At 43.1% G+C, this 230686-nt stretch carries 208 protein-coding genes and 1 pseudogene (2 of these 209 cut by a window edge); 94 read left to right on the forward strand and 115 right to left on the reverse strand.

Going from position 1 to position 230686, the window contains the following annotated elements; genetic code table 11:
* Together MTO98_RS00495 and MTO98_RS00500 are read left to right on the forward strand one after the other, a co-directional pair.
* Positions 1–494, forward strand: partial view of a S1/P1 nuclease gene (locus MTO98_RS00495; protein ID WP_243484544.1) — the 3' portion only. Its footprint begins 301 nt before the window's first position; the window shows 494 of its 795 coding nt (coding positions 302–795); its start codon lies beyond the left edge, outside the window; the stop codon is at positions 492–494.
* A gap of 98 nt (positions 495–592) precedes the next feature.
* On the forward strand, positions 593–1027 hold the full coding sequence (locus tag MTO98_RS00500) for a low molecular weight protein-tyrosine-phosphatase (RefSeq protein WP_243484546.1): 435 nt from the start codon (positions 593–595) through the stop codon (positions 1025–1027).
* Between the two features lie 30 nt (positions 1028–1057).
* Here MTO98_RS00500 and MTO98_RS00505 read toward each other — a convergent pair whose 3' ends face one another.
* Positions 1058–1618 carry an RNA polymerase sigma-70 factor gene (locus tag MTO98_RS00505; RefSeq protein WP_121808430.1) on the reverse strand — a complete coding sequence of 187 codons (561 nt, stop codon included), beginning with the start codon at positions 1616–1618 and terminating at the stop codon, positions 1058–1060.
* Between the two features lie 240 nt (positions 1619–1858).
* On the opposite strand from MTO98_RS00505, the gene MTO98_RS00510 reads away from it, so the two are divergent.
* From MTO98_RS00510 to MTO98_RS00530, 5 genes are all read left to right on the forward strand, one after another.
* Complete coding sequence (locus MTO98_RS00510) at positions 1859–2923, forward strand: FecR family protein (RefSeq protein ID WP_243484548.1); 1065 nt, start codon at positions 1859–1861, stop codon at positions 2921–2923.
* A gap of 219 nt (positions 2924–3142) precedes the next feature.
* Positions 3143–6643 (forward strand): TonB-dependent receptor, encoded by a 3501-nt coding sequence (locus MTO98_RS00515; RefSeq protein WP_243484551.1) that lies wholly within the window; start codon positions 3143–3145, stop codon positions 6641–6643.
* A gap of 23 nt (positions 6644–6666) precedes the next feature.
* A complete protein-coding gene (locus tag MTO98_RS00520; RefSeq protein ID WP_243484553.1) occupies positions 6667–8448 on the forward strand; it encodes a RagB/SusD family nutrient uptake outer membrane protein in 1782 nt (593 codons plus the stop codon).
* 116 nt (positions 8449–8564) lie between these two features.
* Positions 8565–9695 carry an acyltransferase family protein gene (locus MTO98_RS00525; protein ID WP_243484556.1) on the forward strand — a complete coding sequence of 377 codons (1131 nt, stop codon included), beginning with the start codon at positions 8565–8567 and terminating at the stop codon, positions 9693–9695.
* A gap of 258 nt (positions 9696–9953) precedes the next feature.
* Positions 9954–11861, forward strand: a complete 1908-nt coding sequence (locus MTO98_RS00530) for a beta-N-acetylhexosaminidase (RefSeq protein WP_243484558.1) — start codon at positions 9954–9956, stop codon at positions 11859–11861.
* Between the two features lie 204 nt (positions 11862–12065).
* Here MTO98_RS00530 and MTO98_RS00535 read toward each other — a convergent pair whose 3' ends face one another.
* The 3 genes from MTO98_RS00535 to MTO98_RS00545 form a co-directional block, all read right to left on the reverse strand.
* Complete coding sequence (locus MTO98_RS00535) at positions 12066–13682, reverse strand: aminopeptidase P family protein (protein WP_243484559.1); 1617 nt, start codon at positions 13680–13682, stop codon at positions 12066–12068.
* A 283-nt stretch (positions 13683–13965) separates the two neighbouring features.
* The gene (locus tag MTO98_RS00540; protein WP_243484561.1) at positions 13966–14961 is read right to left on the reverse strand and encodes a glycoside hydrolase family 43 protein; all 996 of its coding nucleotides are present in this window, start codon (positions 14959–14961) and stop codon (positions 13966–13968) included.
* A gap of 363 nt (positions 14962–15324) precedes the next feature.
* Positions 15325–16554 (reverse strand): DEAD/DEAH box helicase, encoded by a 1230-nt coding sequence (locus MTO98_RS00545; protein WP_243484563.1) that lies wholly within the window; start codon positions 16552–16554, stop codon positions 15325–15327.
* A gap of 378 nt (positions 16555–16932) precedes the next feature.
* Here MTO98_RS00545 and MTO98_RS00550 point away from each other — a divergent pair, with 378 nt between their 5' ends.
* Positions 16933–17433: a GNAT family N-acetyltransferase gene (locus MTO98_RS00550; protein ID WP_243484565.1), complete on the forward strand. Its 501-nt coding sequence runs from the start codon at positions 16933–16935 to the stop codon at positions 17431–17433.
* 291 nt (positions 17434–17724) lie between these two features.
* Here the strand turns inward: MTO98_RS00550 and MTO98_RS00555 are convergent, their stop codons facing one another.
* From MTO98_RS00555 to MTO98_RS00570, 4 genes are all read right to left on the reverse strand, one after another.
* On the reverse strand, positions 17725–19881 hold the full coding sequence (locus tag MTO98_RS00555; RefSeq protein WP_243484567.1) for a c-type cytochrome domain-containing protein: 2157 nt from the start codon (positions 19879–19881) through the stop codon (positions 17725–17727).
* A 19-nt stretch (positions 19882–19900) separates the two neighbouring features.
* A complete protein-coding gene (locus MTO98_RS00560; protein WP_243484568.1) occupies positions 19901–20929 on the reverse strand; it encodes a hypothetical protein in 1029 nt (342 codons plus the stop codon).
* Between the two features lie 188 nt (positions 20930–21117).
* A complete protein-coding gene (locus MTO98_RS00565) occupies positions 21118–22575 on the reverse strand; it encodes a DUF1501 domain-containing protein (protein WP_112574662.1) in 1458 nt (485 codons plus the stop codon).
* A 4-nt stretch (positions 22576–22579) separates the two neighbouring features.
* Positions 22580–24898: a PSD1 and planctomycete cytochrome C domain-containing protein gene (locus MTO98_RS00570; RefSeq protein WP_243484570.1), complete on the reverse strand. Its 2319-nt coding sequence runs from the start codon at positions 24896–24898 to the stop codon at positions 22580–22582.
* Positions 24899–25227: 329 nt separating this feature from the next.
* On the opposite strand from MTO98_RS00570, the gene MTO98_RS00575 reads away from it, so the two are divergent.
* The gene (locus MTO98_RS00575) at positions 25228–26073 is read left to right on the forward strand and encodes a hypothetical protein (RefSeq protein WP_243484571.1); all 846 of its coding nucleotides are present in this window, start codon (positions 25228–25230) and stop codon (positions 26071–26073) included.
* Here the strand turns inward: MTO98_RS00575 and MTO98_RS00580 are convergent, their stop codons facing one another.
* The 17 genes from MTO98_RS00580 to MTO98_RS00660 all read right to left on the reverse strand — a co-directional run bounded on the left by MTO98_RS00580 (position 26074) and on the right by MTO98_RS00660 (position 40369).
* Complete coding sequence (locus MTO98_RS00580) at positions 26074–26562, reverse strand: hypothetical protein (RefSeq protein WP_243484573.1); 489 nt, start codon at positions 26560–26562, stop codon at positions 26074–26076.
* A 357-nt stretch (positions 26563–26919) separates the two neighbouring features.
* On the reverse strand, positions 26920–27597 hold the full coding sequence (locus MTO98_RS00585; RefSeq protein WP_243484575.1) for an energy transducer TonB: 678 nt from the start codon (positions 27595–27597) through the stop codon (positions 26920–26922).
* 250 nt (positions 27598–27847) lie between these two features.
* A complete protein-coding gene (locus tag MTO98_RS00590; protein ID WP_243484318.1) occupies positions 27848–28822 on the reverse strand; it encodes an integrase core domain-containing protein in 975 nt (324 codons plus the stop codon).
* 114 nt (positions 28823–28936) lie between these two features.
* On the reverse strand, positions 28937–29644 hold the full coding sequence (locus MTO98_RS00595; RefSeq protein WP_243484577.1) for a peptidoglycan DD-metalloendopeptidase family protein: 708 nt from the start codon (positions 29642–29644) through the stop codon (positions 28937–28939).
* Between the two features lie 9 nt (positions 29645–29653).
* Complete coding sequence (gene rbfA, locus MTO98_RS00600; RefSeq protein ID WP_090532309.1) at positions 29654–30031, reverse strand: 30S ribosome-binding factor RbfA; 378 nt, start codon at positions 30029–30031, stop codon at positions 29654–29656.
* Between the two features lie 100 nt (positions 30032–30131).
* Positions 30132–30497, reverse strand: coding sequence for a hypothetical protein (locus MTO98_RS00605; RefSeq protein WP_243484579.1), 366 nt, complete (start codon positions 30495–30497; stop codon positions 30132–30134).
* 15 nt (positions 30498–30512) lie between these two features.
* Positions 30513–31739, reverse strand: coding sequence for an FtsX-like permease family protein (locus MTO98_RS00610; protein WP_243484581.1), 1227 nt, complete (start codon positions 31737–31739; stop codon positions 30513–30515).
* Positions 31740–31802: 63 nt separating this feature from the next.
* Complete coding sequence (locus MTO98_RS00615; protein WP_243484583.1) at positions 31803–32441, reverse strand: MBL fold metallo-hydrolase; 639 nt, start codon at positions 32439–32441, stop codon at positions 31803–31805.
* Positions 32442–32499: 58 nt separating this feature from the next.
* Complete coding sequence (locus MTO98_RS00620) at positions 32500–33003, reverse strand: DUF2199 domain-containing protein (RefSeq protein ID WP_243484585.1); 504 nt, start codon at positions 33001–33003, stop codon at positions 32500–32502.
* A gap of 4 nt (positions 33004–33007) precedes the next feature.
* Entirely contained in the window at positions 33008–33532 is a 525-nt protein-coding gene (locus MTO98_RS00625) for a Uma2 family endonuclease (RefSeq protein ID WP_243484587.1), read from the reverse strand.
* Between the two features lie 631 nt (positions 33533–34163).
* Positions 34164–34793, reverse strand: a complete 630-nt coding sequence (locus tag MTO98_RS00630; RefSeq protein ID WP_243484589.1) for a SprT-like domain-containing protein — start codon at positions 34791–34793, stop codon at positions 34164–34166.
* A gap of 40 nt (positions 34794–34833) precedes the next feature.
* On the reverse strand, positions 34834–35073 hold the full coding sequence (locus MTO98_RS00635; protein ID WP_243484591.1) for a hypothetical protein: 240 nt from the start codon (positions 35071–35073) through the stop codon (positions 34834–34836).
* A 39-nt stretch (positions 35074–35112) separates the two neighbouring features.
* Complete coding sequence (gene feoB / locus MTO98_RS00640) at positions 35113–37227, reverse strand: ferrous iron transport protein B (RefSeq protein ID WP_243484593.1); 2115 nt, start codon at positions 37225–37227, stop codon at positions 35113–35115.
* An 11-nt stretch (positions 37228–37238) separates the two neighbouring features.
* Positions 37239–37454: a ferrous iron transport protein A gene (locus MTO98_RS00645; RefSeq protein WP_243487970.1), complete on the reverse strand. Its 216-nt coding sequence runs from the start codon at positions 37452–37454 to the stop codon at positions 37239–37241.
* Positions 37455–38146: 692 nt separating this feature from the next.
* On the reverse strand, positions 38147–38545 hold the full coding sequence (locus MTO98_RS00650; RefSeq protein WP_243484595.1) for a VanZ family protein: 399 nt from the start codon (positions 38543–38545) through the stop codon (positions 38147–38149).
* Between the two features lies 1 nt (position 38546).
* A complete protein-coding gene (gene gcvH / locus MTO98_RS00655) occupies positions 38547–38927 on the reverse strand; it encodes a glycine cleavage system protein GcvH (RefSeq protein WP_243484599.1) in 381 nt (126 codons plus the stop codon).
* 464 nt (positions 38928–39391) lie between these two features.
* Positions 39392–40369 carry a tetratricopeptide repeat protein gene (locus MTO98_RS00660; RefSeq protein WP_243484601.1) on the reverse strand — a complete coding sequence of 326 codons (978 nt, stop codon included), beginning with the start codon at positions 40367–40369 and terminating at the stop codon, positions 39392–39394.
* A 110-nt stretch (positions 40370–40479) separates the two neighbouring features.
* Between MTO98_RS00660 and MTO98_RS00665 the strand changes: the two genes are divergently transcribed.
* The 3 genes from MTO98_RS00665 (at position 40480) to MTO98_RS00675 (ending at position 43187) form a co-directional block, all read left to right on the forward strand.
* Entirely contained in the window at positions 40480–41691 is a 1212-nt protein-coding gene (locus MTO98_RS00665; RefSeq protein WP_243484602.1) for a serine hydrolase, read from the forward strand.
* Positions 41692–41875: 184 nt separating this feature from the next.
* A complete protein-coding gene (locus tag MTO98_RS00670; protein WP_243484604.1) occupies positions 41876–42190 on the forward strand; it encodes a YbaB/EbfC family nucleoid-associated protein in 315 nt (104 codons plus the stop codon).
* A gap of 319 nt (positions 42191–42509) precedes the next feature.
* Positions 42510–43187, forward strand: a complete 678-nt coding sequence (locus tag MTO98_RS00675; protein WP_243484605.1) for a metal-dependent hydrolase — start codon at positions 42510–42512, stop codon at positions 43185–43187.
* 201 nt (positions 43188–43388) lie between these two features.
* Here MTO98_RS00675 and MTO98_RS00680 read toward each other — a convergent pair whose 3' ends face one another.
* The 7 genes from MTO98_RS00680 to MTO98_RS00710 form a co-directional block, all read right to left on the reverse strand.
* Positions 43389–43574 (reverse strand): hypothetical protein, encoded by a 186-nt coding sequence (locus tag MTO98_RS00680; RefSeq protein ID WP_243484607.1) that lies wholly within the window; start codon positions 43572–43574, stop codon positions 43389–43391.
* Positions 43575–43646: 72 nt separating this feature from the next.
* A complete protein-coding gene (locus tag MTO98_RS00685) occupies positions 43647–44909 on the reverse strand; it encodes a glucose-1-phosphate adenylyltransferase (protein ID WP_243484609.1) in 1263 nt (420 codons plus the stop codon).
* A complete protein-coding gene (locus MTO98_RS00690) occupies positions 44906–46330 on the reverse strand; it encodes a glycogen synthase (RefSeq protein ID WP_243484611.1) in 1425 nt (474 codons plus the stop codon). Before MTO98_RS00690 ends, MTO98_RS00685 begins: the two co-directional genes overlap by 4 nt.
* Positions 46331–46863: 533 nt before the next feature.
* On the reverse strand, positions 46864–49671 hold the full coding sequence (gene polA, locus MTO98_RS00695; RefSeq protein WP_243484614.1) for a DNA polymerase I: 2808 nt from the start codon (positions 49669–49671) through the stop codon (positions 46864–46866).
* 286 nt (positions 49672–49957) lie between these two features.
* Positions 49958–50518, reverse strand: a complete 561-nt coding sequence (locus tag MTO98_RS00700) for a DNA-3-methyladenine glycosylase I (protein ID WP_243484616.1) — start codon at positions 50516–50518, stop codon at positions 49958–49960.
* Entirely contained in the window at positions 50511–51125 is a 615-nt protein-coding gene (locus tag MTO98_RS00705; protein ID WP_243484618.1) for a biopolymer transporter ExbD, read from the reverse strand. The genes MTO98_RS00700 and MTO98_RS00705 overlap by 8 nt, the downstream gene beginning before the upstream one ends.
* An 89-nt stretch (positions 51126–51214) precedes the next feature.
* On the reverse strand, positions 51215–51559 hold the full coding sequence (locus MTO98_RS00710) for a carboxymuconolactone decarboxylase family protein (protein ID WP_243484620.1): 345 nt from the start codon (positions 51557–51559) through the stop codon (positions 51215–51217).
* Positions 51560–51672: 113 nt separating this feature from the next.
* On the opposite strand from MTO98_RS00710, the gene MTO98_RS00715 reads away from it, so the two are divergent.
* Together MTO98_RS00715 and MTO98_RS00720 are read left to right on the forward strand one after the other, a co-directional pair.
* Positions 51673–52050, forward strand: coding sequence for a glyoxalase/bleomycin resistance/extradiol dioxygenase family protein (locus tag MTO98_RS00715; protein WP_243484622.1), 378 nt, complete (start codon positions 51673–51675; stop codon positions 52048–52050).
* Positions 52051–52110: 60 nt separating this feature from the next.
* A complete protein-coding gene (locus MTO98_RS00720) occupies positions 52111–52470 on the forward strand; it encodes a VOC family protein (RefSeq protein WP_243484624.1) in 360 nt (119 codons plus the stop codon).
* A 133-nt stretch (positions 52471–52603) separates the two neighbouring features.
* Here the strand turns inward: MTO98_RS00720 and MTO98_RS00725 are convergent, their stop codons facing one another.
* Together MTO98_RS00725 and MTO98_RS00730 are read right to left on the reverse strand one after the other, a co-directional pair.
* Positions 52604–53821, reverse strand: a complete 1218-nt coding sequence (locus MTO98_RS00725; protein ID WP_243484627.1) for a DUF3999 family protein — start codon at positions 53819–53821, stop codon at positions 52604–52606.
* The gene (locus MTO98_RS00730) at positions 53814–56210 is read right to left on the reverse strand and encodes a DUF2339 domain-containing protein (protein ID WP_243484629.1); all 2397 of its coding nucleotides are present in this window, start codon (positions 56208–56210) and stop codon (positions 53814–53816) included. The genes MTO98_RS00725 and MTO98_RS00730 overlap by 8 nt, the downstream gene beginning before the upstream one ends.
* A 329-nt stretch (positions 56211–56539) precedes the next feature.
* Here MTO98_RS00730 and MTO98_RS00735 point away from each other — a divergent pair, with 329 nt between their 5' ends.
* The 11 genes from MTO98_RS00735 (at position 56540) to MTO98_RS00785 (ending at position 71410) form a co-directional block, all read left to right on the forward strand.
* Positions 56540–58924, forward strand: a complete 2385-nt coding sequence (locus tag MTO98_RS00735; protein ID WP_243484630.1) for an alpha-L-rhamnosidase N-terminal domain-containing protein — start codon at positions 56540–56542, stop codon at positions 58922–58924.
* A gap of 242 nt (positions 58925–59166) precedes the next feature.
* Positions 59167–59922, forward strand: coding sequence for an ROK family protein (locus tag MTO98_RS00740; RefSeq protein WP_243484632.1), 756 nt, complete (start codon positions 59167–59169; stop codon positions 59920–59922).
* Between the two features lie 40 nt (positions 59923–59962).
* A complete protein-coding gene (gene tkt, locus MTO98_RS00745; RefSeq protein WP_243484634.1) occupies positions 59963–61966 on the forward strand; it encodes a transketolase in 2004 nt (667 codons plus the stop codon).
* Positions 61967–62103: 137 nt separating this feature from the next.
* Positions 62104–62811: a ribose 5-phosphate isomerase A gene (rpiA, locus tag MTO98_RS00750; RefSeq protein WP_243484636.1), complete on the forward strand. Its 708-nt coding sequence runs from the start codon at positions 62104–62106 to the stop codon at positions 62809–62811.
* Between the two features lie 243 nt (positions 62812–63054).
* A complete protein-coding gene (gene tal, locus MTO98_RS00755) occupies positions 63055–64143 on the forward strand; it encodes a transaldolase (protein ID WP_243484638.1) in 1089 nt (362 codons plus the stop codon).
* A gap of 106 nt (positions 64144–64249) precedes the next feature.
* Positions 64250–64876 carry an HAD family hydrolase gene (locus tag MTO98_RS00760; RefSeq protein ID WP_243484640.1) on the forward strand — a complete coding sequence of 209 codons (627 nt, stop codon included), beginning with the start codon at positions 64250–64252 and terminating at the stop codon, positions 64874–64876.
* Entirely contained in the window at positions 64873–66297 is a 1425-nt protein-coding gene (gene gndA / locus MTO98_RS00765) for an NADP-dependent phosphogluconate dehydrogenase (protein WP_243484642.1), read from the forward strand. Before MTO98_RS00760 ends, gndA begins: the two co-directional genes overlap by 4 nt.
* A 24-nt stretch (positions 66298–66321) precedes the next feature.
* Positions 66322–67836, forward strand: a complete 1515-nt coding sequence (gene zwf, locus MTO98_RS00770) for a glucose-6-phosphate dehydrogenase (protein WP_243484644.1) — start codon at positions 66322–66324, stop codon at positions 67834–67836.
* A gap of 7 nt (positions 67837–67843) precedes the next feature.
* Entirely contained in the window at positions 67844–68575 is a 732-nt protein-coding gene (pgl, locus tag MTO98_RS00775; RefSeq protein WP_243484646.1) for a 6-phosphogluconolactonase, read from the forward strand.
* Between the two features lie 1081 nt (positions 68576–69656).
* Entirely contained in the window at positions 69657–70478 is an 822-nt protein-coding gene (locus MTO98_RS00780) for a DUF393 domain-containing protein (protein ID WP_243484648.1), read from the forward strand.
* 2 nt (positions 70479–70480) lie between these two features.
* On the forward strand, positions 70481–71410 hold the full coding sequence (locus MTO98_RS00785) for a TIGR01777 family oxidoreductase (protein WP_243484650.1): 930 nt from the start codon (positions 70481–70483) through the stop codon (positions 71408–71410).
* A 204-nt stretch (positions 71411–71614) separates the two neighbouring features.
* On the opposite strand, the gene MTO98_RS00790 is transcribed toward MTO98_RS00785, so the two are convergent.
* The 9 genes from MTO98_RS00790 to MTO98_RS00830 all read right to left on the reverse strand — a co-directional run bounded on the left by MTO98_RS00790 (position 71615) and on the right by MTO98_RS00830 (position 78559).
* The gene (locus MTO98_RS00790) at positions 71615–71947 is read right to left on the reverse strand and encodes an MGMT family protein (RefSeq protein ID WP_243484653.1); all 333 of its coding nucleotides are present in this window, start codon (positions 71945–71947) and stop codon (positions 71615–71617) included.
* Positions 71947–72606, reverse strand: coding sequence for a tRNA (guanosine(46)-N7)-methyltransferase TrmB (gene trmB, locus MTO98_RS00795; protein ID WP_243484655.1), 660 nt, complete (start codon positions 72604–72606; stop codon positions 71947–71949). The genes MTO98_RS00790 and trmB overlap by 1 nt, the downstream gene beginning before the upstream one ends.
* A gap of 1110 nt (positions 72607–73716) precedes the next feature.
* A complete protein-coding gene (locus MTO98_RS00800; protein WP_243484657.1) occupies positions 73717–74163 on the reverse strand; it encodes a hypothetical protein in 447 nt (148 codons plus the stop codon).
* 3 nt (positions 74164–74166) lie between these two features.
* Positions 74167–74517 (reverse strand): phage holin family protein, encoded by a 351-nt coding sequence (locus tag MTO98_RS00805; protein ID WP_243484660.1) that lies wholly within the window; start codon positions 74515–74517, stop codon positions 74167–74169.
* Between the two features lie 62 nt (positions 74518–74579).
* Positions 74580–74846 carry a YtxH domain-containing protein gene (locus tag MTO98_RS00810; protein ID WP_090532345.1) on the reverse strand — a complete coding sequence of 89 codons (267 nt, stop codon included), beginning with the start codon at positions 74844–74846 and terminating at the stop codon, positions 74580–74582.
* Between the two features lie 163 nt (positions 74847–75009).
* On the reverse strand, positions 75010–76044 hold the full coding sequence (locus tag MTO98_RS00815; protein ID WP_243484663.1) for an AI-2E family transporter: 1035 nt from the start codon (positions 76042–76044) through the stop codon (positions 75010–75012).
* An 81-nt stretch (positions 76045–76125) separates the two neighbouring features.
* On the reverse strand, positions 76126–76329 hold the full coding sequence (locus tag MTO98_RS00820) for a hypothetical protein (RefSeq protein ID WP_243484665.1): 204 nt from the start codon (positions 76327–76329) through the stop codon (positions 76126–76128).
* Position 76330: 1 nt separating this feature from the next.
* The gene (locus MTO98_RS00825; protein WP_243484667.1) at positions 76331–77782 is read right to left on the reverse strand and encodes a sigma-54 dependent transcriptional regulator; all 1452 of its coding nucleotides are present in this window, start codon (positions 77780–77782) and stop codon (positions 76331–76333) included.
* Positions 77783–77956: 174 nt separating this feature from the next.
* Positions 77957–78559, reverse strand: coding sequence for a hypothetical protein (locus MTO98_RS00830; protein ID WP_243484669.1), 603 nt, complete (start codon positions 78557–78559; stop codon positions 77957–77959).
* A 597-nt stretch (positions 78560–79156) separates the two neighbouring features.
* On the opposite strand from MTO98_RS00830, the gene MTO98_RS00835 reads away from it, so the two are divergent.
* The 6 genes from MTO98_RS00835 (at position 79157) to MTO98_RS00860 (ending at position 85889) form a co-directional block, all read left to right on the forward strand.
* On the forward strand, positions 79157–79774 hold the full coding sequence (locus MTO98_RS00835; protein WP_243484671.1) for a hypothetical protein: 618 nt from the start codon (positions 79157–79159) through the stop codon (positions 79772–79774).
* A complete protein-coding gene (locus MTO98_RS00840; protein ID WP_243484673.1) occupies positions 79771–80073 on the forward strand; it encodes a transcriptional regulator in 303 nt (100 codons plus the stop codon). Before MTO98_RS00835 ends, MTO98_RS00840 begins: the two co-directional genes overlap by 4 nt.
* Before the next feature lie 51 nt (positions 80074–80124).
* A complete protein-coding gene (locus tag MTO98_RS00845; RefSeq protein ID WP_243484675.1) occupies positions 80125–82632 on the forward strand; it encodes an XrtN system VIT domain-containing protein in 2508 nt (835 codons plus the stop codon).
* 13 nt (positions 82633–82645) lie between these two features.
* Entirely contained in the window at positions 82646–83968 is a 1323-nt protein-coding gene (gene xrtN, locus MTO98_RS00850) for an exosortase N (RefSeq protein ID WP_243484677.1), read from the forward strand.
* Positions 83969–84681: 713 nt separating this feature from the next.
* On the forward strand, positions 84682–85101 hold the full coding sequence (locus tag MTO98_RS00855) for a cobalamin B12-binding domain-containing protein (RefSeq protein ID WP_091166978.1): 420 nt from the start codon (positions 84682–84684) through the stop codon (positions 85099–85101).
* A 5-nt stretch (positions 85102–85106) separates the two neighbouring features.
* Positions 85107–85889: an enoyl-CoA hydratase/isomerase family protein gene (locus MTO98_RS00860; protein WP_243484678.1), complete on the forward strand. Its 783-nt coding sequence runs from the start codon at positions 85107–85109 to the stop codon at positions 85887–85889.
* Positions 85890–86105: 216 nt separating this feature from the next.
* On the opposite strand, the gene MTO98_RS00865 is transcribed toward MTO98_RS00860, so the two are convergent.
* Together MTO98_RS00865 and MTO98_RS00870 are read right to left on the reverse strand one after the other, a co-directional pair.
* Complete coding sequence (locus tag MTO98_RS00865) at positions 86106–87764, reverse strand: glutamine--tRNA ligase/YqeY domain fusion protein (protein WP_243484680.1); 1659 nt, start codon at positions 87762–87764, stop codon at positions 86106–86108.
* Positions 87765–87934: 170 nt separating this feature from the next.
* Positions 87935–89077 carry an FAD-binding oxidoreductase gene (locus tag MTO98_RS00870; RefSeq protein WP_243484682.1) on the reverse strand — a complete coding sequence of 381 codons (1143 nt, stop codon included), beginning with the start codon at positions 89075–89077 and terminating at the stop codon, positions 87935–87937.
* A gap of 152 nt (positions 89078–89229) precedes the next feature.
* Here MTO98_RS00870 and MTO98_RS00875 point away from each other — a divergent pair, with 152 nt between their 5' ends.
* The gene (locus tag MTO98_RS00875; RefSeq protein ID WP_243484683.1) at positions 89230–89937 is read left to right on the forward strand and encodes a zinc metallopeptidase; all 708 of its coding nucleotides are present in this window, start codon (positions 89230–89232) and stop codon (positions 89935–89937) included.
* A gap of 286 nt (positions 89938–90223) precedes the next feature.
* Positions 90224–91162: a YXWGXW repeat-containing protein gene (locus MTO98_RS00880; RefSeq protein WP_243484685.1), complete on the forward strand. Its 939-nt coding sequence runs from the start codon at positions 90224–90226 to the stop codon at positions 91160–91162.
* Positions 91163–91300: 138 nt separating this feature from the next.
* Here the strand turns inward: MTO98_RS00880 and apaG are convergent, their stop codons facing one another.
* A complete protein-coding gene (apaG, locus tag MTO98_RS00885) occupies positions 91301–91687 on the reverse strand; it encodes a Co2+/Mg2+ efflux protein ApaG (protein WP_243484687.1) in 387 nt (128 codons plus the stop codon).
* A gap of 45 nt (positions 91688–91732) precedes the next feature.
* Entirely contained in the window at positions 91733–92725 is a 993-nt protein-coding gene (gene dusB, locus MTO98_RS00890; RefSeq protein ID WP_243484689.1) for a tRNA dihydrouridine synthase DusB, read from the reverse strand.
* Between the two features lie 39 nt (positions 92726–92764).
* Here dusB and MTO98_RS00895 point away from each other — a divergent pair, with 39 nt between their 5' ends.
* From MTO98_RS00895 to MTO98_RS00910, 4 genes and pseudogenes are all read left to right on the forward strand, one after another.
* Positions 92765–93709, forward strand: a complete 945-nt coding sequence (locus MTO98_RS00895) for a CPBP family intramembrane glutamic endopeptidase (RefSeq protein ID WP_243484691.1) — start codon at positions 92765–92767, stop codon at positions 93707–93709.
* Positions 93710–93922: a DUF2007 domain-containing protein gene (locus MTO98_RS00900; RefSeq protein WP_091210011.1), complete on the forward strand. Its 213-nt coding sequence runs from the start codon at positions 93710–93712 to the stop codon at positions 93920–93922. It begins immediately after the preceding gene.
* Complete coding sequence (locus MTO98_RS00905) at positions 93919–94725, forward strand: phosphatidate cytidylyltransferase (protein ID WP_243484693.1); 807 nt, start codon at positions 93919–93921, stop codon at positions 94723–94725. Before MTO98_RS00900 ends, MTO98_RS00905 begins: the two co-directional genes overlap by 4 nt.
* Positions 94726–94752: 27 nt before the next feature.
* Positions 94753–95406, forward strand: a pseudogene (locus MTO98_RS00910) (phosphatidylserine decarboxylase family protein); the annotation flags it as partial.
* 1168 nt (positions 95407–96574) lie between these two features.
* Here MTO98_RS00910 and rplS read toward each other — a convergent pair.
* From rplS to MTO98_RS00925, 3 genes are all read right to left on the reverse strand, one after another.
* Positions 96575–96922, reverse strand: a complete 348-nt coding sequence (rplS, locus tag MTO98_RS00915) for a 50S ribosomal protein L19 (protein ID WP_090532282.1) — start codon at positions 96920–96922, stop codon at positions 96575–96577.
* Positions 96923–97112: 190 nt separating this feature from the next.
* Complete coding sequence (locus MTO98_RS00920) at positions 97113–97358, reverse strand: hypothetical protein (RefSeq protein ID WP_243484695.1); 246 nt, start codon at positions 97356–97358, stop codon at positions 97113–97115.
* On the reverse strand, positions 97355–97666 hold the full coding sequence (locus MTO98_RS00925; RefSeq protein ID WP_243484697.1) for an RNA polymerase sigma factor: 312 nt from the start codon (positions 97664–97666) through the stop codon (positions 97355–97357). Before MTO98_RS00925 ends, MTO98_RS00920 begins: the two co-directional genes overlap by 4 nt.
* A 165-nt stretch (positions 97667–97831) precedes the next feature.
* Between MTO98_RS00925 and MTO98_RS00930 the strand changes: the two genes are divergently transcribed.
* Positions 97832–99115: a hypothetical protein gene (locus tag MTO98_RS00930; RefSeq protein ID WP_243484699.1), complete on the forward strand. Its 1284-nt coding sequence runs from the start codon at positions 97832–97834 to the stop codon at positions 99113–99115.
* Here MTO98_RS00930 and trmD read toward each other — a convergent pair.
* The 7 genes from trmD to MTO98_RS00965 form a co-directional block, all read right to left on the reverse strand.
* A complete protein-coding gene (trmD, locus tag MTO98_RS00935; RefSeq protein ID WP_243484701.1) occupies positions 99112–99792 on the reverse strand; it encodes a tRNA (guanosine(37)-N1)-methyltransferase TrmD in 681 nt (226 codons plus the stop codon). The genes MTO98_RS00930 and trmD overlap by 4 nt on opposite strands.
* Before the next feature lie 106 nt (positions 99793–99898).
* Positions 99899–100270 carry a VOC family protein gene (locus MTO98_RS00940; RefSeq protein WP_243484703.1) on the reverse strand — a complete coding sequence of 124 codons (372 nt, stop codon included), beginning with the start codon at positions 100268–100270 and terminating at the stop codon, positions 99899–99901.
* A 160-nt stretch (positions 100271–100430) separates the two neighbouring features.
* A complete protein-coding gene (locus MTO98_RS00945) occupies positions 100431–100820 on the reverse strand; it encodes a VOC family protein (protein WP_243484706.1) in 390 nt (129 codons plus the stop codon).
* 16 nt (positions 100821–100836) lie between these two features.
* The gene (locus MTO98_RS00950; RefSeq protein ID WP_091209995.1) at positions 100837–101037 is read right to left on the reverse strand and encodes a helix-turn-helix transcriptional regulator; all 201 of its coding nucleotides are present in this window, start codon (positions 101035–101037) and stop codon (positions 100837–100839) included.
* Entirely contained in the window at positions 101034–101471 is a 438-nt protein-coding gene (locus tag MTO98_RS00955; RefSeq protein WP_243484707.1) for a hypothetical protein, read from the reverse strand. Before MTO98_RS00955 ends, MTO98_RS00950 begins: the two co-directional genes overlap by 4 nt.
* A 165-nt stretch (positions 101472–101636) precedes the next feature.
* The gene (rimM, locus tag MTO98_RS00960; RefSeq protein ID WP_243484709.1) at positions 101637–102209 is read right to left on the reverse strand and encodes a ribosome maturation factor RimM; all 573 of its coding nucleotides are present in this window, start codon (positions 102207–102209) and stop codon (positions 101637–101639) included.
* A 76-nt stretch (positions 102210–102285) separates the two neighbouring features.
* Entirely contained in the window at positions 102286–102810 is a 525-nt protein-coding gene (locus MTO98_RS00965; RefSeq protein WP_121232439.1) for a 30S ribosomal protein S16, read from the reverse strand.
* A 232-nt stretch (positions 102811–103042) separates the two neighbouring features.
* On the opposite strand from MTO98_RS00965, the gene MTO98_RS00970 reads away from it, so the two are divergent.
* Positions 103043–103579 (forward strand): 5'(3')-deoxyribonucleotidase, encoded by a 537-nt coding sequence (locus MTO98_RS00970; RefSeq protein ID WP_243484711.1) that lies wholly within the window; start codon positions 103043–103045, stop codon positions 103577–103579.
* A gap of 54 nt (positions 103580–103633) precedes the next feature.
* The gene (locus MTO98_RS00975) at positions 103634–105004 is read left to right on the forward strand and encodes a PAS domain S-box protein (RefSeq protein ID WP_243484713.1); all 1371 of its coding nucleotides are present in this window, start codon (positions 103634–103636) and stop codon (positions 105002–105004) included.
* A 35-nt stretch (positions 105005–105039) separates the two neighbouring features.
* On the opposite strand, the gene pfkA is transcribed toward MTO98_RS00975, so the two are convergent.
* From pfkA to MTO98_RS00995, 4 genes are all read right to left on the reverse strand, one after another.
* The gene (pfkA, locus tag MTO98_RS00980; protein ID WP_243484715.1) at positions 105040–106020 is read right to left on the reverse strand and encodes a 6-phosphofructokinase; all 981 of its coding nucleotides are present in this window, start codon (positions 106018–106020) and stop codon (positions 105040–105042) included.
* Positions 106021–106166: 146 nt separating this feature from the next.
* The gene (locus MTO98_RS00985) at positions 106167–107924 is read right to left on the reverse strand and encodes a protein-disulfide reductase DsbD (protein WP_243484717.1); all 1758 of its coding nucleotides are present in this window, start codon (positions 107922–107924) and stop codon (positions 106167–106169) included.
* A 23-nt stretch (positions 107925–107947) separates the two neighbouring features.
* Entirely contained in the window at positions 107948–108400 is a 453-nt protein-coding gene (locus tag MTO98_RS00990) for a protein-disulfide reductase DsbD domain-containing protein (protein ID WP_121232447.1), read from the reverse strand.
* Positions 108401–108419: 19 nt separating this feature from the next.
* Positions 108420–109193 (reverse strand): biotin--[acetyl-CoA-carboxylase] ligase, encoded by a 774-nt coding sequence (locus MTO98_RS00995; protein WP_243484719.1) that lies wholly within the window; start codon positions 109191–109193, stop codon positions 108420–108422.
* Between the two features lie 47 nt (positions 109194–109240).
* Here MTO98_RS00995 and rsfS point away from each other — a divergent pair, with 47 nt between their 5' ends.
* The 3 genes from rsfS to MTO98_RS01010 all read left to right on the forward strand — a co-directional run bounded on the left by rsfS (position 109241) and on the right by MTO98_RS01010 (position 112512).
* A complete protein-coding gene (gene rsfS, locus MTO98_RS01000; protein ID WP_110586341.1) occupies positions 109241–109615 on the forward strand; it encodes a ribosome silencing factor in 375 nt (124 codons plus the stop codon).
* 90 nt (positions 109616–109705) lie between these two features.
* On the forward strand, positions 109706–111817 hold the full coding sequence (ftsH, locus tag MTO98_RS01005; RefSeq protein ID WP_243484721.1) for an ATP-dependent zinc metalloprotease FtsH: 2112 nt from the start codon (positions 109706–109708) through the stop codon (positions 111815–111817).
* A 56-nt stretch (positions 111818–111873) separates the two neighbouring features.
* The gene (locus MTO98_RS01010) at positions 111874–112512 is read left to right on the forward strand and encodes an LUD domain-containing protein (protein WP_243484723.1); all 639 of its coding nucleotides are present in this window, start codon (positions 111874–111876) and stop codon (positions 112510–112512) included.
* Positions 112513–112667: 155 nt separating this feature from the next.
* On the opposite strand, the gene MTO98_RS01015 is transcribed toward MTO98_RS01010, so the two are convergent.
* Entirely contained in the window at positions 112668–113753 is a 1086-nt protein-coding gene (locus tag MTO98_RS01015; protein WP_243484725.1) for a metallophosphoesterase, read from the reverse strand.
* Between the two features lie 151 nt (positions 113754–113904).
* Here MTO98_RS01015 and MTO98_RS01020 point away from each other — a divergent pair, with 151 nt between their 5' ends.
* The 7 genes from MTO98_RS01020 to MTO98_RS01050 all read left to right on the forward strand — a co-directional run bounded on the left by MTO98_RS01020 (position 113905) and on the right by MTO98_RS01050 (position 119367).
* Positions 113905–114276, forward strand: a complete 372-nt coding sequence (locus MTO98_RS01020; protein WP_243484727.1) for a hypothetical protein — start codon at positions 113905–113907, stop codon at positions 114274–114276.
* 47 nt (positions 114277–114323) lie between these two features.
* The gene (locus MTO98_RS01025; protein ID WP_243484730.1) at positions 114324–114977 is read left to right on the forward strand and encodes a hypothetical protein; all 654 of its coding nucleotides are present in this window, start codon (positions 114324–114326) and stop codon (positions 114975–114977) included.
* Complete coding sequence (locus tag MTO98_RS01030; protein ID WP_243484732.1) at positions 114944–115774, forward strand: sensor histidine kinase; 831 nt, start codon at positions 114944–114946, stop codon at positions 115772–115774. Before MTO98_RS01025 ends, MTO98_RS01030 begins: the two co-directional genes overlap by 34 nt.
* Positions 115740–116381: a response regulator transcription factor gene (locus MTO98_RS01035; protein ID WP_243484734.1), complete on the forward strand. Its 642-nt coding sequence runs from the start codon at positions 115740–115742 to the stop codon at positions 116379–116381. Before MTO98_RS01030 ends, MTO98_RS01035 begins: the two co-directional genes overlap by 35 nt.
* A 29-nt stretch (positions 116382–116410) precedes the next feature.
* Entirely contained in the window at positions 116411–117481 is a 1071-nt protein-coding gene (locus MTO98_RS01040; protein WP_243484737.1) for a PA0069 family radical SAM protein, read from the forward strand.
* Between the two features lie 159 nt (positions 117482–117640).
* Positions 117641–118087, forward strand: coding sequence for a hypothetical protein (locus tag MTO98_RS01045; protein WP_243484739.1), 447 nt, complete (start codon positions 117641–117643; stop codon positions 118085–118087).
* Entirely contained in the window at positions 118087–119367 is a 1281-nt protein-coding gene (locus MTO98_RS01050) for a hypothetical protein (protein ID WP_243484741.1), read from the forward strand. The genes MTO98_RS01045 and MTO98_RS01050 overlap by 1 nt, the downstream gene beginning before the upstream one ends.
* Positions 119368–119383: 16 nt before the next feature.
* On the opposite strand, the gene MTO98_RS01055 is transcribed toward MTO98_RS01050, so the two are convergent.
* From MTO98_RS01055 to MTO98_RS01070, 4 genes are all read right to left on the reverse strand, one after another.
* Positions 119384–119749 carry a DUF2809 domain-containing protein gene (locus MTO98_RS01055; RefSeq protein WP_243484743.1) on the reverse strand — a complete coding sequence of 122 codons (366 nt, stop codon included), beginning with the start codon at positions 119747–119749 and terminating at the stop codon, positions 119384–119386.
* 82 nt (positions 119750–119831) lie between these two features.
* The gene (locus MTO98_RS01060) at positions 119832–120575 is read right to left on the reverse strand and encodes a zinc ribbon domain-containing protein (protein WP_243484745.1); all 744 of its coding nucleotides are present in this window, start codon (positions 120573–120575) and stop codon (positions 119832–119834) included.
* The gene (locus MTO98_RS01065) at positions 120575–121672 is read right to left on the reverse strand and encodes a Nif3-like dinuclear metal center hexameric protein (protein ID WP_243484747.1); all 1098 of its coding nucleotides are present in this window, start codon (positions 121670–121672) and stop codon (positions 120575–120577) included. Before MTO98_RS01065 ends, MTO98_RS01060 begins: the two co-directional genes overlap by 1 nt.
* Positions 121673–121704: 32 nt before the next feature.
* Positions 121705–122067: a TM2 domain-containing protein gene (locus MTO98_RS01070; protein ID WP_243484749.1), complete on the reverse strand. Its 363-nt coding sequence runs from the start codon at positions 122065–122067 to the stop codon at positions 121705–121707.
* Positions 122068–122200: 133 nt separating this feature from the next.
* On the opposite strand from MTO98_RS01070, the gene MTO98_RS01075 reads away from it, so the two are divergent.
* From MTO98_RS01075 to MTO98_RS01090, 4 genes are all read left to right on the forward strand, one after another.
* Positions 122201–123181: an NAD-dependent epimerase/dehydratase family protein gene (locus tag MTO98_RS01075; protein ID WP_243484751.1), complete on the forward strand. Its 981-nt coding sequence runs from the start codon at positions 122201–122203 to the stop codon at positions 123179–123181.
* A 1-nt stretch (position 123182) separates the two neighbouring features.
* Positions 123183–123974, forward strand: a complete 792-nt coding sequence (locus MTO98_RS01080) for an SDR family oxidoreductase (protein WP_243484752.1) — start codon at positions 123183–123185, stop codon at positions 123972–123974.
* Between the two features lie 4 nt (positions 123975–123978).
* On the forward strand, positions 123979–124254 hold the full coding sequence (locus MTO98_RS01085; RefSeq protein WP_243484754.1) for a hypothetical protein: 276 nt from the start codon (positions 123979–123981) through the stop codon (positions 124252–124254).
* Positions 124255–124412: 158 nt separating this feature from the next.
* Complete coding sequence (locus MTO98_RS01090) at positions 124413–126797, forward strand: ABC transporter permease (RefSeq protein ID WP_243484756.1); 2385 nt, start codon at positions 124413–124415, stop codon at positions 126795–126797.
* Between the two features lie 94 nt (positions 126798–126891).
* Here MTO98_RS01090 and murF read toward each other — a convergent pair whose 3' ends face one another.
* Both murF and recQ read right to left on the reverse strand, forming a co-directional pair.
* Positions 126892–128244: a UDP-N-acetylmuramoyl-tripeptide--D-alanyl-D-alanine ligase gene (gene murF, locus MTO98_RS01095; RefSeq protein ID WP_243484758.1), complete on the reverse strand. Its 1353-nt coding sequence runs from the start codon at positions 128242–128244 to the stop codon at positions 126892–126894.
* Positions 128245–128609: 365 nt separating this feature from the next.
* The gene (gene recQ, locus MTO98_RS01100; protein WP_243484760.1) at positions 128610–130781 is read right to left on the reverse strand and encodes a DNA helicase RecQ; all 2172 of its coding nucleotides are present in this window, start codon (positions 130779–130781) and stop codon (positions 128610–128612) included.
* A 300-nt stretch (positions 130782–131081) separates the two neighbouring features.
* Between recQ and MTO98_RS01105 the strand changes: the two genes are divergently transcribed.
* Positions 131082–133589 (forward strand): M14 metallopeptidase family protein, encoded by a 2508-nt coding sequence (locus tag MTO98_RS01105; protein WP_243484762.1) that lies wholly within the window; start codon positions 131082–131084, stop codon positions 133587–133589.
* A gap of 138 nt (positions 133590–133727) precedes the next feature.
* Here MTO98_RS01105 and MTO98_RS01110 read toward each other — a convergent pair whose 3' ends face one another.
* From MTO98_RS01110 to MTO98_RS01125, 4 genes are all read right to left on the reverse strand, one after another.
* Positions 133728–136175 carry an outer membrane beta-barrel family protein gene (locus tag MTO98_RS01110; RefSeq protein WP_243484764.1) on the reverse strand — a complete coding sequence of 816 codons (2448 nt, stop codon included), beginning with the start codon at positions 136173–136175 and terminating at the stop codon, positions 133728–133730.
* 384 nt (positions 136176–136559) lie between these two features.
* A complete protein-coding gene (locus tag MTO98_RS01115; RefSeq protein WP_243484766.1) occupies positions 136560–136697 on the reverse strand; it encodes a hypothetical protein in 138 nt (45 codons plus the stop codon).
* 10 nt (positions 136698–136707) lie between these two features.
* Positions 136708–138393 (reverse strand): PspC domain-containing protein, encoded by a 1686-nt coding sequence (locus tag MTO98_RS01120; RefSeq protein ID WP_243484768.1) that lies wholly within the window; start codon positions 138391–138393, stop codon positions 136708–136710.
* A 24-nt stretch (positions 138394–138417) separates the two neighbouring features.
* A complete protein-coding gene (locus MTO98_RS01125) occupies positions 138418–138750 on the reverse strand; it encodes a PadR family transcriptional regulator (protein ID WP_091209926.1) in 333 nt (110 codons plus the stop codon).
* Between the two features lie 183 nt (positions 138751–138933).
* Here MTO98_RS01125 and MTO98_RS01130 point away from each other — a divergent pair, with 183 nt between their 5' ends.
* The 3 genes from MTO98_RS01130 to MTO98_RS01140 are packed head-to-tail and all read left to right on the forward strand — an operon-like array spanning position 138934 to position 144663.
* A complete protein-coding gene (locus MTO98_RS01130; protein ID WP_243484770.1) occupies positions 138934–142092 on the forward strand; it encodes a SusC/RagA family TonB-linked outer membrane protein in 3159 nt (1052 codons plus the stop codon).
* Between the two features lie 31 nt (positions 142093–142123).
* Positions 142124–143713 (forward strand): SusD/RagB family nutrient-binding outer membrane lipoprotein, encoded by a 1590-nt coding sequence (locus MTO98_RS01135; RefSeq protein WP_243484772.1) that lies wholly within the window; start codon positions 142124–142126, stop codon positions 143711–143713.
* A 38-nt stretch (positions 143714–143751) separates the two neighbouring features.
* On the forward strand, positions 143752–144663 hold the full coding sequence (locus tag MTO98_RS01140; RefSeq protein WP_243484775.1) for a BT_3987 domain-containing protein: 912 nt from the start codon (positions 143752–143754) through the stop codon (positions 144661–144663).
* A gap of 69 nt (positions 144664–144732) precedes the next feature.
* Here MTO98_RS01140 and MTO98_RS01145 read toward each other — a convergent pair whose 3' ends face one another.
* The gene (locus tag MTO98_RS01145) at positions 144733–145140 is read right to left on the reverse strand and encodes a DoxX family protein (RefSeq protein WP_243484777.1); all 408 of its coding nucleotides are present in this window, start codon (positions 145138–145140) and stop codon (positions 144733–144735) included.
* A 119-nt stretch (positions 145141–145259) separates the two neighbouring features.
* On the opposite strand from MTO98_RS01145, the gene MTO98_RS01150 reads away from it, so the two are divergent.
* The 6 genes from MTO98_RS01150 to MTO98_RS01175 all read left to right on the forward strand — a co-directional run bounded on the left by MTO98_RS01150 (position 145260) and on the right by MTO98_RS01175 (position 151363).
* Entirely contained in the window at positions 145260–146567 is a 1308-nt protein-coding gene (locus MTO98_RS01150; protein WP_243484780.1) for an amidohydrolase, read from the forward strand.
* Positions 146568–146569: 2 nt separating this feature from the next.
* Positions 146570–147160, forward strand: a complete 591-nt coding sequence (locus tag MTO98_RS01155; RefSeq protein ID WP_243484783.1) for a hypothetical protein — start codon at positions 146570–146572, stop codon at positions 147158–147160.
* 104 nt (positions 147161–147264) lie between these two features.
* On the forward strand, positions 147265–147771 hold the full coding sequence (locus MTO98_RS01160) for a nuclear transport factor 2 family protein (protein ID WP_243484785.1): 507 nt from the start codon (positions 147265–147267) through the stop codon (positions 147769–147771).
* A gap of 153 nt (positions 147772–147924) precedes the next feature.
* Entirely contained in the window at positions 147925–148938 is a 1014-nt protein-coding gene (locus tag MTO98_RS01165) for an LLM class flavin-dependent oxidoreductase (protein ID WP_243484787.1), read from the forward strand.
* A 157-nt stretch (positions 148939–149095) separates the two neighbouring features.
* Entirely contained in the window at positions 149096–149830 is a 735-nt protein-coding gene (locus MTO98_RS01170; protein WP_091209904.1) for an acyl-CoA desaturase, read from the forward strand.
* A gap of 276 nt (positions 149831–150106) precedes the next feature.
* Entirely contained in the window at positions 150107–151363 is a 1257-nt protein-coding gene (locus MTO98_RS01175; protein ID WP_243484789.1) for a pyridoxal phosphate-dependent aminotransferase, read from the forward strand.
* 201 nt (positions 151364–151564) lie between these two features.
* Here MTO98_RS01175 and MTO98_RS01180 read toward each other — a convergent pair whose 3' ends face one another.
* Positions 151565–154459: a DEAD/DEAH box helicase gene (locus tag MTO98_RS01180; RefSeq protein ID WP_243484791.1), complete on the reverse strand. Its 2895-nt coding sequence runs from the start codon at positions 154457–154459 to the stop codon at positions 151565–151567.
* A gap of 790 nt (positions 154460–155249) precedes the next feature.
* Positions 155250–157703 carry a PIG-L family deacetylase gene (locus tag MTO98_RS01185; protein WP_243484793.1) on the reverse strand — a complete coding sequence of 818 codons (2454 nt, stop codon included), beginning with the start codon at positions 157701–157703 and terminating at the stop codon, positions 155250–155252.
* Between the two features lie 263 nt (positions 157704–157966).
* Here MTO98_RS01185 and MTO98_RS01190 point away from each other — a divergent pair, with 263 nt between their 5' ends.
* The 4 genes from MTO98_RS01190 to MTO98_RS01205 are packed head-to-tail and all read left to right on the forward strand — an operon-like array spanning position 157967 to position 162590.
* Entirely contained in the window at positions 157967–158614 is a 648-nt protein-coding gene (locus MTO98_RS01190) for a TetR/AcrR family transcriptional regulator (protein WP_243484795.1), read from the forward strand.
* A complete protein-coding gene (locus tag MTO98_RS01195; RefSeq protein WP_243484797.1) occupies positions 158598–159962 on the forward strand; it encodes a TolC family protein in 1365 nt (454 codons plus the stop codon). The genes MTO98_RS01190 and MTO98_RS01195 overlap by 17 nt, the downstream gene beginning before the upstream one ends.
* A 23-nt stretch (positions 159963–159985) precedes the next feature.
* Positions 159986–161041: an HlyD family secretion protein gene (locus MTO98_RS01200; protein ID WP_243484798.1), complete on the forward strand. Its 1056-nt coding sequence runs from the start codon at positions 159986–159988 to the stop codon at positions 161039–161041.
* A gap of 4 nt (positions 161042–161045) precedes the next feature.
* On the forward strand, positions 161046–162590 hold the full coding sequence (locus MTO98_RS01205) for a DHA2 family efflux MFS transporter permease subunit (protein ID WP_243484800.1): 1545 nt from the start codon (positions 161046–161048) through the stop codon (positions 162588–162590).
* 255 nt (positions 162591–162845) lie between these two features.
* Here the strand turns inward: MTO98_RS01205 and MTO98_RS01210 are convergent, their stop codons facing one another.
* Both MTO98_RS01210 and MTO98_RS01215 read right to left on the reverse strand, forming a co-directional pair.
* Complete coding sequence (locus MTO98_RS01210) at positions 162846–163430, reverse strand: carboxymuconolactone decarboxylase family protein (RefSeq protein WP_243484802.1); 585 nt, start codon at positions 163428–163430, stop codon at positions 162846–162848.
* A gap of 199 nt (positions 163431–163629) precedes the next feature.
* The gene (locus tag MTO98_RS01215; RefSeq protein ID WP_091172945.1) at positions 163630–164175 is read right to left on the reverse strand and encodes a peroxiredoxin; all 546 of its coding nucleotides are present in this window, start codon (positions 164173–164175) and stop codon (positions 163630–163632) included.
* A gap of 186 nt (positions 164176–164361) precedes the next feature.
* Here MTO98_RS01215 and MTO98_RS01220 point away from each other — a divergent pair, with 186 nt between their 5' ends.
* A complete protein-coding gene (locus MTO98_RS01220) occupies positions 164362–166263 on the forward strand; it encodes a WG repeat-containing protein (protein WP_243484804.1) in 1902 nt (633 codons plus the stop codon).
* The gene (locus MTO98_RS01225; protein ID WP_243484806.1) at positions 166260–166892 is read left to right on the forward strand and encodes a DUF2306 domain-containing protein; all 633 of its coding nucleotides are present in this window, start codon (positions 166260–166262) and stop codon (positions 166890–166892) included. Before MTO98_RS01220 ends, MTO98_RS01225 begins: the two co-directional genes overlap by 4 nt.
* Before the next feature lie 263 nt (positions 166893–167155).
* Here MTO98_RS01225 and MTO98_RS01230 read toward each other — a convergent pair whose 3' ends face one another.
* The 10 genes from MTO98_RS01230 to MTO98_RS01275 form a co-directional block, all read right to left on the reverse strand.
* Positions 167156–168322, reverse strand: a complete 1167-nt coding sequence (locus MTO98_RS01230; protein WP_243484808.1) for a toxic anion resistance protein — start codon at positions 168320–168322, stop codon at positions 167156–167158.
* Positions 168323–168410: 88 nt separating this feature from the next.
* Positions 168411–169025: a TerD family protein gene (locus MTO98_RS01235; protein ID WP_243484809.1), complete on the reverse strand. Its 615-nt coding sequence runs from the start codon at positions 169023–169025 to the stop codon at positions 168411–168413.
* A 4-nt stretch (positions 169026–169029) separates the two neighbouring features.
* Positions 169030–169584 (reverse strand): TerD family protein, encoded by a 555-nt coding sequence (locus MTO98_RS01240; RefSeq protein ID WP_243484811.1) that lies wholly within the window; start codon positions 169582–169584, stop codon positions 169030–169032.
* Positions 169574–170419 (reverse strand): phosphoribosyltransferase family protein, encoded by an 846-nt coding sequence (locus MTO98_RS01245; RefSeq protein ID WP_243484813.1) that lies wholly within the window; start codon positions 170417–170419, stop codon positions 169574–169576. Before MTO98_RS01245 ends, MTO98_RS01240 begins: the two co-directional genes overlap by 11 nt.
* Positions 170416–171111 carry an HAD family hydrolase gene (locus tag MTO98_RS01250; RefSeq protein WP_243484816.1) on the reverse strand — a complete coding sequence of 232 codons (696 nt, stop codon included), beginning with the start codon at positions 171109–171111 and terminating at the stop codon, positions 170416–170418. The genes MTO98_RS01245 and MTO98_RS01250 overlap by 4 nt, the downstream gene beginning before the upstream one ends.
* Positions 171112–171288: 177 nt before the next feature.
* Positions 171289–171957 carry a TerD family protein gene (locus tag MTO98_RS01255; protein WP_243484818.1) on the reverse strand — a complete coding sequence of 223 codons (669 nt, stop codon included), beginning with the start codon at positions 171955–171957 and terminating at the stop codon, positions 171289–171291.
* A 4-nt stretch (positions 171958–171961) separates the two neighbouring features.
* A complete protein-coding gene (locus MTO98_RS01260) occupies positions 171962–172537 on the reverse strand; it encodes a TerD family protein (protein WP_243484821.1) in 576 nt (191 codons plus the stop codon).
* 541 nt (positions 172538–173078) lie between these two features.
* Positions 173079–173546 carry a phosphatidylglycerophosphatase A gene (locus tag MTO98_RS01265; RefSeq protein ID WP_243484822.1) on the reverse strand — a complete coding sequence of 156 codons (468 nt, stop codon included), beginning with the start codon at positions 173544–173546 and terminating at the stop codon, positions 173079–173081.
* A 211-nt stretch (positions 173547–173757) separates the two neighbouring features.
* Positions 173758–174579 carry a TerC family protein gene (locus MTO98_RS01270; protein ID WP_243484825.1) on the reverse strand — a complete coding sequence of 274 codons (822 nt, stop codon included), beginning with the start codon at positions 174577–174579 and terminating at the stop codon, positions 173758–173760.
* Positions 174580–174582: 3 nt separating this feature from the next.
* Positions 174583–175584 carry a hypothetical protein gene (locus tag MTO98_RS01275; protein WP_243484827.1) on the reverse strand — a complete coding sequence of 334 codons (1002 nt, stop codon included), beginning with the start codon at positions 175582–175584 and terminating at the stop codon, positions 174583–174585.
* A 386-nt stretch (positions 175585–175970) separates the two neighbouring features.
* Here MTO98_RS01275 and MTO98_RS01280 point away from each other — a divergent pair, with 386 nt between their 5' ends.
* From MTO98_RS01280 to MTO98_RS01310, 7 genes are all read left to right on the forward strand, one after another.
* Positions 175971–176552, forward strand: coding sequence for an RNA polymerase sigma factor (locus MTO98_RS01280; protein WP_110586394.1), 582 nt, complete (start codon positions 175971–175973; stop codon positions 176550–176552).
* On the forward strand, positions 176549–177052 hold the full coding sequence (locus MTO98_RS01285) for a hypothetical protein (RefSeq protein ID WP_243484830.1): 504 nt from the start codon (positions 176549–176551) through the stop codon (positions 177050–177052). The genes MTO98_RS01280 and MTO98_RS01285 overlap by 4 nt, the downstream gene beginning before the upstream one ends.
* A gap of 337 nt (positions 177053–177389) precedes the next feature.
* On the forward strand, positions 177390–178292 hold the full coding sequence (locus MTO98_RS01290) for an AraC family transcriptional regulator (RefSeq protein ID WP_243484831.1): 903 nt from the start codon (positions 177390–177392) through the stop codon (positions 178290–178292).
* Positions 178293–178384: 92 nt separating this feature from the next.
* Entirely contained in the window at positions 178385–179218 is an 834-nt protein-coding gene (locus tag MTO98_RS01295) for an oxidoreductase (RefSeq protein ID WP_243484833.1), read from the forward strand.
* 44 nt (positions 179219–179262) lie between these two features.
* On the forward strand, positions 179263–179994 hold the full coding sequence (locus MTO98_RS01300) for an SDR family oxidoreductase (RefSeq protein WP_243484835.1): 732 nt from the start codon (positions 179263–179265) through the stop codon (positions 179992–179994).
* 102 nt (positions 179995–180096) lie between these two features.
* The gene (locus MTO98_RS01305; protein WP_243484837.1) at positions 180097–180942 is read left to right on the forward strand and encodes an oxidoreductase; all 846 of its coding nucleotides are present in this window, start codon (positions 180097–180099) and stop codon (positions 180940–180942) included.
* A complete protein-coding gene (locus MTO98_RS01310; RefSeq protein WP_243484839.1) occupies positions 180903–181181 on the forward strand; it encodes an Atu4866 domain-containing protein in 279 nt (92 codons plus the stop codon). The genes MTO98_RS01305 and MTO98_RS01310 overlap by 40 nt, the downstream gene beginning before the upstream one ends.
* A 27-nt stretch (positions 181182–181208) precedes the next feature.
* Here the strand turns inward: MTO98_RS01310 and MTO98_RS01315 are convergent, their stop codons facing one another.
* Positions 181209–181925, reverse strand: coding sequence for a hypothetical protein (locus tag MTO98_RS01315; RefSeq protein ID WP_243484841.1), 717 nt, complete (start codon positions 181923–181925; stop codon positions 181209–181211).
* 54 nt (positions 181926–181979) lie between these two features.
* Between MTO98_RS01315 and MTO98_RS01320 the strand changes: the two genes are divergently transcribed.
* The gene (locus MTO98_RS01320) at positions 181980–182696 is read left to right on the forward strand and encodes an SAM-dependent methyltransferase (protein WP_243484843.1); all 717 of its coding nucleotides are present in this window, start codon (positions 181980–181982) and stop codon (positions 182694–182696) included.
* Positions 182693–184303: an NAD(P)/FAD-dependent oxidoreductase gene (locus MTO98_RS01325; RefSeq protein ID WP_243484846.1), complete on the forward strand. Its 1611-nt coding sequence runs from the start codon at positions 182693–182695 to the stop codon at positions 184301–184303. Before MTO98_RS01320 ends, MTO98_RS01325 begins: the two co-directional genes overlap by 4 nt.
* A 118-nt stretch (positions 184304–184421) precedes the next feature.
* On the opposite strand, the gene MTO98_RS01330 is transcribed toward MTO98_RS01325, so the two are convergent.
* The 6 genes from MTO98_RS01330 to MTO98_RS01355 form a co-directional block, all read right to left on the reverse strand.
* Positions 184422–186338, reverse strand: coding sequence for a gliding motility-associated C-terminal domain-containing protein (locus tag MTO98_RS01330; protein ID WP_243484848.1), 1917 nt, complete (start codon positions 186336–186338; stop codon positions 184422–184424).
* A 239-nt stretch (positions 186339–186577) separates the two neighbouring features.
* Entirely contained in the window at positions 186578–187282 is a 705-nt protein-coding gene (locus tag MTO98_RS01335; protein ID WP_243484850.1) for a LytTR family DNA-binding domain-containing protein, read from the reverse strand.
* A 2-nt stretch (positions 187283–187284) separates the two neighbouring features.
* The gene (locus tag MTO98_RS01340) at positions 187285–188463 is read right to left on the reverse strand and encodes a sensor histidine kinase (protein ID WP_243484852.1); all 1179 of its coding nucleotides are present in this window, start codon (positions 188461–188463) and stop codon (positions 187285–187287) included.
* 166 nt (positions 188464–188629) lie between these two features.
* Positions 188630–189229: a tRNA-(ms[2]io[6]A)-hydroxylase gene (locus MTO98_RS01345; RefSeq protein ID WP_243484853.1), complete on the reverse strand. Its 600-nt coding sequence runs from the start codon at positions 189227–189229 to the stop codon at positions 188630–188632.
* Between the two features lie 103 nt (positions 189230–189332).
* Positions 189333–189518 carry a CsbD family protein gene (locus MTO98_RS01350; RefSeq protein ID WP_091208858.1) on the reverse strand — a complete coding sequence of 62 codons (186 nt, stop codon included), beginning with the start codon at positions 189516–189518 and terminating at the stop codon, positions 189333–189335.
* Between the two features lie 156 nt (positions 189519–189674).
* Complete coding sequence (locus MTO98_RS01355; RefSeq protein WP_243484855.1) at positions 189675–190685, reverse strand: dipeptide epimerase; 1011 nt, start codon at positions 190683–190685, stop codon at positions 189675–189677.
* Positions 190686–190739: 54 nt separating this feature from the next.
* Here MTO98_RS01355 and MTO98_RS01360 point away from each other — a divergent pair, with 54 nt between their 5' ends.
* A complete protein-coding gene (locus MTO98_RS01360) occupies positions 190740–191729 on the forward strand; it encodes a hypothetical protein (protein WP_243484857.1) in 990 nt (329 codons plus the stop codon).
* Here the strand turns inward: MTO98_RS01360 and MTO98_RS01365 are convergent.
* From MTO98_RS01365 to MTO98_RS01380, 4 genes are all read right to left on the reverse strand, one after another.
* Positions 191695–192327, reverse strand: a complete 633-nt coding sequence (locus MTO98_RS01365) for a rhomboid family intramembrane serine protease (RefSeq protein WP_243484858.1) — start codon at positions 192325–192327, stop codon at positions 191695–191697. The two genes, MTO98_RS01360 and MTO98_RS01365, sit on opposite strands and share 35 nt — an antisense overlap.
* Complete coding sequence (locus MTO98_RS01370; RefSeq protein WP_243484861.1) at positions 192328–194073, reverse strand: M14 family zinc carboxypeptidase; 1746 nt, start codon at positions 194071–194073, stop codon at positions 192328–192330.
* 176 nt (positions 194074–194249) lie between these two features.
* Positions 194250–194603 (reverse strand): MmcQ/YjbR family DNA-binding protein, encoded by a 354-nt coding sequence (locus MTO98_RS01375; protein ID WP_243484862.1) that lies wholly within the window; start codon positions 194601–194603, stop codon positions 194250–194252.
* The gene (locus MTO98_RS01380; protein WP_243484864.1) at positions 194603–195352 is read right to left on the reverse strand and encodes a hypothetical protein; all 750 of its coding nucleotides are present in this window, start codon (positions 195350–195352) and stop codon (positions 194603–194605) included. The genes MTO98_RS01375 and MTO98_RS01380 overlap by 1 nt, the downstream gene beginning before the upstream one ends.
* A 78-nt stretch (positions 195353–195430) precedes the next feature.
* On the opposite strand from MTO98_RS01380, the gene pepT reads away from it, so the two are divergent.
* Entirely contained in the window at positions 195431–196681 is a 1251-nt protein-coding gene (pepT, locus tag MTO98_RS01385; RefSeq protein WP_243484868.1) for a peptidase T, read from the forward strand.
* A 104-nt stretch (positions 196682–196785) separates the two neighbouring features.
* A complete protein-coding gene (locus MTO98_RS01390; protein WP_243484870.1) occupies positions 196786–197280 on the forward strand; it encodes a GNAT family N-acetyltransferase in 495 nt (164 codons plus the stop codon).
* Positions 197281–197287: 7 nt separating this feature from the next.
* Here the strand turns inward: MTO98_RS01390 and MTO98_RS01395 are convergent, their stop codons facing one another.
* From MTO98_RS01395 to MTO98_RS01405, 3 genes are read right to left on the reverse strand one after another with little or no spacing between them, the layout of a single operon-like run.
* On the reverse strand, positions 197288–197479 hold the full coding sequence (locus MTO98_RS01395; RefSeq protein ID WP_243484873.1) for a hypothetical protein: 192 nt from the start codon (positions 197477–197479) through the stop codon (positions 197288–197290).
* Positions 197460–198047 carry a zeta toxin family protein gene (locus MTO98_RS01400; RefSeq protein WP_243484874.1) on the reverse strand — a complete coding sequence of 196 codons (588 nt, stop codon included), beginning with the start codon at positions 198045–198047 and terminating at the stop codon, positions 197460–197462. Before MTO98_RS01400 ends, MTO98_RS01395 begins: the two co-directional genes overlap by 20 nt.
* Before the next feature lie 21 nt (positions 198048–198068).
* Complete coding sequence (locus tag MTO98_RS01405) at positions 198069–198587, reverse strand: GNAT family N-acetyltransferase (protein WP_243484876.1); 519 nt, start codon at positions 198585–198587, stop codon at positions 198069–198071.
* A gap of 70 nt (positions 198588–198657) precedes the next feature.
* Here MTO98_RS01405 and MTO98_RS01410 point away from each other — a divergent pair, with 70 nt between their 5' ends.
* The 9 genes from MTO98_RS01410 (at position 198658) to MTO98_RS01450 (ending at position 212037) form a co-directional block, all read left to right on the forward strand.
* Positions 198658–201018, forward strand: a complete 2361-nt coding sequence (locus MTO98_RS01410; protein WP_243484878.1) for a prolyl oligopeptidase family serine peptidase — start codon at positions 198658–198660, stop codon at positions 201016–201018.
* A 284-nt stretch (positions 201019–201302) separates the two neighbouring features.
* A complete protein-coding gene (locus MTO98_RS01415; RefSeq protein WP_243484880.1) occupies positions 201303–201884 on the forward strand; it encodes a hypothetical protein in 582 nt (193 codons plus the stop codon).
* 337 nt (positions 201885–202221) lie between these two features.
* Positions 202222–202578 carry a hypothetical protein gene (locus MTO98_RS01420; RefSeq protein ID WP_243484882.1) on the forward strand — a complete coding sequence of 119 codons (357 nt, stop codon included), beginning with the start codon at positions 202222–202224 and terminating at the stop codon, positions 202576–202578.
* A 126-nt stretch (positions 202579–202704) separates the two neighbouring features.
* A complete protein-coding gene (gene rimP, locus MTO98_RS01425; RefSeq protein WP_112570756.1) occupies positions 202705–203169 on the forward strand; it encodes a ribosome assembly cofactor RimP in 465 nt (154 codons plus the stop codon).
* 3 nt (positions 203170–203172) lie between these two features.
* A complete protein-coding gene (gene nusA, locus MTO98_RS01430) occupies positions 203173–204408 on the forward strand; it encodes a transcription termination factor NusA (protein WP_091209687.1) in 1236 nt (411 codons plus the stop codon).
* Between the two features lie 66 nt (positions 204409–204474).
* Positions 204475–207615 carry a translation initiation factor IF-2 gene (gene infB / locus MTO98_RS01435; protein ID WP_243484883.1) on the forward strand — a complete coding sequence of 1047 codons (3141 nt, stop codon included), beginning with the start codon at positions 204475–204477 and terminating at the stop codon, positions 207613–207615.
* A gap of 672 nt (positions 207616–208287) precedes the next feature.
* Positions 208288–209853, forward strand: a complete 1566-nt coding sequence (locus tag MTO98_RS01440; RefSeq protein ID WP_243484886.1) for a M20/M25/M40 family metallo-hydrolase — start codon at positions 208288–208290, stop codon at positions 209851–209853.
* 227 nt (positions 209854–210080) lie between these two features.
* Positions 210081–210650 carry an RNA polymerase sigma factor gene (locus MTO98_RS01445; protein WP_243484888.1) on the forward strand — a complete coding sequence of 190 codons (570 nt, stop codon included), beginning with the start codon at positions 210081–210083 and terminating at the stop codon, positions 210648–210650.
* Between the two features lie 16 nt (positions 210651–210666).
* Positions 210667–212037, forward strand: a complete 1371-nt coding sequence (locus MTO98_RS01450; protein WP_243484890.1) for a carboxypeptidase-like regulatory domain-containing protein — start codon at positions 210667–210669, stop codon at positions 212035–212037.
* A 74-nt stretch (positions 212038–212111) separates the two neighbouring features.
* On the opposite strand, the gene MTO98_RS01455 is transcribed toward MTO98_RS01450, so the two are convergent.
* Genes MTO98_RS01455 through MTO98_RS01490 form a run of 8 tightly spaced genes read right to left on the reverse strand, consistent with a single transcriptional unit; the run spans position 212112 to position 219199 of the window.
* Positions 212112–212852: a DUF4197 domain-containing protein gene (locus MTO98_RS01455; protein ID WP_243484892.1), complete on the reverse strand. Its 741-nt coding sequence runs from the start codon at positions 212850–212852 to the stop codon at positions 212112–212114.
* A gap of 37 nt (positions 212853–212889) precedes the next feature.
* Positions 212890–213900: an inorganic phosphate transporter gene (locus MTO98_RS01460; protein ID WP_243484894.1), complete on the reverse strand. Its 1011-nt coding sequence runs from the start codon at positions 213898–213900 to the stop codon at positions 212890–212892.
* A gap of 21 nt (positions 213901–213921) precedes the next feature.
* Positions 213922–214572, reverse strand: a complete 651-nt coding sequence (locus MTO98_RS01465; protein ID WP_243484896.1) for a DUF47 domain-containing protein — start codon at positions 214570–214572, stop codon at positions 213922–213924.
* 48 nt (positions 214573–214620) lie between these two features.
* Entirely contained in the window at positions 214621–215685 is a 1065-nt protein-coding gene (locus MTO98_RS01470) for a cell wall metabolism sensor histidine kinase WalK (RefSeq protein WP_243484898.1), read from the reverse strand.
* 9 nt (positions 215686–215694) lie between these two features.
* A complete protein-coding gene (locus MTO98_RS01475) occupies positions 215695–216393 on the reverse strand; it encodes a methyltransferase domain-containing protein (RefSeq protein ID WP_243484900.1) in 699 nt (232 codons plus the stop codon).
* A gap of 19 nt (positions 216394–216412) precedes the next feature.
* Positions 216413–217537, reverse strand: a complete 1125-nt coding sequence (locus tag MTO98_RS01480; RefSeq protein ID WP_243484901.1) for an NAD(P)/FAD-dependent oxidoreductase — start codon at positions 217535–217537, stop codon at positions 216413–216415.
* Positions 217538–217543: 6 nt separating this feature from the next.
* Positions 217544–218653 (reverse strand): type III polyketide synthase, encoded by a 1110-nt coding sequence (locus MTO98_RS01485; protein ID WP_243484903.1) that lies wholly within the window; start codon positions 218651–218653, stop codon positions 217544–217546.
* A gap of 18 nt (positions 218654–218671) precedes the next feature.
* Entirely contained in the window at positions 218672–219199 is a 528-nt protein-coding gene (locus tag MTO98_RS01490) for a YceI family protein (RefSeq protein ID WP_243484905.1), read from the reverse strand.
* A gap of 130 nt (positions 219200–219329) precedes the next feature.
* Between MTO98_RS01490 and MTO98_RS01495 the strand changes: the two genes are divergently transcribed.
* Positions 219330–220214, forward strand: a complete 885-nt coding sequence (locus tag MTO98_RS01495; RefSeq protein ID WP_243484907.1) for a UbiA family prenyltransferase — start codon at positions 219330–219332, stop codon at positions 220212–220214.
* A gap of 151 nt (positions 220215–220365) precedes the next feature.
* Here MTO98_RS01495 and MTO98_RS01500 read toward each other — a convergent pair whose 3' ends face one another.
* From MTO98_RS01500 to MTO98_RS01520, 5 genes are all read right to left on the reverse strand, one after another.
* Complete coding sequence (locus tag MTO98_RS01500; protein WP_243484908.1) at positions 220366–222153, reverse strand: DUF885 family protein; 1788 nt, start codon at positions 222151–222153, stop codon at positions 220366–220368.
* A 51-nt stretch (positions 222154–222204) separates the two neighbouring features.
* The gene (locus tag MTO98_RS01505) at positions 222205–222432 is read right to left on the reverse strand and encodes a type II toxin-antitoxin system Phd/YefM family antitoxin (protein ID WP_243484910.1); all 228 of its coding nucleotides are present in this window, start codon (positions 222430–222432) and stop codon (positions 222205–222207) included.
* 73 nt (positions 222433–222505) lie between these two features.
* A complete protein-coding gene (locus MTO98_RS01510) occupies positions 222506–223318 on the reverse strand; it encodes a Fic family protein (RefSeq protein ID WP_243484912.1) in 813 nt (270 codons plus the stop codon).
* A 64-nt stretch (positions 223319–223382) separates the two neighbouring features.
* Positions 223383–226229 carry an excinuclease ABC subunit UvrA gene (uvrA, locus tag MTO98_RS01515; RefSeq protein ID WP_243484914.1) on the reverse strand — a complete coding sequence of 949 codons (2847 nt, stop codon included), beginning with the start codon at positions 226227–226229 and terminating at the stop codon, positions 223383–223385.
* 215 nt (positions 226230–226444) lie between these two features.
* Positions 226445–227215, reverse strand: a complete 771-nt coding sequence (locus MTO98_RS01520) for a lytic transglycosylase domain-containing protein (RefSeq protein ID WP_243484915.1) — start codon at positions 227213–227215, stop codon at positions 226445–226447.
* Positions 227216–227461: 246 nt separating this feature from the next.
* On the opposite strand from MTO98_RS01520, the gene MTO98_RS01525 reads away from it, so the two are divergent.
* Positions 227462–228919 carry a pseudouridine synthase gene (locus MTO98_RS01525; protein ID WP_243484917.1) on the forward strand — a complete coding sequence of 486 codons (1458 nt, stop codon included), beginning with the start codon at positions 227462–227464 and terminating at the stop codon, positions 228917–228919.
* An 81-nt stretch (positions 228920–229000) separates the two neighbouring features.
* A complete protein-coding gene (locus MTO98_RS01530) occupies positions 229001–230134 on the forward strand; it encodes a lactonase family protein (RefSeq protein ID WP_243484919.1) in 1134 nt (377 codons plus the stop codon).
* A gap of 145 nt (positions 230135–230279) precedes the next feature.
* Here the strand turns inward: MTO98_RS01530 and MTO98_RS01535 are convergent, their stop codons facing one another.
* On the reverse strand, positions 230280–230686 hold the 3' portion of the coding sequence (locus tag MTO98_RS01535; RefSeq protein ID WP_243484921.1) for a hypothetical protein. The gene runs 73 nt beyond the window's last position; the window shows 407 of its 480 coding nt (coding positions 74–480); its start codon lies off the right edge, out of view; the stop codon is at positions 230280–230282.

The following is a 230686-nucleotide window of genomic DNA, read 5'->3' on the forward strand; positions in this document are numbered from 1 at the left end:
ATACTGCGGTTGATGCCTATACTAAAATGAACTTTTTGATTGCCGAGCTTAAAAAGCCGGCTACAACAAAAGCCAACAAGCTACTTTATCTGCGCATGCTGATCCATATTGTTGAGGATGTACACCAGCCGCTGCACACCGGCCATACCAGCGATAAAGGCGGCAACGACATAAAGGTGCAATGGTTTGGGAAAGACAGTAACCTGCACTCGGTTTGGGATAGCCAGCTGATCGACTTTCAGCAGTTAAGCTATACCGAGTATGCAACCATGATTAACCACACCACTGCTGCTCAACGTGCTAAGCTGCAAAAGGACCCGATAAGTGAGTGGTTATTTGAAAGCAACCAGCTTGCAGAAAAGCTGTACACCGACGTTAAGCCTGGCGAAAACCTGAGCTACAAATACAACTTTAAATACATTGGTTTATTAAATGACCAAATGGTAAAAGCCGGAGTTCGTTTGGCCGGTGTATTGAATCAAATTTTTAGTTGATTGGTGAATGGTTGATTGGGTGAGTAGTTAGGCAGCTAATTAACCACTCACTTAATCAACCTAATCAACCACTCACTCTATAACAATCAACCCCAAAAATGAAAATACTAATGGTATGCCTGGGCAATATTTGCCGTTCGCCGTTGGCGGAGGGGATCATGCAGCATTTGGCAGATGAAAATGGACTCGGCTGGAACGTTGATTCGGCCGGTACAGGGAGCTGGCATGTGGGCGAGGCGCCAGACAGGCGTTCCATCCGCGCTGCCCGTAACCATGGCGTTGATCTCAGTAAACAGGTTTGCCGTCAGTTTAAACGCGCAGACTTTGATACGTTCGACCATATTTTTGTGATGGACCGCAATAACCTGAGCGATGTACTTGACATGGCCCGAAATGAGGAACAGGCTGCCAAAGTGAAACTTCTTTTAGGTGATAAAGTTGTCCCTGATCCTTACTATGATGACAGCCAGTTTGAACCGGTTTTTGAACTGATTGAGGCAGGATGTAAGGACATTATAAAAGATTTGAGATAGATCGTTGCCGGTTAGGCCGTATCGCTTACCTTAAAAAAACATATAACTCACATGTTTTAGCACCTGCCTTAATTTTTCAAGTGCTATACTCATTTGGCGCTCAACGGTTTTGGGAGAAATGTTGAGCTGCACCGCAATCTCCCTGTATTTCATATCGCTGAAGCGGCTTAATACAAATATTTCACGGCATTTTTCGGGAAGGGTGGCAATTGCTGCTTCTATCTGTAAGGCAAGTTCTTTTTCCTCAAGGCCATTTTCAAGCGTATTGCGCAGCTCATCAAACAGGTTGTTTTTTTCGAGATAGTTAACGTAAAGGTTCTCTATCTTCTGGCGCTTGAGGTAATTAAGACTCCGGTTTTGCACCATTTTAAAAAGATAGGAACTTACCGATGCGCAAAAGGCAACCTCATGCCCGCGTTCCCATAGGTGGGTAAACACATCGGCCGTGATTTCTTCAGCAACGGTTAAATCATTTACGAAGCGGTTGGAGAACAAAGTTAAACGGGTATAGTATAGCCTGAACAGGGTTTCGAATGCTTTAGCGTCGCCCTGTGTAAATGAGGTTATAGGTAGTTTGTTTTCCTGGATCATTAATCCTGCCTTTAATTAATCCGAATACTTTTTAAAAAACTTTAACAAGTTACAAATTTTTTACTTCTGTATCAAATTTAATATGGAAATAATGAAAAGCTAACCCTGAACATTCTGTAAAAAAAAGGTTACGCATAATATGTAAGGGACATTTATGCCACGAGCCGAATAAAATTGAAAATATTTTGTACGGCTTTGAGGGTATCTCCTTTTTTAATTGTCTTAACGATAATATTACAAATGGATAACGAAGAAGTAAAATTACTGTTAGTGAAATATATAACCGGCGAGGCTACCGCACAGGAGCTTGAGCAGGTTAAACAATGGATAAGTGCGCACCCTGAAAACGAACAGTATTTTGCACAGCTTTATGAAACATGGCATAATATGCTTTACCTGCAGCCAACGGTTGTAAATAAAGATAGTGCCTACAATAAACTTTCGGAAGGTATTGTACCAGCGCAGCCGTCGCGCTATGCAAGGCTGGTAACATGGGGCAAAGCGGCAGCGGCCATAGCTTTATTGGCCGCAGTTACCGTTACCTTATATAACAGGCATTCAAAAAATGTAGAAAGCGTAAGGCAAATTGCCGTTACCCCGGGTTCGATAAAAAAAGTTGTGTTGAGTGATGGTACACAGGTTTGGCTTAACGCGGGCAGCAAGCTTAACTACACGGCTGATTTTGGAAAAACAACCCGCACCGTTTACCTTGAAGGCGAAGCCTTTTTTGATATAGCCCCCGGCAAAAAGACTGTTCCTTTTATTGTTAATACAAAAAACTATACCATAAGGGATATCGGCACAAAGTTTAACCTGAAAGCATACGCTTCCGATCCGTTTTTTGAAACCACGGTGGTAAAGGGTGAAGTATCGGTAGAAGGAAATGTTGATAATAACGCACATGAAATGAGCCGGATCTATGTAAAGCCGCGGCAGGTGCTCAGGATCTACTATCGCCCTAAAAAAGAAAGCTACAGCTATACCGCGCCGGATACCAAAAACCTGAACGAGATCCAGATGTCGGAGATCGATTCGGCCAAACTTAACCGTTACGATGGCTGGAAGGAAAACCTGCTTGTATTTGATGGTGCCACGCTTAGTGATATGGTCAAGGTGCTGGAACGAAGATATGATGTAACTATCAACATAACCGATGCCGACTTGAACAGTATCCGTTATTCGGGGAGTTTTAAAAACATCCCAAATATTGAAAAAGTGCTCGCTATTATAAAAGCCAATACAGCCATCAATTATTCAATAAACGGCAATACAGTAAACATTACACGAAACAACAATAATGATTAACCTAACTAAAACAAAAAGCAAACTATGATCAAAAACTAACATTCTCTTTTACATAAAAAACCCGGATGTGCTACCAACACGCCCGGGCCTAAAGCAATCAAAGCTAATACCCTACGCTTGGGGAAGCATCGTATTAACTGATTAACAAACAAATTTATGATTAATTTTTACAGAAAGTCCATTCTGGCCGCCGGCCCGTGGCAAAAAACGATCAAAATTATGAAGCTGGTAACCGTTCTGCTCTTAACGGGCATTATGCAAATACACGCTGCCGCTTATTCACAAAACGTTTACAACTTTAGTGTGAACAATATTTCTGTTAAGCAAATGTTTAAGCAGATTGAAAAAAGCAGTAAATACACTGTTTTTTACCGGCTTGACCAGGTTGATGTTGACAAGAAAATAAACGTGGATGTGCAGGACGCGCCTATTGAAACCGTGATGCAGAAGGTGCTGCAAAAACAGCCCTTAACTTTCCAGGTTGTTGATGATATCATCATCATAAAACCTGCCGACGAAAGGCCCGCTATTACTGTAACGGTAACCGGCGTAGTTAAAGATGTTAACGGGCAACCTTTACCCGGTGTAAGTGTAAAGCTTAGGGGCAGCAATTTAGGTTCGGTTACCGACGTGAATGGTAAATATACCCTCACCATGCCCGATGGCAATGGTACGCTTGAGTTTGGCTTTTTGGGCTTTACTACACAAGCCGTACCGGTGAATGGGCAAACATCCATCAACGTAACTTTACTTGAGGAGTCGAAAGCGCTGAATGAGGTTGTTGTTGTTGGTTACACCACAGTGAAAAAGAAAGACCTTACCGGTGCTGTTGCTGTAGTTAACGTTAAAGACCTTAACAAACAGGCTTCATCGTCTGTAAACTCTCAGTTGCAGGGCCAGGCATCAGGTGTTACCGTAACCGGATCAGGGCAGCCCGGCGAAGAGCCGCAGGTACATATCAGGGGCTTTAACACTTTTGGCGATAATACTCCTTTATACGTGGTTGACGGTGTGGAAACTTATGATGTAAGTACGTTAAACCCTAATGATGTTGAAACTTTTCAGGTGTTAAAGGATGCGAGCTCTGCATCAATATATGGAGCAAGGGCAGCAAACGGGGTTATCATTATTACCACCAAAAGAGGTAAAGGCAAGGTAAATATCCAATATGATGCTTACTACGGCTCGCAAGTGCCTAAAGGGGGTAATGTTTGGAATACCATAACGCCGCAGCAAATGGCCGATCTGAAACTTACTGCCAAGAAAAATTCGGGCGATAATTCTATTAAAGACGCCTTGTACAATCCAAGCGGCGTTGGCTCATCTTTTACATTACCTGATTATATAACACCTGCAGGAGCAAAAGAAGGCGATCCTTCTGTAGATCCTGCTAAATATTACGTAAACCCTAATTATACATCGGCCACTGATCTTGGCAATTTTTACAGGATCACAAGGGCTAACAAAGCCGGTACCGACTGGTATCACGAACTGTTTAAAACAGCGCCGATGAACAGCCACAACATATCGCTGAGCGGTAGTAATGATATGGCCAGCTACTTGTTTTCACTTAATTACTTTAACCAGCGGGGTACGTTGATTGATACATATCTTAAAAGATATACCCTGCGCTCAAACACCAGTTTTAACGTAACCAAACACATCAGGGTGGGCGAAAACCTGTCATACTCAATAACCAAATTGCCGCAGGTAAATAACGGCCAGTCGCATTCACAGGTAAGCACCAATGATCCGGATGGCGTTATCGCTCATGGGTTAAGGGAGCAGCCTATTATTCCTGTTTATGACATAAAAGGTAATTATGCCGGCAGTTATGGTACCGGATTGGGCGATGCCAACAACCCGGTTGCTATACAGCAGCGTACAAAAAATAACGGATCAACAAGCTACCGGATCCTGGGTAACGTATTTGCCGAAGCCGACATTATCAAAGGCCTTACCTTGCGCACAAGCTTTGGCGGGGATATCATTAACAGCAATGATCATTCATTTACATTCCCTACTTATGAAAACGTAGAGAACTCATCGGTAAACACCTATAGCGAAAGTTCAGACAATAGCTATACCTACAACTGGACAAATACCTTAAGCTTCCAAAGAACATTTGGCAAGCATAATATTAACGTGGTAGTAGGTACAGAGGCTGTTGAAGATCATGACCGTTTTGTGGGTGGAAGTATCCAGGGTTTTTACACTTTTGACCCCGACTACGTAAACTTATCTACAGGTACTAACAACAAAAATACATACAGTGGTAAATCCAGCAATTCACTCTTTTCAGAATTTGCCCGTTTGGATTATACTTTTAACGACCGCTATTTATTTAACGCTACTATACGTCGTGACGGCTCATCAAAGTTCCCTGAGGATCAGCGCTATGGTTATTTCCCGGCATTTAGTGCAGGATGGCGTGTTTCGCAGGAAAATTTCATGAAAGGGATCACCTGGCTTAATGATTTAAAATTAAGGGGCGGCTGGGGTATTATGGGTAACCAGATCAACATGGGTGCTAAAGATGCTCATATCACCTTCAGTAATGATATAGGGCAGTCATATTACCCTATTGATGGCTCGCTTAATTTAACACCGGGTTTTTACCAGGATCAAACAGCAAACCCACACGCCCTGTGGGAAAAGGATATCAACTCCAACTTTGGATTTGATGCCACCCTGTTTGATGGCAGAATTGCTGTAACAGCCGACTACTATCGTAAAGATATTAAAGACCTTTTGTACAATGCCACGCAATTAGGTACTGCCGGTAACGGTGCTTTCCCTGCGCAAAACGTAGGTAAAATGAAAACCGACGGTCTGGACCTTTCCATTACAGGTAATTTTAAGGTAAGTACCGATTTAAGCTTTAATGCTACCGGTACCATGACCACCTATAACAATAAGGTGCTGAGGGTATCTGACGATAGGGACTACTTCCCAGGTTCGGCATCGAGCCGGTTTGATGGGCCAATTACCCGCAGCCAGGTTGGCCATTCATTAGGCGAGTTTTACGGTTATCAGATAGTAGGTTTCTGGAACTCACAAGCTGAAATTAACGCTGCCGACGCAAGCGCGCAAAAAATCACCAATGACCCCAATGCCTTCTACCAATCAGATGTTAAAGTTGGCCGTTTCCGCTATAAGGACGTAAATGGCGATGGGCTCATCACCGATGCCGACCGTACTTTTATTGGTAATCCAAACCCTAAAGTTACCGCAGGTTTAAATCTTGGTGTAAACTATAAAAACTTTGATGCCAGCGTATTCCTTTACGGTTCATTCGGCAACAAATTATGGAACAGCGTTAAGTACTGGCGGGATTTTTATGCATCATTCGGAACAGCCAAAAGCTATACCGCACTTAATGATTCATGGACACCAACTAATCATAATGCAAAAGCCCCTATCCAGGAGCTTGACGCCTCAACAAGCAGCGGCGCTACGCCAAATTCATACTTTGTTGAAAACGGCACTTATGTACGTATGCGCAATGCCCAAATCGGTTATACTTTTAACCTTAACAGCTTGAAAAAAGCGGGGATCCAAAAATTAAGGATCTATGTATCGGCAACCAACCTGTTCACCCTAACCGGTTACAGCGGTGTTGACCCCGAGCTGAGCGGTAACACCAAAGATTTTGGTATTGACGAAGGCAGCTATGCAAGCCCGCGCACCTTTTTATTCGGAGTTAATTTTTCATTATAACAGCAATATTTAAACGGATTACAATGAAAGCTAAAAAATATATTTCCATGGCGCTGTTAAGCACGTTATTGCTTGGCGCATGTAAAAAATCATATCTTGAAAAGCCTATTAACGGTGCTCTTGAGCCCCAGTTTCTGGAAACCGAATCAGGTGCCAATGAATTACTGGTTGGCGCATATGCAGTAATTGACGGGCAGCAGGGCGGCGATGCTTCTGTAGGCGGCGGCGGTGCATGGGAAGCTGCGCCTGATAACTGGATTTACGGCGGCGTGGTAGGCGGAGACGCTTCAAAAGGCAGTATTGCCGGCGATCAGCAGCAAATTGAACCTATGATGAAGTACATTGCTGATGCCAGCAACGGCTTTTTTGATAGTAAATGGAGAGCCGATTATGAAGGCGTATCACGTACAAACAATACCATCAAAATAACCAACAAGGTTACGTCCATCTCTGCATCAAACAAAACCAACATATTGGCACAGGCAAGGTTTTTAAGGGGCCATTATTATTTCGATCTGAAAAAGATGTTCAACAATGTACCTTATCTTGATGAAACAACAACCGATATCAATCAGCCCAACAACACGGATATATGGCCAAAAATTGAGGCTGATTTTAAATATGCTTATGACAATTTGCCCAATACACAGCCCGAGGTTGGCCGCGCCAATAAATGGGCTGCCGGTGCATATTTAGCCAAGACGTATTTGTATGAGCATAAATATGCTGATGCCAAAGTTGTATTTGACGCAGTGATAGCACAAGGCGTAACCTCTGACGGTAAAAAATACGCATTGAATGCAAAGTTTAATGACAATTTCAGGACAGCTACAAATAACAGTGCCGAATCTGTTTTTGCAGTTCAGGCAGCCGCCAATACAGATCCTAATGGCCCATCACAAGCCAATAATGGCGATATGCTGAATTTTCCATACGGAAACAGCAGCCCGTTTAGCTGCTGCGGTTTTTATCAGCCATCAATTGATCTGGTAAATCATTTCCGTACCAACCCTACTACCGGCTTGCCATATCTTGATGATTATAACAGTCATGCTATAAAAACAGATATGGGCCTGGCATCGGCCGATGATTACACTCCTGACACAAGCCCTGTCGATCCGCGCCTTGACTGGACTGCCGGCCGCCGCGGTATTCCTTATCTTGACTGGGGTATCCATCCCGGTGCCGATTGGGTACGCGATCAGCAGTATGCAGGCCCTTATTCGCCTATTAAAAATGTTTACGGCCAGGCCGAGCAGGATGTAAATGGCGACAATACTTCATGGGCACCGGGCTCAGGCATCAACTACAACCTGATCCGTTATGCAGATGTGTTGCTCATGGCCGCCGAAGTTGAAGCACAGGTTGGTAGTTTGGACAAAGCCGAAAGCTACGTGAACATGGTGCGCAACCGCGCTGCCAACCCTGATGGCTTTGTACATAAATACAAAGATGACGATGACCCAACCGCAGGCTTCACCAATGTGGCCGCAGCAAATTACAAAGTAAGCCCCTACCTGGCCGGTGCATTTGCCAGCAAAGATTTTGCACTTAAAGCCATTTATTTTGAACGTAAAATTGAGCTTGCAATGGAAGGGCACCGCTTTTTTGATCTTGTACGCTGGGGCATTGCCGATACGGAGCTTAATGCCTACCTGGCTTATCAAAGCACCCTAACCAGTGATGTTAAAGGAGGGAAGTTCATTAAAGGCAAGAGCGAATATTACCCTATTCCGTTAGTGGAGATTGACTTGAGCGCTAAAGGAGGCACACCGCAATTGAAACAAAACCCGGGCTACCATTAATTAAATACCCCTTTTATAAATATAACTTACCGGGAACTTGTTTCCCGGTAGGTTTTTATCTCGCCTTAACACCCCTGCTTCTTAAAGCTGATTATAAACATTTTTTAACCCACTTTATGGAAAAATCATCATCGCGGTTTTTATCGCTGGATGTATTTCGTGGCATGACTTTATGCTTCATGATCATCGTAAATACGCCGGGCAGCGGGGCAGCACCCTTTTCGCCGCTTGAACATGCCGCCTGGCACGGCTTTACCCCCACCGATCTTGTGTTTCCCTCCTTCCTGTTTGCAGTAGGTAACGCTATGAGTTTCTCAATGAAACGCTACCAGGAAATGGGCAACGCCGCCGTATTGAGCAAAATTTTCAGGCGTACGCTGCTCATCTTTTTAATAGGTTACCTCATGTACTGGTTTCCTTTCTTTTCAACTCATGGCGGGAGTTTTCATTTAAAACCAATTACGCATACCCGTATCATGGGCGTTTTGCAGCGCATTGCCTTATGTTATTGCTTTGCCTCGCTTATGATCCATTTTCTTTCAAAACAATCGGTTTTTATTTTATCCGGATTGTTTTTAGTCATTTACTGGGTCATTCTGCTGGTGTACGGCAATCCGGCCGACCCACTGAGTATGACCGGCAATGCAGGCATCTACCTTGACAAATTTTTGTTCGGTGTTGATCACCTGTATCATGGCGAAGGCATCCCGTTTGAACCGGAAGGCGTGTTAAGTACATTGCCGGCTATTGTTAACGTGGTTGTGGGGTATTATGCAGGCAAATTCATTCAGCAAAAAGGGAAAGGTTATGATACCACTACCAAGCTGTTATTGACCGGCTGTCTGTTTATCTTTTTGGCCCTGTGCTGGAACATGGTTTTCCCGATCAATAAAAAACTGTGGACAAGCTCTTTTGTGCTGGTTACTACCGGGCTTGATTTGGTGATCCTTTCGGCGCTGATCTATACGCTGGAAATCAATAGCTGGAACAAAGGTAACTGGGCCCGCTTTTTTACCACTATGGGTAAAAACCCGCTGCCTATTTATGTGCTTTCAGAAATATTGCTGATACCGGTAAGTATGATCATGATAAGCGGTACAAATGCTGTAGACTGGATCAATAATGCTTTTTACCAGGCTATAGCTCCGGGCCCGATAGGTTCATTGCTGTTTGCTATCAGCATTATGCTGATCTGCTGGCTGGTTGCCTATATACTTGATAAGCGGAAAATTTATATCAGGGTGTAATTTGGAATATCGGATTTTGAATGTTCGATTTCGGATTTAGATTTTTTTATCGCCCTGCGGCCGTGTCCTCACGGCCGCAGGCTGGTGTTTTTGTCTGAACCCGGATTTATAGAATTAAGTAATTACCAGAATGCTCAGCAAATTCAAAAAATTCCTTAAAATTCGAGTTCAGACAAAAAAAATCAAGGTTCAGAAAACACTTCTTAATATTATTTGAAAAGTTTAATTTGCATACATCCAATTAAATAACAATTCTTTATGAAGAAATTATCCTTATTACTTTGCGGCTGCATGGCTCACCTGTTTTCTGTAGCACAAACAGCCAAGCCGGCCCTTGCACTTATTCCGCAGCCGGTAAAAGTTACTCAAACAACCGGCGAATTTGTACTGCCCAAAACGATAGTTGTAGAGGCCGGTTCATCTGCCGATGTGGCAAATGTTACAGCCTATCTTAAGCGGAAGCTATCTACGGCTACAGGTGCATTTATTACAATAAAAAGCACAGCGCCAACGGCACCCATCAGGTTGGTTTTAAATAAAACAGCCGATACGCTGATCAAAACCGAAGGATATAAACTATCAGTAACACCTAAAAAAGTAGTGATCCGCGCTAATGATGCCGCCGGGCTATTTTATGGTGTACAAACGTTTTTTCAGTTGCTGCCTAAAGAAGTTGAAGGGTTAGAAGTAGCCAAAGGCGTAAAATGGGCTGCACCTGCTGTTGAAATTACCGACTACCCAAGGTTTGCATGGCGGGGCCTGATGTTTGATGTGGCACGCCACTTTTTTACCAAAGCCGAAGTTAAACAGTACATCGACGCTATGGTTAAATACAAGTTTAACCTGCTGCATTTGCACCTTACTGATGACGAAGGCTGGCGCGTGGAGATCAAAAGCCTGCCAAGGTTAACCGAGGTAGGGTCACATAACGTTAAAAAAGTTGGACAGTTTGGAACATTTACACCTCCTGCACCCGATGAACCGCGCACTTACGGCGGCTTTTATACCCAGGATGATATCAGGGAACTGGTGCAATATGCTAAAGACAGGTTTGTGGATATCCTGCCCGAAATTGATGTACCCGGCCATAGCCTTGCTGCAGTGGTTGCTTATCCCGAGCTTTCATGCACACCGGGTGCCGATAAATATGTAGTTAATTCGGGCGAGCCATTCATGGACTGGAGCGGCCCGCATAATAAAGCTATTGTTGATAACACCCTTTGCCCTGCTAATGAAGCCGTTTATACTTTTATGGATAAGGTGGTAACCGAAGTTGCCCAATTGTTTCCTTTCGGCTACATTCATTTAGGCGGCGATGAGTGCGCCAAAAATTTCTGGGAGCAAAGCGATGCCATAAAGGGCTTAATGGCTAAAGAGAACCTGAAGACCATGAGCGAGGTACAGGCTTATTTTGAAAAACGGCTTGAGAAGATCGTTGAATCAAAAGGCAAAAAATTTATGGGATGGGATGAGATCATTGAAGGGGGCCTTGGCCCAAATGCAGCGGTAATGAGCTGGCGCGGTATTCAAGGCGGTATCACTGCAGCAAAAGCAGGGCATGAAGTTGTAATGAGCCCAACAACCTTCGCATATCTTGATTACATGCAAAGCGACCGGGTTAACGAAACCAAAATTTATGCTACACTTCGCTTAAGTAAAAGCTATTCATGGGAGCCTGTGCCTGATAGTGTTGATGCGCGCCTTATTAAAGGCGGGCAGGCCAATTTATGGACCGAACAGGTATACAACATCCGCCAGGCCGAATACATGACCTGGCCGCGTGGTATGGCCATTGCCGAAGATGTATGGTCGCCGAAGGGTGCTAAAAATTGGGATGGCTTTTTCAGCAGGGTTGAAAAACACTTCCCGCGCTTTGATGAGGCCGAAACCAAAATAGCCCCAAGCGCTTATGACCCATCATTTGATGCTGTATTAAATGCAGATAGTACCCTCAGAATTACGCTGACCAACGAGGTGAACGGGCTGGATACTTATTACAGCTTTGACAATTCGTTCCCCGACAGGTTTTACCCTAAATATACAGCACCGATAGATGCACCTAAAGATGCAACTACACTAAGGGTGATCACCTATCGCGGTAAAAAACCGATAGGCCGTATGGTTACCATGCCATTGGCTGAGTTGAAGAGCAGGATCAAGAAGTAAGGATTATATTAAACACGAAAGCCCTTCGGATTAAGTTCCGAAGGGCTTTTATGTTTAATTACCCTCCATGTCATTGCGAGCGATAGCGCGGCAATCTCGTAGCTATACAGAGCGGATTTGCACTGTGGTAACGCATGGCTACGAGATTGCCACGTCGCCCCACCACACCGGGCCGGGCCTCGCAATGACATAAATTATAATTCACTATTTCAGCTCCGGAAATTTAGCTGCTTCAAAAATGCTTTTCTCGGTTGCTGCTTTTTCAACGTCCTGCCATTTGCGTGGTGCATCGATTGATAGAATTGTGCCGCCATCTTTGCCAATCTGTACGTCGTCTTCAATACGGACACCGATGTTCCACCATTTTTTATCGCACGGACTGCCAGCCGGAATGTAGATGCCCGGTTCAACGGTGATCACCCAGTTTTCTTCCATATTACCACGACCGCCTTTATCATGTACATCAAGCCCCAAATGGTGCGAACAGCCATGCGGGTAGTATTTGCGTACTTCGGAAGCGTTTTTTATAATACCCAGCCTGATCAGTCCGGCAGATAATACCTCTGCCGATTTTTGCTCAAGGCTTGCATACGGAACGCCTGCTTTACACAGTTTAAAGATCTCCTCCTGGGCATCGTATACCAGTTGATAAATGGCTTTTTGCTCTTCGGTGAATTTGCCGTTAGCCGGTACAGTACGGGTAACATCGGCCGAGTAGCCGTGATACTCAGCACCAACATCCATCAGCAGCAATTGATTGTTGATTTGTGTTGCTGCGTTTTCTTCATAGTGCAGGATACAGCCATTTGCACCGGCACCTACAATTGGCGGATAGCCCTCATCTTCGGCACCATATCTTTTATGTACATAAGTCATAATGCCCTCAACTTCGCGCTCGCTCATGGTTGGCTTTACCGATTTCATTACTTCCAAATGGGCAAGGCTTGATATTTCAACGGCTTTTTTCAATACAGCTATTTCCTCCGGCGTTTTTACACCGCGAAGTTTGGAAGTAAATTCAGCATATCCGGTGTTACCTCCGTAAGTTGTGGCAATCTTTGCCTTAACATCGGCAAGTGTCACAGAATCGGGTTTGGCCACCAATTGTTGTATAAGCTGGTTATTTTTGTGGTCATCATCTGCGAACTTATCTTTAAAATAAGTCATGACGCGGTCTAAATTTTGAGGAGTGACCATTCTTGCTATCAAATTAAGGTCACCCATAACCTGCCTGTTGGTTTCGGTTATATTGGCTTTGCTTTTAAACGCGGCTATAAGTTTCTTAAGCTCTCCTGTCGATCCATCGCCCGAAACATCATCCGGTAGTACATCGTAATATACATTGGCAAACTTTTTAAAATCCACCGGGAATTTTGCAAAATCCTCGCTGTTATAAACCCGTTTAAAGCCAAGCCGGGTTTTGGCCCCTTCAATGCCAAGCCTGCGTCCTGTCCATTGTTCGCGGGTAGCATCGCGGTGGCGCACAAATAACACCTCGTTATAACTGCTGTCGCCATCGGCCTGTGTGTCTTTAAATATTAACAGAACAGCGTTAGGCTCTTTATATCCCGAAAAATAATACAAGTCGGGATTAGGATGATAAACATAATTAACATCATTTGAAAACACCTGCTCTGGATACGAAAAGATCACCGTTACCGAATTGGCAGGCATCAGATTGCGGAGTGCCTGGCGCCTTCCGGCATGAAATTCTTTGCTTAAATAATCGGTGGGCAAGTTTTCGGCGGTTTGTCCGAAACTGCGGCTGCCGCCGCTCAGGGCAAGTAAAATAACTAAAGCCCTGAAAAAAGATCGCGTCATAATGATAAAGGGATAATGTCAGTCAAAAAACGGTTTAAGATACTAAATATCAAAGATTATCTTGTTCACCCTTTTAGGGGGAAAAGAACGATGTACACGGGTAATAAAAAAAGTCATTGCGAGGAACGAAGCAATCCCCAAGAGGCAGAGCAGCCATGCAGGTTTCTCTGTAAAGTTGGGGATTGCTTCGTTCCTCGCAATGACGGGAGTAGAAAGAGCAGCTTCATTTCCCCCAGAGCCCTCTGCGAGAGTCCCTGAGGGGACGTTAAACTAAATAAGCAGCTTACTTAATTTTTCTTGCCGTTACGCCTTCATTCGTGATCTTAACCGGCAGGATCTTTCCATCCTTGTCAAAATACATTTTATCAATGCAGGTAACGCGATGGTTTCCATCTGTTTCGGTTAACGGGCGGCGATGGTAAACTATATACCATTCATCCTTGCCCGGTACCTGGATCACCGAGTGATGGCCTGCACCGGTTGCTATGCTGGCATCCTGCTTCAATATAGTGCCAATGCGGTTAAAAGGGCCAAAAGGCGAATCACCAATAGCATACGCCACGCGGTAATCCGGGCCGGTCCAGCCGCCTTCGCTCCACATAAAATAATATTTTCCTTTGCGTTTAAACATCACTGGGCCTTCAACATAATCTTTTGGGGTGATCAGTTTGTAGGTTTCACCATCTTTAAAGGGCTCAATACCTGTAAAATCATTTTTTAGCCTTACGATATTGCACTGGCCCCAGCCACCATAAATCATGTAGTACTGGCCGTCGTCATCTTTAAACACAAACTGGTCTATAGGTTGGGCCTTATTGATGATTTGCCCAATGAGTGGTTTCCCTAATAAATCCTTATACGGGCCTTCTGGTTTATCACCAACAGCAACGCCTATTCCACCAACTTCATTATTATTCTGGATATCGTTAGCGCCGAAAAAGATGTAGTATTTGCCGTCCTTTTCGGTTACGGCAGGAGCCCACATAGCGCGCTTTGCCCATTTTACTGCCGCTGTATCAATGATGCGGGGATGCTTTGTCCAGTTGACCAGGTCGGGCGATGAAAAGGCATCCATGAACACCTGCTCGTTATATTTGGCCGAATAGGTTGGGTATACCCAGTATTGCTTATTAAAGATCTTAGCCTCCGGATCGGCATACCAGCCTTCAACAATAGGATTGCCTGATGTTTTTTTCTCTTGTGCTAATGCTTTGTTTGCGGATGTGGTAAGTGCCACACCTAATGCTGCCAGTAAAACCAGTTTTTTAGGGATGATCATTGGGAAATGGATTTTTGGTCTAAGATATTAAAATCGATAAAACGTTTTAGTAATGGGACACTAATTTATTCAAATTGAAGCGAATTACACGAATTTCAGATTACCGGGATTGATATTGAGAGCTCCTGTAAAATTCATTGGCGTTGACTTTAGTCGACGGAATGAGGTAGCAAATTAAAAGGCTTTATCCAAATGCCGCTTGAACAGTTTGGGCTAAAGCCCGGTTGTTCGTTTCTTTTTAACCGTTGACTTTAGTCAACGGCAATGAAATAATTATTGCAGATATCAGGTTCCTATTAACCCAATCTAATTCGTGTAATTCGATTAAATTGTGTTCAACTTAAAAGTATTCGTGAAAATCTTTTAATTACCGGTATTTTGTTGTTTCGGTTTCTTTTTGCCCCAGCGACGGTTAGGTTTCCTTTTGGCATCACCTTGCGCAGGTTCAGGCTTAAGGGGTTGTATTGAGGCTAACTCATCAGGCAGCGCCATTAGCTTGATAGGCTTTTCTATCAGTTTTTCAATGTTTTTTAACTTTCGCTCATCGCGATGGTTAACAAAAGTAATAGCTGTGCCGGTGGTGGCTGCACGGGCCGTACGACCAATACGGTGGATATAATCTTCCGGATCGCCGGGAACATCATAATTGATCACCAGGTCGATGCCTTCCACATCAATACCCCGCGAAAGCGCATCGGTACCGATGATAACTGGTAATTGCTTGTTTTTGAACTTAAGCAGGATCTCCTCACGCTCTTTTTGCTCCAGATCGGAGTGGAAAGACATGGCATTGATCTTTATAGCCTTGAGCTCTTTATATAATGCTTTAACAATTTCCTTGCGGGAGGCAAATATGATAATGCTGGTAAATGCCGAATCTTTAAGGATATGCTGCACCAGCGGCGTTTTTTGTTGATCATGCACCCTGTAAACTTGCTGATCGATACCAACAGCAGGCTGCGAAATAGCGATATTGATCTGCTCAGGATCTTTCAGGATAGCTTTAGCTAAGGAGCGTATACGGCCCGGCATGGTTGCAGAGAACAACAGCGTTTGCCTTTCTTTTGGCAGGTAGCTGATGATCTTCATAATATCATCCGAAAAACCCATATCCAGCATCCGGTCGGCCTCATCAAGTACCAGGTGGGTAAGATGATTAAGCTTTAGTACACCCGATGTAAGGTGTGCTATAAGCCGGCCTGGAGTAGCTACAATGATATTTACATTATTTTGGATGCCCCGGCGCTGCTGCTCGTAAACAATCCCGTCGCCGCCGCCAAAAACTGCAATAGAGCTGATGCCGGTAAAATAAGCAAGGCCTTCAACCTGCTGATCTATTTGCTGCGCAAGCTCGCGGGTTGGGGCAAGTATAAGGGCGCTGGTATGGTGTTTATTTGTTTTGCTGATGCTGTTTAAAACAGGCAGCAGGTAAGCTCCGGTTTTACCGGTGCCGGTTTGAGCACATGCAATCAGGTCGCGCCCTTCCATAATGGTTGGGATAGCCATGGCCTGTATGGGTGTAGGGTTTAGGAAACCCATGCTCTCTACACCTTCAAATAATTGCCCGTTAAAATTAAAATCCTGGAAAGTCACTATATCTTATAAGTAAAGATATGCAAGGTATAAAAAAATTAACGGTAAATGAGGGTTTTACCATAATTGAGCTACCGTTAAAGGATCAAAATAACTAATCGGTTCACCTCCGGCCCAACACAGGAGGTGCCTACAGAGCCAAAAGGGTTTGTTTCATTTTCTATAAACAGGGTACTCCTAATGAGTTCTATGCATGCGTGCTTTTTAAATTCCATAGAAGTACCATGTTTATAGTCAAAAAACAAAACAGATATCAAGGCTACGAGGTGCCTCCTATTGCATTTCAAGGCACATGTCCTGCAAAATTTGCCTATAGCAACTCTTTAATGACACTCATCTTACCTTCATAGGTATTCAAAAAATTATTTTTGAATACCTATGAATATTATCACCCAAACGCCGCGCCTGCTTATCCGCCAGTTTATAGCCGAAGATGAAGAGCTTTCGACTGTTATGGATGCCGATGACCGTCTTACCCAATATGTAAAAAAACGTACTCCGCAGGAGAGTAAGCAGGTTTTTAAAGATACGCTGAAGGAATATCAAAACGGAACCGGCCTGGGCAGATGGGGGATTTTCAATATTGCAGATAATGACTTTATAGGCGTTTGTGCCCTTAAGCCCAGCGATTACGACAAGAGCCGCATTGAACTTGGTTATCGCATTCACCTCAAATACTGGGGACAGGGCATTGCAACCGAATTGGCTGAAGCATTGGTTAACTACGGCTTAAGTAAAGTTGGATTAAAGGAGGTTTGTGCTGTTACACACCCGCAAAATGCTGCATCACAAAGGGTATTGATCAAAGCTGGCTTTGTACGCGAAGGGATTGTATTTTGGTATGGCGAGGATGTGCCTTTTTTTAGGATAAGTAGATAATTGAAAAAAATAGAAAACTAAAGGGCATCATGCCCATTCTCCGGAGAATATTAGCTTGCGCACATTTTAGCTTGTGCTTGTTTTTAACGAGTACTAATGTGGTTTGGCATTTGTAACGCCATTTACGGTGCTTACGTTACAAACGTAAGTCCATGTTAAGCACTCATCACAGATGAGCGCAAGGTGTATGTAAATAAAAAAGGTCATTGAGGAACGACGAAGCAATCTCATAACTGGGCCTATCGAATTTGTACTGGTCGAAGTTTAGCGATAGCGTGACTTCCACAAGTATCAATTCAAAAACACCTCATCCAAAAACACCCACCCTGGTTTGCCTTTAGCCGGGTGCCATGCCGGAACACTTTTAAGCGGCTGGGCAACCAGTTTTATGCATGACACCTTTTGGGCCGATCTTAACTTACAATCCATCGGGGTCAACGCAAACTGATCGGCTTGGTTAGGTATTGCTGTTTTAACCGTGCTTAATAGTTTCATATGATCCTGGTCGGCCCCGCCCCAAACTTCAACCCCGGCGGGTAAAAAGATCTGCGAGCCTATATTACGCATTACATTAAGGCTCACCGAATGCAGGTCAATTGGGTTATTGAACCACATAATAACTACCAGGTCTTTTTGTGATGCCAGCCATTTACCGTTGCCAAAATTGCCGCCACCCAATTCTTTGTCAATGATGGTTTTTGCGCCGTCGCCTTTGTACTTATTATCCGGATGTGTAATAAAGCTGATGCTATCGGGCGTATAGGCACATTTGTAAACATTAAACTGTACCGTATCGCTGCCCTTCCAGCCAGCTTTAAATGCCCTTGCTTTTATCACGGTACTTTGGGTAAATACAACCCCTGGCTTGTAGGATGCAGCATTGATACTGTCAGGTGCCGAACCATCTGTAGTATACCTGATATCTGCCCCTTTTATGGGATTGCTAAGCTGCAGGGCATAGCTCTGCTTAAATATAACAGCGGCGTTCTTTAACTGCGGACTGGTAAGCTTCATTACTTTACCGTCATCCTTGAAGCCGGTTAACAGGTTAAGCTTTGGATTTTGTTTCTGAAGCGATTGCAGGTCGGCAGGGTTCAGGCCGCTATCCCATACCGCCAGCTCATTGAGGGTTTTTATATCGATAAGTTGTTTTACATCGGCTATGTTGAGCTTAACTCCCGCCAGAGAAACGCTTTTGAGATATTTTAACCCGGTTAATTCTTTTAAGCCCTTGCCGGTAATATCACTGAAATTGAGGTTTAGCCTGCGCAGGTTTTCAAATTTTGCAATCGTTTTCAGATCGGCATCTTTTACGGGCATCTTGTTCAGGTCTAATGAAACGACCTGTTTCCTGATAGAACTTAATTCGTCCAGCACCTTAACATTATAAGTGCTTTTATTGTAGATGTTAACTGCCAGCGCCGGAGATTCATTGGCCAGCGGATAAACAGCACGGTAGTTATTATTGAGCTTTTGGATCTCCTTTTCATTAGCAGCTGAGAAATCATAAACCTCTTCTTCGCTTTCGGCCGGCTTTAAGCGGGTAGAAGCGATCATGCGCAATGAATCGGAAGCAGACAGGTCGATCACTTTTTTGCTGAAACCGGCTTTACTTCTTATCCAAAGGTAAAGCAGCATTTTTTCATCATCGGTAAGCTGGGTTTTACCGGTTGGCGGCATGTGCTTCTTTTCGGTTTCGGGCAGGTGCACGCGTTGCAGGAGCAGACTCATTGCTGGGTCGCCCGCTACGAATAATTTGCCGTTTTTGCCCCCTTTCATTACTGCAGCCGAATCGGTAAGCATGAGGCCGCCCTTCATTTTATCGGGATTATGGCAGCTCTGGCATTTTACCTCGAATATAGGGCGGATCACGTCGTTATAAACCAGCGCCTGGTCTATAGGTACCGCATTTTTACTTTTATCCATCACTGGTCCCAAAACAAAATCATTGCCATGGGTAAGGTTACCGCCCAGGTGCCCGGCAACAATCAAACAGAAAACAGTGATCACAGCGCCAGCTTTGGCAAGCCCAACGGTATACTTTGTAGTGTGGCGAATGAGATATACGCCGTACCCCGCAAAGGCCACACTTACGCCAAACCATTTATGCCACTGTAAAGTATCACCTTCGTAACCTGATTCCCTCGACAGGAATAAGCCCATGATCACCGTTATGGAGGATAGCAGCGCGCCTAAAAGCAGCAGGTAGCTTGTAAAAGTTTGATACAATTTTTCATTAATAAACTCCGGGCGGTAACGGAAAAACTCCATCACCATGGCCAGCATCAGTATCACTATCGGGAAATGCAGGATGAGCGGGTGCATGCGGCCAACCGGTTGCAGCCAGCGCGGCACAACCAGGCTGTCGCCTGCTATGAGCAATACAATAATGAAAATGTTGAGGGCAAATAATGCCCCCTCTGCAATACCTTTATGGCTGCTTTTCATATACGCCGGGCTGTATGAGTTAATTAACCCTTGTAAATTTATAAGGGTACACCTTGCCCGATGCCCATTGCGCTACGTACAAATTCTCGTCGTTGTCCACACAAACATCGTGCGGGTTAAGGAAAATCTTTTCGGCCTGTGCCATAGGCTGCAGCACGCCATCAGTATACACAGGTTCGGTGCCGCCAAGGTTTGATACTACTTTATTGTTTTTATCCAATATGGTGGTGAAGCCGGTATTTTCCTTGCTCAGATCGGGCGAGCGAAGCACGGCGGCATACAAATGATCGCCTTTTATTACCGGACGGCAAACACATGCACCGGGCAGCTTGATCACTTCCTGCAATTTACCATCCATGCTGAAGCGTTTAAAGCAGTTGCGGGTACGGTCGGTAACAAGCAACGTAGGCGTACCATACCGCCTGTCAATCACGATGCCGTGGGCGTTATCCAAATGCTCATCCCCTTCACCTTTGCCGCCGAAGAAGCCTTTTAACTTACCATCTTTATCATAGTGTGTAACGTATTGGGCACCATAGCCATCAGCAATAAAAATATCACCGTTGGTGTCGATAGTGGTTTCGGTTGGCACAAACTCTTCGGGCTTTTTGTATACGCCGGTTTCAAGCGGTACGTCAATGGTCATTAAAATACGGCCATCCAATGTGGTTTTATATACCTGGTGTTTTACGGTATCGGTAATGAATAGTACTTCTGTTCCATTTTCATTAAACAGGGTCAGGCCATGTGCGCCGGGGAATTCATGTCCCCAGGTGCTTAACAGCTTGCCCGATTTATTATAGATGAGCACATTGTTCTTAGTCTCGTTGGTAAGCAGCAAAATGCGGCCCTTTGAATCCTGCACCATCTCATGGCAATCGTTCACCGGGTTTTTCTGCGAATCGGCCTTGCTCCAGTTTTTATCCATGCGGTAGCGCATATTGCCATGGCCGTAAATTGGCCCGTCGTCTTTGGCTAACATGTCTTTAGCTATAAAAAAGCCTGCTGATAAAACTGAAGTGTGCTTGATAAATTCTCTTCTTTCCATACCGTTGATTTTTATGATTGCGTTGATTTCGCTGATATTATTTCTTTTGATTACACCGATTGCTGGGTGATTTCACCGATTACTGATTTTTTTGATTCCTTGTCATCATGCCATTGCGAGGCACGAAGCAATGACATGAGTTTTATTTTTTTAAGCCCTCTCCCTTTAGGGGAGGGTTTGGGTGGGGCTTACGCTATTATCCCCTTCACCACATTCCCCGCCACATCCGTTAACCTATATCTCCTGCCCTGGCTTTTAAAAGTTAGTTTTTTATGGTCGATGCCAAGCTGGTTAAGGATGGTGGCATGAAAGTCATGCACATGCACCGGATCTTTTACAATGTTGTAGCCAAACTCATCTGTTTCGCCGTAAACTATGCCGGGTTTGATGCCGCCACCGGCCATCCAGATACTGAAACAGCGTGGATGATGATCGCGACCGTAATTGGCTTTTTCCAGTTTGCCCTGGCTGTAATTGGTGCGACCGAACTCTCCGCCCCAGATCACCAATGTTTCGTCAAGCAGGCCGCGTTGTTTCAAATCGGTAACCAATGCCGCCGATGCCTGGTCTACGTCTTTGGCCTGTCCGGCCATTTCCTGCGGAAGGTTGCTGTGCTGGTCCCAGCCCTGGTGATAGAGTTGCACAAAGCGTACCCCGTTCTCTGAAAGCTTGCGGGCCAGTAAACAGTTTGCTGCGTAAGTGCCGGGAATAAGGCATTCGGGCCCGTACATCTTCACAATATCGTCCGACTCCTTGCTTACGTCCATAATTTCGGGTACTGCGGTTTGCATGCGATAGGCCATTTCATACTGCTGTACCTTGGTGTTTATTTCCGGGTCGCCAAACTCTTTGTAGTTCATGTCGTTTAGCTCGGCCAGTTTATCAAGCATCTTGCGACGCTCGTGGCGGTTCAGGCCTTCGGGATCATTTAAGTACAGGATAGGGTCTTCGCCGCTGCTAAATTGTACGCCCTGGTGAATGGAATCTAAAAAGCCATTACTCCACAGTTTGGAATAAACACCCTGTCCGTTTCCTTTTCCTTTAGAGAGCAGCACGGTAAATGCAGGCAGATTTTTGTTCTCGCTGCCAAGGCCATAGCTTACCCACGAGCCCATGCTGGGGCGGTTGCCTTGCTGTGCCCCTGTCTGGAAAAAGGTAAGTGCGGGGTCATGGTTAATGGCATCGGTGTTCAGCGAACGAATGATACAGATATCATCGGCAATTTTACCTATGTGCGGAAACATGTCGCTGATCCAGGCGCGCGACTCGCCGTATTGTTTAAAATCATAAAATGAACCCACCAGCGGGAAGGAAGCCTGTTTGGCTGTCATTCCTGTTAAAATCTGGTTGCCTCGTACAGACGCAGGCAGCTCCTGCCCCATCATTTCGCGCAGCTTTGGCTTATAGTCAAATGATTCCAGTTGTGAGGGCGCTCCATCCTGGAACAGGTAGATCACCCTTTTGGCTTTTGGCGCAAAGTTGGGGATGCCGGGGATAAAATCAGCTTCGGCTTCATCGCCTTTTCCGCTAAACAGGTCGGGAATGAGCAATGAACCCAGCGCTACGCTGCCAATGCCCAAACTGAGCCTTGAAAGAAACCTGCGCCGGTTGATGTTAAGCCTGTTTTCTAAAAAATCTTTTTCCATGTGCTCAGGTTTTTGTTATTGCTTCTTCCAAATTATACATGGTGTCAACCACTTTCATCATGGCTGCCAGCGTTACTTTATCCAGGTTGGCCGGTACCGGGTATTCGCCTACGTTGAGCAGTTTTTCGGCATCGGCTTTTTTCATGCTTTTTAATTCATCGGCATAATATGAAGTTAAAATAGCCAGTTCTTTTTCCTGCGGATGCCTGGATAGGATCAACCGGAACGCCTTGGTGATCTTTTCTGTCGATGTGCTTTTATCCTGCAAAAGTTTGGCGGCTAAAACGCGGGCGCTTTCCAGTACTGTCGGGTCATTAAGCATTACCAAAGCCTGTAATGGGGTGTTGGTGCGCAGGCGTTTCACCTCGCACTGGTCGCGGTTACTGGCGTCAAAAATGCCCAGCGATGCTGGTGGAACGGTGCGCTTAATCAGCGTGTACATACCTCTTCGATACAAGTTAGGCCCGTGCACCTGTTTGTAATTGGCCAGGATCCCCCTGCCCGATGTAGCGTTTTCCCAAAGGCCCGGTGGCTGATAAGGGTTAACACTTGGGCCGCCAATGGTAGGGTTAAGTAACCCGCTGCTGGCCAGTACCAAATCGCGGACAAATTCTGCCGGTAAACGGCCTCTTGAGCCCCGGGCCAATAAAGTATTATCAGGATCGGTTTTTAACTTTTCGGGTGTTACTGCCGCCGATTGCCGGTATGTGGCCGACATCACGATCTGTTTTACCAATCGCTTGATGTTCCAGCCATGATCACGGAAATCAACTGCGAGCCAGTCCAGCAATTCCGGATGCGATGGCAGGTCGCCCTGCATGCCGAAATCGCCCGAGCTTTTTACAATGCCCTTGCCAAAAAACTCCTGCCACATCTGGTTTACAAATACACGGGCAGTAAGCGGGTTGTTTTTGTTGAACAGCCATTCGGCCAAACCTAAGCGGTTTTTAGGATAGTTATTAGTGAATGGTAATATCGATTTAGGCGTACCGGCTTCCACCTCATCGCCATGAGCATCGTAGTTACCGCGTTTAAGGATATAGGTTGGCCGTACCTTGTTGCTATCGGTCATGATAGAAACAATCAGTTTATCGGTATCTTGCTTATTCACAAAGGTCAGGATCTTTTTAACGTCATCGTTACTGATCTGCATCATGGGGTTTTTGGCGTAGGTTTCGGGCCCGCCAACGGTTGATTGCAGCCCTACTTCCTTCACATTGTTAAAAAAGGCGTAAACCTGGTAGTATTCTTTTTGCGAAAAAGGGTCGTATTTGTGATCATGACAATGGGCGCATTCAAGCGTAACGCCCAGCATAGCTTTGCCGAAGGTATTGGTACGGTCGGTTACATAGCTTACACGGTATTCCTCGTCAATTACGCCGCCTTCTTCGGTTATTTTGTGGTTGCGGTTAAAGCCGGTTGCCAGTAATTGTTCTTTAGTGGCGTTGGGTAGCTGATCCCCGGCTAATTGCCAGGTGATGAATTTATCGTAAGGAAGGTTTTCGTTATAGGCATGGATCACCCAGTCGCGCCATGGCCATTGCGTGCGGTAATTATCATCCTGGTAGCCGTGCGAATCGGCATAACGGGCAACATCCAGCCAGTGCAGCGCCATTTTTTCGCCGTATTGCGGGGTTGCCATCAGTTTATCCACCATTTTTTCGTAGGCGTTAGGGCTTTTATCGGCCGAAAACTCATCCATTAGCGCAAGGGATGGCGGCAGACCGGTAAGATCGAGCGAAATCCGTTTTAACAGGCGTTCTTTATCTGCTTCGAGATTGGGTTCAAGGTTTGCCTGCTCCATTTTTTGCAGCACAAAATTATCGATAGCGTTTTTAGGCCATGCCGTATTTTTTACTGCAGGAACAGGGTAATTGCGCGGGGCAACGAAAGCCCAGTGTTTTTCATATTTGGCCCCCTGTTTTATCCATTTGTGAATAAGCCCAACCTCATAAGGCGATAACCTTTTCAGGTTGGATGATGCAGGTGGCATCTGCTCGGTAGTATCTTTAGTGGAGATACGTCGATAAACCTCAGATTGCATCGGTTCGCCGGGGACAAGGGCGTGTGATGACGGATTATCTTTTAATGCTTTGTAGGCACTTTCGGCAATGTCCAGTCGTAAATCTGCTTCGCGATGGGATGCATCGGGACCGTGGCATTTGAAGCATTTGTCTGAAAGTATCGGCCGGATGTTAAAGTTGTAGCTGATGGTATCGGGCACCTGTTCTTCGGCCACTCCGCCGGATGAATGGCAGGAATAAAACGTGTACAGCATGCAGATGGCTATTGTAAGCCATACATAATACAACTTCCGGTACATGGGTTTAAAATTGGTTAAACAGAAACTAAAGTTATGCAATTTATAGTACAATTTGCAAATACACATTTGTACCGCAAATCAGTTTACCGGGGTTAATATAGTATGAAAAACTTAATGTTCATACATTTTGTACAAATGTTTTAACATATGTGGTTTTGGCCATCGTGAAACGAAAAAAAACGGGGATTTTATATAGCAAGTAAATTGCCCGTTACGGCTAACATTTAGTTTTTTTTATCGTAAAAAGAAGATGGTAAGGGCTGCGGGCCCATGTCAGTGCAGCCTACGAAAAGATGGCATTATTACCACATGGAAATTTATATATCTGAATGAAATTAAAATTAAGGCTATTGCTGCTATTGTTATTGATAGTGACAACCGGTTTTGGTTTTTACCTATACCAGCGCTATTCGTTTGAGAAAAGGCACGCTTTTGTGCCTGAAAAAAAGCATAGGAACGAGGTTTTACGTGTGGGGATCATCGGCGACAGCTGGGCAACCGGTATTACCATAGATACCATTATCAGGGATGAATTTAAAAAGCGGGGTATTAACACAGAGGTGATATCATTCGGGCAACCTGAAGCAAAAACCAAACAAATTTACGATAACCTGTACGCAAACCCTGGTCAGCCTTATTCAAGTTCTGAAATATTGCACCATAACCTCGATTACTGTATCATTTTGGCCGGTACCAGCGATGCCGAGGGCGAGATGGGGGCTAAGTTTTACGCGTATTACTGCTCGCTGATCATCAGCGACCTGGCACGCAACAATATCGAGCCTGTTTTTGTCACTATGCCCGAATTTGGGTTTAAAGAAGAAACAGACAGTCTTGATATCCTGAAGAAAGTGCGCAACGAGGTTTCGTCCCTGTTGATTGACAATGGTAATACCCGGAGTTTGGATGGATACCGTAAACAGGCAAACGAAATGTTAAAGGATACTCATCTGAAAGACTCGACCATAGTGGTGCCTTTTAATCTCGTATGCGATGATTATGAAAAACACAAGATTCTTTATCGCAATACAGGCCATCTTTCAACCGTGGGCAAGCAAAAAATGGGAAAGCTTATTGTGGAATATATTTTGCAAAAGGAAAAGGTTGCGAGGATGAAACCGCTTAATACCAATATTGTTGAATTGGGGCGGGTTAAGAAAAATAAACGGGCCTGATCATTTATCCGGGTGCATTGCTTCCAGTTTTTTAATATCCCTGTAAACAATGTAAAGCGGTATGATCCCGAAAATACCAAAGCAGCAGTCGATAAACCGCCAGTAAACGGGGATGCCACGGATAGGCCCGGCTATAAAGGCCAGCGGGAATACCATTATACAGGCAATCATTCCAAACTCAATTATCCATATGTTTTTTACGGGGTCTTTCAACGGCCCCATAAATGCCATCGCAATAACCAGGTGACCGAAAGCCAGCCAATCGGTACCGTAGGCCAGGTAAGGATAGTTTTGGTTGGTGATTTTTACAGCCTGATAAACATTGCTTATCCAACTCTGCATAAATTGAGGAAATATGGCCGAATGATTTGCGAAGAAAGCAAGCTCAGTTTCAATAGGGAATGCGGTTACACCGCTTAATACCAGGCCAATAATGAATACAACTATCCAGGTTTTTATTTTTTTGCGAAGTTCAGGTTCGGTTTTCATGACCCTGGTAAGGTAGCAAATTTATGGGTTGTGAGTGTATCGCAAAGGCGCGAAGACGCAAAGATTTTAACTTGCGCTCGTTTTTTTAACTCGCGCTCGTTTGCAACGAGTGCGTAACCTGGGCTTGCGTTTGTAACGCAATGGCGATGCAATCGCCAGTCCATATTAAGCGCTCGTCGCAAACGAGCGCAAGGTTAAAGTTGTCCGGAAAAACAAACTAAAATCATGTCATTGCGAGCGTAGCGTGGCAATCTCGTAGCCAATGCATGTCCGATCTGTATGACTACGAGATTGCCACGTCGCCCCGGCGTTCTGTCCGTGCCGCTCCTCGCAATGACATATTTTTCACTAAACCATTTAGCGGGCTGCGCAATACTTCCTTATAAAATTGTCGGCTTTATCGCTGCCTATATTGCGGATAAAATTCCAGTCGTGGCAGGCACCTTCTTTATCGCCTTGCTTAAATTTTTCATTGGCCTGATTTAGTACATCGTTTATGAAATCGTCATCATAGCCAAGCTGTTTTTTGAGGTTGATGATGATAGCTTCTTTAGTGGTATCGGCCTTGCCTTTATATTTATTGCTGTAGTAGTTGGTAACTGCATTTTCAAGCTCCTGCTGTGCTTTATAATTGGCAATGGCGCTTTGCATATCACGGATGCTGGCAGGGCCGCAACGCGCCGGATCAGGGTCAAAGCGGATAGGCTGAACAATCGTGGTTTTAACATTATATCCCGGCGGGATTGTCCACTGCCCCGAGGTGAGTTTAATAACCCTCAAAGCCTCGTCGTCAAGGTCAATGCCGGGGCCATTCTGCACTTTGGCATCGTGTACCACACCATCTTTATCAATCATAAATGAAACATTGATTGAGCCCGAAATGCAGTTTTGCCGCGAGTATTCGGGGTAGACGATCTTAGCCTTCAGGAAATCATTTAACGCTTGCGTGCCGCCTTTAAATGCCGGCTGTTGGGCAAATGAATAGCCTGCTGTGAAAATGAGCAATGCGATATGGAAATACAGCGCTTTAAGCATAATATAAATATCGACAATAAATTGTGGATTATGTTTGGGAATTTTATTGGGGAGATATTATTGGTGTGCGGAAGATGAAATAATTTCTTTCAAAAAACTATGTCATTGCGAGCGCAGCGTGGCAATCGCGTAGCAAATGCATGTCCGCTCTGTATAGCTACGAGATTGCTACGTCGCACCCAATGCTCATTGCCGTTTTGCTCCTCGCAATTGTAAGTGTTTAGTAATTCGGAGACAGAATCAGGTGTTTTTATTTGTTGTTTAAGGCTGCCATTTCAATAGGTTTTTTGCCGTTAATACCCTGATGCGGCCTTTCCCAGTTATAGTAAACGAGGTACTTGAGCAATTCATCCTCCAATTCTTCGAAGCTGTCAAAATCGGTGTCTTCGATCAGATCTTCTTTAAGTGTACGCCAAAAACGTTCTACCTTGCCGTTCGTCTGCGGGCGGTAAGGTTTCATATATCTTCTTTTGATACCAGTTTCCACCAACATTCGTTCAAAGGGATGGTTTTTCTTATTTAAGCTGGTAGAGGTGCCAAATTCAGGGCCGTTATCAGCGATGATCTCTTCGAACTGAATACCAAATTCGCGCTTAAGGGCTTGCATACAGCGCAGCGAAGTAAACATGGTGGTCAAGGCGGTAATATCTTCCATCACCTCTGCCCAGGCAAGACGGGAATGATCGTCCAACACACAAAGCAGGTACAGCTTCCTGTTTTGTCCCCTGATCACACTTTTACTCAGGTGATGACAGTCTATATGTCCTAACTGGCCCATGCGTTCCTTGATGATCTTTCGCTTTACTTCCTTATCTGTAACAGTTAAACGGTTCTTGTTGTGTCGCTTCAGGATGTTGTACACCCCTGAAGGCGATGGGGTAAAGTTATTAGCTTTTTGTTTAAACCGGTCTGCTATCTCGAACTTATTGCAGCCTCGCGAACGCAAATCGAGCACTTGCTGTTCATCCTGGGGATCAGGACGCCGTGTACTGTACTTAGGCCCACGTTTACCAGGTAATAAGTCGAGTTCATTACCGGATTGTTTAAACCGATTGTAATACTTCAGAAAACTTCTCCGGTCGGTATCATGAGCCAAATAAAAGTCTTTAGCGAACCTAAAACCCGGGTGTTCCCCACGCTTTACCTGCTCATATTCGCTGATTAAAAAACGATACTTACTGAGATAGTTTCGCTTTAAGGTGAGGTCAGTAGTGTTTATTCGCATAACAAAATTAGCTTAGTTATATAAAGCTAATTCTGTCTCCGAATTATCTAACCTTTACAGCAATGACATGACTTTTTTACCAAAACAGAAAGGTATTGCGCCTTTGGAATGGAGCTATCCCACATTCACCGCATCCGGAAACCTCAATATCAATCCAGGGTCGGGGATATTCTTCTGCCAGATCTCTTTTTCTGAAAACTTTCCTACGCCGGGATAATCACCCTGCTTGCCTTCCATATCAAACATCAGCTGAAAATGAAGGTGGGGCGGCCATTGACCGTTTTCATCGGAACTACCAAAAGTTGCTATCTGCTGATTTTTAAGTACAGGCTTACCTGCAGAAAGACCTTCCAAACTTGTTCGGCTTAAATGGCCGTACAGACTATACAGCGTCAGCCCGTCCAGGTTATGTTGTAAAATGATGGTGGGGCCATAATCGCCAATGTTGTTATTGTCCTGGTAGCTGTGCACTACGCCCTCAAGCGGGGCATATACAGGCGTGCCGGCATCACACCAGATATCAACACCTAAATGCAGGCGCCGGGGCTCATCATCGGTATCAAAATGGCTGCTGAAAGCGTAAATGGTGCGGTGCTCCATGTACCCGCCAATACCATAGCGGCAGTTATTGGTATGCAGTTTATCGATAATCAGTTGACTAAACAGCCACGGCCTGTTAATAACCTCTGCCGTCAACTCTTTGTTGCCGGCAGTAAGGTCAAAGTGGTAAAGGCGGTCATGGCTTGCATCAAAATCAACTACTTTGCCAACGGCATCGGGATGATTGTTGATGTAGTTAGCAAACAGCAAGTGCCGGTTCATCAAAAGCTATTAATTTTCTTCGGTATCGGGCTGGCGTTCTTCTTTGCTGATCTTATCAAAGATCTTGTCCATGCGCTCAACGTATTCGCTGGTATCGTCAACAAAAAATTCAAGCTGAGGGATGATCCTCACCTGGTCTTTGATCCGCGCGCCAAGTTTGTACCTGATCTCTGAAGCATGTGATTTGATGGTATGCAAAGCGGTTTGCACATTAGGGTTGCCTAAAAAGCTTAAAAATATACGGGCTATGGCCAAATCGGGCGTTACGCGTACCTTGGTTATGGTTACCAGGGTATTGGGCAAATAATTCATGCCTTCGCGCTGAAAAATAGCTGCAAGGTCTTCCTGTATTACTCCGGCAAATTTTTGCTGACGTTTTGATTCCATTGGTTATTAGTTAACGCCGATAAGGCAGATGAGTGTTTAATGCTTAATGCAAAAGCCTAAGTTATTGTTTTGGGCTTTTATTAACAATGCCGGCAGGGTGTTAATTACACACGTCCTGCGGGATCTCTTTGGTTATTTTTACTACTTTTTTTACAACGAGGGTACTATCATATTCAGACCCCATGCCTGCTTTGCCCGATTTTGATTTGATCCCTTCAACTTCTACATAAACCGGCTCATAGGGTTTTTCGAAATTAAGCTGTGAGTATTGCAACTCAAGCTGGGCCGAACTGTCAACAGCCCAGAATTCCTGCCCGCTGTCGCAATCTTTAAATGATTTTATCTCCGGGCCGGCACTGTACAAGCCTTTGTAAAGGGTAACCTCGTCCTTTTTATGGGTATCATTATTACATGCGTAAACAGCAATAACAACAAGCAGCAAAACAAAAATTCTGATGTATCTCATACCCATTTAACAAATTTACAAATCCTGTTTGATTTCATCCAATCCTTTAATACTTAAACGGGCGCTAATGCCGGCCGCAATTACCGAAATACCTCCAACTGTTAACAGCACCAGGCCAAAATCTTTGATCTTAAGATCAATTGGGTATGCATCCAATACGGTCATTTGTGCCCCCATTTTAATCCAGCCATAATGCTGCTGCAGCAGGCAAAAAATAGTACCCAGTACAATGCCGATAATACACCCCACGGCGGTAATCATCATCCCCTCGAAAAAGAAGATGCCCTGGATCATGTTTTTATTGGCCCCCAGTCCGCTTAAAATGGCTATATCCTTACGCTTATCTATAACCAGCATGGTTAACGAGCCAATGATATTAAATATTGCGATGATAAGCACAAAGGTAAGGATCATGTACACTGCCCAGCTTTCGTAGTTAAGGGTTTTGTAAAGCTCGCTGTTTTGCTCCTTGCGGTTTTTTACAGTAAAGTCTTTTCCTATTTTATCAACAATGCTTTTTTGCATGGCATCGAGATTGGTGCCGCGTTTAAAATTAAGTTCGAGTGAGGATACATCCACCGGCTGATCGAGCAGGTCGCGCGCAAACTCAATAGGCGTTACAGTTATATCATCAAACTCCTGCTGTATGGCAAATACTCCCGACGGATTAATGCTGCGTGCAACAAATTCGTTGAGGGGATTGGCCGAATTTTCGGCATCGCGCCGGGGCGAAAAGATCTGTATTGATGAAAGCTGATCATGCACATTAATGCCCAGGGTGCGCTGTATGGTAGAGCCGATCACCGCAAAATTTTGATTGCCGCTTTTAAGCGTAAATGAGCCAACGGCTATGGTACTGTCAAGTTGCGGATTTTTTAAAAAGTCATCGCTCACGCCCATCACGGTAACTAAAAAAGGAACGTCGCCATATTTGATCAGGGCTTTTTCCTGTAAAACTTCGGTAAAGGAAAATACATGCGAATCTTTATGCAGCGAGGCAAAATACGGCGTATTAGGATTGAATGTTTTACCCAGTTTGGCCTCTATCTTTATTTCGGGCGTAAAATTGCTGTATAAGGATAGAATAACCTTTTCGAAACCGTTAAACACCGATAGTATGATTAGCAAAGCCGCGCTGCCAATGAGTACGCCCAGCATAGAAATGCCCGAAATGATATTGATAGCATGCATTTTTTTACCCGAAAACAGGTAACGCTTTGCTATGTAAATGGACGTGTTCAAATTGTGTTGGGGGTTATGCGTTCAGGTTTGCCTATGCTGTGTATAACGTTACTATGGTGTTAACTAAGTTAAAAAGGGATTGTTTTGTTTTTCGTAGCCGATGGTTGTTTCGGGGCCATGGCCGGGATAAACGGTAACATCATCGGGCATGGTAAACAATTTTGTTTCGATATTATCGATAAGCAAACCAAAGTTGCCGCCCGGTAAATCAGTACGGCCGATACTTTGCCTGAACAGTACATCGCCTCCTATCAGGATCTTAGCTTCTTTATCGTAAAAACATAAGTGCGCAGGCGAATGGCCCGGCGCAAAGATCAAATGCAGCGTTGTATTGCCAAAATGGATGGTGCCTGTTTCGGGCAAAAACTCATCGGGCATAGGTGATACCTCATATTGAAAACCCATAGATGGGGCATAAGCTACCACGGCTGCCAGTACTTCTGATTCGCCAATGTGGAAACGGGGTTTAAGGCCGTATTGGTCAAACACAAATTTGTTACCTAATACATGGTCAACATGGCAATGGGTATTAAGCAGCATAACAGGCTTTAGGTTATTGCTTTTGATGAAATTAACAACAGCGTTTTGCTCGGGCGCGGTATACATACCCGGGTCAATGATCACGCATTCGCCGGTTTCATCGTACAAAATATAGGTATTTTCCTGGTAAGGGTTATTTACAAATGATATAACTTTTGCCATGCGGTAAAAGTACGGAATAAATTGATTGGGTGATTTGGGTTCAGGAAAATAGGAAAAGCTATTGGCTTTTTAACATGTCCGCTATTCTGCGTTCAGCTTCATCTTTCTCAATGCCATTATAGTAGTCAGTTACAAATGGATGCTCAAAACCTTCATGAGGTACAACCTCGGGCCGCTCATTACCAGCACGGGTATTAACGGTGGTGTGGATAATGAATGTATCTTCATATCCTGGTATATTATTGCTTAGGTATCCAAAATATGATGTTATGTGATTCTCGTTATCGAAGTTATCAGCATAGTCATTATAACTTTTTTCGCTTAGTGAAACCCATATGCCATAGTCTAAATTATTACAATGGCTGTTAACTTTTTGAATTAGAGTAGCTCTAATGAATAAATCTGTTTGATTTTTATAATTGATGATGCAATGATCCGACCCAAGCTCGGCTATGTTATTTTTATCTTCGTTGCTAAGTCTGTAATATGCATACGGTGCATCGAAAGTAAGGGCTGGCCATTCTTCGTGTTCTTTGCCGCAATGGCTGCAGATATAACTCATGTTTTTACAAATTAAAGCTGCACCCCAAAACCGCAGAGGTGATTTTACCGGTGAGTTCATAAGCCAGCTCGTACTGATTGATTTCATTAAAAGCAAACACGATCACCTTCTTGTCTTCAGGATCAATAATGAAATATTCCTTCACGCCAGCCTTTTCATACAGGCTTTTCTTTTTTAAAGTGTCATGGATGCGGTTGCCTGACAATATTTCAAAAACAACGTCTGGCGCACCATGAATGCCATCTTTTTGGATGATGGATTTATTTTCATTGAGGATCACCAGTACATCTGGCTTTAAAACGGATTGTTCCTGTTCAAAATAGACATCAGCAGGAGCATGCAGAATTACTCCTTTTCCTGTTTCATCTAAAAAATTATACAGCAGGGCCGAAAGTTTTACGGAAATAAATTGATGATCGGTGTTGGGTGCCGGGGTCATGATGAGTTGGTTGTACAGCACTTCGCACCTGGTACCCTCGGGCAGCATCCGGTAGATATCGACAGCAGTTGCAGGGATGGTAGTACTCATGTTGTAAATACTTTTATGCTAATTTCGCTAAAACAGCTTAAATAAAAAAGTTTGTGCCTGCACGGTTCAGGGAATCGCTTTTAAAACAAACAGGCGACACGGGGTACCTATGGAGCCGGTTGCAAAAGTAATATGTTGCTATAAACACGATACTCCTAACGGAGTTATAAGATTTAACGGTGACAACCCCGGAGGGCAATGTCATTAAGTTAAGGGAAATCCCCCAGAGGGGGAACAGGTTTGTAGTAATATCATATACCGAAAATAACCGTGCCAGAGGTACGGAACACTCGGAGTTGTGTACCTCTGGCACATTAAGACAAACAAATCTTTAATTTCTACAAACCTTTTGCACCTCTGGTGCAACCTGTCAATCCCTTAACTTAATGACCACCCCGAGGGGTAGCGTGTTTATAGGGAAAATTAAACGAGTTTCAAGGCTCCGTAGGTGCCTCGTGTTCCAAAAGTGATTTCCCTGCTGCGCGGTAAGGAAACCCCATTTAAGTTTGAAAAATTTTTACGAATTGATCGAATTACACGAATTTTAAATTGCAGGTCAATCAAGATTCGTGTAATTCGATTAATTGTGACCTACTTGAAAGGCATTCGTGTATAAATTTTTTTCTTTGATCTACGCCGCTGTAGCTCCCTCAATCAACTCCACCTCGGCTACCGGGCTAAACAAATAAATGCGTTTGGTAGCTACTTCGGTACATTTAAACCGTTTACGCAGCTTTTCATCCTTGCGGAATACCCGGCCGTCCTTCAGTTTAAATAATGCCTTAAGCGGGATCTTTTCAACCGTTAAAATTGCTTCTGACTCTTTTGGCGGGTCGTATTTGCGCAGCGAGCGATACAGGTTCAAATCCGAGCAGCTTGATGCAGCCGGATTATCCAGATAGTTTACGATAGCCTTTTTAACATCAGCAGGGAAAATCTCTTTTTCAAAAAATGGCTGCATCATTTTTTTGAAATTGTTTTTCCACTCTGTTCCGTGGGGTTTGGCTTTTTGCTTATGCTCGTTCCAGGTATGCAGGTGCGCAAATTCATGTACTGTAGTTACCAAAAAAGCATAGGGGTTAAGATCATAATTAACCGAGATCCGGTGACCTTTGCCTCCGTAAGGCGAACGATAATCGCCAAACTTACTGTTGCGGTTGCGCGAAATTTTAAATTCGCATTTGAAGTAGTCGATCCACCGGGCAATAAGCGGGGCCGCTTCTGCCGGAAGATATTTCTCTAAAACTTTTACTTTATCCAATTTTTACCTCAGATCAAAGATAAGAACTTTTGCTTTCTCTTTAATAACTCTCGGGCATGTACAGTGTTGGCTTATTGTCATATCCACCCCAAAATACCCACAATCGTCCACAAAGATCGCATTTTAAAAAGGAGTTCATTTTTGAATATAACTCGTCAGGCTCGATAGGATTAGTATAGCCATCGTATTCGGTATCGGAGATAAAAAGCCATTCGATAGGATTAGGAATAGCCCCGCTAACCTTGATCTCATTTTTGCATTTACAAAGAAACTTGCCCATAATCAATTATAGTACAAGATAGCAAAAAACGAAAGATTTCTACTTCAGCCAGTGATACACAATAAACGATGCCGCGTACGCCAGCAGGGTCATATACGCAAACTGCGCAGCCGGCCATCGCCAGTCTTTAGTTTCGCGGTATACCACGGCCACGGTGCTGGCGCATTGCATGGCGAAGGCGTAAAACATCATGAGCGAGAAGGCTACAGCCAGCGTAAATACCGGTTGACCTGTTTCCGGATTTTTAGCTTCATGCATTTTTTCCTGTACCGATTGCAGTTTGTCGGCATCACCCTCTACGCTGTAAATGGTGGCCATGGTGCCCACAAATACTTCGCGGGCAGCAAAGGAACTGATGAGCGCTATACCTATCTTCCAGTCGAAGCCGAGGGGCTTAATGACTGGCTCAATAACATGACCGAATACACCGGCATAAGAGTTTTCCAGTTTTTCGGAAGCGATAACTTTAGTAAGGCTATCCGGTGTCATGGTTTTGGTGTATTGCGGCTGGGCGTATTGCTTATCTATTTGTGCAAACCTGTCGCCGGGGCCGTATGATTTGAGTACCCATAATATCACCGAAACGGCAATGATCACTTTGCCTGCCTGCAGCACAAAGGTCTTTGAACGGTCATACATGGTAAATATCACGTTTTTCCACCTTGGCATGCGGTAAACGGGCAACTCCATGATAAAGTAGCCACGTTCGCGGGCTTTAAGGATAAACTTCATCACAAAGGCCACAATAACTGCCGAAAAAATGCTGAGCACGTACATGGCCGTGAGTGCCAGCCCCTTCATATTAAAGATCCACCAAACGTTGCGGTTGGGCACTACCAATGAAATCAGCAAGGTATAAACCGGTAGGCGGGCCGAGCAAGCCACCAATGGCGTTACCATGATGGTGATCATCCTGTCTTTCCAGTTTTCAATAGTGCGGGTACTCATGATAGATGGCACTGCGCATGCAAAACCACCTATTAGCGGCACTACCGATTTGCCGTTAAGCCCTACCTTGCGCATTACTTTATCCATCATGAAAGTTACGCGCGACATGTAGCCTGTATCTTCCAAAATAGAGATCAGCGCAAACAGGATAGCTATTTGCGGTATAAATACCAAAACCCCGCTCAAACCGGCCAGTACCCCGTCTATAACGAGACTGCTTAGCGGCCCAGCAGGCAATATTTTGGCAGTACCGGCCTGCAGCCAGATAAACAGATCTTCGATGAGCGACATAGGGTATTCCGACCATGAAAAAATGGCCTGGAATATGAACAGCAAAATGGCGAAGAAGATCACAAAGCCAAATATTTTGTGGGTAAGGATCTTATCTATTTTATTGCTTACGGTTTCATCATGGGCTGTTTCCGGCTTGGTGACAGTATCGTAAAGCAGGTCGTTGATGAAATTATAACGGGCAATGGTTTCTGTAGCCTGCGCTTTTTGCGAATGGAACGCATGCTCCTGCTCCAGTTGCTCAATACGGTCGCTTTCGGTTGTTGAAAGGTAATTTAGTGTTTCATGCTGATGGGCAAGTTGCAGCGCCACATAGGGGTTTTCAACTTGCATCTCCCCTTTTATCTGGGCTATTATGCCCGGGGCTATGCTTTCAATATCTATGGTATCCTGCTGCAGCGGAATGCTGTTGGCAAAGGCGATAGCACTTTTAAGTTTATCAATACCGGTATTTTTCCTGGCGGAGATAGGCACCACCGGTACGCCAAGCTTTTTGGCAAACAGATCGATATTGATTTTGATCCCCGCCTTTTCTGATACATCGATCATGTTAAGCGCCACGATAACAGGGATCTTTAAATCGGCTATCTGGGTATAAAGCAGCAGGTTGCGTTTTAAGTTGGATGCATCGAGGATCACCACAACCAGATCGGGCACCATGCCTTTTGATTTATCGGCTAATACCGAAAATACTATAGATTCATCCTTGCTTTTAGGATAAACGCTGTAAGTACCCGGAAGGTCAATTATTTCGGCTGTGCGGCCATCGGGAAGCGTGGAAAAGCCTGTTTTTTTATCAACAGTAACCCCCGGAAAATTTCCGATCTTTTGATTTAACCCGGTTAGTATATTAAACAGAGTTGATTTACCGGTGTTGGGATTTCCTACAAGTGCAACTCTTATATCGGCTTTCAATGCTTACAAAACTACTGCAAAATGATGGTGGATGCTTCAAACTTACGCAGGCTGAGCTGATAGCCCGATACGCTGATGGCAATAGGATCGCCAAGAGGGGCAATACGCGAAATGCGGACTTCCTCGCCGGGTAAACAACCCATCTCCATCAGTTTTACCGACATTTCGAGATCAGTAAATTCCTTTACGATACCTGTTTCGCCTACTTCCAGTTGTGATAGCCTCATCATTTATAATATAAAACGTAGCAAATGTAATCTTATTTATAATAAATCCAAATAAGATGCGCCATGATGTGCAGATTTTAGATGTGCAGACGTGCAAATGACTTTAGCATGAAATTTGGGTGGAAATTCGAGGGGTTCCGGATGTACAGATTTCAAATGTGCAAATGACTTTTTGATGCCATTGATTTTGCTTTTCTGCTTTTACTGACACGATCCTGTCAGTGTTCAGTTTTTAAAAAACGGGTGTTCAGCTTTTAATTTCTAAAAAATGCAAGCCCTTGATTATCAGTAATTATTTGTTCATGCTTGATGATTCGCTGATAATTGCTGAGATTAAGATATTGATTATCAATGGTGTTTATTTTGAAAAAAATCACAAGTGTTTACACTTTTAAAAGTTGAACACCCGTAAATTAAACAATGATTTTCGCTTTGCCTGATATAGTCTTATAAGCTAAGCCTTCATTTGCACATCTGCACATCTGGAACCTGCACATCTAATTCATCAATCTGCACATTTGCACATTTGGAATCTGCACATCTAATTCATCAATCTGCACATCTAACTTATCATTTGTACACTTGAGCCGGCAGATTTGATTTTTCCAAAATGCGGACAACCGCAGCCTTTATGAAAAATACCGCATGACGAGGCCGCTGTTAATATCAGCGCGCCTAATAAAATAACCAGTTTATTTTTTTTCATTTTTTCCAATCGCCTCAATAGTCAGCATAACACTAAAAACACCCATACAAGCTCCAAGCACATCGCAAAAAAGATCGTTCCAGTCGCCGGTTCGCCAGGTGAAAACAGAGATCTGTAGTATTTCAATCAGCCCGCCAAAAAATATGCTGGTAGCCCATATAATAAACATGCTTGTATACGTAAACCGCCGGGGTTTTTGTTGCCTGATAACGCCAAAGCACACCAGTACAATAAGGGTAAAAAATAAGCCGCAATGAGTTAGCTTATCAAATCCTTCAAAAAACAGGGGCGATTTATCAACCGAATCGAGATGTACCGAGCAAATTATTAAAACAAATAAGGCCCACAAAATAGCGGGCCCGTGATATCTTAAAAACAGCTTCATCTTATACGCCGATAACCGTTTTGTAATCGTCAGCAGATAAAAGTGATTCAACATCTGCAGCATTCGCTACAGTGATCTTAACCATCCAGCCTTCGCCATATGGGTCGGTATTTACCAGGTCGGGTTGATTGTTCAATGCCGGGTTAACTTCGGTTACAGTACCGGTAACTGGCATAAACAGGTCAGATACAGTTTTTACTGCTTCAACAGTGCCAAAAACTTCGTCTTTAGCAACTTCTTTACCTAATGAAGTAACATCAACATAAACAATGTCGCCCAGCTCGCCCTGAGCAAATTCGGTGATGCCTACGGTAGCTACATTGCCTTCAACCTTAATCCACTCGTGGTCTTTGGTGTATTTTAATTCAGCTGGAAAATTCATGTCGTTAAATTTTGTGTGCTCAAAAATAGCAAAACTTTGGTTTTCGCAATTATGGATATGTAAAATATAATGTGTACAATTATTGATGTGCAAATTTCAGATGTGCAGATATGCAAGTTAGTTTTAGCTTTCTGGTTTTACGGATGCCGGGTTTGTTAAATCTACCTGAGGCGGCCGTTCATCTGCACACCGCAAGTGTTCGAAAGCCGCAAATCAGTTGAAAATGGTGCATTAATAAAACCCATGTCATTGCGAGGAGCTTGTACAGGGCTGCGCATGGCGCGACGTGGCAATCTCGTCGGTATGCATAAACGACAAGCTTGTTCGACAGGCATTGGCTACGAGATTGCCGCGCTACGCTCGCAATGACATGCTTTTTTAAGAGATAATTTCATCTTCTTGGTGCCTGCACATCTGTAATCTGCATATTTGCACATCAACTAACATATTTGCACATCAACGAGTTAAAATTTTCTTTCTGCGGATGCCGCCCAATCGTCCAGTGCTTTGCGCTTATCGGTATTACTTTGCAGCCAGGCAGCGGCACCCGCTTTATCGGCACTCAAACTGATCAGCTTAACCGCGGTTGAAAAGTGCGGTGTTTGGGATAGCTTATAAAAGAAAGCTGCATAGTAGTTCCAGAAGAAAGATTGCTTGCCGGTTTTTTCGCCAAGCTTGCCAACCGCAGTAAAAATAGTTTTCAACTGAGTTTCCAGCTGACCGCCCGATGCTGCAACAGCGGTGCTTAATGTTTTATTGAGCAGCAGGGTTTCCGGGTCTGCTTTGGCTGCTTTCAGGTCGCCGCCTTTCAGTAAGCTTTGCAGGTTGGTGTAGGCTTCATCAGCGCGCGGGCCTTCGGGATCAAGGAGCAGGAAACTGCACAAGCCCATCAGCGCAGGTACCCTTTTATTTTGGTGGAAAGTCACCAGGCCATAAAGGCGCTGGCTGTTTGCGTGTTTGGGATCAAGCTTAATAGCTTCAATGGACGCCAGTTCGGCCTCGGCATATTTTTGCGCAGGGAAATAGGCTATCCCTAAATTAAAATATAAGGGCTGATAATCCGGCTTCAACTTGATACCCTGTTGATAAGCCTCAATAGCTTGCTGCGGTTGATGTGAGGCATCGTAAATACTCCCTGTAAGTTCGTAAGCGGGGCCGGTAAGGTCGCCGCCTGTTTTTATTACTTTGTTAAGATAAGGTATCGCTTCAGTACCCTTACCTGAGGCATTGAGGCTGAATGCCAGCTGATAATTAGCCTGTGCATTATCGGGCTCGGAGGCAAGGGCTTCTTTATATTTTTCAATTGCCGCGGCGTAATTTTTTTCGCCGTTAAGCCTGATACCTTCTTTTATAATGCCGTTGACATCCGTATTTTGGGCATGTGCCAATCCTGCCACGAGTGTCAAAGCGATAATTAACAAGCCTTTTTTTAACAAAATCATGCTTAAACTTACTAAAGAGTGCTAACTAACAGAAAATTTTAAAACTTTAATTAATACCTGCTGTATAATTTCTAATTTTCGCATTCGTTTAGTGTGAGATAAATTGCTTTATGAGATTAGTGTACAAAAGCCTGGTAGTGCTTACTGCCCCCCTGTTGCTGTTAGCCTGTTCATCCAAAAATAAAAATAAAGACCAATCGCAGTCGCAGGTTACTGCCAAGCCGCTCGATACCACGGCGCTACTGGCGTACAATCCCAAAAATGCCGATAAAAAGATAGATGCCGTAATGCAGGAGCTGCACCGTACCCGCGGCTTCAACGGCAATGTGCTTGTGGCAAAAAAGGGTAAAATAGTTTATGAAAAAGCCATAGGCTGGGCCGACTACCTGCACCGCGACAGCCTGAAGATCGGCTCGGAATTTGAGCTGGCCTCGGTTACCAAAACCATGACCTCAACCGCTATTTTGCAGCTCATGGAGCGCGGCAAACTGAAGCTGGACGATGATGTTAAAAAGTTTTTTCCGGATTTTCCGTACGATGGCGTAACCATTCGCCTGTTGCTCACCCACCGTTCGGGCATGATGAACTATGTGTATTTTGTTGATGATATCTATCGCAAAAATCATCTGAACCAGCGCAAAGGCCTTACCAATGCCGAGGCCATGAAAATGATAGCCGATAACAAGCCTACCCGTTTCAACGAGCCTAATAAGCGTTTCCTTTATAACAACTCCAACTTTATGGTGCTGGGCTCCATTATCGAAAAAGTAAGCGGAATGAGCTACGCCCAGTTCATGCAGGAAAATGTATTTAAGCCGGCCAGCATGGCGCATACCCATGTTTACTCAAAAGCGGTATATGATAAAATACCGGTAGATGTTGTTGGGCATGACCGCGGCCAGTGGCGTTACTCGGTGGCACAAAACTTTTTGGATGGCCCTGTGGGCGATAAGGGTATTTACAGCACCGTTGGCGACTTGTTCCTGTTTGACCGGGCATTACGTGCCGGATTGCTGTTAAAGCCGGCCACGCTTGATTCGGCCTATGTACCGCGCAACCCCATGGTGCACGGACATTTTAGCTATGGTTACGGTTGGCGTACATTCACCGCACCGGGCCAGGAAGTGATTTACCACACCGGCTGGTGGCATGGCTTCAGGCATATTTACCTGCGCGACATGAAAAATGATATTACCGTTGTGCTGCTTACCAACCTGGCTAATGGCAGCCTGCTTAAACTCGATGACCTGTTTAATACAGTTGGCATGCCTGTTGTACGTAAAAGTGCATATAACGGAAATGGTGATACCAGTGATGATTAATTTTTGAGGAGAGTGGTTGGGATTGGTGAATGGTTGATTGAGTTAATTAGGTGAGTGGTTTTAATAGGAAAAGATGCAAGCTGAAACCTGTTAATTATTCCGCACGTTAATCTAATAAAATCAATTTTTCTATTCATATACCAAACCACTCACCCAATCAACCACTCACTAAAAACTAAATAAAATGTTTGATAAATTAATGGAAGCCCAGCAAAAGGCTGGCGAAATGAAAAAACGCCTTGATGCCATCAGCGTATCGGGTACAGCCGAAGGCGGTAAAATAGTTGTGAACGCTAATGCCAACAAAGTGATCCAGTCGGTTGTAATTGATCCTGATTTTTTAGCGGATGCTGATAAGGAAGAACTGGAAGAATTACTGGTTGTTGCAGTCAATAAAGCCCTTGAGCAAGCCGAAAACATCAGCCAAAGCGAAATGGCTGCCATGACCCAAAGTATGTTCGGTGGCCTGGGCGGGCTTGGTAATATGTTTGGTAAATAAGCTTCATTCTCGAAAGTAGAGGTAAAAAAAATAGTATTAAAGCGTCATTGCGAGTAAGAAGACAACCGACCGAAGGGAGCTCATTAATACCTATAAAAAACAAATTATAATTATTAATAATCCCCGATTAGCAGGTCCTCCCTGTATAGTTCGCGATTGCTTCGTTCCTCACAATGACGCTTTTCTTTCTATAGGCCTTTTTACATGTTAAGGGCTTTATAGCGCTATCTGTTTAAACACCTATTTGTAACTTTTCTGCCATCAAATCAAATCGCTGTGGTAAGTGTTTACTTTTGATCTGATCATAAAACAACATTCTATGAAAACTACTTTTTACGGCCAGTCGGCCCTTGAAATTGTAACTGGCGGAAAGAAATTGCTTTTCGATCCATTCATAAGCCCTAACCCGCAGGCAAAGGACATTGATATTCACAGCATAAAGCCCGATTATATCCTAGTATCGCACGGACATGGTGACCATGTGGCCGATCTGTTGGAAATTGCTAAAAGCAGTGGCGCAAAGGTGATCTGTATTGCTGAAATTGCCGGATGGCTTGGTACCAAAGGCATTGAAAATGTACACGGAATGAACATTGGCGGTGGCTTTAACTTTGATTTTGGTCGCGTTAAAATGGTAAACGCTGTGCATTCAAGTACCTTGCCTGATGGGTCGCCAGGCGGTAATCCTGCCGGCTTTGTTATTTATGCTGAAGGAAAGGCAGTTTATTTTGCAGGCGATACTGCACTTACTTATGATATGAAGCTGCTGGAAGATGACAATCTGGATTGGGCATTTCTGCCTATCGGTGATAATTACACCATGGGTGCGGATGATGCTATAAAAGCTGCTGCTTTCATCAATTGTAAAAACATCATCGGTGTTCACTATGACTCATTCCCGGTTATTAAAATTGATAAGGATGAGGTAGCTGAAAAGTTTATCAAAGCCGGTTTAAATTTGAAATTACCTGCTATTGGTGAGACGATAGAGTTGTAAAATTAACCATGTCATTGTGAGGAGGAACGACGCGGCAATCTCGTAGCCATGCCTAACGAACATGCATTGGCTACGAGATTGCCGCGCTTCGCTCGCAATGACATACACTTTTTTCAAACGCAAACAGCCCCGGCATTTTGCCGGGGCTGTTTGCGTTTTGATACCACCGGACTTAAAACTTCCGGCTTCCTACTTAAAGACTTATTTCTTCCTCATCTTCATGGTGTCTTTTTTCATGATGGTATCTTTTTTCATTTTCTTGGTTTTCTTCTTCTTGGTAGTATCAGTTTGCATAACGCCTTTTGATGGGCGAACTAATGTGCCATGAGCGAAAACGCTGCTGAAAGAAATCGCTGCTAAAGCGATCATACATAGTGCCTTTTTCATAGTTGATTATGTTTTAGATGGTTAGTAATATCTATAACAAATTAACTATGGTTTGTTTTTTTTATTTTTTAATTAAATAACTGTACCACTTGGTATTATAGCGCGTTTCTTAACTACAACAATGCCGTCTTGCACAGTATGGGTGCCATAATCGCCATCTTCAAGCTTTTCGCCGCAATTGATGATTACGTTGTCGCCGATGTAAGTATTTTTATCAATGATGGCGTTTAAGATATGGCAATTATCGCCTATCCCCATGATTGGTGAACCGCTTACTTTCGATTCGGCAATCTCCTCAAGCGTTTGGTAATTGTCGCTACCCATTACATAGCAGTTTTCGATAATGGTATTTACACCAATACGGGTACGGATACCTATTATTGAGTGAGTGATCTGCTTAGCGTTGATGATACAACCATCTGCAACTATGGATTTCTCCATCAGCGTACCTGATATTTTTGATGGCGGCAGCATGCGTGCACGGGTGTAGATCGGGTTTTTATCAAACAGGTTGAATTTTGGAATATTGTCGGTTAACCCAAGGTTTGCCTCGAAAAATGACGGGATAGTACCGATATCTGTCCAGTAACCTTCATACTGATAGCTGGCTACACGGTGGCCTTCAATTGATTGCGGAATAATCTCTTTACCAAAATCGGTACGCTCATTGCCTTCAAGCAACTCATACAGCAATTTACGATTAAAGATGTAAATACCCATTGATGCCAGGTAAACACGACCTTCTGCCTGCATCTCCGGACTAACTTCTGAGGCCCAGCTTTCAAAATTGCTTTTCGGCTTTTCGATAAACGAGGTGATCATGTTGTTTTCATCCGTTTTCAGGATGCCAAAGCCCGGTACATCGGCTGCATCAACAGGGATGGTGGCTATGGAGATTTCGGCATTGGTTTCGATATGATGGTTGATCATATCTTCAAAATCCATCTGGTACAATTGATCGCCTGAAAGGATCAGTACATACTCAAACTCATGCACAGCCAGGTGGTGTAAGCTTTGTCTAACAGCATCGGCAGTACCCTGAAACCAGGCCACGCTCGACGGCGTTTGCTCTGCTGCAAGGATATCAACAAAAGCATCACTAAAACTACTGAAGTGATAAGTGTTTTTGATGTGTTTGTTTAACGATGCTGAGTTAAACTGCGTTAACACATAAATACGCGTAATACCCGAGTGCAGGCAGTTTGAAATAGGGATATCAACCAAACGGTATTTACCCGCAATTGGTACTGCCGGCTTTGACCGCGTTGCGGTAAGCGGTGATAAGCGGCTGCCCTGGCCGCCACCGAGCACAATGGAAATTACTTTGGATGTCATATAGTTAGTTTTAAGCTTTCGTATAGTTCGGTGTATTGTTGTGTTGAGCGTGCCCAGGAAAAATCAAGCGCCATCATTTGCTTGCGGAGCTGCTGCATTTTTGCGCTATCCTGGTAAAGTTGTTTGGCCCTGAATACCGAATGGCAGATATCCTGCACACTGGCTTGTACAAAGCGGATGCCGTAGCCTCCTTCATCGCCAAAGTCAATAACAGAATCTTTCAGGCCTCCGGTAGTACGTACAATAGGCATGGTGCCGTAGCGCAGCGCATATAGCTGGTTCAGACCACAAGGTTCTACGCGCGATGGCATCAACAGGAAATCAGCTCCGGCATAAATGAGGTGTGCCAATGACTCGTCGTAGCCAATAAATACATTGCAATGTTCGGGGTATTTATTTTTGAGTTGAAGCAGGGCCAATTCATTTTCCTTATCGCCTGCGCCTAATATTACGAAGTTAACTTCGCCCTCGTTTTCGAGCAGGCTGCGCTCAATGGCAGCAGGCAACAGGTCGGCACCTTTTTCAACAACCAAACGGCCAATAAAGGTGAACAATGGCTTTTCGGGATCAAGCTCAAAGCGTTTACAGATGGCCTCTTTATTGGCTTTTTTGCCCTTAGCCAGTGTTTTAGCCGAAAATTTGTTTGGGATCATCGGGTCGGTTTGTGGGTTCCAAACCTCGGTGTCGATACCGTTCATGATACCGTAACCCTTTGCCCGTTCAATATAAAACAGGTATTCCAGTCCGTTTGAGTTGTAGGTAAGTTCTTCCAGGTAAGTTGGAGATACCGTTGTATAACGCCAGGCGCACTTAACAGCTGCTGCCAATGGGTTAATACCTCCTGCCCAGTCAAGCAGGCCTGTTTTGGTCAGATCGATCTCCGGTAGTAAGGACAGCCTGTCCCAGCCAAAGGCACCGTGATACTGGCCGTTGTGTATGGTAAATATGGTTGGCGTATTAGCCAGCCTTGTATATAGTTTTGAATGATAAAGCAAAAAAGGGACTAAACCCGCATGATGATCATGGCAATGGATCAGATCTGGCGTTTGCTGCGAATAGCTGATCCAATCTAAAAAAGCCAGCTGAAAGGCCATGAACTGGTCGCGCTCATCGGGGTAGCTGTAGATATTTTCCCTGTCGAGCAGGCCGGGGATCTTTACCAAATAAAGCTCAAAACCGAGTTTATTGGTTTTCTCTTTCAATATCTCGAAGAAAAGGCGGCGGTTGCCAAGAAGGGTTGCCGCAGCAAAAACAATCTCAAATTCGTTTTCCTGGGTAAACTTACGGTCGTAAAAAGGCATAACAACAGCCGCCTGCAAACCTGCAAGGTTCTGGTACTTAGGCAATGCGCCAACAACATCGGCAAGCCCGCCAACTTTGGCAACGGGATAGCACTCGGCACTCAAATGGTATATTTTCATTCAGGTTTTATTGGCTCAATTTAAGCAAAGATTACCAAAAGAGAAACCTATGAGAATTAATATAGTTTTGAAAAATTTAGATAAAAAGCACTGAAATTTTATTATCGTTAAGATGTTATAGTTGTAAAAATGATAGGAAAAAGGGCGAGGCTGAGTATGGGTTAGTGTATTATGAAAGGAAAAGAATGGTCTTATAATTGCAAAATGCATCATAAATTATAAATATGTCATTGCGAGCGCAGCGTGGCAACCGCACGGAAGCATAGCCGCCCTGTATAGTATGCGATTGCTTCGTTTAACTTGCGAACATTTATAACGAGTGCTTAACATGGTTCGGCGATTGTATCGCCCGGTGAGCGTTTTAAACGCAAACCCACATTAAACACTCGTTAGAAACGAGCGCAAGGAGCTCCCCTCTTAGGTGTTGTGTATCTGCTTTATTTCCTCAACGCAGATACACACCCCTGCTTTCGCTCTTTCCTGCCTCGCCCCCTCTCAAGAGGGGAATTAATAAAACTCCGCCTTCAGGGCGATTAATGCGCCTCCAGCCAGTTTAAGCCTGTTCCAATCTCCACCATGATAGGTACCTCGGTTTTAATGGCGGTTTTCATGTTGTGCATAATGATTGGCTTTACAATTTCCACTTCATGATGTGGTACGTCAAACACCAACTCGTCATGTACCTGCATGGTCATGCGGGTATCCAACTTTTGGGCTTTCAGTTCGCGGTGGATATTGATCATGGCTATCTTGATCATATCAGCAGCCGAACCCTGTATAGGTGCGTTTATCGCATTTCGCTCGGCAAAGCCACGAACAGTTGCATTGGCCGAATTGATATCACGCAGGTAGCGGCGGCGGCCCATCAGCGTACACACATAACCGTTTTCACGGGCAAAGTTCATGGTATCGCTCATGTATTGCTTAATACCGGCAAACTGGATAAAGTATTGCTCAATGATCTCGGCTGCTTCCTTACGCGGAATGCCCAGGCTTTGTGATAAACCAAAAGCCGATTGTCCGTAAATAATGCCGAAGTTAACAGCCTTGGCGTTGCGGCGCTGATCGCTGGTTACCTCATCCAACCCGATGCCATAAACGTTGGCAGCTGTTGCCGTATGGATGTCATGGTTGTCGATAAAAGCCTGCATCATGTTAGGATCCTTGCTGATCTCTGCTATAATGCGAAGTTCGATCTGCGAATAATCCGCAGATACAATGGTGTGACCGCTATCCCTTGGGATAAAAGCTTTCCTTACTTCGCGGCCGCGTTCGGTACGGATAGGGATGTTTTGCAGGTTAGGGTTAACGCTGCTTAACCGGCCTGTTGCAGCAACGGCCTGGTTGTATGATGTATGTACCCTGCCTGTTTTAGGGTTCACCATCTGCGGCAGCGCATCTACATAAGTCGACTTTAATTTTTGCAGCTGGCGGAAATCAAGGATATCACGTACAATATCGCTCTTGGCGGCTAACGAAAGCAAAACGTCTTCTCCTGTTTGATACTGGCCTGTTTTGGTTTTTTTTGCTTTAGGGTCGAGCATCAGTTTCTCAAACAACACTTCGCCCAATTGCTTTGGCGATGCGATGTTGAATTTTACACCTGCTTTTTCATAAACCGTTTTTTCGTACTGGGCAATGTCCGTTTCCAGTGTTTTGCTGAAATCGCGCAGGGTATTATGATCTATTTTTACGCCCTCGTACTCCATGTCGGCCAATACGTAGATGAGCGGGTGCTCTATCTCGTTCACCAGCTTTTCGCCTTCAACTTCTTTTAGTTTGGGCTCAAAAACATTTTTAAGCTGTAGGGTGATATCGGCATCCTCGGCGGCGTATTCTTTTATCTTTTCAAATTCTACATCGCGCATATTGCCCTGGTTTTTGCCTTTGGCACCAATAAGCTCGGTTATGGAAACAGGTTTATAGCCCAGGTAATTTTCTGACAGGATATCCATATTATGGCGAGTATCCGGATCGATGATGTAATGGGCCAGCATGGTATCAAACAGGATGCCTTTTACTTCAATGTTGTACCATTTCAGCATCAGGATATCAAACTTAATGTTCTGCCCTATTTTGCCGATGCTCTCATTTTCGAGGATCTCCTTAAACTCGGTAACTATGCTTTGTGCAGCAACCTGATCGGCAGGAACTGGTACATACCAACCCTCTCCCGGTTTAACTGAAAATGATAAGCCTACCAGTTCGCAATAATTAGGATCGGTACCGGTGGTTTCGGTATCAAAGCAAAATGTTTGCTGTTGTGCTAATATCTTGATGAGCTCGGTACGTTTTTCAATCGTATCGGCCAGGTGATATTCATGTGGTGTATTGTTGATGTTTTTGGCGGCAAGGGTGAGCTCTTCACGAATGTCTTCTACATCAACCGCCATCGTGGTACGACCGGTGGCCGTTGGGTTGCCAAAAAGATCGATCTGGGTACCGGCGGGCTTTAACTCGGTTATGCTGAAATCATCGCCAAACACGCGCCTGCCTAAAGTACGGAACTCTAATTCGGCAAAAAGCGGTTCCAGTAATTCTTTACTTGGGGCGCATACTTCCAAACCTTCCTCATCCAGTTCAACAGGAACGTTTAGCAATATCGTAGCCAGCTTTTTGGACATAAGCCCCTGCTCTTTAAACTGCTCTACATTTTCGCGCTGTTTGCCTTTAAGCTCGTGGCTATGCTCAAAGATATTCTCCATTGAGCCGTATTGCTTAATAAGGGTTTTAGCTGTTTTTTCGCCAATGCCGGGAATACCCGGGATACCGTCAACAGCATCGCCCCATAAACCGAGGATATCGATCACCTGGTCAACACGCTCAATTTCCCATTTGGCCAATATCTCTTTAACACCCTGTATTTCCATCTCGTTACCCATACGGGCCGGTTTGTAAATGAAAATATTATCTGATACCAATTGGCCAAAATCCTTATCGGGCGTCATACAGTAAACGGTATAACCTTTTTGCTCGGCTTTCTTAGCGAGGGTACCGATGATATCGTCGGCCTCGTATCCGTCGGACGTAATAACCGGGATGTTAAAACCTAATATGATTTTTATTACATAGGGTAAAGCTTTCGCCAGATCTTCGGGCATGGCTTCGCGATGTGCTTTGTAGCCTTCAAAATCGGTATGGCGTTCGGTTGGTGCTTCGGTATCAAATACTACAGCCATGTGGGTGGGGGCCTCTTTTTTCAAAACATCAAGCAGGGTATTGGTAAAACCCATCATTGCCGAGGTGTTTAACCCATTTGATGTAAAGCGGGGTGTTTTACTTAAAGCAAAATGCGCCCGGTAAATAAGGGCCATGCCATCCAAAAGAAATAGTTTTTTCATAGTCTATGATTACACCGATTGATTAGGCGATTACACTGATTTTATTTTTTGGGATTACACCGATTGATTTATGATTACACTGATTAAAAAAGGGTGATTATAAACCAATTACCCAATATTAAGCTAATGAAATCAAGTGATCGATGCGATTTTCTCGTTTCAAAAATACAATTAATGTTGACGAATAATTGTTATTCCTATCTCTAAAATCAAACCCAATCAATATTCAGCTATCGAAAAAATCGGTGTAATCATTTTATAATCTGTGTAATCCCGGGAAATAAAATTATTTGAAACTGCAAGTCGGAATATGGTCATTCACCATGCCGGTGGCTTGCATAAAGGCATAGCAAATAGTAGTGCCAAAAAACTTAAAGCCGCGTTTTTTCATGTCTTTGGCAATGGCGTCAGATTCCGGACTGGTGGCAGGCGTTGAGTTGGAATGGTTCATGATCGCTTTACCATCCAGCATAAAACTGTACAGGTATTTATCAAAGGAGCCAAACTCTTTTTGAATGCCGATAAACAATTGAGCATTGCTGATAGACGTTTTTATTTTAAGACGGTTGCGGATGATACCTTCGTCCTGCATTAATCTTTCAACATCTTCATCATTAAATGCAGCCACTTTCTGCAGATTAAAATTGGCGAATGCCTTACGGTAACCTTCACGACGGCGTAAGATGGTGATCCAGCTTAACCCGGCCTGTGCCGACTCAAGGATCATGAATTCGAAAAAGGTATCATCATCATGAACTTCTTTGCCCCATTCTTCGTCGTGGTATTTAATGTATAGTTCATCGGTGCCCGGCCAGTGGCAGCGGGTTATTTGGTCGGGTTTACTCATAATTTGTTTGTTTTAAATTGGTAAGCAGCGAAAATTTGTTAATGCCCTGATCCTGTAATATTCTTATCACCTTTTTAATGACCGGATATTCGGTTTTTTCATCTGCCTTGATGAAAAAGCGGAGTTCCTGGTTGTTTGTTAAAAGACTTGCTTTTTTTGATTCGTAGATCCAATTGGCGAGGTCGTTATTGCCTTTTTCAATAGGGATACCGGGTTGAAGGATTGGGTTGGATTTGAGCGGATCATACTGTGTTAAATGTTCTTTTAATTCGTACACCGGCACCCCGATATAATCCATTTTAGCAAATTCAGATAGCTGAGCTGATGAAAATGGAACGTGATAGCTTTCTCCGATTTGCTTCAATGTTTGCTGACGGATGCCGCTGGGAAAAAGCGAGAACATTATTTTGTGCTGAGTAATAATTATAACACCTTCATTTCCGCCTCCAAGCTGGCAGCCGTAGTAAGTCGACAAAGGCACGTTCACCTGCACCGGATCAACCCTTTTCCATGCAAAAATAAAAAAGCATAACAGCAAGAATGCTACGTCGCATAAAGCTGAAGTATCTATCGAAAAATGTTTTCTGCGGGATGTTGTTTGGTACATAATACAGGCGGTTTAAGGTTAAGTGAAGATAACTTTTAAACTGCAAAAAAGCACTTTTATTACAAGCATGTAAACCTGGATCAGGATGATTATTGCCCATTCAACTCGTCCCAGTACTCTACGGCTCTGCGGTAATGCGGAATAACAATCGAACCGCCCACCAAATTAGCTATCATAAAGATCTCGTTCATTTCATCGTGGTTAACGCCGGCTTCGTGGCATTTGCCCAGATGATATTTGATACAGTCGTCGCAGCGTAAAACCATGCTGGCTACAAGGCCAAGCATTTCTTTGGTTTTTACATCAAGTGCACCTTCGGCATAGCTGGTTGTATCAAGCGCAAAAAATCGTTTAATATTGGTATTGGCGGTTTCCATGATCCTGTCGTTCATCTTAGAACGGTAGGCGTCAAATTCTTCTACAAGTTTTCCCACGGTACGTGTGTTTATTAATAAAATATTTAGGCTAATTAAGCTAAAATATTTAGCATTTAAAAGAATGGATTGTTATTTTTATGGCCGTTAACCAAATTTTTTACGCACTGATTATGGAAAGTTTATCACCCAACATTTTTGTGAATGACATCAACCAAACCATCGGCTTTTATGAGCTGCTGGGCTTCAAAGTTGCAATGAGTGTACCCGAAACCGGTACAGATCTTGTTTGGGCCATGATGACCAATGGCAGCGTTACCATGATGTTTCAAACTTTTAGCAGCCTGGCCGATGACCTGCCGGAGATAAGCCGTGTTGATGGCGGCTCATTGCTGTTATATATTAACCTTAAAAATATCTGCGCTTTTTTTGAGGAAATAAAAGATAAGGTTGCCGTATTAAAAGGTCTTGAAACCACCTTTTATGGCGCTACCGAATTTTCAATAAAGGATAATAATGGCTATGTGCTTACTTTTGCCGAGCACGAATAATTAACAGGTTAAAGACAATTATTAAAAGTCTCCCCTTTAGGGGAGATTTAGAGGGGCTCTATGATCAACTTTAAACGCGCCGACCATATCCAGGTTTGTGTTCCGTTAGAACGGCTGGAAGAGGCAAGGATTTTTTACACAGATGTTGTGGGATTGAAGCGGATAGAACGCCCTGCATTTAATTCGAAAGGGTATTGGTTTCAGATAGCTGATATCCAGCTGCACTTAAGTACCGAAGATGCTTTGCCCCGCACATCGCGGCACACCGCTTTTGAGGTTGCCGATATAGCTGAAGCCCGACGGCATTTAGAAGGCTTCGGTGTTGAGTTTTGGGAAGAGCCGGTGATTCCGGGCCGCACCCGGTTTTCATTCATTGATCCGTTTGGGAACAGGATGGAGTTATTGCAGTTTACGGAATAGTTTCATCGTACAGCCGAAGCGGCAAAAATTTAGGTCGTTGCGAGGAGGAACGACGAAACAATCGCATATTATGCAGGGCGGCTATGCTACATGTGGTTGCCTCGCTATGCAAATAACGTGATTTTAATAAAGCCTACTTCTCCCCCTCTTGCTTCTTTACCTCCCTTGTCATTTTCAAAGTCAAAAACAAGAGCAATCCTAATGAAACTATGATCGCAACCCAAATCAATATGGTATAATCCTTTCCGGCCGGTTTGGCAGTTACAGCATAGTTTGTGTTTTTAATAACAGTATCGTGTTTAATAACAGGCGTATTCCCCCTGATGCTATCAGCAAAAAACTTAAGGTCGTACTCAGGCGTCATGGCCAATGAATCACCTGCCAGGAACTGGTAGCTTTGTTTAGCCTCCAGGTAACTGATCAGGTATTCGTCGGATTGGTAGGCTTTGGTCCCTCCGATACTCAGCGGCTGGTTATCGCCGTTATTTATCTCTATCAGCAGGTGGCTGGTTTTAGCGGCTATCAGCAGATCAGGAGCCTTGTCTGATGATAGCTCAGCCTCGCTAAGCAGGTCTTTACCGTTGTTCACAAACTGGTAAACCGTAACCCCGCGTTTATAATACCTCGGCGCACTGATATCTAAATGCAGCTTGTTCACCTGGTAATTATCGTTCAGTTTAATGTCAATAAAGGTAGTTTTGTTGCTATCCGCGCGGATAACATTTACAGGTGCAATGGCCGTGTAGTTCTGAGCTGCAGACGCGTATTCGGTATAAATGCCGGCTTGCAAAAACTTAACCGGGGTTTTGTTTTTATCGTTTACCTGGATCTTTAAATAGCGGTAATTGCTTGCCGGGAAAGACAGCAGTTGCTGGTAAGTGCCCTCGCTGTTTTGTACAGCCTCCTGCAGCGGAATATCTTCCTGAATAGCAAACCACTGGTTTAGGTCATCACTACCAAGTAAGTTCACTTTACGCTTTACGGCTGTGTTTTGCAATTTCACCCACAAGCGGTCAAGCACCAGCCCGGTTTTATTTTCGATGATGAAAACGGTACTGGTATCGGTTTTAGGCGTGTTATTTACCTCCGGGAAAACAACGAAGCTTTTCTGGCTTTTTTGCGGCAGGCTACCCGCCTGTATATAAGGCACAAAGTTGCCTTTCGCATCTGCAATGCGAATGTCTGACAGATCGGGTTTCGCCTTAGCTACCAGCGCCGGTTGCAAGCCAATTCGGTAAAAGCCGGTGCTGTCTATCTTTTGCAGCGTGGCTTTATATTTAAAATTTTTTTGTGCAGATGCCGGTAATATAACCCCGCAAAGCAGCAGTATAAAAAGTGTTAGCCTATTCATTTTTTTTAGCTTCATCATCGGCAATGGATTTTTTTGCTGTTCGCTGGTACATAAATGCTACAATGAGGAGCAGTACCCCCAAACAAAAGAAAGCGGCTATTTTACCCCAAACCGGGATGTTTTTAATATCGAACAAAAATAATTTTAATAAGGTAAGCGAGAACAATGTTAACGATGCCACCCGCATTACCCGCAGCTTGTACCTCATGCCCAGCCACATCAGCGCGAAGGAAAGCAGTCCCCATAATACCGGCAAACCTGTTTTTACATATACGGTTTCTATTTGATTGATAGGATTTGCTTTGCTGAAGAATAGCAGGTTGCTCATCAGGCTTACCTCAAAGCTTAAAAATAAAACAACACCGGCGCTCAGTATCCAGGTGAATACTTTCTTCAGTCCTTCGTCCATCGTTTGCTGGCACAGGCGGATCACCCTGTAAAATAGCAAGCCTGTAAATACAGCTCCTATCCAATGTGCCATAAAATGGCTTGTTGATGGTTTGCCGCCTTCAAGCATTAAATGCTGCAATGAATAATATTGAGGAGTAAGTACCAGGTAAACTATTACGCAGATGAGCAGGATGGTCAATTTCACGCCGCCTGCAAAATTGATGACCTTTATTTTAGGTGATATTGTATAATAGATAAATACAAACACTGGTGTATAAACCATTACATATAAAATATTAAGCCCGGTATCCGGGTAATGGTTCAGGAACTGATGGTTGATCTCCAGCAGGCCGCTTAAAAATAAAAGTACAAGTGCCGCTACTCCAAAAAGTTGTTCGGTGAAAACTTCGGTATGAGCCTGTTTGGTTGCGTCCCTTTTAACCAATACCGAAAGTAAAAATGAACTGATGGCAGCAAATACCATAGTTATGAACCCTTTATTAGCTATTATGGTAAAGCTTTGGCTATAATTTATATAAGTTTGATACAAGTCCATAACCAGGCTTAGCAACATGGCTATCCATAAAATAACTGACGTGAATTTCATCAGTTGTATGCCCGAGCGCAGGTATAACCAGTAAAGCAGTACTGTTTCCGACGCCCAGAAAATGGTAATGTTATTGCCGTGCAGCTGAATAGGCGCAGCTAATGAAATAAAGGTTAGCGTAATGCCAATAAGCAGGTACAGGATGTTGGTATCCACCTTACGGTTGCGGAACAGGATGTACGATAACACCAGGTTTACTACAGCCAAACTCACGCAAAATAAACCGCGGTACTGCTCATCATGCATCATAGTTAACAGGTACAGGCCGGCAGCAAAGTATAAACCTGTATTAATAAGCAGGATGCTGAAATCGGAAGCAATGAATTTTTTGTTTTCCCTTACGTTGTTGGCTATGTTGATGACAAAGTAAAGGGCGTAAAAAATACTGGCGTAAATAAACCCGAAATGATAGGTAGGTGGTGTAAGGGTATACAGTACAGTTGAAAAAACAATAACGGTAAAACCGAACGATACAATGTTAAGTATCCGCCATGCTTTGTAGTAAGCGATAATGAGCAGGCCGGTATTTAATATCAGCAGGTAAATGAACAGGCCGTTATAATTAGCGCTGCCATTGCTCACCATAAAAGGACTGGCAAAACCGCCAACCAAAGCAATTACAGCCAGTTCCTGCTTATCATACAATAAAGAAAGCAGCACTGCAAAAATGGTGATCACAATTAAAATGATGAACGCCGTTGTTTGGTTAAATAAATGAAATTGCTGAAAGGCCAGCGTTATGGTAAAGTAAAATACCGCCAAACCGCCGCCTACAAGCACCGAGCTGAATGCCTTATAGCTGTTGCGGAGTGCATGCGCAACAGCTATTAAAATACCGCCGCAAACAATGCCTATACCAACACGGCCAACTAAGCCAATCCAGTCATTATCAATAGCGTATTTCACAAAGAAACCGATGGCGAGTACCAGGATGGCTATACCTATTTTATTGATGAGGTTTTCGCCGATGAATTTTTCGAGATCGGGATGGCGCTCAAAGAATGACGGTTTGGGTTCTAAAGGTTTGGACGGTTCAAAATCGCGTGTTTTTATAGGGCGGTTGATAAGGGATAAACTATCCTCAATAACTTCGGGTTGCCTTTCAATTTTGGGAGGTGTAATTGGCTGTGGTTTTATCTCGGCCTCAACCTGTGGTTGTGGTTTTTCAACAAAAGGCTCGGGTATAATAGGGATAACCGGTGGCGGCGGGATGATTGCCGCTGCAGGTTTAACGTCTTCAGTTGGTGGCTGAGCTTTCTTAAACTGCTCAATAAGGCCTTTTAATTCAAATATTCTAAATTCAAGTTCCTTGATCTTATTGTTTAAACTGCCCTTGTGGTTCAGCATCATAATAATGACCACCACCAATAAAAAGACCGCTAATACATCCATAGTTTTAGGTTTTGTAAAAAATAAAGATAACGGAATTATAAAATAATCTGCTATCGGGGTAGATAACGATTAATAAACCCTTTTAAAATGAGCCGATTTAATAGAAAGAATTTTCACACGAATTGATTTTCAAATCGGCCACAATTAATCTAATTACACGAATTTCAAATCGACACTAATAAAAAATTCGTGTAATTAGATTAATTCGAAAAAAATCGTGTAAAAATTTTTACCTGTTCCTTGGAAAACAGATTATTGATAATAATCCGGCTTTAATTGTAATTTAGCTGTGCAGGCAATTACTAACCACCTATAAACCACACCATTTCATGAAGGCATTTTTTAAACGCTGCTTTTTTGCATTTTTTCTTTTTACTACAGTGTCCGCTTATGCACAAACCATTAATCCGGCACTTTTAAAATATCAGTGGAAAGCTTCCTGGATCACCGCTCCCCGGGAATCGTTAAAAGATTACGGCGTTTATTATTTCAGGAAAAGTGTTGAGCTTACAACTAAACCGGCCTCCTTTATTGTTCATGTATCTGCCGATAACCGCTATAAATTATATGTTAACCAAACCCTGGTTTCATTAGGCCCGGCCCGCGGCGATACCTATTACTGGAACTACGAAACTGTTGACCTTGCCCCATATCTTCAGGCAGGTAAAAACCTCGTAGCCGCCGTGGTTTGGAACGATGGTGATTACCGTCCTGAAGCACAAATTTCTTTACAAACTGGCTTTATTATGCAGGGCAACACCCCGGCCGAAGAGATCATCAACACCAATAAAACCTGGAAGTGCATTCGCGATAAATCATTTCAGCCCATTACCGGTATCGGCTGGCATCCTTATTATGTTGCAGGTCCGGGCGAAAGGGTGGATCTGAACCAATCGGTAAAGGACTGGAATACCGCAGGGCTCGACGATAGTAGCTGGAAAAATGCCGTTCGCATAGATAACGGGAACCCCAAAGGTGTAACCAATGCTTTCGGCTGGATGCTGATACCATCCGCAATACCCGCCATGGAAATGACCCTGCAAAGGATTCCGGTTTTGAGAAAAGCCGATGGTATAAGTATCCCATCCTCATTCCCTGCCACTAAAACAGCCATCACCATCCCGGCCAATACATCTGCTACTTTACTGCTCGATCAAACTTATTTAACCAACGCATTTTTAACACTGAATTTCAGCAAGGGTAAAAACGCAGGTATCGGCATCAGTTATACCGAATCGTTATTTAAAACCCTGACCGGTCCGGAGGGTACTGTAAAAGGTAACCGGAATGATGTTGACGGGAAAATCTTTGTCGGCCGGCGGGATAGTGTTGTTTCGGATGGTGCTACAGGTAATTCGTTTACCACTTTAACCTGGCGCACGTTCAGGTATGTTGAAGTGAAAGTAACTACTAAGGATGAGCCCTTGGTTATTGATGATATTTACGGAACGTTTACCGGCTATCCCTTTAAGATGAATGCCAAACTGGAAACGCTTAATCCCGAAATGCAACAAATGCTGGATATCGGCTGGCGCACCGCCCGCCTTTGTGCCGGTGAAACCTATACCGATTGCCCTTACTATGAGCAGCTGCAATACGTAGGTGATACCCGCATCCAGGCACTGGTATCCTTTTATAATAGCGGAGACGACCGACTGGTGCGCAATGCTATCAACCAGATGGATCATTCGCGCCTGGCCGAAGGGATTACGCTGAGCCGCCATCCTTCGTTCTCGCCTCAAATTATTTCAACCTTTTCATTATGGTATATAGGTATGCTGCACGATTACTGGATGTACCGCCCCGATAGCTTGTTTATAAAAGACAAGTTGCCCGGCATGCGCGATGTGCTTAACTTTTTCAGCAAATATCAGCAAGCCGATGGCTCGCTTAAAGATACGCCATATTGGACCTTTGTTGACTGGGTGAACGACAAAGGCTGGGATTTTGGCCAGGCCCCCAAAAGCGCCAAAGGCACATCGGCTATCCTGGATATGCAATTGATGTGGGCCTATCAGCAAGCTGCCGAAATGGAAGCAAAGATGGGCATGCCGGCATTTGCTTCAATGTACAAAGCCAAAGCGGTGCAGTTAAAAGTGGCTATCCAAAATAAATATTGGGATGCAGGCAAAAAGCTTTATTCCGATACCGAGGATAAACTACTGTTTTCGCAGCATACCAATTCCATCGCGGTATTAGCAGGTATGGTAAACAGCCAGGTGGCACATGATATCAGTTTAAAACTCCTGAATGACGGCACGCTCACCAAATGCACCATCTATTTTAAATATTACCTGCACCAGGCTATGGTAAAAGGCGGCTTGGGCAATGATTATTTAAACTGGCTTAATATCTGGCGTGATAATATCAAAATGGGCTTAACCACCTGGGCCGAGATCTCCGACCTCGATCATAACCGTTCCGACTGCCACGCCTGGGGTGCAAGCCCTAATATCGAGTTTTACCGCACCATATTAGGTGTGGATACTTACGCGCCGGGCTTCAGTAAAATTAAGATAGAGCCGCATTTGGGGCAGATCAAAAACATAAGCGGCGAAGTACCACATCCAAACGGAAAAATTTATGCCAAATACCTGTTTAACAACGGAAAATGGAATATTAGCATAGTATTGCCCAAAAGCACATCGGGTATTTTTGTGTGGAAAGGGAAAACTTTTACGCTAAAAACAGGTAATAACAGTTTAATTATCTAAAAAAATTACCGAGGTTATTAACATTTTACCTTAATTACATTGATTTTGCCACGCATAAGTAAAATACTTTTTAAAATTGGTTTGGTAAATAAAAGCAACGCTAACTTTACTTTCGCTGCTAACAGGTGATAAAATGATTTTATCGCATTATTTAACAATTTGATATTATTAAAATGTGATATTTATGCGCTGGGAACTAAGGTTTTCACCAAATTGCTAACCAGCTAAATAAATTACGCTAAATGAAAAATACACCATCCCAACTAAGGGTTCTCTCAATCGATATCGGTGGTTCGCACATCAAAGCCACAATACTTAATAAAAAAGGGGATTTGAAAATGGAGTACGACAAGATAGCTACTCCGGCCCCGGCAAATCCTGAAAATGTTATAAAAGCTATCAATACCCTTGTAAAGGATTTTCCGTCATATGATAAAATATCGGTTGGTTTTCCGGGGTATGTAAAAAATGGTGTTGTTAAAACAGCGCCTAATCTTGGCAGCGATTATTGGGCCGATGTTGACCTGAGCAAAAAGCTGGAGAAAGCATTGGGTAAACCTACACAGGTAGTAAACGATGCTGATATGCAGGGCCTTGGTGTAGTTGCCGGAAAAGGCCTTGAAATGGTGATAACCCTGGGCACCGGTTTTGGTACCGCTTTGTTAATGGACGGTCATTTATTGCCACATTTTGAGCTGGCCCATCTGCCGATAAAAGAGGACGTTACTTATGATAACTACATAGGTGAAAGAGCTTTAGAAAAAGAGGGCAAGGAGAAATGGAACAAGCGCATGAAAAAGGTTTTCAAAATACTGAAAACTGTATTTAATTACGATACTTTATACATTGGCGGCGGCAATTCAGACAAGCTTACCTTTAAGCTTGATAAAAACATGAAAATAGTTACCAATGCCGACGGTATCAAGGGTGGGGCAAGGCTTTGGCTCAATGAAACAGAAAGCAAAACCAAGCGCAAAGTTGCAACCCCTGCCGAATAAATTTAAAAACGAACACTAACTACAATACCTGACAAATAAAATGGAAAACCAAAAAGACATAGAAAAATTGGCAATAGATACCGTAAGGGTATTAGCAGCCGATGCCGTGCAAAAAGCAAATTCAGGCCACCCCGGTACAGCTATGGCGCTGGCACCGATGGGCCACGTTTTATGGACAAAGTTCCTGAACTATAATCCTAAAAATCCTGATTGGGCAAACCGCGACAGGTTTATCCTTTCGGCGGGCCATGCTTGTATTTTACAGTACAACTTTTTGTATTTAACCGGCTATGATCTTTCTTTAGATGATATCAAACAGTTCCGTCAGCTAAACAGCAAAACTGCCGGTCACCCGGAATACGGTTTGGCTCCCGGCATTGAGGTAACTACTGGTCCGCTGGGACAGGGCTTTGCCAATGCCGTAGGTTTCGCTATAGCACAAAAACATTTGGCTGCACGCTATAACAAACCTGGTTTTGAACTGTTCAACTACAATATTTACACTATCTGCAGTGATGGCGATTTAATGGAAGGTGTAACCTCTGAAGCTGCATCATTAGCCGGTCACCTGCAATTGGGTAACCTCATCTATTTATATGATGATAACCACATTTCCATTGAAGGCAGCACTGATATTGCTTTTAACGAAGATGTAAGCGCCCGTTTCCGTGCATACGGCTGGCATGTACAGGATTTAACCGATGTTAATGATACCCATGCGCTTGAGCTGGCTTTGATCAACGCTAAATCTGAAACTCAGAAACCATCATTTATCCGCGTTCGTTCGCTGATAGCTTATGGTAGCCCTAACAAATCGGGTACTGCAGGTTCACACGGTTCGCCGCTTGGTGCCGATGAAATTAAACTGGTAAAACAGTTCTTCGGTTTTGATCCTGATAAATCATTCAACGTATCTGATGAAGTATTGGATTACTATCACACTAAAGGAGCTCGTGGTGCTGCCGTTGAAGAAAAATGGAACAAATTATTTTCCGATTACAAAGCAAAATTCCCTGAATTAGCTGCTGAATATGAAGCTGCTGCTAAAGGCGAACTTCCTGCAGGCTGGAAAGATAAATTGCCTGTATTTAAAGGCTCTGATCCTAAAATGGCAACCCGCCAGGCATCAGGCAAAGTGTTGAACGCTATCGCTCCGGCATTGCCAAACCTGATTGGTGGTGCGGCCGACCTCGCCCCATCAACAGAAACCAATTTGAAAGAGTACGATTCATTTACATCAGAAAACCGTGCAGGCCGTAACTTCCACTTCGGTATCCGTGAGCATGCTATGGGTTCGGCTTTAAATGGTATGGCTTTAACCAAAGGTTTGTTACCTTTCGGCGCTACCTTCCTGATGTTCTCAGAATATATGCGCCCGCCAATCCGTTTGGCAGCCATCATGAAAATCAACCCGATCTTCGTTTATACCCATGACAGTATTGGTTTAGGCGAGGATGGTACTACCCACCAGCCTGTTGAGCAACTGGCTTCTTTACGTTCGATACCAAACTTAACCGTGATCCGCCCGGCAGATGCTAACGAAAGTGCACATGCATGGCGTGTTGCTATCGAGAAAAAAGGCGGCCCAACTGTATTGATCTTCACCCGCCAGGGCTTACCAATCCTTGATCAGGACAAATATGGCAAAGCCGAAAACCTGGAAAAAGGTGCATATATCCTTTCAGAAGGCAGCAAAGGCCCTGATCTGATCCTGATCGCTACCGGTTCGGAAGTGGCATTGATCATGGATGCACAGGCTAAATTAGAAGCCGAAGGCATCTCAACTCGCGTGGTAAGTATGCCATCATGGGAGTTGTTTGAAAAACAGGATGCGGCTTACAAAGAGTCGGTATTCCCTAAGGCAAACAAAAAACGTTTGGCTGTTGAAATGGCATCACCAATGGGCTGGCATAAATACATCACCGACGAAGGCGATATGCTTGGCATGACCACTTTTGGCGAATCTGCCCCTGCCGAAGACCTGTACAAACACTTCGGTTTCACTGTTGATAACGTTGTTAAAAAGGCAAAAGCTCTTTTATAGAGGCAAGAAATCAAGAGTCAGGAATCAAGAATTTTCCTGGCCCTTGATTTAAAAAAATATACAAGTAAGAATCAAACGGTAAGGAGATAAGTTTTTCTTCTTGCCTCTTGATTCTTGACTTCTTGATTCTAACCAAAATGAACTGGAACAGCAACCTGATAAATAACCTGGAGTGGGCCGATAAGATCATCAATATTGAAGGCAAACAAAAGGTAGCTGCCGAAATTGCAGCGAAAGTTAAGGATGGTGATATTATAGGTGTTGGCTCGGGTTCAACATCGTACCTGGCTTTAGTGGCTATTGCCCAACGGGTAAAAGATGAAAAACTAAATGTAAAGGCCATCCCTACTTCGGTTGAGCTTACTATGTTTTGTGCCAAACTGGGTTTGCCCGTAACCACCCTGTATGAGCATAAACCCGACTGGCTGTTTGACGGTGCCGATGAGGTTGATCCGGATAAAAGCCTGATCAAAGGACGTGGCGGGGCTATGTTTAAAGAAAAATTGCTCATCAGTTCGAGCGCGGTTAGCTATATCATAGTCGACGAATCGAAGATGGTTGATAAATTAGGCTCGAAGTTTCCGGTGCCTATCGAGGTTTTTCCGCAGGCATTGCCTTATGTTGAAAAGGAATTGAAAAATTTGGGAGCTACTGAATTAACTATTCGCCCGGCGAAAGGTAAGGACGGCCCGATCATTTCAGAAAACGGCAACCTCGTTTTGGATTGCAAATTTGATGAGATCGGCAAAAGCTTTGAAAAAGATATTAAATCGATAACCGGAGTAATTGAGAGCGGACTTTTTATTGGCTTTGATGTGAATATTATCATGGCAGCTAATAATTAGTTTTAAGTCCGGAGCCCGAAGTCTGAAGTCGCAAGTCCGAAGTCAGGAAAAAAACAAGACTTTTGACTTACGACTTAGTACTTCCGACTTAATAATGATATGTTAACAAAGTATGATATAAACCTTACAATTAAGGTCATTCTTATTAAGAACTTTACATAACAGATCGATTTGGTAGCTATTTTTACTACCTTCATCGCGCTTTTAAAAAAATTAATTAAACACACAAAAACGAACCCTATTATGGCAACTAATAATGTAGCTCAGATACATGGTTTTGGTCAGAGCATCTGGCTTGATTTTATTGACCGTGAGATCATCTCTTCAGGAAAACTTAAAGAATTAATTGACGTTGACGGCGTACGCGGCGTTACTTCAAACCCTGCAATTTTTGAAAAAGCTATCAGCAGCAGTTCTGATTATGATGCTGATATTGCTGCACTTAAATCTGAAACTGATAACGAGAAGCTGTTTTTTGAAATAGCTGTTAAAGATATCCAGGCTGCTGCCGACCTGTTTAAGGGTGTTTACGAAGAATCAAATAAAGTTGACGGCTATGTAAGCCTTGAAGTTTCTCCGTTTTTGGCTTTAGATACTGAAGGTACTGCTAAACAAGCCGAAGAACTTTGGAAAAAAGTTGACCGCGAAAACGTAATGATCAAAATTCCTGGTACTAAACCGGGTTTAGCTGCTATTCAGCAATCAATTGCAAAAGGTATCAACATTAACGTTACCCTGCTATTTGGTTTAGAGCGTTATGAAGAAGTAACCGAAGCATATATTGCAGGTTTGGAAGAGCATTTGGCTGCAGGCCACAAAATTGCTCATATCGCTTCAGTAGCAAGTTTCTTCCTGAGCCGTATCGACGTGGTTGTTGACCCGATCATCGAAGCCAAAGGCGAAAAAGAATTATACGGTGAAGTTGCTATCGCATCAGCTAAAAAAGCATACGAAATTTACAAACGCGTATTCAGCAGCGACAGGTGGAAAAAACTTGCCGAGCAAGGTGCACAACCACAGCGTTTGCTATGGGCAAGTACCGGCAGCAAAAACCCTGCATTTAAAGATACCAAATATGTTGAGGCATTAATTGGCCCGGATACCGTTGATACCGTTCCTTTGGAAACTGTTGACGCTTTCCGAGATCATGGTGTTGCCGCTAATACATTAGAAGCCGGTTTAGATAAAGCTACTGAGATTTTGGCTAAACTGCCTTCATTAGGTATTGACCTTGCTGCTGTAACCCAGCAGTTGGAAGACGAAGGCATCGAGAAATTCAACAAGCCTTTCGAAAAGCTGTTGAATGCTATCGAAGCACAGAAAAACAAATAATTAAGTTCTGAGTCTTAAGTCAAAAGTCTTGAGTTCGAAGCCGAAATAACTATTTTAACTTTGAACTTAAGACTAAAGGCTTCCGACTTCAATAAAAACTACATCTATGGAAGTTGCTGATCTGAAGATCCTTTTTTTTGACGTGGGCGGTATTCTGCTGTCGAACGGATGGGGACACGAGGCCCGCGAAGAAGCGGCAAAACGCTTTAAACTTGACTATGCCGAGGTTAATGCCCTGCACAATTTTATTTTCAACGTGTATGAAATTGGCAGCATTACTCTCGACGAATACCTTGATACGGTGATATTTAATCATCCAAGGGATTTTGTACGCGAAGATTTTAAGGATTTTATCTACTCCACGTCTGTTGAATTGCCGATGCTGCAGTTTCTTAAAGACTGGAAAAAGGATTGCGGCTTCCGTATTATATCGGTGAATAACGAGGGTAAAGAACTGAACGATTACCGAGTACGCAAATTTAAACTGCATGAGTGCTTTGATGCCTTTGTATCATCGTGCGAAGTAAAAATGCGCAAGCCCGATCCTGGTATCTGGCAGTTGGCTATGGGTATTGCCCAGGCATCGCCGCAACAGTGCGTATATTTTGACGACCGGAAAATGTTTGTTGATACGGCGCAAAAACTGGGAATCCGTTCGTTCCAGCATACTAGCCTCGAAAGCACCAAGAAAATTTTAGAAACACTTAAAAAAGAAAACCTCAAAACAAAATGAGCGCAACAGAAAACAAATACGCCTTTGGCATGATAGGCCTGGGTGTTATGGGTCGCAGCCTGCTGCTGAACATGGCCGATCATGGCTTCGCGGTTGCCGGACACGATAAAGATACCGGTAAAGTAGATTCATTAAACCAGGAAGCTGGCGACAGGGAAGCCAAAGGCTTTTCTGATGTTAAAGAGTTTATACAAAGCTTAACCACGCCAAGGGCTATCATGATGTTGGTACCTGCCGGTAAAATTGTTGACGCCGTAATTGAGGAATTAACTCCATTGTTAGAAAAAGGCGATATCCTGATTGATGGCGGTAACTCACACTTTACCGATACCAACCGCCGTGTTGAAGAATTGGAAGCTAAGGGCCTTCATTTCTTTGGTATGGGTGTATCTGGTGGTGAAGAAGGTGCCCGCCGCGGCCCAAGCATGATGCCGGGTGGCGATAAGGATGCTTACGCTGTAATGAAACCTATTTTTGAAGCCATTGCCGCTAAAGTTAATGGCGAGCCTTGTGTTACTTACATTGGCCCTGGCGCATCAGGTCACTTTGTTAAAATGGTGCACAACGGTATCGAATACGGTATTATGCAGGTAATTGCCGAAACTTATGAGATCCTGAAAAAAGGTTTAAAGCTGGGTAATGACGAAATAGGCGACTTGTTCACTAAATGGAACGAAGGCCGTTTACAGTCGTTCCTGCTGGATATCACCAAAGATATTTTCAAATTCAAAGCTCCTGGTACCGATCATTTATTGTTAGATGATATTAAGGACGAAGCCAAAGCTAAAGGTACCGGTAAATGGACATCGCAGGTGGCTATGGACCTGGTAACCCCTATCCCAACCATCGATACATCAGTATCCATGCGCGACCTTTCAAAATACAAATCGCTGCGCGAAAAAGCGTCTGCCCTTTATAATGATCCTATCGAGCTTAAAGGCGACAAGGAAGAATTATTAGTTGCTTTAGAGCAAGCTTTCTATTTTACCAGCATCGTTACTTATGCTCAGGGTATGCACCTACTTACCAAAGCATCTGAAGAGTACAAATATGATCTTCATTTAGGCGAAATTGCCAAGATCTGGAGAGGCGGCTGTATCATCCGTTCGGAGTTCCTGAATGATATTTACAACGCTTACAGCAAAGATCAGCAATTGCCTCACCTATTGCTTGACAACGATGTTCAGGCACTGGTTGCCGGAACTTTACCGGGCATCAGGAAAGTATTATCGGCTACTATAGCTGCCGGTGTTGCTGCTCCTGGTTATGCTTCGGCATTAAGTTATTTCGATGCTTTCCGCAGCGAAAGGATGCCTTCAAACCTAACCCAGGCCCAGCGCGATTATTTTGGTGCGCATACTTATGAGCTTATTGGCAAAGAGGGCGTTTTCCATACACAATGGGCTCCGGCAAACGATTAATTAACGGTTTAATTAAACACAACAATGAGCACAACAGCTAAATCAGAACCTACCATATTTATCATTTTTGGTGGTACCGGCGATTTAAATGCACGTAAAATAGCACCAGCCTTATATAATCTGTATTTGGATGGCTGGATGCCAAAGCAGTTTTCTATTATAGGCACCGGTCGCACCAAACTTACCGACGAGCAATTCAGGGAAAACCTGCACAGGGATATCAACCAGTTTTCGCGCAGCGGTAAAACCGACGATAAACAATGGGCCGAGTTTGTAAAAAACGTTTACTACCAGGTATCTGATGCAAACGATTTTGAAACCTATAAAGAGTTTGGCAAACGCATCGAAAAACACAATGCCGAGTGGAAAACCAAGGCTAACGTGTTGTTCTATCTTGCGGTGGCACCTAATTTCTTCCCGATCATTGCATCAAACATATCAAAAGCTAAACTGGCCGAAGATAAAAAACGTGTGAGGATCATCATCGAGAAGCCGTTTGGTCATGACCTGGAAACAGCAAAAGACCTGAATGCGTTACTAAAAAGCATTTTCGACGAATGCCAGATCTATCGTATTGACCATTACCTGGGCAAGGAAACTGTTCAGAACATCATGGCTTTCCGTTTTGCGAATTCTATTATGGAACCGCTCTGGAACCGTAACTATATCGAGCACGTACAGATCTCCGTTACCGAGCAGCTGGGTGTTGAAGAACGCGGCGATTACTACGATGGTTCAGGTGCTATGAGGGATATGATCCAGAACCACTTGCTGCAGTTACTTTGCCACATTGCCATGGAACCACCGGTAAGCTTTAGCGCAGATGAAGTACGCGACCGCAAAGTTGACGTATTGAAAGCCATGCGCAAATTTACCGCCGAAGACGTTCGTAATTCGACCGTTAGGGGCCAGTATGGCAGCGGATGGATGAAAGGCCGCGAAGTGCCCGGATACCGCGAAGAACCAAAAGTTGATAAAGAATCAAATACCGAAACTTTTGCAGCTATCAAGTTTTTCATTGATAACTGGCGTTGGCAGGGTGTTCCTTTTTACCTGCGTACAGGTAAAAGGCTGCACCAGTCATCATCGGTTATTACCATCCAGTTTAAGGATGTTCCGCACCAGATTTTCCCTGCCGAAGCAACCGAAAGCTGGCAGCAAAACAGGCTGATCATCAGTATCCAGCCCGAAATGAGCATCCGTTTGCAGGTACAGGCTAAACGCCCGGGTATTGATATGGTATTAAACGCCGTTGATATGGTGTTTGATTATAAAGGTACTTACACCAACCAGGCTCCTGAAGCGTACGAAACACTGATACTGGATACCATGATGGGTGACCAGACCCTGTTTATGCGCGGCGACCAGGTAGAAGCTGCGTGGGAACTGGTAATGCCAATCCTGAATACATGGCAAAGTAAAAAGAGCTTGAATTTCCCTAATTATTCGGCCGATTCATGGGGCCCTGAAGCTGCTGAAGCTTTAATTGCCCGCGATGGCTATAATTGGTTTACCTTACCGGTAAACGGTAAAAAATAAAAAGCTGATGACACTGAATATCTATAACACAGAAGGTGAAGTATTAACGGGACTGGCCGATCATTTTGTTACCCTGGCTACCGAAGCTATTAACAAGAATGGCAAGTTCAGCGTTGCCCTTTCGGGTGGCAGCTCACCTAAAAAATTATATGAGCTGTTAGCTTCAACAACTTATGCCGACCAGGTGAACTGGGAAAAGGTTTTCTTCTTTTTTGGAGATGAGCGTAATGTACCTCAAGACCATAAAGACAGCAACTACCTGATGGCTAAAAAAGCTTTGTTTGAGCCATTAATGATAAACCCGGGCAATGTATTTGCGGTTGATACCTCGTTTGAACCCGCCGAAGCAGCGGCTAAATACTGGGAGGTGATCTCGGCATTTTTTGACGACGGTGAAGCAAGCTTTGACCTGGTATTATTAGGCCTTGGCGATAACTCGCACACAGCCTCATTATTCCCTTATACACCGGTACTGCATGACCGTGTTCCCGGCGTAAAAGAAGTATGGCTGGAAGATCAGCAGGTATGGCGTATTACCCTTAATGCACCGCTTATTAATGACGCTGCTCAAATTGCGTTTTTAGTTTACGGAGCAGGCAAAGCAGAAGCTGTAAAACACATCCTGGAAGATGACGAGGATATTGAACTTTATCCGGCGCAGCTTATCGATTCTATATCCGGTGAGGTTGAATGGTTCCTTGATGAACCTGCCGCTGATGCATTAGAAACTAAAGAATAATATCGGATATTATTTATCCAATCAAATGGCTTAAGCAAACGCTTAGGCCATTTTTTTTATGGGTGTGGGTGTAAGCCCTGCGCTTATACAAAACGCCTTATAGGCCTTTAAATAAAGAGCAATGACGATGACTTTCGCAAGTTCAGACATCCTGCGCTATAGCCAATAATTTCAAATGACAAATTCCTCAAAAAACCCGGGATTGTGCGATTCCCCTGTTGAGAGTTATAGCCCATAAAAAGACAATAGAGGAGTTTAAGGCGTGGGGGGCTGAGCGATTCTCTCCCTTGGGAGGGTGTAGGGCAATGTCATTAAGTTAAGGGATTGACAGGTTGCACCAGAGGTGCAAAAGGTTTGTAGAAATTAAAGATTTGTTGTCTTAGTGTGCCAGAGGTACACAACTCCGAGTGTTCCGTACCTCTGGCACGGTTATTTTCGGTATATGATATTACTACAAACCTGTTCCCCCTCTGGGGGATTTCACTTAACTTAATGACATTGGGGTGTAGGGAGGGGTTTCAGCGAACTATCCTGTTGTTAAAAAGGCGTATAAACCCCTCCCTGCCAACACGCAACTCTACCGCACCCCTCCCAGGGCTCCCGTGTCGCCACATCTTTTAATTATTATATGATTATGAATTAAAAGAAAATGTCATTTCGACGAACCTGTTGGGGGAACGTGCGGATGTGGTGAGGAGAAATCTTATACATCCAGCTCTAAACTATGCAAAGCGACTTTACAGGGCGTATAAGATTTCTCTTTCGCCCCGACGCCCAGCCCCATCTGCTCTTTCGAAATGACATTTTTATTTAAACTTATGGGTACATGGTAGCTCCCAGGGGAGGGAATTGTCAATTCATGGGCTTTTACTCTCCTGAGGCTGCCATGTGTACATATTTTAACTAAAAGAAGATATCACTTCGATGAAGCAGGGCGGCTTCCTTTCTGTCGAAATGGCCAATTCGTTAAAAACTACTCTCCTGGGGCTACATGTAAAATGCGGGCAATTGAATTTAATTTTCAGTATTTATTGAAAGTTTAAAATATATTGTATATTTGTTTCAGAAAACACTGAAAGTTATGAAAACGCTCAAGAACCACATGATCCTGTTTGATGCCGAATGCCCCATGTGCCGTGTTTATACCCACGCTTTCGTAAAAGCCGGGATGATTGACCATAATGGACGCTCTTCATACCAGGAAGAAACCCATGCCGGTACCTGCCCTGTTTATGACAGGCAGCGGGCAGTTAATGAAATAGCGCTGATCAACCTGGAAAGCGGCGAGGTTACCTACGGCGTTAAAAGCCTGTTCAAGATCATTGCCAATACCTGGCCGGTATTTGCCCCTTTATTTGCCTTTAAGCCGTTCATCTGGCTCATGAGCAAGGCTTATGCTTTTATATCATACAACAGGCGGGTTATTATCCCCGCTGTCGAAACCAGCTTTGAGTATCAGCCTACATTTAAGCTGCACTATCGCTTATTGTATTTGTTGTTTACCTGGTTTTGTACCGGCTTTATCCTTACCGCTTATGCGCACCTGCTTGTGGGCCTTGTACCTTTGGGCAACCCCTACCGCGAGTACCTGATCTGCGGTGGGCAGGTCCTTTTTCAGGGAGCCGCAATATGCAGCTTTGACCGCCGAAACCTGTGGACTTACCTCGGCAATATGATGACCATCTCTTTTGCAGGTAGTTTGTTGTTGCTGATAGGTTTGGCTGTGAGCCATTTTTTGAAATTTGGTCCTGCGGTTTATACCTTGTATTTTATGGCGGTTGCAGGGCTGATGTTTTTGGAACACATCCGGCGCACCAAACTGCTTGGGCTTGGCTGGGTGCTTACTATTACCTGGGTAACTTATCGCATAGTTTTATTGTTACTTATTTTAAACCTCAACTGATCATGAAACCCTATAAAAAAATTGTGCTGGCCGGTGGTAACGGTTATCTCGGTACAGTACTGGCTAATTACTACCGCGATTTGGCAGATGAAGTGATCATTCTTGCCCGCAAACAGAAACCAGTAGATGGCAACGTCCATACCGCGCTTTGGGATGGCGAAACCGAAGCGGGCTGGACTGTGCATCTTGCCGGTGCCGATATGCTGATCAACCTGTGCGGTAAAAACGTGAACTGCCGGTACACCGAAAAAAATAAAAAAGAGATCATCCGCTCAAGAGTTGTACCTACCGAATTGCTGGGCAGGGTGATCAATAAAATGGTTAACCCGCCAAAGGTCTGGATCAATGTAACCTCTGCCACAATCTACCGCCATGCCGAAGACCATCCGCAGGACGAGGAAACCGGCGAAATTGGATATGGCTTTTCTATTGATGTTTGCAACATTTGGGAAGGCTCTTTCTTTAAAACGGATACGCCTCATACCCGTAAAATTGCCCTGCGCATGGGCATTGTTCTTGGCCGGAGCGACAGCGTTTTTCCGCGGTTGCTTAACCTGGTTAAGTTTGGCCTTGGCGGTAAACAGGGAGATGGGCAACAATACATGGCCTGGGTACACGAGCATGACGTAGCCCGCAGTACGCAATGGCTGCTGGACCACCCCGAACTAAACGGCATATTTAACTGCACTGCTCCCGAAGGTGCAAAAAACACCGATATGATGCAGGCCATCCGCGAGGCCTACGGTGCTCCTTTTGGTTTATCCGCCCCGCAATGGCTGCTGGAAGTTGGCGCTATGGTAATCGGTACCGAAACCGAGCTGATATTAAAAAGCCGCTGGGTAATGCCGAAACGCTTATTGGATAGCGGGTTTAAGTTTCAGTATGAAAAAGCGGAGTATGCGGTGCATGATATTTTGAGTATAAAGAGGTAGGGACTTCAAACGCCATGTAATTGCGAGGAACAGCAGGAAAATGAGCGATGGTGGCAACGTTGCAATAGCATGCTATACAGGGCGGCTCTGCTTCCTTGCTGTTGCCGCGCTCACAATGATATTTTTTGTTTATTTAACAGAAAATAACCGCCCTCTTCTAAATACTTAAAGGCCGGAGCCGAGCGGCGGCGAAAAACTTGATAATTACAACGCCAGCTCTACCATCGGATCCCAGAAATGCGATTTGAAATCCTGTATCTGGTCGTCAATCACTTTTACACCTTCGCTTTCCAGCATTTCGGCCATACGGTTGCCGCCAAAGTGGGCCCTGGCTGTTAGCAACCCCTGGCGGTTTACAACACGGTGCGCCGGAACGGGTGGCTTCACATTGCCCGCTGCCTGCATTGCCCAGCCTACCATGCGCGATGAGCCCTTGGTGCCAAGATAAGCCGCAATAGCACCATATGATGTTACCCGCCCGGGCGGAATGAGCCGGGCTACCTGGTATACCTTTTCAAAAAAATTAATGTCTTCCATTAAGCGTTTTCGGTAAATGAAAACTTAAGGTAGTTAATGTTCTTGTTATCCTTTAAATATTTTTTTTCGTAGTAGGTTTTGATAGATAGCACCTCATCGGCATATTCCGAATTGTAAAGGTCTTCTGTTTTAATGTGCAGGTTTAGCTTTAGTTCCTCTATCTTTTCGGCAGTGTACGCGTGCAAACCGTCGTTATCGGTTTTGAGGTTAACGCAGCCTCCTGGCTTTAAGATGATGATATATTTATCAAGGAAACGTGGCGAGGTCAGTCGCTTTTTCTCGCGGCTTAATTGCGGCTGCGGATCGGGAAAGGTGATCCAGATTTCATCAACCTCGCCGGGTGCAAAATAATCAAGAAGGTTTTCGATCTGGATGCGCAGGAAGGCAACATTAGGTACACCATCTTCAATAGCGGTTTTAGCGCCACGCCAAATGCGGTTACCTTTATAATCAATGCCAATAAAGTTTTTATTGGGGAACAGGCGGGCAAGATTCACGGTATATTCGCCTTTGCCGCAGGCCAGTTCAAGCACTACGGGGTTATCATTTTTGAAAAACTCGCGGCTCCATTGCCCTATGAAAGGCTTGCCGGCATCTAATTGCAGTACATTACTAAAGGTTTCAACCTCCGCAAAACGCCTTAACTTATCTTTTCCCACTTTACGTTTTTAAAATAAAGTGCAAAAATATTGAAATTATTTTAACACGAATGATTTGCGTGTTGCAGAGCAATTAAATTGAATTACACAAAATAGTCAGGTGCCATTGAGAAATTCGAATAATTAGCAAAATTCGTGTAGAAATTTTAACACGAATTGATTTGCTTATTGATGAGCAATTAAACGAATTGCACGAATGTTTTGAATAGATACTGACGAAGCGAATTTGTGTAATTCGAATAATTAGCAAAATTCGTGTAGGAATTTTTAACACGAATTGATTTGCTTATTGATGAGCAATTAAACGAATTGCACGAATGTTTTGAATAGATGCTGACGAAGCGAATTTGTGTAATTCGAATAATTAGCAAAAATTCGTGTAGAAATTTTTAACACGAATTGATTTGCTTATTGATGAGCAATTAAACGAATTGCACGAATGTTTTGAATAGATACTGACGAAGCGATTTTGTGTAATTCGAATAATTAGCAAAATTCGTGTAGAAATTTTAACACGAATTGATTTGCTTATTGATGAGCAATTAAACGAATTGCACGAATGTTTTGAATAGATACTGACGAAGCGAATTTGTGTAATTCGAATAATTAGCAAAATTCGTGTAGGAATTTTTAACACGAATTGATTTGCTTATTGATGAGCAATTAAACGAATTGCACGAATGTTTTGAAAGATACTGACGAAGCGATTTTGTGTAATTCGAATAATTAGCAAAATTCGTGTAGGAAATTTTAACACGAATTGATTTGCTTATTGATGAGCAATTAAACGAATTGCACGAATGTTTTGAATAGATACTGACGACGCGAATTTGTGTAATTCGAATAATTAGCAAAATTCGTGTAGAAATTTTTAACACGAATTGATTTGCTTATTGATGAGCAATTAAACGAATTGCACGAATGTTTTGAATAGATATTGACGAAGCGAATTTGTGTAATTCGAATAATTAGCAAAAATTCGTGTAGAAATTTTTAACACGAATTGATTTGCTTGGGGTATAGCAATCAATCGAAATACACGAATATTTTGAATAGAAAATGATGAAGCGAATTTGTGCAATTCAATCTAATTCGAATAATTCGTGTCAATCATACTACTGCACCGCCTGCAGGTTTAACATAGGCTGTAGGTTTGTAGTCTTTATCCTCTTTCTTTTTAGTGAACTTTGCGAACAGGGCTTTCGCTTTGTCCCAAATGCCGCCAACGGTATCTTCATTAACATAGTTTGATGCTTTTTGCGAAACAAGGCCAACCAGTGTTTTAACTAAAAAGTTAGAATGCCTGAAAAGGGTTTTGTTTAGTGTAAGCGGAATCACAAACCTGGAGATCAGGTTAAGAATATCCGGATGGAAGAAACTGGTGTTTTTTATGCCATCAGTATCATTTGAACGCGGAAACAGCGTAAGTACGGTTGAAAATATGGCTGATGGACTATTGAAACGCGCTTTTAAAGCTACCGTTTGTTGTTTTTCAAGTGCCTTAAGCCTGAATATTTCGGCCTGCAAGTCGCTGATATTGGTGATATGGAGATCCATGGTTTATCGTTTAAAGATTTTTTGAATAAAGAGGTTAATCAGCGGCCTTTCAAGGTGGCGTTTAAATATCTTAATAAACATGGCTATCAAAAAGTAAAGTATGGCAACACAACCAAAACCTTCCCAATAGGAGTGAAAAACAGTGGCAAGAAAAAAGCCGAGCGTAACACTTGCAAAAAGAAATGCCAGTACCATGCTTATTACGGTTACCAGATCAGCAATGATGCTTGCCAAAATGGAGGTTCCGCCTTCAATAGCTTCATACTTCAAAAGCTTAAACCGGGTTTCGGCATATTCTTTTAACTGATCAACTATTGGCGGTAATGGTGGTTGAGTATCTTTTTTAGCTTCCATAGGTAAGGTTATATATCCCGGATATGGCTTTTATCCGCATCCGGGATTGATGTTATACATGCTTATGCGTGCTCAAGGTCGTCCTGGTATTCTTCTTCGGCACCTTTAATTTTTGACTTGATGTTTTCAACAACTTTGTCTTTTAAACCAACCAGGTTGTCAATTTCGGCAGCTGCTGTGTCTTTGATTGATTCGCCAAGGTTTTTTAATGATTCAGTTAGCTTGTCGCGGGTTTCATTGCCTTTATCAGGTGCAAATAAAATGCCTAACGCTGCCCCTGCTGCTAAACCGGCAAGCAATGCAACAACTACTTTTGAGTTATCATTCATTGTAATATAATTTAAAGTTGAACATTTGATTAGTTACTTGTAAATATCCTGCCAAATATGTGCATTTGGCGCATTTATTTTTATTTAAGTATAAATTAACTTTTACCCGGTAAATAAATTTTACGCTGTGTTCACAAAACTATTCAGGGCTGTAGGGTATATTTTATACATTATTGATCCGTTCAAGCCTGTCGGCAGCCAGGCGGTTTGTTTCATAAATTTCCAGTAACAGCAGGAAATATGATAACAGCACCGGCCCAAACACCAGCCCTAAGATACCAAACAAAGGTAAACCTATAAATACCCCTATTATTGAAATTATAGGGTGCGTGTTGGCTATACGTTTATTAATGATCATGCGTAATACATTATCAATATTGCCAATAACCAGCAATCCATAAATAAGTATCACTACTCCCTGCCAGTTATGTCCCTGGGCAAACAATATAATGCTGGCAGGAATACATAGTGTTGGCGCTCCAACAACGGGTAAAAAGGAAATAAATGCGCCTATAACGCCCCAAAACACAGCGTCAGGAATGCTTAACGCATAAAAGCCGAGCGCCAGCAAAAAGCCTTGTGTGGCAGCTATTATTCCCTGTCCTAAAACGTTTGAATATGTAGAATCGCGTAGGGCTGCTGCAAATTTTAATGCATGCTGCTCGCGGAAAGGGGCATATTTTAACATTCCGGCTTCAAACTCACGCATTTGCGTGAGCATAAAATATAAAAGGAAGTATAAAACCAGCAGGGTAATAATGATGTTGGCCGCACTGCTTAATATGGAAGGGAATAAGCCTGTACCAAAGGCCCCCAACTTTTGCAGGGTTTCTTCGGCAAAGTGCGGCTGATTAAGATTGGCCGCTGCAAAAGCATCAATTTTTGATGTCCACTGGTCTATCGGTAAATCTTTGACATTGATACTTGAAATTTTTCCCACTATCATGATACTTAGCGTAAGAAAGGGGATAACAATGACAATAAGCGAACTGAAAATAATAAGCAGGGCAACCAGTGTTTTGTTCCAGTTACGTTTTTCGACCAGGTTTATAAACAAAGGCCTGAAAATAGTGAAAAGCACTATGGCACCAAGAATGGAACTAAACAAGCCACTGATTGCATAAAGCAAAAAGCACCCCAATATGATGATGCTTACCAGGATAATGTTGTTGCGTTGTTTGTAGTTAAAAATTGACATTCAGGCTGTTGATTGATACTTGCTTAAAACAAAAAAACGCCAAAAAGTTTTAGCGTTTCAAAGTATTAATTGCAACGCCTTTTACTGGGTATCGTTAAGCAGTTTATTGATCCGGGTTGAGCTAATTTCTATGGTATCCATGTAAAACAAACAATCAGACGTTGGGTGGGGTATCTCATACCGCAGCTGCTCAAGCGCCAGGTGAATGTTTGATAATTGATTTTTTATATCGTGCCTCAATTTGCGCAAGGCTTCGGCATCAACTTTTTCTTCATCAGCCCCCATATTACTTAAGGTTAATGGCCTTCATTTTGTTATAGAGGGTTTTACGGTCGATGTTCAGGATCTCGGCAGCTTTAGTTTTGTTGAAGTTAACTTCTCTCAAAACCCTGATGATCGTTTCATATTCGGCCTCAAGAGCAGCGTTTTTAAGGTCGTGCTTGGGTTCTTTAACTTCAGGCACTTCATTATATGGCTTTGGTGCCTGCTGCTGTTGTGTGTAATGATTTGGCGTATCGTATGATAACTTATAGGTTGACATTTCAAGTGGCAACGCTTTAAGGGTGATCTCATTCCCTTCGGCCAAAAGCGCTGCACGGCGGATCACGTTTTTAAGCTCACGGATGTTGCCCTGCCAGCGGTAGTTCATAAAGCAATCCACAACCTCCTGCGAAAACGATTCAACACTACGCCCAAGCTCCTGGTTGGCTATTTTTAAAAAGTGCTCGGCCAGTAAAATGATATCATGGCCGCGCTCGCGCAGTGGCGGCATGTAAATGCTGAATTCGTTAAAACGATGATAAAGGTCTTCGCGGAAACGGCCTTTCTGGATGCCTTCCTGCAGGTTTTCGTTGGTGGCTATGATAATGCGCACATCAAGGTCAATTTCCTTGGTACTACCAATCCTTTTAACCTTGCGTTCCTGTACGGTACGCAGCAATGCTGCCTGGATCTCGTATGATAGGTTGCCTACTTCATCTAAAAACAAAGTACCGCCGTTAGCCATTTCAAAGTGGCCTATTTTAGTGTATAATGCACCGGTAAAGGAACCTTTTTCGTGACCAAAAAATTCGCTTGCTGCAAGCTCCTTGGTTAAGGAACCGCAGTCCATAGCTATAAATGGCTGGTTATGGCGCGGGCTGTTGAGATGGATACTTTTAGCTACCGACTCTTTTCCCGTACCGCTTTCACCTAAAATAATAACGCTGTAATTTGTAGGCGCCACCAGTTCAATCTGGCGGGCAAGCTCTTTTGATGCCCTGCTTGTACCGGTAACAAACTCTGCCGCAAAAACTGTTTTTTTAGCTGCGGTTGTTTTGGCCTTTTCGGGTAAAATGGCTGCTGCCTGTACCTCTTCGTCAACCTCAACCAGGGCGTGGTGGGTTTCAAAAGCTTTATTGATAGTGTTTAAGATCTCATCGGGATACAGCGGCTTGGTGATATAATCATAAGCCCCCATTTTAATGAGCTCAACGGCCATCTTGATATCTGAGTAGCCTGTTATAATGATAACCCCGGTTTTAGGGTACTGCAGTTTAATATTGCGGAGCATTTCGCGTCCATCGGTATCTTCAAGCCTAAAATCGCAAAGTACCAGTTGATATTCACCGTTTTTCAACGCCTCCATCCCCCCGTTTCCGCTTGATGCGGTACTAACGTCAAACCCGTTACGCGTTAAAAACTTTGATAGCAATAACGCAACATTAACTTCATCATCAATGATGAGGATCCTCTTCATATTCAGCAATTATTGTGCGGTAAATGTCTTATTAAGTGTCAAAATACAAACAATGTGCTAATTTATACGATTTATTTAATTATTAAGGTTCATATCAACTAAAAAAACATAATAAAAAAGGGGAGCCCGAATGAGCTCCCCTTTTTTATATCAAGGTATTTGTAGGGCCATATATTAAAAGCCGTACGCTACACGTAAACCTATGAAGTTCACTTTACTTGCATCAACACCGGTAGCATATTTGGTTGTTGCCTCGTAGCGGATACCAGCATCAATAAAGCTGCTTGCGCTTACAGGGAACTGAACACCAATTTGCGGAGCATAAACAAACGCAGTTGATTTGTTAGCGTTAACATCTGATTTGTTTAAAAGGAACGCTGCACCAGCTTCGCCCTGTACATAAAAATTGCTGATAGGGAAGTATTTCAAACCAGCTTTAACAGGGATCAAATGAAAATCAGTTGCATCAAGACCTTGAACACCACCAATATTGTTTTTACCAAATATGTTATTATAACCAGCGTTAACAGTAACGAATAACTGATTTGAAACAACAGGGATGTCAGCCTGAACCGAACCGCCTAAATTCCATTTATAGTTGTCTTTGAAATCGCCAACAGGTAAACCGGCCTCAACGCCTATGCTATAACGAATGCCACTTTTAGTTGTAGTTGATGTTGTAGAAGGGGTGGTAGGTGTAGTTGTTTGTGCTTTTGCACCGAAAGCTAAGCCTGCAAATGCAAGGGCTAATGCTGAAACTTTGAATAAATTTTTCATAACTATTTTTGTGTTTTTGATATATGTTGTTTTAAACACGAAGCAAATTAACAACAGAAATCAGATGCGATTTTTCATCCAAAAGTCATGAGTATTTAATCAATTGATTGATAGTAATTTATTTTTTGACCCTATGGGTATTTTGGTCAGGATAGTGTAAAATGGAGTTGTAATTGCTGTTTTTCTGTCAAAATTAACATTGGCTTAACATGGGTTTTGGTGGCCAAAAATGATGAAATCTGCGTGAAATTGCCAAAATGGTTAAATACCTTTTGAAATTAGGGGTTGAGATAAATGCTTAAATGACGTTTTTTGTATTTAATTGAGTAAGGTTAGAGATGAACAATGGGGCGAGGGCTAAATCTTATACGCCATGCTCTAAACCTTGCATGGGGCTCTGCTGCGCGTAGCAGATTTTTCGTTATAGCTCAGGAGATAGTTTCTCCTCTCTCAAGCGCACAATCTCCGCTGGCTCGTTCTAAATGGCATGAAGGTTTATTTGTAAAAGGTGATAAACTATTTTCCTACTAAAAAATATTCCCTCCCCTCTTGCAAATTCAAATCTTATATATAACTTTGAACAACAAAGTACTTTTAATGGAAGACAAAGACATTCACGCAGAATTAAGCTCCATCCGCAACCTGATGGAGCGTTCGGCCAAGTTTATTTCGCTTAGCGGCCTTTCGGGCGTACTGGCTGGCATCTACGCGTTCATTGGCGCGGGGATAGGATATAACTTACTGCAGGGCGAGCATGCCACTCTTAGGGAGCGTCATACTTACAATGAAGAATTGCTGATCATTAAATTATTTGTCGTGGCAGTTGCAGTGCTTGTACTGTCAATTGGCACAGGGATCTGGCTGTCGGTTCGCAAAGCCAAAAGAACCGGGCAATCAGTTTGGAACGCCGGGAGCAAACGGTTGCTCATTAATATGGCAATTCCCCTGGTAAGCGGCGGTTTGTTTACCATGATATTGGTTTACCGCGGTTATTATGGCGTTGTGGCTCCTACTACTATGATATTTTACGGCATGTCGTTAGTTTCTGGTAGTCATTATACATATTCGGGTATTAGAAGCTTGGGGATATTGGAGATTTTATTAGGTTTGCTTTGTGCTGTGATGCCGGGCTACGGTTTAATTTTCTGGAGCGTTGGCTTTGGCTTACTCCACATTATTTATGGTACAGTAATGCATTTTAGATACGATAAGTGAAGATATCATTAGATCAGTTTGACAAAGCCTTTGAAAACCGCATCCGCCTGCAAATCATGAGCGTACTGGTTGCCAACGAGAGCTACGACTTTAACTCGCTTAAAGAATTGCTTGACCTAACCGACGGCAACCTGGCATCGCACCTGAAAGCGCTGGAAAAGGAAGAATACATCCAGGTGCAGAAAACTTTCATAGGCCGCAAACCAAATACGCGTTACCTGGCATCCGAAAAAGGCCGCGCCGCTTTCAGGCTCCACCTCCTCGCGCTCGAAAATTTGATCAAACAACAAAAACTGTAATTTTTTTTATCTAATAACTTTGAAATACAAAGTACTTTTAATTTATAAAATATGAAAAACCTTAAAGCAATTTTATTTGAAGACAGTGTTCTTAAACTTGGCCTAATCCTAATCACTATATCCGCCGGTCTCTTCTTTATAGAAGGGTCCGGCCTTTTTGAACTTACCGAGGGAACCGCTTTCGGCACTTTTTGCTTCAACTACTCGGCCTCCCTGGCATTTTTCTTTGTAGTGATATATAAAGGGTTCAGGCGTCTACATTACTGGGTGCTCCTGCTGGTACTTTGGTTCATCAGTGCATTTGCACTTAATCTGAGCACCCCTGTTTTTAATACTTCCGTTACCTGGCTTTCAGTCGTTATTTGTATTTCCACCATTGCCATTATAAGTTCAGTGTTTATACATGAGCTCAGTTCAAGGATGAAACACGTTTTGGTGTTTTTCCTGGGGATAGCTTTCCTGCTTTTTATTTACTACAGCGTATACCTTACCTCCATGTATCTCATTGGTATTTTTGCCGCCATTGCGCTGGGCCTGTCACTACATGTTTTTGTGCCGATGGGTTTGGCCATAGCTACGTTTCTTACTATCAGAAAAGCGGTAAGGGATAGCAAGTCATTAAAAATGGCATTGGGGGCAGGCCTGTTTGTGCCCATCATCGCATGCTGTATATTTATTTGGCAATGGAAAAGCATTAATAACCAGGTTAATCTTGCAATCAATCACAATACACTATCCGAAGGCAAACTGCCAACCTGGGTTGTGATCAGTCAAAATATTCCTAAAAATGCCATAGCACAACGGATCATCAAGGCGGGTGTCGTGTACAAAACTGCCAACCTTAGCGACAGCTGGTTTTGGGGCAACTGGAATAAAGCCTCATTTGATGAGCCCATGCAACATGATCCTTTTATAGTGATAGCAAGCCTGTTTGGCGGCGACTTAAACCTTAACGAAGAGGAGCGGATAAAAATACTGGAAGCGATGTACGATTCACGGCACCAGGCACAGGAACGGCTTTGGAGCGGCGATAAGCTAAAAACAGCCAACGTGATCACCAATGTGAAGATCTTCCCGGAATATCGCTTAGCCTATACCGAAAAAACAATGACCGTGCATAACACTGAAAACCGGGGGATACGGGTCTGGCTTGGTAAACAGGAAGCTATTTACACATTCCATGTTCCGGAGGGATCGGTTGTTAGCTCGTTATCATTATGGATAGATGGTAAGGAACAAAAATCAAGGCTCACTACCAAAGCCAAAGCCGATTCAGCCTATCAACAGATCGTAGGTGTTGAACAACATGATCCATCAGTGATCCACTGGCAGGAGGGCAATACCGTAACGGCACGGATTTTTCCATGTACGCCCGAAGAAAATCGCAAATTCAGGGTGGGGATTACCAGTCCGCTACTTAAGCAAGGCGATATGCTTACTTATGAAAGCAGTTATTTCGATGGCCCATCACCCGATGGCGCTACCGAAGCCGTCCAGGTATCTTTTTCGAAGAAACCGGCGGGCCTCATCATGCCAAACTTTGATGAGATCAGCGAGGGCGTTTACACAGCCGACCGACCTTATCAGCCCGATGAACGAATCGCTTTTAAAGCCCCGCCGCTTGCAAATGCGCCGTTTACCTTTGCGGGTAAAGGCTATCAGTTAAAAGAATATATGCCTCAAACCACAAGCTTTAACCCGGAGAGCATCTATCTCGATCTGAACGCCAGCTGGACAAACAACGAACTTGACGAGCTTTGGCCGGCCATCAAAACCAAAAAGGTATACTATTACGATGGTAAGCTGGAAACATTGACAGAGGAGAACCGCGAGAATGTTTACAGCAGGATGCGTAAACTCAACTTCAGCATGTTCCCGGTTAACGAGATCAAACACCCTGAAAGTTCATTACTCCTAACCAAATGCGCCGAAACCTCTCCTAACCTGCATGATCTTGACGAGTCGGAGTTTGGCAAAGCACTAACCAGTTATCTGCCTAACGCCAAGCCATTGCAGTTATATAATATCGGTACAAACCTAACGCCATATTTAAAAGCGCTGAAGGAGATGCGGGTGTTTACTTATAATGAAGGAGATGTAGCAACGCTGCAAAACCGGCTTGCGAAACATGAATTTTCCCGCTCGCAGGAGGATTCAACCCATGTGGTGCTTGCCCAGTCGGGTTTAGTTATTGAGCAAACTGCCGATACCTTAAAAATAGGTAATGCGCCCGACCACTTGTTACGCCTGTTTGCTTATAACGATATTATGAAAAAAGTTGGTCCGCATTATTTTGATAAAACCTATGTGCAGCCCGATATTATCGAAGAGGCTAATGAGGCTTTTATAGCCTCGCCGGTTTCGAGCCTTATTGTACTGGAAACTCAAAAAGATTATGAACGCTTCGGGATTGATGAAAACAAGAATAGTCTTCAAAATGCTTCCGCAAAATCATCGGGCGCAGTACCCGAACCCGGCGAGTGGTTGCTGATCCTGGTTGTAATAGCGGTTATAAATTTCTTAGTATACAGAAATAAGCATGTTCAGCCGGAGCTATAATTTGCGGGAATACGTGCCATTAAAATTAACCGGCAGCAAATTGATCATCAACAGCTGCTGGTTAATATATATTGGCATTGCAGCAAGGCTATGTATCATTTATTTTAAGTGGGATGCTAATATGTTGCTTGGCCTGGCACTCGTGCCTTATATCTGCAAAGTAAAGCGTGGCAGCTTTTCTTTACGGTACCTCGCTCCCGCCCTTATTTTTACAACATTAGCTGTTTGTTTTCCGGTTAAAACAGATTTGTTCCTGGCCTTGCTGTTTGCAGCATTGCTCTTTTTGGAAAACCTGAAAGGAAAAATAAGCCCGGTATTGTTCCTGCTGCTCTTGCTGATCTCGCCCGCATTTGAATATATCAGTAATACATTCAGTTTCCCTTTAAGGATCTGGCTTAGCGGGGTAGCCGCCTCGCTATTGGCAACAATGGGAATGGCCGCCAGTGCCGCGGGCAACGTCATCCAGTTTAAAGGTTCCGAATTTTCTGTGGATCAGGCATGTGCCGGTCTGCATATGTTGGCTACATCGTTCATGATCTGCCTGTTCATGATAGCTCATTACCAGCAGCAAGCGGCAAAGCAACTGCACCTGGTGTGGATCTTGTTTTTGTTGGTGTTTACTTTTGCGTTAAACATCTTGTGCAACCTTTGCCGCATCCTGCTGCTGGTATTTTTCAAAATACCGGCAGGTACTATGATGCATGACCTTACCGGGATCATCTGCCTGCTCATTTATGTAGTATTGCCATTATTGTGCCTTTCTTCCTTTGTATTGAAACGGACTGAAAAGCCGTACATCGATCCCCGGTTTTATAAAACTATCAGGCTGGTGCCGGATGAACTGCGCTTCCCGCTGATTCACTTTGTATTGGCAGCCATGCTGGTTGTAATAGCCTTCAACATCAAATCAATGGATGACCTGAATGACAAAAACGTAAGCAACGTATCATTAACCGGTTATAAAAAAGCTGTACTGGAAAGCGGGGTGATCAAGTTTGAAAAAGCCGGCGCATTGGTTTACGTTAAACCATCCCCGTTTTACTGCCCCGAGCACAATCCGATGATCTGCTGGCAGGGGAGCGGTTATGTTTTCAGTGAGATAAAAAGAGGGGCTATTGCCGGTCGTGAGGTTTATTGGGGAGTACTTACCAAAGCAAAGGATAAGATCTATGCCGCCTGGTGGTTTGATAACGGGAGCATAAAATCCGTCAACGAATTTGAATGGCGATGGGCGGCAGCAAAAGGGGCTAAGCTGTTTTACCTGGTAAATGTTAACGCAGCTTCGGAAGCAGCATTGTTAGAGGCGGTGAAGAATTTGCCGCCTATTAAACAATAATACTTACCCGGCGTCATTGCAAAAGATCATCGGAAAATCCTGAAAAAATCGTGATAACGTATAAAATATATTTAAGTGATGGAGCGCGCGGGCCGCGTTAGATAGGAGCGGATACTGGCCAATGTCATTAAGTTAAGAAAATCCCCCAGAGGGCTACCGTGTATTCACATCTTTTAATTATTATATGATTATGAATTAAAAGAAAATGTCATTTCGACGAACCTGTTGGGGGAACGTGCGGATGTGGTGAGGAGAAATCTTATACATCCAGCTCTAAACTATGCAAAGCGACTTTACAGGGCGTATAAGATTTCTCTTTCGCCCCCATGCTTAGGCCTACCCAGCTCTATCGAAATGACAAATTTTGTTAAAAACTTATGGGTACACGGTAGCCCAGAGGGGGAACAGGTTTGTAGCAATATCATATACCGAAAATCACCGTGCCAGAGGTACGGAACACCGGAGTTGTGTACCTCTGGCACACTAAGACAAACAAGCCTTTCATTTCTACAAACCTTTTGCACCGCTGGTGCAACCTATCAATCCCATAGCGCACGCCGCTTTGTAAATCATTAAGTTCAGGAATTTGCATGCGGGAGACGCATATGATGCGTCTCTACATTTTAAAACAGGTAAATTTGAACAGCCTCTAAGAAACAAAAAACAACTTCCATAATTTTCTTATTACATTTACGGAAACCAATAGGTTATTCATGAGTAATACCTTTAACCGACCAATCCGTGTTTTAGTTGCCAAAGTAGGGCTCGACGGGCATGACCGAGGCGCGCGCATTATTGCCACTTCGCTGCGCGATGCAGGCATGGAAGTGATCTATACCGGGTTGCGCCAAACACCCGAAATGGTGGTGAATACCGCCCTGCAAGAGGATGTTGACGCCATTGGTATCTCTATACTTTCGGGGGCGCACATGACGGTATTTCCGCGAATCATCAATCTTATTAAAGAGAAAAAAATGGATGATGTTTTGGTTACCGGCGGTGGTATTATTCCGCATGAAGATATGCTGGAGCTGCAAAAACTTGGCGTAGGCGAACTTTTTCCGCCCGGAACCAGCACACAGGATATTGTTAAATACATAACCGGCTGGGTACATGAACACCGTAATTTTTAATCCCTATGGAATTTCAAAACTTACTGATAACAAACAAGGGCCGCATTCAATACATCACCATTAACCGCGAAAGCAAACTGAATGCCCTTAATAAAGATACACTTGCCGAATTGCATGCCGCTTTCTCAGAGGCTTTCCAAAACCCGGAAGTTGGTGGTATCATCATTACAGGCGCGGGGCCAAAAGCCTTTGTCGCCGGGGCTGATATCAGCGAATTTGCTGCACTTGATGCCAATGGCGGCACGCAGCTTTCACGCAGAGGCCACACCGAAGTTTTTGATTTGATAGCCAACGGCAGCAAGCCGGTAATAGCCGCTGTAAATGGTTTTGCATTAGGCGGCGGACTTGAACTGGCTATGGCCTGCCACATCCGTATAGCATCTGATAATGCCAAAATGGGGTTGCCCGAAGTTACTTTAGGTCTGATCCCCGGTTATGGCGGCACTCAACGCCTTGCCCAATTAGTAGGCAAAGGTAAAGCCCTGGAAATGATCATGACGGCCGATATGATCACCGCGGCCGATGCCCTGCAATATGGCCTGGTTACCCACGTAGTTAGCCCGGAAGAGCTATTGGCAAAAGCTGAAGAGATCCTGAGCAAAATTTTAACCCGTGCCCCTTTGGCGCTTGCTGCAGCCATCCGCAGTATCAATGCTGCTTATACCGATGGTATTAACGGTTATGAAACCGAAGTGGCTGAGTTTGGTAAATGCTTCGGCACAAAGGATTTTAAAGAGGGCGTAGCTGCGTTTATGGAGAAACGGAAGGCTGAATTTAAGGGAGAGTAAAAGCTCAAGGCAGAAAGCTTAAAGCTAAAGGCTATGCCGTTGTTGTCATTACAGGCATCCGGAACACAAAAAAACATGTCATTGCGAGGAGCGGCAAGGTTGGAGCGTTGAAGCGACGTGGCAATCTCGTAGCCGTGCATAAATACTTTGCAAATCCGCTCTGTATCCGACGAGATTGCCACGCTGCGCTCGCAATGACATAACTTTTTTAAGGTATTACTTTTTACCCCAGCCGTCTTTCAACGTTACGGTGCGGTTAAACACTAACTTATCTTGGGTTGAGTTTTTATCTAAAGTAAAATAGCCTTTGCGCATAAACTGAACCGGTTTGCCTAATTCAGCATTAACTAAATCTGGCTCTATGTATACGGTCGACAATACCTGCAGGCTGTTCGGGTTAATATAATCCTTAAAGTCGCCATCTTCGTTTGACGGGTCTTCTACCTGGAATAAACGGTCGTACAATCTTACCTCGGCAGTTTTAGCGTGTTCAACACTCACCCAGTGGATGGTGCCTTTTACGTTGATGCCGCTGGTATCATTGCCTGATTTTGATTCGGGCAGGTAGCTGCAATGAATTTCGGTGATGTTGCCATCTGCATCTTTAACAATGCTTTCGCCTTTGATGATATATGCATTTTTAAGGCGAACCATCAGCCCGATACCTAAACGGAAGAATTTTTTAGGAGCAACCTCCATAAAGTCTTCACGCTCTATCCACAACTCACGACCGAACGGGAACTCCCTGCTGCCGTCACCGCCTTCAACTTCGGGGTTATTTTCGCCGTGCATCACTTCAGTTTGGCCTTCAGGATAGTTATCCAGGATCAGTTTAACCGGATCAAGTACAGCCATACGACGCCATGCAGTTTTGTTCAGGTCCTCACGGATACAAAACTCCAGCAGGCCAACATCTATCATATTTTCGCGTTTGGCTACGCCAATACGTTCGCAAAACTCGCGGATAGAAGCCGGGGTATAACCACGACGGCGTAGACCACTGATAGTAGGCATGCGCGGATCGTCCCAGCCATCAACATGACCTTCTGTAACCAATTGCAGCAGCTTGCGCTTGCTCATCACCGTATAGTTAAGGTTTAAGCGGGCAAACTCATATTGTTTTGACGGGAAAATATCTAACTTCTCGATAAACCAGTCATACAGCGGACGGTGAGGCACAAACTCCAGCGTACAGATAGAATGGGTGATCTCTTCAATAGCGTCTGATTGTCCGTGCGCAAAATCATACATCGGGTAAATGCACCATTTATCGCCTGTGCGGTGGTGATGCGCATGTTTAATGCGGTACATCAGCGGGTCGCGCAGGTGCATGTTTGGTGATGCAAGATCCAGTTTTGCACGCAGCACTTTGGCCCCGTCAGGATATTTGCCGTCCTTCATATCGGCAAACAATTGCAGATTTTCTTCAACTGAGCGACTGCGATATTGATTTGGTGTGCCCGGTTCGGTAGGGGTACCTTTTTGTGCGGCAATTTCTTCGGCTGTGCTGTCATCAACATAAGCCAGGTTGTTTTTGATCAATTCGACAGCAAAGTTATATAGCTGGTCGAAGTAATCGGAAGCGTAAAGCTCGTTGGCCCAATCAAAGCCAAGCCATTTTACATCTTCCTTAATGCTGTCAACATATTCAACATCTTCTTTAACGGGATTTGTATCGTCAAAACGGAGGTTGGTAAGGCCATTATATTTTTTTGCCAAACCAAAGTTAAGGCAAATTGACTTTGCATGGCCAATATGCAGGTAACCGTTTGGTTCGGGTGGGAAACGGGTGAGTACACGGTTGTCGTTTTTACCGGCAGCCAAATCTTCTTCAACAATTTCCTCTATAAAGTTCAGTGATCTTTCTTCGCTCATAATAAGTATAGCAATATGGGCAAAAGTAACAAAATTTTAGGCGGTGTGCACTAAGAAGTGTTTTGCAGGGTGGAGAAGATCAATCTCGCAAAGGCGCGAAGACGCAAAGGGGAAAATGGATTAATTATCTGGCCGATACTTTGCGCCTTCGCGCCTTTGCGAGCAAAATATTATAGTTTGGCAAGCATCAATTCCGCCACCTCCTCACCTACCAAACTCCCCATAGCCACGCCCATGCCGTTGCACCGCACCGCACAGAAAATGCCGGGCTGTACTTGTTTCACTATCGGGCTGATCTCCTGTCCAAAACCCATAATGCCGCTCCACCAGTAATCAATTTCCACGTTTTGACCTGGCAGGATAACTTTATTCAAATAAGTCATCAATTGCTCTTTAACCTCGTCGGTATGTCCAAAATCCCAGGTTTCTTCGGCTTTGTAATTGAGATTGCGACCGCCGCCAAATAGTACCCGGTCATCAATATTACGGAAATAGTAATACCCCTGATTAAAGTGATAAGTGCCTTTTAGCTTCAACCCGCGAACTGGTTTGGTAACCATTACCTGTCCGCGGCCGGGCACTACATCCAGTTCAGGATATAGCTGGCTTGCGAAGGCATTGGTGGTTAAAATCACTTTACCGGCTTTAAACACACCTTGCGATGTATTTAACCTGACGGAATTATCTTCTTGCTCAATTGCCGAGATGCTGCAATTGTTAAGCACCAATACGCCCAGTTCATATATTTTATATAACAAGGCCCGCATCATTTTGCCGGTATGGAGCTGCCCTTCCAGCGGATTGTATATGATATGCTTCACTTTACTGAAGCCAAATGCTGCAATTTTTTCATCAGCTACTGAATAAATGTCAGCCCGGCCAACGGTTTGCTGCAATAATTTATTGAGATGATCTATCTGATCAATACAATTGCGGGCATGATTTTCTTCATGATCCATAAACAGCTCGTGACCGCCGTATTGGTGATAGTCTATTGCTGCATCGCCTAAGTTTTCCCTCAGGCGTTGCAGGCCTTTCCACTTGTAAGCCACTAAACGCATAGCCTCTTCTTCGGAAGACTGATTTATTACTTCAATTTGCTCGGAAACTGTACCAAAACACGCAAAACCGGCGTTTTTAGTACTGGCACCCGATGGTAAAAAGCCCCGCTCCAACACCAAAACTTTTAGCGATGGCTGCTGTTTTTTTAAATGCAGGGCAGCGCTTAAGCCAACAAGGCCGCTGCCTATGATAATAACATCGGCATTATCGGTAAATGCAGTGCGTTCCCAGTATGAAAATGATGGCTCCATTGCTGTCAAAAGTAAAGAATCGGGTTGCAAAAAGGGAATTGTTTAAATAAAGCGGAATAATTTTTGAACAGGTACTGTAACGTTTATAGTGTTTTAAACTACTTAATTTAAAATATATTTTTATCAATCATATGAATCACATTTCACTAATTATGGGATACATAGCGCCAAACTCGGCCTGGTTCCTGATGATTGTTATTGCCCTGGTAAGCTTTATTGTACAATGGCGGTTCAGGAGTAAATTTAAGCAGTATTCTGAAGTAGGCTTATTGTCTGGTTTATCGGGTCAGGAAGTGGCCGTGAAAATGCTGCGTGCCCACGGCATATTTGATGTACAGGTAATTTGTGTTGAAGGGCAACTTACCGACCATTATAATCCCGAAACAAAAACAGTTAACCTGAGCACCGACGTTTTTTACAGCCGGAGCATTGCTGCCGCTGCAGTTGCCGCGCACGAATGCGGCCATGCCGTGCAACATGCCGAAGCTTATGGCTGGTTAAGTTTTCGTTCGGCAATGGTGCCTGCTATTAATGTGGCATCAACCATTACCCAATGGACTTTGTTTATCGGTATTATGCTGCTGTTCTTTTCGGGAAGCCCTTATGTTTTAGCAGTAGGTGTTGCCGCCCTGGCGCTGGTTACATTTTTTAGTTTTATCACCCTGCCGGTTGAGTTTGATGCAAGTCGCCGCGCGTTAGCCTGGTTGGATAACAACTATGCTGTAGTACAAACCGGACAAGAACATGAAATGGCTAAAGATGCCCTTTGGTGGGCCGCCATGACCTATGTAGTTGCTGCGTTGAGCGCCCTGGCTACCCTGGTTTATTATGCATCGTTTTTGTTTAACAGGAGGAATTAAGCTTCAAGAGGCAAGAAATCAAGATTCAAGAGCCGAGAAAGAAGCAGGATAGCAGGAGTCAAGAAACAAGATTGTTTTAGGTTGACATTCAACAAAAGAACCCTAACCGATTATTCAGTTAGGGCTTTTCTATTTTTAAAACTTTCTTTCTGTCTTGCCTCTTGAATCTTGATTTCTTGATTCCTTTTTCCTGGTTGTTTCAAACTTCATCATCTGTTCATTTAACCGGCCGGAAATTAATGTGATGTTCATGTTACACAGGTAGGTTTGATCAAAATCATAGATTATGAAAAAGATAGCAAGCGTATTTGTGGTGCTTTTGGTAATGTCGGCAGCATCAATTAAAACCTATGCACAAGTTAGTATAGGGATCTCTGTAAATACAGCTCCGCCTGTTTTGCCAACGTATACACAGCCACCCTGTCCTGTCGATGGATATTTGTGGACACCGGGTTATTGGGCTTACGATCAGGATGGTGGATATTACTGGGTGCCGGGTGTATGGGTTAACCCGCCGCAGGTTGGTTATTTATGGACACCCGGTTACTGGGGGTATGACGGTGCCGTTTATATTTACCATGAAGGTTACTGGGGGCACCATATCGGGTTTTACGGAGGGGTAAATTATGGCTACGGTTACGCAGGCAGCGGCTATGTTGGCGGTCGCTGGGCCGGTAATTCATTTCAGTACAACACCGCTGTTGTGAATGTTAATAACACGGTTGTACATAATACCTATATCAATAAAACAGTGGTTAATAACGTTACTGTTAATAACAACAGCTTTAACGGACCGGGCGGTGTAACTGCTAAGCCGGGACCGCAGGAACGTGCCGCCGAAAAGGAAGAACACGTACAACCAACTTCAGATCAAATTAGTCACCGGCAGGTTGCGGTAAAAGATCAAAGCCAGTTTGCAAGAAATAATAACGGGCACCCGACTACTGCGGCCATGAACAGGGTTAACGGAAGCCGCTTTACGCCGGAAGGAAACAATGCCCGGGCATTCTCAAGGAGCAACGCCAACAATAACCCCGCAAAGCCTCGCCCTTCAGAAAGTACCGATCATCCGGTTAGCAACCGGCCAAGGCTGGTAAATAATCAACCGAGACCCGAAGGTGAAGGTAATCAGGCAAGACCGGTGAATCAGCAACGGGCTATCACACCACATAGGCAGGTACCTGCGCAGCATCATGCAGCCCCGCACCGGGAAAGGCAACACTAAGCTATATTTTAAGGATTATAAATCTCCCGAATTAAACAATTGCCCTCAAGAAGTACATTATATAACGAAGCCCTAACCGATTGCTCAGTTAGGGCTTTTCTATTTTTTCTTTTTTCTTGAATCTTGCTGTCTTTACTCTCAATTCAACCTGTACGGTGCTATCAAATAAAACTCAGGGATCTGTACATTAAAATTGGCGTTATCCAGCATGCGGATCATGTGGTATTCGCCTTTCATGTTGCCCATATCTGTTTTGAGGTTACAGCCAGATACGTACTCGTGGGTATGACCTGGCTCAATAACAGGTTGCAGGCCAACAACGCCCTCTCCCTCTACTTCGCGCTTGGCGCCGTTTGAGTCAAATATATACCAATGGCGGCTCATCAACCTGATGGCATAGTTGGTCATGTTTTCGATGCTTACTTTGTAAGCAAACATAAAATGATCGTTTGCCGGGTTTGAATACTCCGGCTGATATATGGTTTCTATGGAAACCTTAACACCCTCAGTTATAGTGGTAACCATGTGACAAGTATCGTTTATTTCAAATATATAGAAAGGGAGCAAATATTAAGCCATTTCAATGGCATATTTTTCTTCAATTTCGGCCAGGATCTGGTCAACCGACTCAAGATCAGGGGCAGTAACAAAACGCATCCTGAACTCCTTGAAATGATCTATCCCTTTAAAGTAATTAGAATAATGCCTGCGCATCTCAAAAATGCCTGTTTTAGGGCCTTTCCACTCTATTGATTTATATAAATGAGCCCGGCAAGCCGCAACACGCTCGGCAATTGTTGGCTTATCAAGATATTCACCAGTTTTAAAATAGTGCTTTATTTCGCGAAAGATCCAGGGATAGCCGATAGCTGCACGGCCAATCATCATGCCATCAACCTCATATTCCATGCGCCATGCGGCTGCTTTCTCGGGCGAATCGATGTCGCCGTTACCGAAAATGGGGATTTTTATACGCGGGTTTTTCTTGATATCCCTGATCAGCGCCCAGTCGGCCACACCTTTATACATCTGTGCACGGGTACGGCCATGTATGGTAAGTGCCTTGATACCTACATCCTGCAGGCGTTCGGCAACTTCGTAAACATTTTTGGTATTATCGTCCCAGCCCAAACGGGTTTTAACAGTTACCGGCAAATGGGTTGCCTCAACAACCGCTTTGGTCATGGCAACCATTTTATCAATATCCTGTAACAGGCTTGCACCTGCACCGCGGCAAGCCACCTGCTTTACCGGGCAGCCGTAGTTGATATCCATCAGATCGGGGCCAGCCAGCGTAGCTATCTCGGTAGCTTCGCGCATATGATCGATATCGCTGCCGAAGATCTGGATGCCGATAGGCCTTTCGTATTCAAAAATATCCAGCTTTTGCCTGCTTTTTGCCGCATCGCGGATCAGGCCTTCGCTCGAAATGAACTCTGTATACATCATATCCGCGCCGTTTTGCTTGCATACATAACGGAAGGGTGGATCGCTTACATCCTCCATCGGTGCCAGCAACAGCGGGAACTCCCCTAAATCAATATTTCCTATTTGTACAGACATCCTTATCTTTAGCCTGCAAAAATACGAATTTTACATCGAATGATAAAAGCCCCATCTCAATCCCCTCAGCCACAGGGAAGTCAAATAACTCCGTTTTTACAATTTATAATACTGGTTGCGCTAACCATAGGGATGCTGATTGTGTGTAGTTTAGTTGCTGCTGGGATTATCGGGGTGATTTTTGGATCGCAAACACTTACTGATACTTTTACCTTTAATGTGCAAAATCCGCATGTTGGCGCGGCTTTGTGGACTTTGCAAATTATCAGCACCACGTTGCCGTTGTATCTTGCCCCCGTAATTTTCGCCCGCTTTATAGTAAAGGAACCAGCAGATTATCTGAAAGTAACTCCCAAATTTCCGCCTGTGTTGTTGTTGCTGATCTTATCCATTATGATTTGCTCATCGCCGGTTATGGAGGTATTGGTAAACATTAACCAAAAGCTCGCTTTACCTGCTCCATTAAAAAGCCTGGAAGATGTTTTGCGTGCCATGGAAGCTCAGGCCCAGAAAGCTACGGAAGCTATGTTACAGATGAAGACGGTATCAGACATGCTTTTCGCCGTGTTGGTTGTAGGTTTATTAACCGCCATTGCCGAGGAGTTTTTATTCAGGGGATGCCTGCAAACTATCATGATCCGGTGGATAGGAAATCCACATGCTGCTATCTGGATCACAGCTATTCTGTTCAGCGCCTTTCATATGGAGTTTTTTACCTTTTTGCCGCGTGTAGCATTAGGCGTATTTTTTGGCTATTTTGTGATGTGGAGCGGCAGCATCTGGACAAGTGTTTGGGCGCATTTTCTGAATAATGCCACCCAGGTTGTGATCCTGTACCTGTATTCGCAAAAACGCATAAAACTTGATCCTAACGATCAGCACGTATTTAATTACCAGAGCTATGCGTTAAGCGTTATAATTATTTTAATTTTGCTTTTTATGTACAGAAATACTGCTAAAGGAAAAAGCCCGCTGTTGAGTTAAATGGAAAAGAACTGGGTTAAAATTTTTACTTCAACTAATTTTTACCAATCAGAAATTGTTAAGCAGATGCTTACCGGGCATCATATTGACACCGTTTTGCTAAACAAGCAGGATTCATCACACCGCAATTTTGGCGAAATTGAGGTTTACATTCACCAGGAGGATTTTAGTAAGGCTATTGAGATCATGATCCTCAATCAAATTAATATATGAAACAACGCGCCATCACTGGCTTATTTTTTATTATCGTAATGATTGGGTCTAACTTGTTAGGCCCTTATGTGTTTAGTGTTTTTTACCTGTTATTGAGCTTGTTTTGCCTGCTGGAGTTTTACAAGCTGGTTAAGCAAGGCGGCATGCAGCCCGAGCGCTTTACAGGCGCACTTGCCGGGGTAATCTTATTTTTCTTTTTTGCGGCTAATTGCTACTTCCCGGCATACAGGTACATTGTACTGCTGCCTGTGCTGCTTAGCTTTATCCCTATAGGTGAGTTGTATAAAAAATCAACAGCACCCTTCACTAATATTGGTTTCACTTACCTGGGCCTGTTAATGGCTGTTGTGCCGTTCCTGTTTTTCCATGCCATGGCCTTTACACGTGGCGATGGGGTATTTAACTTTCATGTACCGCTGGGCTTTTTAATTATGCTTTGGAGCAATGATACCGGGGCTTACCTGGTAGGCAGCAAGTTTGGCCGTAATAAATTGTTTGAAAGGCACTCGCCCAAAAAATCATGGGAAGGCTTTATCGGCGGCATCCTGATCTGCGCGTTTGCGGCATATATTTTGAGCCGTTTTTATACAGAGTACAATTGTTTTGACTGGATCATTATGTCGCTCATTATATCAAACTTCGGTACCATGGGCGATCTGGTTGAATCTATGTTTAAACGAAGCCTGAACGTAAAAGACTCCGGGGGGATATTGCCAGGTCATGGTGGCCTGCTTGATAGGTTTGACGGCCTGCTGATGGCCGCGCCAATTGTATATGCATACCTGTACTTAATTTCAAATTAATAGTTTTGAATTAAAAACCTATAAATAATGACCATACATAAAGAAGGCTATAGCTCACTCGCTATTACTATATTGTTCATTTTTATTTTGAATGCGCTGATCCAGTTTTACATGCCAACCGCGCATAACCTGAAATGGATAGTTTACATATTTTCGGGTGCTTTACTTTTGATCATCCTGCAGTTTTTCCGCAGTCCGTCCTTTGATATTGAAACAGCCGAAAATACTATTTTATGCCCTGCCGATGGTAAGGTTGTAGTGATAGAAGAAACAGAAGAGACAGAGTTTTTAAAAGATAAACGCATTCAGCTTTCGGTTTTTATGTCGCCGGTTAACGTTCACGTTAACCGTAACCCGATTGCCGGGGTGGTGAGCTATTTTAAATACCATAAAGGCAAATATTTGGTAGCCTGGCACCCCAAATCATCAACCGAAAACGAGCGTACTACCATTGCAATTGAAAACAGTAACGGTGTAACCGTATTGTTCAGGCAAATAGCGGGTGCATTGGCGCGCCGTATAGTTTGGTATGTTAACGAGGGCGATGTTGTTGATCAGGGCCAGCAGTTTGGCTTTATTAAGTTTGGATCAAGGGTAGATGTTTTCCTGCCGCTGGGCACTAAAATATTGGTTAATATTGGTGATGTGGTAAAAGGCGGCCGTACTGTTTTAGCTGAGCTGGCTGACCCGAAACCGGTAAAGGAAGCCAAGTCTAAAAAGACTGCGGTTGTTGCTCCAGAGCCTCCTGCAGCAGCTGTTGAGCCTGCCGTTTTGGTAGAAGAAACGCCAACCATGAACAGCATTACGCCGGCCCCATCGCTGGTAGTTGATCAACCTGAAGCGGTTGAAAACGCGGCAGTGGAAGAGGATGTTAAAGAAAAATCAGCTAAAAAACCTACCAAACCAAAAGCTAAAAAAACTGACGAGGATACAGCTAAAGAAGCGGATAGCGAATAATTAGCGTAAGTTTTATATAAGAAGGGCAGATGAGGATTCGTCTGCTTTTTTTGTGCCTGGTAGTTTACATGCCCAATTAATCTAAATAAATATCGATTTGTCATTTCGACGAACTGGCGTAGGGATAAAATGATGGAGAAATCCTCTACATCATGCTTTAACGATTACAGGTATTGACGTATAAGATTTCTGTTTTGCCCCGTTGCGAAGGCCTTCCCTGCTCACTCGAAATGACAATTTTTATTTATTGGAATAGTAAAAATACTGTCGCAGGTTTAGTGATAGCGTAACCTGTGATTCAGTACTGTTGAAGCTTTTAGTTTTAATAATACTTTGTGTGTTAAGCTGAAAGCTTAAGCTATGGTTCACCACGGGTTATAAACCCGCGGCAGCTTGAGATTATAAGCCCTCGGCAGTATGAGCGTACAACCCGGCCCGTTAACTAACGGGAACGCCCATATTATAAAATCAGTCACTTTTCAGAAAGCGCAAGTCACCAATTGCACATCTCTCCGCTCAAGACTTGCGCTAAAAGCGCCGGAAGATGAAATTATCTCTGTTTTTAATTAAAAAAATATGTCATTGCGAGCGAAGCGTGGCAATCTCGTAGTCAATGTTTGTCCGATCTGTATAGCTACGAGATTGCTTCGTCGTCCCTCCTCGCAACGACATGGTTTTTTAAACCAGCATTCCCAATCGATCTTCATCTTCCGAACACCGATGGTCATAAATCCGCGGCAGTTTTGGTGGGTTAGTAAGTCTAAGGTTCTGCTTGAAAATCAATTAATTAGCATGCTGGCAGCCTAAAAACCATCGTATAGCAAAAGGCCTTACCGAAATTACTTCAGAAAGGCCTTTTAATATTTTATATACCGCTAAACGGTTGGGTAAATTAAACGCGTTTTGATTTGATACGAGCTGCTTTACCGGTAAGGGCACGCAGGTAGTACAGTTTAGAACGACGAACTTTACCAACGCTGTTAACTTCGATCTTGTCGATGTTTGGAGAGTTAACAGGGAAGATACGCTCAACGCCGATGCCATTTGATACTTTACGCACAGTAAAAGTTTCGCTTACACCAACGCTGTTACGCTGAATAACAACACCTTGGTAAACCTGAACGCGTTCTTTATTTCCTTCTCTGATTTTATAGTGAACACTTACAGTATCACCAGCTTTGAAGGATGGAAGCTGCTTTTTTTCTACTGATTGCTCTTCAACAAATTTTACTAAATCCATGATTTTAAGCTCTTAATGCGATTTTTAGCCCGTAAAAATCGGATTGCAAGTATAGGGATTATTTTCAATAAATAAAAACCAATTTTAAAAATTTCCACATTTAGTTTTTTTATTAACAGTGGGTTGTGATTTGTTCATACTTACTAAGTTTTGAAAACACCGTAAGTGTTGTATCCCATTCAAGGCCCGTTTATTTTTCAAACGCATCCGGCACCGGCTTTTTCTCCGTGAAATAGGCGATCAGTGTATACATCAGCCCGGTTAAAAGCAGGTTAAATACAAAATTGATGAGTGTATCGCTTGTTGAATGCGTGTGTTTATCGATATTAATAAAAGTAAAAGCGGCATAAAAAAGCGCTATTCCAAATATGATCCAGCCAATAATGGATATGGGCAGGTAGATGATCCCTTTGCGGGTGAACCAGTTTAGTTTCATGGTAATTGCTGCAGCGACTCTGGTTTGTACTTGCTACTACGGTAATATTGGTTAAGTTCGTTAGTGGCAATGCGGTAAAGCCATGACGAGAGGCCTATCCCCTGCCATTTAAATGTAAATGAACCTATTTTTAAAAAAGCTTTAAGGAAAGTTTCTGCTGCTATATCCCTGGCCAGATCATAGTCGCCGCAGCGGCGCATGATGTAGCCAAACACGGGTTTATACCAACGGTCAAACACCTGGCCAAAGGCAGCCGGGTTAATACGGCATTGTTCAATAAGCTGGGCTTCGGTGTGGTTGGGGTTCATAGCGGCAACGCTACTATAATGCGGTAAACATTAATTGGTTGCAATCTAATTTAAAGAAAAGAACATTGTTAAAGTAGCCGCTATACTTTAATAAAAAGTTGATTTTTTAATAATTATATAAGCAGATAGGCCATAAATTGGTATTATTGATATATTCCATATTGTATGCGTTTTAATTTAAAGCAAAACCCTTATTTCCTGTTTTCGCCTTTCCTGATTTATTATGTTTATCGTGTATTAAAATTTAAATATCCCGTATTATATGGCGATGAGCCCAGGTATGTAACGTTTGCATCTAACTTAATTCATGGCTTTTATTCGCCTCCTCCGCCTAATATTGATTTATGGAATGGTCCGGGTTACCCAATTGCGCTTATGCCTTGTGCAGCATTGCATTTGCCAATTATTTGGTATCCTTTATTAAACGCACTATTCTTTTACCTTTCGGTAGTATTTTTATATCAGGCGCTGCGCTATTTGGTTAAGGAAAAGCTGGCTATGCTATTTGCCATTATATGGGCATTTTATATTAATCTTTACCAGTTTTTACCTGCTATTTATACCGAGGTTTTTACTTCATTTTTGGTAGTGAGTATAGTATACAGCATCACCTTGTATTATGTTAAACGTAAAACAGTACATCTTATCCTTTCGGGTTTTCTGATCGGTTTCCTGGCATTAACCAAAATCATGTTTGGTTATGTGATATTGCTATGTTTGATAATATGCTTGCTGTTAAGCGTCGTAAAAACAATAAGGGCATCTTGTATCAGGGCAGTTTATATTTTTGGTATAGCCTTGCTTACTACTGTGCCTTACCTTTGTTATACCCAGCATCTTACAGGGAAGATTTTTTACTGGGGAAATTCGGGAGGGATGAGCTTGTATTGGATGAGCTCGCCGTATGATCTGGAATATGGTGACTGGAAAGTTTCATATCTGTCAAACTCGATACTACCGATGCCATTTAAATCAACCGAAGGCGATTCGATACTGCAGGCAAATCATGCCAGGGAAGTATCTTTTATCATGGCACATCATGGTGTTGAGCAGGATGAACTTTTTAAAAAAGCAGCAATCAGGAATATTAAAGCTGCACCTAAAAAATTTGTAAAGAATTACCTTTATAACATCTCGCGGATGCTTTTTGATTTTCCTTATTCATATACTTACCAGGTTACACAAACAATAAGTAACATTATTACCGGGTCGCTGCTTTTGTGGACTTCCGTTATCTGCTTAATCATAAGTATAATTAACCGGAAAAAGATCATCTATCCGGTTATGTTAACAACGCTGTTGTTTGCCGTTTATTTTTTGCTCAGCGGCCTTGTAAGCGCTTATGTAAGGCAGTTGGATGTTGTAGTGCCAATATTGCTTTTTTGGATAGCTTGTACTATTGATAAACTTCCTAAAATGAGCCTTAAGTTTAAAGAGGGGGTTGCTTAGTCTTTATCCAAAAGGTCGGGCCGCCGGGCTTTGGTTCGTTCTAATGCCTGTTCGTGACGCCATTTTTCAATTTCGGGGGTATTACCACCTAAAAGAATATCGGGTACCTTGTGGCCATTCCAGTCGGCCGGACGCGTGTAAACCGGGGCGTCCAGGAGGTCGTCCTGGAAAGAATCAGACAGGGCCGATGTTTCATCGCTCAATACACCGGGGATAAGCCTTACCACAGCATCAACCAGTACGGCTGCGGGCAGTTCTCCGCCCGAAAGTACGTAATCGCCTATCGAGATCTCGCGGGTGACATAAATGTCCCTGATGCGCTGATCGATGCCTTTATAGTGACCGCAAAGAATAATGATATTTTTTTTGATAGAAAGCTGATTGGCGATAGCCTGGTTCAGCGTTTCACCATCGGGCGACATGAAGATGATCTCGTCATAATCACGTTCCGATTTCAGTTTTTCAATACAGGCTGCAAACGGTGGAATGGTCATCACCATGCCGCTGCCGCCGCCGTAAGGGTAATCATCTACGCTTTTTTGCTTATTTGTGGCATAATCCCTCAGGTTATGGACTACAATTTCAGAAATTCCTTTTTTTTGCGCACGCTGCAAAATAGAGTGTGCAAAAGGGCTTTCAAGCAAACCGGGCAAAACAGAGATGATATCGAAACGCATACTTTATTCAGACTCAGGATAAAAGAATCAGGATGCAAGATTACTGAAAAATGTGCTGTCCCCGAAATCGTCTTGACTCCTACATCTTGCTTTCTTGATTCTTAGTTTATCCTCTATGCTGATAGATCCCCCATAAATTACCGGCCGGATCGGTAAAGTGCGCGGTGATTTCCGGGAGATCTTTGCCTATTGGTTGAACGATCGTTCCGCCGTTGGCTTCTATTAGTTTAATTGTTGCCTCGGCGTCATCAACCATAATGGAGATCAGTAAGCCGGCTTTGACCATTGGTTTGCGGCCGGTTACCCACGTACCGCTTACCTCGCCCACACCGTCATCAAATGAGGCAAAACCTTCATTATTGGTGCGGATATGCCATCCGAAAACAGTTTCAAAAAACTTTGATGATACACTGATATCGTTGGCCGGGATCTCGATATAACATATTTTGCCGTTGCCGTAGGTGGGTTGCTTTGCCATGGGGTAAAGTGGTTAAAGTTGTGCTATAAGAAAAATATTAAAAAATTATGTCATTGCGAGGAGGTACGACGAAGCAATCCCGTAGCCATGCATATCGACCATGCATTAGCTACGAGATTGCCGCGCTGCGCTCGCAATGACATGTTTTATAAGTGCTGTATTATATCGCCTTTTCAATCATCCATCTATGCCCGAAAGGATCAACAAAATCACCCTGGCGGTAGCCATAGTCCCAGTCTGTTACTTCAGAGGCTATCTTTGCGCCGGCTTGTTTGGCCTGTTCCATCACCGCATGCACATCATCAACAAAAAGGCCAATGGTTACACTGGTGCCCTTTATGGTATCGGGGCAAAGCACAGCCGTTCGTTCAGTTTCCTCATGCAGGTGAAAAATGGTTCCATCTATCGAAAGTTCGGATACATGAATACTGCCATCATCATTGCTGAAGCGCCTGAGCTCGACCGCGCCCAAAGCTTTAATGTAAAAGCTGATATCGGTTACACCATGCGGAATGGCTAACTGCGGCGCGAAAGTTGGTTTTGTTGCCATGATTATATTGGTTTGGTTAATCCTCGTCGTCTAACGAAAAAATGTCTTCAACAGGTTTGCCAAATACGCGGGCTATTTTTAAAGCCAGTACAGTAGATGGCACGTACCGGTTGCTCTCGATGGTGTTGATAGTTTGCCGCGATACCCCGATAAGTTCTGCAAGCTCGGCCTGTGTTATGTTTTTGATGGCGCGCTCAACCCGGATGTTATTTTTCATACCTGCCCCTCTTCCTTATTGATGAGGCGGTTGTTCTGAAAAATCTTCCACCTGAAGCGTACAATGAAAAATACAAGCGGTACCAGCAAATTTAAAAACAAGATATGTTCGGTGTCTTTACTTAATATTAAACTCACCACCAAAAGTATATAATTTACATAAATAGCCCATTGCAATGAGTCGAGCCTGAGCTGAAAGATCTGTTCGTCCTCAATGCGTTCTTTGGCGAAGGCGATGAAAAACAGACCTATAGCCATGAGCAAAGTGGTGGTCATGAAAAAAATGTGATGGCTGTTAAACAGATCATCGCTTACCGGCTCGCCATGCATGCTGAAGCCCATTTCTTTTTTAAATAGCACAATGGGGATATGGATCAGGAAAAGTGCGAACCCCAGGTACCTGAACCAGTGCGGGAATAAGAAGCGTGATTTCATGATTGTAAAGTTTGGCTTACCAAAAGTAAAGCAAACTTTACAAATGTCAAATATATTTGACAAAATATTTTTTGAAATCTTACCCAATAAAAAATGCCCGTGAGGACACGGGCATTGGGTTAAAAAGTCTTGTTTCTTTATTCTAAAAGTCTTGCATCTATAAAGCTATCCTTCTAAATAAATATCCAGCAGTCCTTCCGGCAAATCGATATAAATTTCACCGCCTTCAACATCAATACCTTTTATGATCTCTAAGTTAAGGGGGAAAAGTACCTCTTTGTTTTTATACTGAACTGTTGCGATCAGTTGTTGAGGGTATTCCTGTACCGATAATATTTCGCCCAGTTCGCCGTGGGTTTCGTCAATAGCTATAAAACCTTCTACATCATTTAATGTAAACTCGTTTTTTTTCTTTTTGGGCTTTAGCTTGCCGGGCAGATAAATGTCCCGCTTAACCAGTGCCGAGGCTTTTTCAATAGTATCAACATCTTCAAGGTTAAGGTAGGCATTGTTTTTTTGCAGATATTTGATAGATGATACAAAGTAAGGGATCATCTTCCCGGCGATATCAATAAATAAGGCATTGAACTTAATATCTTCAATACCATCAAAATCAACGTAGATCTGCAATTCGCCTTTCAGGCCTTTGGTTTTTAAAACTGTACCTATCCTGAAATGATCTTCAGCTTTCATATAAAATGAGTTAAACAATAATGGCGAAGCTGTTTGCTTCGCCATTATTCGGATTTAAGAAATCAAACGTAAAGATTCAAGATAAAATGTTTTCTTGCGTTCAGTACGCTTAATCAAATAATTATTCTGCGCTTTCAGCTTCTTCAGTTGCTGCATCTTCTGCAGGAGCTTCAGTTTCTTCGGCAACAGGAGCGTTTTTAGCAGCAATAGCAGCAGCTTTTTCTTCGCTCTTTTTAGCTTCAGCAGCTAAAGCAGCTTTGCGGGCTTCGTCTTTAGCAACGTTAAGGCTGGTTTTTTTACCGGTGATTTTGCTGTCTTTTTGGTCAAGCCATTCAGCAAATTTAGTTTCCAGTTGCTCTTCGGTTAAAGCACCTTTTTTAACACCACCTTGTAAGTGTTTTTTGTACAGCACGCCTTTGTATGAAAGGATAGCACGACAAGTATCTGTAGGCTGGGCACCGTTGTTAACCCAATCTAAAGTTTTGTCGAAATTGATGTCAATAGTTGCTGGGTTAGTGTTTGGGTTGTATGAACCTAAACGCTCAATGAAGCGTCCATCACGTGGAGCGCGTGAGTCTGCTACCACGATGTAATAAAAAGGTTTGCCTTTTTTACCGTGTCTTTGTAGTCTGATCTTAGTTGCCATTGTAAATTTTTATGTATTCAACATTATCCCCGGAGTTCTTTCTGCGGGGATGCAAAGGTATTAATTTTTATTGCAATTTAAAATAGCTGATAATTAATTATTTAACTTTTAGGTGAGTGGTTGATTGGGTTGATTAGGTGAGTGGTTGTTTTTGTGTAATTAATTGTAGGTTTCAGGTGCTTTTTTTAAACTTAACATTGCAGTAATTTAAAAAAATCGGAACTTACCTGCCATGAGCATCAACAGAAAAACACGGATAGCTATTGATATGGATGAAGTTATGGCCGATACCATTGGCAAGTTCATCAGCATGTATAAAGAGAGGCATAATGAAGAAATTAGCCTCGGCAATATGGAGGGTAAGGAATTCAGGGAGATCCTGCCGCCGCATTTAAGTGAAACCCTGCGCGTTTATATTAACGAACGCGGCTTTTTCAGGGATATACCCGTAATGCCCGATGCGCAGGAGGTAGTAAAAGCCCTGCATGAAAAATATGATGTATACGTAGCATCTGCAGCTATGGAATTTAAATATTCGTTAGAAGATAAGCAGGAATGGCTTGAAGAGCATTTTCCTTTCATTTCGTGGACGAACATCATTTTTTGCGGGCACAAGATTTTAGATGTAGATATCATGATTGACGACCGTATTAAAAATTTTACAACATTTAACGGCCGGAAAATTCTTTACACTTCTCCGCATAACATGCTGCTTACCGATTACGAACGGGTAAATACCTGGAAAGAGGTTGCCGAAAAATTATTGTAGCTGTTTGTTTATCATATAAATAGCTATACCTTTAAATAATTACGGCTTGTTTACATGTTTAACCCAAACCCTGCTGCAAACAAAAATTGCGCAATTGTTTTTGATATTGATGAACAGAGATACCTGTTTGTAAGCGAAAATTTTTATGACCTTTTTGACGTTGATGCTGATCATCTGCGTCATAACACAAATTTTCTGAATGGCTTAGTAAAGCCTGAAATGCTTGCCGATATAAGGCAGCTTACAGAAGGGCTTTCAGTGGATGGGGCGGTTCACCTGGCGTATCGCCTTGAGGCAAGCCAGAAGCAGCTAACTGAAAAACGGATGCTTGCAATTGATGGGCTTACCGGCCATAAAATTATAATAAGTAACATTACCGCCGGCCCCGCATTTGTTCAGGACCCAGTTTTGCAGGGTAAGCCCGGGCCGCGCGAGCAGTTCCTCAATTCGCTTATTGATTCGCAAACCAATTTCCTGGTCAGGATAGATATTAACGGCAATTTTACTTTTGTTAACAGCCGGTTTTTAAAAACCTTTGGTTATGACGAGGCAGAGATCATTGGGCATCATTTTTCAAAAACAACTATCCCCCAGGAAGCCCACCTGTGTGAGGAGGCTTTTATAAACTGCATTAATAACCCCGGGAAGATCATCAGGCTTGTACACAAAAAGCCCGCTAAAGATGGCGCACTTCATGACACCGAATGGGAATTTGTATCCATAACTGATGATGGCGGAGCGGTAGTTGAAATACAGGGTATAGGCAGGGATATTACCCAGCAAATGCAAATGCGCGAAGAAGCCTTGCAAATAAAAGACAGCCTTGAAGCACTGATCAATAATACCCGTGACCATATCTGGTCGGTTGACAAAGACCATCGCTATTTATACATGAACCAGGCTTATGTTGAGCAGGTAACTTATTTAACAGGCGTGAAGCCTTATAAAGGCCAGTATGCCTACAAGCATAAGGGGTTTAGTAAACAGATCATTGACGACTGGACCGTGTATTACAACCGGGCTTTAAATGGCGAACGCTATGCTATAGTTAGCGAAAGCACCGATCCGATAAGCGGCCAACGTTTATATTTTGAGGTTAATTTCAATCCTATATATACCGCTGCAGGGGATATTATTGGTGCAGGATGCTTTGGTCATAATATTACCGATACGCTCAAAATACAAAAGGAACTTGTTAGCCAGAACGACCGTTTGAGAAACATTGCTTCTTTAAGTTCGCATGAGTTGCGCCGGCCGGTTGCAAGTATGCTGGGGCTTATTAGCTTAATGGATCGCGAGGATTTTTTTAACCCCGAAAACAAAGAGATCATAGCGCACCTGTTTACAGTGAGCGCCGAAATAGACACGGCTATAAGGCTTGTTGTTGACAGTACCCTGCCAAGCAAAACAGCCCGCACTGTTTAAGGCACGGGCTGTTTTATTTATCGTTTTAGCTAAAATTACATAGAAAGCATTTCAACCAGTTTAATCATATTTGGATCGATGCCCTGGTGGTGTTTAATAGCATGCTCAAATGGTGTATAAGCAATTTCTCCATTGATGAGGCCAATCATTTCGTTGCGGTGCCCGTCTCTCAAGGCTTCAACAGCAGCAGCACCAACACGGCTTGCCAATACCCTATCCATGCAGCTTGGCGCGCCGCCACGTTGTATGTGGCCTAAAATAGAGATGCGGGTATCGTAATTAGGGAATTTTTCCTGTACCAAACGGCCAACTTCAAATGCACCGCCAGCTGTGTCATCGCCTTCGGCAACAATTACAATACGCGATGTTTTATCTTTACGGCCAAACTCAAGGCGGTTAAATAAACCTTCAAGTCCGGTTTTACTTTCGGGGATCAGGATAGCTTCGGCACCGGTAGCAATACCAGTACGTAAAGCGATCAGGCCCGAGTCGCGGCCCATTACTTCAACAATAAATAACCTGTCGTGTGATTCGGCAGTATCCCTGATCTTGTCAACGGCATCAACAACAGTATTAATGGCAGTATCATATCCAATGGTAAAATCTGTACCAACCAAATCGTTATCAATAGTGCCAGGCAAACCAACTACCGGAATATCATATTCGCTGCCGAAAACTTTAGCGCCGGTAAATGTACCGTCGCCGCCAATGGCCACTAATGCATCAACCTTGTTTTTTACCAGTTGCTCATAAGCAATTTTGCGGCCTTCGGGGGTTCTGAACTCATCACACCTTGCGGTTTTAAGTATAGTGCCACCACGCTGAATAATATTTGAAACGGATTTACGGTTCATGGTGAAAAAATCACCTTTGCCCATACCGTCATAACCACGACGAATACCCGTGACTTCAATTCCGTAATACATCGCGGCGCGTACAACCGCCCTTATGGCAGCATTCATGCCGGGTGCATCACCACCTGAAGTAAAAACGCCGATATTTTTGATCTGAGTCATTTTTTTGTTTTGGTTATGAACAGGCCAACCTATTCATAACTAATTAGGGTTATAAATATTGTTAGTTATTTAAACCCCGCGGCTAACCAATAAAACGCGGAATTTGAATTTTGCGCGAATTTACACTTATTTTTTTAACCCGGTCTCTATTTTTTGTAAGCAGCTATGCCACTGTCTAAAAATTTAAGGTAGCTGGATATGTCATAATTAGCCGGCGATGTTGGTATTTCAGCTCCTGAAGCATCCTTTAATAAGTTGCCATCACTGTCAAGCATCACATATAATGGCTGCGAATTGGAGTTGAACCGTTGCGCTTCCAAATTGCTCCATTTGCCGCCGAGTGTAGTGATCTTTTTGCCGCTGTAATCTGATACAAAATGTTCTGCAACAGGTAACTCTGCTTTATCGTCAACAACCAGTTGAAGCAGCACAAAATCATTTTTAATACGGCTAAATACCTGCGGATCTGACCATACATTGGCTTCCATTTTACGGCAGTTAACACAGTTAAAGCCGGTAAAGTCAATTAATATCGGTTTGTGCAATGCTTTTGAAACTTGAAGTGCCTGGTCATAATCATACCATGCATCCAGCCCTTTGGTTTTAATACGGGTATAGTTTGCAGCATATTTGCGCTCGCCAATGCTTGCCGGTATTGCAGCAGCCGGGGCGGCTGACGCCGCACCTGAACCATCCGGAATACTTGAAAGATTAAAATCCTGCGTAGCCTCTGGAGGTAAAAACGCGCTAATTGATTTTAACGGCGCACCCCACAAACCGGGGATCATGTAAATAACAAACGCAAATACAATTATAGCCAGGAAGGTGCGTGGAATTGTAAGGTATTTTACATCACTATCATGCGAGAATTTGATCTTACCGATCAGGTAAAGCCCGATCATTAAACCAATGGCTATCCATAGTGATAAAAAGATCTCACGGTCAAACCAGTTCCAGTGATAGGCCAGATCTACATTGGATAAAAACTTCAACGCAAATGCAAGCTCAAGGAAACCCAATACAACTTTAACACTATTAAGCCATCCGCCCGATTTTGGCAGGGTTTTCAGTGCCGAAGGAAATAACGCAAATATTGTAAATGGTAAAGCCAGGGCCAGCGAAAAGCCGAACATGCCCATTGCCGGGCCAAGGCGGTCGCCTTTTGATGCAGCATCTACCAGCAGTGTACCTATGATAGGGCCTGTGCAGGAGAAAGAAACCACAACAAGTGTTGCCGCCATAAAAAATATGCCCGCAAGGCCACCTTTATCTGAATTTTCATCCAGCTTATTGGCCAGCTTACTTGGCAGCACAATTTCAAATGCACCCAAAAAGGAAATGCCGAATACAATGAGCAACAGGAAGAAGAAAATATTAAATATGCCGTTTGTAGCCAGTTCATTAAGTGCGTCTGAACCAAAAATAATGGAGATCAGCAAACCCAGTGTAACATAAATTACAATGATTGATACACCATAGATAAGCGATTGCATGACCGCTTTGCTTTTGCTGCCGCTTTTTTTGGTAAAAAAGCTTACTGTTAAAGGCAGCAATGGATAGATACAAGGCAGAATTACTGCAGTGAAGCCACCTAACAAGCCTTCAATAAAGATCTGCCAGAGTGATTTTGGCTTTTCTGCTGTTTTTGAAGTGGCAGGTGTTGCTTTTGATGCCTTTGCCGCTTCCGCCTTTTTAACCGAATCGGCTTGCTTTTTCCTGATGGCTATGCTATCAGCAGCGGTTGGTATATCTGTAAATGTAACATCGGCAGCTGATACCGATGTATCGGCCGCTTTTTTTTGCAAAGCATAAACAGGATTTGCTCCGGCTATGTTAAGGATGATGAGCGTAACTAATGCGATAAGCCCGGTGCGCAGGTAAGCACCTTTATTTAATAATTTCATGACTACTGTTAAGGTGTGCTGAATTATTTACCTAAAGGGATAGTGAAATCAACATCTTCTGGTGGCAGGCATTTCATATCGTTACAGGTCATGTAAGTTAACTTGCCTGTAACTGCTGTTGCTTTGGGCGATTTTAAACTGATTTTTTGGCTAAAAACAACTTCCTTTTCAAAATAGCTTACATTCATGCTGAATGATTTTTCGTATTTGGTTACAGGAGTTGGCTCGGTAGTTTTGCCAACGGCGGCATATAATTTTGATGGGGTAAAATCAAATGAGGTTTTTATTGGGCCGCCGTCTTTTACGGTTTGTGAATAAATGTGCCAGCCGTTTTGTATGGTTGCTTTTAAAAATACCACAGCTTCTTTGTCATTTACCTTTTTTGCCGCGTATGACCACCTTACCGGCGATTCGATTTGAGCGTAAGCGCCGGCGCTGATAATAAGCGCGGTTACCAATACCAATAGTTTCTTCATTTGTGTTTTGTAGTTTTTATTATTTGTTTAAAAATTTCAATTCTTTAAGGTTAAACTCAAGTTGTTCGCCCTTAGTATCTTCAATAACCAGTAAGCCGTTTGGCTGTACATTTTTTACAGTACCATTAAATACTCCTTTATCTGACTCAAAGTTTTTCAACTCGTTTAACCAGTATAACCGGCTTAAGTAAGCGTTCCTTACAAAATCAATTTGTCCGGCCTTCAGTTTAAGATAGTATACCTCAATGTATTTGCAAATTTCCGATAATAACAGTGTTAAATCATAATCCTTTTGTAAGATTTGTTTGACAGAGGTTGCATTTGAAGCCCCCGACGGAAAATTTTCCTGGTTTATGTTCAATCCTATGCCAATAACAGCGTCTTTAAGCTGCCCGCCTTGTATGGTGTTTTCAATGAGCATGCCGCCAAGTTTCCTGTCGCCATAATAAATATCGTTTGGCCATTTTATTTTTAGCTGGTCGCCTAAAATGGGCTGCAAGGCATCATATACACCTAAACTTGCAGCGCGGTTCAAGTCAAACTGATCGCCAACAGGTAAAAAATGAGGCTTTAATAAAAGGCTGAAAGTAAGGTTTTTTCCGGGTTCGCTGTGCCAGGTGTTTTGTTGCTGGCCGCGGCCGGCATATTGCTCTTCTGCCATAATGACCGTACCTTCGGGTACTGGCTTGGAATTTGACAGTAGATTTTTAAGAAAACTATTTGTTGAGTCAACTTGTTTAATTGTTACTAAATTTTGACCAACAAATAATCCTGAAAATATGTTATTTTGCAAAGTGTAATAATTTTATACTCAAAAACGTTCAAAACTAATTCTTTTTGATGGTAAAAAACAAAGTGTTAAGTGAATCTGCCTATATTTCAGAGCTGGCAATACATGGTATCCAGGAGAAAAAAGGCAATGATATTATAAGGTTAGACCTTCGTAATATATTCAGTTCGGTATCAGATTATTTCGTGATCTGCCATGCTGATTCGTCAACACAGGTAAAAGCTATTGCAAATAGCATTGAGGATGAAATTTTCAAAGCCACCCAAACCGAGCCCTGGCGCAAAGAGGGTCTTGAGTATGGCGAGTGGATACTGCTTGATTATGTGGATGTTGTGATCCATGTTTTCAGGACCGATAAACGTGAGTTTTATGGAGTGGAAGATTTGTGGGGCGATGCAGATATTAAATATTATAAAAGTGCATAAACATCCGTCACAAAAAGGCTCAACGCATAGTCTTACTGTTACCGCGTAAAATTTAAATTATAGATTGTAAGTTTGAGCTCGTTAAAAGAAATGAAAGATATTAAAGATTCTAAATCAGAAAATCCAAGACCTATCCGAAAAATTGTGAACAAGAAGCCCTCTCCAAAACCGCCAAAGTTCAATATCATGTGGTTATATGGTATTGTTATCCTGGCTTTTTTACTGATCCCGGCCTTGTTGAACGGCGGATCGGGCAAACCGGTTACTTTCCAGGAGTTTGAAGCCAATATGCTTCGTACCAATGATGTTCAAAAAATTGTGGCTTACAAAAGCGGCGATTTGGTAATGGCCGATGTTTATATTAAACAACAAAGTTTGGCAAAACCTTATTTTGCTAATAACATCTCAAAAGAAAAAAGCTTTTTCAACACAAATACTAGCAGCGGACCGCAGTTTACTTTTACCGATGCATCATACGAGAGCCTGAAAAAGTCTATCGCTGATGCTCAGAAAGATGTACCTGATGATCAAAAAGTATCGTTGCAATTTGAGCAGGGACATGAAAGCCTGTTATCAAACTGGCTGGTACAGGGCGTTATCATGGTGATATTGTTTGCCGGTGTGTGGATCTTTATTATGCGCCGCATGAGCGGTGGCTCGGGTGGTGGTCCGGGTGGCCAGATCTTCAATATTGGTAAATCAAAAGCTACCCTGTTTGATAAAGAAGCCCAGGTAACCGTTACATTTAATGATGTTGCCGGTTTGGAAGAAGCCAAACAAGAGGTAATGGAGATTGTGGATTTCCTTAAAAATCCTAAAAAATATACTAACCTGGGTGGTAAAATTCCTAAAGGCGCGCTGCTTGTAGGATCACCGGGTACAGGTAAAACCTTGCTTGCCAAAGCTGTTGCCGGCGAGGCGCAGGTACCTTTCTTCTCCCTGTCAGGATCTGACTTTGTGGAGATGTTTGTTGGTGTGGGTGCATCACGTGTACGTGACTTGTTTCGCCAGGCAAAAGACAAAGCGCCTTGTATCATCTTTATTGATGAGATTGATGCTATCGGCCGTGCCCGTGGCAAAAACAATATAGTAGGTGGTAACGACGAACGTGAAAACACCCTGAACCAGTTATTGGTTGAGATGGATGGTTTCGGTACAGATTCGGGTATCATCATCTTAGCTGCAACTAACCGTCCGGATGTATTGGACTCAGCTTTATTGCGTCCGGGACGTTTCGACAGGCAGGTATCTATCGATAAACCAGATTTGATCGGTCGTGAGCAGATCTTTAAAGTTCACCTGAAGCCTATCAAATTATCTGATGGTGTTGATGCCAAAAAATTATCGGCTCAAACTCCGGGTTTTGCAGGTGCCGAAATTGCTAACGTTTGTAACGAGGCCGCGCTGATTGCCGCCCGTAAAAATAAAGAGTCGGTTGATATGACCGATTTCCAGGATGCTATCGACCGCGTTATCGGCGGTTTGGAGAAAAAGAACAAGATCATCTCTCCCGAAGAAAAACGCATTGTTGCATATCACGAAGCCGGTCACGCTATTGCAGGCTGGTTCCTGGAACATGCCGATCCATTGGTTAAGGTATCCATTGTTCCGCGTGGTGTTGCAGCGCTGGGTTATGCCCAATATCTGCCAAAAGAGCAGTTTTTGTATACCACTGAGCAATTGCTTGATGAAATGAGCGTATCAATGGGCGGTCGTGTTGCTGAGGATATTGTTTTCGGTAAAATCTCTACAGGTGCACTGAGCGATCTGGAGCGCATTACCAAACTTGCTTATGCCATGACCAAAATTTATGGTATGAACGGTAATGTAGGTAACGTATCATTCTATGATCCGCAGGGCGAGTATCAGTTTAACAAACCTTACTCAGATACTACCGCCGAAATGATAGATAACGAAGTACGTAAGCTGGTTGATGTGGTTTATCAAAAAACCAAAGACCTGCTTAACTTAAAGCGTGAAGGTTTGGAAAGCATTGCTCAAAAACTGTTGGAAAAAGAAGTTCTCTTCCAAAGTGACCTTGAGGAGATACTGGGCAAGCGTCCGTTTGATGAGCGTACAACTTATGACAAGTTTGTGAATGGTGAGGCAGCGTTAAACCCGGATGTGGATAACAATGCCATTCCAGATACGCTGACCAATCCTGAACTTTCAAGAATAGATAGCGAAGATCCAAAACTTTAATTTTTAAATTATAATACAAAGCCACCGGCAAAGCTGGTGGCTTTTCTTTTTTAGCCATGAGGGATATCACCACATCAAAAGAAAAACTGCTTAAAAAAATCAGGAAAGCGCTTTTGGAGAAAAGGGATAACCCGTACCCTCAACTGGAAGACCTGCCCCTTTATCCTGCCACCGAAGAAATGCCGGAGGTGATATTTGCCGAGCAGTTTACCAATGTAGCAGGTCAGTTTGTTTTTTGTGAAGATGAGCTGCAGTTTATTGAAAACCTGCTAACCCTTGCCGAAGAACGCAAATGGCATAAAATTTACTGCTGGGAGCCCAAACTGCAGGAGATCTTAAACCAGTTTGAATACCCCCATTACGAAACCGATAAAGACTTTGAACAGGCCGAAGTGGGTTTTACCCTTTGTGAAGCTTTAATTGCCCGTAACGGCAGCATTTTACTCTCAAACGGAAACATGGCAGGCCGCAGACTAAGCATCTACCCATCGGTGCATATTGTGCTGGCCTACACTTCACAAATGGTAATGGATTTGAAAGACGGCTTTAAGCTTATTAAAGCTAAATATGGCAATCAGCTGCCATCCATGATCAGTACGGTAACGGGCCCAAGCCGTACAGCCGATATTGAAAAGACATTGGTGTTGGGTGCCCACGGGCCCAAGGAGCTTTTTGTTTTTATGATGGAAGGATAACCGTTGATTTTTTTGATTTCGTTGATTTCGTTGATTTCGTTGATTTTTTTGAACTGTGATTTTTAGGATTTGAAGATTAGCTTGATTTTTACCTTTATCCTTTTACCTTTCGCCTTTTACCTTTTACCTTTCACCTTTATCCTTTCACCCCGTCCTTACAACAGTTCTTCCAATCCGCACTCTTCCAATATTATCCTTTCGCTTTGGTTTAATGCGTTGTATTCCCATTTGATCAGGCGGATCTGGCCGTCTGCTATCTCGATACCTGTTATGTCGCCGTCATCATAGCAGCAACAACCGCTGTTGAAATAGCTGGGGTCGCAAACACTAAAATCAGCTGCCATATCCCCTTTTATTTGCCTGTTAACTATTTGTTTATTTAGTTCGTCGGCCAGCTTATCGTCTCCCGCTTTTCTTGCTTTAGCAATATCGTTATACAGTTTTTCGAGGTGGGTTAACGATCTGAATACAGGCTGATGTGTATGCCCGGTTATCAGCAGCGTGTTTTTTTGTTTTTGGCTCCATTCATACATAATACGGTTATGATCTGTTTTGAACAAGTCATTATTGGCAGGTGTATTGGGGTTAACTTTAAGATAAGCCTGGAAAGGCGCCCAGATATCGGATACAAACCACTTGCTGAACCAGTTGCCGTCGCTTTGCAAGTCGCCCTGGTGGCCATGTGTCATAAAAATATTTAATGGCTTGCCATTAATTTGAGTTTGCAAAACGGCTCCCTCATATATTTTGATCACTTCGTCATAAATTTGCTTCAAGCCAACCGCCGCTAAGGGATCATTGTCCCAGTAAAGGTCATGATTGCCGAAAATTTTCATGAATGCTTTACGTTGTATGAACCGCTTTTCACTTTCAAATGTAGCTTTGTTATGCTTTTTTATAGTGATAAACAGGTTTTCCCAAAGCTCTTCGCTATCGCCAAGGTTAATGTAGAAAAAGTGCTTACTGTCATAATAGTCAAGCGCTGTAAGATAGTTTCTTTCGGCAAGGGCAAAGATATCCATATCATCCCGTGCACCCTTATGCTGATCGGACAGGATAATAAATTTGTCTTTCCCTGCATCAAAGGGTATTATAAGGCCTTTTTTGCCTGATCCTGTTAGCAGCCTTTTATATAAACGGTTTAATGATCTGTTAACTCTTTTTTTGTCGGGCCTTGAGGATAATCTATCCGCCAGCCTGGCAACGGGTTGGGTTAACAGCTTTTGTAGAAACTTACGCATGGCTTTTTAACATACAACATAACGTATTGTGTTGCTGTTTACTAATTGGTTTTACGGTGTTTAAACGGGATGTAATTCAGTGAAATAACGGATAGGTTGTTTTATGATAATTAGTTAGATTGGAGGCCTGATTTAAAGCGCCCGAAATTATATGGAACCTATTGACTTAAAAACTGCCAGGGAAATGGTAGCACGGTACAAAAGTACCCGTAAAGCGATAATTGACAATCATCATGGAGTTGACGACACGGAATCAACGTGGATCCCGATCGATAAACTGAAAGAATTTATCGGCAATTTGCCATCGGAAGCCACAGGGGTAAGGATACATTTTGGAGTACACGATGCAGACCATAAGGTGGCCCCGCATCAAACATCGATTGCCATAGTTGGTACCGTTGCCGGAAAAGGCCCTGATCAGCATATTGATGCCATACAATCAGATGTAGTTGCCAACCTGGCCTTAACAGGGCTTGCGGCCGCAAAACCAACCAAGGATTGCCCTCCGATGTGTAAATCGTAATAAATTTGTAAGCCACATGAATGCTATTATATATTATTTTAGCATTCATGCTTGATTCCCTTTATTATGTGACGTTTATCGCAGCTTTTGTATGCTGCATCTTCACATACAAATCGCTCGACCAAAATTTTAAATGGTTTTTGCCCTTTTTAGCTTTCGGTGTAGTTTATAATTTTCCGCCGGTATTTCAGCTGCTTATTATAAGGCATACCAACGCCTGGTGCAATAATTTCGAGGATATATTGGAGTTTATTTGTTACGCAACGTTTATCATGTCATTTGAAAAACGAGCTAAGCGTAAAAAGCATATGTATATAGTTGCCGGTATCATTATCGTACTCTCCGTTATCGATATATTTTGGATTCAGGGTTTTTGGAAAAGGGCAACCATAGCAATAGTGACACAAAATTTATTTGGTCTTTGGCTCATTTGTAGTTATTACTACAGATTATTAAATGATGATAATGAGGAGTATATAGAACTGATGACATATCCGCCTTTTTTGGCGGTAACCGGGATTTTCTTTTACTATTTGGCAATGACTTTTTATTACTCATGCTTTAGTTTTATGGTGTATAAAAATAACTATCACTTTTATCTGATAGCAGCAACATTGCTTGATCTCAATTCGTTGATAATAAACGGTTTATTTTCATTCTCCTTTATATGCTTTTTCAGGAAGAACAGTTTATCCTCATAATCATTGCCGGCACCGCGCTGCTGCTTTTGCTGGGCGTGTTCATGGTTAGCTTTATGCTCATGTATCAGAAAAAGCAGAACAAGAACCTGCTTGAGCGCGAAAATCTGAAAGCCTCCTTTAAACAGGAGATGCTCAAAACCCAGATAGAGATCCAGGAGCAAACCCTCAATGACATAAGCCGCGAGATCCATGATAATATTACCCAGGTTTTGTCATTTGTTAAGCTTAATCTCGGCTTGTTGAACAATAGTCTCGATGACGAAAAGAAAGGCCGGGTGAACGAAAATCGCGAGTTGATTTCGCAAACTATAAATGATTTAAGAAATCTTTCAAAAAGCATGAGCTTTGAGCATATCAGCTCACAAGGCCTGATAAAGATACTTGAGGCCGAAACAGAGCGTTTAACCCGCAGCGGCATTATTAATGCAATTTTTACCGTTGAGGGCGATGTTTACAGCATGGGTGAACAGCGCGAACTGGTGATATTCCGGATATTTCAGGAGGCGGTAAATAATACCCTGAAATACGCTAAGGCAGCTAACCTTAAAATCGGTTTGTATTATACTGCACAAATGTTTAATTTGCTCATCGAAGATGATGGTGCTGGTTTCAATACCGAAAAGGTTGATAATAAGGGCGGTTCGGGATTGCGGAACATTGAAAACAGGGCAGCTTTAGTAGGCGCAGACGTAATTATTACCAGCTCGCCTGGTAAGGGTTGCCAGATAAAATTGTCGTTCAATCCCCTGGTACAACAAATTCATGCTAAAGGAACCCATTCAAATAGCCTTAATTGATGACCACAAACTCTTCAGGAGTGGTATGGCGGCTCTTGTTGCCAACTTTAAAAAATACAATATATTATTTGAGGCTGCTAACGGACTGGAACTGATTGATACCATAAGCAAAGGCATAATTCCGGATATTATATTGCTGGATATCAGCATGCCTGTAATGGACGGCGTTGAGGCTACCCAGATACTCAAGGTCAAATACCCTAAAGTAAAGATCATCATATTATCCATGTTTGAGGATGCCGAAAAGGTATTGCTCATGGTAAAAATGGGGGTAAAAGGCTACCTGCTTAAGGATTCGGAACCGCATGAGGTTGAAGATGCCCTTTTGAAAGTATCGCAGGGAGAACTTTATTATCCGGAGTTTGTGACCCGCCACCTGATCACCAACTTTAATAGTAAGTTAGAAAACATAAAGCTCAATCCGCGCGAAATTGAATTTTTGCGTTTTACGGGTACCGAGCTTACCTACAAAGAAATTGCCGAAGCCATGAATATCAGTGTACGCACCGTTGATAGCTACAGGGATCAGCTTTTTGAAAAACTCCAGATCAAAAGCCGTGTAGGACTGGTTTTGTACAGTATAAAAAATAAATTGATTGAATTGTAATTTGCTAATAAATTTAGCAAATTTGTTCAATGTCACATGAGGAAAATCCGGAATTTTTTAAGGGACGCGGCGCACAGGTAAATACGCATAATAAGTTTCTGAAAAACAAGTATGTACTTGATCATATTGAGGGTATTGATGAAGCCCTGCTTGAAAATACCAATACGCAGCTTTTTGAAGAGACACCCAAAAAAATAGTCAGCGAATCAAACAGTCCCGACTTAAGCCATATGTACTCCATAAACCCCTATCAGGGGTGTGAGCATGGCTGTATTTACTGCTACGCCCGTAACAGTCATGAATATTACGGCTTTAGTGCAGGGCTTGATTTTGAGCGGAAGATCATTATTAAACCCAATGCCCCCGAGTTGCTTGAGCAATATTTCAACAAAAAAAATTATAAGCCGGTTTGCATCATGCTATCCGGCAATACCGATTGTTACCAACCTATTGAACGTAGTTTGAAAATAACCCAGGGACTGCTGGAAATGTTCTGGAAATATAAAAACCCGGTGAGTATCATCACCAAAAATAATGTGATCCTGCGCGATATCGACCTGCTTGCAGATATGGCCAAACTGAACCTGGTGCATGTTAATGTATCCATCACTTCCCTCAACGAACAGCTTAGGCAAAAACTGGAACCACGTACAGTAACGGCAACAGGCAGGCTGGCTGTTGTGCAAAAGCTATCTGAACGCGGTATCCCGGTGCGGGTAATGGCTGCACCTATTATTCCCGGGTTAAACAGTAATGAAGTGCCCAATATCATCAAAGCTGCAGCTGATAGAGGTGCATTAGCCGCTGGCTTTACCATGGTGCGCCTCAACGGTAGTATAGCCGAAATCTTTAGCGACTGGATCTATAAAGCATTTCCCGATCGCGCCGAAAAGGTGCTAAACATGATCCGCTCTACACATGATGGCAACTTAAATGACAGCGATTACGGCCGCAGGATGAGTGGCGACGGTAAAATAGCCGAATCTATTCACCAAATGTTTAAAATGGCTTGTAAACGCTTTATAGGCGACAGGCAGATGCCGGAATATGACTACAGTTTATTTGTGCCGAGGAAAGGGAAACAGACGAGTATGTTTTGAGTGGGGGAGTTTATTTATGGTTTTAATATGAATGGGAGGAGTTTATTTATGGTTTTAATATTTTGCGTTTGATAGTAAGCTAATTTGATTTATTTATTTTTTTAATTTACTATTGCTAAATAACGTAAGATCAAAGTCCTGAGCCTAACTTTTATTTAAATGAATTTCACCAAAATCTCCAACAATACAGAATGTGATTGTTTTACAAAGTCAAACGAAAATACTACAGATATGTTCGTTAGGAAAGTGAGACGGTCAGAAAATCTTAACAATGCGGATTTTAGAAATCATATTGAAAGAGGTAAGATTCCTGAAGATAAAAACAATTGCGGCGAAGTATGTGGTTATCACGGAGTTTCAATTGAACTGTGGAACGAATATAGTTCGGCTCAGCTTAAAGAAAGATATTTGCAAACCCTGTCATTTAGCCCAAAGTCAAAAAATAATTTGTGCGTTATAAAGTTTCAACCAGGTTGTGGTTTAGTAAAACACACTCCCGATCAAAAGAATGGTTATAACGAATTTCATTATGATTTTTATAAGAATGATGATTTTTCGGTAGAGAGACTTTCATTAGTTGAAATGGTACCATTAATTGTAGAGTAATGTTTCAAATCGACAAACAACGAAGGGTTACTTCATCATTTCCGATAATTAGCGATAATTATAAAGTGCTTCATTTTGACGAGTACCCCATTCTTTTTTCGGGAACGAACAGATACTCGAACAAATTAATAGGGTCATTTTCTTATGAAGATTACGAAAATGATTATTTTAGATATATTGTTATAATAGTAGATGATAAGCAATATTCTGATTTTTTTAACAGAACAAAATCTTATCTCCAGATCATAAATGAAGTTGATCAGATTTATGTAATTGATAAAGACATAAATGATATTGTTTTAGAGACATATTATTTGCCACTGTCAGAAATACCATTGGAATATCTGCCGAGTGCAGATTCGTTTATCCCGAAGCAGCAACTTTCATCATCATTAAATTTTGGATTCAGTCTAAAAGGGAAATTAGCGGACTTGCACAAAGCGTTAGTTAGCGATGTAAGTGGTGTTAGTCAAAGAATTTATTCCTATTTGGAGGAATCTCTCGAAGCTTTGGGGAGTCTTTCTCTGTCTCCTCGTATTTATTCTCAACCATCCGTATTAGGAAGTTATAGACTTAATTTTGATATTGAATTCGAGTCTGATCGCCAAGTTAGCTTGTTTCCAATTGATCAGAGGAAATTGACTGAGTTTATAAATAGCTTTCTGAATTATGTCGCGTATACGCTCCCAAATGAAACGGATGAATTTCTTCAATTATATTCCGAAAATTCAGAAAAATTCCAAGCGTTAAGGCAGAGCTTGTTGACGGTTTATGAAAATAGCAATATTCGCCCAAGTTCAACCATATCCGATAGATTAATCGAAAATATAAATAACTCTGCCAATAAACTCTCAGAAATAACAGAATATTTAAAAATAAACGAGAGCTTTAATTCTATAGAAGTTGGGAGTTATGATAATCAAAACGATTTTTCCAGTATTGGAATACTCACTCAAGATTACAAAAGTTCTATCCAATCTAAACTATTAGTGCAGGATGAATTGTTATTGTTGGGAGATCGGGAAGTGGTCACAGATGGGCAACAGAGCGATTATAGAATTTTGGTTTATCAGCTTAATCGATATACGGGAAAAGGTTGTGCGAGACTTTACTATAATGGGGAAGACTATAGCAATGTGAGGCTAAATATTGATAGAGGAGATCAAGAGTTGACTAATTCGATTTTTACTAAAAGTTTAGATGAAGATAAAGTAGTTGATGTCAAGGGTATCGCTACTAAAATAAATGGGGTGTATAAAAAGTTGGAATGTTATCTCTAAAAAACTACTCGATAATTTAATTATAGTTGTTTTTTAATTCAACCCAAACCCCTATCCCCACCCCAATAACATAGCACAATAAATCGCTCCACAAAAAGCCCTCTCCTAAAACAAGCCTGCCGAAAAGCGTATGCCGTAATTCATTTATCCAGGGCGCTTTATAAAGCTGGCTAAACTCTATCGCAAAGCAAAATATCAAAGCTGCAATAACATTGAACTTGACGGATTTAGCAATAAAAAGGAACCGCATGATAAAGTAAACCATAGTAGCCCATAAAATATCGCCAATAAATAGGGGGATAAACTTAAAATGCCGGGATAGCAGACCGAGGATAATGGTTAGTATTATTAAAACAAAGTAAGTGATGCGGGTTTTAGCCATGAAATAAATATCGGCTAAATAAATACAACAAAAAAGGCACCCACCGGGTGCCTTTGATATATTTAATTTTATAAATGGTTGCTTATGCTTCTTCAGCCTCCAAAGCCATTTGCTCGTCAACAAGGATACGTCCGCAATGCTCGCAAACGATGATCTTTTTACGCTGACGGATGTCTGACTGGCGCTGAGGCGGGATCTGGTTAAAGCAACCAGAACATGAATCACGCTGGATAGTTACTACTGCTAATCCGTTTTTAGCGTTTTGACGCAGACGGGTGTAAGCAGTTAACAAACGCTCTTCAATGTTTTGAGTAGCTTTTGCAGCTTGTGCATTCAATTCGGTTTCTTCTTTTTCAGTTTCGGCAGTAATGGTGCCTAATTCTTCTTTCTTAGCGTCAAGGTCGGCCTGACGGGCTTCCAGGTCGGCAAGTGCTTTTTCGTAAACCTGTGTTTTGTTGGTGATCTCGAAGCCGTATTCACGGATCTTCTTTTCGCTCACCTGTATATCTAAGCCCTGGATCTCAATTTCTTTTGAGATAGCATCATATTCGCGGTTGTTTTTAACCTCGTTAAGCTGGCCTTCGTATTTTTTGATGTTTGCCTGAGCTTCTTTGATCAGGTTTTTACGGGTAACTATGTCATCTTCCACATCGTCAAGTTCACCTTTGATCTTCTGGATGCGGGTTTCAAGGCCTGCAACGTCGTCCTCAAGGTCGGCAACTTCCATTGGCAATTCGCCTCTTACCTGGCGGATCCTATCAATTTTGGTGTGGATAGTTTGTAGCTCGTATAAAGCTTTAAGCTTTTGTTCTACGGTTTGTTCCATTAAATAAAATATTTGACGGGGTTTGTATTTACTTCTGTTAAACGGACGGCAAAGATAGGGAATTTTTTTCTAATTATTTCATACAATAATTGCTGCGTAAATTGTTCACTTTCAAAGTGTCCGATATCTGCAATAACTATCTTTCCTTCGGCATCAAAAAACTCGTGATACTTGTAATCGGCTGTGATAAAAACATCGGCTCCGGCAGCTATGGCGTGCTTCAATAAAAAGCCTCCCGAGCCACCACAAACAGCTACTTTTTTAACGTGTTTACCTATTAATTTAGTATGCCTGATCACGTGCGTGCGCATTTTGTCCTTTACATGAAACAGGAAACTTTCCTCATTAAGCGGCATTTCCAGTTCGCCTATCATGCCCGAGCCTACCTGCTGGTGCTGATTGGTTAAATTATAAAGGTCGTAAGCAACCTCTTCGTAAGGATGGGCCAGTATCAGGGCCATCAGGATCTTGCTTTCCAGGTTGGCAGGATATACGGTTTCAATACGCACCTCATTTTCCTTGTGGCGTTTGCCAACTTCGCCAACATAAGGATTAGCGGCTTCATTGCCCTTAAATGTTCCGGTGCCCTCGGCGTTAAAACTGGTTTCGCTGTAATTGCCAATGTTGCCCGCCCCTGCATTGAACAATGCGTCGCGCACAGCATCGGCATGGCTTAGAGGAACGTAGGTAACCAGTTTTTTGATCAGGTTATGTTTAGGCAGCAATATGCGGCTGTTCTTTAAACCTAAAGTTTCGCAAATGCGGGCGTTAACCCCAGTCATCATGCTATCCAGGTTGGTGTGAATGGCGTATATAGCGATCCCTTTCCGGATTGCTTTTTCAACCACTCGCTCCACATAGGTTTTACCGTTGAATTTTTTAAGCCCCTTAAAAACTATGGGGTGGTGCGATATGATTACCTGGCAACCGGTGGCAATGGCCTCATCAACTACCGCTTCGGTACAATCAAGCGAAACCAATGCCTGGCTTATTTCCTGGTCGGGATTGCCGACTATAAGGCCTGAGTTATCATAATCTTCCTGGTAATTAAGCGGGGCGAGGCTTTCGAGGTATGCGGTTAGGGCTGATAATTTCATTAATCAAGTATAGCAATAAATAATGGCGTTAGTTAGCTGCTCATTTTAGCCATCTGGTAGCTTTCGTAAGCCATATTCTTATTATACTCCAAAGTTATCGACTTATTGTTGATCAAATCCACGATAGTACCTATAATACAAAGTCCTCCTGTAAAAAAGTAAAGGATGCCCATGCCTACCTGGCCCAATACAAAACGCTGTATACCTGCGAAGCCAACAAAGCCAAGCAGGGTAAATAACAATATATCCTGCGAGTTTTTGCGCTTATTGCTGTAAACCATATAAAAGTATTTTTTTTGGCTTTCAGTCAGATCGGGTGTTGCATGTTGTAAAAAGCCGAGTTCCTCAGGCGAAAAACCTGCAAAAGTATTGTATGGATCCTGGTATGTGTTCATGTTTGGTAAAGGCTTTTGTTGTAGCGATAATCCAAATTTAAATATTTACCGCATTAAAACTATAGGTTAAAAAATGATTTAAAATTTCTTTCAGTTAAATAGGGGTAAACCTTTACCGGGTTGTAATACCTGTATGAAAGTTTTAGTAACCGGCGCAACAGGTTTTATTGGCAGGCAACTTAGCCTGCATTTGGCTATGCAGGGCTATGATGTTAAAGCCCTATGCCGCAATACCGGTCACCCGTATTTAATAAAGCATAAAAACATTGAGCCGGTTACAGGCAATATCCTTTACAAGCAAAGCTTGGACAGGGCAATGCGGGGCTGCCTGCAAGTTTATCATACAGCTGCCATGGCTAAAATGTGGTGCCGTAATCCCGATGATTATTATGAAACAAACGTTGTAGGCACCCGTAATGTACTTGAGGTTGCCGCCGGTGCCGGTGTGCAGAAAATAGTTTACACATCTACCTGCGGTGTATGGGGCCCAACAGTTAAACATCCCATGAATGAAAACGATCCGCGGATTGCAGGTTTCCCTATCGCTTATGAACGTACCAAGTACCTGGCCGAACTGGAGGTACAAGACTTTGCAAAACAGGGGCTGCACGTAGTTACTGTAAACCCATCGCGTGTGTACGGAGAAGGGCCGGTTACCGAAAGTAATACCGTTGGTAAAATGGTTTCGGCCTATTTACGGGGTAAATGGCGTTTTATTCCGGGCAGTGGCAAACAGGTAGCCAATTATGCTTTTTTAAATGATGTTATCGACGGGCATATGGCGGCCATGGATAAGGGGCAAAGTGGTGAACGCTATATTTTAGGCGGGGAGGATATCAGCTTCAATGACTTTTTTGATATGGTACACCATGTATCCGGTAAACAGCACCGCCTTATTCATCTGCCTTTAAAAGCGATTGAATTTTTCAGCCATTTTGAAAAGGTGAAAACAATACTTACCGGCTTGCCTCCCTTTTTCCTGCCCGAATTTGCAGAGCGATTGAAATATGACCAAAAATATAGCAGTGGCAAAGCCATAGCCCAGCTTGGCTACCGGATAACTCCCTTTGCCGAAGGAATGCATAAAACGGTTAACTATCTTAAACAAGCCTGATATGACAAATCAAACCGCAATTATAACCGGGGCCAGCGAGGGTCTGGGCAAATCATTTGCTATTGAACTGGCATCGCGCCATATAAACCTGGTATTGGTTTCGTTACCGGCATCGGGATTACCTGAACTGGCTTCTTTTATCCGCAAAAACTTTGAGGTTAAAGTAAATTATCTCGAAATTGATTTAACTCTTGCCGAAAGCTACCCCGCAATTTTTAATTACCTTAGTGAAGAGCAAATTACGGCGCATCTGCTTATTAACAATGCGGGTTTAGGCAACTGGTCGTGGTTTGAGGACCTTAACATTGGTTTTTACAAAAAGCAAATTGAATTGAACGTGATTACTCCTGTATTGCTTACACGGTTATTCCTGGCCCAGGCCGATAATAACGTTACTTCATACATATTGAATGTAGGCAGTTTGGGTGGCTTGTTTGTGGTGCCTAAAAAACAAGTTTATGGCGCAACTAAATCATTTATAAGGTATTTTACCAAATGTTTACAGCTGGAGCTTCATGGATCAAACGTGAAGATCAGTTTGCTTAGCCCGGGGGGTATTAATACTAAACCCGAGCTGCTGGTAATGAATAATAAACTCAGGGGGATATCAAAAGCAACCATTATGGAGCCCGGTCACGTAGCACGGATAGCGGTTGACGGTTTGTTGAAAGGAAAAAAAGAAATTATCCCGGGCATGATAAACAGGATACTTGTTTTGTTGAATAGTTTGCTGCCTGCAGGTATTAAGGATATTATTATAAGGCAACGCCTGGCAACCATTATAAAAAGCTGACAGTATGATCATTTCTTTACTTACCTATCGGCACGTTAAAAGTTTATGCAGCTTTTTTAAGCGTACACGAAATAGCTTTAAGCTCATCAATAATGAGCAGATCGTTATTATTTCGGGTAGTATGCGCGGCTTGGTATTGTATTTTGACCGCGATGCCTGCGAGATAAAAAATGGCGAAAGGGATTTTATCAGTATTGATATTACCCGCGATTTTTCGGTTGACATGCTGATGCGGATCCTGGCGAACCATAATATGATAACTCCTGTTTTTGAAGGGTGATCACCTGCTGCCCCACTAAGCCAATCAAACTTTCAACTTTTTTACCGTTACATAAATGAACACACGGCTGTCCGTATCCGTACGGTATTGCATGGCGGCTTTGTGTAAGCTTTTGATATATAGTAATTTATAATGTTGGCATTATTTTGATTATCATAATGCCTGATAAAGTTGATATTATTATGCTTAAGAACTATATTAAAACTGCCTGGCGCAACCTCATCCGCAATAAATTTTATTCGGTGATCAATATTGCCGGGCTAAGCGTGGGGCTTGCCATAGGTATCCTGATCCTGCTTTGGGTACAGGATGAATGTAGCTTTGATAGCTTTCATAAAAATGCTTCCAATATTTACCGGGTTGAGTTATTTGGAGGTACCGGGGCCAGCAAGCAGATTTGGCAGGTTACAGTTGCTCCAATGGGGCCGCTGGCCAAACAGGAATTGCCCGCTGTACAAAATCAGGTACGCATAACTAATAACTGGTTTTTCTCTTTGTTTAAATACCAGGACAAGGTTTTTAATGAGCAGGCGGTTGGTTTTGCCGATCCATCACTTTTTACCGTTTTTGATTTTCCGCTGATTGAAGGTAACAATGCCAGGCCTTTTACAAGCGATAATTCGGTAGTGATCACCAAAAGAACGGCAAAAAAATATTTTGGAAATACCGAAGCTTTAGGAAAAGTTATTGTTGCTGATAATAAGGAAAACTTTACGGTATCGGGTGTTATTAATGACTTTCCGCTTAACTCAAGCATCAACTATGATATGATCATGCCTATGAGTTTTCATGTTAGATACATGCTGACTAATTATAAAGATGATCTTAACCATGATTTTGGTAATTACTCATACGAAACCTATTTGCAGCTAAAACCCGGCACTTCGTTAAAGAAATTATCTGCCGACTTGAATAATATTCACTTAAAACGGAAACCTGAAGATACCGATGCCGATTACCTTGTGCTGCCTGTTACTAAAATGCACCTTTACAATGCCGACGGTACCGACCGGGGAATCAGTACCGTACACATCTTTATTGTTATAGCTTTAGTAATACTGGTTATTGCCTGTATCAACTATGTTAACCTTTCAACAGCACGGGCTATGCTGCGCGCCAAGGAAATCAGCATGCGCAAGATCATCGGTGCCGCAAAAACACAGTTGTTTATGCAGTTTGTGATTGAAACAGCCTTGTTATTTATCCTTGCATCGGTTTTGGCAGTGTTGTTAATTTACAATGTCATGCCTGTATTTAATGAAATTGCAGGTAAGCAACTGGTGTTTAATCTTTCGGATTACCATATCTGGCTTGTTATTGCCGGTACCATAGCTGCTACCCTTTTGCTATCAAGTATTTATCCTGCGTTGTTGCTATCATCTTTCGAACCATTAAAAGCACTTAAGGGCAAGATATCAAATGGTATTGGCGATGTGCTTTTCCGTAAGATACTGGTAGTGGTTCAATTTACCTTTTCGGTGGTGTTGATCATTGGTACTATAGTTATCACTGCGCAGTTAAATTACATTCGCTCGAAAAATTTAGGGTATGATAAGAGCCATGTGTTTGGCTTTTGGATGCGCGATATGAAAGATCATTATGATGCTGTTAAAGCCGAGCTGCTGAAACAGCCGGGTGTTGAGGCGGTAACACGGTCAACCGGTAATGTTGTTAGTAATGGCAATATTTCGGGCGATACTGATTGGGATGGCAAAGCTAACGGCCAAACTTTTATTGTACACCCGCAGGGGATCGACAAGGATTTTATTTCCTTTTTTAAGATGAAGATGGCTGCAGGTCATAGCTTTGACGGCTCGGTGAGCGATTCGGCACATTATATCCTGAACGAAGCTGCGATTAAAGAATTAGGAATGAAAGATCCGATAGGCAAACGCTTCAGGCTGCGTAAAACCGAGGGTACTATTATAGGTGTGGTTAAAGATTTTCATTTTGCAAGTATGCGTGAAAAGATAGGTCCGGTGGTGTTTTTCTATGCGCCTGATACCTATGCTTCCATCTATATTAAAACTACGGGCAACGGCGCTCCCAAAGCCATAGCAGCTGCCGAAGCACAGTTTAAACAATACAACGGCCTGTTTCCGTTTGGTTATACTTTTTTGGATGAGATATTCAATAAGCTTTACCAGGGCGAGCAACGCGAGGGAACTTTGTTTAACTACTTTGCCGGAATAGCAATTTTCATCTCCTGCCTTGGTTTGTTTGGGCTGGCGGCCTTTACGGCGCAGGTGCGTACCCGCGAAATTGGAGTACGTAAGGTTTTGGGGGCCACTGTTACCAATGTTGTAACCCTGCTGGCCAAAGACTTTATAAAACTGGTAATAATTGCCATTATTGTGGCCTTCCCGATAGCCTGGCTTGCTATGAGCCACTGGCTGGATGCATTTGCCTATCGCGTTGGTATAAGCTGGATAACCTTTTTATTAGCTGCCGCCATTGCGATACTTATAGCGTTTGTGACTATCAGCGTTCAATCGGTTAAAGCGGCACTGGCTAACCCGGTTGATAGTTTAAAAAGGGACTAACTTAAATGTTCCATCTCCTGATAAATCGTATCATCCAGACTTACGAAGTTTTCAAAACTTCGTAAGTCTTCAATTGCTTTTTAGGTAACCAGTCCTAAAACAACTCCACCAACCGCTCTAAAGCCATACCCCTCGAGCCTTTAATAAGGATAGTTGAATTACTTATAGGTTGCGCTTTTAAGGCAGCAATAGCGTCTTCAGCGGTTTCATAAAAAGTAGTTGTTTGGTCCTGGCTTCCGGCTTCAGATTGTTGACTTAAAAAATCCTTGCCGATGAAGATCCTTTCATCAACCGGGGTATCCAACGCTTTTTTAATCACTGCTGCATGTTCAACGGCGGCTTCGGGGCCCATTTCAAACATATCGCCCAAAATAAGCACTTTCCTTTTTGCTTCAATTTTGCCTACGTTTTCAATAGCTACAAACATGCTGCTTGGGTTTGCGTTGTAGTAATCGCAAATAAGCGTGTTGGTGGCGGTTTGCACAATTTGCGAACGGTTGTTTTTAGGCTGATAACCCTCAATCCCTGCGTTTATTTCGTTAGCAGATAAGCCGAGATAGGTACCAATACAAATAGCCACCAAAATGTTAGGCAAGTTATAAGTACCGGTTAACTGCGTCTTTACTTTATAGCTATCGCCGGTTTTGTTGTTGACCCATTCTAAAGTAAGCAGAGGCGAGTTTTCAAGCAGTTCACCGCTTATCAGGTTGTCGATAGCATCGGTACCATAATATTCCACATGAGTTAAACGGCGGGCAGCTGCCATCTCCATTAAAACAGTATCATCACTATTTACAAAAACAACACCACCGGCTTTTCCTGCTCCCCCTTTAGGGGGCTGGGGGGCAAAGTAATCATACAACTCCCCTTTCCCTTTCTTCACACCTTCAACGCCGCCAAAACCTTCCAGGTGTGCTTTCCCAACATTGGTAATCAGCCCGTGCGATGGCTGAGCGATACTGCAAAGCAGCTCAATTTCTTTTTGATGGTTGGCCCCCATTTCAATAACTGCAACCTCGTGACCGGCGTCAATAGTTAATATAGTAAGTGGTACGCCAATGTGGTTATTTAAATTGCCTTGCGTAGCCTGGGTTTTAAAGTGCTGCGCTAATACGGCGTTGATCAACTCTTTGGTAGTTGTTTTACCATTAGTGCCTGTAAGGCCGATAACCGGAATATCAAGCTGACGGCGATGATGACGCGCCAGGTCCTGTAAGGTAGTTAGCACGTCATCAACCAATAAATACTGGCCACCCAGTTGATACGCTGGATTATCAATCACCACATAAGCTGCGCCTGCCTCCACAGCTTTTTGGGCAAAGGTGTTGGCATCAAACTTATCGCCTTTAAGGGCAAAGAACAGACTACCCGGTGTTATCTTCCGGGTATCGGTACTGATTACGGGATGTTTGGTGTATATATCGTACAGTTCGGTTGTAGTAATCATATGGTTACAAACGTAAATCAAAAGTTAAATTCAAAAATATATCATTTAAATAAGTTTGTGATTGAACATTTTAAATCCCCTCTCGAGAGGGGGCGCGGTGGTATGTGTGGAAGCAGGGGTGTGTTATGCGATTAGCTTATCAAAGCAGAAACACACCCCTCCACCCCTCTCAAGAGGGAATCGCACAAGGCCGTTTGACTTATTGGTCAATCACAATATTTTAGCTGTAACAAAAATCATCCTTCCCGGTTCGCACGGCAGTATAGCCGCTCTGTATAGCATGCGATTGCCGCGTCGCACCCTGGCTTTTTCCACCTCGCTCCTCGCAATGACATGGGGCTAATTCAAATTAACAAAAATTATACCTACCTCTTCATCCAGTCTATCACAGCCCTGATCTCGCCGTAGCTATAATCTTCGCCTAAAACCTCTTTTAGTGGTGACAGCTTTTCTGCTCCATAACTTTCAACCGCATCAGAAATAGCCGCTATCTTTTGTTGCGGCACTATTTCGGTTATATCCAGATCGCCGTTTTGTACATAATAACTCAGGTGTGTTTCTATGGTAGATGTAGTGAAACCACGTTCAGCAGCTATTTCGGCAATGGTTTTTCCGGAACGATAAAGGTTAAACGTTTCGGCTTTAGTATCACTGTTTCGCGAAGTTGATTTGGCTTGTGCCGGCGATTTTGCTTTGCGCTCACGCTTGGGTGATTTCTGCTTTATTTTTGAACCGAGGCCTTTTTCGGTGCAATAGATCTTAACCGGTTCAAGCAGTTCGCGACCGTAACGCGCCAGTTTAATATCGCCAAAACCCGATATCAAACGTAGTTCATCAAGGCTTTGAGGAAGATATGTTGCCATTTCCTGTAAAGTAGCATCAGACACGATGACGTAAGCTGGTACGTTTTCTCCTTCTGCTATGCCCCTCCTAACCTCTCTAAGGCGGTTAAATAACGGTATTTCGTATGGCAAAGTTTCTTCGTGATGTACTTCTTCTACTTTTTCTATCTCAATAAACTCAACCTTTTGCCCGCCCTTTAATACATCAGCACTTTGCGCGGTAAGTTTTAAAACCGGGTATTCATCGCCCGCGGTTTGCAGGTAGCCCATGGTTACCAGCTCGCGGATGTGGTGCTGCCAGTCGGCCTTGCTGATATCGGCACCAATGCCGTAGGTTTTTAACTGTTTATGTTCCTCGCGGATCTTGTCGCTTTTTGATCCCCGCAAAAAATCTATTACGTAGTTAGCTCCGAAGCGCTCATTTAACCGGGCAACTGCCGAAAGTGCCTTTTGGGCTATCAGTGTGCCATCAAAGCGTTTGTACTCGGTAAGGCAAACATCGCATGAACCACATTTTGCCGGAAAATCCTCATCGAAGTATTTCATCAGGTATTGCCTGCGGCAGGAAAGCAGCTGGCAATATTTCACCATATCGTTAAGCTTGTTGAGCATGATGCGGCTTTGCTGCTCGTTGCCTTCTACTTTGGCAAAACCCTGTAGTTTCATGGCATCGCCCGGCGAGTAAAGCAGCAAAGCCTCAGATGGAAGTCCATCGCGGCCGGCCCTGCCTGTTTCCTGGTAATAGCCTTCTATGTTTTTAGGCAGATCGACATGTACAACATAACGCACGTTTGATTTGTTGATGCCCATACCAAAAGCAATGGTGGCCACAATGATCTTGATGTCATCGCGTAGAAAAGCTTCCTGGTTCCGGGCTTTTATTTCGTTGCTTAAACCGGCATGGTAAGCCTCGGCAGCAAAACCTTCATTCTTTAAATCTTCGGCTAAAGCTTCGGTTGATTTGCGGGAAAGGCAATAAATAATACCCGATTCATCCTTATGCTCATTTAAAAATGCGATGAGCTGTTTAAAGCTGTTCTTTTTGGGTGATACCCGGTAGGTGATATTTGCCCTGTTAAATGAGGATACAAATGTTGCCGGGGATTTAAGGTTAAGCTTTTCAAGAATATCTTTTTGCGTCAGCTTATCGGCCGTTGCCGTAAGTGCGATAACCGGCACCGATGGAAATTCTTCCTTAAGGCCGGCAAGCATTAAATATTCGGGCCTGAAATCATGCCCCCATGACGAGATGCAATGTGCTTCGTCGATAGCTATCTGCGCAACGTTCAGCGTTTTCAAAAAGGGGATGAGCTTGTTATCCTTATTTTCTTTGCTTTCTGCGCTGAACAGACGTTCGGGGGCGAGGTAAAGTAATTTGATCTCGTTATTTCTAAGTCTGTTTACCAGTATCCTCGTTTCTTCGGGGTTTAAGGATGAATTGAGAAAAGCCGCCGGGATACCGTTTACGTTGAGGCTATCTACCTGGTCTTTCATCAGCGCAATAAGCGGCGATATCACTATAGTTAAACCATCTAACAAAACGGCAGGCAACTGGTAACATAATGATTTGCCGCCACCGGTAGGCATCAGCGCCATCACATCCTGCCCTTTGAGTATATTTTGAATAATAGCCTCCTGCTCATGCCTGAAGGCATTATAACCAAAGTATTTTTGCAGGGCCTGGATAGGTGTCATGTTTGTAGATAGCTTCAAATGTGCAGATATGCAAATGTGCAGATTTCAGATGGAAATGTGCAGGTTCCAGATGTGCAGATTTTAAATTATACATGTGCAGATTGCTGATTTACAAATTTTAAAATACGTAGCATCGCTATAAATAACAACAAATCATTTTTCAATCATTTGTATATCTGCACATCCGGAATTTGCACATTCAAATAATCTGCACATCTGAAATTTGCACATTTGTATATCTGCCAATATTTTTATGCATATTAGCTTATCTCTTTTCTCCTATACATTATTATATATCATATGTTAAAAAGACATTTACTATTCCTGGTATTAATAAGCTTTTTTTGTCCGGCCTTTGCGCAAAAGATCCAATCGCCGAAGGAGTTTCTGGGTTATAAACTGGGAGAGCATTTTACGCCACATAGTCGTATTGTTGAATATTTTAGATATGTGGCATCGGCATCAAAAAATGTAAAGCTGCAACAGTTTGGTACTACTAATGAAGGCAGGCCTCTGCTGGCGATGTTTATTGCATCCGACGAAAACATCGGTCGGCTGGAAGAGATCCGTCATAATAACCTTAAACTGGCCGGAATTGAAAGCGGCGGCAGCAGTACTGCCATGCCGGTTGTTACCTGGTTAAGTTATAATGTACATGGTAACGAGCCCGCATCAAGCGAAGCTTCCATGTGGACTTTGTTTGACCTGGTTGATCCGGAAAACACTGCCACCAAAGCCTGGCTCAAAAATATGGTAGTTGTTATCGACCCATGTTTAAACCCCGACGGGCGCGACCGTTATGTGAATTTTTATAACTCGGTAGTGGGATCGGCACCAGATGCCAACCCGGCTTCACGTGAGCATATTGAACCATGGCCGGGCGGCAGGGTAAATCATTTTTATTTTGACCTTAACCGCGACTGGGCCTGGCAGCAGCAAAAAGAAACGCAGGCGCGTGTAGGCCTGTACAATCAATGGCTGCCACAGGTACATGTTGATTATCATGAACAGGGATATAATGCCCCTTACTACTTTGCTCCCGCTGCCGAGCCATACCATAAAGATATTACTCAATGGCAGCGTCAGTTTCAGGTTACTATTGGTAAAAACAACGCCAAATATTTTGATCAAAATGGCTGGATGTATTTTACCAAATATGAGTTTGACCTGTTGTACCCTTCGTACGGCGATACTTATCCTTTATATAACGGCTCCATTGGCATGACCTACGAGCAAGGCGGTATCAGTGCAGGTTTGGCTGTGGTTACCCGTGCCGGGGATACACTTACTTTGGTGCAGCGCGTGGCGCACCACCACTCAACAAGTTTAAGTACACTTGAAATTGCGGCGTTAAATACTCAAAAGCTTTTGGATGAGTACAAAAAGTTTTTTGATAACTGCCGAACCAACCCTCCGGGCGAATACAAAACTTACGTTATTAAAAATGATAATAATGGTAAAATAAATGCACTGGCAAAAATGCTTGGCCGCAACGGCATTCAATATGGTTTTGGTTTAGCTAATAAAGCAGTTACGGGGTTTAACTATATAACCCAAAAAACAGAACAATATAATGTAGGTGCCAATGATTTGGTTATTAATGCCTATCAGCCTAAAGCGGTATTGCTGCACGTGCTGCTGGAGCCAAAAACTTTTATTCCCGATTCAAACACTTATGATATTACGGCATGGTCGCTTCCATATGCATATGGTTTAAAGGCTTACGGTTTAAAAGAATCATTTAAGCCTGCCAGTACCGAGTGGAGTATAACCGCACCTAAGCCATTGGTAAATACGCATGCTTATGCTTATGTATCGGCATGGCAATCTGTTAATGATGTGAAGTTTTTGGCTGCCCTGCTTAAAAAGAAGATCAAGGTTCGGTATGCCGAAAAGTCCTTTGATGTAGGTGGAAAACAATTTACTGCCGGATCGCTGATCATAACACGTGCCGGAAATGATAATGCCGATTTTGACCAGGTGGTTACGCAAACAGCGGCATCGCTTAACCAGGAGATCACCGCACTTGCAACCGGGTTTGTTGATAAAGGATCGGATTTTGGATCGGATGCTGTACGGGTTATCCACCAGCCTAAGGTTTTACTTTTAGCCGGAGATGGGGTTAATTCTGAGGCAATGGGTGAAGTTTGGCACTTGTTTGAGGCGCAGATTGGATATCCTGTTACTTTAGTAAAATATCAGGACCTGGGCCGCGTAAAATTAGGCGAGTTCGATGTGGTGATTTGCCCGGATGGCCGTTATGACGATTTTCCTTCAGAGAAATTGCAGAGCTGGATCCGCGATGGCGGTAAACTGATAGCGGTAGATAATGCTGTTTCATTGCTGGTTGATAAAAAAGGGTTCCTGATCAAAAGGAAGGAAGAGAAAAAGGAAGATAAGGATAAAGAAAAGGAGAAAGATAAAACAGTTAAGCTATATGGAGATCGCGACCGTTTGGCCATTAGTGAATCTATTCCGGGTGCTATTTATAAACTAAATCTTGATAATACCCATCCGCTTGGTTTCGGTTTGCCCGATTACTACTATTCATTAAAGCTGAACGAGGATGTCTATGACCTTTTTTCGGGCGATGATGGCTGGAACGTTGGTACAATAAAAAAGGATGGTTATGTATCAGGTTTTGTCGGCCAGGAATCAAAGAAGAAAATCAGTAACGGCCTGCTGCTTGGCGTACAGCCAATGGGCCGCGGCTCGGTAGTATACATGGTTGATGATCCGCTGTTCCGCAGTTTTTGGGAAAACGGCAAGCTGCTGTTCAGCAATGCTGTGTTTATGGTGGGGCAGTAACCCCCAGCCCCCTTTAGGGGGAGCAGCTACATCGCTTATAATGAAAAGGCAGGTTCCCATTTTGGAGAATCTGCCTTTTGTATTTATTAAGAATATGCTAATCAAAAGCTCCCCCTTTAGGGGGCTGGGGGGCAAAGGCTAATTATTCCCCTTCACCCTGCCTTTTTCATCGTCGGCTCCACTGCGGTGCTCGCGCATTTTGATGGAGTTGTTACCGAAATTATAGGTGAAAGTGAGGCGCATCACGCGGGTATCATTCTTTTGTTTAATGGTGAAGTTATTGTTAACCACCTGGCTGCTTAAATCATTACGGCGAATGTTGAAGATATCATCGCACGAAGCTTTAATGTTGAATTTTTTATTCATGAATGATTTGCTGACACCCATATCTACCGAGTAACGTGGCCTGATCTTGTAAATACCGTAAGTTAATGCCGATTGATAATCGCCCGTTACTTCAAAGCGGTAGCCTGCATATTTGAATGTTTGTGTTGTACGCCCCTGGAAAGCCCATTGGCCGTCGTTAAATTTCTGCCCGGCAAGGGTGTCAGATTTAAAGCCCAGGTAAAATGCTGTTGCATTAACATTGCCTTCCCACCATTTGGTAATGGTGAACGGGGTGTTGATATTAATGTTATAACCGGTTTGGGTTTGCAGGTTCTGGTGTGTTTCAAACGAGCGCTTGCCTTCGGTTAATATCAGCTCGGTGATAGCATCAGTAGTGTGACTGTAGCCAAGGCTTACGTTAATGGTTTTATTATAGGTATAGTTAAACTCAAAGTTTTGAGTGTATTGCGGGTTCAGGAACGCATTACCTTGTGAATAGGTGTATGGATCAAGATAGTAAATGAAGGGGTTCAGGTCGTCATAGCCCGGACGGTCGATACGGCGGCTGTACGAAAAGCTTACTTCATTTTTATCATTAAGGGTTTGGTTAATGAATACGCTTGGGAACAGGTTTAAATAGCTCCTCTTAACCGGAGTGCTGCCAATCAGGTTACCTGTCGACCGGGTTTGCTCGGCACGTAAACCCAATTGTACCGAAAACTTCTTGAACTGCTTGTTCAGGTTCAAGTAGCCGGCGTTGATTTTTTCGCTGTAAATAAAGCGGTTGGTACGGCTGGTATCGTTTTTATAGGCCCCATTGTCGAAGATCTGTGCTTGCAGATCATTATCGGTTTTAACGCTGCTGAATTTTACACCGGCTTCCAGTTTGATGGTTTTGGTAAGCGGTTTGGCATAATCAGCTTTACCGGTGTAGATACTTATTGTTGATGGTGTTTGATTACGTAACATCTGCGGAGCGTGCTGTACGCTGCCATCAGGCAAAAAATAATCGGTATTATACATGGCGTTTGAGTTGTTCTTGAATTTGGAATAATCCAGATCAATGCTCAATTCCTGGCCGCTTGTATCAAGCTTAAGTCTGTCGTTAAGGTTAAGGGCGAAGTTTTTATAGGTTTGCCTGATATCAGACGTAGTATGTAAAGATGAATCGGCTACGCCAAATTGTTTGCCTATGATGGTTCTGTTATCATTAAGGTCTGTACCACTATTTGAATAACCACTTACCACAAAGCCGATAGTGTGTTTTGAGGTAAGGTCATAATCGGCACCCAAACGATAGTTATTGTAATGGTTAACGCTCGGCATGTTTGATTTCTGGTTGAAATAAGTTTTATTGCCAAGCGTATCGGTAATGATCCGGTTAATACCAATATCATGTCCGCGTTTGTTATCGCCCCTGCTTAATGAGGTAAATACATTGAGGCCGCCTTGTTTGTGGTTAAGGTTTAGGCTGCTGTTATCGCGCCAGTACTGGCTTTTAGCACCACCTACGGTAAGGCTGCCATTGGTTCCAGACTGTGTATTCTTTTTCAGTTTAATGTTGATGATCCCCGAATTACCCGCTGCATCATATTTTGCCGATGGGTTGGTAATGATCTCGATTGATTTAATGGTGTTGCCATCGGTTGAGCGCAGTAAGGTAGCCAGTTGTGCGGCGGTAAGATAGGTTAACTTATCGTTGATCATGACGGTTACTCCTTGCTTACCTTTCAGGCTGATGTTATCGTCTTTATCAACGGTAACGCCGGGGGCGCGTTCTAAAATTTCCATAGCTGTATTGCCGGCTGCCAGTACGCTGTTTTCAACGTTCATCACGGTGCGGTCTATCTTACGCTCAATAAGCGGCTTTGTAGCGGTAATGGTAACGGCCTTTAACTCGGTACTACCAGCATGCATATTTAAAGCCGGAGCTGTAACCTGCGATGCGTTTGCCGGAACTACGAAGCTTTTGCTTACCGCTTTCTGATAACCAACCACAGTTGCTTTAACTATATAATTACCAGCTTTTATGTTGGTAAAAACATAAACCCCGGCATCGTTGCTCAGCGCACCCTTTACTACGGTTGAGTCAGATGCGCGTAAAAGGCTTACGGTGGCGTAATCAAGAGGCTTGCCCTGCTCGTTGAGTAAGGCCCCGGATACTTTTGTGGCAGGCGCAGCCTGCTGTGCAAAAGATACACTACAGCTGATAGCAACAAGCAGCAGTGTATAAAATATGTTGTTTATGATAGTTTTCATTTTGTGTACTGTTTTAGAAAGTATGGGCAATACAAAGCCATTAAAAGAATTGGCTCTTTTTTAAAATTTGTATATAGGTTTTTTAGTTTCCGGCGTGTTTTTCCGGTGCTGGATGTTTAGTAATTATGAGATATAGGCAGTTGTTTTCATAGTGTTCCTTTTTTTGATTTAAAAATCAGGCAAAACAATCCCACCAGCTTTTTAGGCCATTTTTAATTTTCATTAAATTTATGTTGCCGGATTACCCGGAAATGGTAATTGTGTTGCTTTTTATAGTAAGATGCAAAAACAGGGGTGTTGGTTACAGATTATTTTCACTTTTTAATGCCGGCATTCATTTTTTTGCCATATCCTTAATAATCCGGAAGGTAATTGGTATCTCACTTAAACAAGCCGTGTTTGATTTTGAACTGCTGACCCAGCGGTGTGCGGCGTGTTATATTCTGCTTGTACCGGCGGACAAAAAATAATAATAAGCCCGCTAAAAATCAGCAGGCTTATATATTTAAAAAGTGTTTTCATCAGGAAGTTGTTATTGCGCCTGTACCTGGGCAGTATCAGGGTTTGCCTGCAGGGTATCCTGTTCCTGTTTAAGGGCTTTCAAACTATCGGCTTTTAATTTAGCCGCCTTTACCGGGTCTACCTTGCACTCCAGTCCGTTCGCCGTCATGATATAAGTGGCTGTAGTGATACCGTCGCCATCGCTTTTACACTCATATATGTTAAAATTAACGTTGCGGTCAAGTTTTTGGTCGATGATAATTTTAGCGTTAAGTGGTACTTTTAAGGTAAGGTGCAGCTCCTGTCCGCGCCATAAAAAGCCTTTTGGCATTTCCAGGTGGCGATCAAAATTCAACACCGAGTCTTTTTGCTCAAAACGGTATGAAGCGGTGCGCGCATTGATCAAAGCCTCTTCAAGATTAGTGCCGCGGGCGCTGAAGGTTTCAATCAATACAGGTTGCGGCACGTCGCTTTTTTCAATATCGATGGTAACGTTGCGGTTTGGCATATCATCGCCGTTAAAATCATCATCTAAAATGATCATGCCTTTAAAGCGATCATTTATTTTAAGGCGGGTACTATCCTCGTTGCTTAAGTACTTAGTATCGTTTAACTGCATATAATAAGTGTTATTAACTGTTGGCTTAAGCTTAATGGTTTGCGTAAACTTACCGCCCTCGCGGAAGCCGGCAGCAGTTTTTACACCATAGTAAGACACCGCGCCTAATGAAGCTAACCAGATACATAATAAAACGGTTCCGATTGAGCGGCTAAACGATGCTTTTTTAAACAAAAAGCCAATGGTTGATAATATGATAGCTAATAAAGGTACTGACAGTACTAAAAAGCCGCTTACCAAAAATATACCATTGGCCTGGTGGTTAGCTATATTGAAAGGGAACAGGGTATAAATGCCCATATTTCCAGCCGCAAATAATGCGATAAGTGAAACAATGAGCGCTATGGTCATGCCAAGACAGGTCAACAAAATAGCCGCAGCCAATAATTTACCAAGCAGGCTGCCGGTCCCTTTTAAAAATGCAGCCAGGTGTTCAACAATATCGCCAATGAGGTCGCGAACCTGGTAAATAAAAGGTTTGGCTTCGTGCTTAAAGTTTTGAAGATTTTCGCGTACGGTATTTAACTCCTCCTCAAAATTCTTTTTAAAGCCTTTCAGGTCCTGCTTTTCACCCTTCATGGCCATGCGGTCGGCGCGGGTAATGGCTTTTGGCACAACCATCCATAATATAATGTATATAATAAGGCCCATTGCAGCAAACGGAACCATAATGGCAAAGGCAAGCCGTACCCAGGCCGGGTTAATATCAAAATAGTTGGCAATACCGGCGCACACACCGCTGATCAGGTGATCATCCGGGTCGCGGAAAAGCCTGCGGCGTTCGGTATTATATTCAAACGGATTGCCGCCTGTGGTTTTACCATCAGATTCGGCAGTTTCAAAATCCTGCACGCTGCCCATTTGCCCGGTAACTTCCTTAACGTCTGCCTCAACAATAACTTGTTTAGAATCGCGGGCCAGGATCTCATTAAACATTTCGGCAATGCGGTTTTCAATGTCGGTTGTGATCTCCAGGCTATCGGCCGAAGTAGAAAAATGACGCTTTACGTCCGTCATATAATTCTTCAGCACCTCGTAGGCATCTTCTTCAATATGAAAAACCATGCCGTTTATATTTATGATAATTGTTTTGTTCATGATATAGTGAATTTGTAGGTTTTTCTATTTTCTTTCTCCGATAGCTGTTTGAACAGCAAATACCAGTTCCTGCCAGGTTTTGTCGAGCTGTTCGAGCACTGCGCGACCTTCATCCGAGAGCACGTAATACTTTCGGGGCGGGCCGGAAATTGACTCAACCCAGTTATAAGTGAGCAGTCCGTTATTTTTTAAGCGGGTTAAAAGAGGATACAGAGTACCCTCAACTACAAGCAGTTGGGCTTTCTTAAGTTCAGCAATTATGTCTGATGCATATGTTTCGCCCTTCGCTATTATGGAGAGAATGCAATACTCCAGTATGCCTTTTCTCATTTGGGTTTGGGTGTTTTCGACGATCATAATACAAAGATATATGTTTTGGATTGTATTATGCAATACATAGTACTATAATTATTATTATTTAAGCTAAAACTTCGTTTTTTGAAAAAAAATTCACGTTTTCGAAGAAATTACTTGACTTTTTGATAACGTAACATTACTTTTATGATTAATTAACTATTAACTGATCTTATTATTAACGAAATGAAAAAACTTCTACTCGTAAGTTTGTGCTTGCTTGTGTTGTCTATCACACAAGTTTTCGCGCAAAATCGTACAATCACCGGTACGGTTACGGCAAAAGACGACGGACAACCAATCCCCGGCGCAACCGTAAAAATCAAGGGTACAACTTCCGGTACCCAAACAGGAGTGAATGGTAAATATTCCCTCAGCGTTCCGGCTAATGCCACACTTTCATTCTCTTTTATTGGTTACGAAACCAGAGATGTTACCCTTGGTGCTTCTGACAAGATTGACGTTGTGCTGTCAACTTCAGCAAAGCAACTAAGTGAAGTTGTTGTAACCGCTGCCCTTGGTATCAAAAGGCAAAAAGGCGAGTTGGGTTATGCCGCAACTTCTTTAACTTCTAAAGATGTTAACCTGGCAAAACCGGTTAACGTAATTAACGGCCTGCAAGGCAAAGTATCTGGTTTAAATATCACTACTATCAATAGCGGTGTATTTGAAGACGTTAAGATCAACCTGCGTGGTATCCGTTCATTGCTTGGTAATAACAGCCCGCTGTTATTATTAGATGGTGTTCAGGTGCCTATCAGCTATATATCTTCGTTAAACCCTAATGATATTGATACTTACTCTATCTTGAAAGGTTCATCAAGTGCTGCTATTTATGGTCCGGATGCGGTTAACGGTGTTATCGTAATTACTACTAAAAAAGGTAACGTTAACGGTAAACCAGAAGTAACACTAAGTAACTCAACTCAGTTTACAAGCGTGTCAAAATTCCCGGCAATGCAAAATGAGTTTGGTAGCGGTGATTACGGCGGTTACGTTCCTTACGAAAACTGGTCATGGGGCCCTGCGTTTGATGGTTCAACTAAAGAAATTGGTGTTCCTTTTGATGATGGTACGCCTACTCAAACCATTAAATACAGCGCTTTACCTAACGAAAAGAAAAATTTCTTTAATACAGGTTCAACTGTTATCAATGACGTTTCGATCAGGACTGGTGCTACTTACTTAGGTATTCAGGATGCAAATATTAAAGGCATCGTACCTAACGATAAAAACCGCAGAACAGGTATTTATTTAAACACTACGCAAGATTACGGCAGGTTAAAAGTTACAGCAGGTGTAAACTACAAGCAGTATAACTATAACGTGTTTGATGACGACGCGATGAGCACTTACAATGCCAACAATAACGTTGGTTTGAACGGTGGCTTAATGAACTTACTTTTCAACATCCCTGCGGATGTTCCTCTTACAAGATATAAAAACATCAATACCGATCCATATGCAGGTTATAATGGTTACTTCACCAACTACGGTATTAACCCTTATTTTGCATTGGATAACTGGCGCCTGTTAGGTAAAAGGGAAGATATGATAGCCAGTTTGGAGTTAAACCTGAAAGCAACCGACTGGTTGAATTTTACTTACAGGGCAAACTTAACATCAAACACTGTTACCGAAAGGCATACTTCAGAAGGTGTTACTCCAAATCAAATGGGTATTGACCGGGGCTTTACCTCAGTTCCTCAAACATTAACTGAGCGTTCATATAAATATCAGCAATTATTTTCTCAGTTCTTTGCATCTTTCAACAAAACATTTGCTCAGGATTTTAAAGTAACCGCAATTGTTGGTACTGATTTAAGACAAAGAGATAACCGCGATACACAGGTTGGTACTACCAGCTTGGTAATCCCGAACTTATTTGATATCTCTCAAAGAACAGGTAACCTAACAGGTTCATCAGACTTTACCCGCGACAGGTTATTCTCTGTTTATGGTAGCGCAGGCTTAAGTTACAAAGGCTGGGCCAGCGTTGAGGTAACAGGACGTAATGACCAAACTTCATTGCTTTCTTCTGCAAATAATTCATTCTTTTATCCTGGTGTAAGTGCATCTGTTGTTCTTTCTGAAGCCATCCCTGCTTTGAAAAACAGCAACACACTTTCGTATTTGAAATTACGTGGTGCTGCCAACAAATCTGGTAACATCAGCGGAATTAGCGCATATACACTTGCTGCTACTTTCTCTCAAACCAATGGATTTCCTTACGGCCCGGTTGCAGGTTATACCGCAAATGACAAAACTTATGATCCGAACATCAAACCTGAGTTTGTAAAAAGTTTTGAGTTTGGTTTTGAATCTGGTTTCCTGAAAGATAGGATCACTCTTGAGGCTACCTATTTCCACCAGAATAACACCAATCAGATCATCCCTATTCAAGTATCTAACTCAACTGGTTACACCAGCTATCAAATAAATGCTGCATCTTTTATCAATAAAGGTGTGGAGTTAGATTTGGGCTTGAACCCGTTAGTGAAAATTAAAGATGTTGCTATCAACTTTAAAGCTAACGCTACTTACAACGATAGCAGGGTGAACAGTGTTTACCAGGGATTAGATCAGTTAGCTATCGGTGGTTTTACCAACTTTGCATCTAACTATGCAGTTGTTGGTGCGCCAGCATTCGTTTTCAAAGCTACTGATTACCTGCGTGATGATCAGGGCCGTGTAATTGTTGATGCTAACACAGGTTATCCAACTGCCGATCCTAACGTTAAACAATTTGGTCGTACCATGCCTTTATGGACAGTAGGTTTAAGCCCATCTTTCAGGTGGAAAAGCTTAACCCTTTCTGCAACATTTGAATACAAAGGTGGTCATTACGTTTATAACGATATTGGCAACGCTATGGCATGGACAGGTGTTGGTGCTGCAACAGCTACAAACCACCGCGAACGTTACGTACTTCCAAATTCGTCAATTGCTGATCCTGCTAACCCAGGTAAATATATTGCCAATACTAACGTAACTTTATCAAACGTATCTGACTTCTATACAGGTGTATACCGTGACGTTGCTTCAAACTTCATTACCTCAGCCGATTCATGGAGGTTACGTGAGATTTCATTAAGTTATGATCTGCCGCAAAGTCTTTTGGGTAAACAAAACGTAATTAAAGGTTTAACAATTGGTGTTACTGCCAGGAACCTTTTCTTATGGGTGCCTAAAACCAATATCTACGGCGATCCTGACTTTACGTTCTCTTCAGCACCATCGGGCAGCAACTTTGGCGTTAACACATCAAACGTTTCTGGTGTAGCCGATTCACAAATTAACCCTGCTACCCGTACTATCGGCGGTAACATAGTGGTTAAATTTTAATTAATTTGATATAGATTTTAAAGATATAATCATGAAAAAACTAATAGGCGTATTTTTTGCCGCGACGCTCATTGTATCGTCGAGCTGCAAAAAGAGTTTTTTTGATATAAATACCAACCCTAACTCTCCTACTGACGCGGCAATAACCCCGGCAGCTTTGCTTCCTCAATTATTGCACCGCGTTGCAGCTAAAGTATCAACTTCATACAATCCCGAAGGCGACTGGATGGGATATTGGGCACGTTCAGGTTCATACGGTCCAAGTACCGAAGAGGAGTCATACAACATTACTACTACTTTTGAAGCTGATGAGTGGAGTTCAGGTGCTCCAAATACTGGCTGGTTCGATATTTTAGCGGATGCCAATACTATGGAGAAAAAAGCTACTGCCAGCAAACAAACATTTTATGTTGGTATAGCTAAGATCATCAAATCAATCGGTTATATGTACCTGGTTGATGAGTATAATAACGTTCCTTATTCAAAAGCATTTGATATTGTAGGTAATATAACTCCTGCTTATGACAAAGGTGCTGACATTTATAAAGATCTGTTATTGCAATTGGATGATGCTGCGAAATTAATCAAAGCTTCAAGTGCCGATGCAAACCCAGGTTTAACGCAGGCCGATATTACCTTTCATGGTGATCCAACCTTGTGGAGAAAATTAGCAAACAGCCAACGTTTGAGGTTGTTGATCCACGAATCAGAAGTTTTAACTAACGCTTCAGCCGAAGTTGCTAAAATCACTGCTGATGGCGCTGGATTCTTAGGCGATGGAGGTGTGGACAAAAATGGTTCAGCAACTGACGAATCAGCTTATGTAAACCCTCCTTATGTTCAGGAAGATGGCAGACAAAACCCTTTCTGGGATACATTTAAAAACCTTTACACCGGTAGTGCTGCTAACCAGTATTACAGGGCTAACAATTATTTGTTAGAAGATGTATACGCCTGGAGCTCGTCATCAAGCTATGATACCCGTTTCTTGTATGTATTTGCCGAAGCAGCAACCCCTTTAAATGGTAATGTTTATTATGGTTATAACTACGGTGAACTTTTGCCGGGCACCGCTCCTAAAGCAGTAAACTCATCAGACGTATCTGGCCCAGGTTTGGCTATAAGCCCTTCACAACCGCAGTGGTTCTTTACTTCGGTAGAAAGTTTATTCTTAAAAGCTGAAGCAATTCAAAGAGGTTGGTTAACTGGTGTTACTGCGGAATCCGCCTATGATGTTGCAGTTAAGGCATCTTTTAAATGGTTAGGTGCTCCTGATAGCGAAGCTGCCGATTACCTTGCTAACGATCCTAAAGCTAATTTTAGCGGTGCAAGCAGCAAAATATCGCAAATTGCTTTTCAAAAATATATAGCGTTAGCTGGTATAAATAACTTTGAGGCATGGGTTGACTACAGAAGGCTTGATGGTGCCGATGCAATATTAAAAGGTGGAAATCAACCTGTACTTCCATTGTCATTATCACCAAGCCGTGGTTCACGTACAATTCCGTTGCGTTTAATGTACCCTCAAAACGAGTACAACTTTAACGCGGCTAACGTAGCAAAAGAAGGTACCATTAACCCTCAAACTTCAAGGATATTCTGGGATAAAGGCGCAAGATAATTGCCGGTTTATAGTAGATAACCATTAAAATTAAACAAATGAAAATCAAATATATAAATAAGAGGTTTATCCCGGCACTTGCTATTGTGATGGGCCTTTCATCTTGCTTGAAAGATAAAAACCCTCAGCTGGATTTTTCAAAATTGAAGCCGGTTGTTGAAATTTCTGTTCCGCTTACTACAGATACAGGTGTGCCATCACCAGATAACTCAGGCGATGGTGCTGCTAACACGTTTAGCTTTGCTTTTGTTGCAAGTACAAGTGCTATCCCTTATCAAATACCGGTAAATTACGCTTATAGCAAACCAAGCCCGGGCATCACTGCTACCATGGCTATCGATCCTAAAATATTAGATGACTATAATGATATTGAAGGAACTGATTTAGAAGTGTTACCTGCACAGAACTATACTATTTCTGATTTAAAAGTGAACATTGCTTCAGGTACACAGGTAGCTTATTTACCAATCAATTTTGTTAATACACTTGCACTTGATGCAACTAAGTCATACGCGTTACCAATTAAGATCGCGAGCGCCCCGGGTGCAGAAATCAGTGGTAATTATGGTTCGGTGATTGTTTTAATTACGATAAAAAACAAATACGATGGTAATTATTTAGGTTCTGGTTCAATTGCTTTCCCTCCGCCAACGGCAGGAAGATCATGGACTAACCTGAAAAAAGCACTTAAAACTATAGATGCTAACACAGTTAAAGCTGATGCGGCGGATTTAGGAAGCAGCAAGTTTTACATGAGGTTAACTGTAAATGCTGATAATTCAGTTACAGTTACTGCCGATCCGACATCTGCAAATACTACTATTCAGAATAATCCAACTAATGGTGCAAGTACTTATAATCCTACTACAAAAACCTTTACCCTACACTATAAATATGTAGGTGCAAGCGGCGATAGGGTTATTGACGAAGTTATTAAACCGGCTAACTAATTAGCCAAATTATAACAGGTATAAAAAAGCCGGCTTTCATTTGAAAGCCGGCTTTTTTTTCAATGAATTTTATTTTTTATCTACGCTGTATTTTCCCGGGCCAATAAATATTAAGCCGGCAAACATAACAGCATCTTCAATAGCATGGGCAGCATCTCCAAACCCGCCACCAGTGCCCAGGTGCATTAAAGCGGCCACCAAAAGGTTTATCAGCAACAGGATGCAAACCGGCCTGAATGCCAAACCAATAATAAGCAGGAAGCCGCCAAAACATTCAGTAACCGCAGCCAGCAGTCCCCATAAAACTGGCCAGAAATGGATCCCCACATATTTCATTGACCCGCCAAGGTGTTCCCAGCTTTTTATACCTCCCATTAATTTAGGGTAACCATGATAAATGAACATAATACCAAGACCGATGCGAATGATCAGCAGCCCGAAATTTTTGTAATTACCTAAATTGCCTAAAAACGCCATTTTATAAATTTTTTATTGTGTAAGCTGCTTAAGGTAGTAAAAATGTTGACAGAGGGCAAAACCGCCGGTCATTTGTATTCAAAGTATTGTGCTTATATTACTGTCCCTAAACAACCGGTATGAAAGCAAGCCTTATTTTATCCCTATGTGTGTTTTCGCTGCAAGCTATCGCACAAAATAAATCTTTACGGTTACAGGTAAATACCAAAGCTGATGCCTTGCAGGAGCAGGTGATAACCTGGCGTCGCGATTTTCATGAACACCCCGAACTCGGAAATAACGAGGTCCGCACCTCTGCTATTATTGCTAAACATCTGCAATCGTTAGGTTTGGAGGTAATAACCGGCGTTGCTACTACAGGTGTGGTGGGGGTTTTAAAAGGAGGCCATCCGGGGCCGGTTGTGGCACTGCGGGCTGATATGGATGGCCTGCCGGTTATTGAGCGTACACCTGTACCTTTTGCATCCAAAGTGAAAACTACCTATAACGGGCAGGAGGTTGGCGTAATGCATGCCTGCGGGCACGATTCGCATATGGCTATATTGATGGGGGTTGCACAGGTGCTTTCGGCAATGAAGGCAGACTTGCACGGAACCGTAAAGTTTATTTTTCAACCCGCCGAAGAAGGTGTTGAACCCGGGCAAAAAGGCGGAGCAGAACAGATGGTAAAAGAGGGCGTTTTGGATAACCCGAAAGTTGATGTGATATTCGGTTTGCATATCAATTCGCAAACGGAAGCAGGCAAAATTACTTACCGGCCGGGGGGCACGATGGCTGGGGTTAACGACATGCAGATCATTGTAAAAGGACGGTCGGCCCATGGGGCCTATCCATGGGCAAGTGTTGACCCTATAGTAACATCTGCGCAGATCATCAACAACCTGCAAACCATAGTTAGCCGCAATATCAATGTAACCGAAAACCCGGCAGTAGTTACCATTGGTGCCATAAAAGGAGGCAATAGGTCAAACATCATTCCGGAATCGGTTGAAATGCTGGGCACCCTCCGCTCCTTTACCCCGGCTGATGAAAAGCTGCTGATTGACCGCGTAACAGAAATTGCTACCAAAACTGCCGAGGCACAGGGGGCTACTGCTACCGTTAAAATCCCCTATAGCCACCACTATCCCGTAACTTATAATAATCCTCAGCTTACCCAAAATATGTTACCCAGCCTGCAGCAAACGGCCGGTGCCGCTAATGTACTGTTGCGCCCACCTGTAACAGGAGCCGAAGATTTCAGTTTTTACCAGGAAAAAGTACCGGGTTTGTTCATATTTTTGGGCGGCATGCCTAAGGGAGGTGACCCGTTGAAAGCCCCATCTCATCATACGCCCGATTTTTATATTGACGAAAGTGGGTTTAATTTAGGCGTGAAAGCTTTATGCAACCTTGCAATTGACTACATGAACAACAAAACAAAATAATAATGAAATACCTGTTAGGAATAATTGTACTGTTGGGTTTAGGATGTAAACAAAATGCCAAGCAAGCCGAAAGTAAAAAGACAGATAGTATTGCATCATCAAGCGCCGACACCGTGCGGAGCTCTGAATACCTGGACTGGCACAAAGTAAAACTAAACGGGAGCATTACCATGTTATCAAGCTTTAAAGCCACATCACAAAACCTGGGAAAGCCTGATAGCGTTGTGACCCCCGACTATGACAATATATCGGTATCTTATTTCAATGGAGAGAAATTTAAATATGTTTACTACAAAGGCTTGCAGTTTGAGGTGGTTAATGACAGCCTTGCTTTTACGCAGATAGACTTCAGGGAGGATACTGCGTTATATTTTACAAGCGATAAGATCAGGCTTAGCCATCGTACTACACTGGCCGATTTTAAAGCTGTTTTTCCAAAAGCTGCAGACAATGAGCTTTCGGGTACCGATGTGGACAAATACCTGGTTGTTAGCCTTGACGTTGCTAAATCATCAATGGAAGATAAATGGATGTTTTGGTTTAGCCGCGATGGAGAAAAGCTGCTCAAAATAGAGTACTTTATCCCCGATTGATTTTAATTACTGCTGAAAACAATAAATATCAAAAAGTATTTTTACACAGGCTTATTCGTATATTGAACGGCCTTAATAGCATGAAGCGCTAAATTGTTAAGATCATGAAAAAACATTTATATCCCCTTTTATGCCTGTGCATGTTTATGAGCAGTTTACCTGTTATGGCGGCTTCGGTAAAAAAGGTTGCGCCGGCAGATACCGTAGCTAAGTTGAGACCCGAGGTGCGCCAGGTTGTAGAAACCGTAATAAAGGCTTCGGGTACTTTTAACATTGAGGCGGTAACGGATCTTTATGCACCGAACGCTGTAGTAGCCGATGAACAGCCTCCTTTTTCATGGAATGGCCAGCTGGCTGGCGTACAATGGATCAACTCGGTACAAAAAGCAGTCAAGGATTTTAAGATCAGCGATTTTAAGGTCGACCTGCAGCGCATTAAAACTTTTCAGCAAACCGACGAAATAGTTTACCTGATTGCTCCTGTTGAATATACCGGTCTTGTAAATGGTGAGCATTTTGAAGAACAGGGCGCTTTTTCATTTGTGCTAAGGATAGTGAGCGGTAAATGGCTTATTAAAAGCCAGGCCTGGGTGCCGCGCAATGGTTTGTAAACGCGCACAAATGCCGCGCCTTTAGGGCTATTCTCTTAGCTTTCCGCTTTTAGCGTTCTGCTTTTAGCTTTTATAATAGTAATCCCAATGCCATAAAAGCTGGGGTGTAAGCCCGCCTGCAACCCTATGCTTATTTTTGTGTTCACAATACATATGAGCACAAACAAGATCAAACTGAGCGTGCTCGACCAGTCGCCGATAAGAAAAGGCGCTACTGCCGAGCAGGCCATACAAGAAACCATACAACTGGCAAAATATACCGATACCCTGGGTTATACCCGCTTTTGGATTTCGGAACATCACAACATGGGTATCATAGCAGGTTCAACACCTGAAGTATTGCTGGCCCACCTTGCCGGCGAAACCAAAAACATGCGTATGGGCTCGGGCGGCATCATGATGCCAAACCACAGCACACTTAAGGTTGCAGAAAACTTTAGGATGCTTGAGGCACTTTTCCCCGGCCGGATTGACCTGGGGATGGGCCGTGCGCCGGGTACCGACAGGATCACTGCAGCTGCCCTTAACCCTTCAAACCAGTTCAGGGAGCAGGATTTTGTAGAGCAGTTGGCCGATCTGCAGAATTATTTCCATGATACTTATGAGCCGGGGACCATACAGGCCCGCATCAGGGCTATCCCGCAGGTTAAAACCGTACCCAATATGTGGCTGCTAAGCTCAAGCGGGCAAAGCGGCTTATTTGCGGCGCATTTTGGCATGGGCTTTTCCTTTGCGCATTTCATTAACCCCAATGGCGGCCCCGAAAGTGTTAAGATGTATAAGGAGCGCTTCCAGCCATCAGATGACCTGCACAAGCCTGAGGCCAATGTAGCGGTGTTTATTTTTTGCTCCGAGGATGCCGAAAAGGTAAGGCAACACCAGGCCGTGATGGATCATCGCTTTTTACAGTTTGAAAAGGGCGGACCAATAGTGCCGTTAAGTTATGATGATGTAAAAGACGTGGAGTATACACCAGCCGAGCAGGAACGCATTCGCTATAACCGTTACCGTGTGATTACCGGCTCGCCGACTGAGCTGAAGCTGAAGTTAACATGGCTTGCCGATGATTATAAAGTAGATGAAATTATGGCCGTTACAATTACCGAAAACTTTGAAGACAGGCTGGAATCGTACCGGTTATTGGCCGAACAGTTTGAATTAATATAATCCCGGTAAAATAACTTTTTTATGTAAATGCCGTTTCTATACCAGGAGCGGCATTTTTTGTTTGCGACGCTATCATTATTCATATAATTAAAAACTTTATAAGGCTTTAAGTTGTATCTTTGGAAAGATTATAAATAAGTCTATTTTCTACAATTCAATGGTTATTATCATATTCTTCATAGCGCACTGGTTTCTGTCGCTGTTCTTTCAAACGTTCTTTCTGCACAGGTATGCATCACACAAAATGTTCACTACCAATAAATTTTACGAAGGAACATTTTACCTGCTTACTTACATTTGCCAGGGATCATCATTTTTGAACCCAAGGGCATACGCTATTATGCACCGTGAACATCATGCTTACAGCGATACCGAAAAAGACCCGCACTCTCCTCACTTTTTTAAGGATGTTTTCCAGATGATGATATACACTGCTAAGAGCTACAGGCTGCATGTGAAAAAATTGAAAGAACCTGAAGAACGTTTTAAGGGCAATATTCCTGAATGGCGCTTTGTTGATTTTATAGGGTCATCAATAGTTTCCCGTATATCATTCGGTATCTTATATATTTTGTTTTACGTTGAATTTGCTACTCAGCCGTGGATGTACCTGCTGATCCCGATCCATTTTTTAATGGGCCCGATTCATGGCGCTATTGTTAACTGGTGCGGCCACAAATACGGTTATCAAAATTTTGATAATGGTGATAAATCAAAAAACACCACCCCGTTTGATTTCCTGATGCTGGGCGAATTATTTCAGAACAATCACCACAAGCATCCTAACAAAGCTAATTTTGGTGCTAAATGGTTTGAAATAGACCCTGTTTACCCCATAATGAAACTCATGCACTGGATGCGGATAATTAAACTGCGTAAAGCATATCTTTAATCGCGTAGCGATTAGGTTAAAGGCGAAAGGTCAAAGGCAAAAGGTTTTCTTTTTTGCTTTTGACCTTTTTTATTTTAGGTGAAAGGATAAAGGCGAAAGGAAAAAGGTTTTCATTTATGTTTTTGACCATTCAGCTTTTTGTATACCTCAAATAACCTTTCACCTTTTGCCTTTATCCTTTTACCTTCTTTTTCGCCTTCTTCCCAACCTTTCGCCTTTGACCTTTCCTCCTTTAACCTTTTCCCGTATCTTTGCCGCTCATAAATACATAAACCCATGAGTGTTTCGTTATTAGCTCAAAATTTACATGGTTCGGAAATCATCAAGATAGCCGGAGAGATCAATGAATTAAAAAGACAAGGCCAGAATATTGCCAACCTTACTATCGGCGATTTTGACTCTAATATTTACCCTATCCCCACTCCTTTAAAGGATAAGATCATTGATGCATATAATCATAATCAAACCAACTACCCTGCTGCCGATGGTATGCTTGATCTGCGCCAGAGTGTAAGCGGGTTCTTGAAAAGAAGCTTAGGTCTTGATTATGCACCTAACCAGATCCTGATTTCGGGTGGTTCGCGACCATTGATCTATTCAATATTTTTAGCGGTAGTTAACCCCGGCGAAAAAGTGGTTTTCCCTGCACCATCATGGAATAATAACCATTACAGCGATTTGCTGAATGCCGATGCGGTGATCATTCCAACCGCACCCGAAAACAATTTCATGCCTACGGCAGATGACATTCGTCCGCATTTAAAAGGAGCTGCTTTACTGGCCTTGTGTTCGCCTTTGAACCCTACAGGTACTATGTTCAGCAAAAAAGATCTGGAAGAGATATGCGACCTTGTAATTGCCGAAAACAAGAGCCGTACCTCAGGCGAAAAGCCACTGTATTTATTATACGATCAGATCTACTCGCAATTAACTTTTGGCGAGCATAAGCATTATGATCCGGTAACGCTTCGCCCAGAATTAAAGGATTACACCATTTTTGTTGATGGAGGTTCGAAGTGTTTTGCAGCCACAGGTGTACGCGTAGGCTGGGGTTTTGGTCCGGAGTTGGTTATCGAAAATATGAAAGCTATTGTAGGCCACATGGGCGCATGGTCGCCGAAGCCGGAGCAAATGGCTATGGCCAAATTTTTGACCAGTGAAACAGATGTAAACACGTACCTTGATGATTTAAAAGAAAAGATCCAGGCAAGCTTAACCGCTTTGCACGAGGGTTTCCAGGAGATGAAAGCCAGCGGCTTAAATGTAGATTCGATTGAGCCGATGGGTGCCATTTACCTTACTCTGAAAATAGATTACAGCGGCAAAACCACACCGGATGGCAAAGTGCTGAAAGATTCGGCAGATATCAACTTTTATTTAATCAAAGAAGCAGGAGCTGCTTTTGTACCTTTCTCGGCCTTTGGTACCGGCGATGAGGTGAACTGGTTCCGTGCATCAGTAGGTGCAACCCCGCTTAATGAAATTCAGGCTTTGATACCGAGGGTGAAAGCGGCGTTGAGTAAACTGAAATAGTAATTAAATTAAATGTTATAAAAAAGGGCTTATTGGTTTTATCAATAAGCCCTTTTTTTACATCGCGTCATTGCGAGGTACGAAGCAATCCCCAACTTTACAGGGGGATTTGCATAGCCGCTCTACTGCTTGGGGATTGCTTCGTGCCTCGCAATGACGATTTTATTTATAGCTTCTTTATTTATTAAGAGCTTCGCTCCTCTACCCCAATATTTCCTTAATATCTTCCGCTGTAAGCGATTTAATAAAACTTTCTTCTGTAGTGATCAAAGCTCTTGACAGGCTCAGCTTACGTTGCTGCAGGGCCAGGATCTTTTCTTCAACCGAATCTTTGGTGATGAATTTATAGATGAATACATTTTTGGTTTGGCCGATACGGTGTGTACGGTCAATAGCCTGTTGTTCAACAGCGGGGTTCCACCATGGGTCAAGGATGAATACATAGTCGGCTTCGGTAAGGTTAAGGCCTACACCGCCCGCTTTTATCGAGATCAGGAATACACGGGTTTTCTCATCTTCCTGAAATTGTTTAACCACGTCGCCGCGGTTTTGAGTGCTGCCGTCAAGATAAACATACGGAATGCCTACCCTGTCAAAATGATCGCGGTAAATACTCAACTGCTTTACAAACTGCGAAAATATCAGCACTTTATGACCACCATCAAGCACGTTATTCAACGTATGAACCACATCCTCAAACTTGCCGCTATCGCCCTCGTAGTCCTTATCTATCATAATAGGGTGGTTGGCAATTTGACGTAGTTTGATGAGCCCTTGTAATACCTGGATTTGTGTTTTGGCAAAAGTGCCATCCTCCAGGCTTTTCAGCAGCTCATTGCGGTATTCAGATTTTATCTCTTCATAAACAGATGATTGTTCTTCGGTCATCTGCGAATAGAAAAGGTTTTCTGTTTTAGGCGGAAGCTCTGTTGCCACCTGCTCTTTGGTGCGGCGCAGCACAAAAGGCTTGATCAGGGCCTGCAGCTTGCGGGCTTTATCCTCATCCTTTTTCTTTTCTATGGGTGTTACAAACTCGTTTTGGAAAAACTGCTGCGCACCCAGTAAGCCCGGGTTAATGAACGACATCTGGGTCCAAAGGTCGTTAACCGAGTTTTCTACAGGTGTACCGCTCAATATCAGTTTAAAGCGCGATTTGAGCTGTTTAACTGCCTGGTATGATTTTGACGACGGGTTTTTAATGTTCTGGCTTTCATCAAGGATCACGTAATCAAAAAAGAAGCCTTTAAACATTTCAATATCAATGCGGCTGATGCCATAAGTGGTTATCACCACATCATAATTGGCAAATACATCGGCGCTGCGATAGCGCATGGTGCCTGTGTGTACCATCAACCTTAATTGCGGCGCAAATTTGCGGGCCTCATTAAGCCAGTTATATATCAGCGAAGTAGGCATGATCACCAGCGATGTGGCCTTGCCACCGGCGCTCTCTGTATCCTCTTTGTGCTTTTGTAATAAAGACAGTGTTTGGATGGTTTTACCCAGGCCCATATCATCAGCAAGGCAGCCGCCAAAATGATATTGCTTTAAAAAATGAAACCAGTTGTAACCTGCTTTTTGGTACGGCCTTAAATTACCCTCAAAATTAACAGGCATCGGGGCATCCTCCAGCTCATCAAAATTAGTAAGCTTTTGCAGCTTTCGGGTCATGGTAACGCTGGCCATTTCTCCTTCGGCCAGGTCAGTAACCAGGCCAATATGATGACGGCGCAGTTTTAGTTCATTGCTGCCTTCGGTAAAATGCAACAGGTTGCCGTATTGCGAAAACCACTGCTCGGGAATTACCGCGATTTCGCCCGATGGCAGGGTAAACTCCTTTTTATGATTGAGAATATGATTTTTAAGCTGAATAAAAGGGATGCGGTAAGGCCCAAAGCTTACCATGGCGTTAATATCAAACCAATCGTTATTTTCGGTTACTACCAGCTCAATTTTGCTGCTGCCAAAAACGTAGCGTTTTTGTCCTTCGGGCTGCTCCAATTCAAAGCCTTGCTCAATGAGCTGGTCGTGGTGCTGGTTAAGCCATTCAAAAACAGAGAATGAGTGATCGGCATCATCATCCCGACCGGCAACTTCAAGGTTTTGGAACAGTGATGATGCTACCTTAAGCCCCATTTGTTCCAGTTGGTGCATTTTTCCCTTTTCCCAGGTTATTGAACGTTTAATACGGTGAAAAAGGTAATCATCGCCGTTTTTTTCCATCCTCACAGAAATGTGCCTGCCATCGCCATAAGGAAATACATAGCCGGCATACTTAAAGGAAAGTTGCAGCTGCGAAGTGCCCCCTTCAATATAAATAGGCTTAAGCACCGGGCGTGCATCATACTTTTCGGTATTGATGGTAAAGCCTTCGGCATAAACGTTATGCTTTTCGATAAGCGGGGCAACAAACTTTTCAAAGTATGATTGCTCGGATGATTTTGGAATAGCAATGAAACGCTTGTTCAGGAATGGCTGCAGCTTTTTGCCCTCAATTTCCTTGTCAAAATAATACAGGGTATCGTCAAGCAGCATCCAGGCCGGGTGGTTGCAAATGATCTCGGCATTTTTAAACATGAACTCAATGCGCATGCCCTGGTATTTGATAGTAGGAAAATACCTGATCTCTTCCTCATTGCGCCTGAAATGGAATAATACAGATGCCGCTTCGGTAGCCAGCTGAAGCTTACGTTCGCCAGGGTACCCTTCCTTGCTCATTTGGTAAACCTGCTTGCTGCAAAGTAATGATAGCGCTTCGGCTATACGTTTTTCCAGTTTGGGGCGGATCATGTCAAACATCTGCTCGTTGAAGATCTTTGAGAAGAACTCGAACGGGCGGATAGGTTTTTTATAATACCTTTTGATCACGTTTCCCTGCTCCATTTCCTCCAGCAATTTGATCAGCCTGATATCGGTATCGTCTAAAAAATCGCAAAATTCTTTGGCCGTATTGGAAAATAAACGCTGGTGGGTTAAAGAAAATTCGCCATTGGGATTAAGCTGAACAATATGAGGCTCAATAACATACGACAGGTAGTCATGCTTGGCAATGGCATAAATAATTTGGCATGGTTTGGAACTGTCGACGCGTAACATGTGCTTCAGGGTAAAAAATTATTTGAAGCTACATCAAGAAAAAATTCAAACGTAAATAGAATTTACTGTAATTGAAAGAGTTTTATATTAAAAAAATGTTAACCCGTTGAAATTGACATGATTTTGATAACATTAAGTGTTTTTTGCCGGGTGGTTATGGGTTGTAAACGGAAGAAGGGAAAGAAATAAACGTTATTGCACTACAAGGCGATCCCCAATTAGTAGAGTCGCTTTAACGTCCCGTCGGGGTCTCTCGTAGATTTAAGTTTATCCACAAAATCTAAATGTGCGCTAAACAGTTGTTGGAAAGCACTTTTACGATCACGAGACTCCGCTGGAGTCCAATATCTCTTTAAGTTTTGTCTATAAACACGAGGCCTCTCTGAGGCCGCTTGGCACGTCAGCAAATATTCATTATGTTATAAATATAACCGGCCTCAGAGAGGCCTCGTGTTTATAGCTCTAAAGGGGCATATTTCCTGGCTCCGTAGGTGCCTCGTGTTGAAATTTAGGTTGGTGAATTTGCGGGTAAACTTAAACTCGTAGAGTACCCTGAGGTATACGCCATGCCGATTCGCTGTTCTGGATATACTTGGTCGGCGTTCGGAACGCGGTGAACCTCAGGGTCCTCTACGAGAGACCCTGAGCGAACATTAAGATAAACCGTCATTGCGAGGTACGAAGCAATCCCCCGACTTTACAGAGAGGATTTGCATAGCCGCTCTGCTTCTTGGGGATTGCTTCGTACCTCGCAATGACGATCTGTTTATTCGTTTTTAAACGTATCCGTTTACTTCGGCTTGCTTAGCAGGTTAATAAACAACCTGTAGGCTCCCGGTACACCGGCAGGCAGCTCCCTGAAAAATGCCAGCGACGTATATACAAACCTGCCTTTACCATAATCGCCTACAATTAATGATCCGTTAAGAGGCTCTTCACCTTTGTCATGCATCTGAAAAATGGGTTTGTATTGTGGGTCGATATTGGTTACAAAATATAGCCCGCGCTCCTGGATCCAGCCGCTGAAATCATCATTGGTTATTTTGTTAGGATAGTTTAGTACAGGGTTTTGAGGATCTAAAACAGTTACTTCGGCATTTTCATCGGTAACCCTCCTGTTTACTACCGTAAACGGATACGGGCCTATTTGTTTTACCACAATGCCATTGTTGTTATTGTACTGAACTACAAGGTTTCCACCATTTTTAACATACGCCATTAATTTGGGTTGCTGGTAGGCAAGGCGGTCGTTCACGTTGTAGGCACGCACGCCGGTTACAATGGCATCATAGCCTGAAAGATCGCCGTTCATAACCTCATTTTCGCTTAGCATGTGTACCTCATAGCCTACCTGGCGCAAAGCTTCGGGCATCTGATCGCCAGCACCGGCAATGTAGCCAATTCTTTTACCGTTGTTTTTCAGGTCGAGATAAACAAGTTTTGTTTGTGCCGGAGGGAATAGCGTAATAGCAGGTACGTGATCATACCGGATACGGCGAAGGCTGAGTGAAAATGGCTTTCCATTAGCGTTAACTACCGCCTCCAGTTCAGATACTTTCGGCTTTGTATCGGTTGGTGTAACAGTAAAAGCTACCGACCACTCGTCGTTTTTATCCTTATCGGTAAAATCTATTTTTTCGGGGCTTATTTTCCAACCGGCTACCGGTTTAAGATTGATAGTGCCGCTTGCTTTGGTAAAGCTTTTCAGGTTTATCAACACAGTTTGTGCCTGCTGTGTGCTGAAAATGTAATCCTGGTTATCGATGTTTGCCGTTACCGGTGGTGTTATTTCAATAGGCTGATAAACCTCGCCCCTAACCGGATCAACATACTTGTACATAATCCGCCGGTCGATATTAATAGGCTTACCTTCAACAATAAACTGGAAAGTAACTTTAGGCAGATCGGGGTTTTCGGGATTACCTGCAAGCGTATTATCGGGCAGGGTATACACGCCAATAGGATGCGGTGCCGCCAGCCAGTACGGTTGTGTTAGTTTGGAAGCCGTTGCGGTAGTTTCAAATGTTTGCAGTTGGTTAAAAGGCAATTCTTTGCTTTGCAGCGCTAATGCGTTATCGTTAGCATCAATACTGTTTATTTTAACACGATAATTAAACCTGTTAATTACCTGTGCGCGTAAGCTCATTTTATCGCCCAATGCATAGGTAGCTTCTGTTGAATAAGCCTCAAACCAAAGCCCCGAGCATGCCGCAATCAGGTTATTTAGCTCTTTGGTTTTCTGTTCGCGCCAGTAGGTGTCCGGTACTTTTTCTACTTTCATCAGCAATTGCACTAATGCAGGTACTGATTTTTCGGGGGCTTCGTTGATGAAATTCCGGTTGATTACACTTGTTAACGCCGCTATTGCATCTCCGTCTTTAACCCGTTTCCAGGTGGTATTAACGCCATCCATCAAATCATTTTGAGGAGCATCGCCCAAAATGGTTTTAAAAAACTCATATGATTCACCACGTTGTTTAGCCGAGCCAAAGCCCTGTGTTTTGTGGTTGCTACGGCTTTCGGCGGCTATTTCGCCATAGCCTTTACCCAGGATGGTATTGTAAACCCCAACATTAATTTTAAACTGATCGGCCGCGGTAGTATTGATACTGCCAAAGCTAAAAGTATTCCACATAAGGCGTTTAGCCTGCCACGGTTTTACATATTGCAATTGCTCCGGATAACGGCTTGGATCTGCCGCAGCGGTGAACGCTTCCTGCGCCAGTATAGCCGATGAGGTATGGTGACCGTGACCACCTTCGCCGGTTGTAGGAAAGCGGCAAATGATCACATCAGGCCTGAACTTGCGGATCACCCAAACTACATCGCCAAGAACTTTTTCTTTATCCCAAATTTTCAATGTTTCTTCGGGCCCTTTTGAAAAGCCGAAATCATTGGCACGGGTAAAGAATTGTTCGGCACCATCAATGCGGCGGGCGGCCAGTAGCTCCTGCGTACGGATCAAACCAAGTAACTCGCTTTGTTCGTTGCCTATCAGGTTTTGCCCGCCATCGCCGCGGGTAAGCGACAGGTAGCCCGTGCGATAATGTTTTTCTTGTGCCAGGTAAGCAAGCAGGCGGGTATTTTCATCATCAGGGTGGGCTGCCACGTATAGCACGCTGCCCAGCACATCAAGCTTTCTTAAGTTTTGCTGAATAGTGCCAAGATCAGTAGGCGGGTTGGTTTGGGCTTTTGAAAATGCAGCTGTAAGCAGTAGTATTACAAGGAGGTGGATGCGCTTCATAGCAACAAATATATTGAAAGATAAATATCCTGTATTTCCTGTATCAACATTATAACAAAACGATTACGGTGGGCATCAATCTGTTAAGATTTTTGAGCATTAGCATTAAATGTTTCAACAAACAGTTTTAATTTTTGCAATTTTCTTAAGCCTTGTCAAACAAATCTGTCATTCGATGGTAATCTTAATCAACCGATTAACTTTTTCTGCTTCAATTCGATACGCTTAATCAATCGTTTGATTAATTTTGTGCCGTTAAAACAATGGAAAAAGATAAAATAGATAAAAAGGACCATATCCTAGACGTAGCCGAAAAGGTGTTTGCGGACCTGGGCTATGACGGTGCCTCCACCCGTACCATATCGGGCGAAGCCGGTGTAAACATGGCTATGCTCAATTACTATTTTGGATCAAAAGAAGGGCTTTTCCTGGCTGTTTTTAAACGCAAGATCGATTCATTTCGCACCCTGCTGCAAAATATCGGCAATGATGACAGCATATCTGCCTGGGATAAACTGGATAAATGCATTGATAATTATGTTGAGCGTATTATAGCCAATAACTGTTTTCAAAAGCTTATTAACCGGGAAGTATCCATGAACAAACGGGGCGATCTGACCGATAAGATAATCGAAATACTGATGGTCAACGCGTTTGAAGTGAAGAAGATTATTGAAGATGGTGTAACAAGTGGCCAGTTTCAGCAAGATTCTGATGTGCCTTTGGTAATAGCTACCCTTTTTGGTACAAAAAATTATATAGTTAACATGCCGCAGATATCATCATTAATACTGGGACATGATATTCGTGATGAAAAGTTTATGGAAACTGAACTGAAACCACGTGTTAAAAAATACATGAAAAGACTTTTAAAAGCTTATTTAGTTAATGAACATGACAACTCAAAATAACAAAACCAATCACCTTAAACTATTAAAACAGGTGTTGCGGCCGGTTTTACGCGGCAGTATCGCCCTCATAGTTTTAAGCCTGCCTTTTGCAGCCAGCGCGCAAGACAGGACAATCACACTTGACGAAGCTATTAAGCTTGGCCTTGAAAACAGCAAAACCCTTAAACTTTCAAATTCAAAGGTTGAGCAGGCTGTTTCTGAGTACAACCAGGCTAAAGACGAAGCCCTGCCTACCGGTAAAGTAAGTTATGGTTATAACCATGCAGAGATTCCGGCCAACAGGCTTGCATTAGGTTCTGAAAGCTTTAACCTGCCTGCACGTGCTGACGCTTACTTAGGGATCCTTACTTTAAACCAAACCATATTTGCCGGCGGTAAATTGAAATATGCCCGCCAGTCAACCGACCTGCTTACACAGGTTGCCCGTTTGGATGTGGAGAACGATAAAGACCAGATCGTTTACGACATTATCAGCTCGTATTATAACCTGTACAAGGTGCTGCAAAGCAAAAAGGTAGTAACTCAAAACCTTACCACTGTTGATGCTCAGATTAAACAGGCACAACGCTTTTTTGAACAAGGTTTGGTTACTAAAAATGATGTATTGCGTTTCCAGTTGCAACGCTCAAATATTGAGGTTAACGGTATCGATCTGGAAACTAATCGTCGGATCATCAACTACAACCTTAACGTATTGTTAGGTTTACCTGAAGGTACACAGTTAAACATCGACCAGATTGTTGAAGCCGACAGGCAGGTAGCGCCGCTAACCGCTTACCTTGATACAGCAATGACTGCACGCCCTGAGTTTAAGCAATTCGCACTACGCAGCCGTGTTGCCGAAACTAATATCAAAAGCATAAAAGCTAATGAGTTGCCAACCTTAGGCGCTTCGGTTGCAGGTTACTACGTTGACGTTAGCGCTAACCCGATACCTAAAAGTGGTAACTTTATTACCCCACTTTCGGCTGGTTTAACACTGTCATGGAACTTCAGCTCATTGTGGACAAACAAAAACAAAGTAAAAGAAGCCCAGATTCAAAGCCAGCAGGTTGATATCAACAAAAGTATCACTACCGACCGTGTGAAAGATGAGGTTAACCAAAGCTACCAGAACTATACCATGGCGCTTGAAAAGATCAAACTTTTGCAAACTTCAATTGATCAGGCAGGTGAAAACAACAAGATCCTCGAATCAAAATACAAAAGCAATATAGCATCAGCTACAGACAGGGCCGATGCGGAAACCTTGCTTTACCAGGCACAGATCAATTTAGAATTGGCTAAAGCCGATGCTGGTCTGGCTTACTACACGTTACAAAAATCAACAGGAAAAATCAACAAATAACAATACCAAACCTTTTAAATAAAATGGCAAAGGAACAAGAAACACCGGAACAACCGAAAAAGAAAAACAAAGTTATCCCCATCATATTAGGCGTTGTACTTATTGGCGGTATCATTTTCGGTATAAAAGAATATATCTACTTCAGTAAACACATTGACACTGATGACGCGCAGATCGACGGCGATATCAGTCCTGTGGTTGCCCGCGTTGGCGGATATGTTGATTCAATTTATTTTGAAGAAAACACCCACGTAAACGTTGGCCAGTCGCTGGTTAAAATTGATGACCGCGATTATAAAGTTAAATTAGAGCAGGCTCAGGCTGCACAAGTTGGCGCAAGTGCCGGTATCAATGTAAACCAGTCACAGATCTTCGCTAACGAAGCAAACTCTGCCGGTGCTAAAGCCCAGGTTGCTTCAAACGCGGCCCACTTAGAAAAAGTGCAGAAAGACTATGACCGTTATGCCAACCTGGTAAAAGACGGATCAGTAACCCAGCAACAATTTGACCAGGCTAAAGCCGATCTTGATGTTGCAAAAGCAAATTATAAGGCATCACAGGATCAATACAAAGCTGCTGTTGAGCAAATTGGCACAACCCGCAGCCAGTTAGCTGTTACCCATACAGGTGTGTCACAAAGGCAGGTTGATATTGATTATGCTAAACTGCAATTGAGCTACACCCTGGTAAAATCACCTGCAAGCGGTTTGGCATCTAAAAAGAATGTACAGTTAGGTCAGCTGGTCCAGGCTGGTCAAACTTTATTTTCAATTGTAAATGACAACAGCCTTTACATTACCGCCAACTACAAAGAAACCCAGCTTACCGATATCAAAAATGGTTTAAAGGTTGAAATTGAAGTTGACGCTTACCCAGACATGAAACTGGAAGGCCAGGTTTATAATTTTTCGCCTGCTACTGGTGCTAAATTTTCATTGCTTCCTCCGGATAATGCTACCGGTAACTTCGTGAAAGTTGTGCAACGCGTGCCTGTGAAAATTAAAATTAACGGCACTAAAGAAGAGCTTGCAAAATTACGCCCGGGTATGAGCGTAAATGTATCTGTAATTAAAGAATAATATTATGGCTGAAACTGGCTTTAAAAAGTGGATCATCACCATAACGGTGATCACAGCTTCGTTACTGGAGCTGATTGATACCACTATCGTTAACGTAGCGTTGCCTCACATACAGGGTAACCTTGGCGCAACCCTTGAGGATGTGGCCTGGGTAGTTACCGGGTATGCGGTAGCCAACGTGATCATATTGCCCATGTCTGGTTGGCTGGGCGGCCGTTTTGGGCGTAAAAATTATTTCATGGCATCTATCATCGTGTTTACCATCGTATCATTTTTATGTGGTAACGCGCACAGTATGGATGAGCTGGTGTTGTTCAGGATTATTCAAGGTATAGCCGGCGGCGGTTTGATTTCAACCGCCCAGGCCATATTGCTTGAAACCTGGCCCCGCGAACAAATAGGTACAGCAACCGCCTTGTTTGGTTTGGGAGCGGTTGTAGGCCCAACTGTAGGCCCTACCATTGGCGGCTGGATAGTTGAAAATTACTCATGGCCATGGATCTTTTATGTAAACATCCCGGTAGGAGCGCTGGCCGCATTTTGTACCTATACTTTTGTTAGGGAAACGCCCAAGGATGCCAAGGGTAAACCGGTTGACTGGTGGGGTATTATCCTGCTGGCTGTTGCGGTAGGCAGTTTACAAACTGTATTGGAAAAAGGCGAAAGTGAAGACTGGTTTGCTAAGCCGTACATCCTGGTTTTAACTATATCGGCCGTATTAGGAACCATATTGTTTATCTGGCGCGAAATGAGTACAGAGCACCCGATAGTAAATTTCAGCATTTTGCGGCATCGAAGTTTTGCCGTGGGGATGTTTACCTCGTTCATACTGGGTTTCGGCTTGTATGGTTCGGTGTTTGTGTTCCCGGTGTTTTGTCAAAACCTGCTCGGCTTTAATGCCCAGCAAACCGGCGAGCTGTTGTTTCCGGGCGGTTTGTGTACTATTGTGATGATGCCGTTTATAGGCAAGATGCTTAACAAAGGTATCCCGGCCCAGTTTATGGCCACAGCGGGTATGTTTTTGTTTTACGTATTTACGCACATGCTTAGCAATTCAACGCTGGCCACGGGCGAAAAAGACGTGTTAGTGCCTTTATTAATCCGTGGTGTAGGTATGGCCTTATTGTTTGTGCCGCTTACTACACTGGCCATGGCCGACCTGAAAGGCCCCGAGTTGGGACAGGGTTCGGGCTTGAACAATATGATGCGCCAATTAGGTGGTTCATTTGGTATAGCCACGCTAACAACGCTTATTCACATACGCCAGGGCGTACACCGGAATAACCTGTTGGTAAATATCAATCCATACAATAATGCTTTTAATGATCGCCTGCATATGCTTACGCAGGGCTTCATGGCAAAAGGTAAATCAGTGATTGATGCTACGCATATGGCTTACCAGGCAATTGAAGGAATGGTTACCAGGCAAACATTGCTGTTAACCTATGACGATGCTTACTGGATATCGGGATTGGTGATGCTGTTTTCGATACCGCTGCTTTATTTGCAGCCGTTTAAAAAACTGAAGGCCGTAGCTGATTCTCATTAAAACGATAAAAGCCGTTCCACTATTACCGGAACGGCTTTCCCCAAAAAAAATTAACAATTAAAATTTAAGTTACTCCCCCCGCATAAACAACATATTTGAATATTGCGACCGGGGTTTGTTTAATCTTAAGGTATAAATTTACTGGTTTTTAATTAATAAACGCAAATTTTATTCCGTAATAAAATGCTATTTATGAAAAAGGCATGAAATTTTATTGTTTCATGCCTTTTTTATTGTTTAAATAAATTATGCTTGTTAAAATATAACTTTTCCGGTAGCGGTGATTAATGATGCTATACGCACGGCATCAAAAATACGCTCCTCGGTAGTGCCTAATTTAATCAATGAATCTTCGTGGGCGTTCACGCACATTTCGCAGCCATTAATTGCCGATACAGCTAAGCTGGCCAGTTCAAAAAACTCTTTACCGGTTACGGGTTTCATCATTAACTGCATGCGGATACGCGCAGGGATCTGGGTGTATTTTTCCTTTTGAGTAAAATGCCTGAAACGGTAAAATATATTGTTTGATGCCAGTAATGAAGCACAGCCAACAGCTTCGCCAATTTCGGCATCGGTAGCTTCGCTTTCTTTAGCATATTTGGTAAAGTAGTTGGTAAGTGGTACGTTATTGTTGTTAGCCGCGGTAGCCAAACCTAACAGGGCGCACTCTTTGTTAGTTAGATGGGCAGATGTAAGGGTGCTGGTAAAGTTTAGCTTCAAATCGCGCAGGTAGCGTGATTCGCCTGTTTCTAAAAGGGTAAGACTCGCGGTGCGGTAGCTTTTATCTAATCCGATACTTTCAAGTATCTCCTGGATCACTTCGGTACTTTCGTTCATTTTTTTTCGGAATTGTTTTTTATTTTCCTGTAGAGACGCATAATTGCGTCTCCCGCATGCAAATTACGGAGGCGAATAGTGCAGGCGGCTTGTCCTACGGGAGACGCAATTATGCGTCTCTACATATAAAACACTTAGAAAAGGGTGTAAAAAATCCCCGCACCGAAATCCAGTACGGGGACAATTATCTGTTATATGATTATACAGTTAAAGTTTCCTGACCTTTTTCCCAGTTGCAAGGGCAAAGCTCGTCAGTTTGTAAACCATCAAGTACACGTAATACTTCTTTCACGTTACGGCCAACGCTCAGGTCGTTAACTGATACCCAACGGATGATACCTTGTGGATCAACGATGAAAGTAGCACGGTAAGCAATTTTTTCAGTTGGTTCTAAAATACCTAAATCTTCAGCCAATGATTTTGAAGTATCAGCAAGCATAGGGAATTTCAAATCGCGAAGATCATCATGATCTCTTCTCCAGGCAGCGTGAACAAACTCAGAGTCGGTAGAAGCGCCGATCAAACGGGTTTCGCGGTCGCGGAATTCGCCAAAGTTTTTGTTGAATTCGGCAATTTCAGTAGGGCAAACAAAAGTGAAGTCTTTTGGCCACCAGAACATTACAGTCCAAACGTTATCATCGTTGGTTAAATACTCAGAAGTAAGGGTTTCAAACTCTTTACCTTTTTCAAGGCTTACTACTGCTGTTTTAGAAAATTCGGGGAATTTTTGTCCTATCGTTAACATATTTTGATATTTCTTTTAATGTTTATGCAAATATAAAAATTTAAACCCGCCTCCCGAATACGAATAATTGATGATGTATAGATTTTAGCTATATGATTATTGTGTGATATATATAATATTTATAGTGTTATTTATAAGGGGTTTAGCCCGTTTTTGCTATTTCAAAAAATGCGCTATCTTGGTTGTATGAAAACCAAACCTATCCTTATTATTGCGGTGGCTGTTATTGTTTTGGCAGTTGGCGGATACTTTTTATTCAAAGGAAAACCCAAACAGTCAACCAGCAGCAATGAAATAAGCAACTTTTTAAAAGCATTCAAAGCTCAGGTTATAAAAGGCAATCGCGATTCATTGATGAGTTATTTTGCCGACAAACAAACATCTGAACCTATCAATAAATTAATAACAACCCTAATCAACAAACAGCAAAAAAGCGACGAAGAAGATGTATCTTTTAATATAGAGCTGAATGTAGAGCAGGCCGAAATTACGCAGATCAATCCTCAACTCGCCACAGCTGTTGTTCCTGTTACCTTTAGCGAGCAGCACTTGGATACAAGGTATTCGGGCATAACTTTTACCATTCAAAAAAACGAGCAAAACAAACTTAGCATCTACCAGGCAGATGCTCGTAATTTCATGAATGATTATATAGCTTACCGTAATACCGCGTGGGCAAAAAAATATACGGATAAAGAAATTTATAGCCCGGAAACACTGAAAGCATTCTTAGATGCAGGCAATTTGTTCGCTAAATATGATAGCGTAATATGGTTTACCCATTTAAAGAAACAGACATATTTTTATGTAGTAAAGGGGAAGTGGGATTATTATAACTTAATGAAGGATACTGCCAAAACATATAAAATGGGATTAATCGGCCCCGATTATAAAGAAGTAATCCCTGCTGAATATGACCTTATTCATAACATCAGCGGCACGTTTCCTGATCTTATTGAAGTTGAAAAAGATCGTAAGCGGGGTTTTTATGACCTTAGTGGTAAAGTTGTAATTCCCGTTGAATATGACCAGATATTTCCGGTTAATGATACCGAAAACCTTGCCGCACTAAGAAAAGGCGATGAGTACTTTTGGCTAAAAAACGACTTTACTGTGTCCGAAAAAACCGAGGTTAAAATCAGTGAGCTGTTTTCGAAACTTAAGCAACCAAACTCATTTACATTAACCAAGAGCCCGGCCGGTGATATTACCGAGTTTAACTCGCGCGAGCAGCACGGCAGCATTTATCTTCCTCCTTCATATCTTGTTGATCTCGGGTTGATTCGAAAAGTGCATGAATTTAAAAACCCACTGCGTAAGCATGTTGACTTTGTAGCTACAAGTTCACAGTATATAGTAAAAGCAAGAGCGTTGCCGGTAAAAGTATCCGCCGAAAACAACAGCTGGTTGCAAACGGCTTATTATTCTATTCGTGATTATTTTATAGGTGGCCGCGCCGAATTCTATGATACCAATAACATAATCTTGATAGATGACAAAAGCAACAAGATTTATAGCTATGAAATCAACACTGATATTAACTCCGAAGAAGGCGGGGGCGAATTAAGCGGAAGCTGCAATGAGTATAATATCAATGCAACCAGCGATTCGCTACTGGAGGTAAAAGTTACAACCACTGCCAATATCGAACTCTATAATCACACCTTTATTGATGAGCTGCCCGTATTTCATTTCCTTAAACTTGAAAATGGCAAAGTAACAGAAGCCATGAACACAAAAAGGGTGTTCGCTTTTACCAAATACCAGAAAATGGACGACCATTTTATTAACGGCTGTTATGTTTATGGTAAAGTTGACAACGGGAAATATAGAAATACAGATGGAGGGCCGATTTCGTCTGAAGTATTAAGGTATATGAAAAACGAGATCTACGCCGACTATAACTACCAGTTTAAAGACAAGCGCTGGACGGATGTCTTCTCGCAACAGTTTTATGACCGTTATAAACCAGAAAACGCCAGTGTTCAGGATTCGCTAACCGAGATTGATAAATATAACATTCAATGGATTGATCAAAAGTTAAAAGGCCTGCCGGTGATACAGCCTAAAGTACTTGCTGCTAAATGAGCATTACCGGTCGCATATTAAGATATTTTGCCTTTTTCTGGGTGTTGATATTGTGCGCCGGTACGTTTGTTCAGTACTGGGATTTTAATCATGATTCCTACTTTTTGCATATTAAGGAAACGGCGGTAAAAACAGGGTGGTACCTGCCTGCCTTTTATTGTCATATTATAGGTAGCAGCGTGATACTGCTTGCCGGATTCTTTCAGTTTTCAAAAAAGGTTTACAGTAACAAAGCGCTTCACCGGGCATTAGGAAAGCTGTATGTGTTCGGCGTTTTGTTTTTTGCAGCGCCAGGCGCGTACGTAATGACACTTTTTATTAATCGCGGTACGGGTGTGTTTATATCGTTCCTGCTGCAAAACACGCTTTGGGTAGTTTTTACCTTAGCCGCATTTCTGCTGGTTAAAAACGGGCGGATTGACGATCACATTAAAATGATGAACCGCAGCTATGCTCTTGCCTTTGGTGCAGTTACGTTACGGTTTTATATCTGGCTGTTCACCGTACTGGGTAATGGCGTAAATTTTCATAATAACTACCTCATTATTGCCTTTTTAAGCTGGGTGCCTAATTTGATTTTGGCCGAGGTTATAAATAGGTATGGGAAAAGGCCGGTTATGGTTGGTTGAGAAATAACTAACCCTTTCTTATTGTCATCCTGAGCGGTAGCTAAGAATCTTCTCCGCATGCTTAGCGGATGTGCAAGGCGAAAATACAGGGCGAAGAAGATGCTTCACTGCGTTCAGCATGACAAATAAGCTATAACGTTAAACCTTCATTGCGAGGTACGAAGCAATCCCAAACAGTACAGGGCGAACTCGTATAGCCACTCTGTATGTCGGGGATTGCTTCGTACCTCGCAATGACGGTTATTTATAATCTTGCAAGCCTCTTAACTTACGCTCGTTACCGTCTTCTTCAACTCTGTTTCCAGGTTTTGGAGTTCGGTATTCAGGGTACGGCGGTTGGCGGTGCCTTCGTCGTGAATGCGTTTTACCTCGGTAAGGGTTTCAATGAGCGATGAAGTGGTCTTTTTCAGCGTATCTAATGACACTACCGTTTTTTCATTTTCGCGGGCTACGTCAATGCTGTTTTGCTTCAGCATTTCGGCATTCTTTTGTAAAATGGTATTGGTAGTATCCGAGATTTTTTTCTGCATCTCCACATTCTCTTTCTGACGGTTGAGGGCCACAGCTATGGTAAGCTGGTTTTTCCAAACCGGAATAGTGGTTGACACAATAGACTGTGCTTTTTCGGCAATAGTGGTATTATTGTTCTGCACCACACGGATCTGGGCCAGCGATTGCAGCATGATAAACCGAACTACTTTCAGGTCGGCCAGGCGTTTATCCAACCGGTTCACAAAATCGCGCAGATCGGCAATTTCGTAATCCTGGTAACCTGTTGGGTTACCGTCCATTACAGCCAGCTTTTCGTTAAGTTCATTGTATTTGAGCTGTCCGGCGATGATGAGGTCTTCCATTTGCTTAATGTAGGTAACGTTGCTGTCAAACATGGTTTGCAGCGAGCTGTTATCCTTCAGAGAGTTAACGCGACCGGCCTTGATCTTATTGGTGATCTTATCGATGTTGTTAACCACGGTATCATACTTCTGGAAAAGCTTTTTGGTATCAACAACCAGCTTTTTCATGAAAGGGATATGCGATATAAATGAGGTGAACGCATTTTGGTTAAGCTCATCAACATCAATATAGTTAAGCTCGGTAAGCAACTCGTTGATCAGTCCGCCTACTTCGCCCGAGTTATAGGTGCGTACCGAAGTAAGAAAATTATTGCTGTATTTCTCCATTGAGTTTTGTACCTCAACGCCGTAGTTCAGTATCGAGTTAACATCGGCCGGATTGATATCCTTACCCATGTCACCATACTTTTGCAAATCCTGGTTTGGTATAGCATCAAGGTTTACATTCCCCTGCTTATCTACCTTCATAGGCACATTGCTGGCCTGTGAAGCTGCCGCTGGAATATCCAGGTTGGTTGGAGTGATCAGCGGTGGTATATTCAGATTTAGTTCATCATTGTTTGGTGCACTTTCCATAATCTTATTGTTAATGATTTAGTAGTACTTAATTAGTTCAGGTTAAAAGCCATCAGGCTTAATACTTAAGACTAATGACTTTTAACTTTTATAAATAGGTAGCGGTAACAGTTTTCACTGTTTCTTCCAATTTGCGGTCGCGGGTTGGCTCGCCAATGGCGTTAAATTTCCATTCGCCGTTCTTTTTGTAAAATACGCCCATCACCATAGATACGTGGCCCGCAAAATCTTTGCTGTGCGCAATATCATAGGTGGCGAAGATCTCATTAACGCGTTTTGGTGTACCTTCATAAATACGGATCGAGGCAAAGGGGATAGTACCAAAGTCCTGACCGCGGAAACTGTTTAAAACAAAGGCCACATAAGTGATGGTTGGGCTCAGTGTACCAAAATCAACAGTGATCACTTCATTGTCCAATCCGTCGTTGCCTGCCATATCACCTGTAAGGTCATCACCGCTGTGCTTTACAGCATGGTCTTTTGAGCGCAGGTTACCGAAATAGATCACATCAACCAGGCGTTTGTTTTCATCATATAAAATACAACTGGCATCAAGGTCAACAGCTTCTTTTGTGGAGCCAAAACCAAACAGGCCTTTCTTTTCAATAGCCCCCCAGTTTATACCAATGCATACATTTTGTAATTTACTGCCGTTACTTTTTTCAAGGCTGATCCGCTGCCCCTTTTGAAGATTGATAGCCATAATTTTAGTTGTATTTATTTAAATAATCCTGCAAGCCGCCTTTCATACCGGCACCTACAGCTTCAAATTTCCAGTTATTATCTTTTTTGTAGATCCGGCCAAACTCAACGGCGGTCTCTATCGAAAAATCCTCTTCCAGTTCGTATTTCAAAATATCGGTATTGGTAGCCGAATCAAAAATGCGAACGAATGAGTTGCGCACCTGCCCGAAATTCTGGCGGCGGCTTTCGGCCTCGTGAATGGTTACTACAATACAAATTTCGGTAGCACGCGGATCGATCTTTGACAGGTCAACAATGATCTGTTCATCGTCGCCATCGCCGGCACCGGTAAGGTTATCGCCGGTGTGCTCAACAGCACCATCCGGAGATTTCGGATTATTGTAGAAAACGAAAAAATCGTCGGTCAGTATTTTTTTGTTGTCGCCCATGATGAACACCGAAGCGTCCAGGTCAAAGGCCGAGCCTGTTGATGAGTTATTTGTATCCCAACCAAGGCCTATTGTAAATTTAGGGGCACCAATGGTTTCCCGCTGGCCTTTTTGCAAGTTAATTGCCATGCTGAATTAGTTTATTGTTGTTTATTAATAGGTTTTGTTTAATAAAGTTTAAGTTTGGCGCATAGGCTTCAATAGTATGGTAACCATTGCCTAAAGCCATATCATATAACAAGTTTATGAAATTGCTGCTTTGATCTTGTATAAAAATGCAAAAACTTTCATGATCGTAATTTAAAATATACTTTACTATGCGTGTGTTAACGCAAAAGTCATTGCCTTTAATGATATCGTTTAAATGAAATATGTTTTTAACATGATGGTAATTGAGGTAATTCTCAATATTGGGGTGGATATTCTTGTTAACCAATTCGGCAAAGTATAGCATATAAATATCGTTCTGTAAGCCATACTCACCTACCATTTTCATGATCATGCGCTCATGGCTGCCGGTTATCTTGATGTCATCCAAAAACAGCAGTGTTTTGCCTGCAAGGAAATCCTTATCAATATGAAACGAATCGTTGCCAATTAAATTGATCCTTTGTTCGGCATCCAGTTCGCCATAATCTTCCTTATAGGTTATGGTACGGTGTACTTTGGTTTCCTGCACTACCGGGTAACCATGATTGGCCAGCCAGCGATTAATCCTGCTCACAAAATGGTTTTTCATGGCAAAGGTAGCCGTAGGGATAAACGAATAAGGACTCGATATCACTACGATCTGCTGTTTTATGGGCTGTTTACTTAAATGCGTTGCAATAAAGCCATCGGCCAAATCGGTACCGAAGTAGCCGGATACTGTACCATCGCCAAATTTAAAGCGGCTGTAATCATCGGCATCGAAACCAAAATGTGTAGCGCTGTTGATGTGATGTAACGAGTAGGTAGCTTTCATAAACTTAATAAGGTTAAAATTGATAAGTTGTTTGAATTGATGAGCAGGCTATTAAGGCCTGCATCATTAGCTCCTGCTATATCTGCTGCCGGGTTATCGCCTATATGTATAATGCCCGATGGGGTTATTTGCTTTGGTTTATTACAATCTTTAACTTTTTGCACCATCAGGTTAAACAGCTCCGGGTTAGGTTTTGACATTCCCTCCTCGTCCGAATAGATCTGGAAGTTAAAAAAATCTGCCAGCCCTAACTTAACCATCACCTTGCGGAGCGTTTCTCCCTTTATAAAACCTGTATTGCTTAAAATACTCAATGAGCAATAGCCTTTCTGTTTTAGATGCTGCAGCGTATCAATTGTTACAGGCGAGTAAAGCACCGGCAAGTAATAGAACAATAGTGTTTCCATATCAGCATATAGCTTATCTGCGTTAACATCGGCAAGTGGATACTGGTTATCATTGATCATGCTGATCACCATCAGGTACATTTCATCGGCATCGATGTTTTTGCCGGTACGCTCATTAACGGCATTGCACATCAAATCAACCTGGCGGAAAGCCCTTGCCACTTCATCAATACTTTTACCCCCTGGATTAAAATCCCGGTGAAAGATCTTGGTGCGTTCTATCTTAAAGTACGGGTTTGACTTGATCAGCGTAAGCCAAAGATCAAATGAATAGTGCTGGTACATTGTTTTTAGGTAGATGTATAAGTTTTCCCATGTCATTGCGAGCGTAGCGTGGCAATCGCATGCTATACAGGGCGACTTTGCTTCCGTGCGATTGCTTCGTGCCTCGCAATGACATGGTGTAGAATCCTAAATCGGGATGCTTCAATTCTCGGTTCTTGCTTTCTTGATTCTTTGCTCTTAATAGTTCCGGAGCAACTCCGAAAGGCTATCAGTTGAATGCGGATCGCCGATGGCACGGAATTTCCAGGTGCCGTCTTTGCGATATACTTCGGCAAAGGTCATAGAGCACATACCGTTGTAAGTTGAATCGCCGGAGAGACTGAATTTCGCGATCTCTTTTCCATGGCTATCCACTGCGCGGATAAACGCGTTTTCCACCATGCCAAAGTGCTGGTTATTTTTGCGGCCCTGGTAAATGGCTACCAGGAACAGGATGCGGTCATATTTTGGGTCGAGCGAATCAAGTTTTACGATGATTTGCTCATCGTCGCCATCACCTGCGCCGGTACGGTTATCGCCCGTAAGCCAGATTTGACCAGACGGATGGCGCATAGAATTAAAATAGATCACATCTCCCTCAAACATATTAATGGTGCGGCCATTAGCAGTTTGCTTTGCATAACCACGATTAGCAACCTTGCCATTTTTATCTAATAAAAATGCTATCGCATCCAGGTCATATTCAGCTTCTTCGGCACCGCCAAACAGCTTGCCCAAAAAGCCGCCGCCATGTGTTTTACGCACATCCCAGCCTAAGCCTATAGTTACCGACGAGAGGTCGAAACTTTCACCTTTATCATTTTTACGCAGGTCGATGGTTTGACCCTTTACCAAATTTATAGCCATTGCTTTATTTGATTATTTGCCCTTTGAAATATTTACTTAAAAAGAAGGCCAGGTCTTCTTTATAGCCCACGCCCGATGCTTCAAACTTCCATGCGCCGCCACGTTTGTACAGTCTGCCAAACTCAATGGCCGTTTCGATAGAAAAATCTTCGCCCAACTCGTATTTGCAAACTTCGGCCCCGGTTTGATTGTCTAAGATACGAATATAGGAATCACGCACCTGGCCGAAATTTTGGCGGCGGGCCTGCGCTTCATGAATAGTTACTACAAACAAGATCTCCTGGATGCGGGTGTCTACTTTAGTCAAATCAACCGTGATTGATTCGTCATCGCCGCCATCGCTGTTGCCACCTGTCGGATCATCCCCGGTATGGTGAACCGATTCCTCGGGCGAATCGACATTATTATAGAACACAAAAAACTCATCCTGCGGTACCAACCGGTTAGCGTCGATCATGATGGCCGATACGTCAAGATCGAAATCATAACCAGTACCCTCGTTTGGGTTCCAGCCCAAACCAACTGTCATTCTTGAAAGGCCGATATCTATTTTCTGCCCTTTTTGTAAGTTAATAGCCATTTTAGTATATGTTATTTTAGGTAAAACCTGTATTGCCTTTTGGGTATTGCGCGGCGTTGCAGGTATTGGCCGGTGACAAACCGGCAATTAAACATTTAATCTAAGGTAGATGTTTTATTGAGGTGATATTGTAAAAATTGTCTACACAAAAATAAGACGATGGCAGGGGCGGGTTGTTACAGGGATAAGGGCGATATTTATACGGCTTAAACAAAAATCCCCAGATGGGGAACAGATTTGTAGTAATATCATATACCGAAAACCGTGCCAGAGGTATGGAACACTCGGAGTTGTGTACCTCTGGCACACCAAGACAAACAAATCTTTAATTTCTACAAACCTTTTGCACCTCTGGTGCAACTAAGCAATTTCCTTCCCTGGCGCAAGTGTTGTGTGGATGGTTGTGGGCATGCTCACTTGTGCCTATGCGAAATGTCTGTAAACTTTTTTTAGGACGATACAAAAGCACAAGTCATCCACACTAATTCCCCCTACTCAAGACTTGCGCTAAAAATGGGCCCGTTTCGGCAATCTCTATGAATTAATGTGCACCAAACTTCATCCACACAAAATACCCTACCCAAAGCAGAATGTTAGAATAAACACCGGCCAGCACATCATCCATCATCACACCCAAACCGCCGCCCAGGTCTTCCATTTTGCGAACACCAAGCGGTTTTACAATATCAAAAAAGCGGAACAGTACCAACCCGGCTAAAAGGAAATACAAATTAGCGGGAATAAAGAGCATGGCTATCAGCATTCCGGCAACTTCGTCAATGACCACGCGCGAGCTATCTTCACCCCAGTCGGGTTCAACTTTGTTACCTACAAATACGCCGAGCGCAGTAATGAATACAGTAATAGCCAGCAGGTACCAGGGATTTTGCAAGGCCGGGTTTTGCCACAGCAGCCAGATAAAGCCACAGGTAACAATGGCGGCATAAGTGCCCCCGCCTTTTAAAAAACCGATGCCAAAAATGGAAGCTATTGTTTTATTTAAGAACATTTAATTTTATATCGTTAATCAATCTTTCTATTCCCTCCCTTGGGAGGGGTGCGGCTGTCTGTGCTGTGGCAGGGAGGGGTTTATACGCCGTGCAAAATCGGGAATTGTTCAAGAAACCCCTCCCTACACCCTCCCCGGGGGAGGGAATCGCACAAAGCCCCCGCTTTTTTATTGTTTACTGCACACTGTCAACTCAAAACTACCAACTTGCCTACTGCTTATCCAATACATCCTCCGCTGCTTCGGCAACTTCGGGCTCAATGGTATGTCTTTTTGGAAAGTTGAATAGCAGCGATGTTAATACAGGGATAATAAATAAGGTCACTGTAAGTACCGAAGTGAAAATATCAGCGCTTTCGCCCTCCATTAGCTTTGAAAATCCGGCTTCGGGGTAAAAGTGAACAAATAATGATGATGCCAGTTTAATCCCCAGTACACCGATCACTATAAAAGCTACAGTTTCCAGGAAAGTAAACTTCTCCATTAGCCTTACAAATGCCTGGGCTACAAAGCGCATAGCCAGAATGCCGATAAACACACCGATATAGATCAGCATTTTATGATCGGTAAAAGCTACCGCGGCAAAAACGTTATCGATAGAGAATGCAAGGTCCATCAGCTCAACTAAAGCTATGGTAGCCCATAAGTTGCCTATTAAACCTACGGTTGAGCGGTAAAGCCAGTTCTTGCTCTTATCAACAGTTTCTTCTTCGCTGTCGCCGTTGGCTTTTTGCAGTTTGCCTTTAAAATAATTGAAGCTCAGGTATATCAGATAAAGGCCGCCAAGCGGTTTTAACCACCAAACTGATACCAGCCATGCCGCTAAAAATAAACAAACACCACGCAAAACGTAAGCACCGATGATGCCGTAGCGTAATGCTTTTTTACGCTGGTGCGGAGGCAGGTCGAGCACCATGGTTGCCAGTACGGCAGCATTATCAACAGAGAGCAGGCTCTCAATAACTATCAGATTTAAAACGATCAATACGCCGGCCTTCAGGTCGGGGCCAAGCAGGTAATGTAAAAACTCCATAAATTATATGATATCGGTATTAAGCATTGCTTTTAAAATATTGGCCTGCACGTCAACATCGCTCAGGCTTTGTAAAAAGTTGATGTCGGCTATTTTTTTATAGTTTTCGGCTAACAGGGATTTTATTTCGGGCGGCATATATGATTTCATCGTTACCACATCGCTTTGCAGTTTGTCAATTTTATCCTGCAGCTCATGCGCCAGTTTTTCTTTTTTAGATAGGTTACTATTATTCTCGATGCCCGAAAGCTTTGTTACGTCGCAAAATAGGAATAAATTATTGGCGGGCGAAAATAAAAAGTGCCTGTCTTCATCCATAAACTTATATATTTCCAGTATCAGGTTGCCGGCTTTTAAGCCACAGTAAAACTCCGTGCGGAATTCGCGTTTTAGCAATATGCCCATCAGTTTGCGCTGGATAATAGCATTGGTATTATGATAGGTATCGTTATAATTATACTGTACCAGTTCGTTATAAAGATCGGGTGTTATATTATAGAAGAAGTCGGACCCATAGCGCAGACTGAAAGCGTTGATATTTTTAGAGAAAGGGTAATCGTTTGAATTATCGGAAAGCACCTGGTAAAGCTTCCGTAAAGAAAGATTTACTTTCAGCGCCTGCCTTTGCCTGTCAATTTTAAAATCCTGCTCGGTGAGGGCATTGTCATCCATTTGATCAACCATCTCTTTGGTAAGCTGGATCTCATCAAGTACCAGGCTTACATTGTTTTCGTTGTTCTTTTTGATCTTTCGGAGCAGGTCGACCAGGCTGGTGGTAAATTGTACGTGAAAAAGTTCCAGCTTGTTGATGTCAATTTCGGGATTGGTTTCAAAAAGCTTATGGATAACCTGGGTACGCAGGTAGAGTTTGTAAATGAGCTCATCTTCAAAAAATACCGACAGCAGCTGAAGCTTGCTGAGCATCCTGTTCGACTCATTTAAAATATTTAGCCTGTTTTCATCCATCAACTTACTGTATCCCTTATAATAAATGTAAAAATACAAAATTATAGGATTGAATGTTTGGGCGTATGTTACGAATAAAGGGTGTGTTGGGATTGATGAGTTTTGAATGCTCAATCCAATTTGCGTTAGGGATTGCAGCGGATACCGGCCAGGAGCGTAATACTCCAATGGGCATCGGGGTAAACTCTGCAGGGCGTACAGTTGACTCTCCCGGTCTACGCTTCGCTGGACCACCCTCTCTCCGGCTTCGCCGCAAAGAGGGCTGGAAGAATAAATATTTCTTATCCCCTCTTTGCGAAGCAGAGAGGGGTGACAAGCGCAGCGATGCCGGGGTGAGTAAACTACTACCCATTCCCATCAAAATAAATTATATTTACATATACGTGTAACCCGACTTGCCAAATCGTAGTCACAGAGGTTATATAATGCAAAGCAAGCTTTCAGATATCGAACTTATTGAGCAAACCCTGGCGGGTAATCAATTTGCCTATGCAGATTTGGTTAAGCGGCATCAGCGTTTTGTTTTTACGCTGGCCATGCGTTTTGCCAAGGGCCGCGAAGATGCTGAAGAGATTGCGCAGGATTGTTTTGTGAAAGCGTACCGCTCGTTGGCATCGTTTCAGGGGCAGTCGAAATTTAGCACTTGGTTGTATAGTATAGTTTATACTACAGCGATGACGTTTTTAAGAAAGAAAAGGGTAGATACTGATTCAATTGATGATGAGGGCACATTTGTGCAGGTGGAAAGCCATGAATCGGCGTATGATACCAACAATGTAGAAAATAAGTCGCGGTCATATTACCTGAACCAGGCCATTGAGCAGTTATTGCCCGATGATGCTACTATAATTACCCTGTTTTATAAGGGAGAGCAATCGTTAGAAGAAATTGCTCAAACAATGGGTATTGAAACAAATACCGTTAAGGTTAAACTATTTAGGGCACGCCAGCGTTTGAAAGAAAAGCTGGAGCGCAATTTAAAACACGAGGTGAAAGAACTGATATGAACACCATCGAAGAAAAACTTTGGAACTATATTGATGGTACCTGCACGCTGGCAGAGCAGGATGCCATTGCCCGGCTTATTGAAGAGGATGATTTGTACAAACAAAAGTACACTGAACTGCTTGCGTTGAACCAGGAATTTGCCGACATGGAACTTGATGAGCCATCGATGGCCTTTAGTTATAATGTAATGGAAGCCATCAGGGCCGAGCAGCTGGTCCCGTTAAAATCAACTATTAATAAAAAAATAATATTAGGCATTGCCGCATTTTTTGTTTTGAGCATATTGGCCTTATTTGCTATTGTGCTTTCAAGTATCCAAATTTCCGGTAATTTATTCAGCGGTTTAGATGTTAAACTACCGGCTAATTTAAAATTGCCGGCAGCAAATGATATTTTCAACAGTACTGTGGTGAAAAGTTTTTTCGTGTTTGATGTAATTTTGGCGCTATTTTTAACCGATAGTTATCTGCGTAGAAAAAAAGCTGCAAAAGAGGCATAAAGTGTTCACTTTTCTGTAATGCCAAATAATGCCACAGTGTCTTTTTGACACTTATCTGCACACTTTTTGTAAAGTAAATTCCCTTTAATCTATTGTTAATGTATCAACAAGGATACATTAACAAAAATTTTAAAAAGTTTTCATTTTTGGCACAGGGATTGTAATACAGTCCGCGAACTGGTAAACTTACCGGTTTAATTGTGATAAGGTTTAGGTTGAAAGTCTCCCGACGCAAGGTTGGGAGGCTTTTATTTTTTTATACGCAATTCTGTCATCCCCAATCTTCCCCCAATCCCACCACTTGACGCCCCGGTTTGATTTTTGTAACTTTGTTTTTATGTCGAAAGCAGAAACACTTGAAGATTTTTACCAAAGGAAAGTTAACTGGCTGCCCAATAACCTGCAGCAAAGCATCGGTCACTTTAATGTATTCCGGATTGAGGACTGCATTGGCCCTAATGCAAAGCAGGTAACTTATAGCCGCCGTACTTTTTATAAGATCAGTTTGATGCGCGGTGATAACATTATTCACTACGCCGATAAAAGTATCACGCTTTCAGGATCAACACTGATGTTTTTCAGTCCGATGGTGCCTTATACGTTTGAGCATATGTCTGATGATCGTACAGGCTATTTCTGCATTTTTACCGAAGAGTTTTTTCTTGAAAAATTCAGAACAGGCTTAAGCGAGTTCCCCATGTTCGGTATCAACGCCAAGCCCGTTTATGCTTTAAATGAAGAGCAGGATGCCTATGTGACCAATTTGTTTCAAAAAATGCTCACTGAGATCAATACCGAATATGCATTTAAATATGACCTGATCCGTAATTACGTTACCGAGCTGGCTTACTACGCGTTAAAAACCGAACCGTCCGAAAATGTATATAAACACGTTGATGCCAAATCGCGCATCACATCGGTATTTACCGAGCTGCTGGAGCGTCAGTTTCCTATCGAAACGCCGTCGCAACGGTTTTCGCTGCGCTCGGCTAATGACTTTGCGCAGCGGCTTTCAGTACACGTAAACCACCTCAACAGGGCCATTCGTGAAACTACAGGTAAAACCACTACCGATCATATTGCCGACAGGCTGCTGAGTGAAGCCAAATCATTATTAAGGCATACCGATTGGAACATCTCCGAAATTGGTTACTGCCTGGGCTTTGAAGAACCCACCCATTTCAATAACTTTTTTAAAAAACAAACCCGGCAAACCCCAAGCTCGTTCCGAAATGTTTGAATTTCGTAACCTTTGGTTTGATTAATGTAATCTCGCCCCTTTGTTGCTGCTGTAACTTTGTTTTATCTTAAATAACAAAGCAAACAACTTTTATGGACAACAACAAAGTATGGTTTATTACCGGAGCTTCAAAAGGCTTTGGCCTTAGCTTAGTAAAACAACTACTGGATGCAGGACAGCTTGTTGCCGCTACTTCCAGAAATTTACAGGATTTAACCGCTGCGGTTAATACAACAAGCAATAATTTTTTACCGCTGCAGGTAGATTTGGCAAACGAAAGCAGCGTATCGCTGGCTTTACAGCATACGCATGAGTTTTTTGGCCGTATCGATGTAGTGATCAATAATGCAGGTTATGGAATTGGCGGCGCTATTGAAGAATTGAGCGATGCCGAAACACGCCTGGCGTTTGATGTAAACGTATTTGGCACGCTTAACGTGATCCGTGCAGTAATGCCTTACCTGCGTAAGCAACGCTCGGGGCATATCATCAACATTTCGTCTATCGCGGGTATCACCGCCAACACAGGCTGGGCAATTTATGCCGGATCCAAATATGCGGTGATCGGAATTTCGGAAGTACTTGCTGCCGATGTTAAAGAATTTGGCATCAATGTAACCGTGGTTGCACCCGGCGCTTTCCGCACCAGTTTCCTCACTGCCGACTCGCTTTCAATTACCGAAAACAAAATTGATGATTACACCGAGGTGCGTGCCATTCATAACAAATACCTCAAAATGGATGGCAAGCAAGCCGGCGACCCGGAAAAGGCCGCAACTGCTATTATCAATACAGCTTACGAAGAAAACCCGCCATTGTACCTGTTATTAGGCGGCGATGCATACAATCGTGCTTTAGCCAAGCTTGATACTTTACACAATGAAATTCGTCAGTGGCAGGATGTAACCTGCTCAACCGATTTCTAAATTTTAGTCCGTTACCCTATATCTACCTATATAAAAACAATAATATGCAAAGTATCAAAGATAAAGTGATTGTGATTACCGGTGCCAGCAGTGGCATCGGTGCATCTGCCGCCCGTAAACTGGCACAGCTTGGTGGCAAAGTAGTTTTGGCCGCCCGCCGGGAAGACCAATTGAAAACCCTGGTGCAGGAAATTGGCGAAAATGCCATCTATGTGGTAACCGATGTTGCCAAACGGGCTGATCTGGATAACCTCATTCAGCAGGCTATAACCAAATTTGGCCATGTTGATGTAATGTGGAACAATGCAGGCATCATGCCTATCTCCTTTTTTGAAGAAGGCCATGTTGATGAGTGGGATAAAATGATCGACATCAATATTAAAGGTGTATTGTACGGCATTAACGCTGTACTGCCCCACATGATTGAGCGTGGTGAAGGTCATATTCTTTCAACCTCATCAGTAGGCGGTTTAAAAACATCTCCTGGTATCGGTGTGTACAGCGGTACCAAATTCGCGGTTAAGGCAATTATGGAAACCCTGCGCGAGGAAGTTGCCCAAACCATTAAAGTAACTACTATATATCCGGGTGCTACAAAATCAGAGTTAGGCCATGACATTACCAGCCCTAAGATCAAAGGCTTGTATGGCAACCTTACCAATATGCCCAAACTTGATGAAGAAGCAATAGCCAACGCGGTGATCTACGCGATAAGTCAGCCGGACAATATTACCGTTAACGAAGTTGTGGTACGCCCGCTCGGCCAAACCCGATAACGTTAATCCGGCGATCTTTTCGATCAAAATAAGCGAAAATCAAAAACAATCGCTAAAAGCGTAACAAATCAGTAAAAACAAAATCTATCAACATACAAAACTATGGAAAACAATAAAGTATGGTTAGTAACCGGTGCCTCTAAGGGACTGGGACTTGCCTTAGTCAAACGACTATTAAATGAGGGCTATAAGGTAGCCGCCACATCGCGCAATTTAAACGATCTGAGTAAAGCAGTTGACGCAAACAGTGAGCAGTTTTTACCGCTTGCCGTTAATTTAACCAACGAAGACAGTGTACAGGAAGCCGTTGAGCTCGCGGTAAAAACCTTCGGAAAAATTGATGTAGTTGTCAACAATGCCGGATACGGCTTATTGGGCGGCATTGAAGAACTGACCGACCGCGAGGCTCGTGATAACTTTGAGATCAACGTATTTGGATCATTGAACGTGATCCGCAAGGTGCTGCCTTATCTGCGTGCTCAAAAATCAGGTCATATTTTAAACGTTTCGTCAATAGGAGGCTTTACCGGTGCATTTGCAGGCGGCGGTATTTATTGCGCCACTAAGTTTGCCGTTAATGGTTTCTCCGAAACATTATCGGCCGAAGTAGCGCCCTTTGGCATTAAGGTCACCATTGTACAGCCCGGTTATTTCAGGACCAACTTCCTGTCGGCAGGCTCATTGGCAGTACCTCAAAACCAGATAGCCGACTATCAGAATGTACGGGACACAGTAAATTTCCACCAAAACGATATGGACCAGCAACAGGCCGGCGATCCCGAAAAAGCAGCCGCAGCCATGATTAGCATAACCACCGAAGCTAACCCGCCGCTCAATTTATTCCTGGGCGAGGATGCTTACGGCCTGGTTGAGAAAAAGCTGGCATTCGTTCAAAACGAATTAGCAACATGGAAAGAATTAACGCTTTCAACAGCAATACAACAATAAATGCTCATTATTATATAGGTGTATGGGTTACCCGCGATGGGCTTATCCGCCACGAATTTTTACCCAACGGCCGTTATACAGAAGCCCGCGGGGATAAACAAGATGCTTACACAGGCTATTACAGTGTGTTAGGCAACCATGTTGAATATCTTGACGATACCGGCTTTACTGCCGAAGGCGATTTCAGAGACGGTGTATACTATCACGCCGGAATGGTATTATATAAAGAAACAGCATGAAGCTGTAAGTGATAACATATAATAACGCTAAGCCGCATTTGAAATAAACTTCACCAAACTTCTTTTAGCTACTGGCAGCAGCGTTTGTTCAAGCGGAAAAGTGATATCACTATGTACATAATAAACCGCCGGGTTAGGTATAAACTTATTGCGGTTAATGAGGTGTTGTTTTATATGCTCAGGTGTGTTAATGATACTTTGCTCGTAAGTATCAACAAAAGTTATGTTAATACCCCGGTATTTGTCATCCTTCCCTTCAAAAATAGTAATCTGATACTCATAGATCCGGTTGGTGCGATCCTTGCCATTTTGTAACGAAAAATAACCGTTATAGGGCATTAAAGGAATGATGCCTACCGGATCAATATTAACATGCCGCTCTACAAAATCATAAATATCCCTGCCGGTTTTTATTGCCGGGTCCATTTTACTGAGGGCGTAAGTAATAATATGTTCAATTTCAAGCATACTTTGATCATCGGTAATGATCTTTTGATAGGTAAGTTTTACGGCCTCAATATCAGCCTGGGTTAAGCGCTGCGGAAAAGCCTGCTGCAACAGGCTTTTATTTTTTTTAAAATCAATAAGGTTGTTATAGTGAAAAATCAGGTCGGCCAGGTTGGGATATAACCGGCCGTTATTAAAGTGGCTGTTAATTTCCTGCAGGTAACTTAACAGGATATATTTTTTGTATTCAAAATCAATATGGCCTTCAATAAACCAGTTTACACCTAATTGCCTCATTTTTCCACCTCCTTTTGATAGCTTAAATTAAACAAAAAACACCAACTTTGCAATATGCCCTATGGAACCCTTTATTTAATTCCCGTACCACTGGCCGATGATGCAGCTGCAAAATCCTTTACGCCATACCTGGTTGATACCATTAACAGTATCAAAGAATACATTGTGGAAAACGAAAAAACTGCTCGTCGGTTTTTAAAAGAAGCGGGGTTAAAAACTCCGCAAAGTGAGTTATTGATCCACGATTATGGTAAACATAACCGAGATATGGGTAAGGCCGATTTTTTTAAAGGCCTGCAGGCTGGTAACGATGTTGGTTTGATGAGCGAAGCCGGCTGCCCTGGTGTAGCCGACCCCGGTGCCGAAATTGTTGACAAAGCCCACCGCATGGGCATTAAGGTTGTGCCATTGGTTGGGCCAAGCTCTATTTTGCTGGCGCTGATGGCTTCGGGTTTTAGCGGCCAAAGCTTTGCTTTTCATGGCTACCTGCCTATTGATAAAGTACTGAGGGCCAAAAAGATCAAAGAGCTGGAAAATACAGCTGTAAAGCTCGATCAAACTCAAATGTTTATCGAAACACCTTTTCGCAATAACCCTATGCTGGAGGAGATCCTGAAAACGGGTAACCCCAAAACCAAGCTCTGTATAGCCTGCGACCTTACCGCTGCTACCGAGTTTGTGCAAACAAAAACCATTGCCGATTGGCAAAAGAAAGTTCCGGAACTACATAAACGTCCAACCATATTTTTACTCTATCACGGTAATAAATGACCATAAGCCAGCAGCATACCCCAGTTGTAATTGTAGGTGCCGGCCCATCAGGTTTGATGATGGCCGCACAGCTTTTACGCTATGGTGTGCAGCCGGTAATTATCGATAGCAAGCAGGGGCCAACTACACATTCAAAGGCGCTGGCCGTGCAGGCCCGCTCTATGGAGATCTACAGGCAAATGGGTGTTATCGATAAGGTGCTTAGTGATGGCAAACGTGGTGGCGGTGTACAATTTAACCAGGAGGGCGAAGAGGTTGCCAGCCTTTCGCTTGCCAATGTTGGCGAAACGCAAACTGGTTTTCCATTTATCCAGATGTACCCGCAGAGCAAAAACGAGCGCTTATTGCTTGATTTTATTACCCTGAACTGCTGCCCTGTATATTGGAATACTTCGTTGTTATCGTTAAACCAGGATGCAGGCAAGGTAACACTGCAACTGCAAAGCGGCGAGGACAAACAAACCATTACCTGCGATTGGCTTGTTGCGGCAGATGGTGCGCATAGCACGGTGAGGAAGCAATTGAATGTCCCTTTTAATGGCGACACCTACCAGCACCAGTTTTATTTAGCCGATATAAAAATAGAGGCTGATTTTGGCGATAAGGTAAATCTGTTCCTTTCAAAAAAAGGTTTTGCAGGCTTTTTTCCCATGCCCGATGAACGGAGCTACCGTGTAGTAGGGAACCTGCCCGATGAATTTGATAAAAAAGACGAACTGCAGATTGAAGAGGTATTGCCGCACTTGCGGGATGTTACCAAACAACAGATCATCGTTGAACATACCAACTGGTTCACCACCTATCGCCTGCATCATCGCATGGCCGATAAATTCAGGGAGCAGCGTTGCTTTTTAATTGGTGATGCCGCGCATATCCACTCGCCGGTTGGCGGGCAGGGTATGAACACCGGTTTACAGGATGCCTATAACCTGGCATGGAAACTGGCAGGCGTGATTAATGACCAGCTTAAGGCATCGGTTTTAGATAGCTATGCGCAGGAAAGGATGCCTGTAGCCAAAGATCTGCTTAACACTACCGACCGGATCTTTAAAATGATCCTGTCGCGCAACTGGTTCATTAATTTATTAAAGAAATATTTGCTGCCTGTAGTTTTAAAATGGGTATGGAGCAAGCCCAATCTGCGCGAAGCATTTTTTAAACGGGTATCGCAAACCGGTATAGCTTATCGCGATAGCACGATAAACCTTAACCTGGGCCATGCCAGCCAGATCAAAGCGGGCGACAGGCTGCCTTACCTCAAGGTATTTGACGAAAAGAGGCAGCTGGAAACCGACCTGCACGAATGGTGCAGCAAGCCAGGTTTCACGCTCATCTGCCTGGGCAAACTCAAAGAGATCGACCTGTTTACCGTAGCCAAATGGATCACTCAAAGCTATGGGGCCAGTCTCAACTTTTTTTACCTGCCTCCATCGGCCAAAAACCAACATATCTTTGATGCTTTCGATATAAAAGAAAATCAAAAAAAAGCCCTGATCATCCGTCCCGATATGCACATCGGCTTTTTAAATGATGTGGTGGATATTGATATGATGGATAATTATTTGTTGAATGTAGTGGGAGTGAAGTCGAAAGTCTCGGGTCTTTAGCCGTAAGTTCTAAATCTCAAGTCAGAAACTCATCTCCGCAGGTTACAGGAAAAACTTAGCTTTTTATATCTGCAACCAATACTTACGACTCCCGACTTCGAACTTAAGACTTAAAAACTCACCTCACCACCATCACCCAGCCGCTCATCACAGTACCATTTTTTAAGTCGATCACATAATAATATGTTCCTGATGGGATATCCTGTCCGCTGTATTTGCCATCCCAGGCTTTGGGGTAGCCGGTGCTTTTAAATACCAGCCCGCCGTAGCGGTTAAATACTTGCGTGGTTGAGGTTGGATAAGTATCAAGCGCTTCAATGCCCCAGGTGTCGTTAAGGCCATCGCCATTAGGTGTAAAGGTATTGGGGATCACTACTTTTTTATAAACACGCACAAATACCTGGTCGGTAGCTTCATCGCCGCAGCCTGAGTTTGATACTGCGTGCAAGGTATAGGTGATATCTTCCATTGGTGAGGCCGAGGGCTTAAGTTCAAGGCTGCTGCTCAGGTTATCCGTCGGGGTCCAGTAATAGCTTACGTTTGTGCCTTTGGTGCTGCCATTAAGCGTGGTTGTTTGTCCCTGGGTAATGTACCTGTCCGGGCCAGCGTTGGCTACAGGCTTTTTAAGTACATTAACCTGTACTGTAGCTGTTGAGGTACAGGTGCCGTTGCTTACGGTAACCGTGTATAATGTGGTATCTGCAGGGCTGGCTACAGGATTGGCAATATTGACAGCTGAAAGGCCTGTAGCTGGCGACCATGAATAAGTTGAACCTCCGCTTGCATTTAAAGTGACCGAACTCCCCTCGCAAATTGGCTCAACAGCATCAACAGCTGCAACAGGCTGTGCATTCACCACAACGGTAACCGGTACTACTACCTCGCAGCCCGACGATGACTTAACCGTAACAGAATAAGTACCTGCTGCGGCAGCGGTTACATTACTGATGGTTGGATTTTGAATGGCCGAGGCAAAGCCATTGGGCCCTGTCCATTGATAACTTACCCCGGTTGATGCGCTTAGCGACAAGGTTGTACCCGCGCAAACCGGTGTGTTAGCCGTTGCTGTTGATGATGGAGGCGCGCCAACGGTGAGGGTAAGCACGTTTGATGCCGACCGGCAAAGTGCCGAATTGATATTACCCGCCTGGGCAGTTACTGCCCGGTAATAGTAAGTGTCGGCTACCGTTGGTGATGTGATCTGGTAACTTGAACTGGTGCTGTTTGCCCCGGCCAGATCTGTCCAGGCACCGTTACCGTTTTTGTACTGCCATAAAACGGTATACCCGCTGGGGATAGTAGTGCTAAGCGTATAAGTTTGAGGGATATCAGAACAAGCCGATGCCGTAATAGTTGAACTTGAACTGCTGAAGCTTGCCGCTATCACTGGCCCGTAAGGCCTGAATACGATATCATCAATTGCAAGGTCATTGGCAGGAGCACCTCCGGCGCTGTTATTGATCATCTTGATCACCACATCGCCAACACCTGCCGGCAGGGTAAAGTTAAACGACTTCTGGATCCATTGATAATTGCCACTGGTGCGGGCAATGGTGCCGCTGGTAAAACTTTGAATGGTTGTTCCGTCGGTTTTTTCGATGGCGAAAGTGATATTTGGCGGGCTGATATCATTGCTCCTTAATAAATTCACTACCCAGGCCGAAAACTGGTAAGTTGTATTAGAGCATAAACCGGTAATGGTTCGTTTATAAAAATAATCTGTTTTGGATACGCTGGCATTTACCACCATCATATAGCCTCCGGTATTGCCGGTATGGTCTGTTGCCGACCACCAAACATTGCCTGCACCTGCGGTTGTGTTTTCAATAGTGTATGACCCATCACTCGGGAAATCGGCATTGCTGTAAGTGTAGCTTGTTGAGCCGGAATCGGCAGGGAGTGCGCCCGAATGGGTTGAGGTTCCTGAGCCAAAAGTGATGCTCACTACCGGATCGCCGAGGCTTTGCGCATTTGTTTTGCGAACGGATAAGATGAGAAAAAAGCTGATTAGGGGGAGTAACTTTTTTGCTTCCAACGGAATACTGGTTTAAAAAAGCGCCTGCATGTACTACTAACATACAGACGCTACTATCGCAACTATTATGAAAAGGGGTATTATATAAACCATTTATGGGGTTATAACTGGTTTACGGTATAAATATGAGGGGATGTGCAGCTTTCATCAATAATGTATCGATGAATAATAGTTTTGTATAGGCGAATGAAAAAGGGACAGCAAACTACCGGCGGGGAATGAAAATGCCTGGTATTTTTCTATTTATGTTTGGCCCAGTTGCGTGCAAAATCGTTATAACTTTCGCTTACCGGCAATTCAACATCGGTAAGCTGTACCTTGCGGTTTTGAATTGAACGGATTTTATTAACAGGTACTATATAGCTGCGATGGATGCGCTGAAACCTGGCCGAAGGCAGTTTTTCCAACACCTTCTTCATCGGCATCAGCGTAAGGATGGTTTTATCGTTTGTGATATGGATCTTGATATAATCCTCCATGCTTTCTATATATTCGATAGTGCCCAGGTCTATCTTAACCATCCGGTATTCCGAATACACATACAGGCTTTCGTCGGTTTCGGCGATAGCGGAGGTTTTGTTTTGATATTTATGATAATCTATAGCTTTTTCAACAGCCTTAGTAAAGCGTTTTATATCTATCGGTTTTAAAATATAATCAAGTGCTTCCAGTTCAAAACCCTCATATGCAAAGTTTTTATGGGCGGTTGTGAATATCACCATGGGTTTTACCTGAAGTGAACGCACAAGATCGATCCCGGTAATATCAGGCATGCTTATGTCAACAAAAAGCAGGTCGATGGGGTTGTTCTTTAAAAACTCAGCGCCGGTTATTGCATCTTCAAAAGTATTTACCATTTGTAGTTCGGGGAACCGGGCTACATAGTCGCTCATAAGCCTTAAGGCCAGCGGTTCATCATCAATGGCTATACACTTAAGTGCCATAATTAAACTTGTAAAGTAAGTTGAACAATATACTCATTATTATGGCTGCTTATGCTTAACAAATGCTTGCCGGGATATAAATGTTCAAGACGCTGTTTAGTGTTTTTTATGCCGATGCCCGTGCGCTGAAACTCACTGTTCTGCACGCTAAAGATCCGGTTTTTGCAATAGAAGGAAATATTGAGCTCCTGGATATCAACCTTGATATCTATACCAGATGGTTCATGCTTGCTTATCCCGTATTTAAAAACATTTTCAACAAATGTCATCATTACCAGGGGCGCTATCTTTTTATTTCCGATAGCTCCTTCAACCTCAAAATTTACTTTGGTGTTTTTACCTATCCGGAGGCGCTGCAATTCAATATAATCGCTGATGCAGTCAATTTCGCTTTGCAGCGGAACAAAATCTTCGGCAACATCATCAGTAACGTAACGCATTATGTTTGAGAGCTTCATGATACTGTCGGCAGCGTTATCATCTTTAATAGCCGCAAGGGTATAGATGTTATTGAGCGTATTAAACAGGAAGTGCGGGTTGATCTGAGCTTTCAGGAATGACAGCTCGGCGCTTGTTTTATCTGCCTCGGCACGGGCGGCCCGCTGTTCGGTAAGCTGCCATTGCTGCACTGTTTTGATGGCCATGCTCAGCGCCATGATCATTAAAAAAATAAAAAGGCTGGTGCTGTCAAGCGGCTGCATATGACGACGGCGCCATTGAAACTGTGCATTATTAGAAAAGGCCGAATCAGAACGAAAGTTGTGCCGGTTAAAAGCGGCAGCCGTGTCAGAATCAGGCATGTTACGGGTGCCATGTCCATAACGTTCACCGTCAAATTGCGAACGATGGTGCATTCCGTTAACCATTCGCCAGCCATCGGTACTGCGCATTAACTTATCAAAAGGACGAAGCGTGTAAACTCCAGCCAGTAACACTACAGATATGATACCGTAAATGACGTACTTCTTTTTCAGGAAAAAACTGGGAATGAACAGGTAAGCATTTGAATAAAATAGCACCATATAGGTAACACAGAATATCCAATAAGCCGGTTTTTGCAAAAAAGTTGTGATGGACGTATGATAAAACGCCCGGCTATTTAAAAACACAAGCGGAAAGGCCATGAACAGCAACCAGCCTGCAATGTGTATAATAACCGAAAATGCTTTAAAACGCGACATAATGTAAAATAACGCATTATGTTACAGCAATAAAAACAAGTCCCGGTATTTTAATGATTTGTGTGGATGAGTTTTTTTCGGGTGGTAAGCCTGAAGCTGTTAGCCTCGATTGTAAATTTCAGGCTTTCGATTAAGTATTTTGAACTTGAGACTTTGATCTTCACACTTACCCGTGAATAGTTTCGCCCTTGCCGTAATTCTGAATAACATGAGCTTCATATTCAAGGAATTGCTTCCAGCGGGCATCAACATCAATTTCTTCAGCATATTTTTTTGCCAGGCGAATAAACATGGAGTAGTGCGTTGCTTCGCTGATCATCAGCTCGTGATAAAAGGCCGCCAGCTGTTCGTCATTAATGTTTTCAGATAAAACCTTGAAACGCTCACAGCTTCGGGCTTCTATCATAGCCGAAAACAGTAACCTGTCAATTAGTTGAGCTTCGCGGCCACCTCCTATGATAATAAATTTCCTAAGCTCGTTCACGTAATTATCCTTACGCTCGCGGCCAAGAATATAACCGCGTTCAAGAATTATGTCATGTACGCGTTTAAAGTGATCCATTTCTTCCTGTACAAGCAATGCCATTTCCTGCACCAGCTCGCTTAGGTTGGGATTTTGAACAATAAGGGTTATGGCATTGCTGGCTGCTTTTTGCTCGCAAAAAGCATGATCAGTCAAAATCTCCTCGATATTGCTCTCTACCACATTTTTAACCCAAAGCGGATCGGTAGGTAATTGCAGTTTTAAAATGGTTTTCTCGCTCACGGTACAAAGATAGTTGATAGAGCTGAAAGGTTAAAGGCAAATGGCGTGTTTGCAATTAAGGTTTAAAAACAAAGGCCATCTCTCGCGGAGTGGCCTTCGATTTTTATAAACTATTGATCCATTTTACAAGCTCATCGCGGGTTTTGCCCGTTTTTTGTTGCAGCTTGCCAAGTGTTTCATCGTCTTTGCCTTCCTGCCAGGTAAGGTCATCGTCTGTAAGATCGCCGTAAGCTTGTTTGATTTTTCCTTTCAGCTCGTTCCATCCGCCTTTTATTTCTAATTTATCCATAATGTTTTTTATTTAGATGTATAAGGATAACCGACATGGGGTAAGGATGGTTTGCAAAATGTTGGATTTGTATGAAAGCTAAAAGCGAAATGCTGAAAGCAAAAAGCCACAATTGTAACCAGAGATTGTCAAAACCGGTGAAAAAGATAGAAACTCTTAAAACCTCAACCCTAAGCCTGCGTCGTGATTCAGTATGTATTTTCCATCACTAAATTCGGGCATTATATACGGATTATTGCTTACCAGAAATGGTCCGTCAAGGTCAACCCAATCTGCCTGGGGGGCTATGGCCAGTCCGGCAAGGGCGGCGCAGCTGGTTTCGGTCATACAGCCTATCATGATCTTCAGGTTAAGCTCGCGGGCTTTATCAATCATCCGCTTGGCTTCATACAACCCGGCCGATTTCATTAGTTTAATATTGATCCCGGTATAAACACCTTTAGCTTTTTCCACATCTTCAAATCGTTGAACGGCTTCATCCCCTATAATAGGAATCGGGCTGCGCTCGGTAAGCCAGGCATTGCTGTCGGGATCGGTTTTGAGCATAGGCTGCTCTATCAATTGTACGCCTTGCTCATGCAACCAGTAAGTCATATCAAGGCTTTGCTGTAAATCTGTCCAGCCTTGGTTGGCATCAACATAAAGGGGCACATCAGTTACCGAGCGGATAGTATTGATCAATTCCTTATCGCTATCCCTACCCAGCTTAACCTTGATCACTTTAAAGCCTTCGGCCTCTTTAACCTTTTTGATGATCATTTCGGGCGTATCAATCCCTATGGTAAAACTGGTAACAGGCATTAGCGCAGGGTTGCTGCCTAACAATTGCCAGCATGATTGTTGCTTCAGTTTACCATCCAGATCATGCAGGGCAATATCAATGGCTGCTTTAATGGCCGGGTTGCCGGGGGCTATCTCATCAAGGTAATTGATGATAGCTTCAAAATCAAAAGGATAGTTAAATTGGCCAATATCAACCTTGCTCAGAAATTCGGTAGCGCTTTGATGACTTTCGCCCATGTAAGGCACCATTGAAGCTTCCCCATACCCGGTTTTACCTTCGTGGCTGATCTGTACCAGCATAACCGGTGTAGAGGTACGCGAAAATTTGGCTATCGTAAAAGCATGCTTCAGCAGAAGCTCGTAGGGTTGATATGTCAGTTCCATGTTAAAAACCAAAGCTAAAATTTTAGTACGAAAATCGTGCTTATCTTTGCGGCCATGCCGGCACAAATTTATTCACCGTTCACCAATTTCAATTTCAGCAACAATAAATGTTTCCTTACGGGGCAAACCCTTAATTCGCCCGAGGAGCAGATCCAGGTATTTCCGCAATGGCTCATGAGCCGTTACGAGCTGGAAGACAAGCCATTTAAACTGCTTGACGAAAGCATGGCAACCTACAAAGACCTGAAGCTGCCCTGCACCGCCGAAGTTAACGAGTTATACCTCGAGCCGCTTGAAAGCGAAATTGCTGCTGCTTTTGATACCGGTTACGAGGCCTTGAAAGCGCTTGATGAGGATAAACTGTTCCTGTGGGCTGGTAAATTGCTGTACGGAATTATTTTTAACGAGATCCAGGCGGGCATTAAACTCCAGCACTCGCAAGGCGAAGAATTTAACATATCTCAATCCATCATCCATAAATTCAACAACCTGCACATGATGCTGCAAAGCCTCAACCTGCCTGTTGAGTTTGACGGCTTTAAGCCCTACAGCCTTGTTTTGTTTAAGGTTGATAATGCCGAAAACGTTTTTGGTTACCGCGATGAGATCAATACCCTCACCTTCTCACTGCGTATCAAAGATTTTGGCCTGATCATTTGCCTGCAGGATAACGGCGCTAATGCCCGTTACCATAAGGAGGCTTTAGATAAAATTGCCGATAACATATTGCATCCCATTCAGTTTGAAGAGCTGAATGCAAGGTTCTTTTATTCGGCTTACCTGTTTAACCGCCTGCCCGAGTACGATATTTTCAATATTGGCGAAACGATATCATTAGAAGCCCTGCCGTTGCGCGGCACCAGCAGCAAGCCTTTGTTTGACGACTGGATGAACAAAACTTACGGACAGGTACTGGAAAACTTTTGGAAAAACTGGGGGTTCCTGCTGTTAGAGATCATCAAGAACCCCGAAAAACCTATGAGCTTTTTATTCAATGCCGATGGGGAGTTTAAAGATGCAAACGGGCTGGGGCTTCAGAAATAATCTGGTGAATAAACTCGCCTAAAATCTGGTGATTAAAAACGATAGTGATCATCAGGCCGCTTATCGCTCCAAAAAAGTGAGCGTCGTGATTGATCTGGTCGCGTGAGTATTTTGAAGCAAAATGGCAATACACCAGGTATAAGATACCAAATACCCAAAACCAGATTCCTATCGGGATAGGTAGCATGTAAATGGTTTGCCATGGCATAAATAAAATTATACTAAAAATTACCGCGCTAACGGCACCTGAAGCACCGAGGCTATAGTAATTATAATCGTTTTTGTGCTTAATTACAGTTGGCATATCGCTCAATATCAAGCTTAAAATATATAGGATGCCAAACTGAAGATGCCCTATCAATGGCTCAAGGGTAAACGCAAAAAAATAAAACGACAGCATATTGAAAAACAAGTGCATCCAATCTCGGTGGATAAGCCCGCTGGTGATGATGGTGTGGATATCTTTTCCGCGCGAAACGGTGTAAGGATGCAGCATCATGCGTCCGTACAGGTTATTGTTTGAAAAAGCTAAAAGCGAAGTAATAATAGTTATTGCGAAAATAGCACAGGCCACCGGGGCCGTTTGTAAGTATTCCATTTATTTAAGGTCGAGTTTGGTATTAGTTAAAAGCCTGCCTACAGGATAGCGCATAAAAGTTTTTTCAAAGTAAGGCGAATTTCGGTAAACAAACATCAATTGCGCTTCGGCATTTTTGGCCAGCTGCGGATCTTTTGCTTTGGCATCGTCCAGTTTTTGTTTAATTGAAGGATCTTTTTTTAGCAGATCGGCAGCAATATCTTCAAAAACATAATCCGAAAAATACTCCTTTTCACCCAGCATCGAATCAAAAAAGTTCCAGGCAAAAAACGAGTCTACCCCCTGCGGCTCCAGCGTTTCCACGATATAACGGTTTATTGGCTGATTAGTATATACCACATAATCGCCGGTATAAAATTTAATTGGCATATCAACCGGGTTAAGCTTTACGCCGGTATGCAGGTAATGCCCCTCAAAAGGCCGTGCCGGGGTTTTCAGATCGGCTATGTAATACATTTGCAGGTTAAGCGTGGTATCGTGTGCCAGCTGTTTCATTTGCACACCATTCAGCTTAAACAGATCGATCACCTTGCCCCAGGCCTGCGGAATTACATAGGCAACCGGCTTATCGGCAGTGGCGGTAACTTTATAAGTGTTGTAGTACTTTATGGTTTTGGTGTAAGGTTTATCACGATCATAATACAGCCTGGGCAAGCCGCTAACGCCGCTGGTTTTGTAACCGGCTTCATAACCTTTAAAAGCGATGGTATCAACTTTGCTATTATCAACCGCCCAGCTTAATGCAAAGGTTTTTTGATTAGTTATCTGCTCATCGGCTTTATGTTTCAACTCACCTATCAGTTTTGCGTCGCGCTGGTTAATTTCAATAAGATGCTGCATAAAATCATAGGTAGCGTACACGCGTTTATCAAAAGGTTTGAGCATGTGCGTTTCGGTAATATAGCTAATGATGTTATGCTGGGCCGTAAAGCCGGTAGCAAAGCGCGGAGTTTCCAAGAAACTTACAATGCCCGAATCCGGCAGCCCTTCTTCGCCTGCACCATAGGGAATCATCTCATACCCGCTCTTTTTCATCTTGCTGTACAGGTATGGTGTCAGCGTTTTGGTAGTATAGTCGGCAAGGATAGGGTTTTGCTTTTCCTTTTGGGTTTCAATGAGTGTCATCACATATTGGTAATCGGCACCATCGCTGGTATGATTATCTAAAAACACTTCAGGCTTCCAGGTGGTAAGGATCTGGGTAAAAGCTAAAGCGTTGCGACTATCGGCCTTAATAAAATCGCGGTTCAGATCAAGGTTACGGTAATTACCCCTGAAACCATAAGCCGATGGCCCGTTCTGGCTTACACGGCTCAGGCCACGGTTAAGGTTGCCGTCGATATTATATAGCGCTATGAGGCAGATCACCACATCTTTTGGCAGTGTATTATTTTTAAGCATATCGCGCACCAGCATCATACTGGCGTCAATGCCTTCCGGTTCGCCGGGGTGAATGCCATTGTTGATGAGCAGCACTCGTTTGTTTTGCTTTTTAATTATCGCCGGATCAAATACCTTATCTTTTGAAAGTACTACAAGCGTTAAAGGTTTGCCCACGTCGGTAGTACCGTAATTGATTAGCTTCATTTGCTGCGGGTACAACTTATTAAGCTTTTGATAGTAATCAATCACCTGAGCATAGGTTGCAGTATAATTTTTATCCTTACTTAACTCAAACGGGGTGAGCTGGGCTTTGGCAGATAAGGCAATGAAACAGGTAATTAATGCAGCAAAAACTATTTTCATGAGTGAATACGTTGCTCAAATATAGTTTAAGTGTAGCAAAGCAACGGGGTGTAAGGTGATTTTTACGGGTAAGCCCCCTCTAAATCTTCCCCGGAAGGGGAGACTTCTTATCTGCATCTGTCCTTTTTCAAAGCCCTCCCTTCCGCGGAGGGTTGGGGGGGGCTGGTTTGTGACTTTTACAAACCAGCAATCTCCGCCTGTACCTTCTTGGGTAAACTTTTAACCACCTCGTTATACGAGTGGTCAATCATTTCGCAAAGCTGTTTACGGGTGAGGGAACCATTCATTTGCACGGTGTTCCACATTTTTTTATTCATGTGGTAGCCGGGCTGCACTTCGGGGTGGCGTTCGCGTAGTTCAACGGCCCATTCAGGGTCGCATTTAACATTGAACCTGTCGCCGGTTTGTAAGCCGGTTAATAAAAAGATCTTTTCGGCAATTTTAAAAACCAGCGTATCCTCGCCAAAAGGGAAGCCTTCGGTAGCTCCCGGTTTTTGCAAACAATAATCGCGCAGTTCTTCTATGTTCATTACCTGAAGTTTCTGACCAATTTGGTATAGGATACCGTATTGCCAAAATTATATTTGAAACCTATACTGTATTGAACAAACTGATCGGGCGCGTTGTTTTTGAACTTTTGAGGGTTATCATTGTATCCGTCAAGCCCTTCACCAAAAGCATAGCTGTGCTGTACGCCCAGGGTTATAGTGTAACCCACCTGGTCATAATCATCATAAATTTTAAATTCGTAACCGAACCTTATTGGTACCATGAGGTTGATGCTCTTGTCTTTTCCCTGGAAACCTTCAATTTCGCCAACAGGGCCGTGGTTTTCGTATCCCGGCGGGTTCGAACGCTGAACAAAGGCCATCTTGTTTTTTATTGCACCAATGCCCGAGCCTATATAAAAGTTTTTAAGCACATTCAAAAAGCCACTGTTATCATAATCTATAATTTCACCCATTTGCAAATCGGCGCGAAGTACGAGCGCTAAAAAGTTGTTTTTTGATTTGCGGCCAAATTCGTCCTTGTCGGGTGTAAGTCCCCCGCCTTCCAGGGTGCCAAAATGAAAATCAAGTGCTATAGGCACGTAAGGGCTATAGTTGTAGGTTAAATTAAGTGTACCGCCGGGGTGCCAAACCTGCCTTTTAAGATCGTCGAAGCCGCGCGCATAATTGACGCCTCCGCCAATGCCCCATTCATAATAGTTGAAACCACTTTGGGCTTTTGCCATAACCGAGACACAAACCAAAACAAAAAGCAGAAAATATTTTTTCAATGTATAATTTATTCAATATTTACAATTGGAGATGGTTATTAACCGCCGCCTAAATTTGCACTAATATAGAAGCTTTATATGAATTTTAGTTCATTCATTAAGTTCACAGTTACCGGGCGCTTCTTGCGTTACGTTACCATTGATACGCAATCCGACCCCTCTTCGGTTACGTTTCCATCAACAGAAAAACAAAAAGATTTGGGCCGCCTGCTTGTAAATGAGCTCTTAACAATGGGTGTAACCGATGCGCACCTTGATGAGTACGGGTATGTTTATGCTACTATTCCATCCAATACCGATAAAAAGGTGCCCGTGATCTGCTTTTGTTCGCACATGGATACTGCTCCCGATTGCAGCGGAAAAGACGTAAAGCCTATAGTACATAAAAACTACCAGGGACAGGATTTAATACTGCCGGATGATCATACACAAGTGATCCGCATGGTTGAGCACACCGATTTGAAAAACCAAATTGGTAACGACGTGATAACCGCCAGCGGCACTACCCTGCTTGGCGCCGATAATAAAGCCGGCGTAGCCGAAATTATGGATGCCTGTTACCAGCTCATCAATCACCCTGAAATTAAACATGGCGATATCCGGATATTATTTACGCCTGATGAGGAGGTTGGCCACGGAGTTGACCATGTGGATATTGCCAAATTAGGGGCCTTTGCTGCTTACACCATGGATGGCGAAAGCGCGGGTAATATGGAAAATGAAACCTTTTCGGCAGATGGGGCACGACTAACCGTTAATGGCGTAAGTTCACATCCCGGCTTTGCCAAAGGTAAAATGGAAAGTGCCATTAAAATTGCCGGGCAAATTATAGCCGCCCTGCCCGATGAGCTTTCGCCGGAGCATACTGAAGGAATGGAAGGCTTTGTACATCCCGTAGGTATTGAAGGCCATGTAGAAACAGCCAGTATCGATTTTATTATCCGCGATTTTGACGAAGCCAGGCTTGCAGATCATGTTGAGGTTATCCGCCAAACGGCTGCCGGAGTATTGAAGAAATTTCCGGGCTCAACATTTGATCTTGTTGTAAGCCAGCAATACCGTAATATGAAAGGCGTACTTGACCAGCACCCGCAAATTGTTGATTACGCAATGGAAGCCATTAACCGTACCGGCTTAACCGCCAAATTGTGCAGCATACGTGGTGGTACTGATGGCTCAAGGCTGTCATTTATGGGATTGCCTTGCCCTAATATCTTTGCTGGCGAACACGCATTTCACAGCCGGCACGAGTGGGTATCGGTACAGGATATGCAAAAAGCGGTTGAAACCATTTTGCATTTATGCACGATTTGGGAAGAAAGAAGTTAATATGAAGTTGTTAGTCTTAAGTACTAAGTCGGAAGTCTGTTTTTGACTTGGAACTAACGACTAACAACTTTGTCAAAAACGGTTAAACCAAACTAAATTTGAAGATGTATACGATACGCACAGCAACGGTTAATGACGTGGAAACGATCCGGGATATTGCCGATAAAACATGGTGGGTTACCTATGGCCCTATTCTTGAGCACGAGCAGATAGCTTTTATGCTGGGAGAGATCTACTCGGCAGAAAAAATCACCAAACAGGTTAAGGAAAATCAGCAAACTTTTCTGTTACTGGAAGAAGAAGGCAAGCCGGTAGCGTTCGCGGCCTACTCCCCCCGCGAGGAAGATGCGGAGATATACAAATTGCACAAACTATACTGCCTGCCCGAAACCCAGGGTAAAGGCTACGGCAAAGTATTGATTAATGAGGTAGCTCGAAAAACAAAAGATGCCGGCAAGCAAGCGCTTGAACTTAATGTGAACCGGTACAATAATGCCAAGTCGTTTTACGAAAAGATGGGATTTAGCATTGCCTATGAAGAAGATATAGCTATTGGCAAATACTGGATGAATGATTACGTGATGCGGAAGGAACTGTAGTGGGTTATTATTTTGCCGGAAGCGTTTTCAAAAGTTCTTTAGCAGGTACAGCTTTGAAGCTGCCATCTTTGTCGCCAATAATTAGGCTTTCATCGTTGGCAGCGGCTGCTTCAACCAGTTTGCGGTTTGCCCGTTTCATACCTTCAAGCACCTTCGCAGCAAACTCGTTAATGTCCATTTTATTTGTTTCTGTTGTCATTGGCTTGCGATAAAATCAAATCCCAAATATCGAGTGTAATAATGTTAGCTTTAAATTCATCTGTACTCTGCGCAACAAATAAAGGCCCAAGGTCGGTGTTATTTGCAATCAACCATTTGTCACATAAAGGCATATACAAATATACCAAATTTCTTATTCCTCTATAATATCTCCGTTCTATCACATCGATAGGGATATTATGCCCGCCTTTGCTCACTCGCTTAGCCACTCGTTCCATTGCCATTTGTGGAGAACTTAGCCAAAAGAACAATAAAGTAACTTCATACCCTTTTTGCTGTGCCCTTTTTACTAAAGAAACATAACTTCGGGTTGAAAGTGTTGTTTCAAAAGCAAAATCAACCTCCCGGCTTAGCAATTCATCAATTCGTTGTAACATGATCCGGCCAGCTTCAAGTGCAACACTTTCCGGGTTAAAGGGTGAAAGCCCAGCCGCAATATTATCAGCATTTACAAACTCGTTGCAGTTAAGCAATTCGGGCAAAACCGTGTAGCTTGCTGTGGTTTTACCGGCACCGTTACAACCTGCTATGATGTATAAATTGGGCATCTGTTTTAAAAATATCTTATTTTAATCTTCCTTAAATATAGCATACATATGCTTATCCATTACCTCAGCATCTTTAATAATGGATTTTCTTAACACACCCTCTTTAACATAACCGGCCTTTTCAAGCACCCGCATGGAGGCTGTGTTTTTATCATATACCCCGGCTTCAATACGTATCAGCGGAAAGTGCTCAAATGCATATTTGGTTACCAATTTAACTGCTTCGGACATGAGGCCCTTTCTCCAATGTGCTTCGCCAAGCCAATAACCAATTTCGGCATTTATACGGCTTTCGGCATTAAATAGCTCAACTCCTATTCCACCGCAGGCTTCTCCATTAATTACAATAGCAAAGCTGGTTAAAGGTTGTTGATCTTTTACCAGCTTTATCCAGAACAAAGCATCATCTATAGTGTAGGGATATGGAAACCTGTCGCGTAAAAAAGCCGATACCTTAGGGTTATCCGCATGCTTTTGAAGCGATATTTCATCACCTGGCTGCCAGGCTCTCAGTAAAAATCCATTTCCCGATAATTCCATTTTGTAACAATAAAATGCTTAAAAATAGCAATGATTGGCTAAACTGCTAAATTGCATGCTTTATTGAGATATGAAAAAACTGTTAAGCTTTTTGTTCCTGATCCCGGCAGCAACCGCTTTTGCCCAAAAGCTGGATACCCTTACCATCGAAAAAATTATGCGCGACCCGAAATGGATCGGTGTTTCGCCTTCCAATATCCGCTGGGCAAACGATAGCAAAAAGATCTATTTTAAATGGGATGATGATGCTTCGGGCGATACAAGGCTATATGCTGTTAGCCCGGCAGATAACAGGGTACAAAAGGTAAGCATCGCCGAGCAGCGCGATCTGGCACCCGGTAATGGCGAATGGAACAAAAAACACAACCAAAAGGTATTCAGCAAAAACGGCGACCTGTTTTTGTACGATATAAAAAGCAATAAAACCACCCGCTTAACCAATACTGTTGGGCAAGAGGATAGTCCGGTATTTAGTGGCGACGAAACAACAATTATTTACAAAGAAGATAATAACCTTTTCGCCCTGAACCTGAACGGAGGTAGCCTGGTGCAGCTTACTAACTTTGTACGGGCCACAACTGATAAAAAAGCAAAGGATAAAGCCAATGAGCAGGAACAATGGCTTAAAAAGCAACAGCTTGAATTGTTTGAGATCATTAAAAATGAAGCAAAGGATGACAAAAAGGATTCGATAGAAACGGCGTTGCTCAAACCTGATAAATTAAAGGAAATAGCTTTTGGTGATAAAAGGCTGGGCGCGGTACAGGTTAGCCCGGACGGCAGGTTTATCACTTACCGCCTTACCAAACGTGCGGATGGAGTACAGAATGCCATTGTACCCAGCTATGTTACGGCCTCGGGTTTTACAGAGGATATCCCGAACCGCTCAAAGGTTGGTCGCCCTTCTTCAGCCTCCGAAACTTTTGTGTATGATAAGCGCCGCGAGGCCGTTTACCCGGTTATTACATCAGACATTCCCGGCATTAAAGACCTGCCCGATTATTTAAAAGATTATCCCGAAGAGATGAAAGCCCGTCAAAAGGAAAACGCCGACAGGCCGGTAAACATCGATGGCATTTTATGGAATGAAAGCGGCAGCAATGCTGTGGTCATTATTTCGGCACAGGATAATAAAGATTGCTGGATCATGCGCCTTGATGCTGTAAGCGGCAAGTTAAATTTACTTGATCGCCAGCGCGATGAAGCGTGGATTGGTGGCCCCGGCGTTGATGATCCCGGAAGTGCAGGTTTTATTGATGACACTCATTTTTATTACCAGAGTGAGGCCAGCGGTTACTCGCATATTTATGTAGTTGATGTAACCAGCGATGCTAAAAAACAACTTACCAGCGGCAAATGGGAAGTGCAAACCCTGCAGCTAAGCAACGATAAAAAGACGTTTTATTTTACCGCCAATATCGATCATCCGGGTATTACCCATTTTTACAGCATCCCTGTTGGCGGCGGCACACCGGTTAAAATTACCGGCATGAAGGGCGGTAATGAGGTAACGCTTTCGCCCGATGAGAAATGGCTGGCAATCCGGTATTCTTATTCAAACAGGCCCTGGGAGTTATACATCCAGGCTAATAAGCCGGGAGCAAAAGCAGTAAAGGTCACCAACTCTGTTTCGGCCGAATACCTGTCGTACCCATGGCGCGATCCGGAGATCATCAGCTTTAAAAACCGTTATGGCACCGATGTTTATGCCCGCTTATATCAACCTAAAAAGGCCGACCCTGCAAAACCGGCCGTTGTATTTGTACATGGTGCCGGTTACCTGCAAAACGTTACCTATTCGTGGAGTTACTATTTCCGCGAGTATATGTTTAACAATATGCTTGCCGATAATGGTTACACCGTGTTGGATATCGATTATACTGCAAGTTCGGGCTATGGCCGCGATTTCCGTACCGGCATTTATCGCCATATGGGCGGCAAGGACCTCACCGATCAGGTTGACGGCGTAAAGCTGTTGGTTGATAAATATGGCGTTAACCCTAAACATGTTGGTTTGTACGGCGGTTCATACGGTGGCTTCATTACCCTGATGGGCATGTTCACCGAGCCTGACGTTTTTGCAGCCGGCGGGGCCATTCGCTCTGTTACCGACTGGGCTCACTATAACCACGAGTATACCTCAAATATATTGAATGAGCCTTTTACCGATGAGCAGGCCTATCGAAAAAGCTCACCTATTTATTTTGCCAATGGTTTAAAAGGTAACCTGCTGATGCTGCATGGTATGATAGACCAGAACGTGAACTACCAGGATATCATCCGTCTTACTCAAAAATTGATAGAGCTGCACAAAGAAAACTGGGAGCTTGCATCGTACCCTATAGAGGACCACGGCTTTGAACAACCCAGCAGTTGGACGGATGAATATAAACGGATCTATAAATTATTTGAGGGAACGTTGAAGAAGTAGCGTAATAAGTATCTAAACAAATAGCTTTATGTAATTGCTGTAGGAGGGACGACGAAGCAATCGCATGCTATACAGGGCGAATATGCTTCCGTGCGGTTGCCGCGCTATCGCTCGCAATGACATTTTTTACTTGCGCTCGTTTGCAACGAGCGCTTAATGTGGTTTCGCGATTGCATCGCCTGTTGCGTTATAAACGCAAACCCACGTTAGCACTCGTTACAAACGAGCGCAAGATGAAACGGGTTAAAGAAGAAAACTGCGTGCTAAACTAAAATTCATCCATTATGAAAAAGGTATCCATTTTACTTGCACTGTTTATTTTTTCCTGTTCACCACCAATACAAAAGCAATCAAAATTGGTGGCAGTACACACTCTGCATCCAATAAAAAACTACTCAAGCAAACTTTATGATGAGCCTTTTTTTAAAGAAGAACATTTCAGCTATGTCGTAAACAGGCAAACCAATGATAGTATAAAACGTAATTACACATCAGAAACGACAGTTATTGAAGGTAAGGTCAGGCAGTATTTCAGAAGTTGCGAAGTGACGCTCGATAAAAATGCTCTTGTTTTTCAACTGACAGATACTCCTTTTTCTGATGGTCGTTATCAACTGAATTTTGTTAAATCACCTGGCGTGTTTGACGCAAAATATGATCAAAATTTTTCAATTACTGATAGCTCATACAAAAAACCTGTTTTTAAAGTGATAGGTAAAAACGTAGTTCTTGATAAAGATACCTACGTAAAAGGTGAGCTTTTGAAAGGCAAGTTTTCTTTTCAGATCGTTGCGTCGCATTTGTGGGAAAGCAAATACTCCGATACAATATCTGTATACGGACTTGTAAAAACTATTGTAAAGTAGAAATAACAAATCGCAAATGGGCGTTATTTAACCCCGCTGCCGTGTCCCCACAGTAGCAAACTATACTATTGATATATCCACATCAGCACATGCTTCTTTTGTTTCTTCAATAAAGCATCCACAACTTTCATTGTATTATTTGAAATAAGGGAGTAGACCCAGCGCATGTGTCTTTTCCGGATAAGGTTGGCTTCAGTTTTAATTGCGGCAGGTTTTGTGTTGTAAACAGAAATATCCGCTTTTTATTACAATAAGCCTATCTTGCCAAATGAAAAAACATTTTCCTCTTTTACTCCTGCTATTGTGTTTATTCAGTTGTACAGAAACATCAACCAAAATGATGATAACTATCAGCCCGGTTAATAACGGAAAAGCACTGCAAATCACCGGTTTCGATCCGGCTATTATTAACGACATCAGCCGCGACTCATCGGCTACGGCATGGCAAACACTGATGGCCGTTTATCGCATGCCTGCCGATACCACTCTGCGAAACCTGCAACCTGTACAACCGGGACGCTACACAGTTAAAGATAATGTAGTTATTTTTACGCCAGATACAGCTTTCAGCACACAGCAAACCTATTTTTTTCGTTATTATGATTTTGAGGCTGGCGGTAAGCTAACCGATTTGATAAAAAGCCACACCAAACCCGGAACTTTGCACTATACAGATTTGATTTTTAAGCAATAAACTACCTTGATGCTTGAAAATTTAATATTTTTGATTATATTTGCAACCGTTAATAAAAGAGGGGGCAATTAGTCCCCTCTTTTATTTTATCAATCAAAATTATTCTGTCAAAAACACCGGTGGGTAATGAATATTGAAAAAAGGGTAAAAGAACTGGTAGAAGAGAAAATAGCAGATAAGCCAAACCTGTTTATAGTGGATATCAAAATGCACTCGAACGGTAAGCTGATCATACTGCTTGATGGCGATAACGGTATCGGCATTGATGAATGTGTACAGGTAAGCAGGCACGTAGGTTTCCATCTGGAAGAGGAAAACGTGATCGAAACTGCTTACAACCTGGAGGTTTCATCGCCGGGTATTGATTTTCCGCTGTCATCGCCAAGGCAATACGCCAAAAATGTTGGCCGTAACCTGGGCATTAAAATGAAGGATGGCGCTAAACGCGAAGGCATATTAACCGGCCTTACCGAGGATGCCATCACCATTGAAGAAAAAGTAAAAGAAAAAGGGAAAAAAGCGCAGGTTATTGAAAGCGTTATCCCGATGGAGCAAATAACAGAAACAAAGGTTTTAATATCATTTAAGTAAAAAATGAGCAATATTAATTTAATTGATTCTTTTCAGGAATTTAAAGATTTCAAGAACATTGACCGCCCTACCATGATGAGCGTACTGGAAGACGTTTTCAGAAGCATGATCAGGAAAAAGTACGGTACGGACGAAAATTGCGACGTAATTGTGAACACCGACAACGGTGACTTAGAGATTTGGCGTACCCGTAAAGTTATGGAAGATGGCTTTAGTGAGGACGATGACCTGGAGATAGAACTTGCCGAAGCACACCTGTATGACGCCGACCTTGAAGTTGGTGATGATTATATTGAACAGATAACTTTAGAAAGCTTTGGCCGCCGTGCTATTTTAGCCGCACGCCAAACGCTGGTATCAAAAATTCTGGAATTAGAGAAAGACGAGATCTTCAAAAAATATAAAGACCGCGTAGGTGAAATTGTTACGGGCGAGGTTTACCAGGTTTGGAAAAAAGAAACTTTGGTATTGGATGATGAAGGTAACGAGCTGTTGCTGCCAAAAACAGAGCAGATCCCGGCCGACTACTTTAAAAAAGGCGATAGCGTTAAAGCTGTTGTATCTAAGGTAGATATGCTGAACAGCAACCCTAAGATCATCATTTCACGTACAGCGCCTGAGTTTTTACAGCGTTTGTTTGAGCTTGAAGTACCGGAAATTTTTGATGGTTTAATTACTATCAAGAAAATTGTACGCGAACCGGGCGAACGTGCTAAAGTTGCCGTTGAATCATATGACGACCGTATCGATCCGGTTGGTGCCTGTGTAGGTATGAAAGGTTCACGCATCCACGGTATTGTACGTGAGTTAAAGAATGAAAATATCGACGTTATTAATTTCACCAACAACGTTCAGTTGTATATCCAGCGTGCATTGTCGCCTGCCAAAATCACTTCTATTAAATTAGATGATGAGAAAAAAACAGCTGCCGTGTATCTAAAACCCGACCAGGTATCATTGGCTATCGGTCGTGGCGGGCACAACATTAAGTTGGCAGGAAAATTGACAGGCTACGAAATTGATGTTTACCGTGAGGCTGATGAGCATGACGAAGATGTGGACATTGAAGAATTTTCAGACGAAATTGATAGCTGGATCCTTGACGAATTTAAACGCATTGGTTTGGATACGGCAAAATCAGTATTGGCCTTAACAGTTGGTGAATTGGTAAAACGCACCGATTTAGAGGAAGAAACTGTAAAAGAAGTGCTATCAATTTTGAATGCGGAGTTTGAATAAGCGTAATAAGCAAAATTAAAATCGTATTTTTGCACCCAAATAAGCAGAGAAAGTAAGTAATATTAAATGTCAGAAGACAAATCCATAAAATTAATTAAAGCAGTAAAAGAACTGAACATTGGCATGGGTACCCTTGTCGATTTTTTAGCTACCAAAGGATACAAGGTTGACAAGCATCCTATGGCTAAGCTGGATAACGACATGTACAGTGCCCTGTTAAAGGAATTTGCTGTTGACAAAAGTATTAAGGAGGAAGCTAAGCAGATCAGTATCGGAAAGATAAGGAAAGAAGAGCCTGCTGCACAGTTTCCTGAAAAGCCGGTTGAGAACCGCCGTTCGCGCGATTTTGAGAACGAAGAGATACTGATCAAGAATACAGGGCACTTTGCACAGCCGCAGGTTGAAAAACCAAAGCCGGCCGAGCCTGCTGCTCCGGCAGCACCAGCAGCCCCTGCACGTTCTGATGAGCGCAATGACGTATTACCTGGTGTTAAGGTGGTTGGAAAAATTGACCTTAGCAACCTGAATGCTAAACCACAGCCTCAGGCCGAAAAACCTGCGGAAAAACCAGTGGAAGTTGTTAAACAGCCCGAGCCTGTTGCGCAGGCTCCTGCGCCGACACCGGCACCGGCACCTGCCGAGCCAAAAGTTGAAGCGCCGGCACCAGTAGCTCCGGTAGCGCCCGAACCTCCAAAGGTTGAGGTACCGAAACCGGTAGCACCAGCACCTGTTACACCTGTAGTTGCAGAAGCACCAAAAGCCGAAGAGCCAAAAGCGCCTGTTGCACCTGTTGTTGAAAAAGCACCGGTTGTAACACCGCCGGCAGTTGCCGAAACACCGGCTGCACCGGCAGCTGATGAAAGTCAGGAACCGGATGTGATCCGTGCCAAAGCTGAGCGTTTAACAGGACCCAATATTATTGGCAAGATCCAGTTGCCGGTTAATGCGCCAAAACGCAACCCGGTGGCTTCGTCAAATTCAAATAATAATTCGGCCGATCATAAGCGCAAGCGTAAGCGTAAAGATAACCAGGGCAACCCGCAGCAAGGCGGCGGTAACCATCCGCATGGCCAGCAGCAAGGAGGTGGCAATCATCCGCAAGGGCAACAGCCAAGCGGCGGAGGCACCATCAACCCTAATCGTCCGGATTTTAGGAACCGTACACACGGTGCACCTGGAAACAGCGGCCCTAACCAGGGTGGCGGCCATGGGCATGGTGGCGGTAACCGTCCTGATTTCAGGAACAATAGGAACAATCCTCCTCAGCATACAACACCGAAGGAAGAACCTTCAGAAAAGGATATACAAGACCAGATCAAGGCTACACTTGCGCGCTTAAGCGGTGCAGGTAAGTCGGGCAAATTTGCACAGCGTGCTAAATTCCGTCGTCAAAAACGTGATGACGTTGCTGCAAGTGCCGAAGAACTGGCAATGGAACAGGAACTTCAATCAAAAGTATTGAAGGTTACCGAGTTTGTAACAGCAAACGAGCTGGCAAGCATGATGGATGTATCCGTAACACAGATCATTTCAACCTGTATGAGCCTGGGTATGTTCGTTTCTATTAACCAAAGGCTTGATGCCGAAACACTTTCAATTGTGGCCGATGAGTTTGGCTACCAGGTTGAATTTGTTAAACCGCAAGATGAGGAAGCTAACCTTGACCAGGTTGATGATCCGGCCGATTTGGTGACACGTGCACCTATCGTAACCATCATGGGCCACGTTGACCACGGTAAAACTTCATTACTGGATTTTATCCGCAAAACCAACGTAATAGGCGGTGAAGCGGGTGGTATAACCCAGCACATTGGTGCCTACGAGGTAACATTGCCTGATAATAAAGGAAAGATCACCTTCCTGGATACACCGGGTCACGAAGCGTTTACCGCTATGCGTGCCAGGGGTGCACAGGTTACGGATATCGTAATTATAGTGATAGCTGCCGACGATAGCGTGATGCCGCAAACCCGCGAGGCCATAAACCACGCGCAGGCTGCAGGTGCACCAATTATCTTCGCTTTCAACAAAATTGATAAGCCGGGTGCCAATGCCGATAAGGTAAGGGAACAACTTTCGGCCATGAATATTTTGGTTGAAGAGTGGGGCGGTAAATACCAATCGCAGGAAATTTCGGCCAAAACCGGCTTAAATGTTGACCTGTTATTGGAAAAAGTATTGCTTGAGGCCGAATTGCTTGAATTGAAAGCCAATCCTAACAAACGTGCCGTAGGTACAGTTATTGAGGCTGCTTTAGATAAAGGCCGTGGTATTGTTACCACCATCCTGGTACAGGCAGGCCGCTTAAAAGTGGGTGATCCGATACTGGCAGGCTGTTACAGCGGTCGTGTAAAAGCGTTAACCAATGAGCGTGGCCAGCGTGTGGACTCGGCAGGGCCTTCAACACCGGTACAGGTATTGGGTATGCAGGGTGCGCCAACAGCGGGCGACAAGTTCAACGCACTTGAAAGTGAAGTTGAAGCACGTGAAATTGCCAACAAGCGCTTACAATTACAACGCGAGCAGGGCTTACGTACACAAAAACACATCACCCTTGATGAGATCGGCCGTCGTTTGGCAGTTGGTAACTTTAAGGAGCTTAACATCATTGTTAAAGGTGACGTGGATGGTTCTATCGAGGCCTTGTCAGATTCATTGTTGAAACTGTCAACCGAGCAGATCCAGGTGAACATCATCTCTAAAGCAGTAGGTCAGATCTCCGAATCAGACGTATTGCTGGCATCTGCTTCTGATGCGATCATCATCGGCTTCCAGGTACGCCCTTCAGGCAGTGCCCGTAAACTGGCCGAGGCTGAGCAAATTGATATCAGGCTGTACTCGATCATCTACGATGCGATCAACGAGATCAAAGCGGCGATGGAAGGTATGCTTGCTCCAACCTTTGAAGAGAAGATCGTGGCTAACGTTGAGATCCGCGAAACCTTCAAGATCAGCAAGGTGGGTACTATTGCAGGTTGTATGGTATTGGATGGTAAAATTAACCGTAACAGCAAGATCCGTATCATCCGTGATGGTGTGGTAATTTATACCGGCGAACTGGCCTCACTGAAACGCTTTAAAGATGATGTGAAAGAAGTTAACGCAGGTTATGAGTGCGGTTTGAACATCAACAACTTTAACAACATTGAAGTAGGTGATATCGTTGAAGCATACGAAAACGTAGAAGTTAAACGCAAGCTGGCATAACAAATCAGCTTTAAAATATCAAGGGCTTATCTGTAAAAAGGTAAGCCCTTTTTTGTTGCTATCACTGAGCAGAGGAAGACTTACGAAGTTTTAAAAACTTCGTAAGTCTGGGTTAGGGTTCGGGAATTGGTTAAAGCTCAGAAACTGGTCGAAGTTTAGCGATAGCGTAACTTCGACCTAAAGCGGGTTAAGCTTTCAGCTTAATTTGTTCATCTTTTTGCAAGTTTTGAAAAGAGAATTAATACCGTGAGTATCTAAAGCGCACAAGCAGCATACTTTCTTTATTTCAGGTTTAAGTTACTGGCAATATTTTGTCAGTGTTCAACTTTTAAAAACAGGGTGTTCAGTTTTTTAAACCAAGATTTTGTAACCTATTGGTTATCAATAGGTGTTTGTTCAAGGTGGTTCGTTTTAGATTTTTATAAATTATAATCGCCTGATTATCAGTTGTTAATTTTTAGAGAAAAGCATCGTGTGTTTACACTTTCAAAGTTGAACACTAACAGGGGCGTATAATTGCAAGGGCAATATCCGGTATTACCATATGCTATGTAACTCCGGCCAGAGACATTAGTAATAAACCTCATTTAACAACTTTATTAACACAATATATTCTCAATTTTAATTTATAATAAATAGGTTTGTTTTAACTGATCTTATAATTTATTGTATATGAAATTAAAACTACTCTTTTCATGTTTAATTACGGCAGGTATTGCAGTGCCGTCGTTTGCGCAGGAACCTGTTGATGCTGCCATGGTTCAAAAAATAAGGGAAGAAGGCCTTAACCATTCAAAAGTAATGGAAACAGCATTTTACCTTACCGATGTTTCGGGCCCGAGACTTGCTAATTCTCCGGGATTAAAACGTGCTCAAAACTGGGCGGTAAATCAGCTTAAAACCTGGGGCATGGCCAATGCTAAACTGGAAGCCTGGGGTAAATTTGGTAAGGGCTGGGAGGTTCAAAAAAACTATGCAGCTATTACAGTTCCCTATTATCATGCTATAATTGCCATCCCCAAAGCCTGGACACCGGGTACCAACGGCCTGATCAAAGGCGAAGTAATGCTGCTTAAAGCAGATTCGGCGGCAGAACTTGAGCAGTATAAAGGTAAGCTGGCAGGCAAGATCGTAATATTTGATACCAAGGCCCCCGCAGAACGTACCTGGAAAGCTGATGCCGCCCGCTACACCGATGAAGAACTTGCCGAAATGGAAAATGCGAAAGCCACTCCTGCTGGTCCGCGCAGAAATGCTGCCGATGCTAACGCTGTTCAAATGGCTGCTTTCCGCAAGCTCCGCGCCTTTAGGACTCAATTAAGCCAGTTTTTAGTTGATGAAAAAGCAGGGCTGGTGCTAAGCCAGGCCCGTGGTACCGATGGTACAGTTTTTACAACAAACGGCGCATCTTACGCCGATACAGCCAGGGCGGTGGCACCTGAACTTGAAACCAGCAGTGAAGACTATCAGCGCATTTTGCGTCTGTTAAAGGGCGGTCAGCCGGTGCAACTGGAAGCCGATATCAAAACACAATTTATTACAGATGATCTGCAGGGTTATGATGTAGTGGCAGAAATTCCGGGCATGGATAAGAAGCTGAAAGACCAGGTAGTGATGATTGGCGGTCACCTTGATTCGTGGCATGCCGCTACCGGCGCTACCGATAATGCCGCAGGCAGTGCAGTGATGCTGGAGGCTATGCGTATTTTAAAAGCTATTAATTTCAAACCAAAACGTACCATCCGTATCGCTTTATGGAGTTCGGAAGAGCAGGGCCTATTTGGTTCGCGCGGATATGTAGCCAACCACTTTGGCGATCCTAAAACCATGGAGCTGAAACCTGAGCAGGCTAAGCTTTCGGCTTACTATAACCTGGATAACGGTACCGGCAAGATCCGTGGCATATACTTGCAGGGCGACTCGGCAGCGGCACCCATTTTTAAGGCATGGCTTGAGCCGTTTAAAGACCTTGGCGCTACTACAGTTACTATTCGCAATACAGGTGGTACCGACCATCTTTCATTTGATGCGGTGGGTATCCCGGGCTTCCAGTTTATCCAGGATGCTATTGATTATGGTACACGTACCCATCATAGTAACCAGGATACTTATGATCGCCTGGTTGAAGACGATTTGAAGCAAGCTGCAACAATTGTTGCTTCGTTTGTTTATAATACATCCCAACGCGCCGAGATGATCCCGCGTAAAGAACTGCCAAAACCACAACCGGCAAGATAATAGTTGCCGCAATATTTATAAAAAAGCGATGTGCAGGAACATCGCTTTTTTTATTTATAATTTGTTCTGTTCGTGCTTTATTCCTGCTTGTTGTATCGCCGCTTTGTTTTATTTTGGCACAGTGTGTGCAGAAAACATCGTGTTATTTGTTTATTTTCTTTAAATAGAACAGTCTGTGGGCGCTTAATTTCCATAAACCGTTTTAATAAATTAATTTTGTATGTTTAATGAACCTATTTATAAAACCCAAGAAACCAGGGAAATCAACAGACGAAGAGCTACTTAGTGATTATCGCGCAAGCGGTGACCTAACAGTTTTGGGCAGCTTATATGAACGGTATATGCCCCTTGTTTATGGCGTTTGTCTTAAATATCTGAAGGATGAGGAGCTGGCTAAAGATGCCGTAATGGGTATTTTTGAAGAACTGGTTGATAAGGTTAAAAAACATGAAATTAACCAGTTCAGGAATTGGGTTTATGTACTTGGGCGCAATTATTGTTTGATGCAGTTGCGGAGCGGTAAAAAGATGGAGCTGGTTAATTTAGATGAGGTTATGGAATTTACCCCCTTTTTGCATCCTGATGATAATAACAGGGAAGAAGCGTTGAAAGCTTTGGAAAATTGTATTGCCGGGTTAACCGGCGGGCAAAAACAAAGCATCGACCTGTTTTATTTAAAAGAGAAATGTTATAAAGAAATTGCCGATATAACCGGGTATACTTTAAATGAGGTAAAGAGCTATATCCAAAACGGTAAAAGGAATTTGAAAATTTGCCTCGAACGGAACAGTGCATAGTAAAAAGGCAAATATATTGCAAATACAGAAGTATCTCAGCGGAGAGCTTGATGCTCGTGCTATGCATAAACTGGAGATGGAGGCACAAAACGACCCTTTTTTGATGGATGCATTGGAAGGATATGAAAGTATGGGGACAAGTCAACAATTAAACCTTGGCGATCTTACAGCAAGGCTGCAGAAGCGTACAGCAGAAAATAAGGGCCGTGTAATACCATGGACTGTTTGGCCCATCGCGGCTTCGGTTTTAATTGCATTAAGTTTAGGGGGCCTCTATCTTAACAGATCGCCCAAGCCTGAGCTACAAAGCAATAACATTGCGGGAAATAAAAATTCGACTCCAACGGTAATTGCTGCCGATACGGTAAAAACGGCTGATACAGTTAAGAAAGCAAAAGCAAATATGCCCGGGCAGGTACAGGCACCTTTAATTGCGGTGAGTAAAAAAGCACGGCGCATAAAGCCATCGGCTAATGCGCTTTATCAGCAGGAGATCTCTGCTGGCGATAATAAAACAGCTTCAAATAGTGCGCGCGCTTCAGTCGGCATTGTGCCGGCAGAACCTGCGACCCCTGCCCCCGCTGCTCAGGATAAAGTAGCATCAAAGGAAGAAGGTAATTTGAGTGAACGGATAGTGGCCGGGTACACAGCCCCAATTGCAAAAAAAGATTCAGTAAGTTCAGGGGCGATTCTATTAAGAGCGAATACTACCGTGGCTAAATCAAAAGCCCCGCTTCAATTTAAATTGCCCGGAAAAGTTGATGGTGTTACCTCTTCACCGGTAACTACTTTTGGTGGCAAAGCCGCAGCCGAGTCATTATACATTGCCGGCACTATTATTTCGCGGGATGACGGCTCTCCGTTAATTGGCGCAGCAATAAGGATCAAAGGCACCAACCGCAGCACGGTAACTGATGTAAATGGGAAATTTGCACTTAGTTCGCCGGGAGATCAGGCTACACTTGATGTAGTTTCTATTGGATATGAACCAAGGCAGGTTAACGCTACCCGCGGTGATAGCGTAAAAGTGGCTCTTAAGCCAGATTCACGGGCACTTAGCGAAGTAGTGGTAAGTTCTTCAAAAAAGGATGATGATAACGGCGAGGTAAGCGTCACGGCCGCCCATCCGCAACTGGGTTGGGGTAGCCTGAAAAAATATTTACAAACCAACGCCGTATTGGCCGATGGTACTACCGGTACAGTAACGGTTACATTTACCGTGTTCCCGAGCGGGATAACCGATGAGTTCAATATCAAAAAAGGCTTGAATGAAACAGCCGATCAAAAGGCTATCGAACTCATTAAAAATGGCCCGTCATGGGTGGGCAGCACTAACAACAAACCAGAGGTTGTTACTGTGAAAGTCAAATTCCAAAAGCAGAAATAAAAGAATGATTACAATAAAAAGGCTGCGTTGATTTTAATCGACGCAGCCTTTTTATTGTAATCATTCTGTTTTGTTTATTGTCCTGTTGTCTTTTTCTTATCGGCAAAAGCAAATACTTTTTGCAATAATGGAGTTGTGCGTGCACCAAGGTTTTGGCGAATGTTGAGCTCTTCCTTCGCTATTTCCACAAATAAACCGTCAATGGCTTTTTGGGTAACATAATCCGTAATATCAGGGTTCATCTTTTTTACAAACGGCACTTTATTATAAGCTTGAGCTGCATCACCGTAATATTTAGTAGCATTTACCTTGTTTAAGCTTCCCTGGATAACAGGCTTGAATTGCAGGCTTAATTTTGCAGTAGTCGTGCGTTTAAAATATTGCGTTGCTGCATCCTGGCTACCCAATAAAATATTAGTAACATCCTGCAGTGTCATTTGCTTAATGGCGTCAACAAAAATAGGTTTTGCCTGCTTTGCGGCATCTTCGGCTGCACGGTTAAGTGAAAGGATCACGTTATCGCAAAGGCTGTTTAAGCCAAGCCCGCGTAAAGTTTTTTCTGCCTTTTGAGCCTCGGGGGGAAAAAGGATCTTGATGGCGGCATTACCAAAAAAACCATCAACTGCCGACAGTTGATCAGCGCTTTTACCTGTACCTATTTGAAGGGCCTGTTTTAAACCGTTACCAATTTCAAGCGAAGAAGGAGTGCCCTGGTTTGGAACCGTAGCAGCATTAGCTACCTGGTTCAATGTATCGCAACTGGTTAGGGTAATAAAAGCTATTAAAGCGGGAATAATAATCAGTCTTGTTTTCATAGTAAGAGTAAAGCTAATAAAATTACCGCCGGTTTGCTTACGCAAAGAAATGTAACAATGCAAATACACCGGCTGCTATCAGTGCCGAAATAGGTATGGTAATGATCCATGCCCAAACCAGGTTGATAGTTACCCCCCAGCGCACGGCTGATACACGTTTGGTTAACCCTACACCGATAATTGAACCTGTGATGGTATGCGTTGTTGAAACGGGGATACCGAAACGTTCGGTAATAAATAATGTAATAGCACCCGCTGTTTCTGCGCTTACACCTTCAAGCGGGGTAACCTTGGTTATTTTTGACCCCATGGTTTTAACAATTTTCCAACCGCCAGACATGGTACCTGCAGCAATAGCCGAGTAACAAGCCAACGGGATCCACTCAGGCATTACCGAACCTGGTTTAATCACCTTTGAAGCAATAAGGCTTACATATAAGATCCCCATTACCTTTTGTGCATCATTGCCACCGTGGGCAAAGCTTAACGCAGCCGATGAAACTAACTGCATACGCTTGAACCAGCGTTCGGCAGTGGCCGGCCTTGCAGTTTTGCAAAGGTGTAATATTAATATGGTTACAACATAAGCTATGATCAAACCGATGAAAGGAGCCAATACGATGTAAGCAACAATTTTAAGTACATATTGCATTTCAACAGCATGGAGCGCATTAGCACCCATGTAAAGGGCATTGGTCATACCGGCTCCGGCAAAACCGCCTATAAGGGTATGTGATGAACTTGAAGGGATGCCAAACCACCAGGTAAACAGGTTCCAGGTGATGGCGGCTACTAAACCTGCCAGGATCACATGCAGGGTAACATAGTGCTCCAATACAATTTTTGATACGGTATTGGCCACTTTATGATCTTTGATAAAAAAGTAAGCTGCAAAGTTGAATACCGCAGCCATTAACACAGCCTGAAACGGTGTTAACACTTTGGTTGATACAATGGTAGCTATTGAGTTTGCGGCATCATGAAAGCCATTGGTGTAATCAAACAACAGGGCGAGTACAACAATAACTACAAGTAGGGAAGTAACCATTTAGCTGGGGATAAGATTTACTTAAGCGTTTTTAACTAAGATTGACTCCATAACATTAGCGGCGTCTTCGCACATGTCTGTAGCAGTTTCAAGGGCGGCTAATATTTCTTTGTATTTGATAAGGCGGATAGCATCTTTTTCATAAAGGAACAAATCGGCCACAGCACGATCAAAAACGTAATCGGCCTGGTTTTCAACACTGTTTATCCTGATGCATGAATCGGCAATGTTACGCACATTCCTGAGGTCTTTCAGCTCTTTTACTGCTTTTTCCAGGTCAATGCTGGCTTGCAATATCAGGTCAGAGAGTTTACGGATATGCTCATTCAAATCATCTATCCTGTACAGGCTCATGCGGTTTGCAGCGCCTTGTATATAGTCGGCTACGTCATCAATGGCTGTAGCAAGTGAGTGAATATCTTCCCGGTCAAATGGTGTGATGAAGTTTTTGCCAAGCTCCAGGTAAATCTGGTGAGTGTATTCGTCGCCTTTATTTTCCAGCTTGTCAATCTGTTTGTACAGGTCCTCGCGGGTTTGAGCATTATTGGAGTTAACCGCCTCCACCAATATTGTTGCCATAGCTACAACGTTGGCTGCAGCTTGTTCAAACAGTGGAAAGAATATTTTTTTATCCTTTGGTACAAAATACTGGAAAATACTGTTAAGCGACATAATGATTTAAAATTGGTGTAAAGGTACGGTTACTATGTTAAATTAATGTTAACTTTTTAGCGCAGGTAAATTCGGGAAAGGAATAGTTTGCTTAGCCCTTGCCAAAGTAAATCCAAAGGTTGAACCAAGGCCTTCGGTACTGCGCACATTGATGGTTTGCTGGTGTGCTTCAATAATATGCTTAACAATGGCCAATCCTAAACCAGAGCCGCCGATCTGCCTTGAGCGGCTGCTGTCTGTACGGAAAAAGCGTTCAAATAAACGCGGCAAAAACTTTTCTTCAATGCCTATCCCGTCATCGGTAACTTCAACCAAAACCTGGTCGTGCAGTACAAAAAGGCTTACCGAGGTACTACCTTCTTCTTTACCATATTTAAATGAATTATCAATCAGGTTCACGAGTACCTGTCTTATTTTTTCCCTGTCGGCATTTACAACAATAGGCTCGTCATACTTTTGTTTAAATATAAGTTTGATGTGGTATTGTTTGCCCTTGATCTCCAGCGATTCAAAAACCTCTTTTATCAGGTCGTTGATCTTGAATTTGGTGTAATTGATAGGCATCTCGCCCGATTCGAGTTTTGAAATTTCGTCGAGGTCTTTGATCAGGTAACTAAGGCGGTCAACATTTTTAGAGGCCTTTTCTAAAAACTGGCGGGCCATATCCTTGTCGTCAAAATCATCATCCTGTAAGGCTTCTATATAACCTTGTATTGCAAAAAGAGGGGTTTTAAACTCGTGCGAGATATTGGATAAAAAGTCGCGGCGAAATTTTTCCTGTTTGCGCAGCTCGTCAATTTCGGTCTTTTTTTGTTTGGCCCATTCCTTTACCTCCTGCTCCACATCGGCAATAGGGTTGGCGCTTACGTGTTCGCCAAGGGCATCCCTCAAGTCGCGGCCTAATTTCAGGTTGTGGATCAGTTTATAAATTAACTTGATACGGGAGTAGATGTACTTTTCAATGAGGTAGTAAAAAACGAAGTAGCTTACACCAAGGGCTACCGTGAAAGTAACCATTACATCGTACCACTTATGTTGAAAATAAAAGTTAACGGCCGATAGCGTAATAGCCACGCCAAGCGAGGTTGTTAAAACCAGTACACGCAAATTCATAGCGTAAAGCTACGATTTATAGATGATTAACTCCCATCTGAATGGCCAGCGCCATGTTAATTTAAAGTTATCAATTTGTGCTTTTTTTAATAATTCTAACAATTCACGCTTTTTAAAGCCCCGCCTAACCGAAAGCGGTCCGTCATTCTGGGCCATTGCATTTCGGGTAAAAGCATGAGTTATGAACACTATGGCATGGTACAAAAGCCAGTGTCGGTGCAGATCGGTAATGATGATCCCTTTTTGTGCCGAGGCCTGCATGTTGCAAATCAACTTCACCCAGCGCTCATCATCAAAATGGTGGGTGAACAGGCTGCAGATGATCACATCGGCCGGTTTAATGAGGTAAGCTTTATCAATAACATCAGCCTGTGTAAAGCTAATGTGGCTATACCCGGAAGCCTGTTGCCGTGCATAATTAACTGCTGCCGGGGCTGCGTCAACTCCGTTTAGGTTAAGGTTAATTTGTTTGCTTTTAGCCCATCTGGCTATGGCAATCAGGGTATCCCCGCCGCCACAACCCCAGTCGCTTACAGAATAGCCATTATTTATGGCGAATTTCTTTAAAGATTTGATGATGCTTTTATGGCCGCCAAATAAGGCATTCATCTTCCCCAGGCCTTCCAGCACAGGGTCTATTTCGGCCGATGGCAGATCGAAATCGTCCATGATCTCCGGGGTATCTGTGCGGTAACTTAAATCGGGCATATAATACAATACGCTTAAGCTACGCAAATGGTTGGCCGTGTGTTTTACTTATCAGGAACTGCGCTACTGAAGGCAAGTGACTAAGGGTATTCAAGGTTAACGCCGTCATATTATCGTTACCAAATAAACGCTGTAATTGCCTGCCTACCCAAAGCCTTTGGGCAAATTGTTTGTTCCAGTTTTGAGTGTAATCCTGCTCAAGATTGGTGCGCTTTTCCGGATTAAAGCTACCCGGTTTGTAGTGGGTAATGATCTTTTCTGAAAGGATTTTGGCCGAATGAATGGCCATCGTCATACCGTTGCCGCATAACGGGGCTATCATCCCGGCGGTATCGCCACTCATGAGAATGTGGTTATCAACCGGTGCCTTTTTCTCGAACGAGATCTCGTTGATGACCTCCGGTTTGTCGAGCAAAAATTTAGCATTGCGGAAAATCTCATCCAAATAAGGGTTCCTGCGGATCACATTTTCTTCCAGTGACTGTAAAGTGCCGTACTTACGGAGATCGTCACGGTGGGCCATGTAGCACATGCAATACCTGTCGCCATCGGTTTTACTTACGCCGCAGTAGCCGTCTTTATAATTGTTAAGCTGGATTAGATCTTGTGGAAAATCCATCTGCAAATGGAATTTTACGGCGAGGTATGGGCTCCGTTTATAAAAAAATGGCCGTTTAAGTTTTTGATCGAGATTTGATCGTTTGCCGAACGAACCGATAGCCAGCGGAGCTGCTAATGTTTCGCCGGGAGTTACCACCTCAAACTGCTCACCGGTAAAACGGATATCCTCTACCCGTGTGCCAACCAAAAAGTTAACACCCTCGGCAAGGGCTTTCTGGTACAGAAAATTATCGAATGTAAACCGGCTTAAACCAAAACCGCCCAGGTCAAGTTTTTGTGAAAGCCTGGTTCCGGATGAAGCTGTAACCTCCAGCCGGTTAATGCGGGCCACGTTGAGTTCATTAAGATCAATATCAAGCGATGATAAAAATGGGATCACCTCGTTTGAGATGTATTCGCCGCAAACGCGGTGCATGGGGTAGGTCTTCTTTTCGATAACTGTAACCTTAAGCCCGGCGCGGTTCAGCAATATGGCGTTGAACAATCCTGCCAGGCCCCCGCCTATTACAATTACATCGCTCATATGGGTTTAATGCATTTCAAGTATCATCCCCTCAACCGTTAAGCCCGGCCCAAAAGCAAAGCTCAGGATCTTTTGATCAACCAAATTACCTGCCTTCAGCATCTTATCAAGCACAAATAAAATAGTGGCTGATGACATATTACCATACTCCTGCAAAACCTGGTAAGCAAAAGCATTGCTTTCTTCAGGAAGTTCCAATGCATCTTCAACGGCCTCTAAAATGGTGCGGCCGCCGGGATGCACTGCGTAAGCCGTGATATCTCCCATGGAAGTTTTTGCCTTCTGCAGAAAACGTTGGGTAAGGGCTTTTATATGTTTTTTGATTTGCTTGGATACTTTGGAGGTAAGCTTCATTTCAAAGCCTGTATTACCTACATACCAACCCATTTCATTACGCGCTTCGGTAACAAACTCCGAATAGAAGTTTTTGAGCGAAAGATAACGGCCAGTGCCCAGCCGTTTAGCCGTATTCTCTACTAAAACAGCTGCCGCACCATCCGAAAACAGTGAGTTAGCAACCCAGTTATCCAGAGTATTCACTTTTTGAAAATGCAGGGTGCAAAGTTCCACGCTCACTACAAGCACTTTGGCATCGGCATCGGCGCGACAAATATAATCGGCCACTTTAAGGCCGTTTATGGCACCGTAGCAACCCATAAAGTTAATGCAGGTACGTTCGGTATCGCGGTTTAGCTGCAACCTGTCAACCAGTTCAATATCAATGCCCGGCGCATGCATGCCGGTACAACTGATGGTTACGAGGTGTGTGATGCTGCCGGCAATGTCATCGCCGAAATTTTGGAGGCAATTTTTAGCGGCATCCACTGCTATGGCAATAGCCTCCTTTTCGTAAAGCTTTAAGCGTTTTTGCGTATCGGGGAATGGTTCGAGCCCTGCCGATTGCTCAAAGAAAGTAAAATCTGCCGGGTCACGATATCCAAAATCGGGGATAACCGAGTAGCGGTAATCAATTCCCGAATGGTCATAGATTCCTTTTAACCTCGCTGCATTAGTTGCATCCAATCCAAAGGCGTTAGCCATGAAATGGTAAATATCCTGCTGGGCAATACGATTGGCGGGATTTGCTATCCCGATAGCACTGATGCAACTCTCCATTAAAAATGATTAACCGTTTTATTTGCTGATCTCCGCCTCGACTGAAACGTTGGCCTCATTTGAAAGGATCAAATTTTTGCCGCCTATGCCAAAATCTGTCCGCAATATCATGAAGCTTCCTTTCAGCTGAGCAGTATTACCCGTTTCCACGTAGGTAAAAGGTATTTCGATCAACTTTGTTTTATCTCTTATAGTTACGTTAAAACTGCCGGTATAGTTGCTCCCGCTTTTACGTTTAAATGAAACTGACTTAATGGTGATCTTCGGGTATTTAGCCACGTCAAAATAGTCCTCGCTTTTAAGGTGGTTATCGCGGCTTTCGTTATCACTGTTTACAGTACTCGAGGCCACAGATGCTTCAATAGAACTACCTGCCAGGTCATTGGGTTTAAACTTAATATCGGCCTGCAATCCACCGAATGTGCCGGCCACATTGAAGCCCAGGTTTTTTATCTTAAAACTAATATCTGATTTGGTTACTGTTTGCGCGAAGCTTGCAGTTGCTAAAAAAAATAAAAATGCTGCTATATAAATTTTCTTTATCATGTTACATTAACGTTGTTTCCAAACATAATAATTTATGCGGTACAATTTTTTACATTAAAGGTTGTAAGTTTATAACGGTACCGTGGCAACTATAAGTTGCTTTTGAAAGTATTATCAGCAAACAGCAACAATGAAATTGAAACAATTTATTCCTACGCGGTCGGCATTGGCGCATTTGCGGTTTGTATTTTCTGTTTTTTTGCTGCCGGTGTACCTGTTTGCCTTTAGCCAGGCCGGTGCAGTGAAAACTTCAACAGCCGTACTCGTATTTTTCATCTGGCATTTTCTTGCGTTTCCGGCCAGCAATGGCTACAATAGCTATTTTGATAAGGATGAAGATAGCATTGCCCTGTTAGCCAAACCTCCCGAAGTAGATATCAGCCTGTATTATTTTTCAATTTTACTGGAAGCAGTTGCTTTTTTACTGGGTTTTATCATTAGCTGGGAGTTTGCGTTTGCTGTACTTATTTATGGCATCATGTCGAAGTTATACAGTCATCCGGCTACCCGCTTAAAGAAATATCCCATCATCAGCTTTTTAACGGTGTTCATTTTTCAGGGATGTTTTATTTATTATGCTACTTACACTGCCCTCACCGGGACAAGCCTGTTTGGCCATTGGGATTTAGGCTTAGTTATTCCGGGTGCTATCAGTTCTTGCCTTATCGGGGCATCGTATCCGCTAACCCAGGTTTATCAGCATGAGGAAGACGGCCGGCGCGGAGACAAAACCCTGAGCATTATTTTAGGCTATAAAGGTTCTTTTATTTTTTCGGGGATATTGTTTGCGATGGGAATAGCTTTATCTTATTACTACTGGCATTTGGCCGGGATGATGCTTAATTTCTATTTTTTCCTGGTGTGTGCCGCACCGATATTCTTCTTTTTTAATTATTGGTTTTATAAAGTAGGGCAATCGACAACTAATGCCAACTTTAAAAATGCTATGCGCATGAATTTTATCAGCTCGGGTTGTATGCTGATTTATTTTGGGGTGCTGGCGGTGTTTAGTTGAGATGGAGATAACATAATCCTAAGAACAAAGCCCTAACCCACAACGTCATTGCGAGGTACGAAGCAATCCCAAACTATGCAGATTCGCTCTGTAAGTCGGGGATTGCTTCGTACCTCGCAATGACGATTTTGATATTGTATTATGAGGAGCTTTACTGCTTCCCAGCCCAGGCGTCCATCTTGGCTTCAAAAACAGCCATTGGCATAGCGCCGTCTTTTAGCACCTGGTTATGGAACTCAGCGATATTGAATTTGCTGCCTAATTGTTTCTCGTATTTAGTGCGTAGCTCACGAATTTTGAGTGCCCCAATTTTATAGCTTAGTGCCTGAGCCGGGATAGCCATGTAGCGTTCAATTTCGGCAGTTGCACCTTGCTCGCTGATGGCTTCGTTATCCATCATATACTTAATGGCCTGCTCGCGGGTCATGCCTTTGGTGTGGATGGCCACATCCACAACTAATCGGATAGCCCGGTGAATTTCATCGCCCAATGCGCCCATGTGCTGGTATGGGTCGGTATATAAACCGAGTTCTTTACCTAATGATTCGCAATATAGTGCCCAGCCTTCCACATAGGCGGTTTCCCCGCCGTCAAACCGGCGGAACTTTGGCAGTGATGTGTTTTCCTGGGTCAGCGAGATCTGGTAATGATGACCAGGAATAGCCTCATGCAAAAACAACGATTCCATACCCGATGTGATATTAAACTTGGTAGCATCAAGTATCGGCACATAAAATATGGCCGGACGGGTGCCATCTGCCGAACCCTGGTTGTACTCAGCACTGGCAGATGCCGCGCGGAAGGCTTCGGTTTGCCTGATCTCGAATGGCGTTTTAGGCACATGATTAAACATTTTCTTCAGGTTGGGTTCCATGCGCTTATGAATGTTCTCGAAAGCATCAAGCACATCCTTCGGCGTTTTATAAGGTGTAAACTTAGGATCGGTTTTCATGTACTCGAAAAATGCTTTCAGGTCGCCTTTAAAGCCAACGCTGGTTTTAATGCTGTCCATTAATCCGCGGATGCGGGCAACTTCTTTCAAGCCCAACTGGTAAATTTCCTCCGGAGTTTTATCGGTAGTGGTTTGCTGTTTAACTAAGTAAGTGTATTTAGCTGTACCATCAGGCAGTGATGAAAAGCCGGAAGTAGCGCGTGCATGCGGCAGGTACTGGTTTTTCAGATAATCGGCCAGTTTTTGGTAGGTTGGGTTAACTATGGTGGTGATCGCTTTTTTATAGGACTCTGTCAGCTGCTTTTTATCCGCGTCCGAAAAATCCTTTGGCATATTAGTAACCGGGCCATAGAACAAGCTTTTTTCAACGTCCTTTGATACCAGGTCCTGCATTTCGGGAATCATTTTAACAACCAATGATTTTGGCAATACTACGCCGGCTTTTATGCCTTTGTTAAAATTAGAGATTGCAGTATCAGCCCAGATCTGGAAAGCTGATAAACGTTTCAGCCAGTCGTTATAGTCAACAACCGATTTAAATGGCTGTGCACCGGATCCAGAACCCAATTGCCCCATGGTAATTGGCAGGGCATAAAACTGGTTAAATGGCATATACTCAAAATGGTGCTTAAAGTTGTCAAGCGCCAGCTGCACCTCGTAGGTGAAAATATCATAGGATAACTGGTCATCAGCATTTAACTCCGCCCTTTCAAAGTTTTTCACTTTCGACAGGTAAACTGAGTTATAATCATAAGCTTTTTTCAAAAACTCAGCCGAGCCATCGTTGGGTAACAGGTCATTGTAACGTCTGTCGCCAATGTAGGTGGCATTTAGCGGGTAAAGCTTTAAACCATCCTGGAAATAGTCTTCAAAAACTTTGGCAAGATCCTTATTAGCCGGAATGCTGCTGTCGGTATCAGTTGATTTGGGCTGATTGCAAGCCACAAACAAACCTGCTATGAATAGCATGAGTAATATTTTTTTCATGAGAGTGCTGTTAAAAAGATAAAGCTAAGGAATGGAACGGAGATTTTGAACTTACTTGTTTTGTTTATATTCCTCAGTGCCATGTAGTAGCCTGGCAGCATTTCCCGGACTTTTAAGAAGATAGAAAGTTTCTTCCATGCTGTCATATTCGGCCTTCGGCAAGATTACGATATCACCGTGCGAGATATCCGTAACCACAAGTGGCTTACGATCTGCACAGACCTTATCAAGGTACGATTTTATATTTTTCTTAAAAAGTTTAATCGATATTGCTTCCATCTACTAAAGATATAAAACAAAAACAGCATATCCGATTAGGTATACGCTGTTAAATATTTGTTGATTGTTTTGCTTAATCGTCCCCGGTTTCTTTGCCATCAATAGCATCGGAAGTAATTTGTAACGATCGCAAAATCAACCCCGCCATAAACTCATAAAACAGATCTGGCTCACCGCCATTGCTTTGAATATCCGTGAGGTATCGATAATAATTTTGCTTTTCGTGATCATTAATATAGAAGGGAGGAAAACCATAGGATATTAATATCAAATTGGAAAGAATCCGGGCTGTACGACCGTTGCCATCGTAAAACGGATGAATGGTAAGATAATCGATATGAAATTTAAGCGCCATAACAATTGGATGTATCGCATCGCGTTTTGATCGCTCTAATCTTTCTTTTTCCGCATTGAGCCAATTGATCAACTGGTGCATCCTTTCGCTAACTTCGGTATGTGGAACAAAATCGTAACGTTCGCCTTCAAAGTTTAACATGTAATTGTCCGTGCTTTTCCACTGACCAATAAACTTTTGCTTTTCGGGATCTTCCTCGTACATAATGCCTTTATGTATCTCCCTGATCCTGCTTTCCGAAACATTCAGCTCGCCTTTACCCATTTTCATGATCGTGCTAATCACTTTGTCATGGTTGCGAATTTCTATTACATCTTTAATAGGTTTATCCTGAACATTAATAACGCCCACCATTACCGTACGCGTTTCGCGCTTGGTAAGGCTATTCCCCTCCATGCTGTTAGAAGTGTAATTCCATTCAAGACGTAATTTGTAATTGATTTTCTTAAGCAGTTCTTGCGGAATAGGGCCATGAGCTTGTATAGCAGCCTGAAGGTTGTCAATTTGCCGTATCTTTTCTAAATAGCTCATGTGTGTTATTGGTGATATTTCAAACTTACGAAGTTTTTAAAACTTCGTAAGTTTTGATTAGTGCTTACAGCCCCATTTCCTTTTTTAAAAACTTGCCGGTAAAGCTGTTCTTAACTTTACACAAACCTTCGGGAGTACCGGAGAAGAGGATGTTACCACCGCCCGAACCGCCTTCGGGGCCGAGGTCAATGACATGGTCAACCACTTTAATAACATCAAGGTTGTGTTCGATTACCAAAACAGTGTTTCCTTTATCAACCAGTTGGTTAAGTACACCTAACAGCACATTGATATCTTCAAAGTGTAAGCCTGTGGTTGGCTCATCCAGTATATAAAAGGTGTTACCGGTATCTTTTTTAGATAATTCGGTAGCCAGTTTAACACGTTGCGCTTCACCGCCCGATAGTGTGGTTGATGCCTGGCCTAAAGTGATATAGCCCAAACCTACATCGTTCAGCGTTTTTACTTTACGGTAAATGGCCGGGATATGCTCAAAAAATGGCGTTGCATCTTCAATGCTCATATCCAGCACATCACTGATGGATTTACCGCGATAGCGTACTTCCAGTGTTTCACGATTGTACCTTCTGCCGCCGCACTCTTCGCAGGGTACTTGCACATCGGGTAAAAAGTTCATTTCAATTACCTTCATGCCTGCGCCCTGGCAGGTTTCACAACGACCGCCTTTTACGTTAAACGAGAAACGACCGGGTTTATAACCCCTGATCCTTGACTCGGGCAGTGCCACAAACAAATTGCGGATATCTGAAAACACCCCGGTGTAAGTAGCCGGGTTTGAACGCGGCGTACGACCGATAGGTGTCTGATCTATCTCAATTACTTTATCAATATGCTCTAATCCCTCAATTTTTTCATAAGGAAGCGGCTGCTTCTTAGCCCTGAAAAAATGATGGTTGAGGATAGGGTATAAAGTTTCAGTGATCAGGCTTGATTTACCGCTGCCTGATACGCCTGTTATACCGATCAGTTTACCCAAAGGAAAATCAACCGATACTTTCTTCAGGTTATGGCCGGTGGCTTTTTTAAGGCTCAGGGTTTTACCATTGCCTTCGCGGCGTTTTTTAGGAACAGCTATCTCGCGCTCTCCATTAATATATGATGTTGTGAGCGTATGCTCCTTCATGAGCTGGGCTGGCGTGCCTTGTGCCACTATCTGCCCGCCGTGTACACCTGCTGCCGGGCCCATATCAATTACATGGTCGGCTTCCAGTATCATGTCTTTATCGTGTTCAACAACCAGTACGGTATTACCTAAGTCACGCAGGTTTTTAAGCGCGTTGATCAAACGCTCGTTATCTCGCTGGTGTAGGCCAATGCTCGGCTCATCCAAAATGTACATCACATTCATGAGTTGCGAGCCAATTTGTGTAGCCAGCCTGATGCGCTGTGCCTCACCGCCCGAAAGGGTTTTGGCAGTACGATCGAGTGTTAAATAACTCAAACCAACATCAAGTAGAAACACGATCCGCGCACGGATCTCTTTCAAAATCTCCTTAGCGATAACATTCTGACGCTCGTTAAGGCGGTCTTCCAGGCCATCAAACCATTCCTGCAGGTGATTGATATCCATACAGGCCAGCTCGAAGATATTCTTGCCATCAACCTTAAAATGCAGCGATTCCTTTTTAAGCCTTGCGCCTTCACAAACCGGGCAGGTACGGAGTACACGATAGTTCTCCATGTCATCCATGCCTTCATCGTTACGGCGTTCTTGCTGTTCTTCCAGCATGCGGATGATACCTTCAAACGTGATTTGATAGCTTTGAACGTTCCACTTGTTATATTCAACAGCTACACTCAGCGTTTCGGGAGCGCCGTTGAGGATAATATCCAGTTGATCGCGGTTCAATTTTTCGATAGGGGTCGACAACGAAAACTCATATTTTTTTGCCAGCGATTTCAACACCTGGAAAATCCATGTTTCGCGGTATTCGCCAATAGGGGCTAAACCGCCGTTCATGATGCTCAGTTTCGGGTTAGGGATCACCGAAGCTTCATCAACCTCAAAAATATAACCCAAACCATTACACTTTTCGCAGGCACCATAAGGCGAGTTGAACGAAAAAGTATTTGGCTGTGGTTCATCATACGAGATGCCCGAAACAGGGTCCATCAGGTATTTACTATAATAGGATACGTTATTGTCCTTATCGGCAATACGGATAATGCCTTTTGCAATTTTCAAAGCCTGTTGAACAGAGGTATATAAACGTTTGCTGTCCTTTTCGCTTACCACCAAACGATCAACCACAATATCAATATCGTGGATCTTGTAACGGTCAACCTGCATTTTGGGCTCAACATCGGTAATAGCACCATCTACCCAAACTTTTAGAAAGCCCTGTTTGCGGATAGATTCAAACAATTCGCGGTAATGACCTTTGCGCGCCTTTACCACCGGGGCCAGGATATTAACCGGCTGCCCGTCAAATTTTTCGCTTATGGTTTTCAGGATCTGGTCTTCGCTCATGCGCTCCATCTTTTCACCGGTGGTGTAAGAGTAAGCATCACCCGCACGGGCAAAAAGCAAACGCATAAAATCGTAGATCTCGGTAATGGTACCTACCGTGGAGCGCGGGTTTTTGCTGGTGGTTTTTTGCTCAATGGCAATAACCGGGCTCAGGCCCGATACCTTATCCACATCCGGCCTTTCCATGCCGCCCATGAACTGGCGCGAGTAGGCCGAAAATGTTTCCATATAACGGCGCTGGCCTTCGGCATAAATAGTATCAAATGCCAGCGATGATTTGCCGCTGCCGCTCAGCCCGGTAATTACTACCAGCTGGTTACGCGGAAACGAAACATCTATATTTTTCAGGTTATGCACCCGGGCACCATAAACTTCAACTTCACTTTGCTCGCCCAGGTCAACAAGAGGTTTTGTACTCATACTTTATTAATATGCATTTATTGACATTGTTTGAAGCTAATTATTATAGTTACCAGATTTTTACAAAATGCCGTTTTCCTAAAATTTTTGGCTTAAACCATCAATAGTTTGCTACAAATATAAGCAAAAAAGGCCGATCATCCATCCAGGATAACCGGCCTCAAAGTGCTCCGTAATGTAATCTTTTAATTAATTTACAGTATGATTACCTGCTATTAATTAATTGCCAGCAACTGTGATGCAGGCGGGATATAAAAATAATTGTCATATCCGTGCTGCTTTGGCTGTTCGATAATAGCTTTCATGGCAATGAGCTTGTAAACATATGAACCGGTTTCGCGGTTCAGCTTCATGCGAAAGTAGTTATCTTCATTTTGCTTATTGATCGCTCGTGCTAATTTGATCGATCCATTGTTATAAGCTGCAGCCGCCAGTGTCCAGCTGTTAAATTCATCGTATAGTTCTTTGATATACTTGCAGGCTGCAATAGTAGATTTGCGAAGATTTTTCCGCTCGTCAACACCATGGCCTACCCTTAGTCCGTAGGTACGTGCCGTACCAGGCATAAATTGCCAAAAACCCGACGCTCCTTTAGATGATGTACCTGACTTAAGGCCCGACTCGACCAATGGTACATACTTAAAATCTTCAGGGATACCATAAAACTTTAAAATAGGTTCGATAATCGGGAACCATAGCTCGGCTTTTCGGTGCAATATATTGCTTTGCACACTTTTATAATCGTGCTGCCTGAGCGATTTGTTGAGTTTACGTGTAACCCTTGCGTCATTAACTGGTAAAGCTTCATCGGCAAAGTTGTAAGCAACAGCCGTTGCGCTTTTAAGAAAAATAAAATCTGAGGTTCGGTGGCTTAAAGGCGCTGCCTTTGCATTTTTTTGGGTAGTAATTTTACCGAAAATATTAAGCCCGGAAATGAGAACCAGCACCAGTGTTACGGAGCACGTAAGTAAGTGTTTTTTAATCATTTCTTGTCCTATCATTTAACTATACATTTGGTAGAATGTGCCGCAAAGGTATGTCATACAAATCACATAATCAAATACTTAGCATTTTGCTAACTTTTTTAGACATGGTTTTCGGTTCAAAAACAGCGTTTAAAACCGTTTAAACGGCGATTTTGTAACAGGATATTTTTTTGATCTTTTTAGATGGAAATTGCCAAAAAAGCGTAACTTTGACCCTCACGCTGCGAAAGCGCTAAACAAAAAATTATGGTATTTAAGAGACCAGCAGGTAGTCGCGACGACAAACCCGGAAAGTCGTCATCAAGGAGTTCAAAATCCGACGACCGACCAAAAAAATCAGCATCAACCCCAAAAGGTAAAGCTACTCCAAACGGAGAGAAAAAAATACTTTCCAGACCGGAAAAAACATTCCAAAGCAACAGGTTCAGTGACGATAAGCCCAAAAGCAATTTTAGGGGCGGCGAATCATCTGGCTCTAAAAGATCTGGCGCTAAGCCAAGGCCTTATTCAGGCAGGCCAACCGGCGATAGTGAGGACAGGCCAAAAAGGAACTTCGGCGGCGATAGCACAGGTGAAAGAAAATCATTTAGTGGCGGCCCTCGTAAACCTTACAGCGGCAGGCCAACAACCGGTGATAGCGAAAGGCCGAAAAGAAGCTTCGGCGGCGATTCGCAAGGCGAAAAGAAACCTTACTCATCTCCACGCACCCGTTCATCAGCAAGCTTTGAGGGTAAACCTAAAAGAAGTTTTGGCGGTGATGCAGGCGGCGAACGTAAATTTGCACCAAGAGGAACCGAAGGCGGCGAACGTAAGTTTGCACCACGGGGTACTGAAGGAGGCTTTAAAAAACGTGAAGGTGGCTTTAAAGAGAAATCACCATTCGGCGAAAGGCCCGCACACAGGCCGCATGACAGGGAAAACCAGCAGGACGCCCCTAAAACCATGCGTGGCCGTAAAAATGCTCCAGCTAAAAAATCAGAAGATGACGGACTGATCCGTCTGAACCGTTATATATCAAACGCAGGTATTTGCTCTCGCCGTAAGGCCGATGAGCTGATTGCTGCAGGCGTGGTATCTGTTAATGGCGAGGTGATAACCGAGTTGGGCACCAAGGTTGATCCATTTAAGGATACCATTAAATATAACGGCGAAACGCTGAAACGCGAAAAAATGGTTTATGTACTATTAAATAAACCAAAGGATTATATCACTACAACCGACGATCCGCAGGAGCGCCGTACCGTAATGCACCTGGTTGAAAAAGCAACCCGCGAGCGTATTTACCCCGTTGGCCGTCTTGACCGTAACACTACCGGTTTGTTATTAATGACAAACGATGGTGATTTGGCCGATAAGCTTTCACATCCGCGTAATAGCATCACTAAATTATACCAGGTTGAACTAAGTAAAAGTTTAAGCCAGGGCGATTTGAACAAACTTGCCTTTGGTGTTGAGCTTGAAGACGGTGTGATTAAACCTGATTCGGTATCATACGTAACAGGCGGTTCAAAACGCGAAGTTGGCATCCAGATACACAGTGGTAAAAACCGTGTTGTGCGCCGTATGTTTGAGCACCTGGGTTACGAAGTTGTAAAACTGGACAGGGTGGTTTATGCCAACCTTACCAAAAAAGACCTTCCGCGTGGCCGCTGGCGCTACCTCGATGAAAAAGAGGTGATCCAGCTAAAACACCTGATGAAATAAAAAAATGCTCCGCTAAACAGCGGAGCATTTTTTTTGTCTATTTTACTATCTTGCACAGCAATAACCATCAATTAATCAACCATGAAGAAATTTCTTTTGATCATAGCTATGCTTTCACCGGCGCTTACATTTGCACAAAATAAAAAAACGGGGCCTAAAACCTTTGATCTCATAGTAGGTACTTATACAACTGGCAAAAGCAAAGGCATTGTAGTGTATCGTTTTTATGCCGAAACGGGCAAATTGGCCTACCTTAGTGAAATTGACGGTGTTAATAACCCATCGTATTTAACATTAAGTGCCAATAATAAGTTTATTTATGCTGTTAACGAATTGCCCAAAGGCGAGGTAAGCGCGTTTTCATTTGAACCTAAAAACGGCAAACTCACTTTTATCAACAAGCAATCAACTTTGGGTGCTGACCCATGCTATATCTCGGTTGATAAAGCGCAGAAAAACCTGCTTATTGCTAATTATTCAAGCGGCAATGTAGCAATAATGCCATTAAATAAAGATGGATCGATAGCTAATGGCATACAAACAGTACATGATGATGGCCATAGTATAAATAAAGAGCGCCAGGAATCGGCCCATGCACATATGGCCGTTTTGACGCCAGATGAAAAGTATGTTTTATATAACGACCTCGGTACTGATAAAATAAATGTATTCCGTTACCGCCCATCAAAAGAACCTCGCATTGAGCCTGCAACACCTGCCTTTGTGAGCGTTGCCCCGGGCGAAGGCCCAAGGCACCTGGAGTTTTCGGCCGATAAGAAAACTGTTTACCTGGTAACCGAAATGGGATCAAATGTTATTGTATTTGATTATAATAATGGAAAACTAAAGCAAAAACAATCTATAACTATGCTTCCTGATGGTTTTAAGGGCCAAACTGCGGGTGCTGCCATTCATCTATCGCCAGATGGCCGTTTTCTTTATGCTTCAAACCGCCTGGAAACCAACGAGATCAATATTTATGCTGTAAACCAGGAAACAGGCCTGCTTACTTTTGTAGCCCGCCAGTCAACCTACGGCAAAAATCCACGTGATTTTGCTATTGATCCGACAGGTAAATTCCTGATCGTAGCTAACCAGAACAGTGATAACATGTGGGTATTTAAAATTGACCAAAACTCAGGTAAGCTTTCCCAAACAGGTATTAAAGTGGATATCGGTAACCCGGTATGTTTGAAATTTGCACCAGCTGAATAGTTTTTCGAGGTGAAAGGGTAAAGGTAAAAGGCGAAAGGCTTTTGCCCATGCATACAAAAAAGGCGAAGTTTGAGATATTCTAAACTTCGCCTTTTTATTTCAGGCTGGAAAAGTACCTTTTACCTTTCGCCTTTTACCTTTCACCTTAACTCTTGGTAAACGAATATACAATGTAGCCGGTGCTGTTACCTACGGTAACAGGCGATTTCAGGGTCATGGTTGATCCGTCATTACTGGCAATATCCAAACGGTACCCCTCGGCTACGTTTTTGGCTTTATCACCTTCGTAAAGTTTTTTGAACTGGAATTGGGTACCGGTTGTGCCGCCGTTATAAACCGACCAGAATATGGTTTGAGATGTTCCGTTAGTTAAAGTATAGATGCCGTTGCCGCTATTGGTAAGCTTCCAGGTACTGCCAACAAAGGCTTCGGGAGGGGCCTGGTCAAACACGCTTTGTACGGCATTTTGTACAAGACCGTCATAACTTACATTATTGCAGGTCCAGGTGCCAACAAATTTACCGCGCGAAACATTGGACGTAGTTGTGTTTT

It is taken from the genome of Mucilaginibacter sp. SMC90, from assembly GCF_022811725.1.
In the GTDB taxonomy this organism is placed as follows: Bacteria; Bacteroidota; Bacteroidia; order Sphingobacteriales; family Sphingobacteriaceae; genus Mucilaginibacter.

Coding starts and splice junctions, on each gene's coding strand:
- MTO98_RS01355 (WP_243484855.1), bottom strand. CDS start 190,685: ATGGAACTGACATATCAACCCTACGAGCTTCTGCTGAAGCATGCTTTT.
- MTO98_RS01055 (WP_243484743.1), bottom strand. CDS start 119,749: ATGGCTAAAACCCGCATCACTTACTTTGTTTTAATAATACTAACCATT.
- MTO98_RS00735 (WP_243484630.1), top strand. CDS start 56,540: ATGAAGGCATTTTTTAAACGCTGCTTTTTTGCATTTTTTCTTTTTACT.
- rplS (WP_090532282.1), bottom strand. CDS start 96,922: ATGGATTTAGTAAAATTTGTTGAAGAGCAATCAGTAGAAAAAAAGCAG.
- tkt (WP_243484634.1), top strand. CDS start 59,963: ATGGAAAACCAAAAAGACATAGAAAAATTGGCAATAGATACCGTAAGG.
- pfkA (WP_243484715.1), bottom strand. CDS start 106,020: ATGACTCAGATCAAAAATATCGGCGTTTTTACTTCAGGTGGTGATGCA.
- MTO98_RS01530 (WP_243484919.1), top strand. CDS start 229,001: ATGAAGAAATTTCTTTTGATCATAGCTATGCTTTCACCGGCGCTTACA.
- nusA (WP_091209687.1), top strand. CDS start 203,173: ATGAGCAATATTAATTTAATTGATTCTTTTCAGGAATTTAAAGATTTC.
- MTO98_RS00895 (WP_243484691.1), top strand. CDS start 92,765: ATGATAAAAGCCCCATCTCAATCCCCTCAGCCACAGGGAAGTCAAATA.
- MTO98_RS00835 (WP_243484671.1), top strand. CDS start 79,157: ATGGAAGACAAAGACATTCACGCAGAATTAAGCTCCATCCGCAACCTG.
- recQ (WP_243484760.1), bottom strand. CDS start 130,781: ATGACACCTATCCAGGCCCTGCAAAAATACTTTGGTTATAATGCCTTC.
- MTO98_RS01295 (WP_243484833.1), top strand. CDS start 178,385: ATGGACAACAACAAAGTATGGTTTATTACCGGAGCTTCAAAAGGCTTT.
- MTO98_RS01255 (WP_243484818.1), bottom strand. CDS start 171,957: ATGGCTATAAATTTGGTAAAGGGTCAAACCATCGACCTGCGTAAAAAT.
- MTO98_RS01155 (WP_243484783.1), top strand. CDS start 146,570: ATGAAATACCTGTTAGGAATAATTGTACTGTTGGGTTTAGGATGTAAA.
- MTO98_RS00855 (WP_091166978.1), top strand. CDS start 84,682: ATGAGTAATACCTTTAACCGACCAATCCGTGTTTTAGTTGCCAAAGTA.
- polA (WP_243484614.1), bottom strand. CDS start 49,671: ATGAAAAAACTATTTCTTTTGGATGGCATGGCCCTTATTTACCGGGCG.
- MTO98_RS01485 (WP_243484903.1), bottom strand. CDS start 218,653: ATGGAGAGTTGCATCAGTGCTATCGGGATAGCAAATCCCGCCAATCGT.
- MTO98_RS01160 (WP_243484785.1), top strand. CDS start 147,265: ATGAAAAAACATTTATATCCCCTTTTATGCCTGTGCATGTTTATGAGC.
- MTO98_RS01060 (WP_243484745.1), bottom strand. CDS start 120,575: ATGGAACAAACCGTAGAACAAAAGCTTAAAGCTTTATACGAGCTACAA.
- MTO98_RS00660 (WP_243484601.1), bottom strand. CDS start 40,369: ATGATTTTGTTAAAAAAAGGCTTGTTAATTATCGCTTTGACACTCGTG.
- MTO98_RS01220 (WP_243484804.1), top strand. CDS start 164,362: ATGAAAACCAAACCTATCCTTATTATTGCGGTGGCTGTTATTGTTTTG.
- MTO98_RS00595 (WP_243484577.1), bottom strand. CDS start 29,644: ATGAACCGGCACTTGCTGTTTGCTAACTACATCAACAATCATCCCGAT.
- MTO98_RS00570 (WP_243484570.1), bottom strand. CDS start 24,898: ATGTACCGGAAGTTGTATTATGTATGGCTTACAATAGCCATCTGCATG.
- MTO98_RS00550 (WP_243484565.1), top strand. CDS start 16,933: ATGAATATTATCACCCAAACGCCGCGCCTGCTTATCCGCCAGTTTATA.
- MTO98_RS01145 (WP_243484777.1), bottom strand. CDS start 145,140: ATGGCGTTTTTAGGCAATTTAGGTAATTACAAAAATTTCGGGCTGCTG.
- MTO98_RS00565 (WP_112574662.1), bottom strand. CDS start 22,575: ATGGAAAAAGATTTTTTAGAAAACAGGCTTAACATCAACCGGCGCAGG.
- MTO98_RS00805 (WP_243484660.1), bottom strand. CDS start 74,517: ATGGAAGCTAAAAAAGATACTCAACCACCATTACCGCCAATAGTTGAT.
- MTO98_RS00875 (WP_243484683.1), top strand. CDS start 89,230: ATGGGATACATAGCGCCAAACTCGGCCTGGTTCCTGATGATTGTTATT.
- MTO98_RS01120 (WP_243484768.1), bottom strand. CDS start 138,393: ATGAACAAAACAATTATCATAAATATAAACGGCATGGTTTTTCATATT.
- MTO98_RS01200 (WP_243484798.1), top strand. CDS start 159,986: ATGGCAAAGGAACAAGAAACACCGGAACAACCGAAAAAGAAAAACAAA.
- pgl (WP_243484646.1), top strand. CDS start 67,844: ATGACACTGAATATCTATAACACAGAAGGTGAAGTATTAACGGGACTG.
- MTO98_RS00790 (WP_243484653.1), bottom strand. CDS start 71,947: ATGGAAGACATTAATTTTTTTGAAAAGGTATACCAGGTAGCCCGGCTC.
- MTO98_RS00820 (WP_243484665.1), bottom strand. CDS start 76,329: ATGGGGGCTGATGAAGAAAAAGTTGATGCCGAAGCCTTGCGCAAATTG.
- dusB (WP_243484689.1), bottom strand. CDS start 92,725: ATGTCTGTACAAATAGGAAATATTGATTTAGGGGAGTTCCCGCTGTTG.
- MTO98_RS01340 (WP_243484852.1), bottom strand. CDS start 188,463: ATGTCGCGTTTTAAAGCATTTTCGGTTATTATACACATTGCAGGCTGG.
- MTO98_RS00950 (WP_091209995.1), bottom strand. CDS start 101,037: ATGAAAAATAACATCCGGGTTGAGCGCGCCATCAAAAACATAACACAG.
- MTO98_RS00680 (WP_243484607.1), bottom strand. CDS start 43,574: ATGAAAAAGGCACTATGTATGATCGCTTTAGCAGCGATTTCTTTCAGC.
- MTO98_RS01290 (WP_243484831.1), top strand. CDS start 177,390: ATGTCGAAAGCAGAAACACTTGAAGATTTTTACCAAAGGAAAGTTAAC.
- MTO98_RS01400 (WP_243484874.1), bottom strand. CDS start 198,047: ATGCCCAATTTATACATCATAGCAGGTTGTAACGGTGCCGGTAAAACC.
- MTO98_RS01115 (WP_243484766.1), bottom strand. CDS start 136,697: ATGAAAACACTTTTTAAATATATAAGCCTGCTGATTTTTAGCGGGCTT.
- MTO98_RS00810 (WP_090532345.1), bottom strand. CDS start 74,846: ATGAATGATAACTCAAAAGTAGTTGTTGCATTGCTTGCCGGTTTAGCA.
- MTO98_RS00725 (WP_243484627.1), bottom strand. CDS start 53,821: ATGAATAGGCTAACACTTTTTATACTGCTGCTTTGCGGGGTTATATTA.
- ftsH (WP_243484721.1), top strand. CDS start 109,706: ATGAAAGATATTAAAGATTCTAAATCAGAAAATCCAAGACCTATCCGA.
- MTO98_RS00525 (WP_243484556.1), top strand. CDS start 8,565: ATGGAAAAATCATCATCGCGGTTTTTATCGCTGGATGTATTTCGTGGC.
- MTO98_RS00700 (WP_243484616.1), bottom strand. CDS start 50,518: ATGAGTAAACCCGACCAAATAACCCGCTGCCACTGGCCGGGCACCGAT.
- zwf (WP_243484644.1), top strand. CDS start 66,322: ATGAGCACAACAGCTAAATCAGAACCTACCATATTTATCATTTTTGGT.
- MTO98_RS00585 (WP_243484575.1), bottom strand. CDS start 27,597: ATGCTTAAAGCGCTGTATTTCCATATCGCATTGCTCATTTTCACAGCA.
- MTO98_RS00705 (WP_243484618.1), bottom strand. CDS start 51,125: ATGTACCAAACAACATCCCGCAGAAAACATTTTTCGATAGATACTTCA.
- MTO98_RS00625 (WP_243484587.1), bottom strand. CDS start 33,532: ATGAGTACTACCATCCCTGCAACTGCTGTCGATATCTACCGGATGCTG.
- MTO98_RS00635 (WP_243484591.1), bottom strand. CDS start 35,073: ATGGGCAAGTTTCTTTGTAAATGCAAAAATGAGATCAAGGTTAGCGGG.
- MTO98_RS01465 (WP_243484896.1), bottom strand. CDS start 214,572: ATGTCGCTTAACAGTATTTTCCAGTATTTTGTACCAAAGGATAAAAAA.
- MTO98_RS00500 (WP_243484546.1), top strand. CDS start 593: ATGAAAATACTAATGGTATGCCTGGGCAATATTTGCCGTTCGCCGTTG.
- MTO98_RS01305 (WP_243484837.1), top strand. CDS start 180,097: ATGGAAAACAATAAAGTATGGTTAGTAACCGGTGCCTCTAAGGGACTG.
- MTO98_RS01065 (WP_243484747.1), bottom strand. CDS start 121,672: ATGAAATTATCAGCCCTAACCGCATACCTCGAAAGCCTCGCCCCGCTT.
- MTO98_RS01015 (WP_243484725.1), bottom strand. CDS start 113,753: ATGCGTAAGTTTCTACAAAAGCTGTTAACCCAACCCGTTGCCAGGCTG.
- MTO98_RS00645 (WP_243487970.1), bottom strand. CDS start 37,454: ATGAGGCTATCACAACTGGAAGTAGGCGAAACAGGTATCGTAAAGGAA.
- trmD (WP_243484701.1), bottom strand. CDS start 99,792: ATGCGTTTCGATATCATCTCTGTTTTGCCCGGTTTGCTTGAAAGCCCT.
- MTO98_RS01460 (WP_243484894.1), bottom strand. CDS start 213,900: ATGGTTACTTCCCTACTTGTAGTTATTGTTGTACTCGCCCTGTTGTTT.
- MTO98_RS00690 (WP_243484611.1), bottom strand. CDS start 46,330: ATGAAAATATACCATTTGAGTGCCGAGTGCTATCCCGTTGCCAAAGTT.
- MTO98_RS01030 (WP_243484732.1), top strand. CDS start 114,944: ATGCTTTTTCAGGAAGAACAGTTTATCCTCATAATCATTGCCGGCACC.
- MTO98_RS00780 (WP_243484648.1), top strand. CDS start 69,657: ATGAAAACGCTCAAGAACCACATGATCCTGTTTGATGCCGAATGCCCC.
- rbfA (WP_090532309.1), bottom strand. CDS start 30,031: ATGGAATCAAAACGTCAGCAAAAATTTGCCGGAGTAATACAGGAAGAC.
- MTO98_RS01335 (WP_243484850.1), bottom strand. CDS start 187,282: ATGGCACTTAAGTGTATAGCCATTGATGATGAACCGCTGGCCTTAAGG.
- MTO98_RS01410 (WP_243484878.1), top strand. CDS start 198,658: ATGAAAAAACTGTTAAGCTTTTTGTTCCTGATCCCGGCAGCAACCGCT.
- MTO98_RS01490 (WP_243484905.1), bottom strand. CDS start 219,199: ATGATAAAGAAAATTTATATAGCAGCATTTTTATTTTTTTTAGCAACT.
- MTO98_RS00590 (WP_243484318.1), bottom strand. CDS start 28,822: ATGCGAATAAACACTACTGACCTCACCTTAAAGCGAAACTATCTCAGT.
- MTO98_RS01310 (WP_243484839.1), top strand. CDS start 180,903: ATGGAAAGAATTAACGCTTTCAACAGCAATACAACAATAAATGCTCAT.
- murF (WP_243484758.1), bottom strand. CDS start 128,244: ATGATTACTACAACCGAACTGTACGATATATACACCAAACATCCCGTA.
- MTO98_RS01135 (WP_243484772.1), top strand. CDS start 142,124: ATGAAAAAACTAATAGGCGTATTTTTTGCCGCGACGCTCATTGTATCG.
- MTO98_RS01150 (WP_243484780.1), top strand. CDS start 145,260: ATGAAAGCAAGCCTTATTTTATCCCTATGTGTGTTTTCGCTGCAAGCT.
- MTO98_RS01090 (WP_243484756.1), top strand. CDS start 124,413: ATGCCTGATAAAGTTGATATTATTATGCTTAAGAACTATATTAAAACT.
- rpiA (WP_243484636.1), top strand. CDS start 62,104: ATGAACTGGAACAGCAACCTGATAAATAACCTGGAGTGGGCCGATAAG.
- MTO98_RS01280 (WP_110586394.1), top strand. CDS start 175,971: ATGCAAAGCAAGCTTTCAGATATCGAACTTATTGAGCAAACCCTGGCG.
- MTO98_RS00740 (WP_243484632.1), top strand. CDS start 59,167: ATGAAAAATACACCATCCCAACTAAGGGTTCTCTCAATCGATATCGGT.
- MTO98_RS01240 (WP_243484811.1), bottom strand. CDS start 169,584: ATGGCAATTAACTTGCAAAAAGGCCAGCGGGAAACCATTGGTGCCCCT.
- MTO98_RS00605 (WP_243484579.1), bottom strand. CDS start 30,497: ATGAGATACATCAGAATTTTTGTTTTGCTGCTTGTTGTTATTGCTGTT.
- MTO98_RS00930 (WP_243484699.1), top strand. CDS start 97,832: ATGCGTTTTAATTTAAAGCAAAACCCTTATTTCCTGTTTTCGCCTTTC.
- MTO98_RS01105 (WP_243484762.1), top strand. CDS start 131,082: ATGTTAAAAAGACATTTACTATTCCTGGTATTAATAAGCTTTTTTTGT.
- infB (WP_243484883.1), top strand. CDS start 204,475: ATGTCAGAAGACAAATCCATAAAATTAATTAAAGCAGTAAAAGAACTG.
- MTO98_RS00860 (WP_243484678.1), top strand. CDS start 85,107: ATGGAATTTCAAAACTTACTGATAACAAACAAGGGCCGCATTCAATAC.
- MTO98_RS01230 (WP_243484808.1), bottom strand. CDS start 168,322: ATGGAAAGTGCACCAAACAATGATGAACTAAATCTGAATATACCACCG.
- MTO98_RS00975 (WP_243484713.1), top strand. CDS start 103,634: ATGTTTAACCCAAACCCTGCTGCAAACAAAAATTGCGCAATTGTTTTT.
- gndA (WP_243484642.1), top strand. CDS start 64,873: ATGAGCGCAACAGAAAACAAATACGCCTTTGGCATGATAGGCCTGGGT.
- MTO98_RS01495 (WP_243484907.1), top strand. CDS start 219,330: ATGAAATTGAAACAATTTATTCCTACGCGGTCGGCATTGGCGCATTTG.
- uvrA (WP_243484914.1), bottom strand. CDS start 226,229: ATGAGTACAAAACCTCTTGTTGACCTGGGCGAGCAAAGTGAAGTTGAA.
- MTO98_RS01075 (WP_243484751.1), top strand. CDS start 122,201: ATGAAAGTTTTAGTAACCGGCGCAACAGGTTTTATTGGCAGGCAACTT.
- MTO98_RS00560 (WP_243484568.1), bottom strand. CDS start 20,929: ATGGAAAGAAGAGAATTTATCAAGCACACTTCAGTTTTATCAGCAGGC.
- MTO98_RS00540 (WP_243484561.1), bottom strand. CDS start 14,961: ATGATCATCCCTAAAAAACTGGTTTTACTGGCAGCATTAGGTGTGGCA.
- MTO98_RS01070 (WP_243484749.1), bottom strand. CDS start 122,067: ATGAACACATACCAGGATCCATACAATACTTTTGCAGGTTTTTCGCCT.
- MTO98_RS01475 (WP_243484900.1), bottom strand. CDS start 216,393: ATGCCCGATTTAAGTTACCGCACAGATACCCCGGAGATCATGGACGAT.
- MTO98_RS00905 (WP_243484693.1), top strand. CDS start 93,919: ATGAAACAACGCGCCATCACTGGCTTATTTTTTATTATCGTAATGATT.
- MTO98_RS00830 (WP_243484669.1), bottom strand. CDS start 78,559: ATGAAAAATTTATTCAAAGTTTCAGCATTAGCCCTTGCATTTGCAGGC.
- MTO98_RS01080 (WP_243484752.1), top strand. CDS start 123,183: ATGACAAATCAAACCGCAATTATAACCGGGGCCAGCGAGGGTCTGGGC.
- MTO98_RS00785 (WP_243484650.1), top strand. CDS start 70,481: ATGAAACCCTATAAAAAAATTGTGCTGGCCGGTGGTAACGGTTATCTC.
- MTO98_RS01110 (WP_243484764.1), bottom strand. CDS start 136,175: ATGAAAACTATCATAAACAACATATTTTATACACTGCTGCTTGTTGCT.
- tal (WP_243484638.1), top strand. CDS start 63,055: ATGGCAACTAATAATGTAGCTCAGATACATGGTTTTGGTCAGAGCATC.
- MTO98_RS01040 (WP_243484737.1), top strand. CDS start 116,411: ATGTCACATGAGGAAAATCCGGAATTTTTTAAGGGACGCGGCGCACAG.
- MTO98_RS00760 (WP_243484640.1), top strand. CDS start 64,250: ATGGAAGTTGCTGATCTGAAGATCCTTTTTTTTGACGTGGGCGGTATT.
- MTO98_RS01195 (WP_243484797.1), top strand. CDS start 158,598: ATGACAACTCAAAATAACAAAACCAATCACCTTAAACTATTAAAACAG.
- rimP (WP_112570756.1), top strand. CDS start 202,705: ATGAATATTGAAAAAAGGGTAAAAGAACTGGTAGAAGAGAAAATAGCA.
- MTO98_RS01205 (WP_243484800.1), top strand. CDS start 161,046: ATGGCTGAAACTGGCTTTAAAAAGTGGATCATCACCATAACGGTGATC.
- MTO98_RS01190 (WP_243484795.1), top strand. CDS start 157,967: ATGGAAAAAGATAAAATAGATAAAAAGGACCATATCCTAGACGTAGCC.
- MTO98_RS01245 (WP_243484813.1), bottom strand. CDS start 170,419: ATGAAAGCTACCTACTCGTTACATCACATCAACAGCGCTACACATTTT.
- MTO98_RS01025 (WP_243484730.1), top strand. CDS start 114,324: ATGCTTGATTCCCTTTATTATGTGACGTTTATCGCAGCTTTTGTATGC.
- MTO98_RS01235 (WP_243484809.1), bottom strand. CDS start 169,025: ATGGCTATCAATCTTCAAAAGGGGCAGCGGATCAGCCTTGAAAAAAGT.
- MTO98_RS01375 (WP_243484862.1), bottom strand. CDS start 194,603: ATGAACATAGAAGAACTGCGCGATTATTGTTTGCAAAAACCGGGAGCT.
- MTO98_RS00870 (WP_243484682.1), bottom strand. CDS start 89,077: ATGGAGCCATCATTTTCATACTGGGAACGCACTGCATTTACCGATAAT.
- apaG (WP_243484687.1), bottom strand. CDS start 91,687: ATGGTTACCACTATAACTGAGGGTGTTAAGGTTTCCATAGAAACCATA.
- MTO98_RS00730 (WP_243484629.1), bottom strand. CDS start 56,210: ATGGATGTATTAGCGGTCTTTTTATTGGTGGTGGTCATTATTATGATG.
- MTO98_RS00990 (WP_121232447.1), bottom strand. CDS start 108,400: ATGAAGAAACTATTGGTATTGGTAACCGCGCTTATTATCAGCGCCGGC.
- MTO98_RS01035 (WP_243484734.1), top strand. CDS start 115,740: ATGCTAAAGGAACCCATTCAAATAGCCTTAATTGATGACCACAAACTC.
- MTO98_RS01415 (WP_243484880.1), top strand. CDS start 201,303: ATGAAAAAGGTATCCATTTTACTTGCACTGTTTATTTTTTCCTGTTCA.
- MTO98_RS01130 (WP_243484770.1), top strand. CDS start 138,934: ATGAAAAAACTTCTACTCGTAAGTTTGTGCTTGCTTGTGTTGTCTATC.
- pepT (WP_243484868.1), top strand. CDS start 195,431: ATGAATTTTAGTTCATTCATTAAGTTCACAGTTACCGGGCGCTTCTTG.
- MTO98_RS01225 (WP_243484806.1), top strand. CDS start 166,260: ATGAGCATTACCGGTCGCATATTAAGATATTTTGCCTTTTTCTGGGTG.
- MTO98_RS00520 (WP_243484553.1), top strand. CDS start 6,667: ATGAAAGCTAAAAAATATATTTCCATGGCGCTGTTAAGCACGTTATTG.
- MTO98_RS00535 (WP_243484559.1), bottom strand. CDS start 13,682: ATGACGCGATCTTTTTTCAGGGCTTTAGTTATTTTACTTGCCCTGAGC.
- MTO98_RS00665 (WP_243484602.1), top strand. CDS start 40,480: ATGAGATTAGTGTACAAAAGCCTGGTAGTGCTTACTGCCCCCCTGTTG.
- MTO98_RS00965 (WP_121232439.1), bottom strand. CDS start 102,810: ATGGCAACTAAGATCAGACTACAAAGACACGGTAAAAAAGGCAAACCT.
- MTO98_RS01360 (WP_243484857.1), top strand. CDS start 190,740: ATGCCGGCACAAATTTATTCACCGTTCACCAATTTCAATTTCAGCAAC.
- MTO98_RS00510 (WP_243484548.1), top strand. CDS start 1,859: ATGGATAACGAAGAAGTAAAATTACTGTTAGTGAAATATATAACCGGC.
- MTO98_RS00945 (WP_243484706.1), bottom strand. CDS start 100,820: ATGGCAACAAAACCAACTTTCGCGCCGCAGTTAGCCATTCCGCATGGT.
- MTO98_RS01525 (WP_243484917.1), top strand. CDS start 227,462: ATGGTATTTAAGAGACCAGCAGGTAGTCGCGACGACAAACCCGGAAAG.
- MTO98_RS01325 (WP_243484846.1), top strand. CDS start 182,693: ATGACCATAAGCCAGCAGCATACCCCAGTTGTAATTGTAGGTGCCGGC.
- MTO98_RS00900 (WP_091210011.1), top strand. CDS start 93,710: ATGGAAAAGAACTGGGTTAAAATTTTTACTTCAACTAATTTTTACCAA.
- MTO98_RS00715 (WP_243484622.1), top strand. CDS start 51,673: ATGGAAAGTTTATCACCCAACATTTTTGTGAATGACATCAACCAAACC.
- MTO98_RS01500 (WP_243484908.1), bottom strand. CDS start 222,153: ATGAAAAAAATATTACTCATGCTATTCATAGCAGGTTTGTTTGTGGCT.
- MTO98_RS01320 (WP_243484843.1), top strand. CDS start 181,980: ATGCCCTATGGAACCCTTTATTTAATTCCCGTACCACTGGCCGATGAT.
- MTO98_RS01165 (WP_243484787.1), top strand. CDS start 147,925: ATGAGCACAAACAAGATCAAACTGAGCGTGCTCGACCAGTCGCCGATA.
- MTO98_RS01020 (WP_243484727.1), top strand. CDS start 113,905: ATGGAACCTATTGACTTAAAAACTGCCAGGGAAATGGTAGCACGGTAC.
- MTO98_RS01455 (WP_243484892.1), bottom strand. CDS start 212,852: ATGAAAACAAGACTGATTATTATTCCCGCTTTAATAGCTTTTATTACC.
- MTO98_RS00555 (WP_243484567.1), bottom strand. CDS start 19,881: ATGAAAAGCAGCCATAAAGGTATTGCAGAGGGGGCATTATTTGCCCTC.
- MTO98_RS01180 (WP_243484791.1), bottom strand. CDS start 154,459: ATGTTACGCGTCGACAGTTCCAAACCATGCCAAATTATTTATGCCATT.
- MTO98_RS00845 (WP_243484675.1), top strand. CDS start 80,125: ATGAAAAACCTTAAAGCAATTTTATTTGAAGACAGTGTTCTTAAACTT.
- MTO98_RS01085 (WP_243484754.1), top strand. CDS start 123,979: ATGATCATTTCTTTACTTACCTATCGGCACGTTAAAAGTTTATGCAGC.
- MTO98_RS01210 (WP_243484802.1), bottom strand. CDS start 163,430: ATGAACGAAAGTACCGAAGTGATCCAGGAGATACTTGAAAGTATCGGA.
- MTO98_RS01260 (WP_243484821.1), bottom strand. CDS start 172,537: ATGGCTATTAACTTACAAAAAGGGCAGAAAATAGATATCGGCCTTTCA.
- MTO98_RS00575 (WP_243484571.1), top strand. CDS start 25,228: ATGAAATTAAAATTAAGGCTATTGCTGCTATTGTTATTGATAGTGACA.
- MTO98_RS00620 (WP_243484585.1), bottom strand. CDS start 33,003: ATGAGTTATATCTGCAGCCATTGCGGCAAAGAACACGAAGAATGGCCA.
- MTO98_RS00685 (WP_243484609.1), bottom strand. CDS start 44,909: ATGACATCCAAAGTAATTTCCATTGTGCTCGGTGGCGGCCAGGGCAGC.
- MTO98_RS01315 (WP_243484841.1), bottom strand. CDS start 181,925: ATGAGGCAATTAGGTGTAAACTGGTTTATTGAAGGCCATATTGATTTT.
- MTO98_RS00985 (WP_243484717.1), bottom strand. CDS start 107,924: ATGAAATTATTAAATAAAGGTGCTTACCTGCGCACCGGGCTTATCGCA.
- MTO98_RS00815 (WP_243484663.1), bottom strand. CDS start 76,044: ATGTCAATTTTTAACTACAAACAACGCAACAACATTATCCTGGTAAGC.
- MTO98_RS01350 (WP_091208858.1), bottom strand. CDS start 189,518: ATGGATAAATTAGAAATAAAAGGCGGATGGAACGAGCTGAAAGGAAAA.
- MTO98_RS00970 (WP_243484711.1), top strand. CDS start 103,043: ATGAGCATCAACAGAAAAACACGGATAGCTATTGATATGGATGAAGTT.
- MTO98_RS01405 (WP_243484876.1), bottom strand. CDS start 198,587: ATGGAATTATCGGGAAATGGATTTTTACTGAGAGCCTGGCAGCCAGGT.
- MTO98_RS00940 (WP_243484703.1), bottom strand. CDS start 100,270: ATGGCAAAGCAACCCACCTACGGCAACGGCAAAATATGTTATATCGAG.
- MTO98_RS01185 (WP_243484793.1), bottom strand. CDS start 157,703: ATGAAGCGCATCCACCTCCTTGTAATACTACTGCTTACAGCTGCATTT.
- MTO98_RS01270 (WP_243484825.1), bottom strand. CDS start 174,579: ATGGAGTTTTTACATTACCTGCTTGGCCCCGACCTGAAGGCCGGCGTA.
- MTO98_RS00675 (WP_243484605.1), top strand. CDS start 42,510: ATGAAAACTACTTTTTACGGCCAGTCGGCCCTTGAAATTGTAACTGGC.
- MTO98_RS01215 (WP_091172945.1), bottom strand. CDS start 164,175: ATGTTAACGATAGGACAAAAATTCCCCGAATTTTCTAAAACAGCAGTA.
- MTO98_RS01265 (WP_243484822.1), bottom strand. CDS start 173,546: ATGTTCTTAAATAAAACAATAGCTTCCATTTTTGGCATCGGTTTTTTA.
- MTO98_RS01045 (WP_243484739.1), top strand. CDS start 117,641: ATGAATTTCACCAAAATCTCCAACAATACAGAATGTGATTGTTTTACA.
- MTO98_RS01365 (WP_243484858.1), bottom strand. CDS start 192,327: ATGGAATACTTACAAACGGCCCCGGTGGCCTGTGCTATTTTCGCAATA.
- MTO98_RS00650 (WP_243484595.1), bottom strand. CDS start 38,545: ATGAAGCTGTTTTTAAGATATCACGGGCCCGCTATTTTGTGGGCCTTA.
- MTO98_RS01470 (WP_243484898.1), bottom strand. CDS start 215,685: ATGAATTTGCGTGTACTGGTTTTAACAACCTCGCTTGGCGTGGCTATT.
- MTO98_RS01390 (WP_243484870.1), top strand. CDS start 196,786: ATGTATACGATACGCACAGCAACGGTTAATGACGTGGAAACGATCCGG.
- MTO98_RS01395 (WP_243484873.1), bottom strand. CDS start 197,479: ATGACAACAGAAACAAATAAAATGGACATTAACGAGTTTGCTGCGAAG.
- MTO98_RS01480 (WP_243484901.1), bottom strand. CDS start 217,537: ATGAGCGATGTAATTGTAATAGGCGGGGGCCTGGCAGGATTGTTCAAC.
- MTO98_RS01510 (WP_243484912.1), bottom strand. CDS start 223,318: ATGAGCTATTTAGAAAAGATACGGCAAATTGACAACCTTCAGGCTGCT.
- MTO98_RS01285 (WP_243484830.1), top strand. CDS start 176,549: ATGAACACCATCGAAGAAAAACTTTGGAACTATATTGATGGTACCTGC.
- gcvH (WP_243484599.1), bottom strand. CDS start 38,927: ATGAATTTTCCAGCTGAATTAAAATACACCAAAGACCACGAGTGGATT.
- MTO98_RS00825 (WP_243484667.1), bottom strand. CDS start 77,782: ATGAAGAGGATCCTCATCATTGATGATGAAGTTAATGTTGCGTTATTG.
- MTO98_RS00920 (WP_243484695.1), bottom strand. CDS start 97,358: ATGAAACTAAACTGGTTCACCCGCAAAGGGATCATCTACCTGCCCATA.
- MTO98_RS00505 (WP_121808430.1), bottom strand. CDS start 1,618: ATGATCCAGGAAAACAAACTACCTATAACCTCATTTACACAGGGCGAC.
- MTO98_RS00865 (WP_243484680.1), bottom strand. CDS start 87,764: ATGAGCGAAGAAAGATCACTGAACTTTATAGAGGAAATTGTTGAAGAA.
- MTO98_RS01300 (WP_243484835.1), top strand. CDS start 179,263: ATGCAAAGTATCAAAGATAAAGTGATTGTGATTACCGGTGCCAGCAGT.
- MTO98_RS00530 (WP_243484558.1), top strand. CDS start 9,954: ATGAAGAAATTATCCTTATTACTTTGCGGCTGCATGGCTCACCTGTTT.
- MTO98_RS01050 (WP_243484741.1), top strand. CDS start 118,087: ATGTTTCAAATCGACAAACAACGAAGGGTTACTTCATCATTTCCGATA.
- MTO98_RS00720 (WP_243484624.1), top strand. CDS start 52,111: ATGATCAACTTTAAACGCGCCGACCATATCCAGGTTTGTGTTCCGTTA.
- MTO98_RS01520 (WP_243484915.1), bottom strand. CDS start 227,215: ATGATTAAAAAACACTTACTTACGTGCTCCGTAACACTGGTGCTGGTT.
- MTO98_RS01370 (WP_243484861.1), bottom strand. CDS start 194,073: ATGAAAATAGTTTTTGCTGCATTAATTACCTGTTTCATTGCCTTATCT.
- MTO98_RS00880 (WP_243484685.1), top strand. CDS start 90,224: ATGAAAAAGATAGCAAGCGTATTTGTGGTGCTTTTGGTAATGTCGGCA.
- MTO98_RS01440 (WP_243484886.1), top strand. CDS start 208,288: ATGAAATTAAAACTACTCTTTTCATGTTTAATTACGGCAGGTATTGCA.
- MTO98_RS01010 (WP_243484723.1), top strand. CDS start 111,874: ATGAGGGATATCACCACATCAAAAGAAAAACTGCTTAAAAAAATCAGG.
- MTO98_RS01420 (WP_243484882.1), top strand. CDS start 202,222: ATGATGATAACTATCAGCCCGGTTAATAACGGAAAAGCACTGCAAATC.
- MTO98_RS01505 (WP_243484910.1), bottom strand. CDS start 222,432: ATGGAAGCAATATCGATTAAACTTTTTAAGAAAAATATAAAATCGTAC.
- MTO98_RS00955 (WP_243484707.1), bottom strand. CDS start 101,471: ATGAAATCACGCTTCTTATTCCCGCACTGGTTCAGGTACCTGGGGTTC.
- MTO98_RS00925 (WP_243484697.1), bottom strand. CDS start 97,666: ATGAACCCCAACCACACCGAAGCCCAGCTTATTGAACAATGCCGTATT.
- MTO98_RS01125 (WP_091209926.1), bottom strand. CDS start 138,750: ATGATCGTCGAAAACACCCAAACCCAAATGAGAAAAGGCATACTGGAG.
- MTO98_RS01250 (WP_243484816.1), bottom strand. CDS start 171,111: ATGTACCAGCACTATTCATTTGATCTTTGGCTTACGCTGATCAAGTCA.
- MTO98_RS00580 (WP_243484573.1), bottom strand. CDS start 26,562: ATGAAAACCGAACCTGAACTTCGCAAAAAAATAAAAACCTGGATAGTT.
- MTO98_RS00800 (WP_243484657.1), bottom strand. CDS start 74,163: ATGGATCTCCATATCACCAATATCAGCGACTTGCAGGCCGAAATATTC.
- MTO98_RS00615 (WP_243484583.1), bottom strand. CDS start 32,441: ATGGCAAAAGTTATATCATTTGTAAATAACCCTTACCAGGAAAATACC.
- MTO98_RS01170 (WP_091209904.1), top strand. CDS start 149,096: ATGGTTATTATCATATTCTTCATAGCGCACTGGTTTCTGTCGCTGTTC.
- MTO98_RS00670 (WP_243484604.1), top strand. CDS start 41,876: ATGTTTGATAAATTAATGGAAGCCCAGCAAAAGGCTGGCGAAATGAAA.
- MTO98_RS01140 (WP_243484775.1), top strand. CDS start 143,752: ATGAAAATCAAATATATAAATAAGAGGTTTATCCCGGCACTTGCTATT.
- MTO98_RS01445 (WP_243484888.1), top strand. CDS start 210,081: ATGAACCTATTTATAAAACCCAAGAAACCAGGGAAATCAACAGACGAA.
- rimM (WP_243484709.1), bottom strand. CDS start 102,209: ATGGCGAAGCAAACAGCTTCGCCATTATTGTTTAACTCATTTTATATG.
- MTO98_RS00515 (WP_243484551.1), top strand. CDS start 3,143: ATGAAGCTGGTAACCGTTCTGCTCTTAACGGGCATTATGCAAATACAC.
- MTO98_RS01175 (WP_243484789.1), top strand. CDS start 150,107: ATGAGTGTTTCGTTATTAGCTCAAAATTTACATGGTTCGGAAATCATC.
- rsfS (WP_110586341.1), top strand. CDS start 109,241: ATGGTAAAAAACAAAGTGTTAAGTGAATCTGCCTATATTTCAGAGCTG.